Source organism: Luteibacter sp. NPDC104163, from assembly GCF_055584245.1.
The window spans coordinates 45,210-208,284 of sequence record NZ_JBVJMK010000008.1 but is presented as its reverse complement, the minus strand read 5'-3'; the positions used below and the strand labels follow the sequence as shown (position 1 = coordinate 208,284).

Genomic DNA, 163,075 nt, shown 5'->3' with positions numbered 1-163,075 from the left:
AACACACACCCGCTCCCCCCCCCCCCCTCTCTCCCTTTTTTGTTTTTGTCCCCCCCCTTTTTTGGGGGGGGGGGGGGGGGGGGGCGGGGGGGGGGGGGGGGTGGGGGGGCCCCAAACCCCCCCCCCCCCCCCCCCCCGCTCCCACAACATCATTTTTCTTCGGTGAGGCCCGGGATGGTCTCTTTCTCGACATCCAGATGCGAAGCGGCGAGCGCCACCTGCGTGCGATTGGACACGCCGAGCTTCCGCATGATCGCCGTCATGTGCGCTTTCACCGTTGCTTCCGACACACCCAGGTCGTAAGCGATCTGCTTGTTGAGCAAGCCTTCGGCGATCATGTTCAACACGCGGAACTGCTGCGGCGTAAGTGAAGCGACTCGTGCGGCGACATCTGCCTCATCCGCCTTCAGTTCCACGGTGCCGCCCATCAGCTGATGCGGTAGCCACACATCGCCATCGAGGACCGCGCGCACTGCTTCAACGATATCATCCACAGCCGCAGACTTCGGGATATACGCCGACGCACCATGCGCAAGCGCGCGCCGCGCGACCTGCGCTTCCTCATGTCCGGACACGACGATCGTCGGCAACCCCGGATACTGCCCGCGGATATGCGCGAGCGCGGAATATCCGCGCGCGCCCGGCATGTGCAGGTCCATCAGCAGCAGGTCGGCTTCCGGCATCGTCTCGATGAGCGCGAACAGCGCGGGCACGCTGTCCGCCGTATGCACGGTGGCATCCGGCAGGGCCGCCAGGACCGCGCGCTGGAGGGCGTCGCGGAATAGCGGATGGTCATCGGCGATGAGGACGTCGCTCACTTGATCAGTCTTTCTTCCACCAGGTTCTTCACCACGCCCGGATCGGCCAGCGTCGAGACATCGCCCAGCTGGTCGGGTGCGTTCTCAGCAATCTTGCGCAGGATGCGGCGCATGATCTTGCCCGAACGTGTCTTCGGCAGGCCGGGCGCCCATTGCAGGTAATCCGGCGCCGCGATCGGTCCGATCTCCTTGCGCACGCCGGCGACCAGCTCCTTCTTCAGCTCCTCGCTACCCGCCTCACCCGAGATCAGCGTAACGAACGCGTAGATACCCTGGCCCTTGATGTCGTGGTGGCAACCGACCACCGCAGCCTCGGCGACCTTCGGGTGCGCGACCAGCGCGCTCTCCACTTCCGCGGTGCCGATGCGGTGGCCGGATACGTTGATCACGTCATCGACGCGGCCGGTGATCCAGTAGTAGCCGTCTTCGTCGCGGCGGGCGCCGTCACCGGTGAAGTAGTTGCCCGGGTAGGCCTTGAAGTAGGTATCGATGAAGCGCTGGTGGTCGCCGTACACCGTGCGCATCTGGCCCGGCCACGAATCGGTGATCACCAGGTTGCCGCTGCAGGCGCCTTCCTGCACCTTGCCCTCGGCATCGACGATGGCCGGCTTGATCCCGAAGAACGGCAGCGTCGCGGAACCGGGCTTCAGGTCGATCGCACCCGGCAATGGCGTGATCAGGAAGCCCCCCGTCTCGGTCTGCCACCAGGTGTCGACCACCGGGCAGCGCTCTTCGCCGACCACGCGGTAATACCAGTTCCACGCTTCCGGGTTGATCGGCTCGCCGACCGTGCCCAGGATGCGCAGGCTCTTGCGCGAGGTCTTCTTCACCGGCTCGTCGCCTTCGCGCATCAGCGCGCGGATCGCCGTCGGTGCGGTGTAGAAAAGCGTCACCTTGTGCTTGTCGACCACCTGCCAGAAGCGGCTGAAATCCGGGTAGTTCGGCACGCCGTCGAACATCACGACGGTCGCGCCATTCGCCAGCGGGCCATACACCACATAGCTGTGGCCGGTGATCCAGCCGACATCGGCCGTGCACCAGTAGATATCGTCCTCGCGCAGGTCGAAGGCGAGCTCGTGGGTGAGGCTGGTGTAGGTCAGGTAACCACCGCTGGTGTGCAGCACGCCCTTCGGCAGGCCCGTCGAGCCCGAGGTGTACAGGGTGAACAGCGGATCTTCCGCGTTCATCGGCTCGGCCGGGCACTCCGTGGACTGCCCTTCCATCAGGGTGTGATACCAGCGGTCGCGCGGCGACTGGACGTTGATCGCCCCGCCAGTGCGCTTCACCACGATCACGGTCTCGACGCTGTTGGTGTTCGGCCGGCTCAGCGATTCATCGACATTAGCCTTCAGCGGGATCTTCTTCCCGCCGCGGCAGCCCTCGTCGGCGGTGACGATGAGCTTGGCCTTCGAGTCGGCGATGCGGCTCGCCAGCGAATCCGGCGAGAAACCACCGAAAACGACCGAATGGATGGCGCCGATGCGGGCGCAGGCCAGCATGGCCACGGCCGCCTCGGGGATCATCGGCAGGTAGATGACCACACGGTCGCCCTTGCCGACGCCCAGGTTCTTCAGCGTGTTGGCGAACTGGCAGACCTCGGCGTGCAGCTGGCGATAGGTCAGCGTGCGGGTTTCGTTCGGGTCATCGCCTTCGAAAATAATCGCGGTCTTGTCGCCGCGCTTATCGAGGTGGCGGTCGAGGCAGTTGGCGGCCACGTTGAGCTCGCCATCCTCGTACCACTTGATGTGCAGGTTGGCCGGATCGTAGGACACGTCCTTGATCTTCGTCGGCTTTTTGATCCAGTCCAGGCGCTCGCTCATCTTCTTCCAGAAGCCCTCCGGATCCTGGACCGACTCCGCGTACATGCGCTGGTAGTCATCCTTGCGGATACGCGCCTTTTCGGCGAAGGCGGGATCGACCGGGTGGATCTCGGACATGCTGGCTCCTGCGGCACAAAGGTTACGTGGGGGCTTGGACCCTGAGTGTAACGTCGCGGCGCAGCATACGGATGCGGCGTGCTTACGACTTTGGTCGAGGTTCGACCTTTGGCGAATGGATGCCCGGCCCGGCCTGTCACATTCTCGGCCTGCCAAGGGTTGGGGAGACCATTGATGAAGACCACGCATTCCGGTGGCCGCAAGGCCATCGCCTTAAGCGTTGCTTGTGCCCTCATGCTGCCGCTCGCGGCCATGCCGGACACCGCCCACGCGCAGTCGAAGTCGAAGAAGACATCCAGCCGCGAGGCGCAGCTGGAGCAGCGAGTGAACCAGCTCGAGCAGCAGCTGGCCGAGCTGAAAGCCATGATCCAGGAACAGAAGGCGGCGACCACCGAGGCGGCGACCACCGCCCAGGCCGCGCAGACCCAGTCGCAGGCCACCGAGGAGAAGGTGACCAAGGTCGAGAAGACCGTGGCGGCCGTGCCGGCGAAGCCTTCCTTCACCACGGGCACCGCACCGGGCGTCTCGCTGGCGTTGCACGGCTTCATCAACGTCAGCGGCTTCAAGCAGGATGGCAACTACCAGTACGGCAACGGCCAGAACGCGGAATACCCGCTGCCGGGTGCGTCAGGCAAGGCCAACTCGATCACCGGCGTCGATGTGCGCAACACGCGCTTCTGGCTCGACTTCACCGGCGCCCGGTTCAACGAGAACTGGACCGGCTCGGGCCGTATCGAAATGGACTTCTTCGGTGGCTTCAACGGCACCGGCGCGTATGCCGGTTCACAGCCGGAGCAGCGCCTGCGCCAGGCGTACATGGATATCAGCAACGTCGACACGGGCACCACGTTCCGCATCGGCCAGATGTGGCAGCTGCTCTTCCCGCTCGATTACGTCCCGCAATCGCTCTCGCACATCGCCTTCCCGCTGGGCTACGGCACCGGCCTCATCGGCTGGCGCTACCCCGGCGTCGTCTGGATGCAGGACCTGAACCACGGGTCGGAAGGCACGAAGTGGCGCTTCGACCTCGGCGCCTACGAAGGCAGCTGGAACGGCCCGGGTGCCACGACCAACTTCCTGACCGCCGGCAACGCGGGCTTCAAGCCGCAGATCCAGGCCCGCATCACGGCGAAGGGCAAGGACTGGCAGGCCTTCCTCGGTGCGCACTACAGCCGCATCGACCTGCACGGCGTGGATGGCAACACCGTCACGCCGATCAAGGGCAACGTGAAGAGCACCGCGGTGGAACTGGGTGGCATGTGGACGCCCGGCAACTTCATCCTGAAGGGCGCCGTGTACACGGGTAACGCCATCGGCCAGATGTTCGGCGACCTCTCGCAGTTCGGCGATATCAAGGACAAGGGCGCCTGGGCGCAGGCGGGCTACAAGTTCGACAAGCACTGGACGCTGTTTGCGTTCGGTTCGGTGAGCAAGCCCGACAAGGACGATGTGCTGCGCTGGCGCGCTGCCAACACCGCCGGCCTGCTGAAGGGCCAGCAACAGGCGCTCAGCCTGCAGTACACCACCGGACCCTTCGACTTCAGCGGCGAATGGATCCACTCCAAGATTTACTCGACGACGACCAATGGCCTCGGCCGCCAGACGGATTCCGGCAACGAGTACACCCTTAACGCGATGTACCGCTTCTGACGGAGACCCGCATGGCCACCACCGCATCCGGCATGCATGCCGCAGGCAATATCGGCACCAGTCACAAACGCGTGATCTTCGCGTCCAGCCTGGGCACCGTGTTCGAATGGTATGACTTCTATCTGTACGGCTCGCTCGCGGCCACGATCGGCAAGCAGTTCTTCACCGGCCTCAACGACACCAGCCAGTTCATCTTCGCGCTGCTGGCGTTCGCCGCGGGCTTCGCCGTCCGGCCGTTCGGTGCCATCGTGTTCGGGCGCATCGGTGATCTCATCGGGCGCAAGTACACGTTCCTCGTCACGATCATCATCATGGGTACGTCCACGTTCCTCGTGGGTGTCCTTCCCGGATACACAACGATAGGCGTCGCGGCGCCCGTGCTGCTCATCCTGTTACGCCTTCTGCAGGGCCTGGCCCTGGGTGGCGAATATGGCGGCGCGGCGACGTACGTTGCCGAGCACGCACCGGATGGCAAGCGCGGCCTGTACACCAGCTTCATCCAGATCACCGCGACGTTCGGCCTGTTCCTCTCGTTGCTGGTGATCCTGGGCACGCGCCTCGGCATGGGCGCCGACACCTTCGATGCCTGGGGCTGGCGTATTCCGTTTCTGATCTCGGCGATCCTGGTTGGCGTGTCGGTGTATATCCGCCTGCAGCTGCATGAGTCGCCGGTGTTCCAGCAGATGAAGGCCGAGGGCAAGCAGTCCAAGGCGCCGCTGACCGAAGCCTTTGGCCAGTGGAAGAACCTGCGCCTCGTGATCCTCGCCCTGCTCGGCGCTACTGCCGGCCAGGCCGTGGTCTGGTACACGGGCCAGTTCTACTCGCTCTACTTCCTGACCCAGAGCCTGAAGATCGATGCCACCACCGCGAACCTGCTGATCGCCGCGGCGTTGTTCATTGGTACACCGTTCTTCGTGTTCTTTGGCTGGCTCTCTGACCGGGTCGGGCGCAAGCCGGTCGTGCTCGCCGGTTGCCTCATCGCCGCGCTCACCATGTTCCCGATCTTCAAGGGCCTTACCCACTTCGGTAACCCGGCGATCGAAGCCGCCGCCGCAACCGCGCCGGTGGTCGTCACCGCCGACCCGGACGCGTGCAGCTTCCAGTTCGATCCGGTGGGCAAGCACACCTTCACCAGCTCCTGCGACGTGGCGAAGAGCGTGTTGGCAAAGAAGGGCATCCCGTACAGCAATGCCGCCGCTTCCGCGGGCACGCTGGCGACGGTGAAGATCGGTGATGAGGTGATCGAATCGTTCGAGGGTGCTGGCCTGGACAAGGCGACCTTCACCGGGCAGAGCAAGGCGTTCACGGAGAAGGTGGATGGCCAGCTGAAGACCGCGGGCTACCCGGCGAAGGCGGATCCCTCACAGACGAACTATCCGATGCTGGTGGTGCTGCTCGCTATCCTGGTGATCTACGTGACCATGGTCTACGGCCCGATCGCCGCGTGGCTTGTGGAGATGTTCCCGACCCGCATCCGCTACACGTCGATGAGCCTGCCGTACCACATTGGTAATGGCTGGTTCGGCGGGTTCGTGCCGACCATCGGGTTCATGCTCGTGGCCTGGAAGGGCGATATCTACTACGGGCTCTGGTATCCGGTGATCGTGGCGCTGATGACCTTCGTGGTGGGGTTGTTCTTTGTGCGGGAGACGAAGGACGTGCCGCTGGAGCATTGAGGCGGATACCGTTCGCACCCATGCCGCTTATTGGGTGCGAACGGTGCACTATCTCGGCCCATACGCGCTTCACCCAGGCGATAGAGAACGCCAGTAGAACAATGGCGGCGACCATGAGGAATCGCGTGCACTGAGATTGGGTTGTTGTACATTTGTACAATGACCCAGCCGATTCCCATGATCCGCCCGCACAAGGGCAGGGGCGCCGCCTCCAACCCGGAGGGCCGGTTCGAGACCACCCGGTACCAGGCCGAGGACGACGGCTGGCATCGTGAGGAAGAGGATCGCCGCCCCGCTACCACCGTGAGCCAGGAACTGGCCCGAGGCGTGGTGTCTCGGAATGACTCGCCGGATGTAGGTTTCGATCAGGCGATCAATCCGTACCGGGGTTGCGAGCACGGTTGCATCTATTGCTACGCGCGCCCCTCGCACGGCTACCTCAACCTCTCCGCCGGCCTGGACTTCGAGACGAAGCTGTTCGCCAAGGTCAACCTGGCGGAGATTCTCCGCGACGAGCTGGCGAAGAAGAACTACACCTGCAAGCCGATCAACATCGGCAGCAACACCGATCCGTACCAGCCGATCGAGAAGCAGTGGCGCCTTACTCGCGCGGCGCTGGCGCTGCTGAATGAGTGCAACCACCCGTGCACCATCGTTACGAAGAACGCATTGATCGAGCGCGACCTCGATATCCTCGCGCCGATGGCCGAGCGGAATCTGGTGCAGGTGTTCATCTCGATCAATTCACTGGACAACAAGCTGGCGTCGAAGCTGGAGCCGAGAGCGTCGGCGCCTCATCGTCGATTGCAGGCGGTGAAGACACTGCACGATGCTGGCGTACCCGTCGGCGTACTGGTCGCGCCGATCATTCCAGCGCTCAACGAGAAGGATGTGGAAGGCATCATCGAGCGGGCCGCTGCCAACGGCGCCAACTCGATCGGCTATACCTGCATTCGTTTACCGCACGAGTTGAAGCAGCTGTTCCGGGAATGGCTGGAGATTCACTATCCCGATCGCGCCGCGCACATCATCAGCCTCATCCAGCAGATGAATGGCGGGAAGGATTACGACAGCAACTTCGCTACGCGGATGCGCGGGCAGGGGATCTTTGCGGACATTATTCGTAAGCGGGTGCAGGTGGCTTCACGGAAGGCGGGGCTGCATCGGGCCTGGGACACGGTGTTGGATACGTCGCGGTTTGTGGCGCCTAGGATTCATTCGCCGCAGGGGGAGTTGTTCTAGCGAACTACCGGACTTTCCCGGTACTTCCGGGCCATGAGCCGGTCCGTTACAGCACTTACCCTGTCGGCCTCCCCCACGCGAATACAGTCGTGACCGACGCCCCATCCTCGAAGCGATCGCTCATCTGGTTCCTGTTCTGGCTTGTCGCGCTGAGCGCGCCGGTCTGTTCGCTGTCGGTAGCCATCGGCAGCGAGCCACCCATGATCTCGCGCATACTGATGTGGTGCCCCGGCACTGCCGCGCTGCTTACCTGCCTGATCTGTCACCTGGACATCCGCTCGCTTGGCTGGAGCTGGCCACGCGCGCGGCATCTGGGCTGGAGCTACGCGCTCCCCTGGCTTTATGCCGTGCCCGTCTATCTGCTGGCATGGGCGATGATTCCCGGCGCATTCCAGTGGGATCACTTCAGCGCACCACTCGCCGCGACGTTCAAGGTCACCTCGCACCCCACCGCGTTTGCAGCATTCTTCGGCATTCCCACCACGATGGTATTCATCGTCCTCGGCACCATGGCGTGGACGCTCGGCGAGGAACTTGGCTGGCGTGGCTTCCTGGTGCCGCGGCTGTACGCGCGCTGGGGCTACGTGGGGACCAGTTTCGCCGTCGGCTTGCTTTGGGCGGCCTGGCACTACCCCGTTCTTCTCGGTGCCGATTACAACGCAGGCACGCCCGCGGCTTACGCCATCAGCTGCTTTACCGTCATGGTGGTGGGCCTGAGTTTTGTGATGACCTGGCTACGCATGGCATCGGGCAGCGTCTGGCCTTGCGTGATCCTGCATGCGGTGCATAACACCCTGATCCAGGGCGTGCTTGATGCGTCGACCGCGACGAATGGCCGCGCACCGTACGTCACAACGGAGTTTGGCTTTGGCCTGGCTGTAGCGCTCGCTGTCTGCGCTGTCGTACTTGCCTCGAACCAGCGGAACGCACTCCGCGCGGCCCACTGCCCGAACGCTTAGCATCGGGGTGGGGCTCCGAAGCCCGCGGTTGGCCCCGGAATGCCAACCATTCGTCCCACTAGCCGTTGCCACTGTGGGATCTGGCGGCGATCATCGCCTCTTCTGACGAAGAAGACTACTCAATGTTCGAGACGGACCTCCACGCCTGGCTGCAGTCGTTCAATGCCCCTTGGGTGCTGGCGCTGATGCGTGCCATCACCTTCATGGGCTATGACTGGATTTATCCGCTGATCGTTATCGGTGCCTGCTTCGGGGGGCGTCTTAGGCCGGGCCTCACCGTGACGCTGTCGCTTCTTCTCGCTTCGGTCGCGATACATGGTGGCAAGGACTACTTCGAGCTCCCACGACCCAGTGACGTCGATGCAAGGCTGATGGACGGTGGGATGCCGCACCAGGCCTTGTTTCCGGGCGGGAGTGCACGTGACGCCTGGTCGTTGCCCGAGCCGGGCGCCGCTGCCGCGCTTCGGGCAACAAAGGAGCCGGACTATGGCTTTCCAAGCGGACACGTTGGTGCAACCGTCGCCGGTTGGCTGGGCTTGTGCCTGGCCTTTGGCTGGCGTCGTCGAACGTGGGCGGTCGCCCTTGCCTGGGGCGTCGCAATGGCGATTTCCCGCATGTACCTTGGTCGTCACTTCCTCGCTGACGTGCTTGGCGGGCTGGCGATTGGCCTTTGGGCTGCCGCCGCCGCCACAGTCGTAATGCGGCACGGTAGATTACCTGTCCGTGCAATCGCTTTCGCCAGCATCGTCGCGTGTCTCGTCCTGTTTCGCACAGACCTGGTCGATGTAGCAAAAGTCGCAGGACTTGCCGTGGCAATCGCATGGTTCGAGTGGCGTGGCTATCCGGTCGAGCGAAGCGGCTGGGCATCTACTATCGGCCGACTCACGGTGGGTGTTGCCGGTTTCGAATGCCTCCGCTGGGGCGCAACGTTCGTCGCGCTGCCCAAGTTCATTGTCGCAGCCCTTGTGACCGCAGCCATGTTTCCCTGCGTCGTCTATCTCGCTGCACGTTTTCGGCTTTACGAATCCCCACCTGAAAGCTGATCAGCGGATAGCTTCTCATTCGCTGGTTCGCGGTGCATCCATCCGGCGAACCTCTGCGTATACCCCCTTGGGACATACGAATGGGATTCCCATGTGGATGCGCATCATCAACTTCGTCGGTTACCAGGCATTGTGGTTTGCCCTGGTGATCGGTGCGTCGCGCGGGGCGACGACAGTACCGGCCATCATCGCGTGCGCGTTCGTGGCCCTGCAGCTTCCGTTTGGCTCCGATCCCATGGCCGATGTGCGTCGCCTGATCGTGGCCGTTGCCTTCGGCACGTTTGTGGATGGCGTGCCGTCGCTGCTCGGATGGTGGCACTACGCCACGCCGTCACCCGCGTTCCCTGCGGGCGGCGCGCCACTATGGATCCTTGCGCTATGGGCTTCGTTCGCGACCACGATTGATCGTTCCCTCCGCGTGGTGCGCACACACCCGTGGCTCGGCGTAATCCTTGGCGCAGCCGGTGGGCCCGCGGCTTATGAAGCCGCCGCGCGTGGATGGCAAGCGGTGGTATTCAGCTGCCCGCCCGCGTTGTACCTGGGCTGGCTGGGTGTGAACTGGGCCATCGCCATGGCGGTGCTCGTACGTGGCGTGAGCGGCCCCGAGGCGAAGTCCCGGCCCTCCCCCGGGACATCCGGAACGTGATGGTGGACGACCTGACCGTCGTCATGACGTGGCTTCGCCTGACGATTGACACCTCAGCGACTCATCCTGACGAGTATCTTCCCCCTGGCGTGCCCCGTAGCTAGCTTCTCCAGCGCCGCGCGTACCTCCGTGAGGTCAAAAATCGCATCGGTGATGATTTGCAAGGTTCCCTGCTGGAACTGCGCAACAGCATTGGCGAGGTACGGCGTAGCGGTGGCGAAGAACACGGCGGCGCCTTTGTTGCTCCCGCGTGCCTCGATGTTGAAATCGGCGAGCGTCGCAATGCGGCCGTCCGGTCCGAGCACGCCCCACGACTTCTCGAGCGTCTCGCCGCCAAGCGTGTCGAGTACGACGTCAATGTTCCTGAGCCGTGTGAAATCGTCCTGGCGATAATCGATGACTTCGTTTGCGCCGAGTTCCTTGACCAGATCGTGATTGCGATCGGACGCGGTGGCTATGACGTGGGCTCCCATCAGCGCTGCCTGCTGCACCGCCATGGTGCCCACACCGCCGGCACCACCGTGGATCAGCACGCGTTCGCCGGCCTTAAGCTTCGCGACATCAGAAAGGGCCTGCTTCGCAGTACCGTACGTGGTCGGCAATGACGCGGCCTGTTCGAAGCTCATCGCGGAGGGGATACGGCGAACGTCGGCGGCTGGAAGGCGGACCTGCTCAGCAAGCGCGCCTCCGGTAGCCGGGTTAGTGCGGCCAAATACCCGATCGCCGATATCCAGGTCGGTGACGCCTTCGCCGACGGCTTCAACGACGCCGCTGAAGTCGGTGCCCGGCGTATATGGCAGATCGATGGGAAAGACCTGCTGCATGGTTCCCGCGACAATCTTCAGGTCGAGCGGGTTGAGGCCGACTGCTTGGATGGCGATGACGACCTCGCCAGAGCCGGCCACGGGAGCGGCGATGTCGGTGATCACAATGGTTTCCGGGCCGCCAAAGGAAGAGATCTGGGCTGCTTTCATTTCAGTCCCCCTTCGGGAACTGGCCGAGCTGCATGAAGAAGCCGAACCAGTCCTCCATGTGCCAGGTCGTGGTGAGCTTCAGGTCCTGGAGTTCGTGGAACTCGTGCAGCCGGAAGGCGACGGCTTTGCCGGTGGCGGGGATGCCGAAGATCTCGCCGAGGTGAGTGCCCGTGATTTCGGCACGGACCCCGGCCTTGCCCGGCTCCTGCACCATGTCGTGGACGATGATGTTCACGTCGGGGAAGGCTTGGATAAAGCCGCGGATGATGTCCTTGATGCCGGCCGGACCAGGCGCCTGGCCGGGAGCCAGCGGAATGTCGTCCCATGTCGGGGCAAGCACGCTGTCGACCAGGTCGGGGTTCTTTTCGCTGAAGGCTCGGTAGAGGGTTTCAACGGCCTGGCGTTCGGCCTGAAGGCGTCGCTGCGTATCGATCGGGAGCGTGTTCATGTCAGTCTCCATCGGCTAGTGGTGGGCGATGGAGCACAGTCTGGGCGGCCATTCCGTATCCGTCCAACAGATAGCGGATATAACGTAATATTGATTCCATGGATTTTCATGGCATCGACCTGAACCTGTTGGCCGCGTTCGACGCGCTGATGCGTGAGCGAAACGTCACCCGCGCGGCCGCGGAAGTCGGAGTAAGCCAGCCCGCCATGAGTGCGGCGCTGGCGCGGCTTCGCAAACTCGCAGGCGACCCGTTGTTCCATCGAAGCGCCGCCGGCCTGTTGCCCACCGCGCGGGCCCGCGATCTCGCCGCACCCATCGCCGAGGCGCTGCAGCAGATCCGCGCCGTACTTGTCGACGAGACGGTGTTCGTGCCGGCACAGGCAACGCAGGCGTTCAAGATCGGCCTGTCGGACTACCCCGCCTTCGTGCTGTTGCCCGCAATCACGATGGCGCTGCGTGAGCAAGCCCCGGGTGCGACACTTTCCGTGCACGCGTTCACCGGCCGCGACGAGGCAGTGGATCTGCTCGATGCGGGAACGGTAGACGTCGCCATCGGAGTTCCACCATTGCACAACGATCGCCGCATCCTGTCGCGGCCGATCCTGCGTGATAGCTTCGTCACCATCGTCGCCAACCATCATCCCGTGGCGCGCCGTGGCATGGACATGAAGGCATTCCTGTCGCTATCCCACGTACTCGCGTCGCCGGAGGGCGAGGGCTACGGTCTTGTGGACCAGGCGCTGGCGGAAAAGGGGAAGTCGCGTCGCCTCGCACTGGTGCTGCCGCAAATGTTCGTCGTGCCGTCGGTTATCGCGCAGACCGACATGACCGCGACGCTGATGCAGCGCGTCGTGCTCGCGTCCGCGTCTGCGCGCACGATCGCGACGTTCCCGCCACCCGTGCAGCTGCCGGACATCACGTTCCACGCGCTATGGCACCGCCGCAACGATGCGAACTCGGCGCAGACGTGGTTTCGCGAGTTGGTCGCCGGCTGTGCGGAAGCGCTATAACTGTCTCACGGCCCAATGTGGGAGTGACAATGCGAAGCATCTTCGAGCTGGTAGTCGTAACCGCAGGGCGTGTAACGCGGGAGATGCGGCGGCGCTATCTCCTGGGCAAACCAATCAAAGATCGGCTTTCGGTGACCTTCGACGACGCCTGTGTGACCGTAAAGGACACACAGGGCATGGACGAGGCATGGAAACAGGCGTTCTACTGGAAGGATGTGCGACAGGTCTGCGTTAAAGACGGCGGGATGATGGGAAGCGACCTCATCTACATATCCGTGACCGGTTCCGATGCATGGGTTGTCGTCCCCATAGAGGCCGAGGGCGGCAGCGCGTTCTATCAATCTATTCGTGCGCGCGGCTTGTTCCCGGACGAGGTTGCGGCCAAGGCTGTCCGTGAAGCCGATGGGCGGACCTACTGCTGGCCGCCGGACAAGGACTAGTACGTCGCTCCGGGGTAGCTCGGCAGCTAGCTTGATGACTCCGTAGCTCGCCCCTTTGCCCACCGCCGGGCTATCCGGCGACATTGCGGCCGTCACATTCCCAGGCGCATCCTCTGAGCTACCACCCTCTGCCGTCATCCAGGCCCCCGACCACCCGCCACCGGAGACCGCCCATGAACCGTCGCGAATTCTCGACCCGCTTGATCCTTGGCCTTTCCGCCGTGGCGCTGTCGACAAAGGCCATGGCGCTCCAGGCGGCCGGCGTGGCGGCACCCACCAAGGCAAGCAACATCGTCATGGTCCACGGCCTTTTCGCCGATGGCTCGTCGTGGTCGGAGGTGATTCCCCTGCTGCAGGCGAAGGGCCTGAATGTCACGTCGGTGCAGAACCCGCTGACGACCCTGCCTGAAGCGGTCGAGGCCTGCCGCCGCGTGCTCGACCGCCAGGACGGCCCGACGGTGCTCGTGGGCCATTCGTTCTCCGGCATGATCGTGACGGAAGCCGGCGTGCACCCGAAGGTAGCGTCGCTGGTGTACGTCGCGGCGCGCGCACCGGACGCCGGCGAGGACTACACGGCCCTGGCGAAGAAGTACCCCACGCCGCCCGCGTCCAACGGCATCGTGTTCGATGGCGACGAAGGGCGTCTCACGGAAGAGGCCTTCCTGCGCGATTTCGCGGGCGACCTTCCGAAAGACAAGGCGCTCGCGCTCTATGCGGTGCAGGAGCCCTTCAAGAAGGCACTGCTAACCGGCAAGACGACCAACGCCGCGTGGCGCCAGAAACCGAGCTTCTATGCGGTGTCGACCGAGGACCGCACCATCAACCCTGACCTCGAGCGCTACATGGCCAAGCGCATGAATGCGCAGACCATCGAACTGAAGGCCAGCCACGTTTCGATGATTTCGCATCCCCGCGAGATCGCCGACCTGATACTGAAGGCAGCGGGCTAACGCGAAGCGACGTCACCCCTCCTGTCGCGGCGGCCGCTTCATAGCCAGCAGCATCGTCAGGTCATGACGGTCGGCTGCCGAAGCGATGTTCATGGTCAGCCATTTGCCATCCGGGTAGCTCGGTGCCTCGTCGTATTGCGTGACCAGGGACTCCCGCCACGCATAACGCCTCTCCTCGAACTTCTCGCGTTCGGCGCGACCGAACACCACGATCGCCGACAACCGCTTGTACTCAGGGAGCAGCGTGCAAAACGCCTTGGTCTTCTTGTAGCGAAGGGACCAACCGCGTTTCTTGCCGCCATAGATCCATTCCGGCGAAAAAACGCCCGGATATAACGTATCGATCCAGTCCTGCAATGCCTTCCAGTGCGCGAAGGCTTTTGCACCGAGCCACTGGTGGATGGTGTTGTCGTCCGGCGGCGTCGTGTTGTCGGAGATTCTGTCGCCAATCTGGATGGCTTGTTCCACGTGACCTCCTGAAACCTCGTGCAGCAGCACCGGTGGGTCGGGGCTCGGCAGTCAACGAGGCCCCGGGATACGCTGCTAATGCTCCACCACATCAGGGTGCCCCGAAAGAACCAAAACCGTCGGCGTTCGCTGTACCAGCGGAGCGCAGGCTAGGCGGATTCCCGAATCAGCCGGTCCAGCTGTTCGCAGACCGTCGGAATCTGCGCTTCACTCACGGTGGCCAGGCCCAGCAGAAGCCCAGGCTCGACGGGGCCGCCCGGAACGAACCACGCGGAGAGCGGAGATGGCGTGATGCCGAGCTCACCCGCTTTCCTGCAAACCAGGGTATCCGACACGCCGGCCGGAAGGCGCATGACCACCGCGAGGCCGCCGATGTGCGCGTCATATCCCAACGCGTTCAGCGTGGCCTTCAGCAGCTCGCCTCGCGCGACGCACATTCGTCGTACCCGTCCCAGGTGCCTCATGTAATGCCCGTCCTGCATGAACCGTGCAGTGGCAAGCTGTATGCCCGGGCCTGGCGCCGAACCATAGAAGAGCGCGGCTTCGGAAAACCGATCCACGAGCCCCGCCGGCGCCACGATGAAGCCAAGCCTCAATGCCGGGCTGATGGTCTTGCTGAATGACCCGATATGGATCACGCGTCCACTACGGTCCAGCGATGACATGGCCGGCGCTGCGCGGCGCGTCAGCTGGAGTTCGCCCAGGTAGTCATCTTCGATAACCCATGCGCCGGTTCGCGCTGCCCACGCGATCAATTCATTCCGCCGACTGAGCGACAACGTCGCGCCGAGTGGCGCATGTTGCCCTGCCGTTACCAGTGCGAGCGCTGCATCCGCTGAGCGCTCCATGGCGTGGGCAACGTCCATGCCCTCGCCGTCGACCGGGATGCCCACGGGAACCAGGCCGGCGAACTCAAGCGCCATGCGACTCTGGAAGAAGCCCGGGTTCTCCACCCACGCCTCGCGGCCTTGTACATCGAGCACGCGCAACACAATGCCGAGTGCGCCGGAAAAGCCCGCGGTGATAAAGATCTGGGAGGGACTGCATTCAATCCCGCGAGCAAGCGCGAGTTGCGCGGCAATGGCGCGACGGAATGCTGCTTCACCGCGCGGATCCGGATAAACCGCTGGCGCATCGACCTCCATGCGCGCGGCCTGCGCCCGCAGGCGCGCCATAACGGTGGCGGGCAGCCCCTTCGGCGGCGGCACGCCCATCTGGAAGACACCCGGCGTAGCAAGCAGGTGGTTATACAGCTCGGGGGATGCGTCTTCTTCCTGGAAGGAATGAACCAGGCTCGCCACTGGAAGGCGACTGGCAACGCGTGTTCCACCAGACCGCGACGAGGTCACGACCTGCTCATCGGCGAGGCGATCGTAAGCGGTCTTTACAGTTCCCCTGGCGACGCCAAGCTGTTCGGCCAGCGTGATCCACGAGGGCAGCCTCGCCCCGGGCGCCAACACGCCACTCCTGATCGAAGCAATGACACCGTGGCAGATCTGCTCGGCCAGGGTGGCATCGGACGATCGATCGATCTTGATGCGCAGCTCGTGACCCATGGGCCATGGTACAGCGAAAAAAAATCGTTTTGGTGCTTACCGTCGAAGCATGCCGAGCGCACGATGCGCTCCACTCACCGACATCCCTACGAGGCACGTTATGAACGCTGTCATCGCTCCCCGTTCCGTTGTGTCGTCCATCGAAAACCGCGTATCCAATCCGGTCATCGAAAGCATCCTGAGTCGTAGTGCCGCAAAGTATTACGACCGAACCGCAACGCTCAGCGACGATCAGATCCGCCAACTTGTACAAATCGGTACAAGTGCGCCGACGTCCTTTCACCTACAGAACTGGCGGTTCATTGCCGTCCGTTCGGCGGCCGAAAAAGCACGCCTCAGCCCGATCGCGTGGAGCCAGCCGGCCATCACCGATGCGGCAGTCACCTTCATTGTATGCGGCCAGCTCGCCGACTCCAGCGTGATACCTGAGCGCCTGGCACCGGTGGTCGCGGCCGGCATCATGCCGGAAAGCATGGTCCCCGAATGGGAGATTCCGGCGCGCAATCTCTACAAGGATTTCCCCCAGCGTCAGCGCGACGAAGCCGTCCGTACGGCTACTTTCGGCGCCGCTGCCATCATTTACGCCGCGCGCTCGATGGGACTAGGATCGACACCGATGATCGGATTCGATGCCGACGCAGTCCACGAAGAATTCGGTCTTGCCGACGACGAAGTGCCGGTGATGTTGCTCGCCGTTGGCAAGGAACGCCCTGGCAACTGGCCGCAGAAGCCGCGGCGTCCACTCGCTGAAGTGCTCGATTTCGTCTAAGGAGGTGCGCATGAATATCCTCCATATCGATTGCAGTCCGCGTCCGGAATCACACAGTCGCCGGCTGTCGGCAGCGATCGTGGAAAGAATCCTTGCGCTGGCGCCTGATGCGGACATCACCCGGCGCGATCTGGCTATCACGCCTGTGCCGCACGCTCCATCCGATTACGCAACGACGCTGTCGACGCCAGCCACTCTGGCCGCGCCCGTGCCGGGCTCACTCGACTTGTCCGAGTTGCTTATCCGGGAAGTCGAGGCGGCGGACGTGGTCGTCATCGGGACGCCCATGAACAACTTCACGGTACCGTCGGTACTCAAGGCGTGGATCGACCAGGTGCTTCGTGCGGGCCGCACGTTCAAGTCGACACCGAACGGAAAGGTTGGATTACTGAGGGACCGGCCCGTGCTCATTGGCGTCGCATCGGGCCTGGTGTTCAGTGGTGAAAGAGCCAGTCAGCCCGACTTCCTTATGCCGTACCTATCAGTCGTCCTCGAAACCATCGGATTGAAGTCGGTACAGTTCATCGCGGTGCAGGCGACGGCGTTCCTTGATGCGGCGCAGGCTGTGTCAGCACGGGAACACGCCCTGAAAGCCCTCAAGCTTGGACTGATCGGAGAGCGCGCTCTCCTGGCGATCCAGAGTTACTGAGACTTCCAGCTCAACGAGCCCCAGCCCGCCCACGCGCCCGCGCCAGTTCAAAGAACGCGGTGACGTAATCGATATCCATATCAGTTTCCCGTACACCCAGGTGGATCTGCTTGGCGATACCGCCCTTGCCGAGGCGAAGGGCTACCAGCGGCATCTTCTCCGCGTATTCCTCGGCAAGCCAGCGCGGCAGCGCCGCGACACCGCGCCCGCTCGCCACCATCTGCATCATGATATCCGTGGTCTCGATGGCCTTCTGCTTCCGCGGGCTGATGCCGGCGGGCTGCAGGAACTGGCTATATACATCGAGGCGGTCGAGCGTAACGGGATACGTGATGAGCACTTCGTTGGACAAGTGCTCGGGCTTGAGCCACTCGTGTCCGGCCAGGGCATGCGACTGGCTCACGACGAGTACCTGCTCGTAGTCGAACACCGGCTCGTAGTGCAGGCCGGTCTTGTACAGCGGATCCGGCGTAACGAGCAGGTCGATCTCGTGGCCGAACAGCGCGCCGATGCCGCCGAACTGGAACTTCTGCTTCACGTCGACATCCACTTCCGGCCACGCCTTCAGGTACGGCGACACGATCTTCAGCAGCCACTGGTAGCACGGGTGGCACTCCATCCCGATCCGCAGGGTGCCACGCTCGCCCTGGGCAAACTGGCGCAAGCGCGTTTCGGCGAGTTCGAACTGGGGAATGAGTCGATTGGCGACGGCGAGCAGGTATTCCCCCGCCTGTGTCAGGCGCAAGGCACGGCCCTGGCGCAGCCAGAGTTCCGCGCCAAGCTCGCGTTCGAGCTTGCGCATGGTATGGCTCAGCGCCGACTGGGTCAGGCAGAGGAACTCGGCCGCCTTGGTCAGCGAGCCCTGCTGCTCCACGGCGCGGAGAATGGTGAGGTGTCCGCGCTCTAGCATGAAGGAATGCCCTGCTTACTCATGCGTCGGGTGCAGCCAGCTTCACGATGCTCGAGAAGTCGAGACCGCCGCGCCCCGCCTTGCTGTTCAGCGCGTACAGGTTGCGCGCCAGTTCGCCCAGCGGGATCGTCGCGCCGACGCCCATCGCGGCTTCCGCGGCCAGGCCGAGATCCTTGAGCATCAGGTCGGTGCCGAAGCCACCGGTATAGCCGCGCGAGGCTGGCGCATTCTCGAGCACGCCGGGCCACGGGTTACATACCTCGGTCGCCCAGCTGCGGCCCGTGCTCACCGCCATCATCTGCGAGAGCACCGCCGGGTCCAGCCCGTGTGCCGCGCCGAGTGCCAGTGCCTCGCCGGTCACGGCCATGATGACGCCCAGGGCCATGTTGTTGCAGAGCTTCGCGACCTGGCCCGCGCCGCTATCGCCCACGTGGAAGATGTTCTTGCCCATCGCGTTCAGTACCGGACGCGCGCGCTCCAGCGCGTCGTTCGTGCCACCGACGATAAACGTCAGGGTGCCGGCGGCAGCGCCGGCCGTACCGCCGGAGACCGGCGCATCCAGCATGGCGAGGGCGCGCCCGGCCGCAGCCTCGCTCACCTTCTTCGCCACGGCAGGTGCGATGGTGCTGCAGTCGATGACCAGCGCGCCATCGGGAATCAGGGGAAGGATGCCTTCCGTCCCGAGGTAAAGCCCTTCGACATGTCGGCTCGCCGGCAGCATCGAGATCACGATCTCGGCACCGGCCAGCGTGTCGCGTGCGCTCGTCGCGGCGACCGCACCGTGGCTCACGGCGGTGGCCACGGCGTCGGGTACCAGGTCGAAAACCCGCGGCGCGTGGCCGGCCTTGAGGAGGTTGGCGGCCATCGGGCCGCCCATGTTGCCCAGCCCGATGAAGGCGATCTGCGTCATTGTGGCTTTGCTCCGGAATGCGTCGTGGCACCGAGGTCGGCGAGCGGATGGCCCGCCGCGTCCCACCTCAGTTGGAAAAAGGTGTCGGCCCAGTCGCTCGAGGCGTCGGCCAACGTTGCCGGCCGCCAGCGCGGCTGGCGGTCCTTGTCGATGAGCAGCGCGCGGATGCCTTCCATGAAGTCGCCATGGGCCGCGCAATGCAGCGAGGCGATGTACTCCAGCCGGAACACATCGGCCAGCGACAGGTCGGCGGCGCGGCGCTGCAGTTCGTAAGCGAGGCGCGCGGAACCCGGCGCGCCGGCCGCGAGGGTTTCCCTGGCGGTGGCCAGCCACGGGTCGTCGCCCTCCATGCCAAGGATGCCTTCGACGATGGCATCGAGGCTGTCGCTAGCGACGATGGCGGCAATGCTCGCCTGGTGTGCCTGGAGCGGACCCGGCGCCGCTGGTGAAGCGAAGCCAGCCAGCACGTTATCCACCGCATGTGCGTTGTCGCCGGCGTCATCGCTCCAGTTCGCGGCGGCCAATGCGGCCAGGACGGCGTCGAGCTGGTCGCTGGCGATCTGGATATCGGCCATGTTCGCGTAGATAGCATCGCCCGCATTCAGTGCTGCGCCAGTGAGGGCGAGGAAAAGGCCGCCCCGCAGCGGTACGCGGTGCAGCAGCCAGCTGCCGCCGACATCCGGGTAGAGGCCGACGGTGATTTCCGGGAAGGCGAGGCGCGAGCGCTCGGTGACCACGCGGTGGCTCGCACCGGCCATGAGGCCCATGCCGCCGCCCATCACGATGCCATGCCCCCAGCACACGATGGGCTTGGCGTAGGTGTGGATACGGTAGTCAAGGCGATACTCGACCTCGAAGAACTCGCTCGCGTAGCGGTTCTCACGGACATCGGCATGGCCGCCCTCGCGAAACGCCTGCATCGAACGGTACAGCCCGTGCAGGTCGCCGCCTGCGCAGAAGGCCTTTTCGCCCGCGCCCTGCAGCACCACCAAAGCGATCGTAGGATCGTCCGCCCACGCAGCCAGGCGTTCATCCAGCAGCCGTGCCATGTCGAGCGACAGGCCGTTGAGCGTGCGCGGCGCGTTGAGCGTGGCGATGCCGATCCGGAACGAACCCGCCGGCCGCTCTTCAAACAGCACGGGGCTTTCGTCCTGCGGCTGGGCAACGTTCGCGGTCATGCGTTGGTCCACTCGGGCGCGCGCTTGTCGAGGAAGGCCTGGACGCCTTCGCGCTGGTCGGCGGTGTCGAACAGGTCGACGAAGGCTTCCCGCTCCGCCACCAGTGCGGTGGACAACGGCTGCGAACGCGTGGCCTGCACGAGGCGCTTGCAGGCGGCAAGGCTTACCGGGCTCTGCTTCGTCGCCTTCTCGGCCCATGCAAGCGCGAGCGCCTTGCCTTCACCCTTCGGCGCGACGGCTTCCACGAGGCCGATGCGCTCGGCCGTGGCCGCATCCACGCGCTCGCCCAGCAGGATCATGCGCTTGGCCCAGCCCTCACCGACCAGCCGGGCCAGGTTCTGCGTGCCGCCGGCGCAGGGAAGAAGACCCACGCTTGCTTCCGGCAGCGCCATCTGCGCGTGTGCCTCGGCGATGCGCAGGTCGCATGCGAGCGCGCACTCGAGGCCACCGCCCATCGCGTAGCCGTTGATCGCGGCGATGCTCACGCCGCGGAACGAAGACAACGTCTCGAACGCCTCGCCGAAACGACGTGCGGCTTCGCGCGCGACCGCCTTATCGCCATCGGCGAACTGCTTCAGGTCCGCGCCGGCCGAGAAGAACTTCTCGCCATCGCCCGTGATCACCAGCGCGTAGACGGAACGGTCGGCATCCAGTGCGCGGACGAGATCGCGCAGGCCGGCAAGGCTCTCGCGCGTCCAGGTATGTGCGGGTGGATTCGTGAGCGTGATGACCGCCGTGTGGCCTTCATGGGCGACATGCAGGCCCGGGTAGGCCGTGTCCGCGTGACTCATCGCAATTCCTCGTCGGTGTTGAGCAGGTGGCGCGCCACGATGACGCGCATGATTTCGTTGGTGCCTTCCAGGATCTGGTGGACCCGGCAATCGCGGAGCAGCCGTTCCACGGGGTACTCGCGGATGTAACCGTAGCCGCCGTGGATCTGCAGCGCGTCGTTGCAGATGGCGAAGCCGGCGTCGGTGGCGAAGCGCTTGGCCATCGCACACCACACGGTCGCATCGTGGCTGCCGGCATCCAGCTTGCGCGCGGCGGTGTGCACCATCTGCCGCGCGGCGACCAGTTCCGTCGCCATGTCGGCGAGTTTGAACTGCAGGGCCTGGAACTCCGCCAGCTTCTTGCCGAACTGCCGGCGTTCGCCCATGTAGCGGCGCGCGGCATCGAGCGCGCCCTGCGCCGCGCCGAGCGAGCAGGCGGCGATGTTCAACCGGCCGCCGTCGAGCCCCTTCATCGCGATGCGAAAGCCCTCGCCTTCGGCACCCAGCCGATGGTCAGCAGGGACGCGCACGCCATCGAAGGTCACGCCGCGCGTGGGCTGGCTGTGCCAACCCATCTTTTCCTCGTTCCGTCCGTAGCTGATGCCGTCGGCATCGGCAGGCACGGCGAAGGCGGTAATGCCCTTCGGGCCATCACCACCGGTGCGGGCCATCACCACCAGCATGTCCGTCGCGCCGGCGCCCGAGATGAAGGCCTTGCTGCCATGGATGACGTAGTGGTCACCGTCGCGTTCCGCCCGGGTGCGCAGGGAACCTGCATCGGAACCCGCGCCCGGCTCGGTCAGGCAGTACGACGCGAGACGTGCGCCGCTCGCCAGCGACGGGGACCAGTCATCGCGCAACGCCGGGGTGGCATGTGCCGCGAGCATCCATGTCGCCATGTTGTGGATGCTGATGAATGCGGCCGTGGAAGGATCCACCGCCGCCAGCTCTTCGAACACGATGGCCGCATCGAGGCGCGTGAGCCCCGAGCCGCCGGCCTCCTCGGGCACGTAGAGCCCGCAGAAGCCCAGCTCACCGGCCTTGCCGATGGCCTCGCGCGGGAACTCGCTTTCCGCGTCCCAATGGGCGGCATGCGGGCCGAGTTCGGCGAGCGCGAACTCCCGTGCCGCCTCCCGGAAGGCCGCCTGGTCGTCACTCAACCCCACCAGGCCAGGGGTGGCATGCATATCCATTGCGGCGGCCATCAGCGCAGGTGGATCGTGGTGTTGACGCCGGCGTGGAGCGTTTCGTCGTCAAACCAGCGCTGGGTGACCGTCTTGGTCTGCGTATAGAACTGGATCACCTGCTTGCCGTACGGGCCGAGATCGCCCAGCTTGGAAGCGCGCGAGCCGGTGAACGAGAACAGCGGGACGGGCACCGGGATCGGCACGTTGATGCCGACCTGGCCGACATCGATGTCTTCCTGGAAGCGTCGCGCCGCGGCACCGCTCTGGGTGAAGACGGCCGTGCCGTTGCCGTTGGGGTTCGCATTGACCAGCTCGATGGCTTCATCGAGCGAATCGGCCGCGAGGATGACGAGCACGGGTCCGAAGATTTCTTCGTCATAGATGCGCATGCCCGGCTTCACGTTCGAGAAGATCGTGGGGCCCACGAAGTTGCCGTCATCGAAACCCGGCACCGAAGGCTTGCGGCCGTCGAGCTCCAGGGTCGCGCCCTGTTCCACGCCGGCGGCGATCAGCGCTTCGACGCGGTCGCGTGCGGCGCACGAAATCAGCGGGCCGACATCGGTGCCCGTTTCCGTACCGGCATTGACCTTGAGCGTGCGTGCCTTCGCGACGAGGTCGGGAATCCACGTGCGTGCTTCACCGACCAATACGGCGGTCGAAGCCGCCATGCAACGCTGGCCCGCCGCGCCGAACGCTGCGCCGGCGAGGGCGTTGAGCGTCTGCTCCTTGTTCGCATCCGGAAGAACCACGGCGTGGTTCTTCGCGCCCATCATGCACTGGGCGCGCTTGCCGGCGAGCGTGGCGCGCTGGTAGACGTGCGTACCCACGCGGGTGGAACCCACGAACGAGATGGCCTTGATCGTCGGGTGGTCGCACAGGGCGTTCACGACATCCTCGCCACCGTGCACGACGTTCAGCACACCCTTGGGGATGCCAGCCTCCAGCGCGAGTTCGACCAGGCGCATGGTGACCATCGGATCCTGCTCGGAGGGCTTGAGCACGAAGGTATTGCCCGTGGCGATCGCCATGGGGAACATCCACAGCGGGATCATCGCCGGGAAGTTGAACGGCGTGATGCCGGCGCACACGCCGAGCGGCTGCAGCAAGGTGTACGTGTCGACGCCGTTCGCGACGTTGTTCGCGAGCTCGCCGAGCTGCAGGTTGCCGATCGCGGCGGCGTGTTCCACCACCTCGAGGCCACGGAACACATCGCCCTCGGCATCCGGCAGCGTCTTGCCCTGTTCCGCCGTCAGCAGGGCGGCCAGCTCACCCATGTGCTCACGGATAAGCTGCTGGTACTTCAGGAAAATGCGCGCGCGCGTGCCAATAGGCGTCTTGCGCCAGGTCTTGAACGCTTCGGCCGCCGCGGCCACCGCGGCATCCACCTCGGCGGTGGTGGCGAAGGGCACGTGGGCAAGCATGGCCTGGGTGGCCGGGTTGACCACCGGCCGCCAGTCGTTCGTGGCGGATTCCACGAAGGCGCCATCGATAAGGAGCTTCACCGTCGCGACGGTGGGGTTTACTCGGTCCAGCTTATTCATGGTCATGTCTCCAGATCGCACACCCGCGAGTTGAGCGGGCGGAGGAGACAAGACGAGACAGGGCGTGGGGCAACCGCGGCCTGGATCAGCTCGCCTGGTTGCCCTCCGCAACACCCGGGAACAGCGCATACGCGCCGACACAGGCCGGTCTCCGGGCTCGCGAGCGGGGCCGTGGCCCCACCCCGGCGCCTTCCCGCGCATGTGCGCAGTGGCTTGTCGCCGGGTGTTCTCGCCTACCGTTGCGGGGGCAGCGCCGGAATGGGGTGTTGGCACCCGGACCGGCTTCCCGTTTCACCCTGCGCGCTATGACAGCGGCAGGACACCTGTGGTCCGCCGAGTCTGGACGGGACGGCGTCCGTCGGCAAGCTGCAATGCGGAAAATGAAGGAATGATGTCAGCGGGAGAGTTCTTCCCGAACGATCGCCGCGCCGGCGCTAAGCGCATGGAGCTTGCCCCGTGCCACCTTGCGCGCCAGGGGTGCCATCCCGCAGTTGGTGGACGGATAGAGCTTGTCGGCGTCGACGAAGCGCAGGGCCTTGCGCAGCGTATTGGCCACATCCTCCGGCGTCTCAACGATGTCCGAGGCCACGTCGATCGCGCCGACCATCACCTTCTTGCCCCTTACGAGTTCGATCAGGTCGATCGGGACATGCGAGTTGTGGCACTCCAGCGAGATGATGTCGATGTTCGACCGCTGCAGCTTCGGGAACGACTCCTCGTACTGGCGCCATTCCGAGCCCAGTGTCTTCTTCCAGTCGGTGTTCGCCTTGATGCCGTAGCCGTAGCAGATGTGCACGGCGGTCTCGCACTTGAGGCCTTCGATGGCGCGTTCGAGGGCGGCAACGCCCCAGTCGTTCACTTCGTCGAAGAAGACGTTGAACGCCGGCTCATCGAACTGGATGATGTCGACGCCAGCGGCTTCCAGCTCCTTCGCTTCCTGGTTGAGGATCTTTGCGAACTCCCAGGCGAGCTTCTCGCGGCTCTTGTAGTGAGCGTCGTAAAGCGTGTCGATCATCGTCATCGGGCCGGGCAACGCCCACTTGATGGGCTGCCGGGTCTGCTGGCGCAGGAACTTCGCATCCTCGACGAACACCGGCTTCGGCCGGCTCACGGCGCCCACGACGGTCGGCACGCTCGCGTCGTAGCGATCACGGATGCGGACGGTCTCGCGCTTCTCGAAGTCCACGCCGCTCAGGTGCTCGATGAACGTGGTGACGAAATGCTGGCGCGTCTGCTCGCCATCGCTGACGATATCGATGCCTGCGACCTGCTGTTCGTGCAGGGACAAGCGCAGGGCATCCTGCTTGCCTTCAACGAGCTGCTCGTTGTCGAGCTTCCAGGGCGACCAGAGCTGTTCCGGCTGTGCGAGCCAGGAAGGCTTGGGCAGGCTGCCAGCGGTCGACGTCGGGAGGATTCTTTTCATGGAGGATTGTTTTCTTCTGGTCTGGTGGATCAGGCGGCGTAGCTGGCAGCCCACTGCTCGAGGATGGCTTTGTACGGCTTGATGAAATGCTGGTGCGTGAACTCGCCCTGCTTGACGGCCAGCTGGCTGCGCTCCTCGCGATCGTAGACAATGCGCGTCAACGAATAGTCCTGGTGCTTCAGGCTGGGTTGGTACGTGTGGCCGGCCGCGGAGTTCGCGTTGTAGATCTCGGGTCGGTAGATCTTCTGGAACGTTTCCATGGTGCTGATGAGGCTGATGAGCTCGAGCGTGCTGTAGCTGCCGAGCAGGTCACCACGGAAGTAGAAGGCGAGGGGTGCGACGCTATCCGGCGGCATGAAGAAACGGACCTGCAGGCCCATCTTCTCGAAATACTGGTCGGTCGATGAAAACTCGTTCTGCCGGTACTCGAGGCCGAGGATCGGGTGCTGGATCCCCGTCCGATGGTAGGTCTTGCTGCTCGACGCGCTGATGCAGATCACCGGCGGCTTGCTGAAGTGCTCCTTGTAGGCATCCGAGTTCAGGAAGTGCCTGAAGAGCTTGCCGTGCAGCTCGCCGAAGCCATCGGGCGCACCGAAGGTGGGGCGATCCTGGTTGTACTCAGGCAGCAGCACGCTGAAATCGTAGTCGCGCACGTAGGATGAGAAGTTGTTTCCCACCATGCCATCGATGCGCTCGCCGGTTTCGTTATCGACCACCGTCGTCTTCAGTATCTCGATCAGCGGGAACGCGTCGCCACTGTCCGCGGTGTCGATGGCCATCTCGACGGAAATGATGTCCAGCTCGACCGAGTAGCGATCCCGCGTGGGGTTGTCCCAGTGCGCGAGGCTGTTGAAGCGGTTGTCGATCATCCGCAGGGTGTTGCGCAGGTTGTCTGCGCGACTCTCACCCCTTGCGAGGTTCGCGAAGTTGGTCGTGATGCGGGTGCTCTCGGAGGGACGGTAGTCCTCATCGAAGCGCGTACTCTTGATGCGGAAGGTGAATTCCCTGCTCATGTCTGTCTTGCACCCTTGGTTCGTCGGCGGGATCTTGAGCCGCCGTGGTAGTTCGGGAAGCGATGGTCGGTCGCGCGTTCAGGCTGCCGCGACGTTTCCAGCGGCCGGGGACCCGGCACGGTGTGTCAATGCGACCAGTGGCAAGGCACGCTCGATCGCGAGCCGGGCTCGCTCGATCAAGGCGTCGTTATGCAGCTGGTAATCGACGAAGTCCTTGTCGGTCGCGTAGATGCCCAGGGGCAACGTGCGTGCCTGGAAGAAGCTGAAGAGCGGCCGCAACTGGTGGTCGATCACCAGCGCATGGCGCTCGCTGCCGCCCGTGGCGGCCAGCAGGACAGGCTTATCGACCAGGGCGTCCTGGCCGATGAAATCGAAGAAATGCTTGAACAGCCCGGTGTAGGCGCCGCGGTAGACCGGCGTCGCCACGATCAGGACATCCGCCTGTTCAACCGCTACGAGCTCCCGCTCCACGGCGTCCGGGAGCTGCGAACGCCAGATGGCTCCGCCCAGTTGTGGCGCGAGATGGCCCAGCTCCACCAGGTGCCGGTCGCAGGCCACTTCGCTGGCGATCAGGTCCAGCAGGTGCACCGCCAGGGCCATGGCTCTGGAGGGACGCTGCAGACCGCCAGAGACGGCAACGGCACGGAGGGGACGGATCATGTCTACTCTTGCGTTGAGCGAGGGGAGCGGCAGGACCGCGTAAGCTTGGGATGCTAGCGACGGCTGGCCATGAAATAAAATGGTTAAATTTCACTGATCCATGAGCACGAATCATATGAACGGCCTCATAGACGGCTATTCGCTGGAGGTCGGCACGAAGAGCATGGCCGCCCTCACGGCGGCGGCGCCACGGATCCCGCCTGCGTCGACGATCTTCATTCCCTACCTGCCAGGCGAGAGCGATGAAGCACGGCTGGCCGCTGCGCGCACCGTGCGGGAGCTTGGCTTCGAGCCCATGCCACACATCGCCGCGCGGCATCTCCATTCGCACGCCGAGCTTGATGCGTTCGTCGAACGCGCCGTCGCCGAGGCCGGCGTCGAGCGCTTCTTCCTCATCGCGGGTGACCTGTCGGTGCCCAAGGGACCGTTCGCCGAGAGCCTTGCGGTGATCGAGACGGGCGTGTTCGAGCGCTCGGGCGTCAAGGTGGTTGGCGTCGGTGGACATCCCGAGGCCCACTCGGTGATGAGCATGGCCGACCGGTGGGATGTACTGGAGCGCAAATGCCAGCGTATCGGCGATCGCGGGATGACGCCCCTGATCGTTACGCAGTTCGCGTTCGATGCCGGCATCGTCCTCACGTGGTTGAAGGAGCTGCGCGGGCGCGGCATCGGGCACGAGGTGCGCGTAGGCGTGCCGGGCCCCGCCGGTATCGCCGTACTCGCGCGCTACGCGGCCATGTGCGGCGTGGGTGCTGCCGCTTCAATGCTCGCCAAGTACGGCATTTCGATCGGCAAGCTCCTGGGTACGGCTGGGCCGGAGCATTTCGTCGAGCAGCTGGCTACGGGGCTGACGGAAGAAGACGGGACGGTGCATCTCCACTTTTTCCCGTTCGGCGGCGTCGAGAAGACCGTGGGATGGATTGAACGGCACCGCGGTATCGCTGGGCACGTGTAGCAGCATGCCGACGAGGTGTAGGCGGGGGCAAACCATCCTGATAGGGCCCGCCCCCGCCCTGACCTCGGGTCTTCTATCCAGAGGGAGCCTTAACTTACTCCGCCGGCTGATCGATGAAGACATGAAGTGTCTGGATCAGACCACCCTGCACGTGTGCAACATCCAGGCCCGTCACCAGCGGAGGCGCGCCCGCGATCCCACCGCGCCACTGCAACCGCCCCACGCCGTGGTGTCCAACCGCGGGTCGGATCGCGTGGAACGCAAAGTCGACTGGCATTCGATCCAGAAGCTCCGTCACGGCTTGGGAGATGGCGGCGTGCCCCTTCGCGGAATGCTCCGGCTCGTAGAGCACCGCATCCTCGGCGTATAGCTCCCGTACTGCCTTGATTCGCAACGCTGCGTCCCGTTCGCCAAAGACGCGCGTCAGGTTCGCTCGCATGATCGCGTCATAGTCCGTCCCGGTCGACATGTTCTGGTCCCTGATCGTCAAGATACTTACTTCTTCACCGGCGTATTGAGCAGCTGTTGCTCCCAGTAGTACGCCATGCCGCTTCCGGCCGCGTGATACTTGAAGACGTCGGTCATCGCCTCGGCGTGTTCGGTTCGGGCCCAGTCGCGCTGCCATTCGCCAGCGAGTGCCACCCAGGTCATCATGTTTGCGCCGGCCGCTGTCATGCGCTGGATGGCCACTTCGTGCGCTTCGACGGAGACGGCACCCGATGCATCCGTGATGACGGTCGTGTCCCAGCCTTCGCCGAGCGCCTGGATCACCGGCATGGCGACGCAGATCTCTGTCCAGAGTCCCGCGATGATGAGCTGCTTGCGGCCCGTGGCCTTCACCGCATCAACGACCTTCTTGTCCTGCCAGGTATTGATGAACGTACGGTCGATGACCTCCTGCCCTGGGAATACGTCGGTAATGGCGGGAAAGATGTAACCGCCGCGGTCCGCAACGACGCTGGTCAGGATGGTCGGGACATCAAAAGCCTTGGCAAGCTTCGCCAGTGCGGTGGCGTTGTTCACGACGGCCTGTGGATCATGGCTGTTAAGGTTCGCCAGCTGGTACGGCTGATGATCGATCAGGACGACGACGGAGTCTTCCGGCCGTAGCAGCGAATCGAGACCATTGCGAAATTTCATTCTGATCCTCAGATGTCATTTTGATGAGATGCTGGTAAAAAGCTCGCCCTTGCCGTGGCAGAACTCTCTCATCCACAGTGCCACCCTCCTTGCCATGGAGGTAGCACCGTCAAGCGCGACGCGGTGTCGCGGAATGGGGAACGCAAATGGAAATCGATGATCTGAGAACGTTCGTTGAAGTCGCTGAAGCGGGTGGCGTGTCGCCGGCTGCGCGGCGGCTTGGAGTCACCAAGTCGGTGGTCAGTCGGCAGATCGCCAGGCTGGAAGCTGATCTTGGCGTACAGCTACTGGCCCGCAGCACGCGCGGGGCGGTCATGACCGAGGCAGGGGAAGCCTTCCGTGATCACGCCGCGAGGGCGTGTGCGGAAATTGACGCGGCGGTCGATACCATTTCGCAGGAAGGCGATCTACGCGGCCGTCTACGCATTGCTGCGCCGCTCTCCTTCGGTCCTACGCACCTGGCACCGGTGATCGCGGATATGGCGCGTCGCTATCCGCAGTTGCATATCCAGACGTGCTACAGCGATCGCTTCGTGGATCTCGTAACTGAAGGCTACGACTGCGCTATCCGGCTTGGCTACCTGCCGGATTCAAATCTCGTCGCCAGGCGAGTTGGCCCGATGTACGGAAAGCTTGTCGCGAGTCCGGCCTATATCGAGGCGCACGGCGCCCCCGATACGCCGGACGAGATCCAGGCGCATGAGGCGCTTATGCAGGGAACGGAGAGCTGGACATTCATGGACGGCGAGAAGGTGATCACGGTCCGCCCCCGGGGACGGTTCAAGTCAGATAACGGAACCGCGCTGGTTGCCGCCGCATTGGCCGGGCTGGGTCTCGCCTACGTGCCGGACGGCATTACCGATGTCCATGTGGCGGCCGGTCAACTCGTGCCTGTCATGACGCGATACCCGCCGCCCACGGCGGGTATCTTTGTCATCCGTCCGCCGAGCCCGCAGCCGCCACGAAAGGTTCGTGTGCTGACTGAAATGCTCATTGAGTGCTTCGACCGGCATGCCACGAATGCCGAGTGATTGCGTGATACGTCAGAAGCCGTCGAAGCCGAGAGCGAAGCACCTCCTTGGACTTCGCATCATGGTCGCCACCAAAGCGCTGGAGACAGAAGACAATCTTAGCGAGGCCATTAACCTCGCAGCTCGTGCGTGCTTCCTCTCACGAGCTCATTTCTCGCGGATGTTCAAGGACACCATCGGGGTGACGCCGCGGTGCTGGCACATGGAAAGGCGAGTCGTCAGTGCTGAACGGCTCCTCGAGACCACCTGCCTGCCGCTTTCGGAGATCGCCTATCGATGTGGGTTCTCTGATCAGAGCCACTTTACGAATGCGTTCGTCAGGCGGCGGAAGGTAACTCCGGGAGCCTGGCGAAGACGACGTGCGTTGGCAGGACCGTAACGGCCATGGCAAGCCTCCCAAAGCCTTCACCGCGCCGAAAGCATTGTCGTCACGCCGGACCCGAGGAGAAAGGACGTATTTCCCTCATTTCCGACCATCTCCTTACGTCAACCAGCTAGCTTCGCCCTCAACGTGATACACGTGCGGTTCGCCTGAAAAGTGTGGCGTGAGTTCCAGCATGAACAGCCGGTGGTCGTCGCTTGCTTCAAATCCAGGGGAGTGATCGTCCAGCGACTGCCACCGGACGATGAGGTTGAATTGGCCCGGGTCTTCGATGCCCTGTGCGAGCAAATGCCCTAGATACCCTCTCGCTCGCTGCAAAAGCGGGGCGACCTTCGAGAACGAGTCGCGGAAGCCATCGGGATTTTCCTTCCTTACTGGAAGAACGGCGATTTCGTAGATCATCGCGGCATGATTCCATCGTGCACGGCAATGGCGATTTTTCCCTGGACGCCGTGGTTGGGTGTCTCCAGCAGTGCATGCGCACGCGCTATGTCATCCAGTGAGAAAACGGCGCCGACGCGGGGTCGAAGCTGGCCACGCGCAATCAATGCGCTCAGCTCATCGAGCTTGCCGCGATTCTGTCGGGTGAAGATGAAATGGTAGCTGGCGTTCTTGCCCCACGCTTGCACCAGGTTTTGCGGCTGGGAAATATCCACGATGGTGACGACGCGGCCTAGTTGCGCGAGGACGTCCGGGCTACGCGACAAAGTCGTTCCGCCAATGGTATCGAACACGACGTCGACGCCGCGACCGGCCGTCTCACGCATGATGACGTCGACATAATCTTCCTTTTCATAGTCGATCACGTCATCTGCGCCCACGCTTCGCGCGAACTCGAAATCCGCCTCGCGCACCGTGGTGAACACCCGGGCGCCTATCGCCTTGGCAACCTGGATGGCTACATGACCGACTCCGCCCGCGCCGCCATGCACGAGGATACTCTCGCCAACGCGAAGGCCTGCCCGGACGACGAGTGCCTCCCAAGCGGTGCCACCTACGAGCGTAAGGCTTGCGGCTTCGAGGTGGCTCAGCGACGCGGGCTTTTTCCCCACGATGCCTTCTGCGGCCACGTGATATTCGGCGTAACTCCCCGGGCCATGGAAGATCTGTGGCGTGTACCAGACTTCGTCGCCGGGTGAGAAAGCGGTGACGCCCGCGCCAACCTCCTCGATGACGCCCGACACGTCATGACCGGTGATGGCGGGGAGTGGAACGTAGTCCGGATAGTCCCCACGTCGAACCTGGTAATCCAATGGGTTGACCGACGTCGCATACACCTTCACGAGCACCTCGCCCGGGCCCGGCATCGGCTTCGGAACCTCGTGGGATTCGAATACTTCGGGGCCACCAAACGCCTTGAGCAGCATCGCTTTCATTGCAATCCTTGATTCATTAGAACGAGATATCGGGAAATACCGATATTATGAGGCAAAACAATCACAACTCTCTTCCGATCAAGGCCGCCAGGGCGCTGATCGCAGCTTCGTTTCGCTTGTAATAAGTCCACTGGCCGATGCGACGGACGTCTACGAGTCCTGCTCGCTGGAGGGTTGCGAGGTAGTCCGAGACCGTTGACTGCGAGAGGCCGACGCCTTCCTGGATACTGCTGACGCACACGCCGACCGTGTGGACATCGCCCTCGTCCTGGGGCGGGAAGTTCTTCGCTGGGTCCTTCAACCCTTTGAGGATTTCCAGACGCGTGCGGTTGGATAGGGCTTTGAACACGTCGAGCAGTTCCATGGCTGGCAATATATCGGTAATTAGAGATATGTCAATCTACTGCCATGAAGACCTTTTCGGTTTGCGCTTCGAGTTCCCGGCCTACCTCGTCGATGTCTACAAGAGCTTCAGCATCGACCTCGCCGCTATCAACAACGAGGTAGGCCGGAACCTTCCGAACTTCTTCCGGTGCTCAGGAGCCTGGGAACCGGCGCCGCAGCGTAAGCCGGGATGGTGGTGCTCAGGCAGCCTCGGCGCCGAGATGGGCCTCGACTGCCTCAGCTTCATCACGCCAGGCTTTCTGGACCGAGGGACGTGCCTCGACGCGCGCCTTGTACGCCATCAGATGCTCGAGGTGGCCGATCTCGGCGCCTGAACGTTCGTGCCACATCGTGCCCCAGATATAAGCGTCAGCGATCGTGAAGTGCTCGCCCGTGATGTACGCACGACCATCCGAAAGCAGCGTGTCGAGCAGGCCGTACGCCTTGACGAGCTTCGCGCGCGTCCACGCGGTGCCTTCTTCAGTGAGGAGCTTGCGCATGAGCGGGATATGCTTTTGTGCAAGCTCGGTGCCGGTGAAGGCCAGCAGCTGTTCGACGCGCACGCGCTCGAGCGTGCCGCGGGCCGGAGCGATCGTGCCGTTGCCGTACGTGTCCGCCAGGTAGGAAACGATCGTCGCGGTCTCGGTCAGGCGGTCCTTGTTCGGCGTATCCAGTTCCAGGACCGGCACATAGCCAAGTTCGTTGATGAGATCGAACGAGCCGCCATCCGAAAGCGACTTGCCGAACACGTCGTAGTGCACGAGGCCGACGTCCACACCCAGTTCATTCAGTACGGTCTGCACGGCGAGCGAGCAGGTGGCCTTGGCGATATAGAGCTTCATGGGGATTCCTCCGAGAGGAATGTCGCCGGCGCCGGAGGGTGCCTGTCGCGATGGATCTAATTTAGGCATCGCCACCCCGGCGATAAATCCGCGAACCTAAGGAACACTGTCTCCCCGGTCGCGACAATCATGGCCGGCGGTCATGAATGCCCAGGCCGAGCTGCCCCAGCGCTTCAGCGCGCCCCGTGACGACAGCATCCGCATAGAAACGACGAGCACCAGCGAGGTGGCGAGCACGCTCACCAACACGAACGCCAGGGAGTCCGCCAGCGGCCGGACGCCGCCGAGCGCCGTCATGAGCGCGAGGCCGGCGCCGGGTGGATGGAATGCCCGGAGCAGCGACATCGCCACGACGGCGCTCCCGACGGCGAGTGCGGCGACCAACGCGACGGGAAGCGGCACGTGGGTCAACGCGAGCGCAGCCATGGCGGATACGAGGTTGCCGACGATCACGGCGTAAGGCCGCGCACTGGCCGACTGCGGAAACGCATGCATCAACACGGCTGAAGCACCGATGGATCCGATGAGCCATGTCGCGTCCTGTGCGTGGCCATGCCATAGCGCGGGTACGGTGCCAGCGAGCGCGACGGAGACGCTCGCACCAAGGCCCGTCCGCAAGATCTCGCGCAACGGGCACCGGTCGGTGGCCGCGACCAGGGTTCGACTTTCCAGATTCATGGCGATCTCCGCCAGCAAGGTCATGTAAGGAGCGTGATCCGTTCCACCAGGCCGTTAAAGCCGGATAGCTGCGCCACGGTGTAGCCCCTCGGGCGACAGTTGAAGACGCCCCACGCGCTCCCTACCGCCGTGGAATGGACGACTCCACGAAGTTGATGAACGCCCGCGCCGCAGGCCCGCTCAGGCGTCCACCGGATGCGACCGCCCAGATTTCATCCACTGGCAGCGACCACTCGGGAAGCACGGCCACCAGGGTGCCGGCATCCAGTTCGGCCGCGACATCCCACTCCGACACGACAGCGAGTCCGGCGTGCGCAAGTAGCGACTCGCGTAGCGCTTCCCGCGAGCCGACGCTGAGCCGCCCTTTGAGTTCGACGCGGCGCACTTCATCGGCGTGCGTGAACCACCAGACATTCGAAGGCTTCTCGCGCGGGCCGACCACCGCCTGGTGCCCGGCCAGGTCCGCGGGGTCCGAAGGCGTGCCGTGGCGTGCGAGATAGTGTGGGGAACCCACGACGAGCCGGCGCGCCGTTCCGATGCGCCGGCTGCCGGAAATCTTCCGGTGGGGTTCGCCGTGGCGGAAGCAGATGTCGATGCGCGCCTCCGCGGTATCGCCTATGTCGTCGTCCATCACCATCTCCACTTCCATGCCGGGGTGTTGCTCGAGGAACTGCGGGAGCGCGGAGACGACGTACTGCCTCGCGAACCCTGGCGGCGCCGCCACACGCACCTTACCGGTCAGGCTCCCGGCCTCCTCGCGTAGTGCGCGCAGGGCATCATCGATGCGTGCCAACGCCTCCTTGGCTTCGGTATGGAGGCGAAGGCCGGCATCGGTCGTGTTGACGTTGCGCGTGGAGCGGTGGAGAAGGCGGACCCCAAGGTCCGCCTCCAGTCGCGTGATGGCCTTGGAGGCACCTGACTGGCTGATACCCAGTTGCCTGGCCGCAGCGGTGTAGGAACCCAGGTCCACCACGCGGACGAAGGTTTCGAGGGCAGTGAATCGCTCCATGCTGGTCTCCCCCTCAGCGAACCGCGACCGGCGCGGCGGGTGGATTCGCCGTGTCGTCCCACCCACCACCCAGCGCACGGATCAGGTTCACCGTGGCGATCGCCTGCAGGCCTTCGAGCTGCACCGTATCGCGGCGTGCGTTCAGTACGCTGCGCTCCGCATCGATGACGTCCAGGTAGTTGGTCGCGCCCTCGGTGTACTGCGAACGAAGCAGTACTTCCGCCCTCGCGCTCGAAGCCACGGCATCGGCCTGCGTTTTCGTCTGGTCCTCGAGGATGCGCAGCATGGCGAGGTTGTCCTCCACCTCGCGGAATGCGACCAGCACCTGCTGCTGGTAGGTCGCCGCCTGTTCCTCGAACGTGGCCCTGGCATTGGCCAGGTCGCCCTTGCGCTTGCCCCCATCGAACAGCGGGATGTTCAGCGCCGTACCAGCCAGCGGCCCGAGCAGGAACGAGCGGCTGCTCCACTTGAACAGGTTACCGAACGAGGAAGACTCGAAGCCTCCCGTACCGGTGAGCGACAACGACGGGAAGAAAGCCGCCTTCGCGACACCGATCCTCGCGTTCGCCGCGGCCATGGCGCGCTCCGCTGCCGCGATGTCCGGGCGGCGCTCAAGTAACGAGGAAGGCAGGCCGGCAGGGATGCGCAGGTTGACGGCGACGAGAGGGCTGGCCGGCAGCGCAAACCCGGCCGGGGTCTTGCCGAGCAGCACGGCGAGACTGTGTTCGGACGCCGCCCGGAGGCGTTCCGTCGTCATGGCGGCGGAGCGGGCGGTGGCCAGTTCCGATTCGGCACGCAGGACATCCACCTCGGAGATATCGCCTTCGCTGAAGCGACTTTTCAACAGCTTCAGCGCGTCCTCGCGCAGGGATACCGCACGGGTGTAAACAGCGGCTTCCGCATCCAGCTCGCGCAGTGCGAAGTAGTTCTGTGCCACATCCGCCTGGAGCGCCAGTTGCACCGAGCGGAACAGCGCCTCGCTGCGCTGGGTGTCCGCCTTCGCGGCATCGACGGACGATGCGACGCGCCCAAACAGGTCCACTTCATACGCTACGTTTGCCTGCGCGCGGTACACGGTGGAAGGCTGGACATGCGTTCCATCCGACAGGCCCTGCGACGCGGCGGAGGGTTGCTGGCGCGTCGCGCCAAGGCCGGCGTCGACGGACGGGAACAGTCCGGCGCGCGCGACCTGGTTGAGCGCGCGTGCCTCCTTCACGCGCGCTGCCGCCGCCTTGAGGTCCTGGTTGGCATCCTGTGCCTGGCGCTCGAGCTGGTCGAGTACTGCATCGTTGAAGATCTTCCACCACTCACCGCGTGCCGATTCTTCCGACGGCATGGCGGCCTTCCATGTGCTGCCATCGAGCGCCGTGGCGGTCTCCTGCGACCACGCCGGGGACAGCTCCTTGAAGCTGGCGTCGGCGGGAGCGGCAGGCGCGTGATAGGCCGGTGCCAGGGAGCAGGCGGCAAGGATGAGCGTAGCGGCCACCGCAGTGGCGCCTTTGAACCATCGACCCATAAATTCGGTTTTCATGACTCAATCCTCAGTGGGCCGAAGCCGCATCAAGATTCATGTGGACGTGCGTACCGTGCTTGTCGACCAGCGGTTTGCTACCCGCCAGCTTGCGCAGCAACACGTAGAAGACGGGCGTCAGCATCAGGCCGAAGAGGGTGACGCCGAGCATGCCGAAGAACACGGCGATACCCATGGCCTGGCGCATCTCGGCACCGGCACCGGTCGACGTCACCAGCGGGATCACACCCATGATGAAGGCGAACGAGGTCATCAGGATCGGGCGCAGGCGCAGCCGGCTGGCCTCGATCGCCGCCTCGACAATGCCGCGGCCGTCCATCTCCAGTTCGCGGGCGAACTCGACAATCAGGATCGCGTTCTTGGCCGAAAGACCCACCAGCACCATCAGGCCGATCTGGGTAAAGATGTTGTTGTCACCGTGGGTCAGCCACACGCCGAACAGCGCGCTAAGGATGCTCATCGGCACGATCAGCAGGATCGCAAGCGGCAGGGTCAGGCTTTCGTACATCGCGGCCAGCACCAGGAACACCAGGAGGATGCTGATCGGGAACACCCACAGCGCCGAGTTGCCCGCGAGGATCTGCTGGTAGGTCAGGTCGGTCCATTCGAAGCGGATACCGCGCGGAAGCGTCTCCGCGGCGATGCGCTCGATGGCAGCCTGGGCCTGGCCGGAGGAGTAACCCGGGGCCGGACCACCGTTGATATCGGCCGCCGTGAAGCCGTTGTAGCGCACGACGGTCTCGGGTCCGTAGGTCGGCTTCACCGTCACCAGCGACGATAGCGGGATCATCTGGCCGTTGGCGTTACGCGTCTTCAGCTGGCCGATCGCATCGGCGTTCTTGCGGAACGGCGCGTCGGCCTGTGCGCGGACCTGGTAGACGCGGCCGAACTGGTTGAAGTCGTTGACGTACAGCGAGCCCAGGTAGATCTGCATCGTGTCGAACACGTCCGTGACATTCACATCCAGCTGCTTGGCCTTGGCACGGTCGAGGTTCACGTCGAGCTGCGGCACGTTGATCTGGTAACTGGTGAACATCGGGCCAAGCTCCGGTGCCTGTGCCGCCTTCTTCATGAAGGCCTGCACGGCATCGTTCAGCGCTTCATAGCCCAGCGCGCCACGGTCTTCGATCTGCAGCTTGAAACCACCCAGCGCGCCCAGGCCGGAGACCGGCGGTGGCGGGAACGTCGCGATCTGTGCGCCCTTGATCTTCGCGTACTTCGCGTTGAGCGATGCGGCGATCTTGTCGGCCGACAGGGCCTTGCCGCGTTCCTTCGACGGGGCCAGCACCGGGAAAACAAGGCCGGCCGACGAGGAGTTGGCGAAGCCGGCCACGGACAAGCCGGGGAACGAAGGCACGGCGACCACGCCAGGCTCCTTCAGGGCGATAGCCGTCATCTCCTGGACCACCGCATCGGTACGCTCCAGCGACGAGCCCGCCGGAAGCTGGGCGATGCTCACCAGGTAATCCTTGTCCTGCGCCGGCACGAAGCCGCCCGGTACGGTCTTGCCCAGCACGCCGGCGGCGGCCAGCAGCACGACGTAGATGCCGAGCATCAGCGCCTTGCGGCCGATCACGCGGCTGACACCGCGGCCGTAAGCGTTGGAGCCCCGATGGAAGGCCTTGTTGAACAGCGCGAAGAAGCGACCGAAGACGCGATCCATCAGGCGCGACAAGCCGTCCTTCGGCGCGTCATGGCCCTTCAGGAGAATGGCCGCCAACGCCGGGGACAGGGTCAGTGAATTGAAGGCGGAGATCACCGTCGAGATGGCGATGGTCATGGCGAACTGTTGATAGAACTGGCCGGTCAGGCCCGACATGAAGGCGAGCGGGACGAACACGGCGACGAGCGTCAGCGCGATGGCCACGATCGGGCCGCTCACTTCGCGCATGGCCTGGTAGGTCGCATCACGCGGGCTCAGGCCACTGGCGATGTTCCGTTCAACGTTCTCCACGACCACGATGGCGTCGTCGACCACGATGCCAATGGCAAGCACCATGCCGAAAAGAGAAAGCGCGTTGATGGTGTAACCAAAAGCGAGCATCAGCGAGAACGTACCGACGATGGACACCGGCACGGCCAGGAGCGGGATGAGCGATGCGCGCCAGGTCTGCAGGAAGACGATCACCACCAGAACGACAAGCAGGATCGCTTCGAACAGCGTGTGGATCACCGCGTCGATACTTTCACGCACGAACTGCGTGGGGTCGTACTTGACGGCGTAGTCCACGCCTTCCGGCATGTCCTTCTTCATGTCCGCCATGGCGGCACGTACGTCGTCGGAGATCTGCAGCGAGTTCGCGCCGGGCTGCTGGAAGATGATCAGCTGCACGGCCTCCTTGTTGTCCAGGCGCGCGCGCAGGGCGAACTCCGAGGAATCCAGTTCCACACGGGCGACGTCGGAGAGGTGGGTGATGCCGCCGTCCGCGTTCTTCTTCAGGATGATGTCGCGGAACTGCTGCTCGGTCTTAAGACGGCCCTGCGCGTTCACGGAGAGCTGGAGCGGTACGTCCTTCGACATGGGCGCACCGCCCACGATGCCGGCGGCGACCTGCACGTTCTGCTCGCGGATGGCCTTCACCACATCGGACGCCGTCATGTCCTTCTCGGCCACCTTGTTCGGATCCAGCCACACGCGCATGGCGTAGTCGCCCGCACCCCACATCACGACCTCACCCACGCCCGGCACGCGGGCGAGGCGGTCCTTGACGTTGATGAGCGCGTAGTTGCGCAGGTAGGTCAGGTCGTACTTGCCACTGGGCGAGGTGACGCTCACGCCCATGGTCAGCGTCGGCGACGATTTCACCGTCGTCACGCCCAGGCGCTGTACGTCTTCGGGCAGGCGCGGGAGGGCCTGCGCCACGCGGTTCTGTACCAGCTGTGCCGCCTTGTCCGGGTCGGTGCCCAGCTTGAAGGTCACGGTGGTCGCGGTATTGCCATCGCTGTTGGCTTGCGACTGCATGTACAGCATGTCTTCCACGCCGTTGATCTGCTCCTCGATCGGCGCGGAGACCGTCTCGGCGATCACCTTGGGGTTCGCGCCCGGGTATTGCGCGCGTACCACCACGGAAGGCGGTGCCACTTCGGGATATTCGGCCGTCGGCAGCTTGGTGAGCGCGATGACACCTGCGAGCAGGATCACCGCACTCAGCACGCCGGCGAAGATGGGCCGGTCAATGAAGAATTTCGAGATGTTCACGGGGTAGGCTCCGGTCAGTCGGCAGCCTGGGCCGTCGCTAGTGCGGCGCCCATGTCGACGTTGGTGGGTTTGACGAGGTCGTTGGGTCGCGCGCGTTGCACGCCGTGCACCACGATGCGTTCACCGGACTTCAGGCCGGCGGTTACGACGCGAAGGCCGTCGTGCAGGTCGCCCAGCGCGACCTCGCGGTACTGCACCTTGTTGTCGGTGCCGACCACGAGGACGTACTTCTTCGACTGGTCCGTCCCGATGGCGCTATCGTCGATAAGAATCGCATCGTGCGGCGCACCGGCGCCGACCTTCAGCCGGGCATACAGGCCCGGGACGAGGGAGCCGTCCGTGTTATCGAAGCGGGCGCCGACGCGGATGGTGCCGGAGGTGGTATCGAGCTGGTTGTCGATCGAATCGATGACGCCGCGCTGCGAGTAGCCTTCTTCATTCGCCAGGCCGAGCGCGACGGGGATCTTCGCGCCATCGCGGCCGCGCAGGTTGCTGAGGTAGGTCTGCTCATCCACATCGAACGTCGCGTAGATGGGCGACACCGAGACGATGGTGGTGAGCACGGGGCCGCTGGCGCCGGCGTTCACCACGTTGCCCACGGTGAGCTCGGCGCGCGAGACGCGACCGGAAACCGGCGCGATGACCTGCGTGTACGACAGGTTGAGCTTCGCCGCCGCCAGTGCTGCGCGCGCCGCCTTCAGGTTCGCCTGTGCCTCACGGGCACCGTTGATCTTCTCGTCGTAGTCGCGGCGTGCGATCGCGTTCGTGCCGATGAGGCGTTCCGCGCGCGACGCGTCGGACGTGGCATAGCCGGAACGTGCTTCCGCGGCGGCCACCTGCGCGGCGGCGCGGTCGACTTCCGCCTGGTAGGGCTGCGGGTCGATGGTCAGCAGGACATCGCCCTTGCGCACCAGCGAGCCGTCGCGGAACTGCACGGCGACGATCTTCCCCGAGACCAGCGGGCGGATCTCGACACGGTCGATGGCCTGCAGGCGGCCGGAATAGCTCTGCCACTGCGTGATGGAACGGGAAAGAACGGTGCCGACGTCGACCTCGGCAGCCACCGGGGCGACCTGGGCATGGGCCTCGGCGATGGCGCCGGCGTGCCCGTCATAGGCGGCGATGCCGGCGGCGCCGGCCAGGATGAAGAGGGCGCCAAGCGCCACGGAAAGGCGTTTGCGAGAGGCGGTCATGGGGAGTACTCCAGGGCGTGTTTGGGAGAGGGAGAGCGGGTCATCGGTCATGAGGCTCTTGCCGCCGGAGGCTCCGGCATGGGGCTCATGACTCACGGTCGCTATCGTGGTCTCCGCCCCTGCGTCGATAAATCTGGCTATTGGCGTTTCTTTGTGGCGCCCTGGGCGACAATGCGGGCAGGGGACGGCGCAGCGCGTGGCGCGCTCGTTAGCCGGCGATCGGCGCGAATTGACGCCCAAACCGCCCAGGCGAATACTCTTTGGCGCCCAGGAGGACACAGTGAACGAACGCGCAGACGCCTCGGTACCGGAAATCGTCGCCTTCACCGCGGTCGCGGAGGCCGGGAGCTTCACTCGTGCGGCCGACAACCTCGGCACCAGCAAATCGAACATCGGCAAGGCGGTGCAGCGGCTCGAAGCGAGGCTGGGTACGCGCCTGTTCCAGCGCACCACGCGCGCGGTACGCCTCACGGAAGATGGCGAGATCTATCTCCAGGCATCGCGCGCCGCACTGGCGGGGCTTCGCGATGCCGAGCATGCCCTCGCCGCGCGCCGCGCCGAACCCATCGGCAAGGTGCGTGTCGATCTTCCCGCCGGCTTCGGTCGCCTGCTCCTGCCGACCCTTGCCGACCTGCGTCGCACCTTTCCCAAAGTGACGCTCGACCTGGCTTTCAATGACAAGCGCTCGGATCCCTTCGCGGAGGGCTGGGACGTGGTCGTGCGGATCGGTGAACTGCCTTCCGACAGCAACATGACCGTGCGCAAGCTTTGCGACACACGCTTTGGGCTGTACGCCTCTCCCGGTTACCTGGCATCGCGCGCGCCCATCACCTCGGTAGGCGATCTCGCCACGCAGGATGGCGCGGTATTCCGCGGCGGTAACGGCCAGCTTCGCCCGTGGTCCGTCCAGGATGGCTCCGTGGTCCGCGACATCGTGCCAACACCCGTGCTGGTCGTGGCCGACGGGCAGGCCCTGATCGAAGCCACCGCACTGGGCTTCGGCATCTCGCAGCTCATCGACAAGGTCGCGCATCCGCTGGTCGATAGCGGGAAGCTCGTCCATGTGCTTCCCGAAGCCGACATCCCGGGTCTGCCCGTACACGCCCTGATTCCCCTTGGCCACCGCATGCCCTCCCGCACCCGCGCCGTGGTCAACCAGATTGCCGAGTTCTTTCGCTGATCAGGCTTCGGCGGTCTCTGGTTGCGTGCCCTCGCTTGCACGGCCAAGGAAGACGATCGCCGTCATCGCCACGAGCACGGTGATCGCCGTGAGTATGTGTAGCAGCGAGCGGAAAGCTTCCACATAGCCTGCAAGCAGCGACGGTCCATCGAGCGCGGGAACGGCCTGAGCCGCCCTGGCCATGTCGCCTGTGGTCAGGTGTTGCGCGGCTTCGGACGTGGCCGCTTCCTGGCCGGGCAGAAGATACAGCAGGTTCGAGCCAACCAGCGCCGCAAGCATCGCGACCGCCACCGCGAGGATGATGCCTTCGCCTGCAACACGCGCCGTGTTGAAGATGCCGGCCGCCATGCCTGCGCGCTCCTTCGGTACGACGCTCACCGACAAGCCGTCCATCAGGCCCCAGGGCATGCCGGCGCCGATGCCTGTGAGCACCAACGGTGCAACAAGGTGTAACAGCGGCTGGCCTGGCTCGTAGAAGCTCAGCCAGTGCAGGCCCGCGGCAGCGACGAAGAAGCCGATGCCGGAGAGTGTTCCCGCCGAGATCCAGCGGGTCGCGGTCGCCACCAGGATGGGTACGACGAGCAACGGAGCGGAAAGCGCCACCATCACCACGCCGGCGCGGATCTCGCTCATGCCCTCGATGCCGATGAAGCGAAGCGGGAGCATCACCACCAGTGCGATGTAGCAGAAGCATGTGCCGATGGGGAGCAACTGCACCCCCACGAAGCGCGGCATCCTGAAGAGGCTCAGGTCGAGCATGGGCCGCGCGACACGGTTCTCCACGACGATAAAGGCCGCGAGCGCCACGGCCGAGCCGAGAAGCAGTGCGATAACGACGGCACTGTCCCAACCGAGGCTCGGCGCCTCGATGATCGCCGTGGTGAAAAGCACCAGCATGGCGGTGAATGTGAAGGCACCCGGCTTGTCGAGACCGGCCGCATGGGGATCGCGGGTTTCGCGCATACGGGGTACCCCGAACACCACGGCCAGCGTGCCGAGGATCGCGGTCAGCGCGAACACCGCACGCCAGCCGAAGCCGGAGATCAGCGCGCCGGCGATCAGCGGACCGAACGCGAGGCCAAGCCCGAAGGTCGTTCCAAGCACGCTGAAGGCACGCGCGCGGGCATGCCCCTCGAACTCCTGGGCCAGCGCGGCACTACCACCCGCGAGGGCACCTGCCGCGGCGACGCCCTGGACGGCACGCAGGATGTCGATCCACATCACGCTGGACGCAAAAGCCAGCGCCAGTGACATCACGCTATAGACCGAGATGCCCGCGGCAAACACCTTCCTGCGGCCAAACTGGTCAGCCATGGCCCCCGCCACCATCAGAAGGCTGCCGAAGCTGAGCATGAAGGCGTTGGTGATCCAGGTGAGGCCCGCGGCACTTCCGCCAAGCTCCCTGCCGATGGCCGGCGTAGCGACGGCACCGCCGGTGAAACTAAGGGGAAGGACGAGCGCGGAGAGGCAGATGGCGACGAGGATCACCAGGCTCACTCCGTGCCGCGTGGGATGGTCATGATCGGAGTGACGGGTGGTCACAGGCTGTGTCCGCTAACGAGGGCTACGGACTATCGGCCATGTTGGTGGAAGCAACAACACCGCTTCTGGCGATTCAGTGTCGCCGGCGGCACGACAAAGGCCTCGTGCTCAGGTCGCGAATCTTAGCGGTCCGCTACAACCCCAGAACGCGGAAGAGCTCCGCAGCCGGCGCAGCACCGCTCCAGTTCGGAACTCCTTCCGGAATCTCTAGCCACCCCTGCTTTCTCGCCGTCCAGATGTGCGCCACGCAATCGAGCTCATGGCTCTGGTCGAAGGTTCCGGCGCGGATGGCGACGACGCCGGGCCGCGCGGAGTTCGTGTTGAACACGCGGGTGTGGCACGTCGGGCAGATGCGCTGGTAAGAAATCTTGCCTTCGGAGCCGGGCAGCTCGAACAGCGCGAGATCGCCAGTAACGGTGAACGTATCCCCCGGGACCAGACACTGTTGGCTGAAAGCACTACCGGTCCAGGTCTGGCAATCAAGGCAGTGGCAGGCGTACGTCGACGGCAAGGTGTTGCGGGAGAGCGCGTAGCGCACGCTTCCGCAGCGGCAGCCTCCGGCAATGACGTCCAACGAGGGTGGCGTTTCAGTCATTACGGATAGCTCCGTTCTGCTGGAGGTCCTGGTCGCCAGTCGCGCCAGGCTCGCCTTGCCCAGCGACATCCCGCTTGCTCGCCTCATGCGCATCGATAAGCGCATTGGCCAGCGCCTTGTACACCGGCACCGGGCAAAGCACGCTCGACACCGCGCGGGCGAGAAGGCACGCCGCAAGGATGGGCAAGGCCATCGCGTGGTTCGCGGTCAGCTCGAGCGAAATAACCGATGCGGTCAACGGTGCCTGTGTCACGCCCGAGAGGTACGCCGCCATGCCCAGCAGAACCACGGCCTGCGCATTGGCCCCCGGCAGCAGGTGCGCGACGTTTTCACCCAATCCGGCACCCACCGCGAGCGCGGGGGAGAAGATGCCGCCGGGGATACCTGCCCAACTGGATGCGATGTTGCCGAGGAACTTCAGCACGCCAAACAGCGGGCCCGTATCGGAGTGTCCCTGCAGGATCGCCTGCGCCTGGGCATACCCCGTGCCGTACAGCCCATTGGCGCTCATCAGGCTGAGCAGGACCAGGGCGAGGCCACACGCAGCGGCAAACACGACCGGCTGGCGCCCGCGCAGGCGGCCCATCACGCCGCGAAAGCCCCTCGCGGACGGGATGATCAGGCGCGCGAACAAGCCGCCGGCAAGCCCGCCGACCACACCCGTGAGCAACACGGCGAGCCAGGCGCGGCCGAGCGGCAGATCGGCCGCGATGATGCCGAAGTACGAGTAATTGCCAAGGATGCCTAGCGACACGACACCGGCGATGATGACGGCGGTGAGCAGCGTACCGCTCATGCGATGCTCGAACGTGCCGGACATCTCTTCGATCGCGAAGACCACGCCAGCCAGCGGTGTATTGAACGCGGCGGCGAGGCCGGCCGCGGAGCCGGCAAGGATGAAGCGCCCGGCCGAGGTGGGGTCATCGAAGCCGAAGCGCCGCCCAAGTGAATAAAGCAGTCCGGCGCCCACATGCACGGTCGGACCCTCGCGGCCCACCGATGCACCGCCGAGAAGCGCGGCCAGCGTGAGGCCCATCTTGCCGACGGCGACGCGGAGGGCGAGGAGACGTTCGCGAAACGGATCCTCCTCGACCTTGAGCGCGGCGATCGCCTGGGGAATACCCGAGCCACGCGTCGCCTTCAGCGCGCCCTGGGTGAGCCAGCTCAGCAATGCAAACGTCGCCGGTGTCAGCAGGAACGGCACCCACCAGCCATGCGAGGCCATTGCGCGGAACCCCGCGAATGCCCAGTCGGCGGCCTGTGCGAAAAGCACGGCCGCAAGGCCCACGATGACCGCGCCGGTCCAGAACAACACCCTGCGCCGCCACTGGTCGGGCGAGAGGAAACCATGGGAGGACAGACTCGAAAATCGCGCCCGCAGGCGGTCTGGCATGGGCATCGGGAGCCATCGGGAAGCAAACGGATAGTCCCCATGATAACCCCCGGAGGATATTCAGCGGGTCAACACCGGTTCCCGGCCATCGGAAACGTCGGCTATATCGCTCACGAGCCCGTCGTCGAACCACGCACGCAGCAGCTGGCCCGCGCGCATGGTCACGTCGGTCTCGGAATCGATGGCCGCCAGCTGCGCACAGAGTTCGCCAAACGTGGAACCCGACATCGCAGACATCAGGCACGCCGCTTCCCACGGCGCCATGCTGGTGAAGCGTGGCGTGAGGTCCGCGCGCCACACGCGCACGGCGACCGGTTCGGGCAGGACCACCGCCTCAGGTGGCGCCGACGCGGCGTTCATCGCCGCCCACAGCGCAGGCGCGTTGGAACGCATGGATCGGACGCAAAGCGACGGGATGAAGCGGAAGATGGCTTGATCCCAATGCGCGACCGTGACGTCGCGCAATGCGACGGGCGCCACGTCGGCGCCGTAGAAAGCATCCCTCAGCGCGCCATCGAGCCATGCGATCTCGTCGCCTGGATCGGACGGCGAGAGCTCACCAGCCAGGAATGCAGGAAAGTCCGCACCGTAGCGATTGAGGCTCCAGTCGCCAGACGGGTGCTCTTCGATATACGCATTCGCGTAATCAGCGAATCGTTCCACCCCGAACCAGCGCTCCGTGCGTTCGTAGGTCTCGCGTAACGCCTCCACCAGCTGGCCACGGACGTTGTTCGCGTAAACACGCAGCCCCGCCGAGGCGACGGATGCCTCTGGCGCATACTCAAGCAGCGCACCAAGCAACTGCCTTTGCATGCCGGCGAGATTCATGCTGCCGCCGCCACCGATGTCGCGGCGACGGCACGTGCCTGCCCAAGTTCATCGAGCAGTTCCTGGAACGGCGGGATGTGGTCATCACGCTCGATCATCGTGGCCACCGGACCCAGCCGGGCGGTAAAGCGGGCATAGAGATCCCACACCGAGGCGGGCACCGGCGCGTCGTGGGTATCCACCAACAGGTCGCGGCCCTGGCTGTGGCCGGCGAGATGGATCTGCCGGACGCGCTCCAGCGGGATCTGGTCCAGCCACTCATCGAGTCGCCGCGCGTGGTTCGTTGCGCTGACCACGATGTTGTTCACATCCAGCAGCAGGTAGCAGCCCGTGCGTTCGCACAGCGCGGCAAGGAACGCCGCCTCGGACATCGCGGCTGGAAATTCGATGTATGTCGATGGATTCTCGAGGACCAGCGGGCGGCCCAGCACATCCTGCGCGACCATTACATTGCGGCTCACCACGTCGAGCGCTTCCTCGTTATACGGCAGCGGCAGCAGGTCGTGAGTCTGGATGCCGTCGACGCCTGTCCAGCAGACATGGTCGGACACCCACAGCGGATCGAAGCGATCGGCAAGCCGGCGGAGCTGGCGCAGGTAGTCCATGTCCAGGCCATCGACCGCGCCGATGTTCATGGAGACGCCATGCAGCGCGAGCGGATACAGCGAGCGGACCTGCTCCAGCACATGCAGCGGCCGGCCACCATCCACCATGAAGTTCTCGGAGATCACTTCGACGAAATCGAGCGGCTGGCGCGTCTCCAGCACGTCCTGGTAGTGCGGTACTCGCAGGCTCAGGCCGAAGCCGGCGAACGGGGGAAGTGTGGCTGTGCTCATCGTGCTCTCCCGGATGCCCGGCCGCGGTGCGGCCGGGAGATGTCATCAGGCGGCCGGCGCGGTGGTGCTGCCACCCTGGGCCTTGCACTCCTGCACCGAGACGGCCTTGAAGCCCTGGCCCTTGCAGTCGTTCTGGCCCTTGCACTGGTGGTTGCCCGACTTACAGTCCGACGTGCCCTTGCAGGTGTTGATGCCGTAGCAGTGGACGGTCTTGCCCGCGGCCTGGTCGGCGGCCTGCGCCGGCGCCACGATGGCGGCGGTCGAGACGGCGAACAGGGCGGCTGCGGCGGCGATGCTGTGCGTGGCGTTTTGCATGGCGTGACTCCGTTAGAGGTGGGATGCCGAAGTGGCAAGAATCAGTTCGGCGAGAAACGTGGATCGGTTACAGCGCGATGCCGATGGATGTCAGCGGATCCGGAGCACGTGGTCGAGCGACCAGCGGCCGCCGCCACGGGCGATGAGGTAGAGCAGGATCGCGGCCCACGACAGGTGGGTCGGCCATGCGTCGGGGTACACGAAGATTTCGATGATCATGGTCATGCCGAGGAGCACCGTGGCCGAAAGCCGCGTGCACAGGCCGAGCACGAGCAGCATCGGCACGAAGGTCTCCACGTAAGCGGAGAGATGCGCGGCGATCTCCGGCGGTACCAGCGGCAGCTTGTATTCCGTGCGGAAGAGCTCGTACGTGCCCTCGGTGATCGTCAGGAAGCCCTCGACCTTGGTACGGCCCGACTGGAAAAAGATGGCCGCGATGGATACGCGGCTCACCAGGGCGAGGAAGCTATGCCCAATCAACGTCTCCATGCGGGTGGCGACGTGGTTCCAGGCTTCTTTCGGCGAACGCGGCCTGGTTGTGACACTAGTGGGAAGAGATGCCATGAGGGCTCCTTCAGGCGACAACGAGTGCGCCTGCCATGAGTAGTTGTGCGAACACGTGATCGGCACGCGCCGTGGGATGCAGGGATGTGACCTGCTCGATGCACGCGACGAGTGATCCACCCTCGCGGCACGCTTCAAGGAACGTAAGTACGGCGAGGTCTGTCGATTCGAGCTGCACGGTGTGCGCGGGGCGCGTCACCAGGATGGCCTGAGGCTGCCATGCGAGGTCACCGCGGACGGCTTCGCCAGCGCGGCTGGCCTGCCAGATCGACAGCGCGGGTAACCGTGACTCGAGTGTCTGCGTCGCCGGGTGAGGGCGGACGGCCATGCCAGCGAGCGCATCCGGTGCCAGGGAGCGAACGGTCATGGCGCTCAACGGCTCGCATTCACCCGCGAAGTAACTCTCCGTCCACAACCGATCGAGGCGAGCGACGTCGGCGAGGTACGGCAGTTCGCATGCGCTCGGCATATCGGCAAGGAAGCGCGGGAAACACGAGCCGTACAACGCGAGCCTGGCGTCACGCGCCGGATAGGCGTGGGCGTAAGCCGCCGCCGCGGAACGAAACCACGCCGCGCCGGTCAGGCAGGCCACGGCGGGAAAGTTCGCCTCGAGCGCATCGATCGCGGCCCGCAGCATCGTATGGCGGTGGATCGAAAAGCCTGCGTGCCGGTCAACGCGCACGGCAGGCTCTTCGGCCAGCAGGCCAGCCTGGAACTCGCGCTGGAGCTCGGCGAGGGACGATGCGGGCCGCATGGCGATGCTCAGCCGACCTTGGTCAGCGAGCCATGGCCGTTCGGCGTCTGGATCGCGGTGCAGGTGCCGGCCGGGACGTTCTTCCACGCATTCTTCTGGTAGTCGGCCTTGGCGGTGCCGGCGCAGGTGGTACCCGGGCCCGCGGCGCAATCGTTCTGGCCGGCCTTGGCGACACCCCAGCACTTCTCGACGGCCGGCTTGGCGGCGGCCTTCTGCTCATCGGCATGTGCGGCACCGGCAACAAGGGCGGCGACGGAGAAGGCGAGCGATGCGACGTAACGTGGGGACATGGGTGGCTCCAGGGTTGCCTGGCCAACAGGGCCGGCTTCACAAGGAGGTTCGTGGGCGTTCGGCCGCCGGTTACAGCCTTCGCGGAAAAAACTCGTCGCGTCGTCGTGTAACCGTATCGCCGCCGCCAGCGAACTACGCGACATGGATGCCGTGACCTTTCCCTCGCTAGCCTATCCCCGTTCGCGGGGGCGCGCCCGCTGGTCTACACTCCAGGGCGCCCTGGCCCGAGCGGAGCCGAAAGCCCTGGAGAGCATGGCCATCACCGAAGACGTGACGCGCAGGCAGGTGGTCGATGCCCAGGCGGCGGTCGAGCGCGAGCTCAGGCGCCAGTTCGTCCTTGGGCTGGGTGGCGATGCGGGCGCGTACCGCGCTTTCCTCGACGAGCTGGCCTCGCATCTCCGCGCTTACCTGCGCCGCCGGTTGCCGCGGGCGCTCGAGGATGTGGAAGACATCCTCCAGGAAACCCTGCTCGCCGTGCACAACGCGCGGCATACGTACCGCGCGGGTGAACCGCTCACCGCATGGGTGCACGCCATCACGCGCTACAAGCTCATGGATTTCTTCCGTTCGCATGCGCGGCGCGAGGCGTTGCACGATCCCATCGGCGACGACGACCTGTTCGTCGCGTCGGATGCGGAGCCCGTGGATGCACGGCGCGACGTGGGACAATTGCTGGAGACGCTACCGGATCGACACCGCTTGCCTATCCAGCTGGTCAAATTGCAGGGCCTGTCCATCGCCGAGGCGGCCGCGTGCTGCGGCTTGTCAGAGTCTGCCGTGAAGGTCGGCATCCACCGGGGTCTCAAGGCGCTGGCCGCGCGTATCCGGGGTGGCGCATGAAGACCGACGACTTCATCGATTTCCTCGCTCGCGAGCCTTCGCCCCCGCCCGGGCGGCAGATCGCGCGTCGCCGCTTCTCGCTCGGGATCCTTGCCGGCATGGGTACGTCGTCGCTGCTGATGGCGGCCCTGCTCGGCTTGCGGCCCGACCTGGCGCAGGTGATCCATGACCCGATGTTCTGGGTGCGCATGGCCTTCCCGATCGCGATCGGTGTCGCAGCGCTGGTGGTCACCGTGCGCCTGTCGCGGCCCGGTGTTCGCGTGGGTGCGGGCGGCTGGGCGAGTGTCGCCTTGCCGGTCATCGTTGCGTGGGCACTGGCGGCCATCGTGCTTGCTGGCGCGCCGGAGGGCCAGCGCGGTGCGCTCATGCTGGGGCATACGTGGAAGGTATGCTCGACGCTGATTGCGCTGCTTTCGCTGCCTTCGATCGTGGCCGTCTTCTGGGCGGTGCGCGGCATGGGGCCCGTGCGTCTGCGGCTTGCAGGCGCCGCGGCGGGCTTGCTGGCTGGCGCCATGGCGGCGACGAGCTATTGCCTGCACTGCCCGGAGATGGCGCCGCCGTTCTGGGCGCTGTGGTACCTGCTCGGCATGGTGGTCGCTGGCGCGCTGGGTGCGCTGGCGGGGCCGCGCTGGCTGCGGTGGTAGCGCGCGGCTAGCCCACCAACGCTAGCACGTCGTCCACGAACGCGCGCGGGGAGACTGGTCAGTCGGCGGGGGCGCGATACAGCACGCCCCCGCCGGTCAGTACGGCGAGGTCAGGCGGCGACCGCTTTGGCCGGCAGTGCCGGGTGCAGGTGGCGCACCGGGCTCATGCTTTCGAGCAAGGCGCCCAAGTGCAGCACGGTGGACTCGGCCAGCCACGGGGCGACGAGCTGGACACCGATGGGCATGCCCTCGGCACTGGTACCGAAGCGCAGTGTGAGGCCAGGCAGGCCGGTCACGCTCAGAGGGGCGGTGGCATCCATCACGTGCAGCGACGATACCGTCTGGCCGTTGATGACGAACTCCGTGGCGTCATGGCCATGGCTGGCCACGGGCGTCACCGGGCAGAGCAGGGCGTCGTAGCGCTGGAAGTACTGGGCGAAGCCATCACGCATCTGTTCGATCTGCTGCTCGGCGATGACGAAATCCTCGATTGACGTATCCGGCGTATCGAACACCGCCTGGACGTGCTTGAAGATGAGCTCTTCGTGGCCCGCAGTTGCCTTGCGGAACGCTGGCTTCGTTTCCATCGCCTGGATCTTCCATAGCACCTCGAGCGCGTTGATCTCCTCCAGCACGGGGATGCGCACGGGCTCCACGGTGATACCGGCTGTTCGCAGCGCATCGGCCGCGGCGTGCACAGTCTTCGCGACATCATCGGCCACGAGGCCAAAGCCGGGTTCGACCAGCCAGCCGACGCGCAAGGGGCGCCCCAGCATGGCGCTGACGCCGCTATCGACCGCGAGCGGGCTGGTGGAATAGCCGTCGGCTCCATCCGGACCGGCTAGCAGCGAATAGGCGAGGGCCACGTCGCGCACCGAGCGGGCGATGGGGCCGGCGTGCCAGAAGCGACGCGGTACCCGCGGCCAGATGCCGGTCATGGGGATACGGCCGTGCGTAGCCTTGAAGCCCACGACGCCGGTGAGCGCGGCGGGGCCACGGACTGAGATGGCGACGTCGGTGGCGAGGCCCAGCGGCGACATGCCCGCGGCGATAGCCGCCGATTCACCGCCACTGGAGCCGCCCGGCGAACGATCGGGGTTCCATGGGTTCAGGGTGCGGCCAGAGAGCAGGTTTTCACTCTCGATCCAGAACGAGAACTCGGGGAGGTTCGTCTTGGCGAGCAGGATGCCGCCAGCCTTCTTGAAGCGAGCGACGCCGGTGGCATCGGTGTCCGGGATGCGGCCCTTGAAGATCGGTGAGCCCAGCTGTGTCAGCACGCCTGCGGTGTCGTACGAATCCTTGGCGGTGAAGGGAACGCCGTGCAGCGGTGCCAGTTCGTGGCCCGCCATGACGACGGCTTCGGCGCGCTTAGCGGCCTTCAGGGCGTCGTCGGAGACGGCGACGATGGCGTTGATGCCAGGGTTGGTCGCCTCGATGCGGTCGAGGTGCGCCTGCATCACCTCGACGGGTGATACCTCTTTGGTGCGGATCAGCTCGGCCAGCCTGGTGGCGTCCTGGAAATAGAGTTCGGTAGCCATGGGTCTCTCGTGGGTAGGGTTGGGGTTGCGACAAAAGTGAGGCAGTGCGCACCTACCTAACGTTTGTTAGGTAAGACGATACGCGCCATAATGCACGCCCGTCAACGACTTCTTTGACGGCTTTTGCGAGAATGTGTTTCGCCGCACTCACCGGTACCGTTGCAAGCGAGGTAAGGTCTTCGTGGAAACCCCAGCAGGAAAGAACTCCAGGGACACGATCCTTGAGGCCGCCACGCGCATGGCCCAGGCTCACGGGTACGGCGGCCTCAACCTGCGAACACTCGCCGACCAGGTCGGCATCAAGGCGGCGAGCCTCTACCACCACTTCCCGAGCAAGGCTGACCTCGCCACCGCGGTCGCCCGCCGCTACTGGGAAGATGCCGCCGCCGGCCTCGAAGCGATCGCGGCGAAGGCAGGCGACCCGGCGGAGCGCCTGCGTAAGTTTCCCGGCACGTTCCGGCTGGCACTCGAGAACGACAACCGCATGTGCATGTGCAGTTACATGACGGCCGAATCGGACGACCTACCTGATATCGTCAAGGTGGAGATCGAGCGGTTCAATGAAGTGAACATCGCCTGGTTGGCGAAGACGCTGGTCGAGACGGGCGTGCCCACCCGCGACGCACGCAAGCGAGCGCATGCCATCTTCGCTGCCGTGGCCGGTGCGCAGCTGATGGCGCGTGGTCGCGGCGACGTGAAGGTTTACGACGCACTCGTCCGCGCCTACCAGGCGTCGGGGCTGCTTCCCTAGTAAGACCTGAGAGAGTTGCCCGGCCCCACGAACGCAAGCACCTCGTCCACGAACGCGCGTAGCCGTGGCAGATGGCGCAGGTCGCGGTGGTATCCAAGCCATACATCGCGGCCGGGCGCAGGCTCACCCAGGTCGACGCGCTCGATGCCTGGCGTTGCGTCGCCCAGCGGACACGGCAGCACGGCGATCCCCATGCCCAACGCACACGCGCGTGCCTGGGCTTCGCGACTGTTACTGCGGAAGGCGACCCTGGCCTCGGGCAGGCGCTCCCTTAGCCACGCGACGTCAGGCATGCCGCCGAACGCCGTATCCATCGTGACCACACGCTCCAGGCTGTCGGTACCGACAGCGCGGTAAGCGGCATACGGCATCGCCATCAATTTCCGCTGCGCGATATCAGGCTCTTCGAACGGCGTGATGCGAAACACGAGGTCGGCTTCGCGCCGCGCGAGGCTGAGCAGCCGCGCATCGGTGATGAGCTCAACGATGACGGCAGGGTGTCGTGCGGCCAGTGCGGCAATGGCGCGAGTGAGCACATGCGCGCCGAACCAGTCGGACGACGACACGCGCAATACGCCTTCGAGTTCGCCCGCCTGGCCGCTCGCCGCGCGCGCGATGCCCAGGGCCTCGGCCTCCATGCGTTCCGCATGGGCCAGTACGGCCGCACCTTCGTCGGTCAGGACGAAGCCATCGCTGGTCCGCTGGAACAAGGCCGTACCAAGCGCCTCCTCGAGGGTGCGGATCCGCCGCCCCATCGTGGGCTGGGTCTGGCCGAGGTCACGCGCCGCGGCACCGAGGGTGCCCCCACGGGCCACGGCGAGGAAAATCTTCAGGTCGCTCCATTCCATGGCCGTATCATGCATTTATGCATGCCTATCGTGCAATTCCGGGCGTTCTCATGCAGCAGGGCATGGCCTACCTTATTCCCGTCGGCGACACTGTCGCCCCCGGAGCACTGCCATGACCACCGCTTCCACCATGAAAGCCCTGCGCCTCGACGCCGCCGGCCAGCCGCTGACCCTGGCCACTGTCGAGCGTCCCGTTGCCGGCCCGGGCCAGGTGCTCGTCCGCGTCGCGGCGGCCGGGCTTAACCCGCTCGACGCCAAGATCCGCGCCGGGCAGGGCGGGCATGCCCGCCAGCCGGCGCCGGCGATCCTCGGCATCGACATGGCCGGGCATGTGGAGGCGGTCGGTACGGGCGTCGAGGACTTCATGGTCGGCGATGCGGTCTACGGGATGACCGGCGGCGTGGCCGGGGTGCAGGGCGCGTTCGCCCAGTTCGCCGCGGTCGATGCCCGCCTTCTCGCCCATGCGCCGGCGTCCATGCCGCTGAGCGAAGCCGCCGCGTTGCCTCTCGTGTTCATCACGGCATGGGAAGGCCTGGTGGACCGCGCGAAGGTCCAGGCCGGCCAGTCTGTGCTCGTCATCGCTGGCGCGGGTGGCGTTGGGAGCATGGCGGTGCAGCTCGCCGTTTCCCGTGGCGCCCGCGTCTTCGCGACGGGCAGCGTTGGGCAGAAGACCATCATCGAAGAGCTCGGCGCCACCTGGATCGATCGTGACACCGATATCCAGGCGGCTGTCGATACCCACACCGGCGGCGAAGGCTTCGACATCGTCTACGACACACTTGGCGGAGCGACCCTCGACGCCGCATTCGTCGCCGCGCGTCGCTACAGCGGCCATGTCGTCAGCAGCCTAGGCTGGGGCACGCATGCCCTCGCGCCGCTGTCGTTCCGTGCCGCCACGTACTCCGGTGTCTTCACCCTGATGCCACTCCTGACCGGCAAGGGCCGCGAGCACCACGGCGAGATCATGGCCGAGGCCACGTGGCTTGCCGATGCCGGCAAGCTGCGGCCGGTGCTGTCGACGCAGCGGTTCGTGTTGGCCGACGGGAATGCCGCGCTCGACCTGGTCGAAAGCGGGCGTGCGGGTGGCAAGGTCGTGGTCGAGATTCCCGCGGGCTAAGGCGGCAAATCATCCTGGCCTCCCCGGTTGTTTCGGTCGACGGCTGCCCTCAGGTGAATCAGGTAACCCAACCCATGCCCCCTCAATCGCAGGAGTTCCACGGCAATGAATGATTCCCAGAAGGTTGCACTTGTAACGGGCGCGACCCGCGGCATTGGATTTGAAACGGTCAAGCAGCTCGCCGAAACCGGCATCCGCACCCTGCTCGCCGGCCGCGATGAAGCGCGCACGAAGGAAGCCGCGAAGAAGCTGAGCGACGCCGGCCTTCCGGTCGATCCGATCGTCCTCGACGTGACCGACCCCGGCTCGATCGTTGCCGCCGTCAAGCACGTCACCGACAAGTACGGCCGCCTCGATATCCTGGTGAACAACGCCGGCATCCTGCTCGATGCGCTGGACAAGAAGCCCTCCGAGCAGTCGCTCCAGGTGTGGCGCGATACCTTCGACACGAACGTGTTCGCCGTCGTTGAAGTGACCAAGGCGTTCCTGCCGCTGATCAAGGCCTCGCCGGCCGGCCGCATCGTCAACGTCTCCAGCCAGCTGGGTTCGTTCGGCCTGCACATCGATCCGAACTCGTCGATCTACGGCTTCAAGATCCCCGCGTACAACGTGTCGAAGAGCGCCGTGAACGGCTGGACCGTGCACCTCGCGTACGAACTGAAGGACACGCCCGTGAAGGTCAACGCCATCCACCCGGGTTACGTGCAGACCGATATGAACGGTGGTCATGGCGAAATCGATGTGCCGACCGGCGCGAAGTCCAGCGTGCAGATGGCGACGCTCGATGCCAATGGCCCGACCGGTACGTTCACGTACCTCGGCAAGGAACTGCCCTGGTAAGTCATCACGCGCCGGGAACATGATTCCGACGCGCTTTTGAACCGATGCGCGAACGCGGCAAGCTGCGCTCGCGCATCGGCTTTTGATCCCCGCCCACCTCTAACATCGAACGGCAGCGCCATCCCCCTCTCCCCCCAGTGAGGCGCCACGATGAAAGAGGACGACCCCTCCCGGCCGCGTCGCGATTTCCTGCGACAGAGCCTTGCCGCCGCAGGCGGCATCGGCCTGGCCAGCACCAGCGGCCTTTCCTGGCTCCTTGGCGACACGGCGCATGCGGCGGATGTCCCGCCCGCGACCAACGTGATCACCCGTGCGCGCCGCGAACTCATCATGTTCCATGGCCAGTCGAACGCCGTGGGGACGGGCGGGCAACCGGCGCTGACGTTGCAGGAGATCTACGCCAACGTGACCTTCAACGGCGGCGTTCGCCCCGGCGTGAATCCCGCCGCCATGGCCAGCCTGGCACCGCTCGTGGAATACAACGGCGGCAGCGGCACCGGTGGCGAGGTCGGCACCAACGCCTGCGCCGATGGCCTCGTCGAATACACGCAGGCGCTCGCGGGCATTCCGTTCGCCGCACAGTTCAGCCGCTACAGCGCCTTCACCAGCGCTGAGGGTGGCCGGCCGATCGGCTACTTCGCCAGCTTCCTGCAGGACACCAACCTCAGTGGCTACCAGGGCTGGAAGAACAGCCAGGTGCGTTTGCAGTCGATGATCGCGCTGATGCGCGCCGAGGCTACCGCCAGTGCGGGCAACTTCAGCTGGCTGGCGACCACCTGGCAGCAGGGCGAAGCGGATTCCACCGGCCTCACCGAAACGCGTGCTTCCTATAAATCCAAGCTCACCGCCCTTGAGCGCGCACACTGGCTGAAGCTGTGCCAGGTGCTGATCCCGGAGCAGGCATGGCGCCCGCTCTGGCTCGTGGCGCAGGTGTGCAGCCACAACAGTTACGGCGCCACCAACATCGCGTTCTGCAATCCGTTCATCGCGCTGGCGCAGCGGGATGCCTGCCTCGCCAGTGCCTACATGCGCATGGTGAACCCGCAGTACATGTTCGATTACTTCGACGAATCGGCGCAGGGCCATCCCACCCTGCACCTCAACAACGAGAGCCACCGCTGGCAGGGCCGCTACTTCGCTCGCGCGATCTACCAGCTGATCCAGGATCGACAGGCCGGCCTGCCGATGCGCAACCCGGCGCTCGACATGCTCTCCGCGACTATCATCGGGACACGCACGATCTATGTGCGCTTCAACGTGCCTTCCGGCTTCCTGATGCTCGATACATCGTGGGTGGCGGCGACAAGGAATTACGGCTTCGACATCCGCGACGCGAAGAATGCCCTCGTCCCGGCCAGCCTGACCGACAACAACCTCATCATCGATGTCGCGGTGATCACCGCGGATACCGTGCGGATCACGCTCAAGGTGGGCCTCCCCGCGACGGCGGCGAAGGTCAGCCTTGGCTGGGGCGACCCCGCTGAGCCGCCTTCGATCGCGGGGCGCATCGGCGGCCCACGCAGCAACGTCCGCGACACGGCAGGTGACTTTGACCTGTACACGGCAAGCGACGGCACGCTACGCCCGATGCACAACTACGCCCTCGTGGGGGACGTACCCCTGACGATCGCCTGACTCAGCCCGTCAGTTCGAACTCGTCACAGGCTCGCTCCATGGCCGGCTCGTGCATGCAATCGCGCGGCTTCTCGTGGGCACGGCCAGGCGGGGCCATGACGCGCGCGCTCGTGATATCCGCGCCGGTCATGAGCGACCTGCCTACCGGGCACCGATCGGCGATCTCCATGAGACGGGTGACCTGCTCCGCGGTCAGGTCGCCTTCCATGTAGATCTGCCGGTCGAAATGGTCGCGCCCCGTGGAGGCGTCGCGGCTATGCCCCACCGCGATCTGCACCTTCGTCAGCGGCAAGGACTTGCGACGGGCATACATCTGCATGGTCATCGCCGTGCACGCGCCAAGCGCGCCGCCCAGCAGTTCGTACGGCGTCGGCCCCGTGGCCTGCCCACCCAGCTCGACCGGTTCGTCGGCATAGAAGGTGGGGCCCTGCGCGGAGATGGCCACCTGGTACCCGACGGTGCCTGTGGTTTCAACGATGACCGGCTTTGAATCACCCATGGCATGCATTCCCGGACGAGCGTCAGACGCAATTCGCATAGTGTCTTGCGGCCGCGCCGCACGATCAAGCGAACTTAGGAGCAAAACGCCACGACTTGAAACGAATGACCCCAGCCACCGGGTCGCCTATAAACCCCCGATGTTCGACCTTGCTTTAGCGTCCAAATAGCAGCAGGCCGGTTCTATTCGGGCTGGGCCCCTCGGCCGACACTCGGCCCGAGCCATTCGCTCGCCCGATCCGGTTGGGGACACCGCCATGCACGTCGTTCGACGCCCTTCTTACGCGCTCGTCGTGGTCTTGTTGCCACTCGTATTCGCCCTTGCCGCGTGCGGAAAACACACCGGGGACGCCGCGGCCCCACCGGCTGAAGTCGATGTCGCCCAGGTGGTAAGCAAGCCGGTGACCGAATGGCAGACCTATTCCGGCCGGCTGCAGGCGATCGAGCGCGTGGATGTGCGCGCGCAGGTCCCCGGCACCATCGTCAAGGTGTATTTCAAGGACGGGCAGATGGTGAAGAAGGGCGACCCGCTCTTCCTCATCGACCCGCGCCCCTACGAGGCCGCGGTGAATCGTGCCAACGCCCAGGTCGCCGCGGCGAAGGCACGGGCCGCGTTCACCACGGCGGACTACGCGCGGGCGCAGAAGCTGCAGGCGGGTAACGCCATTTCCAAACGCGATTTCGACGATCGCTTCAACGCATCGCTGACCGCGACAGCCGACGTCAAGGCCGCGGAAGCCGCGCTGGTGGAAGCGAAGGTGAACCTCGATTACACCGCGATCAACGCACCGGTCGACGGCAAGGTGTCGCGCGCGGAGCGCACCGTTGGCAATATCGTGGCGGCAGGTTACAGCTCGCCCTCGCTGACCACGCTGGTTTCCATTTCCCCGATCTACGCCGACTTCGATGTCGATGAGCAGACCTACCTGCAGTACCTGAGCCAGGTCGGCCAGCGCGACGTCCCGGTACACCTCGGCCTGGCCACGGATACCGGCACCCCACGCACAGGCAAGGTCGCCTCCGTGGATAACCAGCTCAACAACAATACGGGCACGATCCGCGTCCGCGCGAGCTTCGACAATCCCGATGGGGCAATGGTCCCGGGGCTCTTCGCACGCGTTTCGGTGGGGGCGGGCTCGCCGCACCAGGCCATCCTTATCGACGACCGCGCCATCTCCACGGACCAGGCCAAGAAGTTTGTGCTCGTGGTGGATGAGCAGAGCAAGGCGCAATACCGCGCCATCACGCTCGGTAACCTGATCGACGGCCTGCGTATCGTCGATGGCGGGTTGAAGCCTGGCGAAAGGATCATCGTCAACGGCTTCCAGCGCGTTCACCCCGGCGACACCATCAAGGCGAAGAGCGTGCCCATGACGGGCGAGAACGACACGATGGCGACGCGCTGACATGAATATCTCCCGCTTCTTCATCGACCGGCCGATCTTCGCGTGGGTCCTCTCCACGCTGATCCTGCTTGCCGGCGTCATCGCCCTCTTCGCGCTGCCGATCTCGGAGTATCCCGAGGTCGTGCCGCCGTCCGTGGTCGTCAACGCTTCCTATCCGGGCGCGAATCCCAAGGTGCTGGCCGACACCGTCGCCGCGCCGCTGGAGGAGCAGATCAACGGCGTGGAAGGCATGCTCTACATGCAGTCCCAGGCGAGCGCGGACGGCAACATGGCCCTCACCGTCACCTTCCGCCTCGGCACCGATCCTGACAAGGCCCAGCAGCTGGTGCAGAACCGCGTGGCGCAGGCGCTGCCGCGCCTGCCGCCCGATGTGCAGTTGCTCGGCGTGACGACGATCAAGTCATCCCCGACCCTGACGATGGCCGTCCATCTCATCGCGCCAGATGGCCGCTACGACCAGACCTACCTGCGTAACTATGCCCTTATCAACATCAAGGAGCGCCTTGAGCGAATCAACGGCATCGGCCAGGTGGTGATCAAGGGCGCGGGCGATTACGCGATGCGCGTCTGGCTCGATCCGCAGAAGCTGGCGGAGCGCAATCTCACCGCGAGCGACGTGGTCGCGGCGATCCGCGAGCAGAACGTGCAGGTCGCCGCGGGTCTGATCGGCGGGTCGCCGATGGACGGCCCGGTGCCCCTGCAGCTCAGCATCAATGCGAAGGGCCGCCTGCAGACCGAAGACGAATTCCGCGACATCGTGCTGAAAGCCGAGGGCAGGGCGCTGATCCACCTGCGTGATGTGGCCCGCGTCGAACTGGGCGCGGCCGAGTTTGGGTCGCGCGCATTGCTCGATAACAAGGAGGCGGCCGCGCTGTGGATCTTCCAGTTGCCAGGCGCGAACTCGTTGCAGGTCTCGCACGACGTGCGCGAGGCGATGAAGGACCTGAAGCTGGATATGCCTCCGGGCATCGAATACAGCATCGTTTACGACCCGACGACGTTCGTACGGGCGAGCATCGAGGCGGTCATCCACACGCTGATCGAGGCCGTGATCCTCGTCGTCCTCGTGGTCATCCTGTTCCTGCAGACCTGGCGAGCATCGCTGATTCCCCTGCTCGCCGTGCCGGTTTCGATCGTCGGCACCTTCTCGCTACTGCTGCTTCTTGGCTATTCCATCAACGTGCTGTCGTTGTTCGGCATGGTGCTCGCCATCGGCATTGTCGTGGACGATGCGATCGTGGTGGTCGAGAACGTCGAGCGAAACATCGAGTCGGGGCTATCGGCGCGCGACGCGACCTACCAGGCGATGCAGGAGGTCAGCGGCCCCATCATCGCCATCGCCCTGACCCTGGTCGCGGTGTTCGTCCCGCTGGCCTTCATGTCCGGCCTCACGGGTCAGTTCTACAAGCAGTTCGCGATGACCATCGCGATCTCCACGGTCATCTCGGCCTTCAATTCACTGACCTTCTCGCCGGCCATGGCCGCGCTGCTGCTGAAGGGCAGGGATGAGCCGAAGGATTGGCTGTCGCGCGGGATGGACCGGGTGCTTGGCTGTTTCTTCGGCGCCTTCAATCGTGTGTTCCAGCGCGGCTCGGATCATTACGGCCGTGGCGTCGCCGGAGTGATCCGGCACAAGGGCGTCATGGTGGTCATCTACCTGGTCCTGCTCGGCGCAGCGGCCTTCATGGGTCACGTCGTACCGGGCGGATTCGTGCCCGCGCAGGACAAGGAATACGTTGTCGCGATCGCGCAGCTGCCCAACGGTGCCTCGCTGGATCGCGCGGACGCCATCACCCGAGAGATGGGACGCATCGGCCTGGCACAGCCTGGTGTCGAGCACGCCGTGCAACACCCTGGTCTCTCGATCAACGGCTTCGTGAATTCATCGAGCGCGGCCATCACCTTCCTCAAGCTCACGCCCGCGGCGGACCGCCACGGCGCGGATGAGTCTGCCGGTGCCATCGCGATGGCACTGAACAAGAAGTACGCCGCGATCAAGGGCGCCTTCATCGCCGTATTCCCGCCACCGCCCGTGCTCGGCCTGGGTACGCTGGGTGGCTTCAAGTTCCAGATCGAGGATCGCGGCGCGCAGGGTTACACGGCGTTGAACGAGGTGACCAAGGCCTTCCTCGCGAAAGCCGCGAAGACCCCGGAACTCGGGCCTGCCTTCAGTAACTACCAGATCGACGTGCCGCAGCTGAAGGTCGACCTCGACCGCGACAACGCCAAGCAGCTCGGCGTCGCGGTGACCGATGTGTTCAACACCATGCAGGTGTTCCTCGGCTCGCAGTACGTCAACGACTTCAACCGCTTTGGCCGCGTGTACCAGGTGCGCGTGCAGGCTGACGCGCCGTTCCGCGCGCATCCCGAGGATATCGGGCAGCTGAAGACGCGCAACACCGCGGGCGAGATGATCCCGCTCTCATCGCTGGTGAAGGTCTCCACCACCTTCGGCCCTGAGTCTGTCGTGCGCTACAACGGCTACCTCGCGGCGGACATCAACGGTGGCCCGGCGCCGGGCTATTCCTCTGGCGAAGCTCAGGCCGCGGTGGAACGCGTCGCCGCGGAGACCCTGCCGCGTGGCTTCAAGCTTGAGTGGACCGACCTCACGTACCAGCAGATCATCGCCGGCAACACGGCGGTGATCGTCTTCCCGGTGAGCATCCTGCTGGTATTCCTCACGCTGGCGGCGCTGTACGAGAGCCTGACGCTGCCGCTCGCGGTGATCCTTATCGTGCCGATGAGCCTGCTCTGCGCGCTGACTGGTGTGTGGCTGGATAACGGCGACAACAACATCTTTACCCAGGTGGGCCTGATGGTGCTGGTCGGCCTTGCCTCGAAGAACGCGATCCTGATCGTGGAGTTCGCGCGTGAACTGGAAATACAGGGCCGCAGCATCGTCGATGCGGCGATCGAGGCTAGCCGCCTGCGTCTGCGCCCGATCCTGATGACCTCGATCGCCTTCATCATGGGTGTCGTACCGCTCGTGCTCTCGCACGGCGCGGGCGCGGAGACGCGGCATGCCATGGGTGTCGCGGTGTTCTTCGGCATGCTTGGCGTCACCCTTTTCGGACTGCTGCTGACGCCCGTGTTCTACGTGCTCATGCGCCTGCTGGCCGGCGCGCATCGGCTGGAGGACAAGCACGGCCGCAACGGCAGGGTCATCGGCATCGAGGACGCCATTCCGGAGAGGGCAGGCTGATGCGCACCACGGCACGGATCCTCACCACGGCCATGGCCTGCGGGCTGTCGGCCTGTTCGCTGGCGCCGAAGTACCAGGCGCCGGATGTCAAGCCGCCAGCGTCGTACAAGGAGTCCCTGGGCGCCGAGGCACAGGGCACCTGGCAACCGGCGTTGCCTGCCGAGGACGCCGCGCGCGGCGCATGGTGGAAGGTGTTCGGCGAGCCGCAGCTGGATGACCTGGAAGAGCAGGCAATGGCGTCGAACCCGAGCCTGGCCGCCGCCGCCGCCCGCGTGCAGCAAGCGCGCGGTGCCGAGCGTGCGACGGGTGCCGAGCGCTTCCCGGATATCACCGCGGGCTTCGGCCCGACCCGGCAGCAGAATGCGCCGCAGTCACTGGGCGTGCCGGATACCGGCGTGCGCCCGGATGCGCAGACCGTCTGGCGGGCGCAGGCCAATATCTCCTATGAGCTTGACCTCTTCGGCCGCGTCGCCTCGAACGTGGCTGCCGCGAAGGCGGATAGCCAGGAGGCGCAGGCGCTGTATCGGTCGGTGCAGCTCATGCTGCAGGCCGACGTGGCGCAGACGTACTTCCGGCTACGCGAACTCGATGCCGAACTCGTCGTCTACGACCGTGCGATCGTGCTGCGCCAGGAGACGCTCACCTTCGTGTCCAACCGCCTGGAAGCCGGCGAAGTCACCGACCTCGACAAGGCGCAGGCGGAAGCCGAGCTGGCCTCCGCGCGCTCCGACGCCATGTCGGCCCGCCGTGCGCGCGCCGCCTCAGAGCATGCGCTTGCCGTCTTGCTCGGCAAGGCGCCGGCGGATTTCACCTTCGCGGCGGCGCCCCTGTCGCCGGTCGAACTGAACATCCCTGCCGGCCTGCCCTCCACCCTGCTGGAACGCCGGCCCGATATCGCCGCGGCCGAACGCGCGATGGCCGCCACCAACGCCCGCGTGGGCGTCGCGAAGGCGGCGTACTTCCCGTCGATCATCCTGACCGGTACGGGCGGGTATGAAGCGAAGAGCCTGGGCGACGTCTTCAAGTGGTCCAGCCGCACGTTCCTGCTCGGTCCGCTCGTCGGCACCGTGGCCAGCCTCCCGCTGTTCGATGGCGGGATCCGCAAGGGCAACCTCGAACAGGCGCGGGCGCGCTACGAGGAGAGCGTGGCGCAGTACCGTGGCCAGGTGCTCGTCGGTTTCCGCGAGGTCGAGGACAGCCTTTCCACCCTCCGTATCCTGCGCGAACAGACGGCCGTGCAGGGCGTGGCGGTGAGCGCATCGACGCGTGCCTTCGGCCTGTCGAAAGCGCAATATGAGGACGGATCGGTGGCCTACCTCAACATCCTCGACGCGGAGCGTGTGGTGCTCTCCGCCAGGCTCAACGAGGTACGCCTGCGTGGCGAGCAAGCGGGCGCCACGGTGGACCTGATCCGGGCGCTGGGTGGTGGCTGGGCGCAGGAACCTGCGGCCGGTGCGGCGACGCCCCTGGCCATGGACAACACCAACCCGCCTCCACACTGATCGAGGGCCCGACCATGCCGGCTTCCACCCTGGGTGCGATGCTTCGCATCACCGAAAACTGCGTCAAGGCCGATTGCCTGAAGGATCTCGAGCGCAGCGCCAGTAGCAACGGCCCGTGCGGCGAACGCGACCTGCGCCAGGTGCAGGAGTTCTTCGATGCGGCGAAAACCGAGTTCACCAGCCGGATCCTGGCCGGTGCGGAAATCCGCCCCGTGCAGCTCGGCGCGGGCAAGCACAACACGGTGGCGCTGATCCTGCAGACCTTCCGCTGGACCCCGGACTACGACATCCGCAATCCCACGCACCCGTACAACGCGGCCTGGAAGGTGTTCGCCACGTGGTGCGAGGAGAACGACCTGGCGCCGGTCCTGCGCAAGTACCACGACGCGAAGGGCAAGGAACACTGGTACGAGCTGAGCGTCCGCTCGGCGTTGCCGGCCAGCCCGGACGAGTGACCGCCACTGTCCGCGCGGCGTTGTCCGCGGACACGCGGGCGCGTTGCTCGACGCGCCGACAAACGATGCAGAAACATAGGGATAGCGGGTGAGATGCCCCGTGGCATGGGAGTTGCTCAACGCCGGTTAGCCTCCGTGCGTTCAGGGAAACCCTCCATGCGTAAGAATACCCTCTCGGCCTGCCTGGCCGGTCTGCTGGCCGCCACCGGTTACCTGCCCACCGCGGCCGGGGCCGAGGACCTGATGGACATCTACCGCGAAGCGGTGGCCAACGACCCGGTACTGGCCAGCGCGGACGCGCGCCGCCTGGTCGTCGCCGAGGGCGTGCCGCAGGCACGTGCTGCGCTGCTGCCGCAGCTTTCCGCGGGCCTGAGCCTCAACCAGTTCCACCCCGCCTATTCGAACAACACCAACAGCGATGGCACGCCGGTCAACGGCGGCGACGGGCACAGCCGCCAGCGCGACCTCACCATCAACCTCGACCAGACGGTCGTCGACCTGTCGAAGTTCGCGCGAGAGCGCCAGGCGAAGCAGACCGCCGAGGCGCAGAACGCGACGTACGAAGGCGAGATCCAAGACCTCTACGTCCGCTCCACCCAGGCCTACTTCAACGTGCTGGTGGCGCAGGATCAGGTGGAAGTGCTCCATTCGTTCGAAGACGCATACGAGCAGCAGTACGAGCAGGCGAAGGTCCTGTTCGACAAGGGCCTCGCGCCCGAGGCGGATCTGACCCAGTCGCAGGCGTATTACCTCTTCACTCGCTCGCAGCGCGTGGATGCGGAGAACGCGTTGAAGGATGCGCGCCGCGCCCTGCAGCAGCTCACCGGCAAGGAGCCGGGTACGCTGAAGACGCTGCGCGATGACCTGCCCATGGACAAGCCGTCACCGGATGACGCGAACGCGTGGGTCACACAGGCAATGGAACAGAATCCCTCGGTCGTTGCCGCAACGCATCTCGTGAAAGCCGACGAGCATTCGATCACCGCCGCACGTAGCGGCCACCTGCCGACCATCAACTTCGCCATGGGCTACGACAAGCTCGGCTCGTGGTCGAACGTGAATCGTGGTGGAGCGGGTTATGGCCCGGGCAGCACCACCATCGGCGTCGTGCTCGCCGTGCCGCTGTTCAGCGGTGGCCTGACCCAGTCCCAGGTACGCCAGGCCATCCACCAGCGCGATGAAGACCAGAGCGACCTGGAAGGCTCGCGCCGCCAGGCTGCACGTGACGCGTACAACTACTACAACCTCGTGGTCGCCGGCATCGGCCAGGTGAATGACGCACGCACCGCCGTGGAATCGGCGAAGAAGTCATTGGCCTCGCTCAAGGCCGGCTACGACATCGGCACCCAGAGCCTGACCAACGTGGTGGTGGCGATCCAGATCCTCGCCGAGATCCGCACCCAGTACACCTCACTCCGCCACCAGTTCATCCTCAACAAGCTGCTGCTGAAGCGCTCGGTGGGCTCGGCGGAGTTGAAGGACGTTGAAGAGATCAACCGCCTGCTGCAGTAATCAACCGCCGTTGTGGGAGCGCGCTTGCGCGCGATGGGACTAGCGGCAAGCCCCATCGCGCGCAAGCGCGCTCCCACAGAAGATCAACCGGCCAGCGCAACCACCTGCCGCGCCACATACCCCGCGAGGAAAATACCCATCAGCACCACCAGCCACGACAGCGCACGTTGCGGCCCCGTGCCGGTGTAACCATGGCTATCCACATCATCGATCTGCTTGCGGTTGCGGTGGTAACGCAGCGTGCAGAGCAGCGTGAGCCACGCGCCAAGCAGGATCAGGCCGAGCCCGAGCAGCTCCGTGGCGCGCGTGTTCAGATGCACCCCGGGGTGGCTTAGCGGCGCCGAGAGCAGGGCGAACGAAAGGAACAGGTTGAAGCGTTCCAGCAGGAAGCCGAAGGCCATGATGGCGATGGCCGTGCGCACCCAGGCGAGGTAGGTGCGCTCATTGGCGGCGTGGTCTGTGAAGTGCGGTATCACCCGTGTCTCCCGTGCATGGCAATGGCTCGACCCCGGCTTGTATAGCCCAGCTAGCGGCCCCCAGGCTAGGAAACCCATGCGCTACCCAGCGTGATGGGCCTGCCAGGCGGGGCAAATGGCCGCACCCGGCGAGTACGCCGCAAAAACTGCGCAGGCGCAAAACCGTGCACGGCCCCCGGGCCTAGCCTTTGCGCCCATGACTGGTCAAACCTTCACCACAAAATGGGCAAGACGCCTCGCTGCGGCGGCCGTCGCCTTCCTACTCAGCGGCTGCGACATGGTGGTGATGAACCCCGCAGGGGACATCGCACGCCAGCAGCGTGATCTCATCCTTGTCGCCACCGGCCTGATGTTGCTCGTCATCGTGCCGGTGATGGCCATGACCGTGGTGTTCGCCCTGCGTTACCGCAAGGGAAGGAACCCGCAGGCCTACGACCCCTCGTTCACCCACTCCACGCGCATCGAACTCGTCGTGTGGAGCATCCCGCTGCTCATCATCGGCGTGCTCGGTGCCATCACCTGGGTGACCACCCACACGCTCGACCCATTCCGCCCGCTCGAACGCATTTCCAAAGACAGGCCCATCCCGGCCGGCACAAGGCCGCTCGAGATCGACGTGGTCGCGATGGACTGGAAGTGGCTGTTCATCTATCCGGAGCAAGGCATCGCCACGGTGAACGAGCTGGCGCTGCCGGTGGATGTGCCGGTCACTTTCAAGATCACCTCCACCAGCCAGATGAATACGTTCTACGCGCCGACGCTGGCCGGCATGGTCTACGCGATGCCGGGCATGCAATCGATGCTGCACGCCGTGCTCAACGAACCCGGTGACACCTGGGGCTACTCGGGCAACTACACCGGCGCCGGTTACACCGACATGCGCTTCCAGCTGCATGGCATGGACCAGGCGGGCTTCGAACGCTGGGTAGCGCAGGTGAAGGCATCACCGGAAGCCCTGTCCGCCGAACGCTATGTCGCGCTCGACCAGCCGAGCGAGAAGGTCCCCGTCATGCATTTCGGCAGCGTGCCCGCGGAGATCTTCCCGCGCGCCGTGAACCAGTGCGTCGCCCCGGGCACGCCCTGCAAGAACGACGTCATGCGCATCGATGCCGCGAAAGACGGCGCGAGCCACGCCGGCATGACGATGGCCGACCACTAAACCCATGCTCATCTCTGGATAGACCATGCTATTCGCAAGCTCTCCCACCGGGCTGCTCGGGCGGTTATCGCTCGACGCCCTCCCGCTCCACGAGCCCATCCTGGTCGGTACCTTCATCGCGGTGGCCGTCCTTGGCCTTGCCGCCGTGGGTGCGTTGACCTACCTGAAGCGCTGGGGCTGGCTGTGGCGCGAGTGGCTCACCAGCGTGGACCACAAGAAGATCGGCATCATGTACATCGTGCTCGGCATCATCATGCTGCTGCGCGGGTTCTCCGATGCATTGATGATGCGCGCCCAGCAGGCGATGGCGTTTGGGGAGAACCAGGGTTACCTGGCCTCGCACCACTACGACCAGATCTTTACCGCCCACGGCACGATCATGATCTTCTTCGTGGCGATCCCGCTGGTCGTGGGTATCGTCAACTTCGTCATGCCGCTGCAGATCGGCGCGCGCGACGTGGCCTTCCCGTACCTCAACAACCTCAGCTTCTGGCTGACCGCGGCTGGCGCCGTGCTGGTGATGATCTCGCTATTCGTCGGTGAGTTCGCGCGCACCGGCTGGCTTTCGTATGCACCCTTGGCGGAACTGCAGTACAGCCCGGATTCCGGCGTGGACTACTACCTGTGGTCGTTGGAGATAGCAGGTGTAGGCACAACGCTGTCGGCGATCAACATGGTCGCCACCATCATCAAGATGCGCGCGCCGGGCATGACGTTGATGAAGATGCCGGTGTTCACCTGGACGGCGCTGTGCAGCAACATCCTCGCCATCGCGATCTTCCCCGCGCTCACCGCGGCGTTCTTCCTGTTAATCCTCGACCGCTACGCGGGCACGCACTTCTTCACCAACGACCTGGGCGGCAGCCCGATGATGTACTGGAACATGGTGTGGATCTGGGGCCATCCCGAGGTCTACGTCCTGGTCCTGCCCGCGTTCGGCATCTACTCGGAGATCACCTCCACGTTCACCGGCAAACGGCTGTTCGGCTACGCCTCGATGGTGTACGCCACGGTGGTGATCACCCTGCTCTCGTACCTGGTGTGGCTGCACCACTTCTTCACCATGGGCTCGGGTGCGTCGGTGAACTCGTTCTTCGGCATCGCCACCATGGTGATCGCCATCCCCACCGGGGCGAAGGTCTTCAACTGGCTGTTCACCATGTTCCGCGGGGAGATCCGCTTCGAACTGCCGATGATGTGGGTCGTCGCCTTCATGCTGACTTTCGTGGTCGGCGGCATGACCGGCGTGCTGCTTGCGGTGCCAGCGGCGGACTTCGTCCTGCACAACTCGCTGTTCCTTGTCGCGCACTTCCACAACACCATCATCGGCGGCGTCGTCTTCGGCCTGTTCGCCGGGATGGTCTACTGGTTCCCGAAGGCCTTCGGTTTCAAGCTCGACGAGTTCTGGGGCAAGGTCGCGTTCTGGGGTTGGGTCGTGGGCTACTGGGTGGCGTGGACGCCTATCTACATCGTTGGCCTGATGGGCGTGCCGCGGCGTATCAACCACCTCGATGACATCAGCCTGCGTCCCTACTTCGTGGTCGCAGCGATTGGCGCCGTGATCATCCTCATCGGCATCCTCGGCTTCGTGATGAGCATCGTGATGGGTATCGTGAAGCGCAAGGCGCTTCGCGACGTGACGGGTGATCCGTGGCATGGGCGCACGCTCGAGTGGAGCACGTCGTCACCGCCGCCCGCGTACAACTTCGCGCTCACGCCGACGGTGTACGACCTGGACGCCTGGCAGGACATGAAGGAGCAGGGATACACGCGGCCGACGGAAGGGTTCCAGCCGATCCACATGCCACGCAGCACTGGCGTGGGCGTGATCGTCGCCGGCCTGTGCACGGTACTTGGCTTCGCCATGGTCTGGTACATCTGGTGGCTGGCTGCGCTGAGCTTCGTCGGCATCCTCGTCGTCTCGATCGTCCACACCTTCAACTACGACCGCGACCAGGTCATTCCCGCATCCGAGGTCACGCTGACGGAATGTGAGCGGACGCGCGTACTGGCAGGGGGCGTGGCATGAGCGGCACGGTGACGACGCAAGTTAGGCCGCGCGTATGGCACGCGGCGGAGACGCACGAACACAGTGGCAACGCCACGATGATCGGCTTCTGGATCTATCTGATGAGCGATGCGCTCATCTTCGCCTCGCTCTTCGCCGTGTACGGCGTGCTCAGCCGGAACTACGCCGGTGGCCCGGGGCCGAAGCAGTTGTTCGACTTGTCGCTGGTGGCGGTGAATACCGGTTTGTTGCTGGCGTCGTCAGTGACCTTTGGTATCGCCATGCTGGCCATGGCGGCGGGCCGCACAGGCCGGACCATGCTCTGGCTCGCGATCACCGGCGTGCTCGGTGCCGCGTTCCTTGGTGTCGAGCTGCATGAATTCGCCGGCCTGGTCGCCGAAGGCGCCGGACCGCACCGCAGTGCCTTCCTGTCGAGCTTTTTCACGCTGGTCGGAACGCACGGCGCGCACGTCGCCTTCGGCCTGGTCTGGCTCGTCGTCCTGCTGGTGCAGATCGGCAAGTGCGGGCTCGGTGACGACAACCGCCGCCGGATCATGTGCCTGTCGATGTTCTGGCACTTCCTAGACATCGTGTGGATCGGCGTCTTTACCTTCGTCTACCTGCTGGGAGTCATCCGGTGACCACTTCCGTTGCATCGCACGCCGCGCACGGCCACGGCAGCGCGCGCAGCCTCGTCATGGGCACCGCGCTCTCCGTCCTGCTGACAGCCGTACCGTTCTGGCTCGTGATGGGCGGCGTGCTCGCGAGCGCCAACGCGACCATCGCCGCCATCATCATCTCGGCCCTGGTGCAGATCGTCGTCCACGTCACCTGCTTCCTGCACGTGGATGCGAAGAGCGAGGATGGCTGGACCCTGCTGTCCTTCCTGTTCACCGCGATCATCGTGGTCATCACGATCGTCGGCTCGGTGTGGGTCATGTATCACATGGATGCGAATATGATGCCGCGTTGAGCTGGCGGCCGATCAGGCGTCCAGCGTACAAGCCGCTGGTTCAGGTCGGACATTCGCCGCGGCCAGTGCCAGGGCCAGGTCCGCGGAACGCGCTCAAGCAGAGGTCGACGAAGCTGCGAACTTTGGGATCCATGTCCTTGCAGAGCTCGGGCCGGCCCGGCGCCTGCTCGGCGAACTTCTGAAGCAGAAAGTAAGCTTGGATTTGCAGCGGCTTCTCGCACCAGAGCGTGCCATCGTTGTCGAAGACAGACACGCGGTCGGACGGGGGACGATAGTCGACCCGCCCCGGAGTGCATACCCGACTGACGAATTCGATGATCGCTCGCCGGGCCGGACCGTCGTTCATTGGTTGAGCGTCGTGGTCATGGGTCGTTTGCGGCGCCCGAGACGCTATCCTGCTCCCCGCCCAGCCCAGCCGGTGCAGTCGCCGGAGATAGCACCTGTCGTTCGCGGTATGCCCGGATCTGACGAAGTGCCTTGATTCCGTGCAGCTCGCCTTCGAGCACGTTGGCAGGGTTGAAGCTCGGTGGAAATGCCCGCGGCGGGAAGCTTTTGAAGGTTGCGGCAAACTCGAACACGCGTTGCATCATCCCGTAGGCGCCGCCCACATGATTGAGATTCCAATCCCAGTACGTATTGGAGGTGATGTCGGCGCGCTCGAAGGGGTCCTGAAAAAGGTGGAATATCTTCTGCAGGCGAAGCACCGTGAATGGCTCGGCCCAGACCTCCAAGGTACCCTGCGCGCGCTGCTCGGCAAAGACGAACTTGTACTCATTCTGCCGCATCGCCACGAGCAAGCCATCATCGTCGGTGTAAAAGAACTCGTTACGCGCGCTGCGCGCGCCGTTATTGCTGGTGGCGCTTCCCTTGACCGAGGTCAGGAAGGATGACTGGTCAAAACCATCGAGGTGCACGGTGTAGGTGATGTCATTGGCCGTGTAACCGGATTTGAGCTTCTCCACGATGTCGGGCTCCCCGGCTATGGCGCACAGGGTCGGTATCCAGTCGTTGTGTGACATAAGTTCGTTGGTCACGGTGCCAGGCGCGATACGCCCTGGCCAGCGGACCAGACACGGCACGCGGAACGCCCCCTCCCAGTTGGTGTTCTTCTCCGAGCGGAACCAAGTCATCGCACCGTCGGGCCAGGTGTTCATGTGTGGCCCGTTATCTGTGCTGTAGCTGACCAAGGTGTCGTCGGCGATGCCCAGCTCGTCGAGCGCATCAAGCAGCGACCCGACCGTGCCATCGTGTTCGATCATGCCGTCGATATATTCGCTATCGCCGTGCGCGTACCTGCCCCGGTGCTCGGCGCGCACGTGCGTCCGTAAGTGCATGCGCGTGGCGTTGTACCAGCAGAAGAACGGCTTGCCCTCCGCCTGGCATCGCTTCATGAATTCGATGGCCGCCTCGGCGGTTTCGTCGTCGATGGTCTCCATGCGTTTCTTTGTGAGCGGGCCGGTGTCCTCGATCGTCTGCCGGCCAACCACGCCAAAACGGGGATCCTCGCTGGCGTCCTCGGTATCGGTCGCCTTGCAACGGAGCACACCGCGCGGGCCGAACGCCTTGCGGTAGGCAGGGTCCTTCGGGTAGTCCGGCAATTCGGGCTCTTCCTCGGCGTTGAGGTGGTAGAGGTTGCCCATGAACTCATCAAACCCATTCACCGTCGGCAGTGTCTCGTTGCGGTCACCGACATGGTTCTTGCCAAACTGACCGGTGGTGTAGCCCAAGTGCTTTAACAGTCCCCCTACCGTGGGATCAAGCTGGCTCATGCCCATGGGCGCACCTGGAAAGCCAACCTTGGTAAGGCCCGAACGGATGCCATGCTGCCCAGTGAGGAACGCGGCGCGACCTGCCGTGCACGACTGCTCGCCGTAATAATGCAAAAAACGCAAGCCTTCATGAGCCAACCGATCGATATTTGGTGTCTCATAGCCCATCAGCCCATCGGAATAGCAGCTCAGGTTCGCGAGCCCGATGTCGTCACCCCAGATGATCAGAATATTGGGCAGGGAAGCGTTGCGCTGGGACATGGCGTTCTCCTTGAAGCAGGTCAGCGGCATTGGCGTAAGAATCGCCCCGCGGCTCGCAGTGCATAAGCGAAATTCCCTTGATCGAAATGACGTAGAACTACTTACAGTGCGCCGCGAAGCCGCCGTGACGCGGTCCAGCTCAGTCGCCTCGTCGGCTGGGCCAATTTGCCCACGGGTAGATTTACGCAATCGCCGATGGGCGTGACTACTCTTGAAGGCGGTTCGTTCCTGTCGATGATGGAGTTGCGGCGGTCCCCGCAGGAGGGTCGTGATGAAGCTATCGGCAGCGGTTAATCGTCTACGCTTTGCAGGATTAGGCTGGGCATTCTTCGCGCCGTCGCTGGCCGTCGCACAAACAGTGGGGCCCGGTACGCTTACGGCGCCGGTCGCTACCACTACGGGCACGACCACTGTGGTGGGCAATACCACCGTCGACGTTCGTAATGGGGCAGCTACGTCGACGACGAACGCGGCGACGGCAACAGGCGGTACGTTGGTACTGGATATGCGAGTTGGTCCACGACCAGGTGCTATCCAGCTGTATAGCGACCAGGGCAATGTGCTTTATGCCACCGGCGGCGCAATCCTGGCACCGGCCGGCCTCAATGTGAGGACAAACGGGGGCGCTGGCGTTTACGCCATGGGACAGGGCAGCACGATCAGCGTGACGGCCGGCCTGGTGACCTCGTTGGGCGGCGGCTATGCCGCGGTGGCACGCGACGGGGCGGTAGTGACGCTCACGAACACGAACTTCAACGATCCGTATTACTCGGGGGCCGCCGCCAAGGGCAACGGCCTGGTTGCCGATGGCGGTGGCACGATCAATGTGGGGGGTGGGACTTCCTCGCTGGTGACCGCCGGAGCAACGACGCAGGTGGGATTGGGCGCCTCAGGTGCAGGGTCGGCAGTGAACGTGCTCGCCCCGTTCACGACGACTGGCGGTCTAGGCGGACTCACGCTCAATGGAACGGGCGGCTTAGGCCTGTATTTGCACAACGGCGGCAACGTGACGCTTGCCCGTCCTCAAACGGTCACGCTTACCGGCTCCTCCGCCGTCGGCATGACGGTGGATAGCACGTCCATGGCCGCGCCGCTGACGGGCCTCACGCTGAGCTTCCCGAACACACCCACCGTGGGCGGCACGGGCGTCGTCGTGGCCAATGGCGGCAGCGCGCAACTGGCCGACCTGACGGTGGGTGGGCCGGGCGCGGCAATCGGCGTATGGACACGGGCTGGCACCCAGGTGGTGATCAGCGGAACCAGCCGGATCGACATCAATTCACTGCGCAACGGACAAGCCTGGCTGCTGACGTCGCCCTCCCTGGTTCACGGCATCTTTGGCTCGGTGAATGCGCCGTCCTATCGCGCCGGTCTGCTCAATCTCGGCGGAGATCTCAACAGCACCGGCACGGCGGTCAACGCCAATGCCGCCGGCAGCTATGGCGTCTACAGCGGACAGCACGGCACGTTCGCCAGCACCGCGCGCCTGGCCAACAACACGGTCCTGGCCACGGGCGCATCCTCCGTGAGTGTCATGGGCTACGCCAACAGCCAGACCGTGGTGACCGATTCAACGATTGAAAATACGGGCGGTGCGGTCACGCTGTATGCCTGGAGCTATGCCAACCCGGCGAACAACCAGACCACCGTCTTCCCGACGACCATGGCGTTTACGAACACCGAGGTCCGGGCTAGCGGCGGTGCCGATGGCCTTTGGTCGATCAACCAATCGCGCGGGCTGTTCACCAATACGGTCACGTTCGACGCTAGCCACCTGGCCAGCGATGACTACGCGATGGTGGGTGTTGGCGCCTCCGATATCGCTTTCATCCACGGCGCCAGTGCGATCGGAGGGAACTGGTTGCTATACGCCGAAGGGGTGGACTCGACGGTTGGCAACGCGCCGACACGGGTCAACGTTTCGGCCGTCGACGGCAGCACTCTCCAGGGCCTCGTCGAGGCCGACGCCGCCAGCACGGCCAACGTGACATTGACGGACCACTCCAGTTGGCTGGGCAAGGCCTTCTATGCCACCAACGTCAGCATCGATGACAGCAGCACCTGGACCATTCCGGCCAGTTCTATCGTGTCCGGGCAGGTCACAAACCAGGGCATGACAGCCTTAACCGTGCCGGACGCAGGGGCCTACAAATCGCTCTACGTGCACGACTACGCTGGCCGCGGCACGCTCCACTTCATACGCGGGTTCGGCCACCAAGTACTCGCGAGCTGCGACGGACTCAGGTAGGCCCTTCACCCGCCGTATCGCGCAATCAAGTGCGTTACAAGCGGCTAACGGCGGGGTGCGACAGCGCCGTTTTCAATGCCAGACCGAGTCACGTGATTGGATAGCTGAGGGGACAGTAGAAATACCCGAAGGTTACTGGGGCTTTTACAGGTGCAAAGAGTGCGGGGACGAGCGACGCTAGGTCCCCTGCTATGGGAGTGAGCCATGGAAATCAACCGTCGTCCGAACATTCTCGTGATCATGGCCGACGATATTGGCTGGTTCAATATTAGCTGCAATAACCATGGCATCATGGGTTATCGAACGCCCAATATCGATCGCATCGCGACCGAAGGGGCTAACTTCACTGATTTCTATGGTCAGCAGAGCTGTACCGCTGGCCGCGCTGCGTTCATTACCGGCCAATCACCGATTCGAACGGGTCTGACGAAGGTGGGCACCCCAGGCGCCACATTGGGCTTGAATGCGCTCGATCCAAGTGTGGCGGAGGTCCTGAAGCACTTCGGGTACGCAACGGGCCAATTCGGAAAAAATCACCTGGGTGATCGTAATGAGCACCTGCCCACCGTCCACGGTTTCGACGAATTCTTTGGCAACCTGTATCACCTCAATGCGGAGGAAGAGCCCGAATACCCGAATTATCCGAAGGATCCCGCCTTTCGCAAGAAGTACGGGCCTCGCGGCGTACTTCGCTGCAAGGCTTCGGACGTGGATGACTCCACAGTCGACGAGCATTTCGGACGCGTCGGTCGGCAGGAGATCGAAAACACGGGCGCTCTAACGCGGCATCGCATGGAAACAATCGACGAAGAGTTTCTCGAGTCTGCATTGGACTTCATCGATCGAAAATCGGCCGCCTCTCAACCATGGTTCTGTTATTTCAACCCCACACGGATGCATGTCTTCACCCATCTCAAGCCCGAGTCGGAAGGGAAGACCGGTCTTGGAATTTATCCGGACGGCATGGTGGAGCTGGATGGGTACGTAGGGCAGCTGTTGGACCAGCTCGACCAGGCAGGTGTGGCGGATAACACACTAGTAATCTTCACGACGGATAATGGGGCTGAAGTGTGCACGTGGCCCGACGGCGGCACGACGCCGTTTCGTGGTGAGAAGGATACCAACTGGGAGGGTGGCTGGAGGGTGCCTTGCGTCATGCGCTGGCCGGGCGTCATAAGCCCAGGCCGCGTCATCAATGACATCGCCTCTCTACAGGACCTCATTCCTACCTTCGCCGGAGCCAACGGCGAGTCGGACCTTCCCGCCAAACTGCGTGCCGGCTGCGAACTGGCGGGAAAACCATTCAAGGTCCATCTGGACGGATATAACCTCCTGCCCTTCCTGTCAGGGGACACGGATGTATCGCCGCGTCCCGGATTCATCTACTGGAGTGACGATGGAGAGTGCATGGCCATGCGAATCGACCGATTCAAAGTGGTCTTCGCCGAGCAGCGGGCTACCGGGATAGACACATGGCGTGAGCCACTATCGCCGATGCGGGTACCTAAGTTTTTCGATCTGCGCGCCGATCCTTTTGAGCGTGGAGAGGAGAGCTTCAAGTACAACGATTGGTTCGTTCAGCAGATTCCTCTCCAATACCTGGCACCTCCGCTTCTCGCAGAGTGGCTGTCGAGCTTCAAGGAGTTCCCGCCGCGTGCCCGGGCGGCGAGCTTCAGCATCAACCGCGTCATCGAGGCTATGATGCCAAAGGACTGAAGGGCATCCTGCAGAGACCCCGTAAATGTGACGCACGGACTACGGCGATCAGGCGATTACCTCGCTCTGGACCGAGCCGACCCAGGTGCGTTCGTCGTCCTAGTGAGAGTGGCAATACCGCTCGCCAGTAAGCGGTGGCATTGACCGGCGTCTCACGTAGATTTGCTGAGCGTCAATTGCGCATAGCTACCGTAGCGCCGTCATCGTGTACTGCGATGATGAGCGCGAGCTTCTTGGATAGGGACATTTCCCTGCAAAGCCCAGACGCGATGGCTTCAGGCTGCCGGTCCCAGCTTTAGTTCATGGCCATGACCAAGTGCGCTGACGACCGAAAGGAGCATCGTAGTGGCACTACTGACTATTTACGGCCGGCTGCGTTATGCCGGTTTAGGTTGGGCGTTTGTGCCCTCGTTGGCGATCGCACAGACGGTCGGGCCTGGCACGGTGACAACTCCCGTTTCTGTGGCTACGGCAACAACTACGATCGTCGGCAATACCACTGTCGACGTGCGCAACGGCATGACGTCATCGACGGCGAACGCAACGTCGGTCAACGGCGGCACGCTCATTTTGGACATGCGCGCCGGACCCCGACCAGGGGCTATCGCGTTGTATAGCGACCAAGGAAATGCGCTCTACGCCATCGGCGGCACGGTCCAGGCACCCGCCGGCCTCAACGTGACCACAAACGCGGGCGCGGGCGTCTACGCGAGCGGCCAGGGGACCACGATTGCCCTGACCGGTGGTCTGGTGAGCTCGCTGGGTGGGGGCTATGGTGCGGTTGCGCGCGACGGGGCGGTGATCTCACTCACCAACACGAACTTCAACGACCCGTACTACGCTGGGCTTACTGCGCGGGGTAATGGCCTCGTCGCCGACAGCGGTGGCACCATTAGCGTGGGAGGCATCGGCTCATCGCTGGTTACCAATGGGGCCACCAACCAGGTCGGCCTCGGAGCTTCGGGTGCGGGCTCCGCGGTGAATCTGCTCGCGCCATTTACTGCCAGCGGTGGTCGGAGTGGCCTGACAATCAACGGCCTCGGCGGGCTCGGCCTCTACCTGCACAATGGCGGCACCGTAACGCTTGCCCGTCCTCAAACGGTCACGCTTACCGGCTCCTCCGCCGTCGGCATGACGGTGGATAGCACGTCCATGGCCGCGCCGCTGACGGGCCTCACGCTGAGCTTCCCGAACACACCCACCGTGGGCGGCACGGGCGTCGTCGTGGCCAATGGCGGCAGCGCGCAACTGGCCGACCTGACGGTGGGTGGGCCGGGCGCGGCAATCGGCGTATGGACACGGGCTGGCACCCAGGTGGTGATCAGCGGAACCAGCCGGATTGACATCAATTCCCTGCGCAACGGACAAGCCTGGCTGCTGACGTCGCCGTCCCTGGTGAACGGCATCTTTGGCTCGGTGAGTGCGCCGTCGTATCGCGCCGGTCTGCTCAACCTCGGTGGAGATCTCCACAGCACCGGCACGGCGGTCAACGCCGATGCCGCCGGTAGCTACGGCGTCTACAGTGGACAGCACGGTACGTTCGCCAGCACCACGCGCCTGGCCAACAACACGGTCCTGGCCACGGGCGCATCCTCCGTGAGTGTCATGGGCTACGCCAATAGCCAGACCGTGGTGACCGATTCAACGATTGAAAACGCGGGCGGCGCAGTCGCGCTGTATGCCTGGAGCTATGCCAACCCGACGAACAACCAGACCACCGTCTTGCCGACGACCATGGCGTTTACGAACACCGACGTCCGGGCCAGCGGCGGTGCCGGTGGCCTTTGGTCGATCAACCAATCGCGCGGGCTGTTCACTAATACGGTCACGTTTGACGCCAGCCACCTGGCCAGCGATGACTACGCGATGGTGGGCGTTGGCGCCTCCGACATCGCATTCATCCACGGCGCCAGTGCGATCGGAGGGAACTGGTTGCTATACGCCGAAGGGGTGGACTCCACCGCAGGCAACGCGCCGACGCGGGTCAACGTTTCGGCCGGTGACGGCAGCACTCTCCAGGGTCTGGTCGAGGCCGATGCGGCCAGCACGGCCAACGTGACATTGACGGGCCACTCCAGTTGGCTGGGCAAGGCCTTCTATGCCACCAACGTCAGCATTGATGACAGCAGCACCTGGACCATTCCGGCCAGTTCCATCGTGTCCGGGCAGGTCACAAACCAGGGCATGACGTCTTTTACCGTGCCGGACGCAGGAGCCTACAAATCGCTCTACGTGCACGACTACGCTGGCCGCGGCACCCTGGGGATCAACACGTTCCTGGGCGATGACGCCTCGCCGACGGATCGGCTGATCATCGATGGCGGCACAGCGAGCGGTCCCGGTCATATCGTTGTGGCCAATACAGGCGGCCCGGGCGCCGAGACCAGCGGAAACGGCATCCTCGTGGTGCAGGTGACCAACGGTGGCGCGACCGCCGCTGACGCGTTCGCCCTCAACCGGCCCGTCATCGCCGGGCCCTATGAGTACGTGCTCCGACGCGGCGGCGCCTCGGAGGGCACGGAACAGGACTGGTTCCTTCGCAGTGCGGTCTCCTGCGCCGATCTGGCGGCGCCTGGCTGTGCACCGGAGCCGGAGCCACCCGCACCGCCGGCTCCACCCACGCCGCCGCCGCCGGCCCCTCCACCGAGGCCCGGACCGGACCCCGATCCTGCGGATCCACCGGCGCCGTCGCCCGCACCGGTGCCGCCTCCGGTTCCAGGCCCCTTGGTGCCCGAGGGTGAATCCAGTCCCAATCCGTTGACGCCCGTTTATCGGCCGGAGGTTTCGCTTTACACCGCGCTGCCGGCAATGCAGTTGCGCTACGGCTGGGCCATGCTGGGCAACCTGCATGAGCGCGTTGGCGAGCAGGAGCAGTTGCGCAACCGCCCGGATCTTCGGCAGGACAGTTACCTGAATGCGTTCTGGGTGAGGGTGATCGGCGAAGACGGCGACGTCCGTGGCGCCGCGCGCGGGGTGTACGACGGAAGTCCGAAGTACGACTACAACGTGATGGGCATTCAGGCCGGCATGGATGTCTATGCAGAGGAACACGACAATGCCCAGCGCGACCACGCCGGCGTCTATCTCGGAACCGGCCGCATCCGTAGCGATGTCACTAATTACGACACGGCGCTCGCGGGCGAGGACATCGTCAAGGGGCCCTCGCTGGGCCTGTACTGGACACACTATTGGGCACAAGGTGCCTACGTGGATGCGGTCTGGCAGGGTACCTGGGCGAAGTACAGCGCCAAGTCGAACGACGGGATCGAGCTGCACCACGATGCCTTCGGCTGGGCCGCGTCATTGGAAGGGGGCTACCCCTTCCACGACGACAGCCAGGTGTGGGAGCCGCAACTGCAGGCCATCTACCAGCGCGCGAACAGCGGCAGCGCGAGCGACCCGGCCGCACTCATCCGCTTCAGCGATATCACCTCACTGGTTGGTCGCGCCGGATTGCGTTGGGCGAATACGTGGCAAGGCGAACCCGGCCACGATGGCTCCCCGCGACTGTTCACCGGCTGGCTGCGCCTCAACCTGTGGAAGGAGTTCAAGGGCCAGCCTCATACGGCATTCTCGTCGGAAGACGGCTATGTGCCTTTCGAAGGCAGCATCAAGGGATCCTGGTGGCAGCTCAATGGCGGCGTGACCTGGGAGTTGGACCGGAACACGTCGTTCTACGCCAACCTCGGTTATCAGAAGGGATTTGACAGCCGTGGCTTCCACGCGTGGGATGGCAAGGTTGGCTTTCGCTGGAACTGGTGAGCGTGGCTCTGGACACGCGTTGGCGAGGCGGCCGCAGTCAAGCACACCAGCTCGTAAGACGGCTACCCAGGATCATTGAGACTTGCCTGGCCGGCATATGGTCATCCCCCCTGTCGGCCACCGTCCATGCCCTGCGGCATGGGCGGTTTTTTTTGCCTCGTTTGAGCGGAGTGGTCGGCTGTCGCCTCTGAACCTTCCGTAGGTCACGCGACGGCTTCTTAGCTCGGCCATCGCGCCAAGCTACATCACCACCGGTTCCACCTCGCAGCGAAACCCGACATCCTTTACGGATGCACCTAGCGGCAAGCCAACCGTGCGAGCCCACGAGCGCAATGGTAGGCGAGCGATTGACAATGTTGAACTTTTGAGCGGCAAAATCGGCAACTTCACAAGCTCCATCACGTTGTAGCCAAGCACTCCGTAGTTCTACTGGCATCCGTGACGATCAGTTGTGCGAGAACACGCGGGCCTGTGGAGTAACGCCAGTGATCTCATACGACGAAATCTGCTCGGGTCCACGCCTAATCGTCGCCGATGACCACGCGATAGTCGCTCAGGGGCTCCGTGCGCTATTGAGCACCAGCTTCGATGTCATTTTTACTGCCTTCTCGACCCCAGCGCTCGAGCACGCGGTTACGCACCTCGAGCCTGACATCGTCGTGTCGGACATTGACATGGGCGATTCTTCGGGTATCGACGCTCTCTCCCGACTGCGCGCTGGCGGGGTGAAGGTCCCGTGGGTGTTCGTCACCATGCACACGGCAGAAGCACTGGTGCAAGCGGCCGTGGATGAAGGCGCATCCGGTTACGTCCTGAAGAGTGACGCAGGCGAGGAACTGATTACCGCCATTCGGTGGGCGCTGGCTGGGCGCTGTTGGGTATCGCCGCGGATCGCCTACCGTGCGGCGCCACGCTCGAGCAGACCCCCTATGGTGACCGCGCGCCAACTCAGCGTGCTCAAGCTCATGGCCGGTGGCAAGCGCGCAAAGCAAATCGCGTTTGAGCTCGGCCTTTCCACTCGGACGGTTGAGGCTCACAAATATACGTTAATGCAGATTTTCGATGCCCACACATCGCTTGAGCTGATCACTCGCGCCCGCAGTGCCGGCTATTTGATCGGCTGCCAGGGGCAGGTCGCGCCCTCCCCGCCTTTAGAGCCGTAACGCGATGCGACGCGCCTTAGGTTGAGAGAACCTTAATTCATCGCAACTGGGTGGTTTGGCGATCGACCCTGCCAGGTAACGGCCCATCCCCGGCAGACCTCCTGCCGCGCGGGATGCGTGGAGGAACAACGTTAGACGCTCTGCCGCCGTTCGCTCTACGCGCCGTCGGCATGGCGCCTGTGATGCGAAGCCATTGGTACATCCGTCACTGTTCGGAGAATAAAACGGTGAGCGATGCGCGAAATCCCCAGTCCGGACCACGCCCCGGCGTTTGAAAGTAGTAGCGAATACCCGCCTGATAGCTCAGCAGTTGACGGATTTCCTTCCCCGAGCTTACCTCTCTAGCATAATGAATGTACGCAAGGGAGAGGGCAAATCTGAGGGAAGGCGGAACAATCCCTGCGTAGTCGGTGACCTGCAGGCCCGCGATTGAGCGACCGAGGCCCCTTCCACAGCCTGCGCAGTCAGCAATTCGCTTGGTAGCATCCCCGCAGCGCGCAAAGCTCAATCAGTCGACGAGCACGCACCTTGGGTGGCTAAGCTGTTAGCACGAATCTGCTCGCCATCTTTAGACACGCGTCCGAGGTTGCTCCATTGCGCGTCGCTACAAGTAAGTAGAAATACCCGCTCGGATTGAGTGAAAGTGCGCTGTGCGGAGACCCTCGCCTGGTCAAACATCGACGCATGCTTCTGGCGGTAAACGACAATGCGACTTGTCACCACGTGGTTTTCAGGCCTGATGCTGATCCTGCTCGCAACCATGGACTCAAGCGCCAACCCGCAGAATACGACGTTCACCACAGTACCCCCTAAGGAAAACTTCTGGCATCTCATCCACGACCCGGATGACCACGCGATCGACCTCTCGCGCTGGTTACTTCAGCACCGCGGTGCGCTCATCGTCCCAATCGTGATCACCGAGCCAGCGGTGGGAAACGGCGGAGGTGCATCGGCGGTGTTCTTCAAGCCGGCGCGGCAATCGGATGCGTCGAAGGAGCGCGGCGAGAAGATTCCGCCCAATATCTACGGATTCGGCGCGGCTAAAACACAGAATGGCACCTACGGTGCCGTGGCCGCAGGCGAGTTCCATTTCGCTGACGACCGCTGGCGGTACAAGGGTGCCATCGGCAAGGCGTCGGCCAACCTCGACTTCTACACACGTGGCTTGATCCTGGCTCCGCGAAAGATTGGCTACAACCTCGATGGCTGGTTCTCTTTTCAACAGGTGTCACGACGTTTGGGCACGATGCCTGCCTATTTGGGTGCGCGCTGGGTTTACATCGATCTGAATAGCCGGCTGAACATCGGTGGCAACCGACAATTCTTCCAGCCGCGTGACTTCGCCAGTCGGGCATCTGGCATCGGACCCATGCTGGAATGGGACAGCCGCGACAACACCCTCACGCCATCGCGTGGCGTGCTGGCCGTAGCTGAAGGAACGTTCTATGCGCCAGGATTGGGCGGCGACGAAACGTTCCAGGCCTACCGTGCGCACGTGCTGGGTTATATGCCAATGGGGCCACGTGTCGTGATGGGGCTGCGCGCCGACTATCGCACATCGCCGGGCGACACGCCCTTCTACCAGCTGCCTTCCATCGACTTGCGCGGCGTCTCTTATGGCAGGTATCAGGACCGATCAGTCGGGATGGTGGAGGCCGAGCTGCGCTGGAACGTGACAAAGCGCTGGGCCGCCCTGGCCTTTGGCGGGGCGGGACGCGCATGGGGTCGGCGAACTTCATTCGGTGACGCGTCCACCCAGACGACAAAAGGACTGGGCTTCCGTTACCTGATCGCGAGCGCGCTTGGCCTGTATGCCGGTGTGGACTGGGCGTGGGCGCGCGATGATCATGCGTGGTACATGCAGGTCGGCAGCGCCTGGCGCTGAGGATCGTTAGCTCTAAGCCTCTTAGGCATGGGAAACCTTGCTAGCATCAGCCGGACATGCTTGATGCTCCGCCGTCTGGCAGCACACGGAATTCGTCATCTTCGCAGGGAGCGCTGTGGCTTCGTGCCTTACTTTGGCGTGACGTGCTTACCGAACAGCGTATCGATACGCTGCCGCCATATCGTCATGCCCGGATGAGGAAATCACAGGTCAGCGATATTTTCTGCATCCACTAACATACCAAGATGATGCTGCATTGAGCTGGCGGTGGCTTAACCGTCCAGCAGGCCCGCGGCCACGGCCGCAGCAACATCCTCTGGCGTATCAAGATCACGCTCCAGCGCATCGCGCCGCACGGCGGCCGGATGGCTGCCGGCCCAGAGACGCCGGAACCCGGCATCGCCCTGCAGGGTCCCGGCGAGGGCCATGGTCTGCGGGCGGAGGAGGGCTGGCGCGCCGAGCGCATCGCCGTACGCCGAGACCACGTCGCAGCTGCCGTCGAAGGCGACGAACAGCTTGTCCAGGTGTTCGGGCGTCAGGCAGGGCTGGTCTACCAGGGTGACCAGGACCGGGTAGGGGCGCCCGGCCAGGGCGGCGGCGGCCCGGCATAGCGATGAGCCCATGCCTTCTTCCCAGGTGGGGTTGAACAGGATGGCGGTGCCGGTGACCAGCGGGGCCAGCTGCTCGGCGTGGGCGCCCAGGACGACGAGCATCCGGGTGGGGCAAGTGGCCTTGGCCAGCCGGACCGCGCGCTGGAGCAGGGTTTCCCCATTGATGGTCAGCAGCTGCTTGGGCCGGCCCAGCCGGCTGCTTCCCCCGGCGGCGAGTACCACCGCGTCATGTTCCCCACGTGCGCGCATTTCAAACCCGGAAAAATCGTCGAACCTGGCGGTAACGCTAGCACGGAGGCGTTGCAGGCGCTGGTCCGGATGGGCGTCCACCGGCTCTGGGGCCGGAAAACGCGACATGGCCTTCACACCCGGCGTTGATCATCGACTAGGCTGTCGCGAAACGCGGGACCCTGGCATGACGCAAACCGAGGAGCAGCGCCTCGAGCGGCTGCGCAACCTGGCTGTGCTGGACACCGGCGCCGAAGACTTCTTCGACGCCCTGGTGCGTGCTGCGGCCGAGGTGACCGGTATGCCGATTTCGCTTATCAGCCTGATCGATCGTGACCGCCAGTGGTTCAAGGCGAACGTGGGCCTGCCGGGGATTGCCGAGACCCCGCGTGAGTACGCGTTCTGCGATTACGTCGTGAGTTCGGGCGCCGCTGTCGAAGTCCCCGATGCCCGGATGGATCCGCGCTTCGAGCGCAACCCCCTCGTCACCGGCGCTCCGGACATCAGGGCGTACACGGGCGTGCCGCTAACGCTTTCCGACGGCACCCGCCTCGGCTCGCTCTGCGTCATCGACCGCGAACCGCACATGCTTCGCCCCGACCAGGTGAACGTGCTGCGCCACCTCGCCGCTGCCGCCTCGAAGGCGCTGGAGCAGCGCGCGGACCTGATCCACCAGCGCGAGGTGGCACGCGCGGAGGCGCGGCGGGCGCAGAAACTCGAGCGCGAGCTCGACGAGAAGCAGCAGTTCCTGCAGCGCACGGGCCGTGTCGCTGGCGTGGGTGGCTGGGAGTACGACCTGAAGTCCGGAACGTTGTTGTGGTCCGACCACACCTGCCGCATCCACGACCTGCCCGAGGGCTTCGAACCGACGCTCGACGAAGCGCTCGCGTTCTTCTCGCCGGAGACGCAGGCCGAGCTCTCCGAAGCCATGGATCGTGCGACGCGCATGGATATCCCGTGGGATATGACCTTGCCGATGACGACCGCCACCGGCCGGCATATCTGGATACGTGCCGTGGGCGGCCTGGAGCGCGAGGACGGCGATGCGGTACGCCTGGCTGGCGCGGTGCAGGATGTCACCGAGCGGAAGATGGCGACCCAGGCGATGGAAGCCAGCGAGCGCCGCTATCGCAAGCTGTTCCAGTACTCGCTGGGCCTGATCTGCACGCACGACCTGCAGGGCGAGATCCTCTCGGTGAATCCTTCCGCGGCCGCGTCGCTGGGCTATGTCATCGGCGACATGCTCGGGGTGAACCTCAAGGCTTTCATGCTGCCGGAGCGGCAGGCGCAACTGGATCGCTACCTGCACCGCATCCAGACGGAGCGCATCGCCATGGGGATCCTCGAGCTGGTCGCTTCGGATGGCACGCTGCGTTACTGGCGCTACCAGAACGTGCTGGACGATGACGCGGAAGAACCGTATGTGCTGGGCCACGCGCAGGACGTCACCGAACAGCGACGCTACGAGAGCACGCTGGTGGAATGGTCGACGCGCGATCCGCTGACGCACGCGATGAACCGGCGTTACCTCGCGCAGCTGGAAACGCGTGCGGCAAGTCGCGGCGCATGGGGCTGCATCGTCGTGGACCTCGATCATTTCAAGACGATCAACGATACCTACGGCCACGCGCGTGGTGATGAGATCCTGGTCGGCGTAGCCCAGCAGCTGCGCGACTGCAGCGGGCCCGACGATGTCGTGGTCCGCATGGGTGGCGACGAGTTTCTTCTCGTCATCGATAACGCTGACGACGTTGCGCGGGTCCTTGAAACGCTGCGCGAAGCGCTGCGCACGAGCGAATGGTCGCTGAGCCTGGGCGCCGCCGTGTCGTCGCAAGGCGACTCGGTCGACGACGTGATCGCGCGGGCGGATGACGAGCTATACGCGCACCGCGCCGTGGCACGGCACGCTAAGCGTTAGTGGCAGGCTCGAACGCCGCCTCGCGTAGCGCCGCGTACGCCTCCACCAGCGCATCCAAAGAGAACGCAAGATTGCGGCCGCTCGGGTTCGGCAACACCCAAGGGATGCACCCGCGCATCGGCACCGCCTGCCGGCCCCATGGAACATGGCGCTGCCGCGTCAACGCGGCATAGGCGGCCTTGCCGAGGAAGGCCACGTAACGCGGTGCATAGGTATCGAGCACCTGCTCGAACGCAGGTGCGGCGCTGGCGAACTCGTCGGCGTGCAGATCATCCGCGCCCGCGGTGGGCCGGCGTACGACGGCGGTAATGCCGCAGCCGACCTCCAGCAGCCGGTGGCCTTCTTCCGCGCTGAACAGCGTCGGCGTGAATCCCGCACGGTAGAGCACCGGCCAGAACCGGTTCGAACGCCCCGCGAAATGATGCCCGGTGGCGGCGGCAAGCAGGCCGGGGTTGATGCCGCAGAAGAGCACGCGGAGCCCGGGCGCGATGATGTCCGGCAGCGCGGTGCTCATCGGCAGATCGCGGCGACGGCCTTGCGGGCGAGTGCGTGCAGTTCATCGCGCGGCCTGCCCGCCCGGGCGCGGATCGCGATCGTATGCATCGTGGCCGAGGCGAGCAGGGCCAACGCTTCCGGATCCGCATCCGCACCGAGCTCACCTTCCGCACGCGCCAGTTCGATCCGCTCCCGGAAGCGCTCGTCCAGGCCGGTGAAGCCCTCACTGACGATCTGGCGCACGACCGGATCCTCCAGCGCTTCGGTTACCGCGGTGCCGACCACGAAGCAGCCGCGCGGCTGGCCTTCGCCCGAAAAGTAGATGCCCAGCGCGGCGTCGTACGCCTGCATCAGCGTCTCAGCCAGCGGCCGGCCGGGTGCGAGGACCTCGCCCATCAGGGCGAACTTCCGGTCCCAGTAGTCGCTCAGCGCCTTCACGTAGATGTCGTGCTTGTCGCCAAACGCCGCCTTGAGGCTCGGGCGGTTCATGCCCGTGGCGGCGGAGAGGTCGTCGAGGGATGTACCCGCATAGCCGGCCCGCCAGAACGCGTCCGCGGCGTGGCGCAGCGCGGTTTCCGGTTCGTAGGCACGCGGCCTGCCGCGCGGGCGCTTCGCGGTATCGGATGATTTTGTTCGATCTTGCATAAAAACCCTTGAACGTCGTCTTGCCCGTACATATTATGCGGATCAGAACAAAATTCAACCGCGCGATGAGCCCCGTGAGGGACGCGCGGCATCCTCATAGCAAACAGGTAGTTACGATGAACGTACACGTCGAGGAAGGCCCTGTCGCCCGCCATGGTTTCGTCCGCTGGGGCCTGATGATCGGCCTCCCCGCGCTGCTGGCGCTGGGGGGTCTCGCCTACACGCTGACCCGGTCCGGCCAGGTCGAAACGGACGACGCGTTCGTCCGTGCCGCCAAGGTCGCGATCAACGCCCGCGTCCCCGGCCAGGTGCTTGAGGTGGCGGTCGTGGACAACCAGCCCGTGCACAAGGGTGACGTGCTGGTTCGCATCGATCCGGCGCCGTACCGCATCGCGGTCGATGCCTCCGAGGCAAAGCTGGCGAGCACGCGCCTGCAGATCGAAGGCCTGAAGGCCACCTACCGCCACCAGCTGGCCGAACTGCAGTCGGCGAAGGACTCGGCGGACTTCAACCAGCGCGAGTACGAACGCAAGAAGGCGCTGCTCGCTTCCGACTATGCCTCCCGCGCGACCTACGAGCGCGCGGAGACCGACCTCAAGGTGAGCCGGCAGCACATCGCCTCGGAGCAGGAAGATGTCGCGAACACCATCGCCGCCCTGGCAGGTGATCCCGCCATCCCCGTCGAACGCCACCCCAGTGTGCGCGAGGCGCAGGCGCAGCTGGATCGCGCACGCCTCGATCTGTCCTACACCACGGTGGTCGCGCCGGATGACGGCACCGTCGCGCGCGTCGATGACGTGCAGGCCGGCGACTTCGTCAGCGCGGGCGCGCCGGTGTTCGCGCTCATCTCGAGCCGCGACGTGTGGATCGAAGCGAACTTCCGCGAGACCAGCCTGACGAACATGCGCCCCGGCCAGCGTGCGACGCTGCGCGTCGATGCCTATCCGGGTCATGTGTTCAACGCGCATATCGCGAGCATGAGCCCGGGTACCGGCTCGGAGTTCTCGGTGCTGCCGCCGGAGAACGCTACCGGCAACTGGGTGAAGGTGGTCCAGCGGCTGCCCGTGCGCCTGGAACTGGATCACGCCGATCCGCAATGGCCGTTGTATTCCGGCATCAGCGTGCTGGTGCAGGTCGATACGGCGCAGGCGGCCAAGGCCCCGACGCGCGTGGCGAGGGCACCGTAATGCCTGCCGACACACGGGCGACGCACTCGCCCGCCGAACACCGCATGCTGATCCTTGCCGGCTTGCTCGCCACGTACATGGCGGCGGTGAACATCTCGATCCCGAACGCGGCGCTGCTTCGCCTGCAGGGCGGGCTGTCGATGACCGACGACCAGGTCGGCTGGGTGTTCACCTCGTACATCGCGGCAAGCGCCGTGGTGATGCCGCTCACGCATTGGCTTGCCGCGCGCTTCGGCAGGAAGACCGTCTACCTGGCATCGCTGGTGCTGTTCACGCTCGGGCTCGTGCTGGATGTGCTTGCGACCACGCTGCTGCAATTCGTCGGCGCGCGCATCGTGCAGGGTGCGGCGAGCGGCACGCTCGCGCCGTTGTCGATGTCGATCCTGCTGTCGGAACTGCCACCGCTGCGCCACGGCCGCATCGGGCTCACCTGGGCGGTGACCGGTACCCTCGGCATCCTGAGCGGTCCCTCGATCGGCGGCTTCCTCAGCGAATGGCTGGGCTGGCACGCGATCTTCGTCGTGAGCTTCCCGCTCGTGGCTTTCATCATCCTGGTGGTCGCGCTGTTCCTGCGTGAGCGGCGGGTGCCGCGAGCCTCGTTCGACTTCTTCGGCTGGGCTGCGTTGTCGATCAGCCTCACCGCGCTGCAAATGCTGCTGGATCGCGGGCAGCGGCTGGAATGGTTCGCGTCCACGGAGATTCGCGTCGAGGCGACCGCTGCTGTGCTGGGTGCGTGGGTCTACCTGGTGCACATCTTCACCCGCAAGGTTCACTACCTTGATCGCGCGCTGTTCAACGACCGCAATTTCACGATCGGTGCAGTCCTCTACTTCGTCTTCGGCTTCGTACTGCTGCCGACGCTGGCGCTGACATCGCCCATGCTCGAGGAGCTGCTGCGCTATCCGGGTGATGCCGCCGGCCTGCTGACCGTGCCGCGCGGCCTCGGCATGATGGCGTGCCTGCTGGCCACGTGGCGTATCCCGCCGAAGCTGGATAACCGCGTCGTCATGCTCGCCGGTGCCGTACTGGTCTCGATCGGCAACGCGCGCATGGTCGGCTATTCGCCGTTGATGGATGGCTGGGCCGTGGGCATGGCCGGACTGTTGCAAGGCGCGGGGCTCGGCGTGCTCATGCCGGCGATCACCCGCGCGACATTCAGCACGCTCGCGCCTGCGCTGCGCGCGCAGGGCACGGTGTTGTTCAACCTGTTCCGACTGTATGGCAGCACGCTCGGCGTCGCCGTCGTCCAGCTCTACTTCTTCATGAACACGCAGGCCGTGCACGGGGCGCTCGCCGAACATCTGCGCCCGTACGGCGCATTCGCCCACGTCACGGCGCAAACCCGAGGCCCCGCACTCGCCGCGCTGAACGAAGGCGTGACCGGCCAGGCCGCGATGATCGCCGTGATCAGCCAGTTCAAGCTCCTGTTCGTGGCGATGCTCATCGCCAGCCCCCTCATCTTCTTCCTCCGCCGGCCACGCGCTGGCCACTGACCCCGGTAACCCCATGAATACCGTACGACTGAACCATGCAAGGCGCACCGCGCTCGCGGCGGTGCTTGGCGGCGCGACGATGGCGTTCCTCACCGGATGCATGGTCGGGCCGGACTACCAGCGTCCCGCCGATACGGCGTCGACCCACTACGACGTGGCCGCGGAGCAGCAACTCGACCACGCACGCGGTGACGGAGCGCCCCGTGTCGGCTTTGACGCGACGATCGACGCCGACTGGTGGACGCTGTTCCATTCATCGCGGCTGGACGCCGTGGTGAAACAGGCGATCGATGGCAACCTCGACCTCGAAGCCGCGGACGCGACGATCCGGCAGGCCGACGAAGCCATTGCCGCCGCCGGTGGTGCACTACAGCCGCAGGTCGATTTTGCCGCGCAGGGTGGCCGCCAGCGGACCGGGTTCGGTGCGGGGCGGAACACCGCCAACGTGTATTCGATCGGCCCCACGGTGAGCTTCGACTTCGACCTGTTCGGCGGCACGCGCCGCAAGATCGAAGAGACCACCGCCGTGGCCGATGTGCAGCGCCACCGTTTCGATGCGGCCTACCTGACGGTGACTGGTGACGTGGTGAGCCAGGCGATCCAGCTGGCCTCTGCGCGCGTGCAGATCGCGGCGGTAGAAGACCTGCTCGCCACCGACCGGCATAACCTCGACCTTGTCCTGGGTGCGCAGCGCGCGGGCAGCGCGACCAGGGCGGATGTCGCTTTGGCGCGCAGCCAGCTGGCCCAGGACGAGACCCTGCTGCCGCCGCTGGCGCAGCGGCGTGATGCCGCGCGCCACGCGCTGTCCGTGCTGGTCGGCAAGGGGCCGGCGGACTGGGCGCCACCGGAGTTCGAGATGTCGGACTTCACCCTACCGGCCGAGTTGCCGTTGAGCGTGCCCTCGGAACTCGCCAGGCAGCGGCCGGACATCCTTGCCGCTGAGGCGCAACTGCACGCGGCGAGTGCCGCGATTGGTGTAGCGACGGCGGACATGTATCCGCATCTCCAGCTCTCGGGCGCACTGACGCAGGCAAGCGCCGGTGCCGGCGTCGGCACCTTGTGGGGCATCGTCGGCGCATTGGCCGGCCCCGTGTTCGATGGCGGCACGCGCAAGGCGAACCGCCGCGGCGCGGAGGATGCGTATGACGCCGCGCTCGCCGGTTATCGGCAGACCCTGGTCACGTCGCTCGGACAGGTCGCTGACGTGCTGCAGGGCATCAGCCACGATGCGGAGGAATATGCCGCGCAAGGTCGCGCGCTTGAGGCCGCCGAAGACAGTCTGCACCTGAGCCAGGAAGGCTTCCGCGCCGGCGATGCCAGCGTGCTGGCCGTGCTCGAGGCGCAACGCGCACGGCAGCACGCCGTCATTGGCCAGATCCAGGCACGTACCGCGCAGTACCTCGATGCCGTTCAACTCACGCTCGCCCTGGGCGGGCGATCGAAGGATGCCTTCCTCAGGAAAGCGCGCTGATTTCGAACAGGCCGCCGGAACCGGGGTACGCATCCAGCGTGGCTTCGGTCAGTCGGGCACGCGAGGTCGACACATACGCATGCCCACGGCGGTCGAAGGCAAGGCTGCCCACGTGCGGTGCGGGCAGCATGATGGAGCGTTCCACGGCACCGTTGGCGGCGAGCTGCACGATGCAGCTGCCGCCCCACATCGCGACCCACACGCTGCCGTCGGGCGCGATCGCCATGCCATCGGGCTTGCCGGGCGCGGTGAGGAAATCGGTGACGACGGTCGGATCGTCCAGCCCGGTGGCATCACCGCGGCGCGGATAAGCGAGCAGGGTGCGGCTCAAGGTATCGACCACCAGCAAGGTCGCGCCACCGGCGACGAAGGCCATGCCGTTGGCGACGCCCAGCCCGCCTGCGACCTCGCTCACTTCAGCATCGAACGCCGCCGCGTAGTAAAGCGCACCGCGCCCGTGCAGCAGGCCCCGGTGCATCGAGCCGGTCCACAGGCCGCCCTGCGCATCGACCGTCATGTCGTTGAAGCGGCAACCCGCGGCGAGCGGTGCCGGAGGGCCCGCGGTCAGCGCGCCCGTGGTCACATCGATCGCGAAGAAGCGGTCCTCGCCGGCAGCGACCCATGTGCCATCCGCGCGTTTGCCCAGCGACCACACCGGCGCGACCAACGGCATCTCAAGGAGCCGCGCCTCCGCGGTGCACCAGCGCAACAGCCGGCGGCCAGGCGGATCGAGCCAAAGGACGTCGTCGCCATCCATGCGGACGGATTCGCCGACGAGGGTCTTCGCATCGGCGACGAGGCGAACCTCCGCGCTCATGCGAGCTGCCGCCGCGCGGCGTGGATACCGGCGAAGCCATGCGCGGTCGCATCGGCGGCGTCGACGACCTGCGTGCTGAAGCCAAGATGGGCCAGCCCGGCCGCATACAGCGCGCATACGGCCGCGGCACCGACCAGGGTCACCGAGGACTCCAGTGGATAGAGCGCGCGCGCATCCGCGAGCTCCGAGCCGATCAGCAGGCCACGCAGGTAGGACGCGGCATGATCGCGGGCGAGGTCGCCACGGATCACCCGCGCGCGTACCCCGAACAGTGCCGTACCCAGCCCGGGCTCGCGTTTGCTGCCCGCTTCGATCCCCTGGAAGAACGCCTCGCCGATCGCCGCCGGTGCGGCGACCACGGAGGCGAGCATCCCGGCCGCGGTAAGCCGGTCGAAGATCTCGCCGGACATCGCGGTCATGAACTCGATGACCTTACCGCCTTCGATACGTACCCATTTACCGTGCGTGCCGGGCAGGGCGACGATGCCTTCGGTGGGCAGGCGGCCGGCGCGCAGCAGGCCGAACAGCTCGGTTTCCTCGCCGCGCATGATGTCCGGTGCGCCATCGCTCGCCCTGCGGCAGGCGAGGCCCGGCACGATAAGCATGTCCCGCCCGGCGATGCGCGTGGGGTGCAGCATCGCCGCGAGGCCTTCCAGGCCGATGGGGCACTCGGCATAACCCGCATCGTCCCAGCCCACGTTGGAGCCGACCATGCCGCAGGCGTAAAGCGTTTCCGCGTGGGGCCAGCGTGCCGACAGGCCTGCGATCTGCGCCACCATGCCCGCGCGATCGAGCGAGGCGATGCCCGCGGGTTCGGCGAACGCATCGCGTACCGTGCCGTCTTCGTCGAGGAGGAAGGAGCGGAAGTTCGAACTGCCCCAGTTGATTGCAATGAACTCGTGCGCCATGAAAGTCCCTTAGCGGCGCGTCACCGACGCGCCACCATCGATTGGATAAATGCCACCGGTGATCCACGCGCTGGCGTCGCTGGCGAGGAACCAGGCGAGTTCGGCCACGTCGTCCGCCGTGCCAAGCCGCCCGAGCGGATGGCGTTCCACATTGCGCTCGCGCGCCGCGGCGGGATCCGTATCGCGTGCGAACGACGCCTGCAGCATCGGCGTATCGATGGAAGCCGGTGCGATCGCGTTGACCCGCACCTGCCACGGTGCGAACTCGAGCGCGGCTGTGCGCACCACCGATTCCAGTGCAGCCTTGCTCGCCGCATAGGCGGCCAGCGTGGGCGTGGCGAACCGCGCGTTGATCGACGTGGTCAGCACGACGGAGCCGCCGCCCGCATCGCGCATCCCGGGAACCAGGTAGCGCATGAGCCGCACGGCGGAGATCACGTTGGTGTCGTAGGTGTCGCGGAACAGCGCGTCGTCGGATTCGAGGATCGAGCCGGGCGGGCTGATGCCCGCGCAGTGGACAAGCACGGTCGCCGGGCCGTGGGCCGAGGCGGCGGCTTCCACCGCAGCGCGCACGGCGGCGTCGTCGCGGAGGTCGACCTGCAGCGATATCGCGACATCCGCCGACGCCACCCGGTCCAGGCCGGCGACGACCACGCCTTCATCGCGCAGCCGCCGCGCCACGGCCGCGCCAATGCCGCTCGCGCTGCCCGTGACGATCGCCGCCCGCCCTGCCGATACCTTGCCGATCACGCCGTGGTTCTCCCCTGCTTCGCAGTGCCTGGCATCAGAAGCGCCAGGTCACCGTCGCCATGTAGTTGCGACCGTATATCACATTGGTTCGCAGGCCTTCCTCATAGCCATCGAAGGTGCGCTGGCGGCTGTTGAGCAGGTTGGTGGCTTCCACCTGCAGCGAGAGTGCCGGGGTGAAGTTGTAGCTGACCGACGCGGCGAGGTCCTTGTAGGTATCGTTGTAGATACCGGTCGCCGCCGTGGAGAGACCGACGAGGTAGCGGTTGCGCCAGTTGTAGGCGACGCGCGAACTGAACGGTCCCTTCTCGTAATAGACGATGAGGTTGTAGTTGTTCTTCGACAGGCCCGGGAACGTGAGCGAGCTGCCGTTGATGTCCTTGATCGGCGTGCTCGAATCGATATACGTGTACGTCGCCACCATGCCGAAGCCATCGAGCGGATCGGGCAGGAAGGTGAACGGGACCTGGGCCAGCAGCTCCGCACCCTGCACCTTGGCGGAATCGCCGTTGACCTTGCGGTTGATGAAGTAGTTCACGCCGCCGATGGTCTCGACGCTCTGCTGCTGCACGATGAAGGTGGAGACATCCTTGTAGAACACGCCGGCCGAGACCATGCCGGTATCGTTGTAGTAGTACTCGAGCGAGAGGTCGTACTGGTCGGCCTTGAACGGCTTGAGGCCCGGGGCGCCGCCGCTGCCGGTACCCGGCGTCACCTGCACGCCGTTCACGAACGTGGCGCTGTTGTTGAGCGACACGCCGTTGTTCAGGTCTTCGGTGTTGGGGAACGCCACCACGCGGGCCGCGCCGCCGCGGACGAGCAGCTGGTCGGTGATCTCCCACTTGGCGATGAACGAGGGCAGCCACTCGCGCGTGGTGCTGCGGTAATCGGTCGGGCTGGCCGTGCCGGCGGCGGTGATCAGGTTGCCCTTCGAATCCAGCTCGCGCTGCACGTAGCGGACGCCGAAGTTACCGGAAACCGGCATGGAGCCCGCGTTGAAGCTCCAGTCCGCCTTGGTATACGCCTCGGTGAACTTCTCATCGATGCTGAAGGTGCCGGCGTAAGCAAGCGCGTTGTTGCGGCCATCCAGGCACTGCGGGTTCTGGCTGATCGCGGGGATCGTGGTGAACGCATCGCAGCCGGTGAACACCGAGCGGTAGCTGCCAAGGAAGCTGCGCGGAAGGCCGTCGAACTCGCCCTTCATGAAGTTGTTGTTGCTGTACACGCGCAGGTAGTCGGCCAGTGCCGTGGCCGGCACGCCACCGGTCGGGCGGATATCGGCGCGCAGCGGATCCTGGTCGCTCTTGATCTTGGTAGCGCGGGCGCCGAAGGAGAGCGACTGCCAGTGGTCCGAATCGAAGTTCCAGGTCCAGTCCGTGCGCACCGCCGGTGCATCGGTCTTCGCGCGGTAGTCGTTGTCGAACAGGATGGACATGGCCATCTGGTTCGGGTCGGTGAGGTTCACGCCGCCGACGTTGAAGCTGCCGAAGTTGCCCGAGCGCAGGTCGTAGTCGATGACCGAGGTGATTCCCGATCGCGGCTGCAGGCGCATGTAATTCTGGTGGTACTCGGCCTTGGACCGGTCGTAGGAAATCTCGGCCGAGCCATCCAGGTGGTCGCCGGCGTGGAAACTGCCACGCAGCGCGGTCGACCAGACATCCGCGTCGATGTCGGCGATTTCCGTGTTGGCCTGGATCGGCGTGGTGGCGCGGCCGGCAAGCAGGATGTTGTGGTTGGAGTAGGTGGCGTTGCTCAGGCCCGAGCTCGGGTTGAACGCCAGCCAGTAGCGGTCGCGGTCGGCGGTCTGCTTGGAATAGAAGGTGTCGCCGACGATCTCGACGCCCGGCGTCGGCCGCCACTGCAGGATCGCGCTGACGCCCTTCTTCGTGCGGTCATCGTCGATGTTCTGCGCGCGCATGTCGGTGCTGCCGAAGTGCTTCACGCCCGCGCTGTCGGTGAACTGCGAATAGCCCGAGAAGGTATCGAGGCCTTGCTGCACCACCGTCGCATGGCTGTACGTTGCCGCCACCATGGCGCCGAAGCGCTCATCCTTCGTGCGGCCGGAGAGCAGGGCGAAGCCATCGCCACCGCCCTTGCGCGCAAGCTTGCTGTACGTGCCCGAGACGCTGACGACGTTCTGGTCGCCATCGGCATTCAGCGGCATGCGCGTTTCGATGTTGACGATGCCGCCCAGTGCGCCGGACACCTGGTCGGCGCTGGCGAGCTTGGTGACCGAAAGGCGCGAGATGACCTGTGACGGGACGAGCGTTAGCAGGCCATACGTCGAGGTGTTGAGCTGGTCCAGGCCATTGCCGCCGCGGCCGGTGGCATCGAAGATCTCGCGGCCGTTGTACAGGTAGACGTTCTGGCTGAGGCCGCGCACGAGGATGTTGCTGCCCTCGCCCATGCCGCGTTCCAGCTGCACGCCGGCGACACGGCCAAGCGATTCGGCGACGTTGGAATCCGGCAGCTTGCCGATGTCGTCGGCGACGATCGCATCGACGATCTGCGAGGAATCACGCTTGAGGTCGCGCGACTTCTCCAGGCTCTGGCGAATGCCGGAGACGGTGACACCCTCGAGGTTGACCGGGTCCTGGCTTTGCGGCGCGTTCGCATCCTGCGTCGGTGCCGCGGGCGGCGTGGCCGGCGGCGTAGCGGTTTGTGCCACGGCCGGCACGGAGGCGAGAAGCGCCTGTGCGATCAAGGCCGACAGGAGTGTGCGCCGAGCAAGAACCATGTTTTTTTCCTCCCCCGAGGTAGTGAGCCTGCGGGAAAGCGGCCGCCCTCGCGTACCGGATTCCTCTCCCATGGCTCGCACGAATCGCTTTGGTGAATCGCCCTTTGCCAGCGGTTTTTTGCTTGGCATGGTGTAACTATTATAGCAATATACCGGGGCACGCAAGAGCGACTGCACAAGTATTCGCTGCTGCAAAGCAGCATCAAAACACGCTTTCGACCGAGGAAAACCACGCATGACGCAGTTGGCTGGTGTCTTTCCCATTCTTCCCACGATCTTCCATCCTGGCGGCACGATCGACATGGCCGGCACGCGCAGCGTGCTCGACTACATCATCCATGCGGGCGCCGCGGGCATCGTGTTTCCTGGCCTCGCGAGCGAGTACGACATGCTCAGTGTCGATGAGCGTCTTGAAGTCACGATGTCGCTGGGCGAATGGATCGGCGGCCGTGTTCCCTTCATTGTCGGTGCGAGCCATCCCGAAGCTTCGGTCGCGGCGCAGCTCGCCGCCGCCGGTGCGGAAGCGGGTGCCGTGGCGGCGATGATCCTTACGCCGCACAAGCACGCGGCCGATCCCGCAGCGATGGCCGCGTGGTTCAACGATGTGCACGACGCCTCGGGCGTCGCGGTCATGCTGCAGAACGCGCCGGCGCCGATGGGCGTGGGGTTGGGCGTGGCCCAGGTCGCGTCGCTCGTCGGCAAGGTGCCGGGCATCCGCTTCGTCAAGGAAGAAACGCAGCCGTCGGGTCATCGCATTACCGCGCTCACGGAAGAGATGGCAGGCCGCATCGATGCGGTGTTCGGCGGTGCCGGCGCGCGCTACGTGATCGACGAACTGCAACGCGGCGCCGTGGGGACCATGCCCGCCTGCGAGGTGACCGAGGTGCATGTGGAGATGCTGGCGCGCCACGCGCGCGGCGACCTGCAGGGCGCGCGTGACCTGTTCGAACGTACGCTGCCGCTGCTGAGCATGCAGGCCGTCTTCCGCTGGCGCCTGACCAAGGCGGTGCTGTTGCGCCGTGGCGTGATCGCCTCCGACCACGTGCGTGCGGCAGGGCCGAAGCTGGACGCGTGGGACCAGCGTGAACTGGACGCGCTGCTCGCCCGCATCGCGGACCTGCTGCCGCTGGACCGCCTGCCGGGCAATCAGGCGAGAATGACCCCATGAGCAGCCCCGTCAGCAAAGTCGAAACCTATATCGTCACCGTGCCGCGCGATACGCCGTACCTGGGCCCGCTGGGCCCTGGCGAGCGCATCAACTCGCGCGGTTACGTGGTGCGCAAGGGCAACGGCACCATCTATCCCTCCGTCGATCGTTCGATCGCGGTGCGCGTGACCTGCGAGGACGGCAGCGAAGGCTGGGGCGAAACCTATGGCATCTGCGCGCCGCGCGCGACCACCGAGATCATCAACGACCTGCTCGTGCCGGAGCTCATCGGCCGTGACCCCGAGGATGTCGAGGCGATCTGGGATGACCTCTACGGGCTGATGCGCGTGCGCGGTTGCACGTCGGGCTTCCACGTCGATGCGATCACCGCGCTCGACATCGCGTTGTGGGACCTGCGCTCGCGCGCGCACGGCGTGCCGCTGTGGCAGATGCTTGGCGAGCGCCAACGCGAACGCATTCCCGGTTATCTCTCGGGCCTGCCCGCCGGCAACCTCAAGGAGCGCGTGGCGATGGCCCGCCGCTTCCAGCAGGAAGGGCATGACGCGTTCAAGATCCATACGGCGGTAAGTACCGAGGGCATCGTCGAGGAAGTGGCGGCGCTGCGCGAAGCACTCGGCGACGGTGCATTGATCATGGTCGACCTGCACTGGAAGTTCGATCCACAAGGCGCGCTGGCGCTGGTCGAGCAGCTTGCGCCTTACAAGCCCTGGTTCGCGGAAGCCCCCATCAAGCCCGAGGATGTCGACGGCCTGGCGTGGCTCGCCGAGCGCTCGCCGGTGCCCATCGCCGCCGGCGAGGAGTGGTACACCGAGCATGACGCGCGCCTGCGCCTGTCGCGCAGGAGCATCGGTTTCATCCAGCCCGAGATGGGCCATGCCGGTATCACCCAGTACCGACGCATCACGCGCCTCGCCGATGCCGCCGGCGTGACGATGGCACCGCACGCTACCGTGGGCACGGGGCTGTTCCTTGCAGCGAGCCTGCACATGTCCAGCACCGTGCCACGCTTCTGGCGGCATGAGTGGCAGCACTCGGTATTCGCCCGTTCGCTGCAGCTGCTGGAGACCGACATGGCTTACGTGGATGGGCACTACGTGTTGCCCACCGGCCCCGGCCTGGGCGCCCGTCCTGGTCCCCGTTTCTGGGATTACGCCGAGCTGGCGACCTGAGAAGGCGGCGCCGCCATCACGGTGGCGGACGACCGCGGTGCCATCTTCACGCCGAGCCAGGCGACGCCGAACGCGATGGGGTGCAGCGTCGCCATCAACACGAAGCTGCGATCGAAGTGGCCGGTGGACACCAGGCCGGCCACGACCTGCGCCGAGAGCATGCCACCCAGCGCGCTGCCCGCGCCGATCAGGCCGGACACCGTCGCGACGTAGCGCGACGGATACAGATCGACCACCAGCGTGCTGATGTTGATCTGGAAGATGAGGTGGGCGAAGGCTACGGCCGAGCCGATGGCGAACAGCAGACCGAGCGCAGGATGGAAGGCGGCAAACAGGCCGACAGGTGCGAGGATCGCCGCGCCCGCCATCGCCATGAGGCGTGCGCGCGTGGGCGCCATCCCGCGCTTCACCAGCGCGCTGGAGATGGCACCACCGCCCACGCTGCCGACATCCGCCGCGAGGTACACGACCCAGGCCAGCGAAGCGACGGCCGCTAGCGACATGCCGCGCACGTCGTTGAGGTACTTGGGAAACCAGAACAGGTAGAAGTACCAGACCGGATCGGCGATGGCGCGGGCCAGTACCAGCGTCCACAGCGTGCGATCGCGCAGCACGCGGCTCCAGCGGGTCACTTCGGATTCGGCGTCGGGCAGCTTTGCTGGGCGCGGCTCGCGCGGGTGGAACCAGAGCCACGCGGCCATCCACACGAGGCCGGCCGCGCCCGTGACCATGAACGCGGCGCGCCACCCGTAGACGAGTGCGACACCGCCGATCAGCGGCGGGGCCAGCGTCGCCCCGACCATCGCGCCGGCGGTGTAGATGCCGTACGCCATGCCCTTCTCGCCGGGGCTGAAGTGCTCGGAGACCACCTTGGTGCCGACGGTGTAATTACCCGGTTCGCCCAGGCCGAGTGCGAAGCGGGCGGCGCCCAGCTCGAACGCGCTGCGGGCCATGCCGGTCAGCAGGTTTGCCACCGACCACCAGGCAACGAACAAGGCCAGCGCCACGCGCGAACCAAGCCAGTCGGTAATGCGGCCGGCTAGCAGGTAGGCGATGGTGTATGCGAAGAGGAAGGCCTGCACGACATGCGCATAGGCGGAGTCGGTGATGCCGAGATCCTTCTGGATCGTCGTGGCGAGGATGGATAGCGCCTGGCGATCCAGGTAATTGATCACCGTGGAGACGAACAGGAAGGCAAGCAACGCCCAGCGCAACCGATCGGGCCTCGCTTTCCCTTCGTCTTCCGCCATGCCCCTATCCCCCTTCGACTGGTCGGCCGACCGTATTACTAAAATAGCAACACGTCAACGCCGGGGCCGTCAGGCGATTTCCACGGCCGCCGCCCGCAACGCCTCGACCAGTTCCGCCGTGGCGTTCTCGGGAATCCAGCCCGACATCGCCAATCCTGCGACCACTGGCTCGCCAGTCGTGACGGCGACGATGTGGTGATCACGCTCATCCGCGACGTGCACCCGCGCATAGCCTTGCGTGCGCGGCGCCTCCAGCGCGGCCAGCAGGCTCTCGATGCCCTGCGGGAACATCGGGATCTCCTTCCCCGCATAAAGCTCGCGGACTTCCTCGTCGGGCAGCTGGGCGAGCAGCATGATGCCGATGCCGCTGGTCGTGGCCGGCAGCACGCCGATGCGGCCAAGGCCACGCGCGGCCTCGATGCCCGGCGGCGCGTGGAACAGGTAGCTCACGCTGTCGTTCCACAACACGCCCATGGCCACGGTGTGGCCGAAGCGGCGCAGCCGTTCCAGTTCGGGCAGCGCCCGGCGGATCAGGCCCGATGCGAACAGGCTCTGCGCGGCCAGCACGTGCATGCCGGCGCCGGGAGCGTACTTGCGATCGGAGGTCTGGCGGACGATGCCCATGTAGGCCAGCGTCTTCAGCAGGCGGTTCACCCGCGTCGTGTTCGCGCCGAGCTGCCTGGCCAGCTCCCGGCAGCCGACCGGCTCCGGCGCGGAGGCCAGGGCCTGCAGGGTGAGGATGCCGTCGATCAGGCTCTGGTTAGGCTGGGCATTGGGCTTGGCGCGCATGGCGCACAGAGTAGCCGTACCGCGGAGCCGTGGCGATCCTCGCCCGCGGTGGAATAAGTTTGGCAAAGCATGAAGTCGCGGCGCGCGGCTAAGGTACGTGGCGACGCGCCTTTAGCAACGAACCCGCATCCGCCCACCGAGGACCCGCCCTTGGCCGTGTTGCTCGCCGTGAACGTCGGCCTGCCGCAGGACATTCCCTGGCAAGGGAAGATCGTCCACACCGCGGTATGGAAGCGCCCCGTAGGCGGGCGTGTCATGGCGCGCCGGCTCAACCTCGATGGCGACGGGCAGGGCGATCTCGGTGGGCATGGCGGTGAACACCGCGCGGTGATGGTTTACCAGGCCGCGTCGTATCGCTACTGGGAAGCCTTCCTCGAGCGGAGCACGCTCGAGTACGGGAGCTTCGGTGAGAACCTCACGGTCGATGGCCTTCCCGATGACGAGGTCTGCATCGGCGACCGCTACCGGATTGGCGATGCCTTGTTCGAGATCACCCAGCCGCGGGTGACCTGCTACCGCGTGGGCATGCGCATGGAAGAGCCGCGCATGGCGAACCTGCTCGTCGCGCATCGGCGGCCCGGTTTTTATTTTCGCGTGATCGAAGAAGGCCTGGTCGGCGCGGGCGATGCGATCACGCGGGAAGTGCAGGGCAGTGGCATGACGGTCGCCGAGATCGATGCGCTGCTCTACCTGCCGGGCAAGACACCGGCGAAGCTCAAGCGCGCCACGCAGATCCCGGCACTGAGCCGCGGCTGGCGCCAGTCGTTCGAGGACCTGCTCGCGGCCGGTCCCGGCGCCAGTGGCAACGCCGGCCTGAGCGGGCCCGCGCCCGAGCCGGCGGCGTGGAGTGGCTTCCGCGAGATCCGCGTGGCTTCCATCAAGCAGGAAAGCGCGCTTGTGCGCTCGTTCGTACTGGAAGCGACCGACGGTGCACCGCTGCCGCGCGCACGCGCCGGGCAGTTCATTGTCCTGCGCCTGCAGCCACCGGCACCGCATGCGGCGATCATCCGTAGTTATTCCCTCTCCGACACGGCCACGCCCGAGCGCTACCGCATCTCGGTAAAGCGCGGCACCGGCGAAGGCAGCCAGTACCTGCACGACGCCATCAAGGAAGGCGACCGCTTCGGCATCAGCGCGGCGCGCGGCACGTTCTGCCTCGTCGACGACGCGCGTCCGGTCGTGCTGTGGGGCGCAGGCATCGGCATCACGCCGCTGCTGGCCATGTTGCGCGAGCTGGCCTCGGCGGCGCCGCGGCCGGTGTTCTGGATCTATGGCGCGCGCGACGGGATGGATAACCCGTTTGCCGATGAGGTGGCGGGCGTGCTCGGCGCCATGCCTTCGGCGAAGCATCTGTTGGGGTTCAGCCGGCCGAATGCGCGCGACCGGGAGCAAGCGAGCTTCAACGTCGAAGGACATATTGGCATCGCTGATCTTGCCGCGCTCGGCGTGCCGGCCGATGCACGCATCTACCTCTGCGGGCCGACGCGCTTTCTCCAGGATATGCGTGGGCAACTGCTCGCCGCAGGCCACACCGACGTGGCCTCCGAACTGTTCGGCGGCCAGGAGGGATTCGAACCGGGCATCGTCGGTGCGCAACGGAAGCCGCCGCATGCGCCTGCGGGTGAAGAGAGCGTGGGCCCTACGGTGTCTTTCGTGCGTAGCGGCCTTACCGTTCACTGGGGCGCGAAGTACACGAGCCTGCTGGAACTGGCCGAAGCGTGCGACGTGCCGGTGCGCTGGTCATGCCGCTCCGGCGTTTGCCATAGCTGCGAGACGGCGCTAATTGGCGGCAGCATTGATTACACCAGCGAGCCGCCGGATCCACCTGCCGAAGGGCGGATACTGATCTGCTGTAGCCAGCCGCGTGGCGACATGCAGGTTGACCTCTAGTGCAAGCGGTTCATTCGCTGGCGCGAATGCATGTTTTGAGCGGCTGACGCCGCCTCGCTCTTGTGTGGTTGAGGAAGCTGCGGGTGGGCAGGCCCTTGGGGCCGCCAGGCGCGGACCTGCGGACCGGGCCGTAGCTACTCTCCTGCGAAAATCGATACGCCACGCGGCCCTCCGCTCATGTCGGCCCCAAGGGCCTGCCCACCCGCGCCACCAACGATGAGGGTCATGGCGGGAGAGCCCATCGCGCGGCTTCACGCACTTGGGGAACCCCAAGGTGGCGACAGCAGCCTATCGGTTCTCAGGCGCATGCGATGCGCTTGAAAACCCCGGGTGCCAACCACTGTCGTGAAGACGCGCCGCGGAGAGCGTCCGTAAGCATCGGAATGAAAAGGTACGCGGGAGAAGTGTCCGACGCTCTTGGGACTTCGGCCGACATCTTCATGGTCTCGTCCATCACGTAAATCTGCATGTCCATGAGCGGGTGGCTTCCCCCGTCGGGTGGCGGTGGGCTCCAACCAGTGGCCAACACGTTCGTCGTCGAGATCAGCGAAACGACAGGCGCCGACCCCGCGTCGAACAGAAACCAGTACGACGTGCCGGATTCGGGACCTTCAAGATGAAGCGCCATGTCCGAAAGGAGAGCTTTAGACCCGAGTGGAACGAAGCGAATTCGCCAGCGAGGATCCTCCCTATGTTCATACACGGCACTTCGATACGAACAAGCTTCCGATGCAAAGCTCGGGCTGGCGGCGAGTAAGAGGAGCAGGGCGGCGTTTCGCATATCAGTTCACGTCCAGGACGAGCGCGTCGGAAGGTTCGCTATCGTATGGAGGCGGAGGATCTATTCGTGTCGGCGACGATCCTTGAGTAGTGAAGGGATACACTGACGTCCGCGTCGGCGAATCGCATTTGCACACGCTTGCCGCATGGTCTCGGCTTGGAGAGGCGTCACCTGGATACCGGCTTGTGCCGCGCGAAACGAAGTGTGTCGACTCGGGAGCGGGCAGGCCCTGGCGGCCGACATGAGCGGAGGGCCGCGTGAGGCAACGCGTTTCGCGACAAGGGAGCTACGGCCCGGTCCGAAGGTCCGCGCCTGGCGGCCGCCAGGGCCTGACCGCTCCCGATCACCGCGGACACCCAGCCTAAGGCGGCGCAAGCCGCTCAACACACGCATTCGCTTCAGCGAATGAACCGACGACTAACGCACATGAGCAAGAACCTGCGTTCGCCATCGATTCACACAACTGAGCGGCAGGCAACGGCGGGCTGAATGGTCGCTCGCTGCTCACGTCTCACACACCGTTTCAGCGACCTTTCGTTCAGCGAATTCGCATCAGGCTGGTGTCGAGCGTGCACTACGCACGACACGGAGTATCGCCATGAAACGCCTGATGTTCGCCATGACCATCGTGATGCTCGCCTCGTCGCTGAGCGGCTGCATCATCGACGACCGCCGCCCGGGTGGTTACTACCACCACGATAACTATTGCCGCTGGCACGACTGCCGCGGTGGCTGGCGCCGTTAAACCTTCCTGATCGTGGCGGCGGCGCCTCAACGCGTCGCCGCCTTTGCATGTAACCGTCGCCCCGCCGGGTCAGATCATTCGCCCGCCCCGGGTTGGCAGGCAAGCGAGCAGCTCGCTTGCCGCGCGTTCCCCGCTCTCAAGCGCGCCATGCGCCGTGGAGAACGCATCCGGGTGGGTGGCCTCGCCAGCGAAGAACAGGCGTTCCCGGAACGGTTGGGCAAGCGCTTGTCGTTGATGCGCCTGAGTCGGCAGCGCGTGGCTGTACGAACCGCGGATATACGTCGATGCGCTCCACGCCGAAGAGGCCAGGGGGCGAAGGTGGCGCATCGCAGCGGTGCCCAGCAGTCTGGCCAGCAGCGAAGACAGGTGATCGAACGAAGCGGCCGGCCCATCGGCCGTGACCTGATGTGCACTACGCCCGCCGAGGAACGTCTCGACCAGCGGCCGTTCCAGCGGCCGGAAGTAGAACACCGGACTATCCGGGTCGTGCGGGTCGGCGATCATCACCTGCTCCGTGGGTAATTCCACGTCGCCGAGGATCTCGAAGAAGAGCTTCTCATCACAGCCCAGCGGAAGGCAGCCGGCGGCGTGGCGCCAGTCATCCAGGGCAGCCGGGAAGCGAATGAGATCGCTGGCGATGACATTTGTGGAAACGGTGAGGATGGCGGCGCGAGTGCGGACCGTGCCCTGCGGCGTCTCGAGCACGACGCCGGTGCCGTCCACGTCCACTGACTCCACGGGCGTCGCGAAGCGGCAGGCGACGTCCGTCGGCAGCTGCGAGGCAATCAACGTCCCGTAGCCCCGCGGCAGCCGCCAGTTGTGCTCCGTGGCAGCGCGTTCGTAAGCATTGTAATCGGCCGCCGAAATGCGCTCCAGCGACGCGCCGCTGATGAAGCCACTCATCGCCTGCAGGTAGCCATTCCAGCGGTTGGCCGGATCGAGGGCATCGGAGGCGCGATCCGACGCGGGAGGCGTGTTCATCAAACGCTCGTGCCACGCACGGAACGCCGAGTGCGCCTCGTCCTGCTCGGCCTCGGTGAAGTGCGGATGCGGCTGGGCCTTGTCCCACGCAGCGGGGCGGCGGTCGATGGTCCAACCCTGAGCCTCGGCGATCCGGCGCCAGGCGTTGTGTTCCGCCGAATGCAGCCAGCCGCAGCCCATGTCGAGCGGCAGGCCGGAAAGGTCGAGCGTCCAGCCGCGGCCACCCAGGCGTTGCGATGCCTCGAGCAGCCATACCGACAAGCCTTGGCCGGACAGCCGCCGGGCTGCTCCGATGCCTGCGGCGCCCGCGCCGACGATCACGACATCGACATCGAAAGTCTTCTCGTTCGCCATGCGACCACGCCCTGCGTCCGGACAGGCTCCGGATCATACCAGCGGGCCTGCTGACACCACGCTGTCAGCAAGGGTCGCGCGGGCCGCGTCGCGGGATAGGCCGCGCGCTAAAATGTCCGGATGAGTTCCCCCGGCCAGCGCGCCTTCATCCTCACCCGCCAGTGGCGGGACACCCGCGAAGGCGTGGACCTGGAACTGTGGCTGGCCACGGACGATGGCCCGCGCGCGGTGCTGGTGAAAGGGCAGGCCGCCGTCGCGTTCGTGCGCGAATCCCAGCGTGTGGAAGTGGAGGCCGCGATCCGGAACGACGCGGCGTTCGAGCTCAAGGCCCTCCCGCTGAAGACGCTGGCGCAGGAGCCCGTGCACGGCCTGTACGGGCAGAGCTATCGCGCCATGCTCCGCCTCGAGAAGCGGCTCGCCGAACGCGGCGTCACGCTGCACGAAGCCGACATCCGCCCGACCGACCGCTACCTCATGGAGCGTTTCATCACCGCGTCGGTCACGGTGGACGCCACGGGGAACGCGGACGATGCCGTACTGGTGAACCCACGCCTGAAGGCGGCGGACCCATACCGGCCGCCGCTTCGCGTGGTATCGCTGGATATCGAAACCAGCGCGATGGGCGAGCTTTACTCGGTCGCGCTGGAAGGCTGCGGGCAGCGCCAGGTGTACATGCTCGGCGCGGCGCCCGACGACACGGCGGCCGAAGCCGACTTCACCCTGACCTACGTGGCCGACCGCCCCGCGCTCATTCTCGCCATCAACGCGTGGTTCCGCGAACACGATCCCGACGCGATCATCGGCTGGAACCTCGTGCAGTTCGATCTGCGGCTGTTGCAGGCCTGTGCCGACCAGCATGGCCTGGTGCTGGCGCTCGGCCGCTCGGGCAAGCCGATCGACTGGCGTAACCACGGCCGTCGCGAGGGCTACGTGTTCGCCTCGATCCCCGGGCGTCTCGCGATCGATGGCATCGAAGCGATGCGTTCCGCGATGTGGTCGTTCCCGTCCTTCAGCCTTGAAAGCGTGGCGCAGGCGCTGCTTGGCGAGGGCAAGGATACGGACGATCCGTACCACCGCATGGACGAGATCGAACGGCGCTTCCGCGAGGACAAGCCGGCGTTGGCGCGCTACAACCTGGTCGATTGCGAGCTGGTGACGAAGATCTTCGCCAAGGCCGATCTGCTGAACTTCGTCCTCGAGCGCGCGAATGCCACCGGCTTGCCCGCCGACCAGTCGGGCGGTTCCATCGCTGCATTCAGCCACCACTACCTGCCGCGCATGCATCGCGAGGGTTATGTCGCGCCGAATATCGGCAGCGCGCACGGCGAGTCGTATCCGGGTGGCTTCGTGATGGAGTCGCGCCCGGGCATCTATGACTCCGTGCTCGTGCTCGACTACAAGAGCCTCTATCCATCGATCATCCGCACCTTCCTCGTCGATCCGATCGGGCTGGCCGAAGGTGCGCTGGCGAGCGACGAGGCGCAGACCGTGCCCGGGCCGAACGGCACGCGTTTCTCGCGCACGAAGCACTGCCTCCCGGGCATCATCACCCACCTGTGGGAGCGTCGCGACCAGGCTAAGCGTGACGGCAACCAGCCGCTGTCACAGGCGTTCAAGCTGCTGATGAATGCATTTGTCGGCGTGCTCGGCGCCTCGGGCGGCCGCTTCTTCGATCCGCGCCTCGCCGCTGCCGTGACCCTACGCGGCCACGAAATGATGCGGACGACGCGCGAGCTCGTTGAAGCCGAAGGCTACGAAGCGATCTATGGCGATACCGATTCGATCTTCATCTGGCTGGGCCGTGCCCACGACGAAGCGGAAGCGATGGCGGTCGCCGAGCGTCTCGTCGCGCGCATCAACGGCCACTGGAAGGACACGCTGGCGGCCGGGCTCGGCATCACCAGCTACCTCGAGATCGAGTTCGATACGCACTACAAGCGCTTCTTCATGCCGACGATCCGCGGCAGCGAGCTGGGCAGCAAGAAGCGCTACGCCGGTCTCGTCGAAGAAGCGGGTAGCGAGGAACTCGTATTCCGCGGCCTGGAAACCGTGCGCAGCGACTGGACCCCGCTCGCGCAGGGCTTCCAGCGCGAACTCTACGGCCGCATCTTCCGCCGCGAACCGTACGCGGACTATGTGAAGGACTACGTCCGCCAGCTGCAGGCGGGTGCGCTGGATGACCTGCTGGTCTATCGCAAGCGCCTGCGCGGCAAGCTCGATTCATACGACCGCACCACGCCGCCGCAGGTGCGCGCCGCGCGCCTCGCCGATGAGTACAACGCGCGCCAGGGCCGCCCGCTGCAGTACCAGAATGGCGGCTGGATCAGCTACGTCATGACGCTGGGCGGTCCCGAGCCGGTCGAAGCACGCATGGCGAGCATCGACCACGAGCACTACCTCACCAACCAGCTCGAGCCGATCGCCGATGCGATCCTCGCGCCCCTCGGCGACAGCCTGGCGGCGCTGACCAACCAGCAGCCGGGCCTGTTCTAGGCACGCGCGGTGCGGCGCACGGCTTGCGGCGGGATGCCGTAGCCACGCACGAACACTTCGCGCAGGTGGCGGCGATCGCGAAAGCCCGTTTCCCGCGCGACGACGTCGAGCGAATGGCGGCTCTGTTCGATCATCGTCCGCGCCGCTTCCAGCCGCAGCTTTTCCACGGCCTTCGCGGGCGACTCGCCGGTCTCCGCGGTGAAGACGCGACTGAACTGACGCGGGCTGAGGTGCGCGACGCCGGCGAGTTCCTCGACGCCGAGCGGCTTGGCCAGGTGGCGTCGCGCGTAGTCGAGCGCTTCCTGGATGCGATCGGTACGCGGCGCCAGGGTGAGCATCTCCGAATGCTGGGTCTGGCCGCCCGCGCGGTGGTGCGGCATGACCAGGCGGTGCGCGAGCGGGCGCGTTACCTCCGGGCCGAGGTCCTTCTCCACCAGGCCCAGGGCGAGGTCGAGACCCGCGGTCATGCCGGCGGAGGTCCACATCGGACCATCGTTGACGAAGATCCGGTCCGGCTCGACGGTGATGTTCGGGAAGCGCTGGCGCAGGGCATCGGCGAACAGCCAGTGCGTGGTGGCGCGGCGGCCTTCGAGCAGGCCTGCTTCCGCGAGCATGAACCCGCCCGTGCACAGGCCGGCGATGCGGCGTGCGCGCTGCGCGGGACCCGCGAGGAACTTCAGCACGGCCGGCTCGGTATCCGTGACCAGCGGATCGAGCACACCCGGGATCAGCCACGTATCCGCGTTCGTCCGGGCGGTCAGCGGCCTGGTCGCCACCGACATACCGAACGATGAGCGCACGTCGCCGCCGCCGGGGGCGTAGACCTCGACTTTGTAGTACTCGCTGCCGACGATCTGGTTGGCGAACTCGAAGACGGCCTGGGTACCCAGGGCCATCATCTGGAAGCTATCCGCCAGGACATACCCGATGCGGTGCATGGCCGGCCTCCGGCGTCGTGACCTAAAACATGACTATATACGTCATTTGCGCCATGGTCGAGCCGGCGCAAGCTATCTCCATGCCGCGGCACCCGCCGCCTCACACGCTGGAGAACACCATGAACGCTTCCCTCGGAACCGCTGTTGTCACGGGCGCCTCGTCGGGCATCGGTGCCGTCTACGCCGAACGCCTCGCGGCGCGCGGCCATGACCTGATCCTGGTCGCCCGCAGTGCCGACCGCCTCAATGCCCTGGCGACGAAGATCACCCAGGCCACCGGCCGCCGGGTCGAAGTGCTGGCCGCCGACCTCGCCAACGCCGCCGACCTCGGCCGCGTGGAAGCGAAGCTGCGTGACGATGCGAGCATCAGCCTGCTGGTGAACAACGCGGGCGTCGGCACCCACACGCCGCTGCTCGACAGCAAGATCGACGCGATGAACAGGATGATCGACCTCAACGTCACGGCAGTGACCCGCCTCACCTATGCCGCCGTGCCGGGCTTCGTGGCACGGGGCAAGGGCGCGGTCATCAACGTCGCCTCGATCGTGGCCATTGCGCCGGAGATCCTCAACGGCGTGTACGGCGGCAGCAAGGCGTATGTCGTTGCCTTCAGCCAGTCGCTGAAGCACGAGCTGGGCGACAAGGGCGTGCAGGTGCAGGCCGTGCTGCCGGGCGCCACGGCGACCGATTTCTGGGACGCCGGTGGCATGTCGGTGGATATGCTGCCGAAGGAGATCGTGATGAGCGCGGAAGACCTGGTCGACGCGGCGCTGGTCGGCTTCGACCGCGGTGAGCTGATCACCATCCCGCCGCTGCAGGACGAAGCGGAATGGAACGCGTACGAAGCGGCCCGCCAGGTCATGGCGCCGCGCCTTTCCAGCGCGACGCCGGCCGAACGCTATCTCGCTACCGCGTGAGGCGATAACCTGACGGGATGCCGAAAGCCTCCCGTCCCCACGGCCATAGCTACACCGCCGACGAGCTCCGCGCCCTGCGCGCGGAGCTCGTTCGGCTTGATCCATCGCTGGCCGTCGCGAACGCGGCGGTTCCGGAGTTCGCGTGGCGCTCGCGCCCGGCGAATTTCAGCGGCCTGCTTCACCTGGTCGCCGAGCAGCAGGTGTCGCTCGCCTCCGCGGCGGCGATCTGGAAGCGTATCCAGGAAGGCCTGGACGAGGTCACTGCCAACGCGGTGATCCTTGCCGGTGAGGAGCGGATGCGTGAGCTCGGTATGTCGAAGCCGAAGGCGCGCTATGCCGTGGCGCTCGCGCAGGCGGAGCAGGAAGGCCGCATCGATTTCGCCGCGCTGGCAGGCATGGACGATAACGAGGCCGTCGCGTCGCTCACCGCGCTGCTCGGCATTGGCCGTTGGACCGCGGAAGCGTTCCTCATCGGTGCCTATGGCCGCACCGATTTCTTCCCGGCGGCGGACATCGCGCTGCAGGAAGCCGCGCGCCTCGTCGATGGCGGCGAACACCGCCCGACGGAGAAAGAGCTGTATGCGCGGGCGGAACGCTGGAAGCCGTTCCGCGCGGTAGCGGCGCAGATGCTGTGGGGCTACTACACCGCCGTGAAGAACGGCGCCGCTATTCCACCGCCCGTGCATACCGCGCCGGCGGCTGGCCGACGTGCCGCGCGAAAGCCACGCTGAAGGCGCTGGCCGAGCCGTAACCCACCTGTTCGGCGACGCTGGCGACGCCCGCGCCTTCCTGCCGCAACAACTGCCGCGCCATGGCCATGCGCCACGTCAGCAGGTATTCCATCGGTGCGACGCCGACCACGCGGGTGAACCGTTCGAAGAACGCCGAACGCGACAGCGCGGCTTCCTTCGCCATGCGTACCACGCTCCACGTTTCAGCCGGGCTCTCGTGCAGCTGGCGGAGCACCGGCGCGATGCGCGCATCGGCGAGGCCGCGGACCAGCCCCGTCGGCGCGGCGGCACCGGCCGAACGCAGCGCATCGATGAACAGCACTTCGAGCAGCCGTTCGAGTACCACGTCGCGCGCGGGCCGTCCGGCGCGCGCTTCGTTACCCACCATGCCCACCAGCGTGGTGAGGCGCGCTTCGTCACGTACGTGGATGACATCCGGCAGCAAGGACACGAGCAAGGTGGCATCGGGCGAGCCGAACGCACAATGGCCAATCAGGGCGCGGTAGTCGACGGGCGCATCGGGATCCCCGACGCGTGAGCGTCCTTCCGTGACCTCGACGGGGGAAACCGCGTTGCCGGGTGGTGGTTCCACGCTCGAGCTGTCGATTTCGAAAGCCGCAGGGACCAGAACGAAATCGCCCGCATGCAGGGTCAGCACCTGCCCAGCCACCTTCAGCCGGGAAGCGCCCTCGAGCACGGCGCAGTAGAAGGGCGCGCCTGCGGCGGGGCGGTTCACCCGCCAGCGGCCACCCGCGGTCACGACCTTGGAGAACCGCATGGTCGGCTGGAGCAGGGTCACCACTTCGGCAAACGGATCGGTCATCACCGGATTATCGCGAATAAAGTGTGGACGTTCGATTATAGGTAGTCCGGTCCCCAGCGCCTATCTTGGATGGATCCACCCACCCAGGAGTCTTCCCCATGCAAACCGTCCTCATCACCGGCTGCTCGTCCGGCTTCGGTCTCGAGACCGCACGCTACTTCCTCGACCAGGGCTGGCGCGTGATCGCGACCATGCGCACGCCGCGCACGGATCTGCTTCCGCCGTCGGACCGGCTGAAGCTCGTTGCGCTGGATGTCACGGACGCGGCGAGCATCGCCCGGGCCGTGCAGGAAGCAGGCCCCATCGACGTGCTCGTGAACAACGCAGGCATCGGCATGTTGAACGCGCTCGAGGGCACGCCCATGGACGTCGCGCGCGATGTCTTCGCCACCAATACGCTCGGCACGATCGCGATGACCCAGGCGGTGCTGCCGCAGTTCCGCGAGCGGAAGGCGGGCGTCATCATCAACGTGACCTCGAGCGTGACGCTGAAGTCGTTGCCGCTGCTGTCGGTCTATACGGCGAGCAAGGCCGCGGTGAATGCGTTCACCGAATCGCTGGCGCTCGAGCTGGCGCAGTTTGGCGTCCGCGCGTGCCTGGTGCTGCCCGGCCGCGCACCTACGACGCGCTTCGGCGAAAACGCGCGCGAACGCATCGGCGACTTCCCGGCGCCGTACGAGGCGTACGCCGGGAAGGTGTTCGAAGGGCTGCGCGACACCACCACGCCGACCACCAGCTCGATCGCCGTGGCCGAAGCCGTATGGCATGCGGCCACCGACCCGAGCAGTCCGATGCGCATCCCCGCGGGTGATGACGCGGTGGAAGTCTTCAACGCGCGCCGCTGATCTTGTGGGAGTGAGCTTGCGAACGATGCTCTTCCGCGGACCCATCGCTCGCAAGCTCACTCCCACAACGCTGGTTACCTCTTACACCGCGAGCTACTTCCCAAACACCTCGCGAATGCGCTGGGCGATGTGCTTGCCGTGCGTTTCCAGCGCGAAGTGGCCGGTATCGAGCAGCTCGACCACTGCATTAGGGTTGTCGCGGCGGTAGGCCTCGGCGCCCGGCGGGATGAAGAACGGATCGTGCTTGCCCCAGATCACCAGGGTGGGCACCTGCTTCTCGCGGAACAGGCGCTGGAAGTCGGGGTACTTCTCCAGGTTGGTCCGGTAGTTGAGGAACAGGTCGAGCTGGATGTCGGTGTTGCCCGGGCGCTGCATCAGCAGGTGGTCGAGCTGCCACATCATCGGGTCGAGCAGGGTCTGGTCGGGCACGCCGTGGGTGTACTGCCACTTGATGCCTTCCAGCGTGGTTGCTTCGCGCACACCCTCGCGGTTGGCCGGCGTGGCGTCTGCCCAGTACACGCGGACGGGCGCCCAGGCGTCACCCAGGCCTTCGAGGTAGGCGTTGCCGTTCTGGCTGACCAGGCCCGCGAACCGCTCCGGCTTGGCCAGTGCAAGGCGCAGGGCCGAGGGCGCGCCGTAGTCGAACACGTAGAGGATGTACTTCTTCAGGTCGAGCGCATCGACGAACGCCTCGAGGGTCTTGCCCAGGCTGTCGAAGGTGTATTCGTAGCCGCGGCCTTCCGGCACTTCGGTGAAGCCGAACCCCGGCAGGTCGGGGGCGACCAGGTGGAACTGGTCCTTGAGCTCGCTGAACAGCTCGCGGTACTGCAGGGAGCTGGTCGGGAATCCGTGGACGAGCAGGAGGGTCGGGGCCTCGGGATTGCCGGCCTCGCGATAGAAGACGCGGACGCCATCGGCGTCGACATAGCGGTGGTGGACGGGATACTCGGCGGCATGGGTCATGGCAGTGCTCCTCGCAGGTAACCTGTATAAATTGATTAGAAGGGTTACGCACAGGCTAAACATCGACCATGTAACTTGTCAATAGCCGTTTTAAAGGTTACAATTTGGCCATGAATCCCGTTACCTCGCTCGAGATCCCGCCGATCATCGCGGACCAGCCCGCGCTGGACCTGATCAACACCGTGGTCATGGAGAACGGTGAGTCGGTGGACCACCTCGTCTCCGACGCTGCCACGGCGGCCTGGCTGTCGCGGATGACGGGCCGCCCCGTAGAGGCTTCGGCCGGCCTGGGCGCGCGGGCCGTCGAACTGCGCGAGGTCATCCGCCAGGCCGTGCTGGCGCGCAAGCGTGGCGATGCGATCGACGCCGCCCACCTCAATGCCCTCACCCGGCATATGAGCAGCCACCTCGAACTGGTCCCGCACGCGGGCGGGATGCATGCCGAGCGCCGCTACGAAGGCGATGCCTCGTGGCGCGCGCTGGCGCCGCTGGGTGAGGCGGCGATCAGCCTGCTCGCCGATGGCGACTTCAGCCTGGTGCGCGAGTGTGAGCACGAAGAATGCTCCCTGTGGTTCTACGACCGCACCAAGTCGCATCGCCGGCGCTGGTGCAGCATGGCGATGTGCGGAAACCGGCATAAGGTGAGCCGGTTCCGCGAGCGGCAGTCGAAGTAAGCCGCGCGGCGTCGACACGGCTAGGCAGGCTGCAGCGACTCGCCGAGCTGGCGCCCGTACGCCGCGATCCGCCGGCCCACGGGCAGGCGTTCCGCTTCATAGGCCACCAGCGCCTCGCGCACGGGAAGCCGGCGTAGCGCGCCGACGAGCGTCATCGCATCGCCGGCGGCTTTCGCCGCACCCATGGCGGTATGCGGGCGCACGACGAACGCGGCATCGCCAAGCAAGGCGATGCGGCCGGAGGCCATGCGGGTGCCCTCGTGGTCGAAGATCGCCTGGACGAATGGTTCTGGCTCGGCTTCTACCACCGCGCGGAACGCGGGTGGCAATGCCTCACGGGCCGCGAGGCGCAAAGCATCACGCTCACCCGCAGGTACTTCCCCACGGGCCAGTGAATACGGATGGATACGCCCTTCCGCATCGGTCAGCGTCTGGCGCAGGCCGGCAACGCCCGCCGCCTGGCGATACCAGACCCAGTTGTAGCGGCGCCGCCCGGGCGCGATCTCACCATTCGGGCCCGGCACGAGGTAGCCAAGCGCCTGGCCTCCGGGCATGAAGAAGAAAGCGAAACGCTCGAACAGCGAGGAGGAAGCGATCGGCGGTACCTCGGCTTCCGGCAGCAGCCCGCGCCACGCGACATAGCCGGCGTAGTGGTTATCGCGCTGGGTCGGCGTCACCACGCTGCGCACCACCGAGCCGAGCCCATCCGCGCCGATTACGCAATCGAAGCCGATCCGCTGGCCGTCGGCGAGATGGATGAAGGCCTGCGTCGCGGATTGCTCCACGCCCGCGACGGTCAGCCCTGCGTGGTAGCCATGCGCCGGTACATGTGCGAGCAAGGCGCCGTACAAGCCATCCCACGACACCTGCATCTGCGGGGTCGGCTCAGTGCTGGCGATGCTGCCGTCGACGGCAAGCACGATGCGTTCGTAGGCGACCACGCCCACCCGCGCGACCGATTCCGTGCCGAGCCGGCGCAGCACTTCGAAGATCTCGTGCTGCGCGACCAGCCCCGCACCACGGCCCGCCAGGCCGCCTTCGGTGCGCTCATACACATGCACGTCGTGGCCATCCGCGTGCAGCAGGGCCGCCGCAAACAGGCCCCCGAGCGATCCGCCGACGATTCCGATGCGCATGGGTTTCCGGGACTCCGTGTGACGTGCCCGTGAAACGTAACAACCTGCGAGCACGCGCGGCTTGCAGTTTCCTGTGGATGGCGGCGCCGTTGTGACGTTACGATCCGGCCAACGCCGCCGTGAGAACCCGCCGTGCCCCGACTTCCCCAGATGTCGCCGCTCGCCGAAGGCAGCAGCCGCATGGTCTGCAGTATCTCCGCCGGCATGGTGGGCGCATGCCTCACGGGCATCGGCCTGCTGCGCGTATCGATCACGGTCAGCAAGAGCCAGACCATCGCCGACGACCTGCTGGCGGTCGACGCGGTGTTGTTCCTGGTGGCGACGTTATGCGCGTACTTCGCGCTGCGCGTGGATTCCCAGGCGCGCCTGCATCACCTCGAGCGCACCGCGGATATTTTCTTCATCCTGGCGATGGTGTTGCTGACGGCGGTGTGTTTCATCATCACGTATATGACGCTGTAGGGAAGAGCATCGCGCGCAAGCGCGCTCCCACAAAAGACCTGCGCAGGCCCTTGTGGGAGCGCGCTTGCGCGCGATGGTTCTTGCTTAAAGGTCGAACGTAGCGGAGACCATCACCGTGCGCGGCGTGCCCTGGGTGAGGTAGCCGCCCGTGGCCGATGCCCAGTAACCCTTGTTCATCAGGTTCTGCACGCTGACGTTGAAGGTGACCGGCACGTTCTCGAGCTTCGGCGTCACGCGGGCGCCGATGTCGTACGTCGTCCACGCCGGCACGCGCAGGTCGTTGTTCACGTCGAGGTACTGCTTGCCGGTGCGCACGGCACGGGCGCTCAGCGTGAGGTCCGGGGTGTTCGGGATGGTCCATTCCACGCCCGCGTTCGCCTGGAAGCGCGGCACGCCGATCGCGTCGTTGCCATCGCTCAGGCCGCCCTGGGTCTTCACCAGCTCCGGCTTCACGTAGTTCGCGCCACCGAGGATGCGCACGCCCTTCACCGGTTCGCCGAAGAAGCTCCACTCGATGCCGCGGTTACGCTGCTCGCCATCGACCACATATGTGTTGGTGCCGTCGACGTACGCGCTCGGCTGCTTGATCTGGTACAGGCCGAGGCTGCTGCCGACCGTGCCGGCGTCGAACTTCACGCCCACTTCGTTCTGCTTGGCCTTGTACGGCTTGAACACCTGGCCGGCGTTCGTGACCGGCTTGCCGTTGAAGTTCACCGGAGCTTCGCCGCCCTGGGTGAGCGCTTCGATGTGGTTGGCGTACACCGCCCACTGGTCGCTGATGCGGAAGTTGGCGCCAACGACCGGGCTGTTCGTGTAAGCGCTGTATTCGCTGGTCTTGGAGCCCGGCACGCCATCCACCGCATAGGCATAGCCCGCGACGAGCAGCTTCTGGCGGCGGACGCCGACGCTGACCGCGAGGCGGTCATCGAAGAAGCCGAGCGTATCCGACAGGGCCAGGCTGCGCAGCTGCGTGCGGCCCGTGATGCCCGGGCTGCTGATCGGGCCGACGTTGTAGATGTAGTCCGGCAGCGCGACGTAGGTCGGGCTGTAGATGTTGGTACGGATCGTGGACGAACCTGCGTACGCGGCCTTCTTGTTCGTGGTCAGGGCCGAGAAGCCCAGCGTCACGCGGTGGGTGACTTCACCCGTATCGAAGTGCGCGTTGAAACCCGCCTCACCGGTACCGGTGTTGGCGATGTACGGCACGGTGAAGCGGCCTTCCGTCGCGTTGCCCGCGTTGTCGACCAGCGAGGGGCTGACGTAGTCGCCGAACTCGTTGCCATGGTGCGCGCCCGCGGCCACGTAGCCGGTGAGCCACGGGGTGAAGTCGTACTCGGCACGAACCACGCCGAAGGTATCTTCCAGCGACGAGCCCGACCACGGCTGCGAGTAGTTCGTGCGTGCCGAAGGTGCGCGCGGCACTTCGGTCGCACCGCCGATGTACACGACCGAACGGCCGCCGTTGATGTCCTGCTTCTGGTAGCCGACATCGGTGGTGACGCGCAGCTTCTCGCCCTGGTAATCGAACGCGATGGAGGCGGCGGTGACGCGGCGCTTCTCGCCATCGATGGATGCACCGCCTTCGCGGTGCACGGCGTTCACGCGCAGGCCGAATTCCTTGTTCGCACCCCAGCGACGGCCGAAGTCGACGGTTTCGCCGATCTGGCTATCGGTACCGTAGTCGACGCCCACGCGGGTGATCGGCTCGACCTCGGCGCGCTTCGGCGCGATGTTGATGCCGCCGCCGATACCGCTGCCGCTGACGCTGATGCCGTTGAGGAACGCGTTCGCACCCTTGAACACTTCGACGCGGCTGATCAGTTCCGGCGCGAGCAGCTGGCGCGGCAGCAGGCCGTACAGGCCGTCGAAGCTGATGTCATCGCTGGCCAGCTGGAAGCCGCGGATGGTGAACACCTGCGAGTAGTTGCCGTAGCCGAAGCCGTAGCGGACCGCCGGGTCGTTCTGGACGACATCGCCCAGCGTGCGCGACTGCTGCGCGCGGATCAGGTTGTCGGTGTAGCTGGTCAGGGCGAACGGGACGTTCATCGCATCCTGGTTGCCGAGGACGCCGAAGCGGCCGCCGCGGGCGACCTGGCCACCGGCGTAGGCAGCCGTCGGCGCTGCCATGTCAGCGCTCACCTGCACGCCGGAAAGCGTGGTGGCGTTCTCCTGGGCCTTCTTCTGCGCATCGGCCACGTCAGCGTCGGCGGCATGCACCGATGCGGAGACGAGGAGGGCGCCGACAAGGGCGCTACGGACAGAGACCGCGAGGCGGCGGCGGGGCAGGCGGGAGGCGAACATGGCGGATCCTGGTGGGTGGCGTGGCACCCAGTAATGCGAATGGAAATGAGAATAGGTCTCAAGTATCGCGCATTACACGGCTGTTGCATAGCAACAGCCTGTCGCAGGTATTTGATCCAACCCGGCCTGCCCCAAGGCTTTCGGGCCCTTAGCCGATCCCGTTGCGCACTACGAACGTGCCATCGGGGTCGTACTTTCGCTTGACCGAGGCCAGCCGGGGCGCGTTCGTGCCCCAGTAGGCCTTCTGGTAATCCTTCTGGAAGTAATCGCTCTCCGAGAAGTAGGCGCCCGCACCGGGCGCCACCTGGGTCAGCCTGGCGTAGGACTTCTGCACGGCATCCGATTCCCGCTTCGCCTTGACGTCGTCGCGGTGGGCATCGGGCAGCCCTTCGAAGACCGCGGGGCCACCGGCGCCGATGATGACCAGGGCGAACGCGTCGAGCACCTCGGGGTTCATGGCCGTGTCGCGCGCCCTGGCAAGGGTCTCTTCCGAAGCGCCGTAGAGACCCTTGTTGAAATGGAACGAGAAGCCCCGGATCTGCGCCGCCTCGACGATGGCCGTGGCGAGTGTCCCGATGTGTTCCTCCTTGAGCAGGCGCGAAGGCATCCAGGCGGAGGTGTAGGCGTAGATGTACGTGCCGACCTGCTCCTGGTCGCCGGCCCAGGCCATGTGATACCCCGGGGTGCCCGGCCGGTTATCCGGCACGGCGTAGTTCAGGCCCTGCGCCTGGAAGAAATCGATATCCCAGAGGTGCCGGGCAGGCAGGGTCGCCAGCCAGAAAGGACTCGTCCAGGTGTACGCCTTGCTGGCGGCCACCCAGTCGAGAAAGGGTTGCCAGGCCGCCCTGGCCTGGTCTTCCGCGAGGCCCTGGAAAAACATCTGCAGGTCGATCCGCCGGTCGCCGTGGAACTCGATCTGCTCGCCCCAGTGGGGGTTGCAGAGGCGGTCACGGAAGTGGGCCATCACCTTTGCGACCAGCGCGTGGAACGCCTCGTCGCTATCCGCCTGGATCTTGCCGCGGACGACGCCGACAGACTGGGGCAGATAGTGCGTGCGGAACGTCAGGCGGGTAATCACGCCGAAGCTGCCGCCACCGCCACCCTTCAGGGCCCAGAACAGGTCCGGATCCTTGTACGCGTTCACGACGCGGATCACCCCATCGGCCGTGACGACCTCGGCCTCCAGCAGGTTGGAAGCCCCGGTACCAAAGCCCTTCGACATGCTGCCGAAGCCGCCGCCGTTGGTGAAGCCGGCGCAGCCAACCGTGGTGCAACCGCCGCCCTGGATATAGCGGCCGCCCATGGTCGTGACGGCGTGGTAAGCGTCGATCCACATGGCGCCGGCGCCGACGTGTGCGGCGGGAACACCCGCCGTGCCGGCCGTCGCTCCCTGGGGAACGAAGCCGTCCACGAGCTGGACCGAGTTCATCTTCCGGGTCCAGATAAGCAGTGAGTCAGCGGCGTTGGAGGCGCCGAGATAGCTGTGGCCGCCGCCGCGGATCACCAGCCGCACCCGGTGCTTGCGTGCCCAGGTCACGGCCGTGGCGATGTCCTGCGCGCTCTCCGCGGCCAGTGCCCGGGCGCTCGGGGTCGAGGTCCAGGCGTTGTAGTAAGCACCGGTCTGGGTCAGGCCCGGCTGGTCACCCACGTAGAACTGGTTGCCGATGTGGGCCAGGGCGTCCTCGCGGGTCGCCGGGTCGAGCAGCGGGTTCTTCGGAATGGAGAGACGCCCACCGACCTGGCGGTTCAGCGCGTCCCAGTCCGCATCCGTCGGCCAGCCCGCGGCACCCGGTTTCAACCAGCGTCCGCCGCCGGTGACGTAGGCGTCCACCTTCGCGGCCAGCGGCAGCAGCGGGAGGACAAGGGCGGTCTTCAGCAGGGTGCGGCGGTCCATGGTCGTTCTCCTTTGGGTTGCCACCGATCCTGCGCCGTGACGCGGGCGCTGGCGCGGCCGCGGGGAGGAAAACCGCCAACCCGGGGACGAACCGCGGGTGGGTGGGGACAAGCGGGATGGCCCCAACGGGCGCATCATGGGCGCTTCCTCCGTCCCCGGGAGCTTCCCCCTCATGTCCACCTGGACCGACCGCCGCCTGCTCGACCTGTTCCGCATCGACACGCCCATCCTGCTTGCGCCCATGGCGGGCTCCGGCGGGTCGGCACTCGCCATCGCGGTGGCGAAGGCGGGCGGGCTGGGTTCGATTCCGTGTGCGTCGATCAGCGTGGAGAAGGCGACCGAGGAGGTCGCGGTGTTCCGCGGCGCCGTGGCGGCCCCGATCAACCTGAACTTCTTCGCCCACCAGCCGCGTACGCCGAACGACGACGATCAGCGGCGCTGGCTGGGGCGGCTGGCGCCTTACTTCGCCGAGTTCGGCGTCGACCCGGCCAGCCTCACGTCCGCCGGTGGCCGTGCGCCGTTCGATGACGCCATGTGCCGCATGGTCGAATCGCTGAAGCCGGAGGTGGTGAGCTTCCATTTCGGGCTGCCGGCCCGCGAGCTGCTCGAAAGGGTCCGGGCCACCGGCGCGAAGATCATCGCCGCCGCCACGACCGTGGCCGAAGGCCGCTGGCTCGCCGACCGGGGCGTCGACGCGGTGATCGCCCAGGGCAACGAAGCCGGCGGCCACCGCGGCAACTTCCTCACTGATGACATGGCGAGCCAGCCCGGTCTGTTCGCACTGGTCCCGCAGATGGTGGACGCGTTGTCGGTACCGGTGATCGCCGCCGGCGCCATCGCCGATGGGCGCGGCATGGCCGCGGCGCTGATCCTGGGCGCCTCCGCCGTCCAGATCGGTACGGCCTACCTGCTCTCGGATGAATCGGTGAGCGTGCCCGCGCACAAGGCCGCCGTGAAGCAGGCCCGCGACGACAACACGGCCGTCACCAACGTGCTCACCGGCCGCCCCGCGCGCGGTGTGATCAACCGGATCATGCGTGAGGTTGGGCCGCTATCGCCGGATGCGCTGCCCTTCCCGCTGGCCGGCGGCGCGCTGGCGCCCATGCGCGCGGCAACGGAGAAGCTCGGCCACGGCGACTTCCAGCCGCTCTGGAGCGGCCAGGCCGGCGCACTGGCGAGGGAAGGCAGCGCCGAAGCCATCACCCGCCGCATCGCCGACGAGGCTGCAAAGCTCTTGTAGGCCACGATCTTGTGGGAGTGAGCTTGCGAACGATAGGCGCGCGGAAGAGCATCGTTCGCAAGCTCACTCCCACACCACGCGTCTCGGCCCGCCGACGGGAAGTTACGGCTTCTGCCCGTGCTGGAGCAGGTACAGCTTCACGTATTTCCGCCGCACGTATTCCACCCGCAGCAGCGCATACACGATGCCCCGCCAGCCATCGAGGAACCCGGCGCGTAGCACGTAGCCGCGGAAGAACCGCCACATCGGGCTCACGATGATCTGGGTGAGCGTCGCGCGCTTGCCCGCGGCGAACTCCTCGGTGGCCATCATGTGCGCGTAGCGCTCCTGCTTGGCCATCAGCTCGGAGAGCGAGCGGTACGGGTAGTGATCGAGGTAGCCGCCGAGCATCTTCACGTCGCCATCGACGCTCACCGATTCATGGATCTCGCGCGGTCCCCGCCAGCCGCCCTGGCGGCGGTCGAACAGGCGCAGCACCTTGTCCGCACCGGCGTTGCCGTGCTGCATGAAGCGGCCGAAGAAATCATTGCGGCGGTAGAAGCGGTAACCGGCCGCACCGGCGAAGCCGGCATCGAAGGCCTTCTCGATCGCCGCACGCAGTTCGTCACCGACGCGCTCATCGGCGTCCAGGCAGAGCACCCACTCGTGCTTCGCCTGCGCCACGGCGAAGGCTTTCTGGCTGCGGAACCCGTCGAACTTGCGCTCGAACACGCGCGCGCCCATTTCACGGGCAATCGCCTGGGTGTCGTCACTCGAGCCGCCATCCACCACGACCAGGTCATCGCAGAAGCTGGCGCTCGCCAGGCAATCCCGGATGCGGTCGGCCTCGTTCTGGGTGATCACGCAGAGGGAAATGGGCCGCTGGGTCATGAAAGCACGGGAAGGAAAGGGGCTGACGCGCCATAATGCCACGTTGCCCCCGACCGAGGTTTGCCGTGGCCGCGTGCCTGATGTTCGCCACCGAGGAATATGCGCTGCCGATCCTGCGCCCGCTGGCCGCTGCCGCGCAGGCGCGCGGGCAGCAGGTCGGCTGGATCGTCCCGGCCTCCGTGGCCGCGCAGCTGGCGTCAGGCGAACAACGCATCACCAGCCTGAAGGCCGCGAAAGCGCTGCAGCCCGAGGCGGTGTACTGCGCCGCCAACTGGGTCTCCCCGCGCCTGCCCGGCATCAAGGTCCAGGTCTTCCATGGCTTCAACGCGGAGAAGCGCGAGCCAGGCCGCGGACACTTCGCGATACGCGGCTTCTTCGATCTGTACGTGACCCAGGGGCCCGCCACGACGCAGCCGTTCGAAGCGCTGGCGAAGGAACATCGCTACTTCGCCGTCCGCGAAACCGGCTGGCCCAAGCTCGATCCACTGTTCATCCAGCCGCCGCCGACGCCCGATCCCTCGATCCTGCCGCGCGATGGCCGGCCCGTCGTGATGTATGCCTCCACCTTCAGCCACCGCCTGAGCGCGGCACCGGCGATGGTGGAGCCGCTCCGCCGGATGATCGCCCGCGGCGACCGGCAGTGGCTGTTGACCCTGCATCCGAAATGCGGCGAGGAACTGGTCGCCGCGTATCGCGGGCTCGAAGCGGAGAACGCGCGTTTCTACACGTCCGATAAGTTGATCGAACTGGAACGCGCCGCCGACGTGCTCGTCTGCGATACCTCATCGGTGATCCATGAGTTCGCCGTGATGCACAAGCCCGTCGTCACCATCGCGAACCGCGTGCCGCATGCGTTCATGCTCGACGTGCCGACACCGGATGATGTCGACGCGGCGATCGATCTTGCTCTGACGCATCCGCCGGAATTGATGGCGGCGATCAAGGCGCATGCGGACAACATCCATCCTTCGCATGATGGGCATGCAAGCGAACGGGTGCTGGATGCGGTGGCTGCTTTCAGGCGTGGGGAGTTCGGGAAGCTGGGGCGGAAGCCGTGGAACCTTGTTCGGCGGTTCAAGGCTGGGCGGGATTTGCCGGGGCTGCTTCCCGACGGCGCGTGATCGAACGCGCGAGACGCGTCGTGATTCCCATAGCTGGAGTAAAGTACCGGCGAGCTCAGGAGCCCTTTATGTCCAGTCCCACCGCCCAGGCCACCGGCGCCAGATTCTCCAACGAGCGCATGCAGGAAGCCCGTGAGCGCTCCTGGGCCGCGCTCCGCGACATCGCTGCCCATATCACCCCCGGCATGACCGAACCCGAAGCCATCGCCATGGCCGGTGAGCGCCTGCACGCCGCGGGCATGCAGCGCATCTGGCATCCGAGCATCATCCGCTTCGGTGCGAACACGCTGAAGACGTTCCGGCAGCGTTCGGCACCGGATACCGTGCTTGCCGATAACGACATTTTCTTCGTCGACCTGGGGCCGGTGTTCGAAGGCCACGAAGGTGACGTCGGCGATACCTTCGTCGTGGGCGATGACAGCGTGATGCACTCGTGCGCTGCAGCGGCGCGTGAGCTGTTCCGCCGCGGTGAAGCGCGCTGGCGCGAAGGCGTGACGGGCGTAGCGTTATACGACTATGTCAGCGCGGAAGCCGACTCGCTTGGCTGGCGCTTGAACCATGCAACGAAGGGCCACCGCGTCGGCGACTACCCGCATGCCGTGCACAAGGCCGGCAACCTCGGCGACCTCGATGCCGAACCCGTCCCGGGCCTGTGGATCCTGGAGATCCAGATCGCACATCCCACGCTGCCGATCGGCGCGTTCTACGAAGACCTGCTGGTGGCGTGACTCGCGCGGCCATCCGTGCGTCAATGCGTGTTCGCCAGGCATAGGGAACGACATCGGATGGTCCGTCGCACATGGGTTGCCGCGCTCGCGGTCTGCGTATTCACCGTAGCCTGTTCGAAGGCGCCCGAGACCGAGGCGCCGAAGTCGGCCGCGACGACCGCGCCACATGCCGAGGTGGCGCCCGTACCGGTCTCGGGTTCCACCGTCACCGGTGTACCGGTACAAGCCGTGCAGCGTTACGTGCTCGACGACACCGAAGTCCGCACGATCCACGCACCGAAGCTCAACCGGGACTACCAGGTCTTCGTCAGCTTGCCGCAGGACTACGCGCAGCACCCGGAGCGCAAGTACCCGGTGATGTTCGTCACCGATGCGAACTACGGCTTCCCGTTGGTCCGTAGCATCGCCCGCCGCCTCGGTGACCACGGTGACGGCACCGGGGACTTCATTCTCGTCGGCCTTTCGTACGCGGTGGGCGATACCCCGGTGTACAGCCGTCGCCGCGATTACACGCCGACAAACCACGGCCCGAGCGGCCTTACCTCCGACATGCCGGGCCGCCCGGTACTGCATGGCGAAGCCACCGCGTATCGCGAATCCATCAGGGACGACGTATTCCCGGTCATCGCCGCGAACTACCGCGCGGACATGTCACGCGCGATCTACGTGGGCCACTCCTACGGCGGCCTGCTCGGCTACGAGATCCTGCTGCACGACCCAGGCATGTTCAGCCACTACATCCTCGGCAGCCCGTCGCTGCAGTTCGATCATGGCGTCGAGTTCACCCGCATGCACGAGGCGCTGGCGAACCGGAAGGATCTCCCGGCGAACGTCCTGGTGATCCTGGGCGGGTTCGAGACACTCAGCAAGGACAAGGCCGACCGCCGCTTCAACACGGGCGTCGACATGGTCGGTGACAACCGCCGCTTCGTCGCGGAACTGCAGGCGAAGCATTACCCGGGTTTGCATGTGAACCTGATGACCGTGCCGGGCGAGGATCACCTCACGGTGTTCCCCACGATCATCACGCGCGGGATCCTGTGGGCGCTGCCGGGCTCGCGCCCCGCGTTCAACGCGACAGGCGGGTAACCGACAAGGCCACGACCAGCGCGCCGAAGGTCAGCGCGCCGAGCCAGTACACGGAACCGAGCGCGGCGCCATCGCTGGCGATGGCGGCGGCCCATGAGGCGGCGAGCAACAACCAGCCGGCGAGCTTCACGCTACGCGTCGTGGCGGCTGGCAAGGCCTTGCCGAGTACATCGCGCTGGTGCCGCGACATGCCCATGCTGAGCGCCGCAAAGCCCAGCAATGCTGTGATCAGGCACAGCAGCATCATGCGACGGCCTCCTTCTTCCGGCGCACGCGCACGACGTCCTTGCGGTTGTGCACCTTCCACGCGCAGAAGCCGAGCAGGCCAGCCAGCGCGAACATCATCAGGTCGAAGCTCGCGAACACCAGGTCGCCATGCCACAGGCTGACGAACAGCCCGCGATCGGTCGTCATCATGTCGACCACCGGTACCGCGAGGAAGCCCGCCGCGGCGACCGACAGGGTCTCGACCCATGCCCGCTTCACCGGGCGCACGATCGCGACCACGCAGAGCACGCCCCAGCCGATGAACAGCCAGTTCGCTTCCCAGTTCGGGCGCTGCACCACATCCATGGGCAGCAGGCGGTTGGCCATGAAATAGCACGCGATGCCGAAGGGCAGGCCGGCGATGGTCGCGATGTTCATGCGTTCGACCAGGCGGAAGCCGAAATACGGGCGCTCCGGATCGGGCAGCTGCATGCGTCGCTTGGAGGTCCACAGCACGAGGCCGGTGGCGACCATGGCGGTGCCGGCCAGGCCACACAGGAAGTAGAACCAGCGCAACAGCACGGGCGCGTAGCGGCCGGCATGCAGGCCGATCATCACGCTTTCGGTCTCGCGCGCGGCGCCCGGCGCAGGTGGCCGGGCGTGCATCACGCCGGTAGCAGCATCGAAGGTCAGCGTTTCACCACGCGTGTCCATGCCGGCACCGGTGGAACGGATGATCTTCACGACGCCATGCGCGTCGCCGGGGATCGGCACGAAGATGTAACCGGGCTCCGCGCCCTGCCAGGTTTCACGCGCCTGCTTCAGCATGCCCGCGATCGGAGCCATGGTGGCGTTGCTGCCCGAACGCTTCGGCGCCTCGTCGGCGCCGAACGCATCCGCGTAGTACGCGGCCCGGTTCTCGTACGCCGCGGACACGCCCCACGGCATGTACTGCGCGGCCAGCGTGACGAGGCCGGTGTACGTGATCATGAAATGGAAGGGCAGCGCGAGGACGGCGGTGAGGTTGTGCCCATCGAGCCACGAGCGCTGGCCCTTGCCGAAGCGCAGGGTGAAGAAATCCGCGAAGATCTTCTTGTGGGTGATGACGCCGCTGATGATCGCCACCAGCATGAACATCGCCGCCAGGCCCACGAGCCAGCGTGCCCAGAGCACCGGCAGGTAGTACAGGTCGAAGTGCATGCGGTACAGCCGCCAGCCGCCCAGCGTGTCACGCGCATCCACCTTCTGGCCGTGGCCGTCGACGAGGAACGCATGGTCGCGCCACTGCGCGAACGTCTCGCCCTTCTCCTTCCAGAACGCGGTGGTCGCGACCGCGCGTTCACCCGGCAGCTCGATCGACCACTGTTCCGCGTTGGCCGCGTGCTTCTGCATATAGGCCACGGCACCCTCGGCACCGGCGTCGATGTTGTGCTGGCCGCGCACCTCGGGCTGCATCCAGCGGGTGATCTCATCCTGGAAATACGCGGCCGTGCCGGTCACGAAGACCAGGAACAGCAGCCAGCCCAGCAGCAGGCCGACCCAGGTGTGCAGCCAGGCCATCGACTGGCGGATGCCCCCGTTCATGCGCCGGCCCCATGCATGGAGAGATAGAGCGCCACGCCCAGCGGTACGCAGTAGGCACTGGTCCAGAACCAGACCCGCGCGGCCCGGGCCACCGCGAACGCAAAGATCGCCACCACCGCGTAGACGGCGAAGGACACGAGCATGCCGGTCATCACCGCCTCGACCCTAGGTATCGGGAGCCACCGGGCGAAGCCGGCCGCGGTGAGCGCGGCGGCCACGTAGCCGCCGGCGGCCGCAAGGATCGTGCGTGACGCGACGTCCAGGGCGTGGGCAAGGCGTGCGCCGGGCGCGCCGGTGGAGGTGGGACGGGGCATGGACTCTCTCGGGGGACGGGCGGCCGCCATATTAATGAGATTCATTCGCAAATACGAGTCGGCATGCCCGGCACAACGCGGAAGTCCAACTCGGCATCACCTTCGGCAAGCGCAATCCCGCTCACTAACGGACGATGGCGGCGCGACGCTCTACAGCTTTTTTCCCCGTCATCCATCGGAGGCCTGTCATGGCGCAAACCTATCCATCACTACCGGACGGCCCGGTGCATTGCAGCGATTGCGCAAAGGAGGGGAAGCAAGTCGAAATGGTGGCCCAAGGCTCGTTCGACGGGGACTCGTCCTATGGGTCGGGCAATCTCCGGAGCTACCGTTGTCCGTCATGCGAATCCGTGGAAGTGTTCCATATCGGCTGACGGGCCCAGATCGAGATCCCTGTTTGCTTGAACTGACAAAGCCCCTTGTGGGAGCGCGCTTACGCGCGATCGCGCGCAAGCGCGCTCCCACATGGTTCCATCCTGTCTCCGCGTCGGGGTAGGATCGGGGTTTGTCGTACAAATGAGTGGGGAGATGGGGATGGGGATTCGCAAGGCTCTTGGGTTCGCGCTGTTCGGCGCGCTGGCTTCCACCGCGGCATTCGCGGCGCCGCCGCCCGGCCACTCGGGCAACCCGGTTTTCCCGGGCTGGTATGCCGACCCGGAAGCCGCGATCTTCGACGATACCTACTGGATCTACCCGACCACCTCGCTCGCCTACGCGAAGCAGACCGGCTTCGATGCGTTCTCCTCGCCCGACCTGGTGCACTGGACCAAGCACGCCAACGTGCTCGCGATCGGCGACATCCCGTGGGCGAAGAAGGCGCTGTGGGCGCCTTCCGTCGTGAAGAACAACGACAAGTACTATTTCTTCTTCGCCGCCAACGATATCCAGAGCGACAAGGAACTCGGCGGGATCGGCGTTGCCGTGGCGGACAAGCCGGATGGTCCGTTCAAGGACCTGCTGGGCAAGCCGCTGATCGGCGCCTTCCACAACGGCGCCCAGCCCATCGACCAGTTTGCGTTCCATGACGAAGACGGCACCTGGTACATGATCTATGGCGGCTGGAAGCACGCGAACATCGTGAAGCTGAAGCCGGACTTCACCGGCGTCGAGCCCATGGCCGACGGCACGGTGTACAAGGAAATCACTCCGGAGAAGTACGTCGAAGGCCCGCTGATGTTCAAGCGCAACGGCAAGTACTACTTCATGTGGTCGGAGGGCGGTTGGACCGGCCCGGATTACTCGGTGGCCTACGCGATCGGCGATTCGCCGATGGGCCCGTTCAAGCGCATCGGCACCATCCTGAAGACCGACCCGAAGATCGGCACCGGCGCCGGCCACAATTCGGTGTTCCACGTGGCGAAGGACGACAGCTGGTACATCGTCTACCACCGCCACCCGCTGGGCGACACCAACGGCAACGACCGCGAAACCTGCATCGACAAGATGGAATTCGACAAGGACGGGAAGATCCTGCCGGTGAAGATGACGTTTGAGGGCGTGACGCCGAAGACGCTGCGCTGAGCGTCCCGCTTTCCGTGGGAGCGCGCTTGCCGCAAGCCCCATCGCGCGCAAGCGCGCTCCCACAAGATCACTCAGCTATCCAGGTCGTCGATGATGCTCACATCCGGGAATGCCTTGCGTACGCACTGCACGTAATCGCCTGCCTTCAGCGCCGAGAACGCGGTCTGGTAGGTCACCAGCTTGCATCCCGGATCGCTGGTCCAGTTGTTTTCCCAGTAGATCGGGAGCGCCGCGGCGCTGGCCTCGGTGAACTCCTTCATGTTCCGGCAGCCGAGCTTCTCGCCTTCATCGACCGGTACGCCCAGCGTCGCGGCGAAACCGCGGTAATAGCTGATGCGGTTGGCCGATGCCGCATGCTCCGGCCCCGTGCCTCCGCACTCGACGCCGCCATTGATCACCATGGTCGTCGCGCCGAATCCCGGCACGCGGCCATCCGCGATGTCGGCGGCGTTCGGCTGCCAGGTGCCGTCGATGATGTGCAGCATGGAGGGCTTGGGCGGCTGCGGGTAGACATAGAAGAAGGTGGCGCTGCCCAGGTTCAGCCACGTGTCCGCGACGCGCTCCGGTGCGTCGAGCAGCACCTTCACGTCGCCGTACATTGCATCCGAGAACGGCCCGTAGTTGAAGTGGTAGGAAAGCTGCTTCGCGCCGCGACCGAAATAGCTCTTGAACCGGCCATCGGCCCACTTGCCGCACGGCCACGCCTCGGTCGACCAGCTCGCATGGCCGCACTCGCCGTTGTAGGCGTTGGACGCTTCGGTCATGCCCATTTCGCGCACATAGAACAGGCCCTGGCGGTACTCAGGTTCGGGACGCCAGCTTTCGTGGGCGCCGGTCTCCTGCGCGAAGTGGGCGAACATGGTGGCAAGCGTCTTGCGGCACACTGCCTCGGCCGAGGCGGCTGCCGTCGATTCGCCACACACGGCCGGGAATTTTGCGACGGCTTTGAGAAATCCCTCATAGCTGTATTCCGGAGCCCGCAGCGGGAACAGGTAATCGAACTTCGCCGCGTCGACGATGCCTTCGACCCGGCGAACGTTATCGGGGTTCTGCTCGCGACCAGGCTGCACGGCCTCGACCGAAGCGTTATCGAGCGTGCGGATGGACTCGCGAACCGGATCCATCATGGGAAACGCCGAAGCCATCGCGGCTTCGTCGGCCAGGAGCTTGCTGAGTAGCACTTCACGAGGTTGACCGGGGTCACCGGTACCTGGATCGGGCGGGATGGGCTGTTCGCCCTGGCAACCGGTGGGCGTGTCATCGGGTACACGCTCCCAGGAGGTGTCCCACGGATTCGTTGCCGACGCCACCTCGTCAGGCGTATGACCGGGGGCCGTCCACCATTTGGCCTTGAACACGGCCTGCTTCCAGTTGACCACGCAGCCGGCGGGGTAGGCGTGGGAGGGGTCGTAATCGAGGGCTTTTGCGGCGGGAGCGACAGCGAGCGCCAGCAGCGTGATGGCCGGAAGAACGGCGGTTTGGATCGTGCGTTTCATGGAGCCTCCTTGCGTATCGGGGATGTGCGCGTAGCACGGCGAAAACGTAGCCGGGCAAGTACGGACCCGCTATCCGGCGAACTCCTAAAACGCGGTAGGCCCACGGCGCGAAGTGAAGCCTGGCATGAGCGGTCGCCCGGCCATGGCACGTCGTCGCGCCTTTTCACACCCTGCCATTGGTCTCGTTATTTCAATACGCAAGGATTGGCTACAATGGCCGCAGGGTGGGGCAAGCACTCATGAACGGGCAACGGGCATGCGGTACGACAAGGGTCACAAGGAGCTGACACGGCAACGGATTGTGGAAGCGGCTTCGGAACGGTTCCGGGCCGATGGCATCGATGCGGTGGGCGTCGTCAGCCTGATGGGCGACGTGGGGCTTACGCAGGGCGGTTTTTACAACCACTTCCCGTCGAAGGAAGACCTGGTGCGCGAATGCGTGGCCACGGGTGTCGCCAGCGCCACGCAGCGCATGGCCGACAAGGTGGCGTCGTCACGCGGCGAGCGTTACCGCGCACTGGTCAACGGGTATCTCTCCACGGAACACCGCGATAATCCCGCCAGCGGCTGCGTCGCAGCGTCGCTGGCCAGCGAACTCGCGCGGCGCCCGGAAGAAACCCGCGCGGTCTTCACCGACGGCGTCGGCGACATGCTGGAGATGATCGCCTCCACGCTCCCGGACGGCGTGCGCGGCAAGCGCCGGCGCCTCCTGGCGACCGCGGTGCTGTCGTCGATGGTGGGTTCGCTCGCCTTGTCCCGCGCCGTCGCGGACGAGGGGATGTCGAACGAGCTGCTGACGGTGGGGCGCCAGTCGGCCCTGTCGCTGATCGAAGCCGGCTGATTACTTAGTCGGCACCGGCGGCTTGCCCATGGCAGCCGCCTTTTCGGCGATCTTCGCCCTGATGGCGGGGATCGCGGCAAGCGCCGCACGCTCGCCCTCCAGGATCGCGACGTTCTTCTGGTCGAAATCCGTGGGGCCGATCTGGCCGACCTTGGGCCGGATGACGATATCCGCGCGGCCCAGCTCCTGCTCCGCCAGCTTCCGCCCCATGATGGTGATGGACTGGCCGACGATGCCGGCCATGCTGCCGGGGTTGCTTCCGTCCGGCCGGGCCGAGATATCCACGGCGATGACGATATCCGCACCGAGCTGGCGCGCGGCATCGACCGGCACGGGGCTGACCACGCCGCCGTCGACGAAATGCTTGCCGTTGATCTCCACCGGTTCGAACACACCGGGGATGCTGCTCGACGCGCGTACGGCCTGGCCGGTGTTGCCGCGGACGAAGATGGCGCGATCGCCCGTCTCCAGCACGGTCGCGACGGCCGCGAACGGCGTGTGCAGCTTCTCGATCGGTTGCTGCTTCACCAGCTGGTTCACGTAATCCTGCAGCTTCTGTCCCTGGACCAGGCCGCCGGAGAACAGCCGCACGTCGCGCACGGTGGCCTCATCCAGCGAGAACGCCGTTTCCTGCAGGCGGAAGGCATCCATGCCGCTGGCGTAAAGCGCGCCCACGACGCTGCCCGCGCTGGTGCCCGAGACCACGTCGGGATGGATCCCGCTGGCCTCGAGCATCTTGATGACGCCGATATGCGCGAAGCCCTTGGCCGCGCCGCCGCCCAGCGCCAGGCCGATGCGTGGCTTGGCGGCGAGCACGGGCACCGCGGTGTCGGGGCGCTCGTTGGGCTTCACGGTGTTGCCACCGCCAAAGCAGCCGGTGAGCAGGGTGGCGAACAGCAGCGGAACCAGGCGGCTAAGGCGGCGGGACATCATGTCGTGGGTTTTCTCGGGGAAGGATCAGCCGCGGGTCTGGTCGGCTTCGAGGTGGTAACGGGTGGCGACTTCGATCTCGTTCTTCGAGCCGAGGAACACCGGTACGCGCTGGTGGAGGGCGGTCGGCTGCAGCTCCATGATCCGCTCACGGCCCGTGGTGGCCGCGCCACCCGCCTGCTCGATGATGAAGGCCATCGGATTGGCTTCGTACATCAGGCGCAGCTTGCCGGTGCCGCCCTTGGCCGTGATCTTGGCGTCGAGCGGGTAATAGAACACGCCGCCGCGGGTCATGATGCGGTGCACGTCGGCCACCATCGAGGCCACCCAGCGCATGTTGAAGTCGCGGCCGCGCGGCCCGGTGGTACCCGCCAGCAGTTCGCCAATGTAGCGCTGCATCGGGGCTTCCCAATGACGCTGGTTGGACATATTGATGGCGAATTCGGCGGTTTCGGCCGGGATGGTCATGTCGCGGCGGGTCAGCACGAAGCTGCCGTGCTCGCGATCCAGCGTGAATTCGTGGACACCGTGGCCGAACGTGAGCACCAGCAGGGTGCTCGGGCCGTAGACGACATAGCCAGCGGCGACCTGGGCCGTGCCCGGCTGCAGGAAGTCCTCGGTGGTCGGCTCGGTCACGCCATCGGGGCAGCGCAGCACCGAGAAAATGGTGCCGACCGAGACGTTGACGTCGATGTTCGACGAGCCATCCAGCGGATCGAACAGGAGCAGGTGGTGGCCCTTCGGGTAGGCATCCGGGATCGGCTGCGGGTCTTCCATCTCCTCGGAGGCGCAGGCGGCGAGGTGGCCGCCCCAGGCGTTGGCCTCGAGCAGGATCTCGTTGGACATCACGTCCAGCTTCTTCTGCGCCTCGCCCTGCACGTTATCCGAGCCGGCATTGCCCAGCACGCCGCCCAGGGCGCCCTTGCCCGTGGCCACGGAGATGCGCTTGCAGGCACGCGCCACGACCTCGATCAGCAGGCTCAGCTCGCTGTACACATGCCCGGCGCGCTTCTCTTCGATCAGGAACTGGATCAATGAAATCGGTTTCGTCATCACTCAGGGTCCGGGCGCGAAAGCACGCATTGTCCGGGTGCCGCGTGAACGGCGCCAGAGGGGGCTGCTGACAGCACGTTGTCAGTAGCCCCCGCGCAGACTCTTACCCACTGACACCACGGGAGGGGTCGCCATGAATCCGCTGCTTGAGCGCATTGCCCGGGCGTACGCACCGCTAGGCCAGCTCGGTCGGCTGATGGATGGCCAGTACCGCTTCGAGCCCGAGCTCGCTCCCACAACACACCAAGCCACGCTTGAACCACGAGGGAAGGGAATGAACACCAGCCGCATCGTTTTCCACCATGGCCCGCACAGCCGTTCCACCAGCACGCTCATGCTGCTGGAGGAGCTGGGCGCCCAGTACGACATGCACGTGCTCAACCTGGCGGCGGGGGAGCAGCGCCAGCCCGCTTACCTCAAGGTCAACCCGATGGGTAAGGTGCCGGCCATTTCCCACCATGGCCAGCTGGTGACCGAACGGCCCGCCGTGTTCACCTACCTTGCCGACCTGTTCCCACAGGCCGGGCTGGCCCCGGGCCTTGGCGATCCGCTGCGCGGCCCCTACCTGCGCTGGCTGGCCTTCTACGGGTCGTGCTTCGAGCCGGCGGTGATGGATAACTACATGAAGAACGCGGTGGCCCCGGCGACCACGTGCCCGTATGGCGATTACGAGTCGGTGCTCGGCCTGGTGGAAGCCCAGCTCCAGGGCGGCCCGTGGCTGCTCGGCGACCGCTTCACCGCCGCCGACATCCTGTGGGCCAATGCGCTCGACTACACCATGTCGTTCGGCCTGGTGGCGCGGCGCCCGGTCTTCGAGGCCTACGTGGCCCGCCTGAAGGTTCGCCCGGCGATCATCCGCGCGGCTGAGCAGGACGAAGCACTCGCCCGCGCCCAGCAGCGGGCCGCGGCCTGAGCGCCCGGGCATGGCACGGCGTGACCATCGTCGCTTCCCGCGCGCCGCGCGGAAAGCGATGATGCGCGAATGCGCCGCGCCGACCGCCTGTTCCTCATCATCAACGCCCTGCGCGGGCGGCGCACCGCGCTGCCTGCGCGCCAGCTGGCGGAAACCCTGGAGGTCTCGCTCCGCACCGTCTATCGCGACGTGGCGGACCTCCAGCTCTCCGGCGTCCCCATCGAGGGCGAGGCCGGCGTGGGTTACCTGCTGCGCAAGGGCTCGGACATCCCGCCGCTGATGTTCAACGCCGACGAACTCGAAGCGCTGGTGGCCGGTACGCGTTTCGTGCGTGCCTTCGCCGGCGAGCGGCTGGCCCGCGAGGCGCAGGCCGCGCTGATCAAGATCGAAGCGGTGCTGCCGCCGGAACTTCGCGAGCGCGCGGCGCAGTCGAAGATTTTTGCGCCGATCTGGCGCGATCCCCATCAGAACCACATCGCGCGCATGCTCGACCGCTTGCACGAAGCGGTGTTGCAGCGACACGTGCTGTGCCTCGAATACCGCGATGCGCAGGGCCGTGCGAGCACGCGCGAGGTCGAGCCGCTGTGCCTGTCGTTCTGGGGCGGCGCCTGGACGCTCACCACCTGGTGCCGGCACCGGCAGGACTTCCGCAACTTCCGCCCGGACCGCATCGAATCCTGCCGCGAATCCGGCGAGACCTTCGAAGACGTACCCGGCCGTGACCTGAAAACCTTCCTCGAGACGATCCGCGGCTATTACGCCGGACTGGAATAACCGCGGGTATCCCCAAGCCGTTGTGGGAGCGCGCTTGCGCGCGATCGGGCCTGCCGCACCACCCATCGCGCGCAAGCGCGCTCCCACAAGGCCAGGCGGCGGGACCTCTGTCACGGGCCGCGCGTGCCCTGCCCATGCCATCATCGGGCCTTTCCACGTCCCCATTGGAACCCGTATGACGCCCTGGATCCGTGCCATCGCCTTTGCCGGTCTCTTCGCCGGCGCCGCTCACGCTACCCAGCAGGCGGATGACGCCTTCAAGAGCATTTACGAGAAGGAGTGGGCGTGGCGGAACGGGCAGGCGGGCATCCTGACCTCGGGTGAAGCCCAGCCGGGCAACGGCCGCCTGGACACGGTGGATGCGGCGAGCCAGGCGAAGCGCCTTGCCTACTGGAACGACGTGCTGGCCCAGCTCGACAAGATCGATCCGAAGCAGCTCGGCGACGAAGCGCGCATCGATTACCAGGTGTACCGCGAGCAGGTCTATAACCTGGCGGCCGCGCAGCGCTTCGCGCAGTGGCAGATGCCGTTCAACAGCGACTCGGCGTTCTGGTCCGATGTCGGCTACGTCATGCACGGCGATGACCTGCGCACCCGCGAGGACTACGCCAACTACATCGCGCGCCTGAAGCAGATCCCCGCGTGGATGGACCAGGAAATCGCGAACATGCAGCTGGGCCTGGCCCGTGGCTTCACTGTGCCGCGCGCCGTGCTCGATGGCCGCGACGCGTCCATCGCCACGGTCGCCGAGCTGAAGAACCCCGAAGACAGCGCGCTGTACGAGCCGTTCAAGCGCCTGCCAAACACCATGCCGGCGAAGGATGCCGATGCACTCCGCGCCGACGCGCGCGAAGCGATCGCGAAGGGCGTGATCCCGGCCTATGCGAAGCTGCTGACCTTCTTCCGCCAGGACTACCTGCCCAAGGCGCGCACCACGCTGGCCGCGGAAGCGATGCCGGATGGCAAGGCGTATTACCTGCAGCAGATCCGCGAATACACCACGCTGGACCTGACGCCGGACCAGATCCACGCGATCGGCCTGCGCGAGGTCGCCAGCATCCACGCGCGCATGCTCGAGGTGATGAAGGAGACCGGGTTCAAGGGTGATTTCCCGGCATTCCTGCAGTTCCTGCGCACCGACCCGCAGTTCTATGCGAAGACGCCGGATGAGCTGCTGATGCGTACCGCGTGGGTGGCGAAGCAGGTCGATGGCGACCTGTCGAAGTACTTCGGCCTGCTGCCGCGGCAGCGCTTCGCGATCAAGCCGGTGCCGGCGGATATCGCGCCGTACTACACCTCGGGCCGCGGTGGCGCCGATGTGTACCTGGTGAATACCTACGACCTCCCGTCGCGCCCGCTGTTCAACATGCCCGCGCTTACCCTGCATGAATCGATGCCGGGCCATGCGCTGCAGCTGGCGCTTTCCGCCGAGCAGCAGGGCCTGCCGCCATTCCGCCGCGATGGCTACATCTCGGCTTACGGCGAAGGCTGGGCGCTGTACTCGGAGTACCTCGGCGAGGAGATGGGCATCTACCACACGCCGTACGAGCGTTTTGGCTACCTCACGTACCAGATGTGGCGCGCATGCCGCCTCGTGGTCGACACGGGCATCCACCACCTGGGCTGGACCCGCCAGCAGGCGATCGACTACCTCACCCAGAACACCGCCCTGAGCGCGCGCGAGATCGCCAACGAAGTAGACCGCTACATCAGCTGGCCGGGCCAGGCGCTGTCGTACGAACTGGGCTACCTCAAGATCCGCGAGCTGCGTGAGCGCGCGGAAAAGCAGCTGGGCGAGAAGTTCGACCTGCGCGCCTTCCACGACATGGTGCTGGCCCTCGGCAGCGTGCCGATGCCGGTACTCGAGCAGCACGTGAACGAGTGGATCGCCAGCCGGAAGAGCTGAGGTCCCGGGGACCATGTGGGAGCGCGCTTGCGCGCGATGGGGCGTGCCGCAAGCACCCATCGCGCGCAAGCGCGCTCCCACACACACACAAATCCTCCATAAATGGAGTAGACTGGTTCACAACTCCACAGGTGAAGTCACGATGCATCCTGCCATCCGAACCGAACCGAATGCCGGCGGCGACCTGGGCGGCCCCGCCCTCCGGGCGTTTTTCAGCCTGGCCGAGCACTGGAAGCTGAAGGGTGCCGAGCAGCGCACCCTGCTCGGCGATCCGCCGGAATCCACCTACTTCAAGTGGAAAAAGCAGCAGGATGGCGCGCCCTCGCGCGATGTCATCGAGCGGATCAGCTACTTGCTGGGCATCTGGAAAGACCTGCAGATCCTCTTCCCCGACCCGGTCCAGGCCGACGCCTGGGTACGCAAGGCGAACAACGCACCGCTCTTCGGCGGCCGCTCCGCGCTCGACCGCATGCTTTCCGGCAACGTCGCCGACCTCTACGTCGTCCGCCAGTACCTGGACGCGCAGCGCGGCTGGAACGGATGAGCGCCGCGCCGCCGCTCCGCAGGATCCGCTGGAGCCACGCCTACCGCATCGTTTCAAGCCGTTTCCCGCCCGTCGGCCTGTTCGATCGCATTGCCGACCCGCGCGATATCGACGCGGTCATGCAGGTCGAATCGCTGACTAACCCCCGCCTCCGCGACGAGATCGGCGCACTGAGCCTCGTGCCGCAGGAGCGGCGCATCAGCGGCCCGGGCACCAGTCCGGTCATGGCCGCCTTCGCACATATCGCGCCGGACGGCAGCCGTTTCTCCGATGGCCACTGGGGCGTTTTCTACGCCGCCCACACCGTGGCCACCGCCATCGAAGAGACCGTATTCCACCGCGAGGCCTTCATGGCCGCCACCCACGAGCCGCCCACCGACGTGCAGGTGCGTTGCTACCGCACGTCGATCGCGGGCAAGTTCCACGACATCCGCGGCGGCTGGGTCCCCGAGCACGATCCGGATTCGTACGTGGCGAGCGTCAGGCTGGCGCGCGAGCTGCGCGACGCGGGCTCCAACGGCATCGTGTACGACAGCGCCCGGCACGCGGGCGGCGAATGCATCGCCGCGTTTTACCCCGATGTGGTCGCACCCTGCACGCAGGCCGAACATTTTATTTACCGCTGGAACGGGCAACGCATCGAAGCCGTACTCAAGGTGACTCCCGTGGAGCGGCACGGTTTGTCCCGCGATACCTAAACGGGTTACGGTCGGGGCATGAAACGCCTGACGATCCTCCTCACCCTGCTGTTCCTCGCCTTTGGCGCCGCTGCAAAGGATAACGACCACGCAAAGTGGGAGCCCGACATCCAGGCCTTCGAGGCCGCGGATAAAGCCGCACCGCCCCCGCAGCACGCCGTGCTCTTCATCGGCAGCTCGTCGATCCGCCTGTGGCAGGGCCTCGACTCGGACTTCGCTGGTTACAAAGTGATCAACCGCGGTTTCGGCGGCTCCGATCTCGACGACTCCACGGCGTTTGCCGACCGCATCGTCAAGCCGTACCACCCGGCGGCCATCGTGGTGTACGCCGGCGACAACGACCTGCAGAACGGCGATACGCCGGAGCAGGTGCGGGATGATTTCACCGCGTTCGTCGCGAAGGTCCGCTCGTACGATGCCGAAGTGCCGATCGCCTTCATCTCGATCAAGCCCAGCATCGCCCGGTTCAACCTGTTGCCGAATATCGACCGGGCGAACCAGCTGGTGCGCGACCAGGCGATGAAGGAAAAAGGCGTCGCCTTCCTGGATGTCGCCCCCGCCATGGTGGACGCAAACGGCAAGCCGAAGGCCGAACTCTTCATGGAAGACGGCCTGCACATGAACCCGAAGGGCTATGCGCTATGGGTCGCCCAGGTGCGCCCGTGGCTCGCGGACCACGCGATGGCCGCGCAAGTTAAACAGACGCCAAACGAAGCCGGTAAGTAGTACGGGAACTTCACGGCCCAGCCCTTATCTAAGTATTCGATCGCTGCGAAGCGACCTGTTGGTAATCGGCGGAGAGACTGGCCGACTGATTATCCCGGGTCCCGCTATTTCCCCTGATAGCCTGGACCCGACGCGACCCCGGCAGCTCCTCCCCTGGCTGCCGGGGTTTTATTTTGCCTGGAGGAAATGTCCGGACAAAAAAATAACGGGCCGGCTTTCGCCGACCCGTCGTCGCTTGCTCCATGCCGTCAGAACGGCTTACCCGCGCAGGCGCCCCGCGTAGGGGCGAATGGACGTATCGAACGCCCGCCATACGCCATCGTTGCCTTCGATGTTCAACACGATATCGGAATCCGCGCGGGCCGCCTCGATGCGGCGTGCCTCGGTGAACGCACATTCCAGGGCGTCATCGCGCGAGCAGAACTCGCCGTATTCAGCCTCGTTCTTTTGCAGGAGCCAGAGGCCGGGCCCTACCGATTCAAACGGAATATCGAAGACAACCACGATGGATCCACCCTGTTCGACCTTGGATGGTTCCATCGTAGGGGGACGTTCGTTAGGCCGCCGTTGAGTTTCAGTTGTCTTCGCCGGAAGCGAAGCCCTCGCGGGTGCCGCGCTGGAACACCTTGTCGTCGGCCAGCACCGCGGCGGCCGCCACCGGCGAACCATGCGAAAGCTTTTCGTAGATCGGCGTAAAGTCCGGACCTGTCGCCTCGAACAGCTGGTCAAAGCTGTCGATGACGAAGTAGGTCTGCTGGTACGTATCGATCCGGTACTTCGTATTCATCACCCGCTCCAGGCCGAAGCCGATGCGGTTGGGTGCCGCCGAATCGATGGAGTAGACCGACTCGCCCTTGGAGCTGACGATGCCCGCGCCGTAGATGCGCATGCCTTCCGGCGTGTTGATCAGGCCGAACTCCACCGTGTACCAGTACAGGCGCGTAAGGTTCATCAGCGCTTCGGGGCCGATCGCGTGGGCCTTCATGCCGCCCTTGCCGTAGGCCTGCATGTAGTCGGCGAACACCGGGTTGAGCAGCAGCGGCACGTGGCCGAACAGGTCGTGGAACAGGTCGGGCTCGGAGAGGTAGTCGAGCTGGTCGGCTTTGCGGATCCACCAGCTGACCGGGAAGCGGCGGTTGGCCAGGTGGTCGAAGAACACCTCGTCGGGCAGCAGGCCTTCGACGGCCACGATCTCCCAGCCGGTTGCCTCGCCGAGCACCTTGTTCAGGTCGTCGAAGCGCGGAATCCCGCCTTCACCGAAGCCGAAGCGCTCCACGCCTTCAAGGAATTCCTTGCAGGCGTACGCGGGCAGCAGTTCGCGCTGGCGCTTGTAGAGGGTGTCCCACACCTCGTGGTCGGTCTTCGAATAGCTCGCCCACGGCTGCTCCACGGTGCCGGTCGCATAGACGGGCACGTATCCGCGATCGGTCTGCTGGTGTTCGACGCGACGGGGGGTGTCCATGGCGGGCCTCCTTGGGGCTGCAGCGGTGGTGGAATAACACCAGCTTAGGCGTAATCGGGCGCAATGGGGTTGTGTTATTGCACGCCACGAGGATATGTGTGCAATGATGTTGCGCACTGGATCGATACAGCGGAACAATCATGCAAGGCACCCTCGATCGCACCGACCTGAGGATCCTGGCCACCCTCCAGGCGAACGGCCGCATCAGCAACGCCGAGCTGGCCGCCGAGGTCAATCTCTCCCCGTCCGCGTGCCTGCGCCGGGTGCAGCGGCTGGAGGGCGACGGGATCATCGCGGGCTATGGCGCCCGGCTGGAGCCGCGGGCGATCGGGCTGGGCTTGCAGGCCTTCGTCCGTGTCCAGCTCTCCCGGCATGAAAGCGATGCCGTCGCCGCGTTCTCCGCGACCGTCGCCGACTGGGACGAAGTCGTCGCCTGCCACGCGCTCACCGGCGACATGGACTACCTGCTCCAGGTCTACGTGGCCGACCTCGACGGCTTCTCCGCCTTCCTCCTCGACCGCCTGCTCAACGCCGCCGGCGTGGCCGACGTGAACACCAGCTTCGTCCTGCGTACGGTCAAAGCCAGCACCGCCCTGCCGCTAGGCAACGCCCGCCAGGCCTGACCCGGCCCGCCCTCTGTGGGAGCGCGCTTGCGCGCGATAGGAGGGTGCCGCAAGCCCCATCGCGCGCAAGCGCGCTCCCACAACGGTGTGCCAACGCCCGGTTGTTTAAGGGAAAATTAAGAACGCTCTAGCGAAGGGATCCGCGCGTCGTTAATCTTGTGCGCTCCATGGAAGCCGCCACCGCCAATCCCGCCCCACGCGACCGCATGCGCCCGTTGCGCTACCTGTGGCGCGTGCCGCTGGTTATCGCGCATATCGTCTTCGCGATCTTTATCTGCGCGTTCATCCTGAGCTGGTCCAACGCCGTCATGAAGAACGGTCGCGAGCCGTTCGCCCACCGGGCCATCCGCCTCTGGTCGACCTGGCTGCTGCGGATCTTCGGCTTCACCGTTTATCGCAAGGGCACGCCGCTACCGGATGCCGTCCTGTTCGTGGCCAACCACACGTCGTGGCTGGACATCGTGCTCCTGCATTCCCAGCGCGCCGCCTGCTTCGTCGCCAAGGCCGAGATCGCGCGCTGGCCGCTGGTCGGCTGGATGGCCGCGAAGGGTGGCACCATCTTCCATCGCCGCGGCAACAACCATTCCCTGGCATCGGTCATGGCGGTCATGGTCGAGCGCCTGCAGGCTGGCCGCTCGGTCGCGGTGTTCCCGGAAGGGGGCACCGGCCACAACGGCGTGCTCCGCGTCTTCCATGCCCGCATCTTCCAGGCCGCGCTCGATGCCGAGGTCCCGGTGCAGCCGGTGGCCTTGCGCTTCGCCAGCCAGGGCCGTCGCGTCATCGATGCCGGCTTCCGCGAGCGCGAGAGCTTCGTCGGCAATATCGTGCGCCTGCTCGGCGGCCCGCCGCTCGACGTGGAGGTGCATTTCCTCGAACCCGTGGCCGTCTCTGCCGATGGCCGCCGGCGCATGGCCGAGACCGCGCGTGAGCGCATCGCGCTGGCGCTGGATACCGACACGCCGGCATGAACCTGCCGCGGGGGGCCGATTTCCATCCACCCTGGCCGCTGCGCAGCGGCCATATCCAGACCATGCTCTCCTCCAGCGGCGTGCGTCGCCGGCTGCTGCCGAAGCGCGCGCACCAGGTGCAGGAAGATGCGCGGGAAGTACTGGTCGACGTCGGCCATGGCGATCGCCTCAGCGGGCGATACACCGCGCAGGCTACGGGCCGCGAATCGCGCGGCCTCGCCATCCTGTTCCATGGCTGGGAAGGCAGCGTCGATTCCACCTACGTCCTGCAGACCGGCAGCCGCCTGCTGGAAGACGGCTGGGACATCTTCCGCCTGAACTTCCGCGACCACGGCGATAGCCACGGCCTGAACGAAGCGCTGTTCCACTCGTGCCGTATCGATGAAGTCGTCGTGGCCCTGGGCGAAATCTGCCGCATGTTCCCGGCACGGGCGACGGGCCTGGCTGGCTTCTCGCTCGGCGGCAATTTCGCGCTGCGCGCCGCGATGCTCGCCACGCGGGAAGCGGTGCCGCTGGATTACGTGCTTGCGATCTGCCCGATCATCGATCCGGCGGAAGGTTTGTTCTCGCTGGAAAGCGATGCGCCCTGGATCTACCAGGCGTACTTCATGCGCAAGTGGCGCCGTTCCCTACGCCAGAAGCAGCAGGCCTTCCCGACGCAGACCTATTTCGAGCTGGACGAGCTCAACCAGAACATGCGCGACCTCACGCGCTCGCTCGTGCTGCGCCACACCGATTTCGGCTCGCTCGAGGCGTACCTCGATGGTTACTCGGTGGCGGGCGATCGCCTGAAGGGGCTGCACATCCCGGCCACGATCCTTACCTCGCGCGATGATCCCGTCATCCCGGTGGCCGCATTCGACCAGCTCGACCTGCCGCCGAACGTGGAGCTCGATATCGCTAACTACGGCGGCCACTGCGGTTTCATCCGCGATTTCGGCATGACCAGTTTCACCGACGACTACATTGCCGCCCGGTTCGACGCCATCGCCCGCTGACCTCGCCTTCGCATCGGCGGTGCCACGCTGGGCCCTGAAGTAAACGGAGAGAAGCATGCGACTCAACAGCGACAGCATCCAGCACGGCAAGCCGGTACCGGAGAAGAACGCGTTCATGGGGCCCGCGCCGGCACCGGAACACCTCAAGCCCGGCGGCAACGCGACCCCGCACCTGGCGTGGACCGAGGTGTCGGACAAGGCGAAGTCGTTCGTCATCGCGGTCATCGATACGGACGTGCCCTCGAAGCCGGATGACGTCAACGTGGAAGGCCGTGAGGTGCCGCGCAACCTGCCGCGCGTGGAGTTCGTCCACTGGCTCATGGCCAACATCCCGCTGGAATGCCGCGAGCTTGCCGAAGGCGCTTGTGGCGAGGGCATCGTTCCCCGCGGCAAGGGCAACGGCAGGATCAAGGATGACCTGGTCGGTCCGCCGGGCTCGGTCCAGGGGCTCAACAGCTACACCGGCTGGTTCAAGGGCGATCCGGACATGGAAGGCCATTACCACGGCTATGATGGCCCGTGCCCGCCGTGGAACGACTCCATCGTCCATCACTACCACTACCATGTGTATGCGCTGGACGTGCCGTCGGTACCGCTCGAGAACGGCTTCAACCTTGAAGAGTTGCGCGATGTCATCAAGGGCCACGTCGTCGATGAGGCCGTGATCACCGCCACCTATTCGCTCAACCCGAAAGTGAAGGCGTGACGGCCGGGTGAAAACGATGGCTGAACGAATCGACAAGTAACGGCGCGGCGTTTCACGCAGCATGCGCGGGGCGCGAGACTAAATGGTCCCGCGCACACACGGGAGGCTCCACCATGCTGCACTACGCCCTGGTTTTCCTTGTCATCGCCATCATCGCGGCCATCTTCGGCTTCGGTGGCATCGCTGGTACGGCGGCTGGCATCGCGAAGATCCTATTCATCATCTTCCTGATCCTGGCGATCATCTCGTTCTTCCGCGGCCGCGGCCCCAGGGTCTGACCCCGCCTCGCAACCACCTCAACGTCACTTTCCCCGTCCTACCCTCTGCAACCCACCATCCGACTACCGGAGACCGCCATGACCAAGCCCGACGACCACGTCGCCAACGTCGCCAATGCCGCCGCGAACACCGTGTCGGCCGCCGCGCGCATCGAAGAGCGCGCCGAGCGGGTGAAGCAGGCGACCACCGATGCCGTGGACCGCACGCGCGATGCCGTGGACCGCGCTACCGACCGCACGAAGGATGCGGTGGACCGCGCCGCCGACCGCGTCGAATCGGGCCTGCACAACGCGACGGACCGTGCCGCGCACGGTGCCACGCGCGCCGCCGAGAAGGCTGAAGAGGCCAAGCTCCGCGCGAACGAGGCCTATGACGACGCCGTTGAGAAGGCCAACGACTGGCTGGATGTCGCCCGCGAATACGTGCGCGAGAAGCCGGTACAGTCGATCGCGCTGGCCGTGGCGGCCGGCTGGCTCGCCGGCCGTATCCTGCGTAACTGATCGGCCGCGCCCGGGGGATGATTCATGCTGGATGACGGAGCCTCGGGGCAGGACCCGGTGGGTGAGCCGAAGCCGGGAGACGAGGCGCCCAAGGGGCCTGCATTCGCGATGCCGGCGTGGGTCGACGACCTGCGCCGTCTTGGCGTCGGGCTGAAGCATCTTTTCAGTGCCCAGCTGAGCCTCGCCGCGGCCGAGGTTGGCCTGGCCCGGAGTGGCATCGTCATGATGCTGTTCATGGGCCTCGCCGCCATTACGTTTGCGGTCGGCCTCGGCTTTACCTTGCTGGCGCTGGCCGGTTGGGGCCTGGCGCAGTGGTTCGGTTCCTGGGCCTGGGCGCTGGCCGCGCTCGCCGGCCTGCAGGTGATCCTGCTGCTCCTGGCCATCCTGGTCTTCCGCCACGGCATGCGCTGGCTTACCCTGCCGGCCACCCGCGCCGAACTCGCCACCCTGGCGAAGCAGGCGGCGGCGCAGGGCAAGGCCGAAGGTGAACTTCGCGACAGGGGTTGAAACGATGGGTATTTTCCGCAGCATGGCCAAGGTGACCGAGGCGCGCGCCCGCGTCGCCGTCGCGCGTGCCGAAGCCGTCGAACCCGCCGCCGCGCTGATCGCCCGCGGCTACGAACATCCACTGACCGTGCTTGGCCTCGCCGCCGGGTCCGGTTTCCTCCTTAGCAGCGTCAAGGTGAACCCGCTCGGCGTGCCGGGCGTCAGCAACCTCGTGGCGGGTGGCACGGCCGACCTCGTCGGCAAGATCGTGTCCATCGCTGCCGGTAGCTTCCTCGGCGAAATGGCTGGCGATGCGGCCGATGCCGCCGACGAGACCCCGTGAACGAACCGCCCAACCCTCTTCCTGCTCCTGTCCCGTCCGCACCCATCGCGGCGCCAGGCATCGCTGTCTCGACACTGGCCGTCACGCCCTCGCGCCGCAAGCCCGGCAGTGGCCGCAGCACCCGGCGCATTTCGCGCCATCTCCGCGCGATCCGGATTGGCCTGACCGGCCTGATCCTGCTGGCGCTGCTGTATACGATCGCGATCTCGAAGTCCCTGCTGGTGCCGCTGGTGCTGGCGGGCTTCATCGGGCTGGCATTGAACCCGATCGTCGCCGCCGCCGCGCGCTGGCGTATCCCGCGCTGGCTGGCGGCCGTGGTCGTCATGCTGCTGCTCGGTACGGGGCTCGTCACCGCCGTGAGTACGCTCTCGACGCCAGCGCTTAACTGGTTCCACGACGCACCCGCGGCGATGCGAGCGTTCGCGCCCAAGATCAAGCCGATGACCCAGCAGATCGAGGCGGCAAGCCGCGCGACGCAGACGCTGGCCGGTGGCGTGGTAACGCGGAACTCGCAGCAGCCCAACACATTTTCTTTCACGGCGTGGGACATCGTCGCGACCGCGCCGAAGATCATCGCCAGTGTGCTCACCGTCGCGCTGCTGGTGTTCTTCTTCCTGGTGTACGGCGACGAGATCCTGCGGCGCGCGGTGGAGATATCACCGACCTTCGCCTATAAGCGGCATACCGTCAGCATCGTACGCAGCATCCAGGTCGAGGTATCGAGCTACCTGCTGCTGACCGCGGCCATCAACGTGACGCTCGGCATGGTCACCTCGGCCATGCTCTATCTTTACGGCGTGCCCGACCCGCTGTTGTGGGGCTGCTTCGCCACCGTCGCCAACTTCATTCCTTACGTCGGCGCCATCAGCACGACCACCGTGCTGGCCGTCGTGGGCGCGTTGCACTTCCAGGAACTGGGCCCCGCGCTGTTGCCGGCCGCCACGTTTGCCGGCATCACGGCCGTGGAAGGGAACATGATCACCCCGATGCTGCAGGGCCGCCGCTCGCGCCTGTCGCCCGTGGCGATCCTGCTATGGCTGCTGATCTGGGGCTGGATCTGGGGCATCCCCGGCGCGATCCTCGCCGTGCCGATGCTTACCTGCGTGAAACTCATCACCGCGAAACTCCGCGGCTGGGAATGGTTCGCGCACATCATTTCCCGCTAGCGAACATCTTGTGGGAGTGAGCTTGCGAACGATGGGGTCGCGTAAGAGCATCGTTCGCAAGCTCACTCCCACAGGCCGCTTGTCGCGTTCCTACGAAGGCCGGCTACCTGTCACGAGGGTAAACGTCTGCAGGAAGTGGAAATCCGGCCGGGCGAGGGCGAACGCCTCGTCCGCTGGATCGCACAGGCGGACAAGCATCGCGTAGTCAGCGGCATCCATGTACGGCTGCAGCCGCGCACCCCATGAGTCGCGAAACAGGGTCTCGACGATGTAACGCTCGTCCCCTGGCTGCACGGGTGAGATGCGGTCGATGGCGAAGGTCGTCGCTCGCACATCATGGAAACCGGTAGCGCGGAGTAATCCGACGTTGGCGCGCACCGCAGCGAGGCCACGCTCGTCGACGGCGTACCTTTCGCGGTAATACGCACGCACCGCCTCGTTCACGACGCGCTCCAGCCGCGCATCCCAGGCGAAACACATGTCGGGAAGGAAGGAACTCTGGCCGAGCGCGATACGCCCGCCCGGGCGGAGGAGCGAGCCGAGGACGCGGATGCCGTCGAGCGGCGAGCGCAGGTGGTTGACGACGTTGACCGACCAGATCGCGTCGAACGTGCCGCCCATGAAGGGCGGCTCCAGCAGGTCGGCCTGGATGGCGCCATCGCCGGCCGCATGGACATGCGCGACCGCGAGATCCATGCCCACGACGGTACCCGTCGGGCCCACCTCGGCGCCGAGCCATGCGAGCGCCTCACCTGTACCGCAGCCGGCATCCAGCACGCGCATGCCCGGGCGCAGCCCGAGGGTGCGGATGGCCGCGCGTAGCTCCGGCTCCGCAAACGCGTTGAAGCTGCGGAGCTTCCCGCTGTAATCGCGGGCGGTGCTGTCGCCAAGCAAACCACGGGCTGGGAGGGCATTCACGCTCATGCGAGGTGAGTGCCCGCGAGTCACCGCCCGGTTGTATGGATCTTTTCTCTTGTGGGAGTGAGCTTGCGAACGATGCTCCCCCGCGGACCCATCGCTCGCAAGCTCACTCCCACAACTGCATTACCAGGCAATGCGCGCCCTATCGCGGTAGAAATCGCCGGTGCCGGCTTCCTGCTCGTTGACCAGCGCGGCCCAGACCACGCCCTCGGCGCTCTCCGCGACGGGGCGCCCGCCGGCGCCGCCCATGTCGGTCGCCGTCCAGCCGGGGCAGACGGCGTTGATCAGGATGCCGCTGCCCTGGGTTTCCTTCGCGATGACCTGGGTGTACGCATTGAGCGCCGCTTTCGAAATCCGGTACGCCGGTGCCTTGTCGCCGCACATCGCGTGCACCGCGCACTCGCTGGAGATGTTCACAACGCGTCCGTAACCGTGGCGGCGCATGAGCGGCAGAGCCGCCGCGGTGAGCGACCATGCGCCGAGCAGGTTCACGTCCAGCGCGCCGCGGATGTTGGTGAGGTCGCCATCCGCGGACTTGCCGGTGTGGTCGAAGTAACCGCCGGCGTTGTTGATCAGGATATCGAGGCGGCCGTACTTGCCCTCGATCTGCGCTATGGCCGCGTCGACATCACGCGGCTTCGTCACATCCAGTTTCACGGCAAACGCATCGCCGCCGAGCTCGCGCACGGCCTTCAGGGCCTTGTCGCCCTTGGAGGGCTCGCGCATGCCCATGAACACGGTGATGCCTAGCGCGGCGAGCTGCTTCGATACCTCCAGCCCGATGCCGCGGCTCGCGCCGCTCACCAGCGCGATGCGCTGGCTGAGCGGCGGATCCATGGCGAGGGTTGACGGCCGTTTGGACCGCACCGGCAGGCGGTGGACCTTCGCGCTGCTCATGGCACCTTCGCAACCTCGCTGCACGAGGTATCACCGCAGGCTTCCCAGCCACCGCCAAGCGCCTTGTACAGCTGCACGGCGCGGACGTTGATCGCGGCTTCCGCTTCGGCGAGCTGGTCCTCCGCCGAGAGCTGCGTGCGCTCGGCATCGAGGAGCTCGAGGTAATCCGTGCGGCCAGCGTCGTAGCGGAGCTTCGCCAGCTCCGCCGCACGGCGGCTTTCCTTCGCCTGCACGAGCAGCTTCTCGACGCGTTCGCGCTGTTGGTTGAAACCGACCAGCGAGTTGTCCACGTCCTCGAGGGCGGTGAGCACGGTGCGGTCGTAGTTGGCGCGCGCTTCCTCAGCACGCGCCTTCGCACCCTTCACGCCGGACGCCACGCGCTGCACGTTGAGGCCCTGCCAGGAGATGCTCGGCGCGAGCGACCATGCACGCGAATCCGCGCCACCGAAGTCGTTGCTCCGTCCGGCGAGGAAGCCGATGAAGCCGCCCAGCGAGATGTGCGGGAACCAGTCGGCCTTGGCGACACCGATGCGTGCGTTCGCCGCGGCAAGCTCACGCTCCGCGATCCGGATATCCGGACGACGCGAAAGCACGTCGTCGGCACCGCCGATCGCGAGGCTGACATCGATCGGCTTGAACGTCGCGGGCGAGAGATCGATGTCGAGATCGCCCGGACGTGCGCCGAGCAGCACCGCGATGCGGAACTGGTCGGCCGACGCCTGGGTCTCGAGCACCGGCAGCTGCGCTTCGACCGAGGCGAGGCGGGCCTTCGCGCTGGCGAGGTCCTGCTCGGCACCGGTGCCGACATCGACACGGGCCTGGATCACCTTCAGCGAATCCTGCTGGTTGGCGATATCGCGCTTCGCGACATCGATACGCAGCTGCGTGCCGCGCAGGTCGAAGTAGTTGCGCGCCACTTCGGCGAACAGCGTGACCTGCGCATCCTGCACCGACGCCTCGCCGGCGGCGGCATCGGCGCGCGCGGCTTCCACCGAGCGGCGGATGCCACCGAACAGATCAAGCTCCCAGGCGGCATCGAAGCCCGCCTGGTACGCCGTCGTGGTCACGCGCTGGTCGGTGAACCCGGGCTGCTGTTCGCGGCTACGGGTGTACGACACGCCCGTGTTGATATCCGGGATCTGCTGCGATTTCGCCGTGCCGAGCGCCGCGCGCGCCTGGTTGAGGCGGGCGAGGGCGATCTTCAGGTCGGGCGCGTTCGTGGCCGCGCGCTGGATAAGGCTATCCAGCGTCGGGTCACCGAACTGCTTCCACCACTGCGCCTGGAAGTTACCGCTGGTCTGCTGCGTGGCATCGACGCCCTGCAGCGTGACCGGGGCTTCTTTCGGCGCGTGGTAATCGGGGCCCACGCTCGCGCAACCGGCGAGGACGAGGGCCGCGAACAGGGCCGTGGAACGGAAGAGCGTTTTCATGGATCAGACCTCACGAGCCGCGTGTTCGAGGAGGCGGCGCTCGCGGCGAGCGGCACGCTTCGCTTCGGAGCGTTCATTCCAGGCGCGGATCAGCACGTAGAAGAGCGGGGTGAAGATCAGGCCGAAGAAGGTCACGCCGAGCATGCCGGCGAACACGGCGACACCCATGGCGTGGCGCATCTCCGCGCCGGCACCGTGCGACGTCACCAGCGGGACGACGCCCATGATGAAGGCGAACGACGTCATCAGGATCGGGCGCAGTCGCAGGCGAGCCGCTTCCAGCACGGCGTCCACGCGGTTCATGCCTTCGATCTCGGCCTCGCGGGCGAACTCGACAATCAGGATCGCGTTCTTGCACGCCAGGCCCACCAGCACGATCAGGCCGATCTGGGTGAAGATGTTGTTGTCGCCGCCGGTCAGGATCACGCCGGTGATCGCCGAGAGCAGCACCATCGGCACGATCAGGATCACCGCCAGCGGCAGGCTCAGGCTTTCGTACAGCGAAGCCAGCACCAGGAACACGAGCAGCACGGAGAGCGGGAACACCAGCACCGCCGTGTTGCCGGCGAGGATCTGCTGGTAGGTCAGCTCGGTCCACTCGTAGGTCATGCCGTTCGGCAGGTTCGACTGGACGAGCTTCTCCATCGCCGCCTGGGCCTGGCCGGTGCTGTAACCCGGTGCCGCGCCACCGTTGATCTCGGCGGTGGGGTAGCCGTTGTAGTGCTGCACGCGATCCGGGCCATTGCTCTGGCGCACGGTGAGGAACGAGCCCAGCGGCACGAGATCACCCGCGGCGTTGCGCGTCTTCAGGTTGGCGACATCCGACGGCTCGTGGCGGAAGCCCGGCTCGGCGGAAACGTTCACCTGGTACGTGCGGCCGAAGCGGTTGAAGTCGTTCACGTACAGTGAGCCGAGGTAGGCCGCCATGGTCTGGAACACGTCACCCAGGTCGATGCCTTCCGACTTCGCCTTCTCGCGATCGATATCCGCATCGTACTGCGGCACGCTCACCTGGTAGCTGGTGAACAGGTGGGCCAGTTCGGGCGTCTTCTGGCTCTGCGCGATGATGCCCTGGGTCTGCTTGAACAGTTCCTCGAAGCCCATGTCGCCGCGGTCTTCGATCTGCATGCGGAAACCGCCGATCGTGCCCAGGCCATTCACCGGCGGGGGCGGGAAGATCGCGATGTACGCATCCTGGATCGAGGCGAACTGACCGTTGAGGCGGGCAGCGATCGCTTCGGCGGAGAGATCCTTCGAACGGCGCTCCTCGAACGGCTTGAGCGTGACGAAGACGATGCCGGCGTTGGTGCTGTTGGTGAAGCCGTTGATCGACAGGCCCGGGAACTGTACGGCGCTTTCGACGCCCGGATCCTTCAGCGCGATATCGCCCATGCGGCGGATCACGCCTTCGGTACGGTCGAGCGATGCCGCGTCGGGCAGCTGCGCGAACGACACCAGGTACTGCTTGTCCTGGGTCGGCACGAAGCCGGTCGGGGTCTTGCTGAAGCCGAACACGCCCAGGGCGACGAGGCCGGCATACAGCACCAGCACCACGGCCGAGAAGCGCAGGATCTTCTTTACGCCACCGACGTAACCGTGCGCAGCCTTCTCGAACGTACGGTTGAACGGGCGGAACAGCCAGCCGAGGCTGCGGTCCATCCACACGGTGAGCCTGTCCTTCGGTTCGTCACGGCCCTTAAGCAGGATCGCGGCGAGGGCCGGGGAAAGCGTCAGCGAATTGAACGCCGAGATCACGGTGGAGATGGCGATCGTCAGCGCGAACTGGCGATAGAACTGGCCAGTGAGGCCGCTGATGAAGGCAGCGGGCACGAACACGGCGCACAGCACGAGGGCCGTGGCCACGATGGGCCCGGTGACCTCGGTCATGGCCTGGCGCGTGGCCATCTTCGGATCGAGCCCGTGCTCGATATGGCGTTCCACGTTCTCCACAACCACGATCGCATCGTCGACGACGATACCGATAGCGAGCACGAGGCCGAACAGCGATAGCGCGTTCAGCGAGAAGCCCGCGATGTACATGATCGCGAACGTACCGATCAGCGAGACCGGCACCGCCACGAGCGGGATGATCGATGCGCGCCACGTCTGCAGGAACAGGATCACCACGAGCACGACCAGGATGATCGCCTCGAACAGCGTGTGCACCACGGCCTCGATCGAACCGCGCACGAACACGGTGGGGTCGTAGACGATGGAGTAATCAACGCCCTGCGGGAACTCCTTCTTCAGCGTCGCCATTTCCGAACGCACTTCATCCGAGATGGCGATGGCGTTCGAGCCCGGGCGCTGGAAAATGGGGATCGCGACGGCTTCCTTGTTGTTGAGGAGGCTGCGCAGCGCGTAGTTGTTCGAGCCCAGTTCCACGCGCGCGACATCGCGCAGGTGGGTGACCGAGGCGCCGTCGCTGCGAACGATGATGTTGGAGAAGTCATCCTCGGTGATCAGGCGGCCACGCGTGTTGATGTTCACCTGGAACGCGTTGCTGTTCGGGCCCGGGGGTGCATTCAGCGCGCCGGCCGCGACCTCGATGTTCTGCTCGCGGATCGTGTTGACGACATCACCGGTGGTGAGGTTGCGGATGGCCAGCTGCTCCGGGTTCATCCAGATGCGCATGCTGTACTCACCGGCGCCGAACAGCTGCACGTCGCCGACGCCGTCCAGGCGGGCGAGCTGGTCCTTGATGCGCGTGCGGGCATAGTTCGATAGGTAGAGCATGTCGTAACGGTTATCCGGCGACGTGAGATGCACGACCATGGTCAGGTCGGGCGAGCTCTTCGTCGTCGTGACGCCGAGGCGCTGCACTTCCTCCGGCAGGCGCGGCTGCGCCTGGGCGACGCGGTTCTGCACCTGCACCTGGGCGTTATCCAGGTCGGTGCCGAGGGCGAAGGTGACGGTGAGCGTCATCGCGCCATCGCTGGTCGACTGCGAGGAGGTGTAGAGCATGCCTTCCACGCCGTTGATCTGTTCTTCCAGCGGCGTGGCGACGGTTTCGGCGATGGTCTTGGGGTTGGCACCCGGGTAGGTCGCCTTCACCACGACGGTGGGCGGCACCACTTCCGGGTATTCGCTGATCGGTAGCTTGAACACGGCGATACTGCCCGCGATCAGGAAGAGCACCGATAGCACGCCCGCGAGGATCGGGCGTTCTACGAAGAATTGAGCGATTTTCATGGGAGGATCAGTCCTTCGCCTGCGCGACGCTATCGACGCCGGCCGGGCGGCTGGCGACGTTGCGCGCGCTATCGGGTACCAGGGAGGCCATGGCCACGCGCTTGGCGTTCACTTCCACGCCGGGGCGCACGTGCTGCAGGCCGTTCACGATCACGACGTCATCGGCGTTCAGGCCGCTATCGACGACGCGCAGGCCATCGACGAGCGCACCGGTGGAGACGCGGCGGTATTCGACCTTCTTGTCCTTGCCGACGACGTAGACGAACTTGTTGCCGAGATCGGTGCCGACGGCCTTGTCGTCGATGAGGGCGCGCGGCTGGGCGGCGCCGCTACGCAGTTCCACGCGGGCGAACAGGCCGGGCGTGAACGCGCCATCCGCGTTGGGGAACACGGCGCGGAGGCGGATCGTGCCGGCGCCGGCCTTCACCTGGTTGTCGATGAAATCGATCTTGCCAATGTGCGGGTAGCCCTGCTCGTCGGCGAGGCCCATGTCGACTTCCGGGGCGTGGCCGTTCTGGCGGCGCAGGCGGTCGAGCTTCAGGAAGCTCTGCTCATCGACATCGAAGTACACGTACATCGGGTCGGTGGTGACGACGCTGGTGAGCGTATCGCTCGGGGTGACCAGGTTGCCGGCGGTGATCTGCGCGTTGCTGACCTTGCCGTCGACCGGTGCACGCACCTCGGTGAACGAGAGATTGAGGCGCGCGTTGTCGAGCGCGGCCTGCACCGAGGCGACCTGCGCCTTCGCGCTGGCGGCGGCGGTATCGAGGCGGTCGGCCTCTTCCTGCGAGACGGCGTGCTGCTGCACCAGCTTGCTGCCGCGGGCGGCGTTGGCGTCGGCGTTCTTCGCTTCGGCCTTAGCCTGGGCCAGGTTCGCGGCGAGGCGGTCGGCTTCGGCGCGGTACGGACGCGGGTCGATGGTGAAGAGCAGGTCGCCCTTCTTCACCGCCGCGCCTTCGCGGAAGTGCACCGAATCGACGTAGCCGTTCACGCGCGGACGGATCTGGATGCTGTCGACGGCCTGGATCCGGCCGGTGAACGTGTTGCTGTCACTGACCGGGCGGAGCAGCACCTGGGCCACGGTCACCTCGGGGGTGGGCATGGCGTGCGGCGGCTCGGCGGCGTGGGTGCTGGCGGGCGAGCCCAGCCAGATGGCGGACGCGATGGCGACGGCCAGGGCGGACGAACCGAACAGGATTTTCTTCTTCATGGAGGGGAATCCGATGAGTGTGTGTAGGGGAGCCGAAAGGGTTCGGGGCGGCGCAGGATCCGACCTCAACTTTGGTTGAGGTCAAGTCGGTCCGTGTCAGGAGGCGTAACCTAGGTCTTGCGCGTCAAGCGAAAAATGGGTCTACAATCATTCCGGCTGTGACGCTGAGTCACTAATCCCCTTGCAACCGGAGCTGGCGATGGAAGACTTTTCCGCTATCAGCGTGTTCGTGCGGGTCGTGGAGGCGAAGAGCTTTTCCGCCGCGGCGACCCATCTGGAAATGACCCCGTCAGGGGTGAGCCGGGCCATCTCCCGGCTGGAAGAAAGCCTGGGTGCCAGGTTGTTCTTCAGGTCGACGCGTTCGCTGCGTTTGACCGACGATGGCAGTGCGTTCTACGCACGATGCAAGGAGATCCTTGCTGACCTGACCGAGGCGACCGAAGCGCTCGGGTATGCCAAGACGAAGCCAGCGGGCAAGTTGCGCGTGGCCGCTTCCACCTCAGTCGGCCGTGCGGCGCTCATCCCCAACCTGGTCGAATTCGAGCAGCGTTATCCGGATATCCGGCTCGAACTGACCATGTGCGACTACCCGTTCGACCTGAACGAGGAAGGCTTCGATTGCGCGATCCGCATGGGCGAGCTGGCCGATTCCAGCCTGATCGCCCGCAAGATCGGCCATTTCAGCAACGTGCTCTGTGCTTCCCCCGCCTACCTGGCGCGGCATGGCATGCCCAGGTCCATCGAGGACCTGAAGAGCCACCGCGCGGTGAACTTCGTGCACCCGGCCACCGGCAAGCCCTCGCAGTGGCAGTTCGATTCGCCGGGCGGTCGGGTGTCCGTGGATGTCGATGCGCACATGATGATCAACGACGGCGAATCGGTGATCCAGGCGGCGATCGCCGGCCTCGGCATCATCCAGGCGCCGCATTGCCTGGCCGCGTGTGCCCTTTCGAAGGGCATGCTCGAAATCATCATGACCGACACGATCTCCACCGGCTCGAACCTGTGGATCGTCTACCCGCAGAAGCGCCACCTCTCGGCCCGCGTGCAGGCGTTCATCGAGTGGACCAGCGAGCTGTTCCAGCGCACCAGCGACCCTCAGTGCCGCCTGGTCGAACAGCAGCAGGCCGCCCTGGAAGCGGTGCGCAAGAAGAAGGCGGTGGCGCCGGCGATCGCCGCAGTGGCCTGAATACGCTCGGATTCATAAATCTTCATTCGTATTTCAGGCATTTCATTCGGCCTGGCGCTGGACTGGGGGCTCCCTTGATACGGAGCCTCCTCCATGCGCCAGCGCCTTGCCTGCCTCCTGCTCGCCTTCACCGCCCCGGCCGCCCTGGCCGCCGCCTACGCACCGCCCACCCAAGGCCCTGATGGCTGGCCCGTCGCCAGCGCGGCCACGCTGGGCTGGGACACCGCGACCCTCGATAGCCTCCCGGCGAAGATGGCCGACGGTACCTACAAGAAGATCACCAGCGTGGTCGTCGCCGACCGCGGCCGGCTGGTTTACGAGGGCTATTTCAACGGCGGCTCGGCCGACGCCCTGAATGACGTCCGCTCGGCGACGAAGAGCGTCACCGCCATGCTGGTGGGTGCGGCGATCCAGCGCGGTGCCATCCGCGATGTCCACGCACCGGTGTACGCCTTCTTCCCGGAGGTGAAGCTTGCCCGCGTGGATACACGGCGGTCGGGCATCACCCTCGAAGACCTGCTCACCATGAGCTCGATCTGGGAATGCGACGACGACAACGAGTTCTCCGCCGGCAACGAGGAGCGGATGTACGTGTCGGAGCGCTGGCTCGATTTCGCGCTGAACCTGCCGGTGCGCGGGTATGCGCCGTGGGTGAAGCGGCCGGCGGATTCCCCGTATGGGCGCACGTTCGCCTACTGCACGGCGGGCTCCTTCGTGGCCGGCGCAGTGGTCGAGCGGGCGGTGAAGAAGCCCCTGGCGAGCTTTGCCCGCGAGGCGCTCGAAACGCCGCTGGGCATCACCGATTCACACTGGAATGTCTCGAGCGAAGGCATCGGCATGGGTGGTGGCGGCACCCGCTACCGCGCGCGCGACCTCGCGAAGTTCGGTCAGCTCGCCCTCGATGGTGGCCAGTGGCAGGGCCGCCAGGTATTACCGGCGGCATGGGTCGCCGCGATGCTTACCGTGCACGCCCAGGCGCGCGATGACGCGGAATACGGCTACCAGTGGTGGCGCTTCCACTTCCCCATCGATGGCGTGGATACGCCGGTGTGGGCGATGAGCGGCAACGGCGGGAACTACGTGTTCGTCGTGCCATCGCGCGGCGTCGTGGCGGTCATCACCAGCCAGGCCTACAACGAACGCATCGCGCATCCCCAGTCGCAGGGGTTGTTCCGCGACGTGGTGCTCAAGGCACTACCCAGGCGCTGACTTGCCATGGGGATGACCTTGTGGAAAAGGATCTTGTGGGAGTGAGCTTGCGAACGATGCTCTTCCGCACACCCCATCGCTCGCAAGCTCACTCCCACAAATCGCAAGGCGGTGTGTCACCGCGGCTGGTCGCGTTGGCGGGATTCGTGGCAGGGCAGGTCGGCGGGACACCATGATGCATCCAGCACGCGCTCCCGCTCGGCGCGCGTGCGTCGCTCGATGCTCTCGATCACGGCCTGGAATCCCGGATCCGCGGCGATGGGGGCGAATAGTGGCGAAGCGCGGAGGTAGCCTGCGTCGCGCCAACCCATCGCCACCGCATCATCCAGCGCGGCGACTGCGCCACGGCGGTCTCCTGCGGCCTGCAGCAGCCAGGCCAGCTCGAAGCGGCTGGCCGGCCACGGGTCGTCGGCCAGCGCCTTCCGCGTCGCCGCGATGCGTTCTTGCAGCGGCTCGCCGGTGAGCGCCGGGTCGGCATAGAGCAATGCCAACGATGCCGGGAGCGAGGCATCGGGACGCATGGTATGTGCTTCCGCGAAGGCGTTTGCAGCCGCGGCCTTGTCGCCACGTCGGAGCGCCAGTTCGCCGTCGAGCTGCGCCAGTTCCGGCCGCGCGGTGTCGCGTTGCCGTGCCTCGGCGAGTGCGGCACGGGCTTCGTCGAAGCGCCCGTGCGCGAACAGGTAGGCTGGCCAGCCCATGTTGCCAAAGACGTTATCCGGGGCCAGTTCGAAGACCTGCTTGTAGCGCTGGCCCGCCTGGGTCACGAAGCCGAGCAGCTCGTACTCGCGCGCGAGCTGCACCTCGCGGTAACGCACGCGCGCCGGATCGCCGTGCATGTCGAGGTTGGCGTGCAGGGCGTCGGCGAGCCGGCCCTGCTCCTGGTAGAGATACGCGGCGGACGAGCGCGTGGCGTCATCCTCGGGATCCAGCCGCACCGCGGCTTCGTACGCGGAAATCGCGCCGCCGATATCGCCGAGGCAATCCCGCGCATAGCCCAGCGTCGCCCACGCGCGCGCGCTTTCGGGCCCGACGGACACGGCACGCCCCGCGATACGCAACGCGGCGCGCGCGTCGTCGAGGCCACCGTTGTAAAGGCAGGTGCGTGCGGCGCGCGTGCGGCTGGCGCCGGAAAGCGCCTCCACGTCATCGGGCGCTTCGTGCAACGCGCGGTCGTACAAGGCCAGCGCGCGCTCGTTGTTGTCGCGCTGACCCATGCTCGCGTACCAATGCGCGCGTTCCAGGATCTGCTGCTCGGCGCTCGGTGCCGGCTTCTGCTCGCGCGCCAGGAAGCTCGCGCCCAGCGCGGTGACCGCGAGGATGCCCACGGCTGCCAAAGCGGGCCACACCGCAAGACGCCGGCGCCCCGGCTCGATGAGGTCGGGGATCACCGGCGCGCCAAGCTGGTAGCCGCGGCTACGTACGGTGCGGATGTAGCGCGGTGCACGGGCATCATCGCCGAGGGCCTGGCGCAGCAATCGCACCCGCTGCGTGATCGTCTCCTCGTTCACCACGGCGGGCGCCCACACCGCTTCGATCAGCTCATCGAACGTAACGACGCGGTCGCCACGCTCGACCAGGCAGGCCAGCAGGCGGAAGCTGAGGCCCGTGACATCGAGCCGGCCGCCAGCGCGTTCGACGAGCTGGCGGTCGAGATCGATGGTGAGATCGAGGAGGCGAACGCGCGCCACGGGTCAGGCCGGATCAGACGCCGGACGGCAGGAACAGCAGCAGGGCGATGCCGAGCGCGATGCGGTAGATGGCGAAGGGCGTGAAGCGGTGCGAACGGATGTAACCGAGAAGCCACTTCACCGCGATGAAGGCGACGATGGTGGAGACGACGAAGGCGACACCCAGGCCGGTCCAGTCCTCGCCGGCCGCGCCGCCGTGCTGGTACGTCTTCAGCAGCTCATAGCCGGTCGCGGCGTACATGGTGGGGATGCCGACGAGGAAGGCGAACTCCGTAGCCGCCGCGCGGTTGCTGGTGCCGGCGAGCATGGCGACGAAGATGGTGGCCGCCGAGCGCGAGGTACCGGGGAAAATACCCGCCACCATCTGCGCCAGGCCCACGAGGATCGCGACGCGCCAGGTGATCTTCACCTGGTCGGGCCGCTTCGCCGCGACCTGTTCCGCACCGATCATCCAGATACCGCCGATGATCAGCGCCCACGCGATCGGGGTGATCGTCTCGGGCAGCTTGAAGCCCATCTTGGTGGCGATAAGGCCGAGCACCGCGGTGATCAGGAACGCCACGGCGAGCTTGGCGATGTAATCGCGCGTCTCCGGGCGGCGCCAGTTCTGCACGAAGCTCCACAGCGTGCGCCAGTAGATGAACGTGACCGCGAGGATCGCGCCGGCCTGGATGGCCACGTTGAAGAGGTCGGAACGTGCGCCAAGCCAGCGTTCGGCGATGAGCAGGTGGCCAGTGCTCGAGATGGGCAGGAATTCGGTGATTCCTTCGACGATGCCGAGGAGGATGGCGCTGATCAGATCGTTCACGTGGCTTTGATTCCAGATGGGACGGCGGCATAGCTTAGCCCGACCTACATGACTGCCGTCACGCCGTGCCCACGCGGGGCGCTGATATTTTCGACCGCGTCACGGGAGGGCCTTCTTGCGTCCGCTCGTTCGTAAAAACTTCCACACGGACCTGCCATGGCGCCATGCCCCACGCCGCGCCGCCGGGCCGGCGGACTGCCTGCCGCCTTGCTCTCCGGCGTTCTCTGCCTCAGCGCGTGCGCCCCCGCGGTGCGGCCACCGGCGTTCACGCCGCGCGAGGAAGTACCGCTCGCCGGCACGCCCACCGGCCAGGCAGGCTGGCCCGATGCGGCCTGGTGGCGCCGTTACGATGACGTGCAGCTGAATCGCGTGGTCGACCTCGCCATGCGCGGTTCGCCCAACCTCGAGCAGGCCGAAGCGCGCTACCGCGCCGCGCTGCGTGCGGTCGATTCGGCGAGGGCCGAGTTGAACCCACAGGTGCGCGGCCTGCTCTCCGGCAACCATGGCTACAGCGACGTCACGGTGACCGGCCAGGCGCCTGGCGCTACGGGCGGCACGGCGCAGGGCTTCGAGCTCAGCCCCGGGCATAGCTGGAGCAACAGCGGTGCCGCGGGCGCGCTGGCCACCTGGGACCTGGACCTGTGGGGCAAGCAGAAGGATGCCGTGGCCGCCGCCGTGGGCCAGGCGCGCGCCGCCGAGGCCGAGCGTGCGTCCGCCGCGACGTCCCTGCAGTACAACGTGGTGAACACCTATCTCGACTGGCAGGCACAGCAGGCCCGGCTGGATATCGCGCGGCACGTCGTGCGCAGCGCCGACGACTACCGCTCGCTCGTCGAACTGCGCGTGAAGCATGGCCTCGATGATCCGACCGCCCTCGACCAGGCCGACGCGCAGCTCGCGCAGCAGCGCGGTGCCGTGGCCCAGCTGGAAGGTGCGGCGCAGCTCGACAGGGTGCAGCTCGCCGCACTCGCGGGGGTTTCACCGGCGGACCTCGGCGAGCTCAAGCCGGTGCCGTTGCCCACGCCGGATGTCCAGCTTCCCCAGGATGCGCGCCTTGGTCTCCTCGCGCGGCGACCCGACATCGCTGCCGCGCGCTGGCAGATCGAGGCTTCCTCAAAAAACATCGACCAGGCCCGCAAGGCCTACTACCCGGATGTGAGTCTGATGGGCCTCGGTGCGTTCCTGCGCACCTACCCCGACCTGGGCTCCGGTACGCGCACGGATCTCGGCCTCGCCAACATCGGGCCTTCGATCCAGCTACCCATCTTCAGTGGCGGCCGCTTGCGCGCGCAGGTGGAGACCGCGCAGGCACAGCTCGATAGCGCCGTGGCGCAATTCGACAGTGCCGTCGTGCAGGCGGCGGGTGACGTCGCGCAAGGTATCGCGACGTTGCAGACACTCGACGCGCGGCGAACCCAGCAGGACAGGCAGTACGACGCGACGGTGGCCCAGCAGCGCAAGGCCGGCGACCGCCGCTCGAAAGGCCTTATCGACGACCGCGACTGGCTGCGTGCCGACATGCAGGTGGATCAGCAGCGTGATGCGCGCCTGCAGATCACCAGCCAGATGCTCTCCGCCAACCTCTCCCTGATCCATGCGCTGGGCGGCGGCTACTACGCCGATGATCTCCCCGCGCTGCCGGCCGGCCCCGCCGCGAAGGAAGCCACGCGATGACTACCGAGAACGAGATCCCGCGCGACGACGACGAGGGCGCCCAGCAGCCGCTGCCGTACAAGTATCGCTACAAGTACCTGCACAAGTACGGCGATGCCTCGGAGCCTGGTAAGGGCGACGGGGACGGAAAGGACGATGACGACGACGGCAAAAAGAGCGCCGGCAAGGACGAGGAGAAGGACGGCGACGATAAGGACGGGAAGAACGAGAAGAGCGACAAGGACGGCAAGGACAAAGACGGCAAGGACGAAGACAAGAAAGACAAGGACGAAGAGGACCCGAAGAAAAAGCGCCGCAAGGTGATCATCCTTTCGGTGATCGCAGCGGTGTTCATCCTCGCCGGTCTCGCCTGGCTGTTGCTCTACATCTTCGTTTTCACCCAGCGCGAGAAGACCGACGACGCCTACGTGAAGGGCGACATGGTCACCATCTCGTCGCGCGTCGGCGGCACCGTGGTCGAAGTCGCGGTGGAAGAGACCGAGCGCGTGCACGCAGGCCAGGTCCTGATCAAGCTCGATCCCGTCGATGCCAACGTTGCGCTCATGAATGCGGAAGGCCAGCTCGCCCAGGCCGTGCGCGAGGCGCAGGCGAAGATCCAGCAGGCTAACCAGGCCGATGCGGCGATTCCCCAGCGTCGCGCCCAGTACGAACAGGCGCGCGACGAGTACAACCGCCGCCACCCGCTGCTCGAGCGGCGCGCGGTGTCGGCGGAGGAAGTCGACACGGGCAAGCGGCAGATGCAGCAGGCCTATGCCGCGTTGCAGGCGGCCGAACGCGAGGCGGCCGCAGCGCATGCGCAGGTCGATGGCACCACGGTTGAAAACTACCCCGCCGTGATCCAGGCGCGCTCGCAGTTCCGCAACGCGTGGGTCAACAACGGCCGCAATGCCATCGTGTCGCCTATCGAAGGCTATGCGGCAAGGCGCCAGGTGCAGGTCGGCCAGCGCATCCAGGCCGGGCAGGATCTGCTCACCGTGGTGCCGCTGCAGGACCTGTGGGTTGACGGCAACTTCAAGGAAACCCAGCTCGAGAACATCCGGATCGGCCAGCCAGTGAAGATCACGACGGACATGTATTCCGACATGGAGTACCACGGCAAGGTCGTCGGCCTGAACGCGGGAACCGGTAGCGCCTTCTCGCTGCTGCCTGCGGAAAACGCCACGGGCAACTGGATCAAGGTGGTCCAGCGCCTGCCGGTACGCATCTCGATCGACCCGGAAGACCTGCGCAAGCATCCGCTGCGCGTCGGCCTCTCCACCTATGTGACCGTGGATACTCACGACCGCGATGGCCGGGTACTCGCGGATACGCCGCGAAGCAAACCGCTGGCGACGACGAACGTCTACGAGCAGGAGATGGGACAGGCGGACGAGCATGCGGAGGCGATCATCAGGGAGAACACGGTGGCGCTGCCGACGCCGGTGCCGGCCAAGAGCGGCCGCTGAGCGATGGCGGGTAAGGGCAACGGGAACGGAAACGGCGCGCGGGAGCCGTTGCACGGCGGCCAGCTGGCGCTGCTGACCGCGGGTGTCGCACTGGCGACCTTCATGGAGGTGCTCGACATCTCCATCGTCAACGTTTCCGTACGCACGATCGCCGGCAACCTGGGCGTCAGCAGCAACGAAGGCACGATGGCGATCAGTGCCTACTCCATGGCCAGCGCGGTCATGCAGCCGCTTACCGGCTGGGTCGCGCGGCGCTTTGGTGAAGTCCGCACGTTTACGATTTCGGTCCTGTTGTTCGTGATCTTCTCCGCCTGCTGCGGTCTCGCGCAGAGCATGCCCATGCTCATCGTGTTCCGCCTGTTGCAGGGCGCCGTGTCGGGACCGATGGTGCCGCTATCGCAGACCCTGCTGCTCAATAACTATCCACCCGCGCGGCGGCCCATCGCGCTGGCGCTATGGGCGATGACGGTGGTCGTGGCCCCGGTATTCGGACCGATCCTCGGCGGCTGGATCACCGACAACTACCACTGGTCGTGGATCTTCTTCATCAACATCCCGGTCGGCATCTTCGCGGTAATCATCACCATCACCCTCCTCAAGGATCGTGAATCGAAGGTGGTCAAGATGCCGGTCGATGCCATCGGCCTGTTCCTGCTGGCCGTGGGCGTGGGCTGCCTGCAGTTCATGCTCGACAACGGCAACGACGATGACTGGTTCACCTCGAACACGATCACCACGCTGGCGATCGTGTCACTGGTCTGCCTGACCTTCCTCATCGCCTGGGAGCTGATGCACAAGAACCCGGTCGTCGAGCTCCGGTTGCTCGGCAAGCGGAATTTCTTCGTCGGCGTGCTCTGCCTGTCACTCGGCATGTTCGCGTTCTTCGGCGGCACCGTCGTCATGCCGATGTGGGTGCAGGAGGTCCTGGGTTACACGGCCACCTGGGCCGGCTTCGTCGTCGCCCCCATCGGCATCCTGGCGATCTTCATGTCGCCGCTCGTGGGCGCCTTCCAGAACCGCTTCGACCTGCGCGTGCTCAATACCGTGGGCTTCGCGATTTTCGCGGCGGCCTCGTTCTGGATGGCGAACCTCAACACGTCGGCGCCCTATCACGAGCTCGCGCTACCGCGCATGATGATGGGCGCGGGCGTGGCGCTGTTCTTCGTGCCGGTGAACCAGATCATCCTGGCGGGCATTCCTGATGAGCAGGTGGCGAGCGCCTCGGGCCTGTCGAACTTCTTCCGAACGTTGGCCGGCAGTATCGCCACGGCCGTGAGTACCACCATGTACTCGCACCGGACGACCTACCACCACGCGGTGCTCTCCGAGCACGTGGTGGCCGGCGACCGTACCACGCAGGAATACCTGGACAAGCTGCAGATGTTCGGCGCGCAGGGACCGACGGCGAACGCCGCCCTCAACCGCATCGTCGACATGCAGGCCGCGACCCTCGCCGCGAACGACGTGTTCTGGCTCTTCGGCCTGCTGTTCGTGATGGCCATGGTCGCCATCTGGTTCGCGAAACCGCCGTTCGCCTCCGGCGGCACGGGCGGGCACTAAGCCGGCTGTTGTGGGAGCGGGGGGGGGGGGCGGGGGGGGGGGGGGCCCCCCCCCACCCCCCCCCCCCCCCGCCCCCACCCCCCCCCCCCCCCCCCCCGCGGGGCCCCAACACCCCGGAAGTAGGAACCCCCCCGCGCGCGCCGCAGGGGGCT

At 65.6% G+C, this 163,075-nt stretch carries 148 protein-coding genes and 1 riboswitch; of the genes, 75 read left to right on the top strand and 73 right to left on the bottom strand.

Translation table 11 applies throughout. From position 1 onward, the window contains the following. Positions 1 to 149: 149 nt before the first annotated feature. Both ACZ6YI_RS12470 and acs read right to left on the bottom strand, forming a co-directional pair. Entirely contained in the window at positions 150 to 818 is a 669-nt protein-coding gene (locus tag ACZ6YI_RS12470) for a response regulator transcription factor (protein WP_465778946.1), read from the bottom strand. Beyond that, the gene (acs, locus tag ACZ6YI_RS12465) at positions 815 to 2,755 is read right to left on the bottom strand and encodes an acetate--CoA ligase (protein WP_465778945.1); all 1,941 of its coding nucleotides are present in this window, start codon (positions 2,753 to 2,755) and stop codon (positions 815 to 817) included. Before acs ends, ACZ6YI_RS12470 begins: the two co-directional genes overlap by 4 nt. Before the next feature lie 174 nt (positions 2,756 to 2,929). Here acs and ACZ6YI_RS12460 point away from each other — a divergent pair, with 174 nt between their 5' ends. The 6 genes from ACZ6YI_RS12460 to ACZ6YI_RS12435 all read left to right on the top strand — a co-directional run bounded on the left by ACZ6YI_RS12460 (position 2,930) and on the right by ACZ6YI_RS12435 (position 9,971). Further along, positions 2,930 to 4,405 (top strand): hypothetical protein, encoded by a 1,476-nt coding sequence (locus ACZ6YI_RS12460; RefSeq protein ID WP_440325258.1) that lies wholly within the window; start codon positions 2,930 to 2,932, stop codon positions 4,403 to 4,405. 11 nt (positions 4,406 to 4,416) lie between these two features. Beyond that, on the top strand, positions 4,417 to 6,081 hold the full coding sequence (locus ACZ6YI_RS12455) for an MFS transporter (RefSeq protein ID WP_465778944.1): 1,665 nt from the start codon (positions 4,417 to 4,419) through the stop codon (positions 6,079 to 6,081). Positions 6,082 to 6,240: 159 nt separating this feature from the next. Then, entirely contained in the window at positions 6,241 to 7,323 is a 1,083-nt protein-coding gene (locus ACZ6YI_RS12450; protein ID WP_465778943.1) for a PA0069 family radical SAM protein, read from the top strand. Positions 7,324 to 7,412: 89 nt separating this feature from the next. After that, a complete protein-coding gene (locus ACZ6YI_RS12445) occupies positions 7,413 to 8,282 on the top strand; it encodes a lysostaphin resistance A-like protein (RefSeq protein ID WP_465778942.1) in 870 nt (289 codons plus the stop codon). 122 nt (positions 8,283 to 8,404) lie between these two features. Further along, complete coding sequence (locus ACZ6YI_RS12440) at positions 8,405 to 9,325, top strand: phosphatase PAP2 family protein (RefSeq protein ID WP_465778941.1); 921 nt, start codon at positions 8,405 to 8,407, stop codon at positions 9,323 to 9,325. A 91-nt stretch (positions 9,326 to 9,416) separates the two neighbouring features. Next, positions 9,417 to 9,971, top strand: a complete 555-nt coding sequence (locus ACZ6YI_RS12435) for a DUF2878 domain-containing protein (protein WP_465778940.1) — start codon at positions 9,417 to 9,419, stop codon at positions 9,969 to 9,971. Positions 9,972 to 10,024: 53 nt separating this feature from the next. On the opposite strand, the gene ACZ6YI_RS12430 is transcribed toward ACZ6YI_RS12435, so the two are convergent. Further along, entirely contained in the window at positions 10,025 to 10,945 is a 921-nt protein-coding gene (locus tag ACZ6YI_RS12430; RefSeq protein WP_465778939.1) for an NADP-dependent oxidoreductase, read from the bottom strand. A gap of 1 nt (position 10,946) precedes the next feature. Beyond that, positions 10,947 to 11,393, bottom strand: a complete 447-nt coding sequence (locus ACZ6YI_RS12425; RefSeq protein WP_465778938.1) for an ester cyclase — start codon at positions 11,391 to 11,393, stop codon at positions 10,947 to 10,949. Positions 11,394 to 11,491: 98 nt separating this feature from the next. Here ACZ6YI_RS12425 and ACZ6YI_RS12420 point away from each other — a divergent pair, with 98 nt between their 5' ends. From ACZ6YI_RS12420 to ACZ6YI_RS12410, 3 genes are all read left to right on the top strand, one after another. Further along, complete coding sequence (locus ACZ6YI_RS12420) at positions 11,492 to 12,403, top strand: LysR family transcriptional regulator (RefSeq protein WP_465778937.1); 912 nt, start codon at positions 11,492 to 11,494, stop codon at positions 12,401 to 12,403. Positions 12,404 to 12,432: 29 nt separating this feature from the next. After that, the gene (locus ACZ6YI_RS12415) at positions 12,433 to 12,843 is read left to right on the top strand and encodes a hypothetical protein (RefSeq protein ID WP_465778936.1); all 411 of its coding nucleotides are present in this window, start codon (positions 12,433 to 12,435) and stop codon (positions 12,841 to 12,843) included. 173 nt (positions 12,844 to 13,016) lie between these two features. Beyond that, positions 13,017 to 13,793, top strand: a complete 777-nt coding sequence (locus tag ACZ6YI_RS12410; RefSeq protein WP_465778935.1) for an alpha/beta fold hydrolase — start codon at positions 13,017 to 13,019, stop codon at positions 13,791 to 13,793. Between the two features lie 12 nt (positions 13,794 to 13,805). Here the strand turns inward: ACZ6YI_RS12410 and ACZ6YI_RS12405 are convergent, their stop codons facing one another. Beyond that, positions 13,806 to 14,261, bottom strand: a complete 456-nt coding sequence (locus ACZ6YI_RS12405; protein WP_465778934.1) for a DUF3788 domain-containing protein — start codon at positions 14,259 to 14,261, stop codon at positions 13,806 to 13,808. Positions 14,262 to 14,410: 149 nt separating this feature from the next. Next, a complete protein-coding gene (locus ACZ6YI_RS12400) occupies positions 14,411 to 15,817 on the bottom strand; it encodes an aminotransferase-like domain-containing protein (RefSeq protein WP_465778933.1) in 1,407 nt (468 codons plus the stop codon). A 100-nt stretch (positions 15,818 to 15,917) separates the two neighbouring features. Here ACZ6YI_RS12400 and ACZ6YI_RS12395 point away from each other — a divergent pair, with 100 nt between their 5' ends. Further along, positions 15,918 to 16,586: a nitroreductase family protein gene (locus tag ACZ6YI_RS12395; RefSeq protein ID WP_465778932.1), complete on the top strand. Its 669-nt coding sequence runs from the start codon at positions 15,918 to 15,920 to the stop codon at positions 16,584 to 16,586. Between the two features lie 10 nt (positions 16,587 to 16,596). Next, the gene (locus tag ACZ6YI_RS12390) at positions 16,597 to 17,235 is read left to right on the top strand and encodes an FMN-dependent NADH-azoreductase (RefSeq protein ID WP_465778931.1); all 639 of its coding nucleotides are present in this window, start codon (positions 16,597 to 16,599) and stop codon (positions 17,233 to 17,235) included. Between the two features lie 10 nt (positions 17,236 to 17,245). Here the strand turns inward: ACZ6YI_RS12390 and ACZ6YI_RS12385 are convergent, their stop codons facing one another. The 9 genes from ACZ6YI_RS12385 to msuE form a co-directional block, all read right to left on the bottom strand. Further along, positions 17,246 to 18,145: a LysR family transcriptional regulator gene (locus tag ACZ6YI_RS12385; RefSeq protein WP_465778930.1), complete on the bottom strand. Its 900-nt coding sequence runs from the start codon at positions 18,143 to 18,145 to the stop codon at positions 17,246 to 17,248. A 19-nt stretch (positions 18,146 to 18,164) separates the two neighbouring features. After that, the gene (gene mmsB, locus ACZ6YI_RS12380) at positions 18,165 to 19,055 is read right to left on the bottom strand and encodes a 3-hydroxyisobutyrate dehydrogenase (protein WP_465778929.1); all 891 of its coding nucleotides are present in this window, start codon (positions 19,053 to 19,055) and stop codon (positions 18,165 to 18,167) included. Further along, a complete protein-coding gene (locus ACZ6YI_RS12375) occupies positions 19,052 to 20,233 on the bottom strand; it encodes an enoyl-CoA hydratase/isomerase family protein (protein WP_465778928.1) in 1,182 nt (393 codons plus the stop codon). The genes mmsB and ACZ6YI_RS12375 overlap by 4 nt, the downstream gene beginning before the upstream one ends. Further along, positions 20,230 to 21,024, bottom strand: coding sequence for an enoyl-CoA hydratase (locus tag ACZ6YI_RS12370; RefSeq protein WP_465778927.1), 795 nt, complete (start codon positions 21,022 to 21,024; stop codon positions 20,230 to 20,232). The genes ACZ6YI_RS12375 and ACZ6YI_RS12370 overlap by 4 nt, the downstream gene beginning before the upstream one ends. Then, on the bottom strand, positions 21,021 to 22,190 hold the full coding sequence (locus ACZ6YI_RS12365) for an acyl-CoA dehydrogenase family protein (RefSeq protein ID WP_465778926.1): 1,170 nt from the start codon (positions 22,188 to 22,190) through the stop codon (positions 21,021 to 21,023). The genes ACZ6YI_RS12370 and ACZ6YI_RS12365 overlap by 4 nt, the downstream gene beginning before the upstream one ends. Before the next feature lie 17 nt (positions 22,191 to 22,207). Next, complete coding sequence (locus ACZ6YI_RS12360) at positions 22,208 to 23,731, bottom strand: CoA-acylating methylmalonate-semialdehyde dehydrogenase (protein ID WP_465778925.1); 1,524 nt, start codon at positions 23,729 to 23,731, stop codon at positions 22,208 to 22,210. A 126-nt stretch (positions 23,732 to 23,857) separates the two neighbouring features. Beyond that, a riboswitch (cobalamin riboswitch) is annotated at positions 23,858 to 24,073 on the bottom strand. Between the two features lie 52 nt (positions 24,074 to 24,125). Continuing rightward, positions 24,126 to 25,154 (bottom strand): methionine synthase, encoded by a 1,029-nt coding sequence (locus ACZ6YI_RS12355; RefSeq protein ID WP_440327834.1) that lies wholly within the window; start codon positions 25,152 to 25,154, stop codon positions 24,126 to 24,128. A 29-nt stretch (positions 25,155 to 25,183) separates the two neighbouring features. Further along, positions 25,184 to 26,167 (bottom strand): DUF1852 domain-containing protein, encoded by a 984-nt coding sequence (locus ACZ6YI_RS12350; RefSeq protein ID WP_465778924.1) that lies wholly within the window; start codon positions 26,165 to 26,167, stop codon positions 25,184 to 25,186. Between the two features lie 78 nt (positions 26,168 to 26,245). Continuing rightward, a complete protein-coding gene (gene msuE, locus ACZ6YI_RS12345; RefSeq protein WP_465778923.1) occupies positions 26,246 to 26,827 on the bottom strand; it encodes an FMN reductase in 582 nt (193 codons plus the stop codon). A 100-nt stretch (positions 26,828 to 26,927) separates the two neighbouring features. On the opposite strand from msuE, the gene ACZ6YI_RS12340 reads away from it, so the two are divergent. Then, positions 26,928 to 27,782: a methylenetetrahydrofolate reductase gene (locus tag ACZ6YI_RS12340; protein WP_465778922.1), complete on the top strand. Its 855-nt coding sequence runs from the start codon at positions 26,928 to 26,930 to the stop codon at positions 27,780 to 27,782. A 94-nt stretch (positions 27,783 to 27,876) separates the two neighbouring features. On the opposite strand, the gene ACZ6YI_RS12335 is transcribed toward ACZ6YI_RS12340, so the two are convergent. After that, complete coding sequence (locus ACZ6YI_RS12335) at positions 27,877 to 28,251, bottom strand: nuclear transport factor 2 family protein (protein WP_465778921.1); 375 nt, start codon at positions 28,249 to 28,251, stop codon at positions 27,877 to 27,879. A 26-nt stretch (positions 28,252 to 28,277) separates the two neighbouring features. After that, entirely contained in the window at positions 28,278 to 28,922 is a 645-nt protein-coding gene (locus ACZ6YI_RS12330) for a hydrolase (RefSeq protein WP_465778920.1), read from the bottom strand. A 146-nt stretch (positions 28,923 to 29,068) separates the two neighbouring features. Between ACZ6YI_RS12330 and ACZ6YI_RS12325 the strand changes: the two genes are divergently transcribed. Then, on the top strand, positions 29,069 to 29,953 hold the full coding sequence (locus ACZ6YI_RS12325) for a LysR family transcriptional regulator (RefSeq protein ID WP_465778919.1): 885 nt from the start codon (positions 29,069 to 29,071) through the stop codon (positions 29,951 to 29,953). Next, positions 29,934 to 30,332 (top strand): helix-turn-helix domain-containing protein, encoded by a 399-nt coding sequence (locus tag ACZ6YI_RS12320; RefSeq protein ID WP_465778950.1) that lies wholly within the window; start codon positions 29,934 to 29,936, stop codon positions 30,330 to 30,332. Before ACZ6YI_RS12325 ends, ACZ6YI_RS12320 begins: the two co-directional genes overlap by 20 nt. 102 nt (positions 30,333 to 30,434) lie before the next feature. Here ACZ6YI_RS12320 and ACZ6YI_RS12315 read toward each other — a convergent pair whose 3' ends face one another. The 9 genes from ACZ6YI_RS12315 to ACZ6YI_RS12275 all read right to left on the bottom strand — a co-directional run bounded on the left by ACZ6YI_RS12315 (position 30,435) and on the right by ACZ6YI_RS12275 (position 40,547). Beyond that, positions 30,435 to 30,737: an antibiotic biosynthesis monooxygenase family protein gene (locus tag ACZ6YI_RS12315; protein ID WP_465778918.1), complete on the bottom strand. Its 303-nt coding sequence runs from the start codon at positions 30,735 to 30,737 to the stop codon at positions 30,435 to 30,437. Further along, positions 30,734 to 31,711: a zinc-dependent alcohol dehydrogenase family protein gene (locus tag ACZ6YI_RS12310; protein ID WP_465778917.1), complete on the bottom strand. Its 978-nt coding sequence runs from the start codon at positions 31,709 to 31,711 to the stop codon at positions 30,734 to 30,736. The genes ACZ6YI_RS12315 and ACZ6YI_RS12310 overlap by 4 nt, the downstream gene beginning before the upstream one ends. A 61-nt stretch (positions 31,712 to 31,772) precedes the next feature. After that, on the bottom strand, positions 31,773 to 32,075 hold the full coding sequence (locus ACZ6YI_RS12305; protein ID WP_465778916.1) for an ArsR/SmtB family transcription factor: 303 nt from the start codon (positions 32,073 to 32,075) through the stop codon (positions 31,773 to 31,775). 220 nt (positions 32,076 to 32,295) lie between these two features. Continuing rightward, positions 32,296 to 32,937, bottom strand: coding sequence for a glutathione S-transferase C-terminal domain-containing protein (locus tag ACZ6YI_RS12300; protein ID WP_465778915.1), 642 nt, complete (start codon positions 32,935 to 32,937; stop codon positions 32,296 to 32,298). Positions 32,938 to 33,033: 96 nt separating this feature from the next. Continuing rightward, a complete protein-coding gene (locus ACZ6YI_RS12295) occupies positions 33,034 to 33,639 on the bottom strand; it encodes an HPP family protein (RefSeq protein WP_465778914.1) in 606 nt (201 codons plus the stop codon). Between the two features lie 97 nt (positions 33,640 to 33,736). Next, a complete protein-coding gene (locus ACZ6YI_RS12290) occupies positions 33,737 to 34,624 on the bottom strand; it encodes a LysR family transcriptional regulator (protein ID WP_465778913.1) in 888 nt (295 codons plus the stop codon). 13 nt (positions 34,625 to 34,637) lie between these two features. Further along, the gene (locus tag ACZ6YI_RS12285) at positions 34,638 to 36,155 is read right to left on the bottom strand and encodes an efflux transporter outer membrane subunit (protein WP_465778912.1); all 1,518 of its coding nucleotides are present in this window, start codon (positions 36,153 to 36,155) and stop codon (positions 34,638 to 34,640) included. A 10-nt stretch (positions 36,156 to 36,165) separates the two neighbouring features. Beyond that, entirely contained in the window at positions 36,166 to 39,354 is a 3,189-nt protein-coding gene (locus ACZ6YI_RS12280) for an efflux RND transporter permease subunit (protein ID WP_465778911.1), read from the bottom strand. A 14-nt stretch (positions 39,355 to 39,368) separates the two neighbouring features. After that, positions 39,369 to 40,547: an efflux RND transporter periplasmic adaptor subunit gene (locus ACZ6YI_RS12275; RefSeq protein WP_465778910.1), complete on the bottom strand. Its 1,179-nt coding sequence runs from the start codon at positions 40,545 to 40,547 to the stop codon at positions 39,369 to 39,371. A 280-nt stretch (positions 40,548 to 40,827) separates the two neighbouring features. Here ACZ6YI_RS12275 and ACZ6YI_RS12270 point away from each other — a divergent pair, with 280 nt between their 5' ends. Then, complete coding sequence (locus ACZ6YI_RS12270; protein ID WP_465778909.1) at positions 40,828 to 41,727, top strand: LysR family transcriptional regulator; 900 nt, start codon at positions 40,828 to 40,830, stop codon at positions 41,725 to 41,727. Here the strand turns inward: ACZ6YI_RS12270 and ACZ6YI_RS12265 are convergent, their stop codons facing one another. From ACZ6YI_RS12265 to ACZ6YI_RS12225, 9 genes are all read right to left on the bottom strand, one after another. Next, positions 41,728 to 43,215, bottom strand: coding sequence for an MFS transporter (locus ACZ6YI_RS12265; RefSeq protein WP_465778908.1), 1,488 nt, complete (start codon positions 43,213 to 43,215; stop codon positions 41,728 to 41,730). A 187-nt stretch (positions 43,216 to 43,402) separates the two neighbouring features. Next, positions 43,403 to 43,864, bottom strand: a complete 462-nt coding sequence (locus ACZ6YI_RS12260) for a GFA family protein (protein ID WP_465778907.1) — start codon at positions 43,862 to 43,864, stop codon at positions 43,403 to 43,405. Then, positions 43,857 to 45,257 carry a chloride channel protein gene (locus tag ACZ6YI_RS12255; protein ID WP_465778906.1) on the bottom strand — a complete coding sequence of 467 codons (1,401 nt, stop codon included), beginning with the start codon at positions 45,255 to 45,257 and terminating at the stop codon, positions 43,857 to 43,859. Before ACZ6YI_RS12255 ends, ACZ6YI_RS12260 begins: the two co-directional genes overlap by 8 nt. Positions 45,258 to 45,317: 60 nt before the next feature. Next, on the bottom strand, positions 45,318 to 46,085 hold the full coding sequence (locus ACZ6YI_RS12250) for an HvfC/BufC family peptide modification chaperone (RefSeq protein WP_465778905.1): 768 nt from the start codon (positions 46,083 to 46,085) through the stop codon (positions 45,318 to 45,320). Further along, positions 46,082 to 46,921 (bottom strand): MNIO family bufferin maturase, encoded by an 840-nt coding sequence (gene bufB, locus ACZ6YI_RS12245; protein WP_465778904.1) that lies wholly within the window; start codon positions 46,919 to 46,921, stop codon positions 46,082 to 46,084. Before bufB ends, ACZ6YI_RS12250 begins: the two co-directional genes overlap by 4 nt. Positions 46,922 to 46,966: 45 nt before the next feature. Beyond that, positions 46,967 to 47,236: a BufA2 family periplasmic bufferin-type metallophore gene (bufA2, locus tag ACZ6YI_RS12240; protein ID WP_440329457.1), complete on the bottom strand. Its 270-nt coding sequence runs from the start codon at positions 47,234 to 47,236 to the stop codon at positions 46,967 to 46,969. A 90-nt stretch (positions 47,237 to 47,326) separates the two neighbouring features. Further along, positions 47,327 to 47,800, bottom strand: coding sequence for a DoxX family protein (locus ACZ6YI_RS12235; RefSeq protein WP_465778903.1), 474 nt, complete (start codon positions 47,798 to 47,800; stop codon positions 47,327 to 47,329). A gap of 10 nt (positions 47,801 to 47,810) precedes the next feature. Further along, entirely contained in the window at positions 47,811 to 48,554 is a 744-nt protein-coding gene (locus ACZ6YI_RS12230) for an HvfC/BufC family peptide modification chaperone (RefSeq protein ID WP_465778902.1), read from the bottom strand. Between the two features lie 8 nt (positions 48,555 to 48,562). Continuing rightward, positions 48,563 to 48,844 (bottom strand): BufA1 family periplasmic bufferin-type metallophore, encoded by a 282-nt coding sequence (locus tag ACZ6YI_RS12225; RefSeq protein ID WP_440329463.1) that lies wholly within the window; start codon positions 48,842 to 48,844, stop codon positions 48,563 to 48,565. 253 nt (positions 48,845 to 49,097) lie between these two features. On the opposite strand from ACZ6YI_RS12225, the gene ACZ6YI_RS12220 reads away from it, so the two are divergent. After that, positions 49,098 to 49,685 carry a sigma-70 family RNA polymerase sigma factor gene (locus ACZ6YI_RS12220; protein ID WP_465778901.1) on the top strand — a complete coding sequence of 196 codons (588 nt, stop codon included), beginning with the start codon at positions 49,098 to 49,100 and terminating at the stop codon, positions 49,683 to 49,685. Then, the gene (locus ACZ6YI_RS12215; protein WP_465778900.1) at positions 49,682 to 50,329 is read left to right on the top strand and encodes an NrsF family protein; all 648 of its coding nucleotides are present in this window, start codon (positions 49,682 to 49,684) and stop codon (positions 50,327 to 50,329) included. Before ACZ6YI_RS12220 ends, ACZ6YI_RS12215 begins: the two co-directional genes overlap by 4 nt. Before the next feature lie 110 nt (positions 50,330 to 50,439). On the opposite strand, the gene ACZ6YI_RS12210 is transcribed toward ACZ6YI_RS12215, so the two are convergent. After that, a complete protein-coding gene (locus tag ACZ6YI_RS12210; RefSeq protein WP_465778899.1) occupies positions 50,440 to 51,867 on the bottom strand; it encodes an amidase in 1,428 nt (475 codons plus the stop codon). A 181-nt stretch (positions 51,868 to 52,048) separates the two neighbouring features. On the opposite strand from ACZ6YI_RS12210, the gene ACZ6YI_RS12205 reads away from it, so the two are divergent. Then, a complete protein-coding gene (locus ACZ6YI_RS12205; protein ID WP_465778898.1) occupies positions 52,049 to 52,618 on the top strand; it encodes a TetR/AcrR family transcriptional regulator in 570 nt (189 codons plus the stop codon). On the opposite strand, the gene ACZ6YI_RS12200 is transcribed toward ACZ6YI_RS12205, so the two are convergent. Next, positions 52,615 to 53,481, bottom strand: coding sequence for a LysR family transcriptional regulator (locus tag ACZ6YI_RS12200; RefSeq protein ID WP_465778897.1), 867 nt, complete (start codon positions 53,479 to 53,481; stop codon positions 52,615 to 52,617). The two genes, ACZ6YI_RS12205 and ACZ6YI_RS12200, sit on opposite strands and share 4 nt — an antisense overlap. Before the next feature lie 97 nt (positions 53,482 to 53,578). On the opposite strand from ACZ6YI_RS12200, the gene ACZ6YI_RS12195 reads away from it, so the two are divergent. The 3 genes from ACZ6YI_RS12195 to ACZ6YI_RS12185 all read left to right on the top strand — a co-directional run bounded on the left by ACZ6YI_RS12195 (position 53,579) and on the right by ACZ6YI_RS12185 (position 57,058). Then, positions 53,579 to 54,583: a zinc-dependent alcohol dehydrogenase family protein gene (locus ACZ6YI_RS12195; protein WP_465778896.1), complete on the top strand. Its 1,005-nt coding sequence runs from the start codon at positions 53,579 to 53,581 to the stop codon at positions 54,581 to 54,583. Positions 54,584 to 54,688: 105 nt separating this feature from the next. Continuing rightward, positions 54,689 to 55,423: an SDR family oxidoreductase gene (locus ACZ6YI_RS12190; protein WP_465778895.1), complete on the top strand. Its 735-nt coding sequence runs from the start codon at positions 54,689 to 54,691 to the stop codon at positions 55,421 to 55,423. Positions 55,424 to 55,573: 150 nt separating this feature from the next. Further along, positions 55,574 to 57,058, top strand: coding sequence for a hypothetical protein (locus ACZ6YI_RS12185; RefSeq protein WP_465778894.1), 1,485 nt, complete (start codon positions 55,574 to 55,576; stop codon positions 57,056 to 57,058). Position 57,059: 1 nt separating this feature from the next. On the opposite strand, the gene ACZ6YI_RS12180 is transcribed toward ACZ6YI_RS12185, so the two are convergent. Next, positions 57,060 to 57,557, bottom strand: a complete 498-nt coding sequence (locus ACZ6YI_RS12180; protein ID WP_440329478.1) for an OsmC family protein — start codon at positions 57,555 to 57,557, stop codon at positions 57,060 to 57,062. Between the two features lie 256 nt (positions 57,558 to 57,813). Between ACZ6YI_RS12180 and ACZ6YI_RS12175 the strand changes: the two genes are divergently transcribed. The 5 genes from ACZ6YI_RS12175 to ACZ6YI_RS12155 all read left to right on the top strand — a co-directional run bounded on the left by ACZ6YI_RS12175 (position 57,814) and on the right by ACZ6YI_RS12155 (position 65,633). Further along, on the top strand, positions 57,814 to 58,962 hold the full coding sequence (locus ACZ6YI_RS12175; protein WP_465778893.1) for an efflux RND transporter periplasmic adaptor subunit: 1,149 nt from the start codon (positions 57,814 to 57,816) through the stop codon (positions 58,960 to 58,962). Between the two features lies 1 nt (position 58,963). After that, on the top strand, positions 58,964 to 62,164 hold the full coding sequence (locus ACZ6YI_RS12170; protein WP_465778892.1) for an efflux RND transporter permease subunit: 3,201 nt from the start codon (positions 58,964 to 58,966) through the stop codon (positions 62,162 to 62,164). Then, positions 62,164 to 63,666 (top strand): efflux transporter outer membrane subunit, encoded by a 1,503-nt coding sequence (locus tag ACZ6YI_RS12165; RefSeq protein WP_465778891.1) that lies wholly within the window; start codon positions 62,164 to 62,166, stop codon positions 63,664 to 63,666. The genes ACZ6YI_RS12170 and ACZ6YI_RS12165 overlap by 1 nt, the downstream gene beginning before the upstream one ends. 14 nt (positions 63,667 to 63,680) lie before the next feature. Then, positions 63,681 to 64,121, top strand: a complete 441-nt coding sequence (locus ACZ6YI_RS12160) for a hypothetical protein (RefSeq protein ID WP_465778890.1) — start codon at positions 63,681 to 63,683, stop codon at positions 64,119 to 64,121. Positions 64,122 to 64,277: 156 nt separating this feature from the next. Beyond that, positions 64,278 to 65,633: a TolC family outer membrane protein gene (locus ACZ6YI_RS12155; RefSeq protein WP_465778889.1), complete on the top strand. Its 1,356-nt coding sequence runs from the start codon at positions 64,278 to 64,280 to the stop codon at positions 65,631 to 65,633. An 83-nt stretch (positions 65,634 to 65,716) separates the two neighbouring features. Here the strand turns inward: ACZ6YI_RS12155 and ACZ6YI_RS12150 are convergent, their stop codons facing one another. Next, positions 65,717 to 66,109, bottom strand: coding sequence for a YidH family protein (locus ACZ6YI_RS12150; RefSeq protein ID WP_465778888.1), 393 nt, complete (start codon positions 66,107 to 66,109; stop codon positions 65,717 to 65,719). 196 nt (positions 66,110 to 66,305) lie between these two features. Here ACZ6YI_RS12150 and cyoA point away from each other — a divergent pair, with 196 nt between their 5' ends. From cyoA to cyoD, 4 genes are read left to right on the top strand one after another with little or no spacing between them, the layout of a single operon-like run. Continuing rightward, on the top strand, positions 66,306 to 67,268 hold the full coding sequence (gene cyoA, locus ACZ6YI_RS12145; RefSeq protein WP_465778887.1) for a ubiquinol oxidase subunit II: 963 nt from the start codon (positions 66,306 to 66,308) through the stop codon (positions 67,266 to 67,268). Between the two features lie 25 nt (positions 67,269 to 67,293). Then, positions 67,294 to 69,297, top strand: coding sequence for a cytochrome o ubiquinol oxidase subunit I (gene cyoB / locus ACZ6YI_RS12140; RefSeq protein WP_465778886.1), 2,004 nt, complete (start codon positions 67,294 to 67,296; stop codon positions 69,295 to 69,297). After that, positions 69,294 to 69,917: a cytochrome o ubiquinol oxidase subunit III gene (cyoC, locus tag ACZ6YI_RS12135; RefSeq protein ID WP_465778885.1), complete on the top strand. Its 624-nt coding sequence runs from the start codon at positions 69,294 to 69,296 to the stop codon at positions 69,915 to 69,917. Before cyoB ends, cyoC begins: the two co-directional genes overlap by 4 nt. Next, complete coding sequence (gene cyoD, locus ACZ6YI_RS12130) at positions 69,914 to 70,249, top strand: cytochrome o ubiquinol oxidase subunit IV (RefSeq protein ID WP_440329493.1); 336 nt, start codon at positions 69,914 to 69,916, stop codon at positions 70,247 to 70,249. The genes cyoC and cyoD overlap by 4 nt, the downstream gene beginning before the upstream one ends. 40 nt (positions 70,250 to 70,289) lie before the next feature. Here the strand turns inward: cyoD and ACZ6YI_RS12125 are convergent, their stop codons facing one another. After that, entirely contained in the window at positions 70,290 to 70,595 is a 306-nt protein-coding gene (locus ACZ6YI_RS12125) for a hypothetical protein (protein ID WP_465778884.1), read from the bottom strand. Positions 70,596 to 70,611: 16 nt separating this feature from the next. Then, complete coding sequence (locus ACZ6YI_RS12120; protein ID WP_465778883.1) at positions 70,612 to 72,279, bottom strand: arylsulfatase; 1,668 nt, start codon at positions 72,277 to 72,279, stop codon at positions 70,612 to 70,614. A gap of 505 nt (positions 72,280 to 72,784) precedes the next feature. On the opposite strand from ACZ6YI_RS12120, the gene ACZ6YI_RS12115 reads away from it, so the two are divergent. The 5 genes from ACZ6YI_RS12115 to ACZ6YI_RS12095 all read left to right on the top strand — a co-directional run bounded on the left by ACZ6YI_RS12115 (position 72,785) and on the right by ACZ6YI_RS12095 (position 83,053). Next, on the top strand, positions 72,785 to 74,527 hold the full coding sequence (locus ACZ6YI_RS12115; protein ID WP_465778882.1) for a hypothetical protein: 1,743 nt from the start codon (positions 72,785 to 72,787) through the stop codon (positions 74,525 to 74,527). 204 nt (positions 74,528 to 74,731) lie between these two features. Then, on the top strand, positions 74,732 to 76,243 hold the full coding sequence (locus ACZ6YI_RS12110; RefSeq protein WP_465778881.1) for an arylsulfatase: 1,512 nt from the start codon (positions 74,732 to 74,734) through the stop codon (positions 76,241 to 76,243). Between the two features lie 345 nt (positions 76,244 to 76,588). Next, a complete protein-coding gene (locus ACZ6YI_RS12105) occupies positions 76,589 to 80,005 on the top strand; it encodes an autotransporter family protein (protein WP_465778880.1) in 3,417 nt (1,138 codons plus the stop codon). A 485-nt stretch (positions 80,006 to 80,490) separates the two neighbouring features. After that, positions 80,491 to 81,168, top strand: a complete 678-nt coding sequence (locus ACZ6YI_RS12100; protein WP_465778879.1) for a response regulator transcription factor — start codon at positions 80,491 to 80,493, stop codon at positions 81,166 to 81,168. Positions 81,169 to 81,907: 739 nt separating this feature from the next. Further along, positions 81,908 to 83,053: a BamA/TamA family outer membrane protein gene (locus tag ACZ6YI_RS12095; protein ID WP_465778878.1), complete on the top strand. Its 1,146-nt coding sequence runs from the start codon at positions 81,908 to 81,910 to the stop codon at positions 83,051 to 83,053. 272 nt (positions 83,054 to 83,325) lie between these two features. On the opposite strand, the gene ACZ6YI_RS12090 is transcribed toward ACZ6YI_RS12095, so the two are convergent. Then, complete coding sequence (locus ACZ6YI_RS12090) at positions 83,326 to 84,021, bottom strand: nucleotidyltransferase family protein (protein ID WP_465778877.1); 696 nt, start codon at positions 84,019 to 84,021, stop codon at positions 83,326 to 83,328. Positions 84,022 to 84,079: 58 nt separating this feature from the next. Between ACZ6YI_RS12090 and ACZ6YI_RS12085 the strand changes: the two genes are divergently transcribed. Beyond that, positions 84,080 to 85,810, top strand: a complete 1,731-nt coding sequence (locus ACZ6YI_RS12085; RefSeq protein ID WP_465778876.1) for a diguanylate cyclase domain-containing protein — start codon at positions 84,080 to 84,082, stop codon at positions 85,808 to 85,810. Here ACZ6YI_RS12085 and mug read toward each other — a convergent pair. Together mug and ACZ6YI_RS12075 are read right to left on the bottom strand one after the other, a co-directional pair. Continuing rightward, a complete protein-coding gene (gene mug, locus ACZ6YI_RS12080; RefSeq protein ID WP_465778875.1) occupies positions 85,800 to 86,324 on the bottom strand; it encodes a G/U mismatch-specific DNA glycosylase in 525 nt (174 codons plus the stop codon). The genes ACZ6YI_RS12085 and mug overlap by 11 nt on opposite strands. Further along, a complete protein-coding gene (locus tag ACZ6YI_RS12075; RefSeq protein ID WP_465778874.1) occupies positions 86,321 to 86,950 on the bottom strand; it encodes a TetR/AcrR family transcriptional regulator in 630 nt (209 codons plus the stop codon). Before ACZ6YI_RS12075 ends, mug begins: the two co-directional genes overlap by 4 nt. 116 nt (positions 86,951 to 87,066) lie before the next feature. On the opposite strand from ACZ6YI_RS12075, the gene ACZ6YI_RS12070 reads away from it, so the two are divergent. Genes ACZ6YI_RS12070 through ACZ6YI_RS12060 form a run of 3 tightly spaced genes read left to right on the top strand, consistent with a single transcriptional unit; the run spans position 87,067 to position 91,101 of the window. Further along, positions 87,067 to 88,137, top strand: a complete 1,071-nt coding sequence (locus tag ACZ6YI_RS12070) for an HlyD family secretion protein (protein ID WP_465778873.1) — start codon at positions 87,067 to 87,069, stop codon at positions 88,135 to 88,137. Beyond that, positions 88,137 to 89,630, top strand: coding sequence for a DHA2 family efflux MFS transporter permease subunit (locus ACZ6YI_RS12065; RefSeq protein ID WP_465778872.1), 1,494 nt, complete (start codon positions 88,137 to 88,139; stop codon positions 89,628 to 89,630). The genes ACZ6YI_RS12070 and ACZ6YI_RS12065 overlap by 1 nt, the downstream gene beginning before the upstream one ends. Before the next feature lie 13 nt (positions 89,631 to 89,643). Next, on the top strand, positions 89,644 to 91,101 hold the full coding sequence (locus tag ACZ6YI_RS12060) for an efflux transporter outer membrane subunit (protein WP_465778871.1): 1,458 nt from the start codon (positions 89,644 to 89,646) through the stop codon (positions 91,099 to 91,101). Here ACZ6YI_RS12060 and ACZ6YI_RS12055 read toward each other — a convergent pair. The 4 genes from ACZ6YI_RS12055 to ACZ6YI_RS12040 are packed head-to-tail and all read right to left on the bottom strand — an operon-like array spanning position 91,085 to position 96,310. Next, a complete protein-coding gene (locus tag ACZ6YI_RS12055; protein ID WP_465778870.1) occupies positions 91,085 to 91,918 on the bottom strand; it encodes an SMP-30/gluconolactonase/LRE family protein in 834 nt (277 codons plus the stop codon). The two genes, ACZ6YI_RS12060 and ACZ6YI_RS12055, sit on opposite strands and share 17 nt — an antisense overlap. Then, the gene (locus tag ACZ6YI_RS12050; RefSeq protein WP_465778869.1) at positions 91,915 to 92,826 is read right to left on the bottom strand and encodes a 2-dehydro-3-deoxygalactonokinase; all 912 of its coding nucleotides are present in this window, start codon (positions 92,824 to 92,826) and stop codon (positions 91,915 to 91,917) included. Before ACZ6YI_RS12050 ends, ACZ6YI_RS12055 begins: the two co-directional genes overlap by 4 nt. 9 nt (positions 92,827 to 92,835) lie before the next feature. Further along, positions 92,836 to 93,576 (bottom strand): SDR family NAD(P)-dependent oxidoreductase, encoded by a 741-nt coding sequence (locus ACZ6YI_RS12045; RefSeq protein ID WP_465778868.1) that lies wholly within the window; start codon positions 93,574 to 93,576, stop codon positions 92,836 to 92,838. A gap of 34 nt (positions 93,577 to 93,610) precedes the next feature. Then, entirely contained in the window at positions 93,611 to 96,310 is a 2,700-nt protein-coding gene (locus ACZ6YI_RS12040) for a TonB-dependent receptor (RefSeq protein WP_465778867.1), read from the bottom strand. 235 nt (positions 96,311 to 96,545) lie between these two features. Between ACZ6YI_RS12040 and ACZ6YI_RS12035 the strand changes: the two genes are divergently transcribed. Then, entirely contained in the window at positions 96,546 to 97,478 is a 933-nt protein-coding gene (locus ACZ6YI_RS12035; RefSeq protein WP_465778866.1) for a dihydrodipicolinate synthase family protein, read from the top strand. Next, a complete protein-coding gene (locus tag ACZ6YI_RS12030; protein ID WP_465778865.1) occupies positions 97,475 to 98,647 on the top strand; it encodes a mandelate racemase/muconate lactonizing enzyme family protein in 1,173 nt (390 codons plus the stop codon). Before ACZ6YI_RS12035 ends, ACZ6YI_RS12030 begins: the two co-directional genes overlap by 4 nt. On the opposite strand, the gene ACZ6YI_RS12025 is transcribed toward ACZ6YI_RS12030, so the two are convergent. Both ACZ6YI_RS12025 and ACZ6YI_RS12020 read right to left on the bottom strand, forming a co-directional pair. Further along, a complete protein-coding gene (locus tag ACZ6YI_RS12025) occupies positions 98,626 to 99,897 on the bottom strand; it encodes an MFS transporter (RefSeq protein ID WP_465778864.1) in 1,272 nt (423 codons plus the stop codon). The two genes, ACZ6YI_RS12030 and ACZ6YI_RS12025, sit on opposite strands and share 22 nt — an antisense overlap. Positions 99,898 to 99,966: 69 nt before the next feature. Then, positions 99,967 to 100,686 (bottom strand): IclR family transcriptional regulator, encoded by a 720-nt coding sequence (locus ACZ6YI_RS12020; protein ID WP_465778863.1) that lies wholly within the window; start codon positions 100,684 to 100,686, stop codon positions 99,967 to 99,969. A gap of 156 nt (positions 100,687 to 100,842) precedes the next feature. Between ACZ6YI_RS12020 and ACZ6YI_RS12015 the strand changes: the two genes are divergently transcribed. Together ACZ6YI_RS12015 and ACZ6YI_RS12010 are read left to right on the top strand one after the other, a co-directional pair. Continuing rightward, on the top strand, positions 100,843 to 102,576 hold the full coding sequence (locus ACZ6YI_RS12015) for an MOSC domain-containing protein (RefSeq protein WP_465778949.1): 1,734 nt from the start codon (positions 100,843 to 100,845) through the stop codon (positions 102,574 to 102,576). A 1,379-nt stretch (positions 102,577 to 103,955) separates the two neighbouring features. Continuing rightward, on the top strand, positions 103,956 to 104,102 hold the full coding sequence (locus tag ACZ6YI_RS12010) for a lipoprotein (RefSeq protein WP_440324349.1): 147 nt from the start codon (positions 103,956 to 103,958) through the stop codon (positions 104,100 to 104,102). Between the two features lie 69 nt (positions 104,103 to 104,171). Here the strand turns inward: ACZ6YI_RS12010 and ACZ6YI_RS12005 are convergent, their stop codons facing one another. Next, the gene (locus ACZ6YI_RS12005; RefSeq protein ID WP_465778862.1) at positions 104,172 to 105,437 is read right to left on the bottom strand and encodes a flavin monoamine oxidase family protein; all 1,266 of its coding nucleotides are present in this window, start codon (positions 105,435 to 105,437) and stop codon (positions 104,172 to 104,174) included. Between the two features lie 120 nt (positions 105,438 to 105,557). On the opposite strand from ACZ6YI_RS12005, the gene ACZ6YI_RS12000 reads away from it, so the two are divergent. Further along, positions 105,558 to 107,930 carry a DNA polymerase II gene (locus tag ACZ6YI_RS12000; RefSeq protein WP_465778861.1) on the top strand — a complete coding sequence of 791 codons (2,373 nt, stop codon included), beginning with the start codon at positions 105,558 to 105,560 and terminating at the stop codon, positions 107,928 to 107,930. On the opposite strand, the gene ACZ6YI_RS11995 is transcribed toward ACZ6YI_RS12000, so the two are convergent. Continuing rightward, complete coding sequence (locus tag ACZ6YI_RS11995; RefSeq protein ID WP_465778860.1) at positions 107,927 to 108,868, bottom strand: GlxA family transcriptional regulator; 942 nt, start codon at positions 108,866 to 108,868, stop codon at positions 107,927 to 107,929. The two genes, ACZ6YI_RS12000 and ACZ6YI_RS11995, sit on opposite strands and share 4 nt — an antisense overlap. Positions 108,869 to 108,987: 119 nt before the next feature. Here ACZ6YI_RS11995 and ACZ6YI_RS11990 point away from each other — a divergent pair, with 119 nt between their 5' ends. After that, positions 108,988 to 109,785 (top strand): SDR family NAD(P)-dependent oxidoreductase, encoded by a 798-nt coding sequence (locus tag ACZ6YI_RS11990; protein ID WP_465778859.1) that lies wholly within the window; start codon positions 108,988 to 108,990, stop codon positions 109,783 to 109,785. 17 nt (positions 109,786 to 109,802) lie between these two features. Then, positions 109,803 to 110,516: a DNA-3-methyladenine glycosylase family protein gene (locus ACZ6YI_RS11985; protein ID WP_465778858.1), complete on the top strand. Its 714-nt coding sequence runs from the start codon at positions 109,803 to 109,805 to the stop codon at positions 110,514 to 110,516. Here ACZ6YI_RS11985 and ACZ6YI_RS11980 read toward each other — a convergent pair. Next, positions 110,452 to 111,339: an AraC family transcriptional regulator gene (locus ACZ6YI_RS11980; protein WP_465778857.1), complete on the bottom strand. Its 888-nt coding sequence runs from the start codon at positions 111,337 to 111,339 to the stop codon at positions 110,452 to 110,454. The genes ACZ6YI_RS11985 and ACZ6YI_RS11980 overlap by 65 nt on opposite strands. A 98-nt stretch (positions 111,340 to 111,437) precedes the next feature. On the opposite strand from ACZ6YI_RS11980, the gene ACZ6YI_RS11975 reads away from it, so the two are divergent. Continuing rightward, entirely contained in the window at positions 111,438 to 112,184 is a 747-nt protein-coding gene (locus ACZ6YI_RS11975; RefSeq protein ID WP_465778856.1) for an SDR family oxidoreductase, read from the top strand. Positions 112,185 to 112,277: 93 nt separating this feature from the next. Here the strand turns inward: ACZ6YI_RS11975 and ACZ6YI_RS11970 are convergent, their stop codons facing one another. Then, complete coding sequence (locus ACZ6YI_RS11970; RefSeq protein ID WP_465778855.1) at positions 112,278 to 113,147, bottom strand: alpha/beta fold hydrolase; 870 nt, start codon at positions 113,145 to 113,147, stop codon at positions 112,278 to 112,280. A 110-nt stretch (positions 113,148 to 113,257) separates the two neighbouring features. Here ACZ6YI_RS11970 and ACZ6YI_RS11965 point away from each other — a divergent pair, with 110 nt between their 5' ends. Next, a complete protein-coding gene (locus tag ACZ6YI_RS11965) occupies positions 113,258 to 113,821 on the top strand; it encodes a CGNR zinc finger domain-containing protein (RefSeq protein ID WP_465778854.1) in 564 nt (187 codons plus the stop codon). A 20-nt stretch (positions 113,822 to 113,841) separates the two neighbouring features. Here the strand turns inward: ACZ6YI_RS11965 and ACZ6YI_RS11960 are convergent, their stop codons facing one another. Next, a complete protein-coding gene (locus ACZ6YI_RS11960; protein WP_465778853.1) occupies positions 113,842 to 114,957 on the bottom strand; it encodes an FAD binding domain-containing protein in 1,116 nt (371 codons plus the stop codon). Between the two features lie 132 nt (positions 114,958 to 115,089). Between ACZ6YI_RS11960 and ACZ6YI_RS11955 the strand changes: the two genes are divergently transcribed. Next, positions 115,090 to 115,419, top strand: a complete 330-nt coding sequence (locus tag ACZ6YI_RS11955; RefSeq protein WP_465778852.1) for a hypothetical protein — start codon at positions 115,090 to 115,092, stop codon at positions 115,417 to 115,419. A gap of 84 nt (positions 115,420 to 115,503) precedes the next feature. On the opposite strand, the gene ACZ6YI_RS11950 is transcribed toward ACZ6YI_RS11955, so the two are convergent. Both ACZ6YI_RS11950 and ACZ6YI_RS11945 read right to left on the bottom strand, forming a co-directional pair. Next, positions 115,504 to 117,720 carry a TonB-dependent receptor gene (locus ACZ6YI_RS11950; RefSeq protein ID WP_465778851.1) on the bottom strand — a complete coding sequence of 739 codons (2,217 nt, stop codon included), beginning with the start codon at positions 117,718 to 117,720 and terminating at the stop codon, positions 115,504 to 115,506. Positions 117,721 to 117,868: 148 nt separating this feature from the next. Continuing rightward, the gene (locus tag ACZ6YI_RS11945; RefSeq protein WP_465778850.1) at positions 117,869 to 119,614 is read right to left on the bottom strand and encodes an FAD-binding oxidoreductase; all 1,746 of its coding nucleotides are present in this window, start codon (positions 119,612 to 119,614) and stop codon (positions 117,869 to 117,871) included. 172 nt (positions 119,615 to 119,786) lie between these two features. Here ACZ6YI_RS11945 and ACZ6YI_RS11940 point away from each other — a divergent pair, with 172 nt between their 5' ends. Next, a complete protein-coding gene (locus ACZ6YI_RS11940) occupies positions 119,787 to 120,854 on the top strand; it encodes an NAD(P)H-dependent flavin oxidoreductase (protein WP_465778849.1) in 1,068 nt (355 codons plus the stop codon). Between the two features lie 102 nt (positions 120,855 to 120,956). Here ACZ6YI_RS11940 and ACZ6YI_RS11935 read toward each other — a convergent pair whose 3' ends face one another. Continuing rightward, positions 120,957 to 121,724, bottom strand: coding sequence for a glycosyltransferase family 2 protein (locus ACZ6YI_RS11935; RefSeq protein WP_465778848.1), 768 nt, complete (start codon positions 121,722 to 121,724; stop codon positions 120,957 to 120,959). A gap of 80 nt (positions 121,725 to 121,804) precedes the next feature. Here ACZ6YI_RS11935 and ACZ6YI_RS11930 point away from each other — a divergent pair, with 80 nt between their 5' ends. The 3 genes from ACZ6YI_RS11930 to ACZ6YI_RS11920 all read left to right on the top strand — a co-directional run bounded on the left by ACZ6YI_RS11930 (position 121,805) and on the right by ACZ6YI_RS11920 (position 124,662). Continuing rightward, positions 121,805 to 122,845 (top strand): CDP-glycerol glycerophosphotransferase family protein, encoded by a 1,041-nt coding sequence (locus ACZ6YI_RS11930; protein WP_465778948.1) that lies wholly within the window; start codon positions 121,805 to 121,807, stop codon positions 122,843 to 122,845. Positions 122,846 to 122,913: 68 nt separating this feature from the next. Then, a complete protein-coding gene (locus ACZ6YI_RS11925; protein ID WP_465778847.1) occupies positions 122,914 to 123,573 on the top strand; it encodes a M24 family metallopeptidase in 660 nt (219 codons plus the stop codon). A 57-nt stretch (positions 123,574 to 123,630) separates the two neighbouring features. After that, positions 123,631 to 124,662 carry an alpha/beta hydrolase gene (locus ACZ6YI_RS11920; RefSeq protein WP_465778846.1) on the top strand — a complete coding sequence of 344 codons (1,032 nt, stop codon included), beginning with the start codon at positions 123,631 to 123,633 and terminating at the stop codon, positions 124,660 to 124,662. Here the strand turns inward: ACZ6YI_RS11920 and ACZ6YI_RS11915 are convergent. From ACZ6YI_RS11915 to ACZ6YI_RS11905, 3 genes are read right to left on the bottom strand one after another with little or no spacing between them, the layout of a single operon-like run. After that, positions 124,643 to 124,909, bottom strand: a complete 267-nt coding sequence (locus ACZ6YI_RS11915) for a DUF3325 family protein (protein WP_465778845.1) — start codon at positions 124,907 to 124,909, stop codon at positions 124,643 to 124,645. The genes ACZ6YI_RS11920 and ACZ6YI_RS11915 overlap by 20 nt on opposite strands. Beyond that, the gene (locus ACZ6YI_RS11910) at positions 124,906 to 126,453 is read right to left on the bottom strand and encodes a PepSY-associated TM helix domain-containing protein (protein WP_465778844.1); all 1,548 of its coding nucleotides are present in this window, start codon (positions 126,451 to 126,453) and stop codon (positions 124,906 to 124,908) included. The genes ACZ6YI_RS11915 and ACZ6YI_RS11910 overlap by 4 nt, the downstream gene beginning before the upstream one ends. Further along, positions 126,450 to 126,767: a hypothetical protein gene (locus tag ACZ6YI_RS11905; protein WP_465778843.1), complete on the bottom strand. Its 318-nt coding sequence runs from the start codon at positions 126,765 to 126,767 to the stop codon at positions 126,450 to 126,452. Before ACZ6YI_RS11905 ends, ACZ6YI_RS11910 begins: the two co-directional genes overlap by 4 nt. A gap of 534 nt (positions 126,768 to 127,301) precedes the next feature. On the opposite strand from ACZ6YI_RS11905, the gene ACZ6YI_RS11900 reads away from it, so the two are divergent. Then, positions 127,302 to 128,288: a glycoside hydrolase family 43 protein gene (locus ACZ6YI_RS11900; protein ID WP_465778842.1), complete on the top strand. Its 987-nt coding sequence runs from the start codon at positions 127,302 to 127,304 to the stop codon at positions 128,286 to 128,288. Positions 128,289 to 128,359: 71 nt separating this feature from the next. Here ACZ6YI_RS11900 and ACZ6YI_RS11895 read toward each other — a convergent pair whose 3' ends face one another. Further along, positions 128,360 to 129,784 (bottom strand): glycoside hydrolase family 19 protein, encoded by a 1,425-nt coding sequence (locus tag ACZ6YI_RS11895; RefSeq protein WP_465778841.1) that lies wholly within the window; start codon positions 129,782 to 129,784, stop codon positions 128,360 to 128,362. A 256-nt stretch (positions 129,785 to 130,040) separates the two neighbouring features. Between ACZ6YI_RS11895 and ACZ6YI_RS11890 the strand changes: the two genes are divergently transcribed. Continuing rightward, complete coding sequence (locus tag ACZ6YI_RS11890) at positions 130,041 to 130,625, top strand: TetR/AcrR family transcriptional regulator (RefSeq protein WP_440327304.1); 585 nt, start codon at positions 130,041 to 130,043, stop codon at positions 130,623 to 130,625. Here the strand turns inward: ACZ6YI_RS11890 and ACZ6YI_RS11885 are convergent, their stop codons facing one another. Next, positions 130,626 to 131,558 carry a patatin-like phospholipase family protein gene (locus ACZ6YI_RS11885; protein WP_465778840.1) on the bottom strand — a complete coding sequence of 311 codons (933 nt, stop codon included), beginning with the start codon at positions 131,556 to 131,558 and terminating at the stop codon, positions 130,626 to 130,628. A gap of 24 nt (positions 131,559 to 131,582) precedes the next feature. After that, complete coding sequence (locus tag ACZ6YI_RS11880; RefSeq protein ID WP_465778839.1) at positions 131,583 to 132,608, bottom strand: class 1 fructose-bisphosphatase; 1,026 nt, start codon at positions 132,606 to 132,608, stop codon at positions 131,583 to 131,585. A 274-nt stretch (positions 132,609 to 132,882) separates the two neighbouring features. Here ACZ6YI_RS11880 and ACZ6YI_RS11875 point away from each other — a divergent pair, with 274 nt between their 5' ends. The 6 genes from ACZ6YI_RS11875 (at position 132,883) to ACZ6YI_RS11850 (ending at position 138,169) form a co-directional block, all read left to right on the top strand. Continuing rightward, positions 132,883 to 133,521 (top strand): glutathione S-transferase family protein, encoded by a 639-nt coding sequence (locus ACZ6YI_RS11875; RefSeq protein WP_440326425.1) that lies wholly within the window; start codon positions 132,883 to 132,885, stop codon positions 133,519 to 133,521. A gap of 69 nt (positions 133,522 to 133,590) precedes the next feature. Next, entirely contained in the window at positions 133,591 to 134,295 is a 705-nt protein-coding gene (locus ACZ6YI_RS11870) for a helix-turn-helix transcriptional regulator (protein ID WP_440326419.1), read from the top strand. A gap of 175 nt (positions 134,296 to 134,470) precedes the next feature. Next, complete coding sequence (locus tag ACZ6YI_RS11865) at positions 134,471 to 136,201, top strand: DUF885 domain-containing protein (RefSeq protein ID WP_465778838.1); 1,731 nt, start codon at positions 134,471 to 134,473, stop codon at positions 136,199 to 136,201. Between the two features lie 142 nt (positions 136,202 to 136,343). Then, positions 136,344 to 136,745 carry an MbcA/ParS/Xre antitoxin family protein gene (locus tag ACZ6YI_RS11860; protein WP_440326884.1) on the top strand — a complete coding sequence of 134 codons (402 nt, stop codon included), beginning with the start codon at positions 136,344 to 136,346 and terminating at the stop codon, positions 136,743 to 136,745. Continuing rightward, positions 136,742 to 137,443 (top strand): RES family NAD+ phosphorylase, encoded by a 702-nt coding sequence (locus ACZ6YI_RS11855; protein WP_465778837.1) that lies wholly within the window; start codon positions 136,742 to 136,744, stop codon positions 137,441 to 137,443. The genes ACZ6YI_RS11860 and ACZ6YI_RS11855 overlap by 4 nt, the downstream gene beginning before the upstream one ends. An 18-nt stretch (positions 137,444 to 137,461) precedes the next feature. Then, entirely contained in the window at positions 137,462 to 138,169 is a 708-nt protein-coding gene (locus ACZ6YI_RS11850) for an SGNH/GDSL hydrolase family protein (protein WP_465778836.1), read from the top strand. Between the two features lie 258 nt (positions 138,170 to 138,427). Here ACZ6YI_RS11850 and ACZ6YI_RS11845 read toward each other — a convergent pair whose 3' ends face one another. Continuing rightward, complete coding sequence (locus tag ACZ6YI_RS11845) at positions 138,428 to 138,709, bottom strand: hypothetical protein (protein WP_440326889.1); 282 nt, start codon at positions 138,707 to 138,709, stop codon at positions 138,428 to 138,430. Between the two features lie 34 nt (positions 138,710 to 138,743). After that, positions 138,744 to 139,631, bottom strand: coding sequence for a phenylalanine 4-monooxygenase (phhA, locus tag ACZ6YI_RS11840; RefSeq protein ID WP_465778835.1), 888 nt, complete (start codon positions 139,629 to 139,631; stop codon positions 138,744 to 138,746). 140 nt (positions 139,632 to 139,771) lie between these two features. On the opposite strand from phhA, the gene ACZ6YI_RS11835 reads away from it, so the two are divergent. From ACZ6YI_RS11835 to ACZ6YI_RS11795, 9 genes are all read left to right on the top strand, one after another. Then, complete coding sequence (locus ACZ6YI_RS11835) at positions 139,772 to 140,254, top strand: Lrp/AsnC family transcriptional regulator (protein ID WP_465778834.1); 483 nt, start codon at positions 139,772 to 139,774, stop codon at positions 140,252 to 140,254. A gap of 167 nt (positions 140,255 to 140,421) precedes the next feature. Further along, the gene (locus tag ACZ6YI_RS11830; protein WP_465778833.1) at positions 140,422 to 141,222 is read left to right on the top strand and encodes a lysophospholipid acyltransferase family protein; all 801 of its coding nucleotides are present in this window, start codon (positions 140,422 to 140,424) and stop codon (positions 141,220 to 141,222) included. Then, a complete protein-coding gene (locus ACZ6YI_RS11825) occupies positions 141,219 to 142,220 on the top strand; it encodes a YheT family hydrolase (protein WP_465778832.1) in 1,002 nt (333 codons plus the stop codon). The genes ACZ6YI_RS11830 and ACZ6YI_RS11825 overlap by 4 nt, the downstream gene beginning before the upstream one ends. Positions 142,221 to 142,275: 55 nt before the next feature. After that, entirely contained in the window at positions 142,276 to 142,926 is a 651-nt protein-coding gene (locus ACZ6YI_RS11820; protein ID WP_465778831.1) for a YbhB/YbcL family Raf kinase inhibitor-like protein, read from the top strand. A gap of 113 nt (positions 142,927 to 143,039) precedes the next feature. After that, positions 143,040 to 143,204: a DUF1328 domain-containing protein gene (locus ACZ6YI_RS11815; RefSeq protein ID WP_139978678.1), complete on the top strand. Its 165-nt coding sequence runs from the start codon at positions 143,040 to 143,042 to the stop codon at positions 143,202 to 143,204. Between the two features lie 78 nt (positions 143,205 to 143,282). Then, positions 143,283 to 143,705 (top strand): ElaB/YgaM/YqjD family protein, encoded by a 423-nt coding sequence (locus ACZ6YI_RS11810; protein WP_440323900.1) that lies wholly within the window; start codon positions 143,283 to 143,285, stop codon positions 143,703 to 143,705. A 24-nt stretch (positions 143,706 to 143,729) separates the two neighbouring features. Further along, complete coding sequence (locus ACZ6YI_RS11805; RefSeq protein WP_465778830.1) at positions 143,730 to 144,212, top strand: ABC transporter ATP-binding protein; 483 nt, start codon at positions 143,730 to 143,732, stop codon at positions 144,210 to 144,212. A gap of 4 nt (positions 144,213 to 144,216) precedes the next feature. Continuing rightward, on the top strand, positions 144,217 to 144,534 hold the full coding sequence (locus ACZ6YI_RS11800; RefSeq protein ID WP_440323897.1) for a hypothetical protein: 318 nt from the start codon (positions 144,217 to 144,219) through the stop codon (positions 144,532 to 144,534). After that, positions 144,531 to 145,700, top strand: a complete 1,170-nt coding sequence (locus tag ACZ6YI_RS11795) for an AI-2E family transporter (protein ID WP_465778829.1) — start codon at positions 144,531 to 144,533, stop codon at positions 145,698 to 145,700. The genes ACZ6YI_RS11800 and ACZ6YI_RS11795 overlap by 4 nt, the downstream gene beginning before the upstream one ends. 90 nt (positions 145,701 to 145,790) lie before the next feature. Here the strand turns inward: ACZ6YI_RS11795 and ACZ6YI_RS11790 are convergent, their stop codons facing one another. The 5 genes from ACZ6YI_RS11790 to ACZ6YI_RS11770 form a co-directional block, all read right to left on the bottom strand. Beyond that, positions 145,791 to 146,624 (bottom strand): class I SAM-dependent methyltransferase, encoded by an 834-nt coding sequence (locus tag ACZ6YI_RS11790; protein ID WP_465778828.1) that lies wholly within the window; start codon positions 146,622 to 146,624, stop codon positions 145,791 to 145,793. Between the two features lie 120 nt (positions 146,625 to 146,744). Beyond that, positions 146,745 to 147,518: an SDR family NAD(P)-dependent oxidoreductase gene (locus tag ACZ6YI_RS11785; protein WP_465778827.1), complete on the bottom strand. Its 774-nt coding sequence runs from the start codon at positions 147,516 to 147,518 to the stop codon at positions 146,745 to 146,747. Next, the gene (locus ACZ6YI_RS11780) at positions 147,515 to 148,948 is read right to left on the bottom strand and encodes an efflux transporter outer membrane subunit (protein WP_465778826.1); all 1,434 of its coding nucleotides are present in this window, start codon (positions 148,946 to 148,948) and stop codon (positions 147,515 to 147,517) included. The genes ACZ6YI_RS11785 and ACZ6YI_RS11780 overlap by 4 nt, the downstream gene beginning before the upstream one ends. 3 nt (positions 148,949 to 148,951) lie before the next feature. Continuing rightward, positions 148,952 to 152,140, bottom strand: a complete 3,189-nt coding sequence (locus ACZ6YI_RS11775) for an efflux RND transporter permease subunit (protein ID WP_465778825.1) — start codon at positions 152,138 to 152,140, stop codon at positions 148,952 to 148,954. Positions 152,141 to 152,147: 7 nt separating this feature from the next. Next, positions 152,148 to 153,350 carry an efflux RND transporter periplasmic adaptor subunit gene (locus tag ACZ6YI_RS11770; RefSeq protein ID WP_465778824.1) on the bottom strand — a complete coding sequence of 401 codons (1,203 nt, stop codon included), beginning with the start codon at positions 153,348 to 153,350 and terminating at the stop codon, positions 152,148 to 152,150. Positions 153,351 to 153,549: 199 nt separating this feature from the next. Between ACZ6YI_RS11770 and ACZ6YI_RS11765 the strand changes: the two genes are divergently transcribed. Further along, entirely contained in the window at positions 153,550 to 154,539 is a 990-nt protein-coding gene (locus ACZ6YI_RS11765; RefSeq protein ID WP_440323884.1) for a LysR family transcriptional regulator, read from the top strand. A 93-nt stretch (positions 154,540 to 154,632) separates the two neighbouring features. Further along, on the top strand, positions 154,633 to 155,748 hold the full coding sequence (locus tag ACZ6YI_RS11760; protein WP_465778823.1) for a serine hydrolase domain-containing protein: 1,116 nt from the start codon (positions 154,633 to 154,635) through the stop codon (positions 155,746 to 155,748). Positions 155,749 to 155,864: 116 nt separating this feature from the next. Here ACZ6YI_RS11760 and ACZ6YI_RS11755 read toward each other — a convergent pair whose 3' ends face one another. Together ACZ6YI_RS11755 and ACZ6YI_RS11750 are read right to left on the bottom strand one after the other, a co-directional pair. Next, positions 155,865 to 157,436 carry a winged helix-turn-helix domain-containing protein gene (locus tag ACZ6YI_RS11755; protein WP_465778822.1) on the bottom strand — a complete coding sequence of 524 codons (1,572 nt, stop codon included), beginning with the start codon at positions 157,434 to 157,436 and terminating at the stop codon, positions 155,865 to 155,867. A gap of 13 nt (positions 157,437 to 157,449) precedes the next feature. Beyond that, complete coding sequence (locus tag ACZ6YI_RS11750; RefSeq protein WP_465778821.1) at positions 157,450 to 158,244, bottom strand: undecaprenyl-diphosphate phosphatase; 795 nt, start codon at positions 158,242 to 158,244, stop codon at positions 157,450 to 157,452. Positions 158,245 to 158,400: 156 nt separating this feature from the next. Here ACZ6YI_RS11750 and ACZ6YI_RS11745 point away from each other — a divergent pair, with 156 nt between their 5' ends. From ACZ6YI_RS11745 to ACZ6YI_RS11735, 3 genes are read left to right on the top strand one after another with little or no spacing between them, the layout of a single operon-like run. Beyond that, positions 158,401 to 159,918: an efflux transporter outer membrane subunit gene (locus ACZ6YI_RS11745; RefSeq protein ID WP_465778820.1), complete on the top strand. Its 1,518-nt coding sequence runs from the start codon at positions 158,401 to 158,403 to the stop codon at positions 159,916 to 159,918. Further along, positions 159,915 to 161,363: an EmrA/EmrK family multidrug efflux transporter periplasmic adaptor subunit gene (locus ACZ6YI_RS11740; protein ID WP_465778819.1), complete on the top strand. Its 1,449-nt coding sequence runs from the start codon at positions 159,915 to 159,917 to the stop codon at positions 161,361 to 161,363. Before ACZ6YI_RS11745 ends, ACZ6YI_RS11740 begins: the two co-directional genes overlap by 4 nt. A 3-nt stretch (positions 161,364 to 161,366) precedes the next feature. Then, positions 161,367 to 162,923, top strand: a complete 1,557-nt coding sequence (locus tag ACZ6YI_RS11735; protein WP_465778818.1) for a DHA2 family efflux MFS transporter permease subunit — start codon at positions 161,367 to 161,369, stop codon at positions 162,921 to 162,923. The last annotated feature ends 152 nt before the right edge of the window (positions 162,924 to 163,075 follow it).

What these genes read in the sequence shown, in the direction of transcription:
- ACZ6YI_RS11865 (WP_465778838.1), top strand. Translation starts at nt 134,471, where the DNA reads ATGACGCCCTGGATCCGTGCCATCGCCTTTGCCGGTCTCTTCGCCGGC.
- ACZ6YI_RS12375 (WP_465778928.1), bottom strand. Translation starts at nt 20,233, where the DNA reads ATGACCGCGAACGTTGCCCAGCCGCAGGACGAAAGCCCCGTGCTGTTT.
- ACZ6YI_RS12330 (WP_465778920.1), bottom strand. Translation starts at nt 28,922, where the DNA reads ATGAAATTTCGCAATGGTCTCGATTCGCTGCTACGGCCGGAAGACTCC.
- ACZ6YI_RS12435 (WP_465778940.1), top strand. Translation starts at nt 9,417, where the DNA reads ATGTGGATGCGCATCATCAACTTCGTCGGTTACCAGGCATTGTGGTTT.
- ACZ6YI_RS12160 (WP_465778890.1), top strand. Translation starts at nt 63,681, where the DNA reads ATGCCGGCTTCCACCCTGGGTGCGATGCTTCGCATCACCGAAAACTGC.
- ACZ6YI_RS12325 (WP_465778919.1), top strand. Translation starts at nt 29,069, where the DNA reads ATGGAAATCGATGATCTGAGAACGTTCGTTGAAGTCGCTGAAGCGGGT.
- mmsB (WP_465778929.1), bottom strand. Translation starts at nt 19,055, where the DNA reads ATGACGCAGATCGCCTTCATCGGGCTGGGCAACATGGGCGGCCCGATG.
- ACZ6YI_RS12415 (WP_465778936.1), top strand. Translation starts at nt 12,433, where the DNA reads ATGCGAAGCATCTTCGAGCTGGTAGTCGTAACCGCAGGGCGTGTAACG.
- ACZ6YI_RS12430 (WP_465778939.1), bottom strand. Translation starts at nt 10,945, where the DNA reads ATGAAAGCAGCCCAGATCTCTTCCTTTGGCGGCCCGGAAACCATTGTG.
- ACZ6YI_RS12060 (WP_465778871.1), top strand. Translation starts at nt 89,644, where the DNA reads ATGAATACCGTACGACTGAACCATGCAAGGCGCACCGCGCTCGCGGCG.
- ACZ6YI_RS12055 (WP_465778870.1), bottom strand. Translation starts at nt 91,918, where the DNA reads ATGAGCGCGGAGGTTCGCCTCGTCGCCGATGCGAAGACCCTCGTCGGC.
- ACZ6YI_RS11765 (WP_440323884.1), top strand. Translation starts at nt 153,550, where the DNA reads ATGGAAGACTTTTCCGCTATCAGCGTGTTCGTGCGGGTCGTGGAGGCG.
- ACZ6YI_RS11825 (WP_465778832.1), top strand. Translation starts at nt 141,219, where the DNA reads ATGAACCTGCCGCGGGGGGCCGATTTCCATCCACCCTGGCCGCTGCGC.
- ACZ6YI_RS12155 (WP_465778889.1), top strand. Translation starts at nt 64,278, where the DNA reads ATGCGTAAGAATACCCTCTCGGCCTGCCTGGCCGGTCTGCTGGCCGCC.
- ACZ6YI_RS11845 (WP_440326889.1), bottom strand. Translation starts at nt 138,709, where the DNA reads ATGGAACCATCCAAGGTCGAACAGGGTGGATCCATCGTGGTTGTCTTC.
- ACZ6YI_RS12290 (WP_465778913.1), bottom strand. Translation starts at nt 34,624, where the DNA reads ATGGAGCGATTCACTGCCCTCGAAACCTTCGTCCGCGTGGTGGACCTG.
- ACZ6YI_RS11890 (WP_440327304.1), top strand. Translation starts at nt 130,041, where the DNA reads ATGCGGTACGACAAGGGTCACAAGGAGCTGACACGGCAACGGATTGTG.
- ACZ6YI_RS12335 (WP_465778921.1), bottom strand. Translation starts at nt 28,251, where the DNA reads ATGTCGACCGGGACGGACTATGACGCGATCATGCGAGCGAACCTGACG.
- ACZ6YI_RS11740 (WP_465778819.1), top strand. Translation starts at nt 159,915, where the DNA reads ATGACTACCGAGAACGAGATCCCGCGCGACGACGACGAGGGCGCCCAG.
- ACZ6YI_RS12275 (WP_465778910.1), bottom strand. Translation starts at nt 40,547, where the DNA reads ATGACCGCCTCTCGCAAACGCCTTTCCGTGGCGCTTGGCGCCCTCTTC.
- ACZ6YI_RS12095 (WP_465778878.1), top strand. Translation starts at nt 81,908, where the DNA reads ATGCTGATCCTGCTCGCAACCATGGACTCAAGCGCCAACCCGCAGAAT.
- ACZ6YI_RS11935 (WP_465778848.1), bottom strand. Translation starts at nt 121,724, where the DNA reads ATGACCCAGCGGCCCATTTCCCTCTGCGTGATCACCCAGAACGAGGCC.
- ACZ6YI_RS12420 (WP_465778937.1), top strand. Translation starts at nt 11,492, where the DNA reads ATGGATTTTCATGGCATCGACCTGAACCTGTTGGCCGCGTTCGACGCG.
- ACZ6YI_RS11860 (WP_440326884.1), top strand. Translation starts at nt 136,344, where the DNA reads ATGCATCCTGCCATCCGAACCGAACCGAATGCCGGCGGCGACCTGGGC.
- ACZ6YI_RS11930 (WP_465778948.1), top strand. Translation starts at nt 121,805, where the DNA reads ATGTTCGCCACCGAGGAATATGCGCTGCCGATCCTGCGCCCGCTGGCC.
- ACZ6YI_RS11785 (WP_465778827.1), bottom strand. Translation starts at nt 147,518, where the DNA reads ATGAGCAGCGCGAAGGTCCACCGCCTGCCGGTGCGGTCCAAACGGCCG.
- ACZ6YI_RS12195 (WP_465778896.1), top strand. Translation starts at nt 53,579, where the DNA reads ATGACCACCGCTTCCACCATGAAAGCCCTGCGCCTCGACGCCGCCGGC.
- ACZ6YI_RS12090 (WP_465778877.1), bottom strand. Translation starts at nt 84,021, where the DNA reads ATGTCGCGTTTTCCGGCCCCAGAGCCGGTGGACGCCCATCCGGACCAG.
- ACZ6YI_RS12125 (WP_465778884.1), bottom strand. Translation starts at nt 70,595, where the DNA reads ATGAACGACGGTCCGGCCCGGCGAGCGATCATCGAATTCGTCAGTCGG.
- ACZ6YI_RS12170 (WP_465778892.1), top strand. Translation starts at nt 58,964, where the DNA reads ATGAATATCTCCCGCTTCTTCATCGACCGGCCGATCTTCGCGTGGGTC.
- ACZ6YI_RS11855 (WP_465778837.1), top strand. Translation starts at nt 136,742, where the DNA reads ATGAGCGCCGCGCCGCCGCTCCGCAGGATCCGCTGGAGCCACGCCTAC.
- cyoA (WP_465778887.1), top strand. Translation starts at nt 66,306, where the DNA reads ATGACTGGTCAAACCTTCACCACAAAATGGGCAAGACGCCTCGCTGCG.
- phhA (WP_465778835.1), bottom strand. Translation starts at nt 139,631, where the DNA reads ATGGACACCCCCCGTCGCGTCGAACACCAGCAGACCGATCGCGGATAC.
- ACZ6YI_RS11885 (WP_465778840.1), bottom strand. Translation starts at nt 131,558, where the DNA reads ATGATGTCCCGCCGCCTTAGCCGCCTGGTTCCGCTGCTGTTCGCCACC.
- ACZ6YI_RS12235 (WP_465778903.1), bottom strand. Translation starts at nt 47,800, where the DNA reads ATGGCATCTCTTCCCACTAGTGTCACAACCAGGCCGCGTTCGCCGAAA.
- ACZ6YI_RS12070 (WP_465778873.1), top strand. Translation starts at nt 87,067, where the DNA reads ATGAACGTACACGTCGAGGAAGGCCCTGTCGCCCGCCATGGTTTCGTC.
- ACZ6YI_RS11995 (WP_465778860.1), bottom strand. Translation starts at nt 108,868, where the DNA reads ATGCACCGCATCGGGTATGTCCTGGCGGATAGCTTCCAGATGATGGCC.
- ACZ6YI_RS11945 (WP_465778850.1), bottom strand. Translation starts at nt 119,614, where the DNA reads ATGGACCGCCGCACCCTGCTGAAGACCGCCCTTGTCCTCCCGCTGCTG.
- ACZ6YI_RS12020 (WP_465778863.1), bottom strand. Translation starts at nt 100,686, where the DNA reads ATGCGCGCCAAGCCCAATGCCCAGCCTAACCAGAGCCTGATCGACGGC.
- ACZ6YI_RS12175 (WP_465778893.1), top strand. Translation starts at nt 57,814, where the DNA reads ATGCACGTCGTTCGACGCCCTTCTTACGCGCTCGTCGTGGTCTTGTTG.
- ACZ6YI_RS12220 (WP_465778901.1), top strand. Translation starts at nt 49,098, where the DNA reads ATGGCCATCACCGAAGACGTGACGCGCAGGCAGGTGGTCGATGCCCAG.
- mug (WP_465778875.1), bottom strand. Translation starts at nt 86,324, where the DNA reads ATGAGCACCGCGCTGCCGGACATCATCGCGCCCGGGCTCCGCGTGCTC.
- ACZ6YI_RS11805 (WP_465778830.1), top strand. Translation starts at nt 143,730, where the DNA reads ATGCTGGATGACGGAGCCTCGGGGCAGGACCCGGTGGGTGAGCCGAAG.
- ACZ6YI_RS12355 (WP_440327834.1), bottom strand. Translation starts at nt 25,154, where the DNA reads ATGAAAAGAATCCTCCCGACGTCGACCGCTGGCAGCCTGCCCAAGCCT.
- ACZ6YI_RS12385 (WP_465778930.1), bottom strand. Translation starts at nt 18,145, where the DNA reads ATGCTAGAGCGCGGACACCTCACCATTCTCCGCGCCGTGGAGCAGCAG.
- ACZ6YI_RS11780 (WP_465778826.1), bottom strand. Translation starts at nt 148,948, where the DNA reads ATGAAAACGCTCTTCCGTTCCACGGCCCTGTTCGCGGCCCTCGTCCTC.
- ACZ6YI_RS12350 (WP_465778924.1), bottom strand. Translation starts at nt 26,167, where the DNA reads ATGAGCAGGGAATTCACCTTCCGCATCAAGAGTACGCGCTTCGATGAG.
- ACZ6YI_RS11920 (WP_465778846.1), top strand. Translation starts at nt 123,631, where the DNA reads ATGGTCCGTCGCACATGGGTTGCCGCGCTCGCGGTCTGCGTATTCACC.
- msuE (WP_465778923.1), bottom strand. Translation starts at nt 26,827, where the DNA reads ATGATCCGTCCCCTCCGTGCCGTTGCCGTCTCTGGCGGTCTGCAGCGT.
- ACZ6YI_RS12250 (WP_465778905.1), bottom strand. Translation starts at nt 46,085, where the DNA reads ATGAATCTCGCCGGCATGCAAAGGCAGTTGCTTGGTGCGCTGCTTGAG.
- ACZ6YI_RS11875 (WP_440326425.1), top strand. Translation starts at nt 132,883, where the DNA reads ATGAACACCAGCCGCATCGTTTTCCACCATGGCCCGCACAGCCGTTCC.
- ACZ6YI_RS11900 (WP_465778842.1), top strand. Translation starts at nt 127,302, where the DNA reads ATGGGGATTCGCAAGGCTCTTGGGTTCGCGCTGTTCGGCGCGCTGGCT.
- ACZ6YI_RS12115 (WP_465778882.1), top strand. Translation starts at nt 72,785, where the DNA reads ATGCGAGTTGGTCCACGACCAGGTGCTATCCAGCTGTATAGCGACCAG.
- ACZ6YI_RS12030 (WP_465778865.1), top strand. Translation starts at nt 97,475, where the DNA reads ATGAGCAGCCCCGTCAGCAAAGTCGAAACCTATATCGTCACCGTGCCG.
- ACZ6YI_RS11905 (WP_465778843.1), bottom strand. Translation starts at nt 126,767, where the DNA reads ATGCCCCGTCCCACCTCCACCGGCGCGCCCGGCGCACGCCTTGCCCAC.
- ACZ6YI_RS11815 (WP_139978678.1), top strand. Translation starts at nt 143,040, where the DNA reads ATGCTGCACTACGCCCTGGTTTTCCTTGTCATCGCCATCATCGCGGCC.
- ACZ6YI_RS12370 (WP_465778927.1), bottom strand. Translation starts at nt 21,024, where the DNA reads ATGAGTCACGCGGACACGGCCTACCCGGGCCTGCATGTCGCCCATGAA.
- ACZ6YI_RS11760 (WP_465778823.1), top strand. Translation starts at nt 154,633, where the DNA reads ATGCGCCAGCGCCTTGCCTGCCTCCTGCTCGCCTTCACCGCCCCGGCC.
- ACZ6YI_RS12455 (WP_465778944.1), top strand. Translation starts at nt 4,417, where the DNA reads ATGGCCACCACCGCATCCGGCATGCATGCCGCAGGCAATATCGGCACC.
- ACZ6YI_RS12215 (WP_465778900.1), top strand. Translation starts at nt 49,682, where the DNA reads ATGAAGACCGACGACTTCATCGATTTCCTCGCTCGCGAGCCTTCGCCC.
- ACZ6YI_RS11770 (WP_465778824.1), bottom strand. Translation starts at nt 153,350, where the DNA reads ATGAAGAAGAAAATCCTGTTCGGTTCGTCCGCCCTGGCCGTCGCCATC.
- ACZ6YI_RS11950 (WP_465778851.1), bottom strand. Translation starts at nt 117,720, where the DNA reads ATGTTCGCCTCCCGCCTGCCCCGCCGCCGCCTCGCGGTCTCTGTCCGT.
- ACZ6YI_RS11790 (WP_465778828.1), bottom strand. Translation starts at nt 146,624, where the DNA reads ATGAGCGTGAATGCCCTCCCAGCCCGTGGTTTGCTTGGCGACAGCACC.
- ACZ6YI_RS11850 (WP_465778836.1), top strand. Translation starts at nt 137,462, where the DNA reads ATGAAACGCCTGACGATCCTCCTCACCCTGCTGTTCCTCGCCTTTGGC.
- ACZ6YI_RS11990 (WP_465778859.1), top strand. Translation starts at nt 108,988, where the DNA reads ATGAACGCTTCCCTCGGAACCGCTGTTGTCACGGGCGCCTCGTCGGGC.
- ACZ6YI_RS11810 (WP_440323900.1), top strand. Translation starts at nt 143,283, where the DNA reads ATGACCAAGCCCGACGACCACGTCGCCAACGTCGCCAATGCCGCCGCG.
- ACZ6YI_RS12285 (WP_465778912.1), bottom strand. Translation starts at nt 36,155, where the DNA reads ATGAAAACCGAATTTATGGGTCGATGGTTCAAAGGCGCCACTGCGGTG.
- ACZ6YI_RS12035 (WP_465778866.1), top strand. Translation starts at nt 96,546, where the DNA reads ATGACGCAGTTGGCTGGTGTCTTTCCCATTCTTCCCACGATCTTCCAT.
- ACZ6YI_RS12010 (WP_440324349.1), top strand. Translation starts at nt 103,956, where the DNA reads ATGAAACGCCTGATGTTCGCCATGACCATCGTGATGCTCGCCTCGTCG.
- cyoB (WP_465778886.1), top strand. Translation starts at nt 67,294, where the DNA reads ATGCTATTCGCAAGCTCTCCCACCGGGCTGCTCGGGCGGTTATCGCTC.
- ACZ6YI_RS12360 (WP_465778925.1), bottom strand. Translation starts at nt 23,731, where the DNA reads ATGAATAAGCTGGACCGAGTAAACCCCACCGTCGCGACGGTGAAGCTC.
- ACZ6YI_RS11820 (WP_465778831.1), top strand. Translation starts at nt 142,276, where the DNA reads ATGCGACTCAACAGCGACAGCATCCAGCACGGCAAGCCGGTACCGGAG.
- ACZ6YI_RS12180 (WP_440329478.1), bottom strand. Translation starts at nt 57,557, where the DNA reads ATGGGTGATTCAAAGCCGGTCATCGTTGAAACCACAGGCACCGTCGGG.
- ACZ6YI_RS11925 (WP_465778847.1), top strand. Translation starts at nt 122,914, where the DNA reads ATGTCCAGTCCCACCGCCCAGGCCACCGGCGCCAGATTCTCCAACGAG.
- ACZ6YI_RS12200 (WP_465778897.1), bottom strand. Translation starts at nt 53,481, where the DNA reads ATGCATGATACGGCCATGGAATGGAGCGACCTGAAGATTTTCCTCGCC.
- ACZ6YI_RS12065 (WP_465778872.1), top strand. Translation starts at nt 88,137, where the DNA reads ATGCCTGCCGACACACGGGCGACGCACTCGCCCGCCGAACACCGCATG.
- ACZ6YI_RS11915 (WP_465778845.1), bottom strand. Translation starts at nt 124,909, where the DNA reads ATGATGCTGCTGTGCCTGATCACAGCATTGCTGGGCTTTGCGGCGCTC.
- bufB (WP_465778904.1), bottom strand. Translation starts at nt 46,921, where the DNA reads ATGAGCACAGCCACACTTCCCCCGTTCGCCGGCTTCGGCCTGAGCCTG.
- ACZ6YI_RS12005 (WP_465778862.1), bottom strand. Translation starts at nt 105,437, where the DNA reads ATGGCGAACGAGAAGACTTTCGATGTCGATGTCGTGATCGTCGGCGCG.
- ACZ6YI_RS12120 (WP_465778883.1), bottom strand. Translation starts at nt 72,279, where the DNA reads ATGTCCCAGCGCAACGCTTCCCTGCCCAATATTCTGATCATCTGGGGT.
- ACZ6YI_RS12255 (WP_465778906.1), bottom strand. Translation starts at nt 45,257, where the DNA reads ATGCCAGACCGCCTGCGGGCGCGATTTTCGAGTCTGTCCTCCCATGGT.
- ACZ6YI_RS11880 (WP_465778839.1), bottom strand. Translation starts at nt 132,608, where the DNA reads ATGACGAAACCGATTTCATTGATCCAGTTCCTGATCGAAGAGAAGCGC.
- ACZ6YI_RS11830 (WP_465778833.1), top strand. Translation starts at nt 140,422, where the DNA reads ATGGAAGCCGCCACCGCCAATCCCGCCCCACGCGACCGCATGCGCCCG.
- ACZ6YI_RS11800 (WP_440323897.1), top strand. Translation starts at nt 144,217, where the DNA reads ATGGGTATTTTCCGCAGCATGGCCAAGGTGACCGAGGCGCGCGCCCGC.
- ACZ6YI_RS11775 (WP_465778825.1), bottom strand. Translation starts at nt 152,140, where the DNA reads ATGAAAATCGCTCAATTCTTCGTAGAACGCCCGATCCTCGCGGGCGTG.
- ACZ6YI_RS12365 (WP_465778926.1), bottom strand. Translation starts at nt 22,190, where the DNA reads ATGCATGCCACCCCTGGCCTGGTGGGGTTGAGTGACGACCAGGCGGCC.
- ACZ6YI_RS11835 (WP_465778834.1), top strand. Translation starts at nt 139,772, where the DNA reads ATGCAAGGCACCCTCGATCGCACCGACCTGAGGATCCTGGCCACCCTC.
- ACZ6YI_RS12075 (WP_465778874.1), bottom strand. Translation starts at nt 86,950, where the DNA reads ATGCAAGATCGAACAAAATCATCCGATACCGCGAAGCGCCCGCGCGGC.
- ACZ6YI_RS12400 (WP_465778933.1), bottom strand. Translation starts at nt 15,817, where the DNA reads ATGGGTCACGAGCTGCGCATCAAGATCGATCGATCGTCCGATGCCACC.
- ACZ6YI_RS12000 (WP_465778861.1), top strand. Translation starts at nt 105,558, where the DNA reads ATGAGTTCCCCCGGCCAGCGCGCCTTCATCCTCACCCGCCAGTGGCGG.
- ACZ6YI_RS12050 (WP_465778869.1), bottom strand. Translation starts at nt 92,826, where the DNA reads ATGGCGCACGAGTTCATTGCAATCAACTGGGGCAGTTCGAACTTCCGC.
- ACZ6YI_RS11735 (WP_465778818.1), top strand. Translation starts at nt 161,367, where the DNA reads ATGGCGGGTAAGGGCAACGGGAACGGAAACGGCGCGCGGGAGCCGTTG.
- ACZ6YI_RS11985 (WP_465778858.1), top strand. Translation starts at nt 109,803, where the DNA reads ATGCCGAAAGCCTCCCGTCCCCACGGCCATAGCTACACCGCCGACGAG.
- ACZ6YI_RS11745 (WP_465778820.1), top strand. Translation starts at nt 158,401, where the DNA reads ATGGCGCCATGCCCCACGCCGCGCCGCCGGGCCGGCGGACTGCCTGCC.
- bufA2 (WP_440329457.1), bottom strand. Translation starts at nt 47,236, where the DNA reads ATGCAAAACGCCACGCACAGCATCGCCGCCGCAGCCGCCCTGTTCGCC.
- ACZ6YI_RS11910 (WP_465778844.1), bottom strand. Translation starts at nt 126,453, where the DNA reads ATGAACGGGGGCATCCGCCAGTCGATGGCCTGGCTGCACACCTGGGTC.
- ACZ6YI_RS11975 (WP_465778856.1), top strand. Translation starts at nt 111,438, where the DNA reads ATGCAAACCGTCCTCATCACCGGCTGCTCGTCCGGCTTCGGTCTCGAG.
- ACZ6YI_RS12185 (WP_465778894.1), top strand. Translation starts at nt 55,574, where the DNA reads ATGAAAGAGGACGACCCCTCCCGGCCGCGTCGCGATTTCCTGCGACAG.
- ACZ6YI_RS12230 (WP_465778902.1), bottom strand. Translation starts at nt 48,554, where the DNA reads ATGCGGCCCGCATCGTCCCTCGCCGAGCTCCAGCGCGAGTTCCAGGCT.
- ACZ6YI_RS11980 (WP_465778857.1), bottom strand. Translation starts at nt 111,339, where the DNA reads ATGACCGATCCGTTTGCCGAAGTGGTGACCCTGCTCCAGCCGACCATG.
- ACZ6YI_RS12390 (WP_465778931.1), top strand. Translation starts at nt 16,597, where the DNA reads ATGAATATCCTCCATATCGATTGCAGTCCGCGTCCGGAATCACACAGT.
- ACZ6YI_RS12460 (WP_440325258.1), top strand. Translation starts at nt 2,930, where the DNA reads ATGAAGACCACGCATTCCGGTGGCCGCAAGGCCATCGCCTTAAGCGTT.
- cyoC (WP_465778885.1), top strand. Translation starts at nt 69,294, where the DNA reads ATGAGCGGCACGGTGACGACGCAAGTTAGGCCGCGCGTATGGCACGCG.
- ACZ6YI_RS12450 (WP_465778943.1), top strand. Translation starts at nt 6,241, where the DNA reads ATGACCCAGCCGATTCCCATGATCCGCCCGCACAAGGGCAGGGGCGCC.
- ACZ6YI_RS12165 (WP_465778891.1), top strand. Translation starts at nt 62,164, where the DNA reads ATGCGCACCACGGCACGGATCCTCACCACGGCCATGGCCTGCGGGCTG.
- ACZ6YI_RS12295 (WP_465778914.1), bottom strand. Translation starts at nt 33,639, where the DNA reads ATGACCTTGCTGGCGGAGATCGCCATGAATCTGGAAAGTCGAACCCTG.
- ACZ6YI_RS11965 (WP_465778854.1), top strand. Translation starts at nt 113,258, where the DNA reads ATGAATCCCGTTACCTCGCTCGAGATCCCGCCGATCATCGCGGACCAG.
- ACZ6YI_RS11970 (WP_465778855.1), bottom strand. Translation starts at nt 113,147, where the DNA reads ATGACCCATGCCGCCGAGTATCCCGTCCACCACCGCTATGTCGACGCC.
- ACZ6YI_RS12425 (WP_465778938.1), bottom strand. Translation starts at nt 11,393, where the DNA reads ATGAACACGCTCCCGATCGATACGCAGCGACGCCTTCAGGCCGAACGC.
- ACZ6YI_RS12310 (WP_465778917.1), bottom strand. Translation starts at nt 31,711, where the DNA reads ATGAAAGCGATGCTGCTCAAGGCGTTTGGTGGCCCCGAAGTATTCGAA.
- ACZ6YI_RS12410 (WP_465778935.1), top strand. Translation starts at nt 13,017, where the DNA reads ATGAACCGTCGCGAATTCTCGACCCGCTTGATCCTTGGCCTTTCCGCC.
- ACZ6YI_RS12340 (WP_465778922.1), top strand. Translation starts at nt 26,928, where the DNA reads ATGAGCACGAATCATATGAACGGCCTCATAGACGGCTATTCGCTGGAG.
- ACZ6YI_RS12190 (WP_465778895.1), top strand. Translation starts at nt 54,689, where the DNA reads ATGAATGATTCCCAGAAGGTTGCACTTGTAACGGGCGCGACCCGCGGC.
- ACZ6YI_RS11895 (WP_465778841.1), bottom strand. Translation starts at nt 129,784, where the DNA reads ATGAAACGCACGATCCAAACCGCCGTTCTTCCGGCCATCACGCTGCTG.
- ACZ6YI_RS11940 (WP_465778849.1), top strand. Translation starts at nt 119,787, where the DNA reads ATGTCCACCTGGACCGACCGCCGCCTGCTCGACCTGTTCCGCATCGAC.
- ACZ6YI_RS12315 (WP_465778918.1), bottom strand. Translation starts at nt 30,737, where the DNA reads ATGATCTACGAAATCGCCGTTCTTCCAGTAAGGAAGGAAAATCCCGAT.
- ACZ6YI_RS12300 (WP_465778915.1), bottom strand. Translation starts at nt 32,937, where the DNA reads ATGAAGCTCTATATCGCCAAGGCCACCTGCTCGCTCGCCGTGCAGACC.
- ACZ6YI_RS12225 (WP_440329463.1), bottom strand. Translation starts at nt 48,844, where the DNA reads ATGTCCCCACGTTACGTCGCATCGCTCGCCTTCTCCGTCGCCGCCCTT.
- ACZ6YI_RS12305 (WP_465778916.1), bottom strand. Translation starts at nt 32,075, where the DNA reads ATGGAACTGCTCGACGTGTTCAAAGCCCTATCCAACCGCACGCGTCTG.
- ACZ6YI_RS12085 (WP_465778876.1), top strand. Translation starts at nt 84,080, where the DNA reads ATGACGCAAACCGAGGAGCAGCGCCTCGAGCGGCTGCGCAACCTGGCT.
- ACZ6YI_RS12210 (WP_465778899.1), bottom strand. Translation starts at nt 51,867, where the DNA reads ATGGCTACCGAACTCTATTTCCAGGACGCCACCAGGCTGGCCGAGCTG.
- ACZ6YI_RS12440 (WP_465778941.1), top strand. Translation starts at nt 8,405, where the DNA reads ATGTTCGAGACGGACCTCCACGCCTGGCTGCAGTCGTTCAATGCCCCT.
- acs (WP_465778945.1), bottom strand. Translation starts at nt 2,755, where the DNA reads ATGTCCGAGATCCACCCGGTCGATCCCGCCTTCGCCGAAAAGGCGCGT.
- ACZ6YI_RS12110 (WP_465778881.1), top strand. Translation starts at nt 74,732, where the DNA reads ATGGAAATCAACCGTCGTCCGAACATTCTCGTGATCATGGCCGACGAT.
- ACZ6YI_RS12395 (WP_465778932.1), top strand. Translation starts at nt 15,918, where the DNA reads ATGAACGCTGTCATCGCTCCCCGTTCCGTTGTGTCGTCCATCGAAAAC.
- ACZ6YI_RS12320 (WP_465778950.1), top strand. Translation starts at nt 29,934, where the DNA reads ATGCCACGAATGCCGAGTGATTGCGTGATACGTCAGAAGCCGTCGAAG.
- ACZ6YI_RS11960 (WP_465778853.1), bottom strand. Translation starts at nt 114,957, where the DNA reads ATGCGCATCGGAATCGTCGGCGGATCGCTCGGGGGCCTGTTTGCGGCG.
- ACZ6YI_RS12040 (WP_465778867.1), bottom strand. Translation starts at nt 96,310, where the DNA reads ATGGTTCTTGCTCGGCGCACACTCCTGTCGGCCTTGATCGCACAGGCG.
- ACZ6YI_RS11870 (WP_440326419.1), top strand. Translation starts at nt 133,591, where the DNA reads ATGCGCCGCGCCGACCGCCTGTTCCTCATCATCAACGCCCTGCGCGGG.
- ACZ6YI_RS12025 (WP_465778864.1), bottom strand. Translation starts at nt 99,897, where the DNA reads ATGGCGGAAGACGAAGGGAAAGCGAGGCCCGATCGGTTGCGCTGGGCG.
- ACZ6YI_RS12260 (WP_465778907.1), bottom strand. Translation starts at nt 43,864, where the DNA reads ATGACTGAAACGCCACCCTCGTTGGACGTCATTGCCGGAGGCTGCCGC.